Genomic DNA, 228382 nt, shown 5'->3' on the forward strand with positions numbered 1-228382 from the left:
GAGCGCGCCCAGGATCTCGCCGCCGGCCGGACCGGCGGTGGTCGCGCCGACCAGTACACCCCGGTCGGCGTCCTCGATCACCTTCACGAAGCCGCGCGCGCCGGTGATGTGTCCGCGCGAGGAGGCGGCCAGGTCCGCGTGGCCGATCCGCACGGAGAGCCCGGCGGCGCGGGCCTGACGCTCGGTCAGGCCGACCGCGCCGATCTCCGGGTCGACGAACGTCACGCGCGGCAGCGCGCTGTGGTCCGCGTCGGGCCCGGCGGCGCCCCGACCGGCCGCGTGCAGGACCGCCTTGGTCACGATGGCCGACTGGTACATCGCCACGTGGGTGAACGCGCCCTGCCCCGTCACGTCGCCGACCGCCCAGACCGCGGGCGCCGTGCCGCCGGGCTGCACCCGCAACTGCCCGTCCACCGGCAGCGCGTGCGCGTGCGGGTCGACGCCCAGCGCCTCCGCGCCGAGCGCGGGCAGGTCCACCCGGCGGCCGGTGGCCACGAGCAGCTTCTCCGCCTCGATCGAACGCCCGTCGGACAACTCGACGGTGAACGTCTTCCCGTCGTGCGCGACCCGCTCGGCCCGTACGCCCAGGTGGATCTCGACGCCGTCCTCGCCCAGAGCCCATGCGGCCAGGTCGGAGGATTCCGGCTCCTCGACGGCCAACACCCGCTCGCCGTTCTCCACGATCGTCACCCGCGTGCCGAACCGAGCGAACACCTGGGCGAGTTCGAGGCCGATCGCGCCGCCGCCGAGCACCGCGAGCGAAGCCGGCGCCTCGGTGGTCTCGATCGCCTCGCGGTTGGTCCACAGCGGAGTGCCCGCCAGGCCCTCGATCGGCGGGACGAAGGCCTTGGTGCCGGTGCCGACCACGATCGCGTGCCGGGCCCGGAAGCGCCGCGCCCCGTCGGGGCCGGTGGCCTCGACGGTGTCCACGCCGGTGATCCGGCCGGCGCCGCGCACGAAGGTCATGCCCTTGTCGACCAGCCGGTCCACGGCCGCCGTGTCGTCCCAGTCGGCGGTCAACTCGCGAAGCCGTGCGGCCAGCGGCGCCCAGTCGGGGTGCTTCTCGGTCCGGGCCCGGGCCGCCGCGTACACCATCGCCTTGGACGGGATGCAGCCCCAGTACGGACACTCGCCGCCGACGAGGCCGTCCTCGATGCCCACCACGTCCAGTCCGGCCGAGGCGAGGTTCCCGGCGACGGCCTCACCGCCGACGCCGAGGCCGAGGACGATCACGTCGACGTCGACGGTCGCGACGTCTTGGGGGTGCTGCGTGCTCACTGGTGTACCTCCGGGGGTGGCTGGGCTCCCTCGGACCGTACCCCGGGACGGGTGTCGGACTCGCGCGTCACCGGGCCTGGAAGGACTCCGTCATCTTCTTGAACCGGTCCAGCGAGACCGTGTCCCAGTTGGTCTCGTAGGACGCCACGTACAACGCGTAGTCCCTGTTGCCGTTGGTCACGATGCCCAGATTGCTCGCGTGACTGGGGATCCGTTTGGTCGTGTCCTCGCCGATCGGGTCGCCCCGCCAGGTGTACTCCCACAGTGCGGCCTTGCGCGCGCCGGCCGGAACCGGGGTGTAGTCGCGGAGTTGCAGGCGCTCGTACCCGTCCTTCTTCTCCGCGGTCGGCTCGATCCGCGTGAAGTTGCCCTTGGGGTCGTTGCCGATCTGCGTCAGGCCGATCAGGTAAACCGTCTGGCGGTCCGCCGTCAGGTACTTGATCTGGTCGCCACTCGCGCCGGAGACCGTGCGGGTCGCACCCTTGGGCAGGAACAGGGAGAACCCGGACGGGTCCTTGACCAGTTCGTAGCCGGCGGGCGGGACCGACCCGTTCGACGCGGAGGCGGACGGTGACGCGGTGGGCGGAGCGGCGCTCGCCGGCGGCTGGGTCTGCGGCTGCGTGGCCGGCCCGGAGGCGGGCGGATTCGACGTCGCCTTGTCGCCCTTGTCGTCGTCCCGGGTGACCAGGAATCCCACCGCGGCGCCGCCCGCGATCAGCGCGACCACCAGTACCACGACCGCGACGATCCGGCCGCGGCGGCGCGGCTCGGGGCTCGGCTGGTGCGGCGGCGCGGGAGTGTGCGGGATGTGCGGCGGTTGCGGGGGTACGCCGGTGCGGGTCGGCGACGCCTCGGCGGGCGAATACGCCGGTTGCGACCAGGAGTTCGGCGGCGTGTTGCCGCCCGGATGTCCGGTCGCGCCCGTGTCGTGGCTCGGCTGCGCGTGCCCGTGCGGATCGTACGGCCGAGCCGGGGTGGTCGGCCCGCCGGGGTCGGCGACCGGGGTCGGCGGCGGCGGGACCGCGCCGTACTGCCGCGACGGCGTCGAGTTCGCCACCTCGCGCAGGATCCGGGCGCCGTCCTCCACGCTCATCCGCAGGTCGACGTCCTTGACCAACCAGCCCGCGATCACCGGTTCGAGCCCGCCCGCGTGCCGGGGCGGGTCGGCCTCGTCGTTCAGGATCGCGTTCAGCGTGCTGATCATGGTGCCCCGGCGGAAGGGGTTGCGTCCCTCGACCGCCATGTACAGCACCACGGCGAGCGACCACAGGTCGGCGGCGAGCAGCGGGCGTTTGCCCTCGGCCCGCTCCGGCGACAGGAAGTCCGGCGACCCGACCAGCATGCCGGTGGTGGTGAGCGTCGCGGTACCGGTCGCGGTGGCGATCCCGAAGTCGGTCAGCACCACCCGCCCGTGCGGGGTGACCAGGATGTTCGCGGGTTTGACGTCGCGGTGCAGCACACCCTTCTGATCGGCGGCGATCAGCGCGTCGAGCACCTTCAGGCCCAGTTCGGCGGCGTCCGCCGGGGTCAGCGTGCCCTGCGTCTCCAGGATCTCGGCAAGCGACTGGGCCTCGACCAGCTCCATCACGATCCACGGGATGCCGCCGTCCTCGACGACGTCGTGGATGGTGACCACGTTCGGGTGCCCGATCCGGGCGGCCGTGCGGGCCTCGCGCATCGTGCGCTCGCGGGCGAGCTCCTTCTCCTCGTCGTCGAGGTGGTCGGGCAGCCGCAGCTCCTTGATCGCGACGTCGCGGTGCAGCATCTCGTCCACGGCACGCCATACCGTGCCCATGCCGCCTCGGCCGAGCATGGTGCCCAACCGGTAACGCCCGCCGACCACCCGACCGCGCGTGCCCCCGGTCTGTGCCACGTACCCTCCCCGCATCGGCCGGCTGTCCCGCCGGCCATCTTCGGTCTGCAACCCGCCACATTAGATGCGACGCCCCGGGGTTCGGCGAGCGGATCCGCCGACCGGACCGTTTCGGGCCCGCCTCTCGCACCGCGTCGGCGGCCCCGCAGGCAGGCCCCGTCGCGCCCGTGACATGGGGTTTTCCGGCCGCGGGCGACCCGCGGTCGATGCTCGATCGGGTGGCGGCGAATCCGATCAGGTCGGCGTGCCCGCGCGGGTGGGCGGCGGGTCGGTGACCGGCGGGCGGGTGGTCGTGGCGGTCGTCGGCGGCTTGCTCGTGGTCGGCGGCCTCGTGGTGGGCGGGCGCGTCGTGGGCGGGCGGGTGGTCAACGTCTCCGTGTTCGTCGGCCGCGAGGTGCGGGTCGACCCGGATCCCTGGCTGCCAGTGCCCGGGGTGCCGTTGTCGTTGTTCCCGGCGCCGGTCGAGGAGCCGGTGGTGTGCAGCAGGTCGTTGCGGGTCCCGCTCCCGGGCGGGTTCGCGGCGCCCGAGACGACGGGCCGGGTGTCGGCGACCTTCACGTCGCCCGAGTCGCGACCGCCGCCACCGCCACCGCCCTGCCCGCCCAGCGCGTTCGGCACGAAGATCGCCAGCGCGGCCACCGCGGCGGCGACCATGGTGCCGAAGACGACGGCCTTGCGGCGCTTCTTCTTCGTGGCGGCGTCGGCCGCGGCCGACGAGCCGCCGGAGGAGCCGCCGGCCGGGCCGATCAGCACCGGGTTGACCCGGTCGTCGGCGGTGGCCGAGCCGTGCACCGCGTCGGTGGGCGACCAGGCGTGCGCGCCGGTCGCGGGGTAACCCCCGCCGGGACCGCCCGGATCGGCGGAACTGGCCGCGCCGAACGGCGGCACGGAGGCGGCCGGCGGCTGCCGCCAGTCCGGCTCGGGCCCGGGCTGCGGCGTCGGTATCGGCGTCGACGGGGTCTGCGGGGTCGGCGGCGGGGCCGGCTGCCAGGACGAGCGGGTGGCACCGCGGACGCCGCCCGGGTCCTCGACGGTCGCGGTGCCCGGCGGGATCGGGCCGGCCGCGTTCCACGGGTCCTCGGGAAGCGGCTCGACGTCGACCAGCGCGGCGGTCAGGAGTCGTTCGGTGGTGTCCTCGTCGGCCCGTTCCAACGGGTCCTTGCGCAGCAGTGCCTCGATGGCCGGCCACAACGCGCCGGACTGCCGGGGCGGCGCGGGCTCGTCGGTGAGCACCGCGCTGAGCGTGTCCATCGCGCCCGACCGGCGAAACGGCGAGAAACCCTCCACCGCCTGGTACAGGGTCACCCCGAGCGACCACAGGTCGGAGGCCGGACCGGGCCGACGCCCGAGCACCCGCTCCGGCGCCAGGTATTCGGGCGAGCCGACCAGCATCCCGGTCGCGGTGAGGGTGACGGAGCCGGCCACGGTGGCGATGCCGAAGTCGGTCAGCACGATCCGGCCACCGGGCGCCATCAGGATGTTGCTGGGCTTCACGTCGCGGTGCAGGACGTCGGCCGCGCGGGCGGCGCGCAGCGCGGCGAGCACCGCCAGGCCGACCTCGGCCGCCTCGTGCGGGGCCATCCGGCCCTCGTCGAGCACGTCGGTGAGCGAGGGCGCGCGGACCAGTTCCATCACGATCCACGGGCGCCCGTCGTCCTCGGCGACGTCGAAGATGGTGACCACGTTCGGGTGGGTGATCCGGGCGGCCGCGCGGGCCTCGCGCAGTGCCCGCTCGCAGCGCCCCTGGGTCTCCATCTCGTCCAGGTCGTCCGGGATCCGGACCTCCTTGACCGCGACGTCGCGGCGCAGCAGCTCGTCGAAGGCGAGCCACACCGTGCCCATGCCGCCTCGACCAAGCGGTTCGCCCAGGCGATAGCGCCCGTCCACCAGGCGGCCGTGCGAGCCGCTGTCGTGTGCCACGTGGTCCTCCCCAAGACCGTGGACACCACCCGATCCGCCCCGTCGGCGCGTCTTTGGCGTCACGTGTAGGACGTCCGGCGGGTGCCGAAGGTTCCGTTCCGGGCCGGGCTCAGCCGCCCGGCGTGAAACTCTCCCGCGCCGCGTCGAACGCCGAACGCACCAGCGCCGCGCCGCCGTCGGGGCCGGAGACCCAGAAGTCCCAGGTCCGGCCGTCCTCGACGAAGCGCATGTTGATGGATCGGCGCACCGTGCCCCGGTCGTTCCAGGTGAACTCCCAGAGCCCGGCGACCTGTCCGTGCACGGTCGTGCAGAGCAGGCGGATCAGGTGGTAGTCCGTGCCGTTTCCGATGAAGCTGCCCGGTCCCAGGCCCTTGGATGCCTGTATGACCAATTCGCCGCAGGGATCACCGTGCGCGTCGGACGCGTCGGGACGCACGCCGAGGCGGTACATGTCGTCCGTCGAGCGGTAGAAGACCCGCTCACCGGCCGCGTCGCGCACGGTCCACTCGGCGGGCACGAGCACGCTGAACGCACCGCGCGCGATGACCCGCCGAAACCCGCCCGCCGGGTCGACCGGACCGGACCCGCCTGGAACGACGACGGCGCCACTCGCCTGTACGCCACCGACACCCTGCGGCCCGGAAGCGGTCGCCGAGGCCGCCCCCCGACGATCGGCCCGCTCCACCCACACCCCGACGGCCACCCCGACCACGGCAAGCAGCACCCCTACCACCACCGCACCCACCACGACGAACACCCGCCGCGACGACCGGCCGAACGCGGACCGCGCAACCGGGGCGGGCGACGCGACCGGGGCCACCGACGCGGCCGCGCCGAAGGGAAGTGCCGCCTGCGCCGACGCGGACGATCCGGGCGCCTCGGGCGACCCGGGCGGAAAGTCCGGCCCTCGCGGCGCGGGATGCGCGGGCGGGGCCGCCGACTCGGGCGGCGAGAGCGAGGCGGCCGGGACGGGCACCGCAACCGGGACCACGGACCCGGGCAACGCGGGCGGGCCGAGCACCTCGGGCAACCCGGGCGGACGGACCGACCCCGGCGGCGCGGGATGCGCGGGCGGGGCCGCCGACTCGGGCGGCGAGAGCGAGGCGGCCGGTGTCGGTGGAGTGTGCGCGCCCGGCAGGCCCGTCGGGTCCGCCGGCGGCGCCGCCTCCGCACCCGGCAGGGATGTCGCCGACAGGGCCGGGTCGGGGGCGGGGGGAGTGCGGCGCGCGCCCGTCCCGCGCCGCTCCCCCACTCCGCCCGCGCTCGCCGCCGCCAGCAACACGGCCGCGTCCGCCGCCGTCATCCGCGCGGCCGGATCCGGCGTGAGCAGCCCGAGCACCGCCTCGGCCAGCGGCCCGGCGTGGGTGGGCGGCGGGCACCTGCCCAGCGCCACCGCCTGCAACGTGGCCAGCGGATTGTCCCGGCGGAACGGCGAGAATCCCTCGACCATCTCGTACAACGTCACGCCCAGCGACCACAGGTCGGCCGGCGCCCCGGACGGCCGCCCGCTCGCCCGCTCCGGCGCCATGTACTCCGGGGTTCCCGCGGTCGCGCCGGTCTCGGTGACCGCGGGCGCGTCCGGGTGCGTCGCGATGCCGAAGTCGGTGAGCACCACGCCGTCGTCCTCGTCCACGATCACGTTGGCGGGCTTCACGTCCCGGTGCTCGATGCGGACCCGGTGCACGGCGGCCAGCCCCGCGAGCATGCGCGCGCCGATCCGCGCCACCCGCTCCGGCGCCATCGCGCCCTCGGCGATCAGCGCGGTGAGCGGCCGACCCGGCAGCAGTTGCATCACGATCCACGGCCGGCCGTCCTCGACCACGATGTCGAACACGGTGACCACGTTCGGGTGCCGGACCCGCCCGGCGGCCCGCACCTCGCGCTGCATCCGCGCCGAACGCCGGGCCACCTCCTCGGCGTCGAGCCAGTCGGGCAGCCGCAACTCCTTGATCGCCACGTCCCGCCCGATCTCCGGGTCGTGGGCCCGCCACACCACCCCCATGCCGCCGTGCCCCAGCACCTCCGTCAACCGGTACCGCCCCGCGAGTACGCGCCCACTCATCGCCGCCCCCGACCGGATCGTCTTCCGGGCCCGGTCAGCCGGCGATCGACAGGTGACGGCGGGCGTGCTCGTAATAGGCGCCGGCCGTGCCCCACAGGTCGTCGCGACCGCGCACGGTCAGCCAGTAGCGCAGGCCGGACGTGGTGCGCACGACCAGGTCCTTGCCGTGGTACGTGGTCAGGTCCTGGCCGCGCCAGACGTACTCCCACTCCGCGGCCTCGTGGCCCCGGTAGTCGATGGCCTGCAGGAGCAGCCGCTCGTAGTCCTCGCCGTCCAGCCGCTCCCGGCCGCCGACGCTGCCGTGCTCGCGGTGCGCGACCGACTCCTCGGGGGCCATCACGATGCCCCGGTCGACGGTGACGGTGACCGAGATCAGCCGGTCCGGGTCGGTCACCGTCAACCCGCTCTGGCTGTCCGTACAGGTCCAGCCCTCCGGCACGGGCAGCGCGAAGCCCAGATCGGTGCGGCGCCGCCGGCGCAGTCGCGGTATCACCTTGTTGTCCACGAGCGGACCGACCACCAGGCAGCCGCCGATCAGCGCGCCGACGACGATCGGGTTCGGATTGATCTTCGCCGCCTCCAGCGCGCCGCCGGCGATCACCCCGAGCAGCATCGCGACCGGCACCGACCGGGAGATCCGCCGGTGCGGCAACACCAGCCACACGCTCAGCGCGAGCGCGAGCAGCACGATCGTGTACATCCCGGTCCAGTTGCCGAACGCGGCCAGCCAGCGCGCGCCGGCTGCGGTGGCGATGCCGACCGAGGTCAGGATGGTCGTCCAGTGCCGGAACCACCAGCGCGGCCAGCGCCGGTAGCGGGCCCGGAACGCGCCGCCCTCGCGGGGCAGGCGCACGTTGGTGGAGGTCTCGTCCAGGCTCCCCCGGGCGCCGCCCCGGGTGCCCGTGCCCGCCCGGGCCGGCGGGCGCGGCGTGCCCGGCGCCCGCGACGTGCCGGGGCGCGGCGGGATGTGCGGATGTCCGGTCACCCGCACGCCGTGCCGCCGCACCGCGCCGGGCCGGGTCCGGTCCGGCACGAAACGCTCGGAGGTCGATCCGCCGGCCGCGGTCGGCGTCTGTTCGACGATCTCCAGGAGCAGTTCGCGCACCTGGGCCACCGAGCCGCGCCGGGCCGGGTCCTTGACCAGCAGCGCCTTCAGCACCGGGGTCAGCGGGCCGGCCAGGAAGATCTCCGGGAAGCGGCCCGCGGCCACCGCGCCGAGGGTGGCCGCGTGCGTGTTGCGGCGAAACGCCGGTCGGCCCTCGACCGCCTCGAACAGCGTCGCGCCCAGCGACCACAGGTCGGCCGGCGGCCCGGGCGGCTCGCCCGCGATCTGCTCCGGCGCCAGATATTCGGGCGAGCCGACCATCGCGCCGGCCTGGGTGAGCGTGGCGCTGTCCTCGACCGAGGCGACCCCGAAGTCGGTGAGCACCACCCGGCCGTTGCGGGCCAGGAGCACGTTGGCGGGCTTGACGTCGCGGTGCAGCACGCCGACCTCGTGCGCGGCCTCCAGCGCGGCGAGCAGGCGCAGGCCCAATTCGGCGACCTGCTCGGGCGGGATCGGCCCCTCCTTGTCCAACTCCTGGGCCAGGGAGAGCCCGCGGACCAGTTCCATCACGATCCAGGGCCGCTCGTCCTGCTCGGCGACGTCGAAGATGGTCACCACGTTCGGGTGGTCGATCCGGGCCGCCGCCCGCGCCTCGCGCATCATCCGCGCGCTCAGCGTGCCGCGCTCGTCGTCGTCCTCGTAGCGGGGCAGCCGCATCTCCTTGACCGCCACGTCGCGGTCCAACATGGTGTCCACCGCCCGCCACACGGTGCCCATCCCGCCCCGGCCCAGCTGATCACCCAGGCGGTATCGCCCCGCCAGCAGACGCTCGGGCGCTTCCGGGTCGGTCAAGTCTCTCGCTCCCATGCAGCCGCGGTCCCGCCGCGCGATCGGGTGGTTGCCTTCCCATACTCCTGTCCGGCGGCGCGCGGGGTCCACCGGTTCGCGGACGAACCTCGCCGACGACACCTGACCGGCGTATCGATGGAACGTGACAACGCCCGGGAAGGTGCCCACGACACTCCGGATCAACCGCCGGGAACGGGGCGCCGCCGCGGGCCTCAGCCGGGGACGATGTCCTCCGCCCCGAGCCGCACCGCGTCCGCCGTGTGGTCGTCCGTCTGCTCCTGCGAGGACCGCTCCGCCTCGATCCGCTTCAGGTAGTAGTCCACCTCCCGCCGCAACCGCTCCTCCTCCCACCCCAGCACCCGGGCCATCAAGGCGCCACAGGCCCGGGCCGCCCGCGCGCCCCGGTCGAACGTCTCGATCGACACCCGGGTCCGGCGGTCCAGCACGTCGCCCAGGTGCAACGCGCCCTCGTGGGTGCACGCGTACACCACCTCCGCGGCCAGATAGTCGTCCGCGCCGTCCAGCGGATACGCCAACTCCGGCTCCGCCGCGATCAGCGCCAGCGGCTCCTCGATCAGCGACCCGTACCGGTTCAACAGGTGCTCCACCCGGGCCACGTGCAGGCCGGTGCGCGCCGCCGTCGAGGCCCGCGCGTTCCACAGCGCCCGGTACCCCTCCGCACCCACCAGCGGCACCGTCGCGGTGCAACTCGGCGGCACCTTGCGGTCCAAGCCGTGCACGGCGGCGTCCACCGCGTCCGCGGCCATCACCCGATACGTCGTGTACTTGCCGCCGGCGACCACCACCAGGCCGGGCACCGGGTGCGCCACGGTGTGCTCGCGGGACAACTGCGACGTGGCGTCCGACTCGCCCGCGAGCAGCGGCCGCAGGCCCGCGTACACCCCCTCGACGTCCTCGCGGGTCAGCGGCACCGCGAGCACCTCGTTGACGTGGTCGAGCAGATACTCGATGTCCGTCCGACTCGCCGCGGGATGCACCTTGTCCAGGTCCCAGCGGGTGTCGGTGGTGCCGACGATCCAGTGCCGGCCCCACGGGATCACGAACAGCACGCTCTTCTCGGTGCGCAGGATCAGCCCCGTCGAGGAGTGGATCCGATCCCTGGGCACCACCAGGTGGATGCCCTTGGAGGCGCGCACGTGGAACTGCCCGCGCTCGCCGACCATGGCCTGCGTCTCGTCCGTCCACACCCCGGTCGCGTTGACCACCTGCCCGGCCCGGACGTCGTACGTCGCGCCGGTCTCCATGTCGCGCACGTGCACCCCGACCACGCGCTCGCCCTCGCGCAGGAAGCCGGTCACCTCCGCCCGCGAGGCCACGTGCGCGCCGTAGCCGGCGGCGGTGCGCACCAGGGTCATCGTGTACCGCGCGTCGTCCACCTGCGCGTCGTGGTACTGCACCGCGCCCACCAGCGCGTCCTTGCGCAACGCCGGGGCGAGGCGCAGCGCCTGACGCCGCGTCAGCTGTCGGTGCCGGGGCAGCCCCGGATCCCGACCGGCCGACATCGCCATCGTGTCGTAGAGCGTCACCCCGGCGGTGACGTACGGCCGTTCCCAGCCGCGATGGCGCAGCGGGTACAGGAACGGCACCGGCTTGACCAGGTGCGGCGCCAGCGTGCGCAGCAGCAGCCCGCGCTCGCGCAGCGCCTCGCGCACCAGCGCGAAGTCCAGCATCTCCAGGTAGCGCAGCCCGCCGTGGATCAGTTTGCTGGAGCGGCTGGAGGTGCCCGACGCCCAGTCGCGCGCCTCCACCAGCCCCACCGACAGGCCCCGGGTGACCGCGTCCAGGGCGGTGCCCGCGCCGACCACGCCGCCTCCCACCACGACGATGTCCAGTTCGCGCTCGGCCATCCGCCGCAGCGCCCGCGCGCGCTCCCCGGGCCCCATCGCCGTGCTCCGCATCCGCCACCTCCGAATTCGATCATCACGCAAGGGACCACACGGACGGCGACGACGCGCCCCTCCTGCGTGTACCCATTGCCCCGCCGCCCGGACCCCGCACGCGCCGCACGACCCGCGCGCACCCTGCGGGGAAGGTGCCGGTGAGCCGCCCGGAAGCCGCCCGCAAACGACGAACGGCCCCGAACACCGAGGGTGTTCGGGGCCGGACGGGAGATTCGGATCAGTGCGCGGGCGAGACCGTGACCTCGACCTGCTGGAACTTCTTCAGCTCCGAGTAGCCCGTGGTGGCCATCGCCCGGCGCAGCGCGCCGAACAGGTTCATCGAACCGTCGGACACGTGCGAGGGGCCGAGCAGGATTTCCTCCAGGGTGCCCACCGCGCCCAGGTTCATCCGCCGGCCGCGCGGCAGCTCGGGGTGGTGCGCCTCGGAACCCCAGTGGTGGCCGGCGCCGGGGGCGTCGCTCGCCCGGGCCAGCGCCGAGCCGATCATCACCGCGTCCGCGCCGCACGCCACCGCCTTGGCGATGTCGCCGCTGCGGCCCACGCTGCCGTCGGCGACCACGTGCACGTAGCGGCCGCCCGACTCGTCGAGGTAGTCCCGCCGCGCCTCGGCCACGTCGGCCACCGCCGTCGCCATCGGCACCGCGACGCCGAGCACGCCGCGGGTGGTGTGCGCCGCACCGCCGCCGAAGCCGACCAGGACGCCGGCCGCGCCGGCCCGCATCAGGTGCAGCGCGCCCTGGTAGGTCGCGCACCCGCCGACGATCACCGGCACGTCGAGGTCGTAGATGAACTGCTTGAGGTTCAGCGGTTCGGCCCGACCGGACACGTGCTCCGCCGAGACGGTGGTGCCGCGGATGACGAACACGTCGACCCCGGCGTCGATCACGGCCTTGTGGTACTGCGCGGTGCGCTGCGGCGACAGCGCCGCGGCGGTGACCACGCCCGAGTCGCGGATCTGCTTGATCCGCGCGCCGATCAGCTCCTCCTTGATCGGCTCGGCGTAGATCTCCTGCATCCGCCGGGTCGCCGCGTCCTCGTCGAGCGCGCCGATCTCCTCGATCAGCGGCGTCGGGTCCTCGTAGCGGGTCCACAACCCTTCGAGGTTGAGCACGCCGAGGCCGCCCATCCGGCCGACCTCGATCGCGGTCTGCGGCGACACGACGCTGTCCATCGGCGCGGTCAGGAACGGCAGCTCGAACCGGTACGCGTCGATCTGCCACGCGATCGAGACCTCTTCGGGGTCCCGGGTCCGCCGGCTGGGGACGATGGCGACGTCGTCGAAGTGATAGGCACGCCGGCCACGCTTGCCCCGGCCGATTTCGACCTCAGTCACGTTGCGCCTCTCCTGCTGGAATCGGTGGCTGGGAAAATCCCCGTATCCCAGGGTACGGGGCGAGTACGCAGGCGAGAGGCCCCGCCCGGCGTACGGACGGGGCCCCTCGGTGTAGTACGGATACCACGGCGCCCGCTAGCGCGAGTGGTAGTTCGGCGCTTCCTGCGTCATGTGGATGTCGTGCGGGTGCGACTCCTTGAGGCCGGCCGAGGTGATCCGCACGAAGCGGCCCTTGTCCTGGAGCTCGGCCACGGTCGCGGCGCCGGCGTAGCCCATCGAGGCGCGCAGGCCGCCGATCAGCTGGTGCGCGACGGCGGACAGCGGGCCCCGGTAGGGCACCTGGCCCTCGATGCCCTCGGGGACGAGCTTGTCCTCGGAGAGCACGTCGTCCTGGAAGTAGCGGTCCTTGGAGAAGGACTTGGCCTGGCCGCGCGACTGCATCGCGCCGAGCGAGCCCATGCCCCGGTAGGACTTGAACTGCTTGCCGTTGATGAAGATCAGGTCACCGGGGCTCTCCTCGCAACCCGCGAGCAGGCTGCCCAGCATCACCGTGTCGGCACCTGCCGCGATCGCCTTGGCGATGTCGCCGGAATACTGCAGGCCGCCGTCGCCGATCACCGGCACGCCCGCCGCCCGCGCCGCCTGCGCCGCCTCGTAGATCGCGGTGACCTGGGGCGCGCCGACGCCGGCGATCACCCGGGTGGTACAGATCGAGCCGGGACCGACGCCGACCTTGACGCCGTCCACGCCCGCGTCGATCAGCGCCTGGGCGCCGTCGCGGGTGGCCACGTTGCCGCCGATCACGTCGACCTTGGTGTTCGCCTTGACCTTGGCGATCATCTCCAGGACGTTGCGCGAGTGGCCGTGCGCGCTGTCCACCACGATGAAGTCGACGCCGGCCTCGACCAGCGCCTGGGCGCGGCGGTAGCTGTCGTCGCCGGTGCCGATCGCGGCGCCGACCACGAGCCGGCCGTCGGCGTCCTTGGTCGCGTGCGGATACTGCTCGCTCTTGACGAAGTCCTTGACCGTGATCAGGCCGTGCAGCTTGCCGGCGTCGTCGATCAGCGGCAGCTTCTCCACCTTGTGCCGGCGCAGCAGCTCCATCGCCTGATCGCCGGTGGTGCCGACCTTGCCGGTGACCAGCGGCATCGGGGTCATGATGTCGCGCACGCGGCGCGAGTGGTCGACCTCGAAGCGCAGGTCGCGGTTGGTGACGATGCCGAGCAGTCGGCCCTTGTCGTCGGTGACCGGGACGCCGCTGATCCGGAACCGCGCGCACAGCGCGTCGACTTCCTGCAGCGTGGCGTCGGCACCGATGGTGATCGGGTCGAGCACCATGCCGGCCTCGGACCGCTTGACCGTGTCCGCCTGCGCGGCCTGGTCCTCCACCGACAGGTTGCGGTGCAGCACCCCGACGCCGCCCTGACGGGCCATGGCGATCGCCATCCGCGCCTCGGTGACGGTGTCCATCGCCGACGACAGCAGCGGGATCCGGACGCGGATGTTGCGGGTGACCCGGGCGGAGGTGTCCACCTCGCTCGGCACGACGTCGGACGCGCCCGGCAGCAGCAGGACATCGTCGTACGTCAGCCCGAGCATCGCGAACTTCTCGGGTACGCCGTCGGCCGTGAGACTCATGACACCTTCCGAAGGTATTCCGATGGACCGCTCCGCCGGCCCCGCGGGGAACGGGGTCCCCGGGTAGCCGGGTAGGACGAGAACGCGCTCTCGGCAAGCGGATGGGTGGGTTGAGGGTTCATGCTACTGGCCCCGCGCGGTGCTTCGAGCCCGCTTGCCGACGGTGGGCACAACGGCACACCCGGCCCCGACCATTCCCGGCCGGCCTCAGCACCGGTCCGGCACCACCCGACGGCGGTTCGCGGCGGTGCCGTCCACCTCGGCGAGCAGCGCGTCGAACAAGCCGACGATCCGGTCCTGGACGGGGAGCGGGCGCCGCCGGCGCAACTGCTCCACGAGCTCGTCGTCCTGGCGCAGCAGACCCAGGTCGGCGGTGCCGGATCGGCCGCCGAACCGCACACCGCCGCCGCTCACGCGGTCTTCTCCTCGCCCGCCAACGCCCGCAGGCGGGTCAGCGCGCGATGCTGGGCGACCCGCACCGCACCGGGCGACATGCCCATCGCCCGCCCGGTCTCCTCGGCGGACAACCCGACCGCGACCCGCAGCACGAGCAGTTCGCGCAGGTTGTCGGGCAGTCTGCCGAGCAGGGCGCGCGCGTGCGCGGCGTCGCTGCGCCGCACCACCTGGTCCTCGGGCCCGGGGTGGTCGTCCACCGCCTCGGGCAGATCGCAGGTGGGCACCGCGCCGCGCATCGCGGCGCGCTGCACGTCGACCACCTTGTGTGCCGCGATACCGAACACGAACGCCTCGAACGGGCGCCCCTCGTCGCGATATCGCGGCAGCGCGGAGAGCACCGCCAGGCACACCTCCTGCGCGGCGTCGTCGGCCGCGTGCTCGGCGCCGGAGACCCGGCCGAGCCGGGCCCGGCAGTAGCGCAACACCAGCGGTCGGACGTAGGCGAGCAGTTCGTCGGTCGCCTGCACATCCCCCTGGACCGCGCGGACGACGACGGCACGCATGCCGTCGTCGGCGTGCGCGTGTGCTTCGTACGACTCGTCCGGCATTCGCTCGGGGGTCCCACCCATGCCATTCAGTATGCAGGGATCGGCGACCGAATTCCGGCCGTGCCGACCCGGGGGACTCATCCGGCCCCCCGGGCAACGGCATTCACCGCACGGACCCTCGCCCGTCGGGGGCCGTCGGCACCCGCCTCATCGCACAAGTCCCCACCGACCGTGCCCGCCCGGACGAACCCCCGGGCCCTCGCGCTCGGGGAGGTCCTCGCGGACGTTCGTCATCGCACGAGTCCCCACCGGAATCCCAGCGCGACCGCGTGTGCCCGGTCGGACGCGCCCAACTTCTTGAACAGGCGTCGGGCGTGGGTCTTGACCGTGTCCTCCGACAGGAACAACTCGCGCCCGATCTCGGCGTTGCTGCGCCCGTGGCTCATGCCCTCGAGCACCTGGATCTCCCGTGCCGTCAGGGTCGGCGCCACGCCCATGTCGGGCGAGCGCAACCGCCGGGGCGCCAGCCGCCACGTCGGGTCGGCGAGCGCCTGGGAGACGGTCGCGCGCAGTTCCGCGCGCGACGCGTCCTTGTGCAGATATCCCCGAGCCCCGGCGGCGACCGCGAGGGCCACCCCGTCCAGGTCCTCGGCCATCGTCAGCATGATCACCCGTGCGCCGGGGTCGCCGGCCAAAAGGCGGCGCACCGCCTCGACGCCGCCGAGCCCGGGCATCCGCACGTCCATGAGGACGAGGTCGGACCGCTCCGCGCCCCAGCGCCGCAGTACCTCCTCGCCACTCGTGGCCGTCGTCACCCTCTCGACGCCGGGGACCGTGGCCACCGCCCGCCGCAGGGTCTCCCGAACCAGCGGGGAATCGTCGCAGACCAGGACGGTCGTCATCGCCGGCCTCCGCAGTGGATCCGCGTCACGTTGAGCCTCCACGCCTGTACGTACCGTTTCCTTTGCGGCGGTCCCGAGGATCGGTGGCTCGGGATCCCGTCCCGACCGCCCTCATCGCCAACCGCTTCACCCACCCCAACGAGCATCACTCGAAAGGGTTACGGGGGGAGTTCCGCTCCGCCGCCACCACAACGAGGCGACCGTCCCGAAGGACACGCAAGGGTGAAGCCCGGCCGACCCACCCCACCCTGGAGTCGGCCCGCATCCCGGCTCCCCGCTGCCCCGAGCCCCGAATGCCCCTCCATGCCCATCATGCCCATTCGCACCACATCACCCCGATTCGCCCGATACTCCCGCCGCCGAGCCCAGCCTGGGTAATTTTTTCGAGATTCGATGCATAAGTCGGAATTAGGATTGGAACTGATCATTTCGTGACACAGTCGCACCTACTTCTGATCGCTTGATCACGACTGTTCTGCACGGTCCGCACCAGAGGTGGCATCCCTGCTCACCGATCACTCGTACGCGATAAGCAAGAGGGACGAGTCATGGCTGATTTCTCGCGACTCCCCGGCCCCAACGCCGACCTGTGGGACTGGCAGCTGTCGGCAGCCTGTCGCGGAGTCGACAGCGCACTGTTCTTCCATCCCGAAGGCGAGCGAGGCGCCGCCAGGGTCGCCCGGGAGGCTTCGGCCAAGGAAGTCTGCATGCGGTGCCCGGTCCGTCGCCAGTGCGCCACGCACGCGCTCAAGGTGCGCGAGCCGTATGGCGTATGGGGCGGGCTCACCGAGGACGAACGGGTGGAACTCGACAGCGACCGCCGGCACGGGGTCGCCGCGGAACGGGCGGCCGCGGCGAGCGGCGCGTCCGTGACGCACTGACCTTCGGGCAACGGCCCACGCGGGCACCCGCGCCTCGCCTCCCGCCCGACGGCGAAGCCCGACAACACCATCGCGAAACACGTTCGGCGGCCCGTCCCCAAGCCCGGGGGCGGGCCGCCGAACGTCGACGCGGGTCGGTCCCGCGCGTCCCGTGCCGACACGTGTCGGCACGGGACGCGCGGGAGGATTCGGCCCGTTATTGGGAGGCGGTCATGTCCATCTCCCACACCTTCGGCCAGTCCTTGCCCCGGAAGGAGGCGTCGGTGCCGCCGTCGCAGAAGACCACGGAGCCGACGAAGAAGCCCGACTCGCCGCCGAGCAGGAACGCCACCAGCGCGGCTATCTCCTCGGGTCGGCCGCCGCGACCGGCCGGGATGGTGTTCAGGAACATCTCCATGCCCTCGGCGGTCAGCGGGTCGGTGCGCCCCTCGGCCGTCATCGGGGTCTCGATCAGGCCCGGCGCGATCGCGTTGAGCCGAATACCGTCGGCGATGTACTCGGCGCACCGGGTGCGGGCGTACCAGGCGAGCGCCGCCTTGGTCGCGGGGTAGGCCTGGAGCGCCGCGAACTCGCCGAACGCCTCGGCGGCCGCGCTCGCCCCCGCCTCGTCCCCGGCCAGGCACGCGTCGGCCACCTCGACCGGCCAGTTGGGCTGCGCCGTCGTGGAGTTCGAGCTGATCAGCACGACCGAGGCACCGTCGCCCGCGGCGAGCAGCGGACGCAGCCCCTCCAGGAGCACGATCGCGCCGAAGTAGTTCACCGACACCAGCAGGGCGCCCGACCGACCGGTGGCCGCGGCCAGGCCCGCGAACGGCACGAAGCCGTCGAGCACGCCGCCGGACAGCTCGGTGACCCGCGTGATCGCCTCGGCCCGCCCCTCGGCCGTGCCCAGGTCCACGGTGACGTCGGCGTCGCGCAGGTCGACGCCGATCACCCGGTGCCCGTCCGCCTCGAGCCGGGCCTTGGTCGCGGCGCCCAGGCCGGAGGCCGCGCCGGTGATCGCGTAGGTACCCATGTGTCTCCTTCGTGCTGCTCGACGGGATCGGCCGCACCCGGCGGCTGACGGTCCGTCAGTTATCGGGCTCGGGCACTCTCGCAGATCGGGCCGGCGGCGAAAAGGCCGACGGGCCCGACCGCGGGGATGCGGTCGGGCCCGTCGGGGACGTGCGGGGTGGAACCGGTGCCCGGGAGTCCGGGCGCGCGGAACCGGTGCGCGTGGGACTAGTGCGCGTGGCCGTGGCCGCCGTGGCTGTGCCCGGCGGGCTCCTCCTCGGCCGGCTTCTCGACGACCAGGGTCTCGGTCGTGAGCAGCAGCGACGCGATGGACGCGGCGTTTTGCAGCGCGGAGCGGGTCACCTTGACCGGGTCGATGACGCCCGAGTCGACCAGGTTGCCGTACTCGCCGGTCGCGGCGTTGAAGCCGTGCCCGACACCGAGCTCCTGCACCTTGTTGACGATCACGTAGCCCTCGAGGCCCGCGTTCTCGGCGATCCAGCGCAGCGGCTCGACCACGGCGCGACGCACGACCGAGACGCCGGTCGCGATGTCGCCGGTCTGGCCCAGGTTGTCCACGAGCACCGAGGCCGCGTGCACCAGGGCGGTGCCGCCGCCGGCGACGATGCCCTCCTCGATGGCCGCGCGGGTCGCGGAGACCGCGTCCTCGAGACGGTGCTTCTTCTCCTTGAGCTCGACCTCGGTGGCCGCGCCCACGCGGATCACGCACACGCCGCCGGCCAGCTTCGCGAGCCGCTCCTGCAGCTTCTCGCGGTCCCAGTCGGAGTCCGTGGACTCGATCTCACGCTTGATCTGCTTCACCCGGTCGGCGATCGCGGCGCCGTCGCCGGCGCCGTCCACGAGGGTGGTGGCGTCCTTGGTGATGGTGATGCGACGGGCGCTGCCCAGCACCTCCAGGCCGACCTGGTCGAGCTTGAGGCCGACCTCGGGGGCGATGACCTGACCGCCGGTCAGGATCGCCATGTCCTCCAGCATCGCCTTGCGGCGGTCGCCGAAGCCCGGGGCCTTGACCGCGACCGCGTTGAAGGTGCCGCGGATCTTGTTCACGACCAGGGTGGACAGCGCCTCGCCGTCCACGTCCTCGGCCACGATCAGCAGCGGCTTCGACGCGCCGGCCTGGATGACCTTCTCCAGCAGCGGCAGCAGTTCGGCGATGGCCGAGATCTTGCCCTGGTGGATCAGGATGTACGGGTCGTCGAGGACGGCCTCCATACGCTCCTGGTCGGTGACCATGTACGGCGACAGGTAGCCCTTGTCGAACTGGAGGCCCTCGGCGAACTCCAGCTCCAGACCCATGGTCTGGGACTCCTCGACGGTGATCACACCGTCCTTGCCGACCTTGTCCATGGCCTCGGCGATCAGCTCGCCGATCTGCTTGTCCTGGGCGGACAGCGCGGCGACGGCGGCGATGTCCTCCTTGCCGTCGATGGCGCGGGCGGTGCCGAGCAGCTGCTCGGACACGGCGGCGACGGCGAGGTCGATGCCCTTCTTCAGGTCCATCGGGGCCGCGCCGGCGGCCACGTTGCGCAGACCCTCGCGCACCAGCGCCTGGGCGAGCACCGTCGCGGTGGTGGTGCCGTCACCCGCGATGTCGTTGGTCTTGGTCGCGACCTCCTTGGCGAGCTGCGCGCCAAGGTTCTCGTACGCGTCCTCGAGCTCCACCTCACGGGCGATGGTCACGCCGTCGTTGGTGATGGTCGGGGCACCGAACTTCTTGTCGATCACGACGTTGCGGCCCTTGGGGCCGAGCGTGACCTTGACGGTGTCGGCCAGCGCGTTGACGCCGCGCTCCAGCGACCGCCGGGCCTTCTCGTCGAACTGGAGGATCTTCGCCATGAGGGTCTTCGTCCTTAAAGGTTGCTTTTCGACGTCGTACAACCGACTCCGCCCCGGGTCCACCGGCCGCGAGGGCAGGGCGATCCGGGGCGGGGTCGTCGAACCGTCACCGGTTCCGGCGCGTCAGCGCGATGTCACTTCTCGATGATCGCGAGCACGTCGCGGGCCGAGAGAACGAGGTATTCCTCGCCGTTGTACTTCACCTCGGTGCCGCCGTACTTGCTGTACAGCACGGTGTCACCGACGGCGACGTCGAGCGGCAGACGCTGACCGTCCTCGAAACGACCCGGGCCCACGGCCAGGACGACGCCCTCCTGGGGCTTCTCCTTGGCGGTGTCCGGGATCACGAGACCCGACGCGGTGGTCTGCTCGGCCTCAAGCGTCTGAACCACGATGCGGTCCTCGAGCGGCTTGATGGCAACCTTGGTGTTGGCGGTCGTCACGATGCGACCTCCCCCTTCGGAGATCTCACGGAAAAATGTCTGTCGGCGAGCGGGACAGATCCGTCGTCGCGGGTGCCGGACCTGCTCGTATCGCACTGGCACACTCATGGGGAGAGTGCCAGCACAGACACTAGGTGGCGGTTAGCACTCCGTCAACCAGAGTGCCAGATTCAGCGCGTCGCGAGCGTTCTTCATACCGGTGGGCCGCGGATCGGTGGGGGTGGGGCGCTCGGCGAGAATGGCCGTGTGCACACCGACGCCATCGAAGCCCTCGCCGCGCTGCTGACCGACGAGGGCCGCTCCCTGCTCGATCTGCTGGCCGATCACGACGCCGCGCACGAGTTGTCGCTGGCCACCCGGTTGCGTCGGGAACATCCGCCGGAGTTGATCGCCGCCGCGCTCACCCAGTCCCGGTTGCGGCAGCGCGGCCGGGCCAAGTTCGGAGCGGACGCGGACCGGATGTTCTTCACGCCCAACGGCCTGGAGCAGTCCACCCGGACCTCGGTGGCCGACCACCGGGCCGCCCGGCTGGCCGCGGCCGGCGTCCGCCGGGCGATTGACCTGTGCTGCGGCATCGGCGGCGACGCCCTCGCGCTGGCCCGCGCCGGGATCGCGGTGCACGCGGTCGATCTCGATCCGCCGACCTGCGCGGTGGTCCGGGCCAACGCCGACGCGCTGGGCCTGGCCGACCTGCTCACGGTCGAGTGCGCGGACGCGACCGAGGTGAACCCGTCCGGCTACGACGCGGCGCTGATCGACCCGGCCCGGCGTACCGCCCGCGGCCGCACCTTCGACCCCGAGTCGTACGCGCCGCCCTTCTCGTTCCTGACCACCCTCGCCGCCCGTGTCCCCGCCGGCGCGGCCAAGGTGGCCCCCGGCATCCCGCACGAGATCGTGCCCGCCGGCATGGAGGCGGAGTGGGTCTCCGACCGCGGCGACGTCAAGGAGGCGGTGTTGTGGTGGGGCGGGCTCGCCCGGGCCGGCCTGCGGGCCACCCTGCTGCCCGGCGGCGCCGAACTGACCTCGGGGTCGGTCCGGCAGGCGCCGGTGGGCCCGATGCGCCGCTACCTCTACGAGCCGGACGGTGCGGTGATCCGGGCCCATCTGGTGTCCGAGGTCGCCGAGTCGGTGAACGGCAACCTGGTGGACGAGACGATCGCCTACCTGACCTCGGACCGGCTGGTGGCCACCGCGTTCGCGAGCGTGTACGAGATCACCGACGTGTTGCCGTTCAACCTCAAGCGGCTCAAGGCCCTGTTGCGCGAGCGCGGCGTCGGCACCCTGACGGTCAAGAAGCGCGGCTCGGCGGTCGAGCCGGAGGAGGTCCGCCGCCGAGTCCGCCCCACCGGCCCGAACGCGGCCACGGTGCTGCTGACCCGGGTGGCGGGCGCGCCCACGATGCTGATCGGTCGTCCGGTGTCCGGCACCGGATGACCCGGGCCCGGCCGAGGCGCTCCTCGGCTCAGCCGATGTAGTCCTCCAGGCGCGCGATCGTGAAGCCCTGGGCCTGGATCTTGCGCAGCATGTTGCCGAACATCTCGGTCATCGTGGTGCCCTTGAGCTCACTCGGGCCGCGGAAGTGGGCCAGGATGATGTCGCCCGGGTGCAGCTTCTTCTCCCCCACGTACTGCATGTCGTTGATCTGCATCGACTCCTGCCACTTGACGATCGCGCCGATCCCGCCGCAACCGCCGGCCACCGTCTGCGTGGTCGCGTTCCAGTTGCCGTAGGGCGGCCGGAACAGCGTCGGGCGTTTGCCGTACAGCTCGCCGAGCCGGTCCTGTTGGCCGCAGATCTGGTGCTTTTGCGCGTCGGCGCCCAGGGTCTTCAGATCGGGGTGGGAGAGCGTGTGGTTCTGCACGGTGGCGCCGAGGTCCTGGAGCTTGCGGAAGTATTCCGGGTCCTGGCGCACGTAGGTGTCGTTGAGGAACATCGCCACCGGGATGCGCAGGTCCCGCATCATGTCCAGGAACTTGGGGTCCTTCTCCGCGCCGTCGTCGATCGTGATGAACACGATCTTTTCCTGCGTGGGGATCTTCTCCACCATCGGCGGCTTGGGCCCGCCCCCCTTGATCGGCTTGTCCGCGGGCGGGGCGGGCGGCGCGGCGAACGGCTTCAGGTTCCACTTCGCGGCGAGGGCGGCGGGGTCGGCGCCGGGGGTGTCCGGCTTGGCCGCGGGCGCCGGTTTGGCGGCGGTGGTCGAGGTGCCGCCGGAGGGTGCCCGCGTGGCCTCGACCGACGACGTGCCGTCGGATCCGCCGCAGCCGGTCAGCGCGAGCAGCAGCACGCCGGCCAGGCCGACGCCGGCCGAGGCGAAGACGCCTCGCCGCTTTTGTACCGTTCCATGCACCACTGTCGCCGGCCCTTCCGTCGCCTGGACCGTTCGCCCGATCCACCCGCGCCCACGCTACGCGGGGCGGCGGCCTGTCACGGTCCGGACAAGCCCTGTTCAAGGGACTGTCGAAGAACTGTTGAGCGGCCGATGAGCTGGGCACACTCCCGGCAAGGCCAATGGCACGTGCGGCGGCGCGCAGCCATCAGCCAAGGCACTCGACCCGCGTCCGGCTTGCGAATGGCCTCCTCGTCGGACGCGGGTCGAGTGTTGCGCGGACGAGGCGGGACCGGGGGCGCGACCGGGGGCGGGGCCTTTCAGGGCCCGACGCTGAGCCGTTCGAAATTCCAGGTGTGCGGCGGCCGGGCGACCAGGGCGGTCGGCGGCTCGGGCAGCGCCACCGGCGGGCCGGTCCACAGCGCGATCACCACCACGCGGTCCCCGTCGGGTCCGTCCGGGGCGGCGAACACCTCGATCCGCTCCAGGCCGGGCGCGTCGACCACGGTGGGCAGCGCCGCCTCGTGCACCCACGCGGCCAGCGCCGAACCGTCGCCGGGCTCGGTCCTGGCCTCCCACATCGCCGCGATCGCCATGGTCAGGACACCGCCTGCGAGACGGTGACCGGCATCGACGAGTCGGCCGGGATGGACAGCGTGGAGGGGGCCCGGCCGCGGGCGACCATCTCGGCGCCCAGCGCGGCGACCATCGCGCCGTTGTCGGTGCACAGGCCCGGTCGCGGCACGCGCAGCACGATCCCGGCCGCGTCGCAGCGCTCCCGCGCCAGCGCCCGCAGGCGGGTGTTGGCGGACACGCCGCCGCCCATCATCAGGTGCTCGACGCCGTTCTCCTTGCAGGCCCGGATCGCCTTGCGGGTGAGCACGTCGACCACCGCCTCCTGGAAGGAGGCCGCCACGTCGGCCACCGGCACGCTCTCCCCGGCCCGCTGCCGGGCCTCGACCCAGCGCGCGACCGAGGTCTTGAGGCCGGAGAAGGAGAAGTCGAACGGCGCGTCGCGCGGACCGGTCAGCCCGCGCGGGAAGGCGATCGCGGCGCGGTCGCCTTCCCGCGCCCACCGATCGATCACCGGCCCGCCCGGGAAGCCGAGTCCGAGCACCCGCGCGACCTTGTCGAACGCCTCGCCCGCCGCGTCGTCGATGGTCGACCCCAGCGGGCGCACGTCGGAGGTGATGTCGGGCACGAGCAGCAGCGAGGAGTGCCCGCCGGAGACCAGCAGCGCCATGCACGGCTCGGGCAGTCTGCCGTGCTCCAGCTGGTCCACGCACACGTGCGAGGCCAGGTGGTTGACGCCGTACAGCGGCTTGTCGAGGGCGACCGCGTAGCCCTTGGCAGCGGCGACGCCGACCAGCAGCGCGCCCGCCAGGCCGGGTCCCGAGGTGACCGCGATCGCGTCGATGTCGCCCATCGTGACGCCCGCGTCGGCGAGCGCGCGCCGCACCGTCGGCACCATCGCCTCCAGGTGCGCGCGACTGGCGACCTCGGGCACCACACCGCCGAACCGGGCGTGTTCGTCGACGCTGGAGGCGACCGCGTCGGCGAGCAGCGTGGTGCCGCGCACGATGCCGATGCCAGTCTCGTCGCACGAGGTCTCGATGCCCAGGACGAGTGGTTCGTCAGCCACCGGTGGCCGTTCCTTCCCGACGTTCCTTCAGATCGCAGCGCATCACCAACGCGTCCACGTTGGCGGGCTGGTAGTAGCCCCGGCGCACGCCGATCCCCTTGAAGCCGAAGCGCTCGTACAGCGCCTGCGCGCGGGCGTTGTCCACCCGCACCTCGAGCAGTACGTCCCGGCAGCCGCGGGCCACGGCCAGGTCGAGCAGTTCGGTCAACAGCAGCGCGCCCAGGCCCGTGCCCCACCGATCGCGACGCACCCCGATGGTCTGCACGTCGCCCTCGTCGCCGATCACCGCGAGCCCGGCATATCCCGCCAGGCCGCCGGTCTCGTCCTCGGCGACCACGTAGTGCCGCATCTCGGGCTCCGACAACTCGGACCAGAACATGCCCGCCGACCACGCGTCCTCGGCGAACAACTCGTGTTCGAGTCGCATCACGGCCTCGATGTCCCACCATCGCATCCGCCGCAGGCGAGACCCGAATTCCATGCGGGAAGTCTAGGGCCTGCCCGGCGGATCCCGGCGGGGCTACGCCCCGGGCGGGGGCCCCGCGGGGGTGACGGCCTTGTAGCCGGCGGGGACCTGGGCGTCGGGGCGGCGCAGGTAGAGGGGCTCCGGCGGGAGCAGGGCGAGGCCGGCGGTCAGGCGTTCGACGGCGAACGCCGCGAGTGCGGCGGCGTCCGGGTGTTCGGGGCCGCGCACGTCCGCGAACGAGTCCGGGTACAGCGCGGCGCCCGCGCCGACGGCGGGCAGCGCGGTGACGGTCGCGGCCAGGTCGCCGGCGCGGTCCACCGACGGTCCCTCGACGCGCGTGTGGGCGTCGTCGTACCGCGCCCAGTAGACCTCCTTGCGGCGCGCGTCGGTCGCGGCCGTGAACGGCCCGGCGACGGTGGCGTCGCGGCCGGCGGCGTACGCGAGCGCGTCCAGGGTGCAGACGCCGTGCACGGGGATGCCGAGCGCGTCGCCCAGCGCGAGCGCGGTCACGATGCCCACCCGCAGGCCGGTGTACGGCCCGGGGCCGACGCCGACCGCGATGTCGGTGAGCTCGGCGCGGGTGCGTCCCGCCGCCCGGAGCACGTCGACGATCCCGGGCGCGAGCAACTCGCCCTGCCGGCGCGCGTCGATCCGGGTGGAACCGGCGAGCACGCGGGAATCGTCGTGGAGGGCGACCGTGACGGCCGGGGTGGCGGTGTCGAAGGCGAGCAGCAGCACGGCACCAGGCTACCGACCGCGCGGCGCGGGCCCGCCCGCCGCCGCCTCCCGGGACGCGTTCGCGAGGAAAAGCCGACCCGGCTCCGACGCGGGGACACCGGCTGCCGGCACCATGGAGGCCGACACACGGCGGAAGAGGGACCCAAGGCAATGGCGAAGCGGCTCAACCCGGGCGTGGCCGTCGCGGGCATCACCATCGCCGCGCTGGTCGGCGTCGGCTTCCTCGCGGTCCAGGCGGCGAACTCCGCACCGGAGAATCGGGGGATAGCGCGCACGAGCACCCCGACCCCCTCCGGCGCCTCCGGGGCGCCCGTGGCGCCGGTCTACGTCCCGCCCGCGGTGCCCGCCAACTCCGGCACCGGCAAGCGGGTCGTCTACTCGCTCAAGGACAGCCACGTCTGGCTGGTCGACGAGGCCGAGCGCATGTTGCGCGAGTATCCGGTGGCCGCCGCGCCGATCAAGCCGCAGCCGGGCACGTTCCAGGTGACGCTGAAGAAGGAGGAGGCGCAGACCGGCAGCGACGGCCTGCGGATCACCTACTCCGTGCGCTTCGGCGCGGTGCAGGGCGTGCCGCTCGGCTTCGCGGCCACGGACACCCCGCTGGAGCAGATCGACGGCGGCGCCAAGCCCGGCCCCTCCCCCACCGGCACCGCCCGTCCGCGCACCTCCGCACCGCCCGCCAAGCAGAGCGCGGGCATCCGCTCGAAGCCGGACGACGGCGTCGCGCTGTGGAACTTCGCCCCGGTCGGCACACCCGTCATCGTGGTGCCCTGAGCCCCGGTCGCGACGCGCCGGGCCCAGGCGGCGGTGCCCTGGGCCCCGCCGCGGTGCCCTGGGCCCCGCCGCGGTGCCCTGAACCGTTCGGGCCCGCCACGCCACGCCCACCATTGTCCGATTCGGCGGCCTTTCTTCGGCTTTGCCCACATATCATCGGGACGATGATCCCTCCGGTCACACCGGCCCCACCGGGCGCACGCGGGCGGCCGGTGGGGCCGTCAGGGCAATGGCACCGAGGAACAGGTGGGCGGCGTGGCGCACGACTCCTCCGGTCCGAGCGGTCCCGGTGACGTCCAGGGGCCGACTCCCCGGCGCAGGCTGTTCGACTATCCCCGGAGCAATCGCCGGGGTCCGCGCCGTTGGCTGCCCTCGTTCAAGCACCTGCTCACCCTGCTGCTCCTGGCGCTCTCCGGCCTGTTCGCCGCCGTGGGCCTGGTCTACGCGATCACCCCGGTTCCCGAGACGGTCAACGCGCAGGCCCGGCAGGAGAGCAACGTCTGGAACTGGAGCGACGGCACCGAGATCACCCGCACCGGCGCCACCAACCGGCAGGCGGTGCCGCTGGCCGCGATCCCGATCGACGTGCAACACGCGGTGCTCGCCGCCGAGGACCGCTCGTTCTACTCGAACTCCGGGGTCTCGATCACCGGCACCGTCCGCGCCCTGCTGAGCAATCTCGCCGGCGGCGGAGGCGGCCTCCAGGGCGGCTCGACGATCACCCAGCAGTACGTCAAGAACGTCTATCTCACCCAGGAACAGACCCTCGGCCGCAAGTTCAAGGAAGCGATCATCGCGGTCAAGCTCGACCGCACCGTGCCCAAGGACGACATCCTCACCGGCTACCTCAACAGCGTGTACTTCGGGCGCGGCGCCTACGGCGTCGAGGCCGCCGCCCAGGCGTACTACGGCGTGGACGTCGGGCAGCTCACCGTCGAACAGGGCGCCTACCTCGCGGTGTTGCTCAACGCGCCGAGCGCCAACGACGTGCGCAACGCGGGCGAGTCGGGGCGGCGGCGCATCCTCGCCCGGTGGAACTACGTGCTCGACGGCATGGTCAAGGAGAAGTGGCTGACCCCCGAGCGGCGCGCCGGCATCGTCTTCCCGGAGCCGGTCGATCCTCGCCCGGCGGCCAACCTGGCCGGGGTCAACGGCTACCTGGTCGAGATGGCCAAGCGCTACCTGCTCGACCACAAGGTGGTCGACGAGGTCCGGCTCGACGCGGGCGGCTACGCGATCACCACCACGTTCGACAGGCACAAGACCGAGACGCTGTACAAGACCGTCCAGGACCAACTCGCCCAGTCGCTCGACCCCGCCGACCGCTCCGTCGACGTCGGGGTGCGGGTGGCCGCCGCGTCCGTGGAGCCCGCCACCGGGCGCATCGTCGCGGTCTACGGCGGCCCGAACTACGTCAAACAGTTCGTCAACGACGCCACCCGCCGCGATGTACAGGTCGGCTCCACGTTCAAGCCGTTCGTGCTCGCCGCCGGACTGCGCGACGGCGCGCAGGGCCCGGACGGCAGACGGGTCCGGATCACCCCGGCCACGGTCTACAACGGCAACGACAACGTGGTGATCCGCTATCCGAACGGCAAGCCGGTGATCGAGAACGGGGTCCCGTGGCAACCCGGCAACGAGGACGGGGCGAGCTACGGGCAGATCACCCTGGCCCGGGCCATGGACCGGTCGGTGAACACCGCCTACACCCAACTCGGCATGGACGTGGGCGCCGATCGGGTGGTGCGGGCCGCGGTGGACGCGGGACTGCCCGCGACCACGCCGGGATTGCGCCCCGTACCGTCCGTCTCGCTGGGCACCTCCACACCCAGTGCCCTGGACATGGCCTCGGCCTACGCCACCTTCGCCGCCGAGGGCAAGCAGCACGACGCGTACCCGGTGGACCGGCTCAGCCGCGGCGGCGACACGATCGACCTGCCGGACCACGACGCCAAGGACGCCTACGACAGCCGGCAGGCGGACGCGGTCACCCGGGTGTTGCGCGGCGTCGTGGACGACGGCACCGGATTTCGCGCGCAGGCGCTGAACCGCCCGGCGGCGGGCAAGACCGGCACCACCGACGACAACCGTTCGGCCTGGTTCGTCGGGTACACCCCGGACCTGGCCACCTCGATGGGCATGTTCCGCGAGGACGCCGGCACGCACGCGTTCCTGTCCCTGTCCGGGGTCGCCGGGTTGGCCCGGGTGGACGGCGGCAACCTGCCGACCCGGATGTGGACGACCTACATGCGCGCCGCGCTCGCCGGCGCCGGCGTCGCCGACTTCCCGGAGGACACCGAGGGCGGCCTCGGCGGTCCCGACACCGCTCTGGTGCCGCCGAGCACCGGTACGCCGCCGCCCGGCACGGCGCCTTCGACGACGGCGCCCGCGAGCAGCGCGCCGCCGACCACCACCGCGCCGACCACCGCGGCGCCGACCGGCACCTCCTCGCCGGGTGCGACCACCGGCGGCGGAGCGACCACGCGCCCGCCGAGCCGGTCCCCGAACCCGCCCGAGACGCCCGCCTCCCAGTCCCCGGGAGCGGGCACCTGACGGGGGCCTGTCCGGCGGATCGCGCCGGCGCCGGGCGTCAGCCCGCCAACCCGTCCAGGTCGGCGCCGGCCCAGCGGGCCCCGATCCCGGTCACCCGGATCGTGCGCACCTCGTCGCCGGCGAAGTCGCCCGCGCTCGCCGCGAGCGGGTCGGCCTCGGCGTGGTCACGGTCGATGGCCACCTCCAGGCGGTCCTCGGTCAGGTCCTCGACCATGCCCTCGCCCCACTCCACGACGGTCACCGACTCGTCGAGCGAGGCGTCGAGGTCGAGGCCGTCGATCTCCGCGGTGACGTCGGCGGAGCCGCCGAGTCGATAGGCGTCGACGTGCACCAGGGCCGGGCCGCCGACCTCGGACGGATGTACGCGGGCGATCACGAACGTCGGCGAGGTCACCGCGCCGCGCACGCCCAGGCCCGTCCCGATGCCCTGGGTCAGGGTCGTCTTGCCCGCGCCCAGGCCGCCGGACAACACCAGCAGGTCGCCCGCCCGCAACACCTTCGCCAACCGGGCGCCCAGCGCGCGCGTGTCCGCGCCGCCGGCGACCGTCACGGTCACACTTCGCACCACTTCAGCACTCCCACCACGCCGGTCCGTCGGCCCGAACCGCCTCGGACCCCACCGTCGTCCCGAATCCGCCCGCGGCTCGGGACCCCTGCACGGGATCACTCTCCGTCAGGATCCCGACCCGCGTCGAATCCGACCGGTGCGGACGATTCGCCGCGCCCGCGCCCACCGGATTTCCCGACGCGCCCACCGGGCGCGCTCGTGGCACGCGCGAGCAGCCCGCGCAGCGCCGCGTTCACCACCTCCGGATGCTCCAGCGGGGTCAGGTGTCCGGAGTCCGGCACGATCAGCAACTCGGCACCGGGCAGCGCCTCCTTGATCGCCTCGCTGTGCGAGGCGGGCGCGATCAGGTCGCCCTCCCCGGCCACCACCAGCGTCTCCACCGATTCCAGCGCCGGCAGCGCGGCCAGCTTGTCGTGCGTCTCGAACGCGGGGAAGAACTCGGCGATCACGTCGATCGGCGTGCCCGAGATCATCCGGTCGGTGAACCGCACCAGGGTGGGGTCCACCTCCGAGTCGAAGGCGTATCGCTCGGTGAACAGGTACACCAGGTCGCGGGCCGCGCGCCGGCCCGCCTCCACCAGCGCGGCGCGCCGGCCGAGGGTACGCAGCAGCCCCGGCGCGATCCGGTGCACCAACCGGGCCCCGGCCGCCGGGATGCCCAGCGTCACCGTCGCCCAGCGGCCCGCCGACGTGTTCATCAGCGCGACGCCGATCACCCGCTCCCCGAACAGCTCGGGGTGCTGGTCGGCGAGCGCCATGATGGTCATCCCGCCCATCGAGTGGCCGAGCAGCACCAGGGGCCCCTCGGGCGCGAGCTCGCCGAGCACGGTGTACAGGTCGGCGCCGAGGTGGTCGATCGTCGAGGTCTCCGGCGCGCCGCGACCGGAGCGGCCGTGGCTGCGCTGGTCGTAGAACACCAGCCGGTATTCGTCGCGCAACGCGGCCCGCTGGTAGTGCCAGCAGTCCATGTCGAGGCAGTAGCCGTGGCACAACACCACCGTCACCGGGGCGTCGCGGTCGCCGTCCACCTCGGCGTACAACTCGACGCCGTCATCGGCGGTGATCAGGTGCGGCTCGCCGCGCAGCGTGCCGAACTCGGCGAGCGCGTCCAATTGGGCCTCGGTACGGCGGCGGAAGGCGCGGCCGACCGTCATGCGCTCTATCGCCACGCCCGCGGCGGCGCCCGCCGCGAGCACACCGACCGCGGCGCCGAGGATGCCGGCCCGGCGGCCGAGCGCGCGACCGGCGCCCGAGGCGGCGGGCACGGGGGTGGCGGGCAGGGGGGTGGTCACGACGCGCCCGTCCCGGTGTGGACCCTGGGCACCCGGGCGCCGATGCGGGTGACGATCTCGTAGGAGATGGTGCCGATCGCCACCGCCCAGTCCTCGGCGGTGGGCTCACCCCGGTCGCCGGGGCCGAACAGGATCGCCTCGTCGCCCGCGCTCGCCTCGTCGTCGCCGAGGTCGACCACGAACTGGTCCATCGCCACCCGGCCCGCGATCGTGCGCCGCCGCCCCGCCACCTGGACCGGGCCGACGTTGCTCGCGTGGCGGGGGATGCCGTCGGCGTAACCGGTGGGGATCAGCGCGAGGTTGGTGTCCCTCGGCGCGATCCAGGCGTGCCCGTAGGAGACGCCGTGGCCGGCCGGCACCCGCTTGACCCCGGCCAGGTTCGCCGCCAGCGTCATCGCCGGGCGCAGGCCGAAGTCGGCCGGGCCGCCGACCTCGGGCACGGGCGAGAGGCCGTAGCCGGCCAGGCCGACCCGGACCAGGTCGAAGTGCGTGTCGGGCAGGAGCAGTGTGGCCGGCGAGTTGGCCATGTGCCGCACCTCGGGGGTGACCCCGCGGCCCTCGGCGTGGGCGAGCATCGCCACGAACTCGTCCAGTTGGGCCGGCACGGACGGATGTCCGGGCTCGTCGGCGCAGGCGAAGTGCGACCACAGGCCGACCACCTCGACCGAGCCGTCGGCCTCGGCCTTGAGCGCGGCGTCGACCAGGGCCGGCCAGTCGGCGGGCGTGCAGCCGTTGCGCCCCAGGCCGGTGTCCGCCTTCAGGTGCACGCGCGCCGGTCGCTCGGCCGCCCGGGCGGCCGCCACCACCTCGCGCAGCGCCCACGCTCCGCTCACCGAGATGTCCACGTCGGCGCGCACCGCGTCCTCGAAGGCGTCCCCCGGGGCCCACAGCCAGGTGAGCACCCGGCCGGTGTCGCCCGCCGCGCGCAGCGCCAGCGCCTCCTCGACCACGGCGGTGCCCAGCCAGGTCGCGCCGCCCGCGCGGGCCGCGCGGGCGCAGGGGACCATGCCGTGTCCGTAGGCGTTCGACTTGACCACGCTCATCACCGCCGCCGACCCCACCCGGGCCCGGATGGCCGCGATGTTGTCCCGAATCGCATCCAGATCGATCCGCGCTTCGGCACGCATGGGGCAGGTGGTCCTTCCGACGACGATCATCGAACACGAGTCCGGGGCGCGGTCCCGGCCGGCCGCCGGGCCCGGAAGATCCCCGAGCTCAAGACTCCCAGTGTGGCAGGCCCGAACCCGGGCGGCGTCCTCCTCACGTGCCGGTGACGTCCGCCCACACCCCGGGCAGCGCCCGGACCAGGTCCGGCGCGGTCACCGGGCCGGGCAGCGTCCGGGCGGCCAGTCCGTGCAGCCAGGCGGCCACCGAGCCGGCGTCCAGCGCGTCCAGACCGGCCGCGAGCAGCGCGCCGGCCAGGCCGGAGAGCACGTCGCCGCTGCCCGCGGTGGCCAGGCGCGGGGTGCCGGTGGGATTGACCCGGGCCCGGCCGTCGGGCGCGGCGATCACCGTGGTGGAGCCCTTGAGCAGGACCACGCAGCGGTACAGCGCGGCGAGCCGGCGCGCGTGCTCCAACCGCGCCGCCTCGATCCGCTCGCGGGTGACCTCGACGCCCGCGGCGGCGAACAGGCGCACCGCCTCGCCCGCGTGCGGGGTCAACAGCGCCGGGGCGGGCCGGGTGCCGGGGGCGGAGCGGGCGAGCAGGGTCAGGCCGTCCGCGTCCACCAGCACGGGCACCTCCGCGCCCAGCACGCTCGCGAAGCGCGCCTCGGCGTCCGGGTCGGTGTCCAGGCCGGGACCGACCACCCACGCCTGCACCCGGCCGGCCTCCGCCGGGGGCGCCTGGGTCGCCAGCGCCTCCGGGTGGGCCGCGAGCACCGGGCCGAGCACGGCGGCCGGCCCCGTGCAGCGGACCGCGCCGACCCCGCCGCGCACCGCCGCGCCGACCACCAGGACCGCCGCGCCCGGGTAGCGGGGCGAGCCCGCGGCCACGCCGAGCACACCGCGCGAATACTTGTCGCTCTCCCCCGAGGGGGTGGGCAGCAGCCGGGCCACGTCGTCGAGTTGCAGCACGGTCGGATTCGGCTCCGGCAGGTGCGGGCCGAGGCCGATGTCGACCAGGTGCACCACCCCCGCGTGGGCCGCGCCGGGGTCGATCAGCAGGCCCGGTTTGTGGGTGCCGAAGGTGACCGTCACATCGGCCCGTACCGCCGCGCCCGCGACCTCGCCGGTGTCCGCGTCCACCCCGCTGGGCACGTCGACCGCGACCACCATCGCCCCCGACACCCGGGCGAGCAGCGCGGCGGCCGTCGGTCGCAGTGCGCCCCGGCCGCCGATCCCGACGATGCCGTCCAGGACCAGGTCGGCCCGGCCGAGCAGGCCGGCGAGGCCCGGGCGGTCCGGGTCGACCGCGTCCAGCGCCCGTACGCCGGCCGCCCGGGCCCAGGCGAGGCCGGCCGCGTGGGCCCGGTCCGGGGCGAGCAGCAGGGCGTCCACGCGCGCGCCGCGCCGGGCCAGCATGCCGCCCGCGTACAGCGCGTCGCCGCCGTTGTCGCCGCTGCCCACCAGGAGCACCACGCGGGCGCCGTAGACCCGGTCGAGCAGGCGCACGCAGGTGCCGGCCAGCCCGGCCGCGGCGCGGCGCATCAGGGTGCCCTCGGGCAGCGTCGCGAGCAGCGCGGCCTCCGCGGCGCGTACCTGCTCGACCGTGTGTGCGGCGCGCATGGGCGACCCCCTAGCCCTCGGCGATGACGACAGCGGAAGCGATGCCCGCGTCGTGGCTGAGCGACACATGCCAGTGCATCACACCCAACTCGGCGGCGCGCGCGGCTACCGTGCCGGTGACGGCCAGCAGTGGGCGGCCGGAGTCCTCGGTGGTCACCTCGGCGTCCAGCCAGTGCAGTCCGCCGGGCGCGCCGAGCGCCTTGGCCAGTGCCTCCTTGGCGGCGAAGCGCGCGGCCAGCGAGGCGACCCCGCGGGGCTGTCCGGGACGCACGTTCCGCTCCGCCTCGGTGAACAGCCGATCGGCCAGTCCGGGCGTGCGCTCCAGCGACTGCCCGAAGCGTGCGATGTCCGCCACGTCGATACCCACACCGATGATCACGGCCCGAGCCTATTGCCGGGCACGGCGCCGAAGGACACACACCGACCCGGGCTCGGCGCACCGCGCGCCGACAACGCGGCCGGGCCGCATCCCCGGCGGGGACGCGGCCCGATCGGCTCGCGAAACGGTCCTGCGCGGTGCTCGTGGCGGCGTACCCCCGCCCGCTCAGGAGGCTTCGACAACCTCCGATGTGCGAGTCCGCCCGGCGATGGTGACCGGCGCCTCGACCCGCCGCACCGCGGGGGCGCGCCGGGGGGCCCGCTGACCCAGCACCATCGCGCCCAGGGCGATCACCAGGCCGAGCACCTGGAGCGGGGTCAGCGTCTGGCCCAGCACGATCAGGCCGGCGAGCGTGGCGATCACCGGGTTGACCAGGCCGAGGAAGGAGGCCACCCCGGCGCCGAGCCGCTCGATGCCGCGGAACCACAGGACGTAGGCGAGCGCGGTGCCGATCAGCACGAGGTAGCCGAAGCCGAGCAGGTTGCGGCCGGTGGGCACCGGCGGCATGCCCTCGACGGCGAACATCAGCGGGACGATGACCATGCCGCCGACGGTGAGCTGCCAACCGGTGGTGGCCAGGAGCGAGACGCCCTCGGGACGACCCCAGCGGGCCGACATCACCACGCCGGCCGCCATCAAGGTGGTGGCGACGAGCATCAGGCCGACCCCGATCGGGTCGATCTTCGCCTGCGAGCTGAGCACCAGCAGGCCGACCCCGATCACCCCGCCGACACCGGCGAGCAGGACCCGGGGCTGCGTGCGCACCTTCAGGATCAGAAACGACAGGCCCGCGACGATCAGCGGCGACACCGCGCCGATCGTGGCGGCGACACCGCCGGGCAGGCGGTAGGCGCCGGCGAAGATCAGCGGGAAGAACAGTCCGACGTTGAGCATCCCCAGGACGAACGAGCGCCACCACCACACGCCGGTGGGCAGTCGGCGCGCCAGGGCGACCAGGATCAGCCCCGCGGGCAGCGCCCGCACGCCCGCCGCGAGCAGCGGCCGGTCCGCCGGGAGCATCTGCGTGGTCACGAGGTAGGTGGTCCCCCACGTGGCCGGGGCCACGGCCGTCGCCAGGAGCATTCCCAGGCGACCGAGTCCCTTGCTACCGCCCTGCACCGCCATGACCTTCACCTCAACGCTAGTTTTACGAGCACTGACTATCTCAACGTTGAGATAAGTAAATACCCAGGGTCTGCGAGCGTCAAGTAGATGAGCGTTGAGATAAATTGGAGCCATGACAGGACGCGACGCAATTGATGACGTATGGGACCAATGGCACCGTGAACGCCCCGAGATCGACCCCGACCTGCTGGACGTGATGGCCGCAGTCGGCCGCATGAACCGACTGCGCCGCCACATCGACCAGACGTTGCGGACCTACTTCGCCCGATACGGGCTCGACTTCTCCGAGTTCGACGTGCTGGCCACGCTGCGCCGCTCCGGCGGCGCCGAGGGGGTCAGCGCGGGCACGCTGCTGCGCTCGGCGATGGTGACGTCGGGCGCGATCACCAACCGGGTGGACAAGCTCACCGCCAAGGGCCTGGTCGAGCGCTCGGTCTGCGCGGAGGACCGCCGCTCGGTCCGGGTCAAGCTGACCCCGGAGGGCATCCGGCTCGTGGACGACATCCTGCTCGGCCACATCGAGAACGAGGCACGCTTCCTGGCCGTACTCGACGCAGACGAGCGCGACCTGCTCAACAACTTGCTACGCAAACTGCTGATCGCGCAGGGGGATACGCACTTGGGTTGATCGGCGGGAGGGGGCGGGGCGGGGGTGGGAGGGGTGGGTGGGTCGGGATCGCGGCGAGGGCGGAGGGGCGGGCCGGGGTCGCGACGGGAGCGGGAGGGTGGGCGCGGTCGCGACGGGGGCGGGTGGGTGGGCGCGGTCGCGGCGGGGGCGGGTGGGTGGGCGCGGGGGCGGAGGGGCGGGCCGGGGTCGCGGCGAGAGCGGGTGGGTGGGCGCGGTCGCGGCGAGAGCAGGAGGGTGGGCGCGGTCGCGGCGAGAGCAGGACGGCAGGCACAGTCGCGACGAGAGCGAAAGGGTGGGCGCGGTCGCGACGGGAGGGCAGGGGTGGGCCGGGGTCGTGGTGGCGGCGGCGGCTTTTTATTGGGCGCTTCGCGCCGGCTCGCGAGGCACCGCTTTTCTGCTCCCCCGCTTCGCTCCTCCGCAGAAAAGCGGCACCCCGCTCGCGGCTGTGCGCCCCTCCGCTTCGCTCCGGGTCGCCCAGCCTAAAAAAACAAGGCGGCTCCGCCGCTCTCCGCGCTTCGCGCGTCGATCACCACCTCGGCCCCACTCGTGGGCGCTGACGCGCCGACGGGGTGCACCAACGACTCGGGTCACCGGGCAAGGCCCACATCGCGGCGGTGGCCAGGCGGGGCGGGACCCGCGTCGTGTCGCGAGCCTGGCCTCCCCGCCCCTCACCCCCGTGGCGCGTCAGCGCCCACGAGAAGGGCCGCCCACGCGATCGACGCGCGCAGCGCGGAGAGCGGCGGAGCCGCCGCTTGTTTTTTTAGGCTGGGCGACCCGGAGCGAAGCGGAGGGGCGCACAGCCGCGAGCGGGGTGCCGCTTTTCTGCGGAGGAGCGAAGCGGGGGAGCAGAAAAGCGGTGCCTCGCGAGCCGGCGCGAAGCGCCCAATAAAAAGCCGCCGCCGCCACCACGACCCCGGCCCACCCTTTCACTCCCGTCGCGACTCCGGCCCGGAGCCCTACCACCGCCGCGACCCCGGCCCGGAGCCTTAACCGTCACGACTCCGGCCCGGAGCCCCCGCGCCCCCTACTCCACCGTCACCGACTTCGCCAAGTTCCGCGGCTGGTCCACCTCGTGCCCCTTGGCCGTGGCCAGTTCACACGCGAACACCTGGAGCGGCACCGTGGACACCAGCGGCTGCAGCAGTACCGGCGTGGCCGGGATGCGCACCAGGTGGTCGGCGTACGGCACGACCGCCTCGTCGCCCTCCTCGGCGATCACGATGGTGCGCGCGCCCCGGGCCCGGATCTCCTGGATGTTGGACACGATCTTGTCGTGCAGCACCGAGCGCCCGCGCGGCGACGGGACCACCACGACCACCGGCAGGCCCTCCTCGATCAGCGCGATCGGGCCGTGCTTGAGCTCGCCCGCGGCGAAGCCCTCGGCGTGCATGTACGCCAGTTCCTTGAGCTTCAGCGCGCCTTCGAGGGCCACGGGGTAACCCACGTGCCGGCCCAGGAACAACACCGAGCCCGCGTCCTTGAGCGATCGCGCCAACTCGCGCACCGGCTCCATGGTGTCCAGGACCTTGTCCACCATCTCGGGCATCGCCGCGAGCTGCTCGATCACCTCGGTGATCTCGTCGCCCCACTTGGTGCCGCGCACCTGGCCCAGGTACAGCGCGACCAGATAGCACGCGACCAGCTGGGTCAGGAACGCCTTCGTCGAGGCCACCGCGACCTCGGGGCCGGCGTGCGTGTACAGCACGGCGTCCGCCTCGCGCGGCATCGTCGAGCCGTTGGTGTTGCAGATGACCAGTACCTTGGCGCCCTGCTCGCGGGCATGCCGCTGGGCCATCAGGGTGTCCATCGTCTCGCCGGACTGCGAGATCGTCACCACCAGCGTCTGCCGGTCCAGGATCGGGTCGCGGTAGCGGAACTCGCTGGCCAGCTCGACCTCGCAGGGCACCCGGGTCCAGTGCTCGATCGCGTACTTGGCGATCAGGCCCGCGTGGAACGAGGTGCCACAGGCGATGATCACCACCTTGTCGATCTCGCGCAGCACCTCGTCGGCGATCCGCACCTCGTCGAGCACCAGGCGCCCGTCGGTGCCGATCCGGCCCAGCAGGGTGTCGCCGACCGCCTTGGGCTGCTCGGCGATCTCCTTGAGCATGAAGTAGTCGTAGCCGTCCTTCTCCGCGGCCGACACATCCCAGTCGACGTGGTACTCGCGAAAGGCCGCCGGCGCGCCGTGGAAGTCGGTCACCGTGACGCTGTCCCGGCGCAGCTCCACGACCTGGTCCTGACCCAGCTCGATCGCCTCGCGCGTGTGCTCGATGAACGCGGCCACATCCGACGCCAGGAAGTTCTCGCCGACGCCGCGACCGACCACCAGCGGGGAGTTGCGGCGCGCGCCGACCACCACGTCGGGGGCGTCGGCATGCGTCGCGACCAGGGTGAACGCGCCCTCCAGGCGGCGGCAGACCCGGCGCATCGCCTCGGCCAGGTCCTGCCCCGCGCCCGGGAACTCCTCGGCCAGCAGGTGCGCGACGACCTCGGTGTCCGTCTCGGAGGCCAGCTTGTGCCCGCGCTCGGTCAGCTCGGCCCGCAACGCCGCGAAGTTCTCGATGATCCCGTTGTGCACGACCGCGACCCGGCCCGCGTTGTCCAGGTGCGGATGCGCGTTCACGTCGTTGGGCGCGCCGTGTGTGGCCCACCGCGTATGACCGATGCCGCACGTCCCCACCGGAAGCGGCGACTGCGTCAGCGCGTCCACGAGGTTGGCCAGTTTCCCGGCCCGCTTCTCGCTCACCAGCGCCCCGTCCACGAGCACGGCCACCCCGGCCGAGTCGTAGCCGCGGTACTCCAGCCGCCTGAGCCCGCCGATGACCACATCCAGCGCCGATTGAGCGCCCACATATCCCACAATCCCGCACATGGGGGCCAGCCTACGGGGTCCGCATCCGGCCGGCGGAAAGGCGTTCGACGGCCCGGCGACGGGCGGCCCGCGCCCACTGGCGACAATGAGCGGGTGCATTCCTTCGCGGCTCAGGGGCCGGCTCGCGACCTGTCCCCCTTCGTCGAACTCGACCGCGCCGCCTGGACCCGACTTCGGGCCGGGACGCCGCTGCCGCTCACCGCGGACGAACTCGAGCGCCTGCGCGGCCTGGGCGACGTGGTGGACCTGGACGAGGTCTCCGACGTCTACCTGCCGCTGTCGCGCCTGCTCAACCTCTACGTCGGCGCCACCCGGGGTCTGGGTCGCGCGCTCACCACGTTCCTGGGCAACGGCGAGAACCCGGGGATACCGTTCGTGATCGGCGTCGCCGGCAGCGTCGCCGTCGGCAAGAGCACCACCGCGCGCATCCTGCGCGAACTGCTCGCCCGCTGGCCCGACCATCCGCACGTGGAACTGCTGACCACCGACGGCTTCCTGTACCCCAACGAGGAGTTGGAACGCCGCGGCATCATGCACCGCAAGGGTTTCCCCGAGTCCTACGACCGGCGGGCCCTGGTGCGCTTCGTGGCCGACGTCAAGGCGGGCAAGCCCGAGGTCACCGCGCCGGTCTACTCGCACCTGACCTACGACATCGTGCCGAACGAGCGGCTGACCATCCACCGGCCCGACATCCTGATCGTCGAGGGCCTCAACGTGCTGCAACCGGCGTCGCCGACCGCCGACGGGCGCCCCCGGCTCGCGCTGTCCGACTTCTTCGACTTCAGCGTGTACGTGGACGCGCGCACCCAGGACATCCGCCGCTGGTACCTGGAGCGCTTCCTCAAGCTGCGCCAGACCGCGTTCCGCGACCCGGCCTCGTACTTCCGCAAGTACGCGGTGATGACGCCCGACGACGCGCTGCGCTACGCGGAGAACACGTGGGCGACGATCAACGAGGTCAATCTCGTGCAGAACATCCGCCCCACCCGCGGGCGCGCCACGCTGGTGCTGCAAAAGGACGCGGAACACGCGGTGAGCCGACTGCGGCTGCGGAAGTTGTGAACCCGGGTACCTTCACGGGATGTTTCATCTTCGGCTGATCGTCCCCGTCGAGCGCAGCGCCGCCGTGCGCGACCTGCTGCTCACCGAGCCCGGAGCCACCCACCTGGTGATCTGGCCGGGCGCCGCGGTACAGCCCGCGGGCGACGTGATCTCCTGCGACCTCGCCCGTGAGGCCACCAGTTCGGTGATCGCCGAACTGCGCGCGCTGAACCTGCACCGGGACGGCTCGATCGCGCTCGAGGACCTGGACGTGATGTTGTCCCGCTCCGCCGACGAGGCGGAGCGGGACGCGCCGGGCGAGAGCGCCGACTCCGTGGTCTGGGAGGAGATCGAGGAGGCCACCTCCGAGGAGTCCACCCTCTCGGTGACGTTCCTGGCCTTCTTGACGGTGGCCACCATGATCGCGGCGTGCGGCGTGCTGCTCGACAACGCCATCCTGATCGTCGGCGCGATGGTGGTCGGTCCCGAGTTCGGCCCGCTGGCCGGACTGTGCGTGGCCGCGGTACAGCGCCGGCCCCGGCTCGCCGCCCGCTCCGGGCTCGCCCTGCTGATCGGCTTCCCGGTCGCGATGCTGGCCACCATGGCCTTCACCGCGCTCCTGGGCGTGCTCGGCCTGTTCGAGCGAGACATGCTGGAACGCCCGCGCCCGCTCACCGAGTTCATCTATCAACCGGACTGGCTGTCGTTCTGGGTCGCGATGTTGGCCGGTGTCGCGGGCATGCTCTCGTTGACCAGCGCCAAGTCCGGCGCGCTGATCGGTGTGCTGATCTCGGTCACCACCGTGCCCGCCGCCGCGAACGCGGCGGTGGCGATCTGGTACACCGACTACGCGCAGGCGGGCGGCTCGCTGGGCCAACTCGGCCTGAACCTGGTCGCCATCGTCATCGCCGGCACCCTGACGCTGCTCGTCCAGCGCGGCCTGTGGAACCTGCGGGCGGCACGCACCAAGCGGCGGCCCCCGGCCGTCGCGCCGGGAGCCGCCGAGTCGTCGTGAACCCGCGCGGGTTCGACCGCGCTACTCCAGCGCGAGCAACGTGCGTACCACTTCGGCCAGATGCGCGGCCTCGTCGTGCGCCTGGTCGTGGGTCTCGGCCTCGACCATCACCCGGACCAGCGGCTCGGTGCCCGACGGACGCAGCAGCACCCGGCCGGTGGCGCCCAGCCGCTCCTCCACCAGCGCGACGGCGCGGGCGAGTTCGGGGGTGGTGTGCACCCGGGTGCGGTCCACGCCGGCGACGTTGACCAGCCGCTGCGGCAGGCGGGTCATCACCGACGCCAACTCGTGCAGCGGCTTGCCGGTCTCCGCGACGCGCGCGAGCAGGCGCAGCGCGGTCAGCGTGCCGTCGCCGGTGGTCGCGTGCTCCAACAGCACCACGTGGCCCGACTGTTCGCCGCCCAGCGAGAGCCCCGAGGCCTGCATGGCCTCCAGTACGTAGCGGTCGCCGACCGCGGTCTCCACCATCTTGATGCCCGCGGCCTGCATGGCCAGCCTGAGCCCGAGGTTGGACATCACGGTGGCCACCAACGTGTTGTCCACGAGATGCCCGCCGTCGCGCATGGCCAGCGCGAGCACCGCCAGGATCGCGTCGCCGTCGACCAGCTCGCCGCGCGCGTCCACCGCCAGACACCGGTCGGCGTCGCCGTCGTGCGCGATGCCGGCGTCGGCGCCGTGCTCGACCACGGCCGCCGCGAGCGCGTCCATGTGCGTGGAGCCGCAGTTGTCGTTGATGTTCAGGCCGTCGGGCTCCGCGTGGATCGCGATCACCTCGGCCCCGGCCCGGCGCAGCGCGTCCGGCGCGACCGCCGAGGAGGCGCCGTTGGCGCAGTCCACGACCACCTTGAGCCCGTCCAGGCGGTGCGGCAGGGACGACAGCAGGTGCTCGACGTAGCGCTCGTGACCCTCGGGGTGGTCCTGTACCCGGCCGACCGCGGAGCCGGTCGGCCGCTCCCACTCGGTGCCGAGCAGCGCCTCGATCCGGTCCTCCACCTCGTCGGGCAGCTTGTGGCCGCCGCGCGCGAAGAACTTGATCCCGTTGTCCGGCATCGCGTTGTGGCTCGCCGAGAGCATCACGCCCAGGTCCGCGCCGAGCAGCCCGGTCAGGTAGGCGATCGCCGGCGTCGGCAACACGCCGGCGCGGTAGACGTCCACGCCCGCGCCCGCAAGCCCGGCGACCACGGCGGCCTCCAGGAACTCCCCGGACGCCCGCGGGTCACGACCCACCACGGCGAACGGCCTGCGGCCGTGCCCTGATTGCGGAATCCCGTCCCGGCCGCGTGATCCGAGCACCCGCGCGGCGGCGACCGCCAGATCGAGCGCCAGTTCCGCGGTCAGCCGGCCATTCGCCAGGCCACGCACGCCGTCCGTACCGAAGAGTCGTCCCACAGTTGGATCTCCCGCATACATTCCGGATGTCTCGGACACTACCTCTCGGCGTCACTCCTCCAGGAGTGCGCCGGAAAAAAGCATCAGGCCCCGGGGGCACGAACCGTGCCCCCGGGGCCTGATGACGCTGCGAACAGCCGCAGAGGGTGCTGCGGGCTGTTTAGCGCTTGCTGTACTGAGGCGCCTTGCGCGCCTTCTTCAGACCGTACTTCTTGCGCTCCGTGGCACGCGGGTCACGGGTCAGGAAGCCGGCCTTCTTGAGCGCCGGGCGGTTCGCCTCGACGTCGGCCTCGTTCAGCGAACGGGCCACACCCAGACGCAGCGCGCCGGCCTGGCCGGAGACGCCGCCACCGTGGATGCGGGCGTGCACGTCGTAGCGGTCGTCCAGCTCGAGCACCTTGAAGGGCTCGTTGACCAGCTGCTGGTGCACCTTGTTCGGGAAGTATTCCTCGAGCGAACGCCCGTTGATCTTCCACTTGCCGGTGCCGGGCACGATGCGAACGCGCGCGACGGCCTCCTTGCGGCGGCCGGTGGCCGCGCCCGCCTGCGGCTCGCTGAAGCGCGACGCGAGCGACTCGGAGGTGTAGCTCTCGAGCGGAAGACCCTCGGTCTCCTCGATCGGGGTTTCTGCAATGGTCTCGGCCACTGTTCTCCTCAAACTATTCGTTCGTCAGGCGGTGGCCGTGACTACTGCGCGACCTGGGTGATCTCGAACGGAACCGGCTGCTGCGCCGAGTGCGGGTGCTCGGAACCGCGGTACACCTTGAGCTTCGACAACATCTGCCGACCCAGGGTGTTCTTCGGGAGCATGCCCTTGATGGCCTTTTCCACGGCCTTCTCGGGGTTCTTCTCCAGCAGCTCGTCGTAGCGGACGGCGCGGAGGCCACCCGGGTAGCCGGAGTGGCGGTACGCCATCTTCTGGCTGCGCTTGTTGCCCGACAGGTGAACCTTGTCGGCGTTCACAATGATGACGAAATCGCCGGTGTCGACGTGCGGCGCGTACACCGGCTTGTGCTTACCCCGGAGCAGGGCAGCAGCCTGGGTGGACAGACGGCCGAGCACGACATCGGTCGCGTCGATGACGTGCCACTGACGCTGGACGTCGCCGGGCTTGGGGCTGTACGTGCGCACGGTCGATAGCCTTCGCTTCTTCGTGAGTGTGTGCTGACGGATGCCGACTGGCTGTCCGGGAGATGATTCCGAACCATGCGGACTCCGGTGGCCGGCGGCCCGGCGTACCGACTCCACTCAAGCAAGCCAATACGCACAACGAACCGGCACAATACCGGGTCAAGGGGGTGCCGGTCAAAACGAGCAATGGGGCGATGATTTGCTCATGCCCCTCTCCAGCGTAAGCCATCGCCGGGAGTGCTCCGACCGTGCCACGCCGACACTTCCCGCTTCGGTGACGGATACGATGCGCCGAACGGCCGGAGCGTCGGCACATGGGGAGCCGGGGCGGGTCATTTCCTTGCAGGGGGCGGATGTGTCGGGGGTCGGAACACCCGGAGACGACGGGCAACGCCCATGGAGCGTACGCCCGGGCGGGCCCGGTACGCCGGGGCAGCCGCAACACGCCTGGGACCCGTTCCCCTCGCACGCGCACGGATCCCAGGGGCAACCGCCGCCACAGCAGCCCCAACAGCCCTTCGCGCAACCCCCCTCGCAAGCCCAACAGCCCGCAGGACAACAGCAGTTCGGCGGCGCGGGCGGGTCGAGCGGCCCGGACTGGAGCCGGTTGGCGGAGGAGCGGGACTCGGCCGCCCGGCGACGCAGGCTGATGTTCGCCGTGGGCGGCACCGTGCTCGGGCTCGCCCTGGTCGGCGGCGTGGTCGCCGCCGCGATGACGCTGTCCGGCGGTGACGACGACAAGAAGGCCGGCCCCGGCACCTCCGGCGGTCCGTCCGCCGCGACGTTCGCCCCGGAGAAGCCGACGTTCCGCCCGGCGCCGACCGTGCCGGCGCCGCCGCCCGCCCGCGCGGTGCTCGCCGACCCGGCCCTGGACACCGCGCCCTTCACCGTCGAATCGTTGTTCCCCAACCAGAAGTTCACCGTCAACGGACGGCAGTACTCGGTGGCCGCGGGCAAGCTGGACAACACGTGCTCCGACGGCACCGACGCCAAGCTCGGCGCCGCGGCCCGCGACCGGCAGTGCACGCAGCTGATCCGGCTCGCGGTGATCGGCCCCAACGGGGTGGTCTCCACCGCGGGGGTCGCCTCGTTCCCGTCCGAGGACAAGGCAGCCGCGGTCAAGAACGGCAAGGACGGCGGCGAACTGCTGCCGCTGGCCGGTCCCGGGGTCAAGGTGTTGGACGCCAAGAAGCAAAAGCACGGCAAGCTGCGCAACTCGGTGGGCCGCTACGGCCTGTTCACCCTCGACTGGTACGCCGACGGCAAGGACCCGGTCGGCGACGACAAGACCATGGCGCAGGCCCAGGACGACGTGGACAAGTTCCTGTGGAACTCGTTGACCGCGCGCGGCGAGGCGATCTCCAAGCAGATCGACGACGAGAACCGGCGCAAGGCGCTGGAGCAGATCCAGGGCTGAGCGACATCGGGGCGGCGCGGGGCCGCCCCGCGCTCAGCTGCCGTCGCGGCGCCGCCGGGTGGCGCTCACCCGGTCCGCGAGCAGTTCGTCGGCCGGATACGCGACCTCCTCCAGGGTGAGCCCGTGCGCGGGCGCGACATGCACGCCCGAGTCGCGCACCGCGCGCCCCAGGACCTCCAGCGGCCAGGCCGGCGGCTTGCGCCCGGTGCCCACCGCGAACATCGCGCCGACCAGCGAGCGCACCATGTTGTGGCAGAACGCGTCGGCCCGCACGGTCGCCACGATCACCGGTCGGTACGCCGGACCCACGTCCGCCCCCGTCGGCGTCTCGCGGGCCCAGGAGAAGTCCTGGAGACAGCGCACCGTCGTGGCCCCCTCGCGCCGGCGGCAGAACGACGCGAAGTCGTGCTCGCCGATCAGCCGGCCGGCCGCCTCGTTCATCCGGTCCTCGTCCAACGGCCGGTCGTGCCACACCACGTCGCCCCGGCGCAGCGGGTCCACCCCGCCCGGCGCGTCGCACACCCGGTACGCGTAGCGCCGCCAGATCGCGCCGAACCGCGCGTCGAACCCGGCCGGCGCCACGGTGATGTCGCGCACCCGCAGATCCCGCGGCAACCGCCCGGTGACCCGACGCAGCGCCACCTCGCCCAGGTCGGCCCACACCTCGTCGGGCACGTCCAGGTGCGCCACCTGGCCCCGTGCGTGCACCCCCGCGTCGGTCCGCCCGGCCACGGTCAGCTGCGCGGGCTCCGCCAGCCGCAGCACCGTGGTCAGCGCGCTCTCCAACGTCCCCTGCACGGTGCGCAGTTCGCGCTGCCGGGCCCACCCGGCGAACTCGGTGCCGTCGTACGACAGATCGATGCGCAAGCGCACCACGTCATCCACCTCCGGACATGGCGCGAGCCCGCCCTCCGTACACAGACGGAGAACGGGCTCGCACAGGAATACGGAACGCCTGGAGCGTCCGACCCGGCTCAGGCCTTGTCGGCGTCCTTGCTCTCCTCGGCCTCGGCGGCCTCGGCGGGCGCGTCCTCGGTCTCGACGGCCTTGGCCGTCTCGACCTTGGCGGTCTCCTGCTCCTTGACCGAGCGCTTGGTGGCGGCCTCGGCCTCGCCGACCGCGGTCTGCGCCACGGTCAGCGCCTCGACCAGCTCGATGACCGCCATGGGCGCGTTGTCGCCCTTGCGGGTGCCGATCTTGGTGATGCGGGTGTAGCCGCCGGGGCGGTTCGCGTAGCGCGGACCGATCTCCTCGAACAGCGTGTGCACGACGCCCTTGTCACGAACGACGGTGAGCACCTGGCGACGGTTGTGCAGGTCGCCCTTCTTCGCCTTGGTGATCAGTCGCTCGGCGACGGGACGCAGCCGGCGCGCCTTGGCCTCGGTCGTGGTGATGCGACCGTGCTCGAACAGCGCCGTCGCGAGACCGGCCAGGATCAGCCGCTCGTGGGACGGGCCGCCGCCGAGGCGCGGACCCTTGGTGGGCCTGGGCATGTTCTCTCCTTGATATTCCTGCGCCGGCCGGATCAGGTACCGGCGTCAGTCCACCCGGGCCGGTCGACCCGGGTGGCGGCAACGCCTTGCGGCGAAGCTCAGTACTGCTCGGTCTCCGCGAAGCCGTGGTCGTCCTCGTCGCCGAAGCTGTCCGCGGCGGCGGTCGGGTCGAACCCGGGCGGGCTGTCCTTGAGGGCCAGACCCATCCCGTTGAGCTTCGCCTTGACCTCGTCGATGGACTTCGCGCCGAAGTTGCGGATGTCCAGCAGGTCGGCCTCGCTGCGCGCGACCAGCTCACCCACGGTGTGGATGCCCTCGCGCTTGAGGCAGTTGTAGGAGCGGACCGTGAGCTCGAGCTCCTCGATCGGCAGCGCCAGGTCGGCCGCGAGCGCGGCGTCGGTCGGCGACGGGCCCATGTCGATGCCCTCGGCGTCGATGTTCAGCTCGCGCGCGAGACCGAACAGCTCGACCAGGGTCTTGCCCGCGGAGGCCATGGCGTCGCGCGGACGCATGGACTGCTTGGTCTCGACGTCGACGATCAGCTTGTCGAAGTCGGTGCGCTGCTCGACACGGGTCGCCTCGACCTTGTAGGTGACCTTGAGCACCGGCGAGTAGATCGAGTCGACCGGCACGCGGCCGATCTCCTGGCCCGCCTGCTTGTTCTGCACCGCGGAGACGTAGCCGCGACCGCGCTCGACGGTCAGCTCCATCTCCAGCTTGCCCTTGGCGTTCAGCGTGGCCAGGACCAGGTCGGGGTTGTGCACCTCGACACCGGCCGGCGGCGCGATGTCGCCGGCGGTGACCACACCCGGGCCCTGCTTGCGCAGGTACATCACGACCGGCTCGTCGTGCTCCGAGGAGACGACCAGCTGCTTGATGTTCAGGATGAGGTCGGTGACGTCCTCCTTGACGCCCGGCACGGTGGTGAACTCGTGCAGGACACCGTCGATCCGGATGCTGGTGACGGCAGCGCCCGGGATCGAGGACAGGAGGGTACGACGGAGCGAGTTGCCGAGCGTGTAGCCGAAGCCGGGCTCGAGGGGCTCGATGACGAACCGCGAGCGGTATTCGTCGACGACGTCCTCGGTGAGGGTCGGCCGCTGGGCGATAAGCATGGGGTGCCTCCATGTCATTGGCGTCCGCTATATGACGCCAGTGAGAACAAGGATACGGGCGGACCGGCACACGGGGCTTGTGTGGAAACCCCGTGGCGGTCCGCCCGTTCCGTGGAGCGCTACTACTTGGAGTAGAGCTCGACGATCAACTGCTCCTGCACCTGCGTGTCGATGACCTGACGCGCCGGGAGGGAGTGCACGAGGATGCGCATCTTGCCCGGGATGACCTCGAGCCAGGCCGGGACGGTGCGCTCGCCGGCCTCGGCACGGGCGACCACGAACGGGGTCAGCTCGACCGAGTCCTTGCGGACCTCGATGATGTCGTTGTCGGAGACCCGGAACGACGGGATGTCCGTCTTGACGCCGTTGACCACGATGTGACCGTGGCGCACGAGCTGACGGGCGTGGTCACGCGACTTGGCGAAGCCCGCGCGGTAGACCACGTTGTCCAGGCGCGACTCGAGGATGCGAAGCAGGTTCTCGCCGGTCTTGCCCTGGCGACGGTTCGCTTCCTCGTAGTAGCCCTTGAACTGCTTCTCGAGAACGCCGTAGATGCGCGCGCACTTCTGCTTCTCGCGCATCTGCAGCAGGTACTCGCTGTCCTTGGTACGGCCACGACCGTGCTCGCCCGGCGGGTAGGGGCGAATCTCGATCGGGCACTTCGGGCCCTCGCACTTGCTGCCCTTGAGGAACAGCTTCATCTTCTCGCGACGGCAGCGCTTGCAGTCCGCGCCGGTGTAACGCGCCATTGTTCTTTAACTCCTAGTCAGCTGCGGGTCAGACGCGGCGGCGCTTGGGGGGCGGCAGCCGTTGTGCGGCACGGGGGTGACGTCCTGAATGGAGCCCACCTCCAGGCCGGTGGCCTGCAGCGAACGAATGGCGGTCTCCCGACCGGAGCCCGGGCCCTTGACGAAAACGTCGACCTTGCGCATGCCGTGCTCCTGCGCACGACGCGCGGCGGACTCGGCGGCCATCTGCGCGGCGAAGGGGGTCGACTTGCGCGAGCCCTTGAAGCCGACGTGGCCCGCGGAGGCCCACGAGATCACGTTGCCGCTGGGGTCCGTGATCGAAACGATGGTGTTGTTGAACGTGCTCTTGATGTGGGCGTGCCCGTGAGCGACGTTCTTCTTTTCCTTGCGGCGCACCTTCTTGGCGCCCGCGCGGCTCTTGGGAGGCATCTGCTGAAAACTCCTGAGGTCGTCGGTCCGCTACGAATTGAGGACCGCGTGATCCGTCGTACGCGGACTACTTCTTGCCCGGCTTCTTCTTGCCGGCGATCGCGCGGCGCGGGCCCTTGCGGGTACGCGCGTTGGTGTGGGTGCGCTGACCGCGGACGGGAAGACCGCGACGGTGACGCAGACCTTCGTAGCAACCGATCTCGACCTTGCGGCGGATGTCGGCGGCGACTTCGCGGCGGAGGTCACCCTCGACGCGGTAGTTGCCCTCGATCCAGTCGCGAAGCTTGATCAGGTCGTCCTCGGCGAGATCGCGGACGCGGGTGTCGGGGTTGACACCGGTGTTCTTCAGCGTGTCCAGCGCACGAGTGCGCCCGACGCCGAAGATGTAGGTCAGAGCGACCTCGACCCGCTTGTCACGGGGGAGGTCGACGCCGACGAGGCGTGCCATATGTGTGGCTCCTGGTTTCAGTCGGAGGTCTGGCCCAGCACCGGTCCGGCGCATCCACGGGGGATGTGCTCGGTCCTCGGCCTCCGGCCGAGGGTGGCGTCCCGCACGGGGCGGGGGTCGGGTGCTGCGGCTCTTACGGGGTGCGTCGCGCGTCGATCGCTCGTTGTGCGAAGGGGGGTGGTGCCGCTCAGCCCTGGCGCTGCTTGTGGCGCAGGTTCTCGCAGATCACCATGACCCGGCCGTGACGGCGGATCACCTTGCACTTGTCGCAGATCTTCTTGACGCTCGGCTTGACCTTCATGATTTCTCCGGTACGTGTGACGAAGGCGTGCGGGCACGCCGCCGTCGCCGAGTCGGTTGTCGGTTTGCTGCCAGGCCCCACACACCACGCACGGCGTGGGCGGGACCGGGGCTCGCCTACTTGTAGCGGTAGACGATCCGGCCGCGGGTCAGGTCGTAAGGGCTCAGCTCCACGACAACCCGGTCGTCCGGCAGAATGCGGATGTAGTGCATCCGCATCTTCCCACTGATGTGCGCGAGGACCTTGTGCCCGTTCTGAAGCTCCACGCGAAACATGGCGTTGGGGAGCGACTCGATGACGGTGCCCTCGATTTCGATGGCCCCTTGCTTCTTGGGCATGTCCTCCGCGCTTCGTGTCTCGGGATCAACTACCGTTACCCGGCGCACATGACGATGCTCAAATTCTTGACGCCCGACGGGCGTGCCAAACCTGGCTACATGCGAGCCGACGAGTCAGTCTAAGCCACTGGACGGGTGAAAGCGAAACCGGCCCCGGAACCGCGGATTCCGCGCCCGGACGCGACCTCGAACCACCGCGCCCGCGCGCGCCGGCGCGAGGATCAGCGCACGAAGTAGACCAGCGCCCACACCAGTACGCCGAGGCTCATCACGACCAACCAGACCTTGTTCAACATCGCGTTGGACACCCGCGACCGGTGCTCCTCGGCCGGACCGTAGGCACCGGCGCGAAACGGCGCCTCGACGGGGCGGTCGTATCCCGGCGGCGGCGTCGCGCCCGCCGCCTCGGACCGATCGTCGCGACCCGGCAGGTTCGCCGCGAGCGCGTCCAGCTCCCCCACCGTGACCGCCCGGCGCACCCCGTCCAGGCCGGCCCGGTAGTCGGACAGCGCCAGGCGACCCGACGCCAGGTGCTCACGCAGCTCGGCGGTCACACGCTCGCGGTCCGCCGGCGTCGCGGGGGCGTTCGGATTCCGGTCCATGCCCCGAGCGTAGTCCCGCTCGGCCCGCCGGCGCCCGGGTCACGGCGCGGCGCGGCCGTGTCGCCACATGATCATCTGGATCGACCCCAGCACCGCGGCCGCCGGACCGTAGACCCACACCGGCCAGAAGTACACGACGCCCGTGCCCGCGACCGCGACCAGCAGCCAGATCACCACGTTCAGCGCGGTGACCGCGTTCAACACCGTCCAGGCCGCGCGCAGGCCCCGCGCCGCGGTGGCCCAGCCGTCGCCCGGGCGCCGCACCGGGGCGGCCGACCACCGCACCTCGGCCGGCACCGGCGGCAGCGGCGGCGAAAGCGGCATCGCGGGAAGCACCGACGTCGCCGGCTCCACACCCGACGCCGACGGCCGGGCGAGCGCCGCCCGGGTGCGCGCCTCCTCGTAGGCCATCCGCGCACGGATCACCTCGACGTCCGCCTCCAGATGCTCCGGAGGCGGCAGATCGGAGATCAACCGGGCCAGATCCCCCAGGGTCACCGCCGCGATGGCCGCGCCCATGCGCTCGTTGAACTCTGCCAGCGTCAGCCGTCCGACCAGATGGTGCTCGCGAAGGAGCGTCACCGCCGCCTCACGGTCCACGTCGGATGCCCGCATCGTCGGATGCCTCACCATGCCTTCGACACTAGGCAGGCACCGCGGTCTCGTACATGGGGCCAGCCCCACCATCGGCGGGGGTCTGTCCTCAGTCAGGGCGCGGTGAGCACCACGGGCCCGTTCGCGGTGATCGCGATCGAGTGCTCCCAGTGCGCCGCGTGGCCGCCGGCGGTGGTCTTGACCGTCCACTCGTCGGGCAGCGTGTAGGTGTCCGGCTTGCCGAGGGTGACCATCGGCTCGATCGCCAGGCACACCCCGACCTCCAGGCGCGGACCGCGGCCGCCCGGGCCGTAGTTGAGCACGTGCGGGTCCTGGTGCATCTCGGTGCCGATGCCGTGGCCGCCGTAGTCCTCGACGATCCCGTACTTCGCGCCGCCCGGCAGCCGGTGCGAGCGGATCGACTTCTCCACCGCGTGGCTGATGTCGGTCAGCCGACCGCCCGCCACCGCCGCCTCGATGCCCGCCCACATCGACTGCTCGCACACCCGGCTCAGTTCCAGCACCTCGGGCACCACCGTGCCGATCGGCACCGTGATCGCCGAGTCGCCGTGCCAGCCGTCCAGGATCGCGCCGCAGTCGATCGAGATGATGTCCCCGTCCCGCAGCGGAGTCTCGTCGGGGATCCCGTGCACCACCACGTCGTTGACCGACGCGCAGATCGACGCCGGGAAGCCGTGGTAGCCCTTGAACGAGGGAATCGCCCCGGCGCCGCGGATCGACCGCTCGGCGATCGTGTCCAGATCGGCGGTGGTCACCCCGGGCACCGCCGCCTCGCGCAGCAGGGCCAGTGTGTTCGCCACCACCGCGCCGGCACGACGCATCTTCTCGATCTGCTCGGGCGTCTTGCGTTCGATCCGCATGTGCCGCTTCCTGAACACCGGCATGGCCGTCCTCACCTGTCATCCACTGAAAGCACGATGGGCGATCCGGGGTTTCCCCGGATCGCCCATGTGTGATGTCTGTCGCGGCCGGCGCCGATCAGGCGCCGAACTCCCGAAGTGCGGTCATCGCGCGCTCGGTGACCTCCTTGACCGGACCCGTGGCCTGGATCGGCAGCAGGAGGTTGCGCTCCGAGTAGTAGCCGACCAGGGGTTCGGTCTGCTCCTTGTAGACGTCCAGACGGTGCCGGACGGTCTCCTCCCGGTCGTCGTCGCGCTGGTACAGCTCGCTGCCGCACTCGTCGCAGATCCCGGCCACCTTCGGCGCGTCGGTCAGGATGTGGCAGACGTGCCCGTTGGCCCGGCACTGCCGACGGCCCGAGATGCGCTGGATGATCTCCGAGTCGTCGACCTTGAGTTCGAGCACCACGTCCAACTCGGTGTCGTTCTCGGCCAGGATCTCGTCGAGCACCTTGGCCTGCGCCGTGTTGCGCGGGAACCCGTCGAGGAGGAAACCTCCGGCCACGTCCGGCTGCGCCAGGCGCTCCCGGACCATGCCTATGGTCACTTCGTCGGGTACGAGGTTGCCCGCGTCCATGTAGGTCTTCGCCTCGCGGCCGAGCGGAGTGCCCTGGCTCACGTTGGCGCGGAAGATGTCACCTGTCGAGACTGCGGGAATCGACAGGTTGGCGGCGATGTACTGGGCCTGGGTTCCCTTACCCGCGCCGGGAGGCCCCACGAGAACGATACGCATTTAGCGGAGGAAGCCTTCGTAGTTGCGCTGCTGGAGCTGACTCTCGATCTGCTTCACGGTTTCCAGACCCACTCCCACGATGATCAGGATGCTCGTGCCGCCGAACGGGAAGTTCTGGTTGGCGTTGAAGAGCACGAGCGCGATGCTGGGTACCAGCGCGATCATGCCCAGGTACAACGATCCGGGCCACGTGATCCTGGTGAGGATGTAGTTCAGGTATTCCGCGGTCGGTCTGCCGGCGCGGATCCCCGGAATGAAGCCACCATACTTCTTCATGTTGTCGGCTACTTCTTCGGGGTTGAACGTGATGGCCACGTAGAAGAACGCGAAGAAGACGATCAGCAGGAAGTACGTGATCATGTACAGCGGGTGGTCGCCCTTGACGAAGTGTCGTTCGATCCACACCGCCCAGTCCGACTTGCCACCGCTGAACTGCGCGATCAGAGCCGGAATGTAGAGCAGCGACGAGGCGAAGATGACGGGGATGATGCCCGCCTGGTTCACCTTGAGCGGGATGTAGGTCGAGGTCCCGCCGTAGGCGCGACGCCCGATCATGCGCTTGGCGTACTGCACCGGGATCCGGCGCTGCGCCTGTTCCACGAAGACCACCAGGCCGACCATCACGAGGCCGATGGCGATGACGGTGAAGAACGGGATCCAACCGTCGCCGATGGTGCCCTGCTCCTTGATCGTCCACAGCGCGGCCGGGAAGCCGGCGGCGACCGAGACGAACATCAGGATCGACATGCCGTTGCCGATGCCGCGGTCGGTGATCAGCTCACCGAGCCACATGATCGTCGAGGTGCCGGCCGTCATCACGACGACCATCACGATCACCCGGAAGAGCGAGTCGTCCGGAACGATGCCCTGCGGATCGCAGGTGGCGCTGCGGGCGCTGGAGAACAGCGCGCCGCTGCGGGCGGTGGCGATCAGCGCGGTCGCCTGGAGCACGGACAGCGCGATGGTGAGGTAGCGGGTGTACTGCGTGATCTTCGCCGTGCCGGCCTGGCCCTCCTTCTTGAGGGCCTCCAGCCGCGGGATCACGACGGTGAGCAGCTGGAGGATGATGCTCGCCGTGATGTACGGCATGATCCCCAGCGCGAAGATCGTGAGTTGCAGCAGCGCGCCACCGCTGAACATATTCACGAGCCCGAACAGGCTGTTCTTGTTGGAGTCCTCTACGCAAGAGCGCACCATCTCGAACGAGACGCCGGGTACCGGGATGTGCGACCCGATCCGGAAGAGGACGATGATCGCCAACGTGAACAGCAGCTTCTTGCGCAGGTCGGGCGTGCGGAACGCCCTGGCGAACGCGGTGAGCACACTGCCTCCTGCGCCCCGCCCGTCTCAGGGGCGAGTCGATCGAGTCGTCGGTCCGGGAAGAGGACCACTGGTCAGGTCCCTCACAGGACCTCACGGACAATAACAGCGCCGACGGCCCGGAAGTATCGCCCGGGCCCGACGTTCCTGCGTCATGACACAACACAAGTGAAATACGGAGCAAGTCATGTGAGGGGGTGGCGCAATGAACCCACCCCCACGGCACAGCAAACCACAGGGGCGCCACCACCTTACCGGCGTGACGCCCCTGCGCTATAGCCTCCAACGACGTCAAGGCCCGTTCGGTACCGATCCGAACGGGCCATGACGGTCATTCCTTGTCCGCGAGGGGTCAGACCGACAGTTCGTCGGCCGAACCGCCCGCGGCGGCGATCTTGGTCTTGGCGGAGCCGGAGAAGGCGTGGGCCTTCACCTGGACGGCCACCGAGATCTCGCCGGTGCCCAGGACCTTGACGGGCAGGTTCTTGCGAACCGCGCCCTTCTCGATCAGACCCTCGACGGTGACCTCGCCACCGTTGGGGTACAGGGACTCGATCTTGTCCAGGTTCACGACCTGGAACTCGACCCGGAACGGGTTCTTGAAGCCCTTGAGCTTGGGCAGCCGCATGTGCAGCGGCATCTGCCCACCCTCGAAGCGGGCCGGCACCTGGTAACGAGCCTTGGTGCCCTTGGTACCACGACCGGCGGTCTTGCCCTTGGAGCCCTCACCACGACCCACGCGGGTCTTGGCGGTCTTGGCGCCCGGGGCGGGCCGCAGGTGGTGCACCTTCAGCGGGTTGTCAGCACCCATGTCAGTCGACCTCCTCGACGGTGACGAGGTGCGACACCGTCGCGATCATGCCGCGGATCTCCGGGCGGTCCTCCTTGACGACCACGTCGTGGACGCGCTTGAGACCGAGCGAACGGAGAGTGTCCCGCTGGTTCTGCCTGCCACCGATCTTGGATCGGGTCTGCGTGACCTTGAGACGTGCCATTACGCACCAACCCCCGCGCGGGCCCGCAGGAGCGCGGCCGGGGCCACGTCCTCCAGGGGCAGGCCACGACGAGCCGCGATCTCCTCGGGGCGAACGAGCCCCTGGAGCGCCGCGACGGTCGCGTGCACGATGTTGATCGGGTTCGACGAACCGAGCGACTTGCTCAGCACGTCGTGGATGCCGGCGCACTCGAGCACGGCGCGCACGGGGCCACCGGCGATGACACCGGTACCCGGCGAGGCCGGCTTCAGGAGCACGACGCCGGCAGCCTTCTCACCCTGGATCGGGTGCGGAATGGTGCCCTGGATACGGGGGACCTTGAAGAAGTGCTTCTTGGCCTCTTCAACACCCTTGGCGATCGCGGCCGGCACCTCCTTGGCCTTGCCGTAACCGACACCTACGGTGCCGTCGCCATCGCCCACCACGACCAGCGCGGTGAAGCTGAAGCGACGTCCACCCTTCACGACCTTGGCGACGCGATTGATCGCGACGACGCGCTCGACGTAAGCGGTCTTCTCGGCGGCTGCGCCACCATCACGTCGATCCCGCCGGTCCCGCCGCTCGCCGCCGCCGGCGCCGCCACCGCGGCGCTGGGGTCCAGCCATCAGAATGTCCTCATCTGTCGTTCGAAGCTTGTCCGGAGCAGCGGGCTCAGAAGGTGAGCCCGTTTCCGCGTGCGGCATCCGCGAGAGCGGCGATGCGACCGTGGTACCTGTTGCCACCGCGGTCGAACACGACGGCCTCGACACCCGCGGCCTTCGCGCGCTCGGCGACCAATTCGCCGACCTTGCGAGCCTGGGCGGTCTTGTCACCCTCGGCACCGCGGATGGACGGGTCCATCGTGGACGCCGAAGCGAGAGTGTGGCCGGCGATGTCGTCGATAACCTGCGCCACCATGTGACGGGTGGAGCGGCTCACGACGAGACGGGGCCGCAGCGGGGTGCCGGAAACCTTCTTCCGCACCCGGATGTGCCGGCGCTTGCGTGCGACAGACTTCTTCGCAACGCCCTTGCCGGTCTTCACGCCGACAGCCATGCCTACTTACCAGCCTTTCCGACCTTGCGGCGGATGACCTCGCCCGCGTACTTGACGCCCTTGGCCTTGTACGGGTCGGGCTTCCGCAGCTTGCGGATGTTCGCGGCGATTTCACCGACCTTCTGCTTGTCGATGCCCTCGACCGAAAAACGGGTGGGGGCCTCGACCGCGAAGGTGATGCCTTCCGGGGCCTCGACGACCACGGGGTGGCTGAATCCGAGCGCGAACTCCAGCGAGGAGCCCTTCTGCTGGACACGGTAGCCGACACCGCTGATCTCGAGCTTCTTGATGTATCCCTGGGTCACACCAGTGATCATGTTCGCCACCAGCGTCCGGGACAGCCCGTGCAGGGCCTTCGAGCGGCGCTCGTCGTCGGGACGGGTCACCGCGAGGGTGCCGTCGTCCGACTTGGCGATCTCGATCGGGGCGGCGATGGTGTGCGACAGGGAACCCTTGGGGCCCTTCACGACGACCTCGCGGCCATTGATGGTGACGTCCACACCGGTGGGAACCGGGATGGGGAGACGTCCGATGCGCGACATTGCTCTCCTTCCCTTCCCTTACCAGACGAAGGCGAGGACTTCCCCGCCCACGCCCTTCTTGGCCGCCTGCTTGTCGGTGAGGAGACCGGTCGACGTCGAGATGATCGCGACGCCGAGGCCACCGAGTACCTTCGGCAGGTTCGTGGACTTTGCGTACACCCGCAGACCGGGCTTCGACACGCGGCGGACGCCGGCGATCGAGCGCTCGCGGTTCGGGCCGTACTTGAGGACGACGGTGAGCTTCTTGCCCACCTCCGCGTCCTCGACGCGCCAGCCCTGGATGTAACCCTCCTGCTGGAGGATCTCCGCGATGTGCGACTTGATCTTGCTGAACGGCATCACGACATCGTCGTGGTATGCCGAGTTGGCGTTCCGCAGACGGGTCAGCATGTCTGCGATGGGGTCGGTCATGGTCATGACGGCCTCAAGGCCTTTCTCGCCGTGGTTTCCCGGCGTGCGATCCCTCGCCCGCCGCCGACCCGAGGGGCGGCGGCGGACGGCGACTGCGGTGCGGGACCTACGACGTCGTTACTGTTCTCGCTCCGCCCAGCGGGCGAGCGATGTGTTGCGGTAGCGGTAGCTCTCGGCCGCCGAGGCGGCCGCGGACTACCAGCTGCTCTTGGTGACGCCCGGCAGCTCGCCGGCGTGCGCCATGGTGCGCAGGCACACACGGCACAGACCGAACTTGCGGTACACCGAGTGAGGACGGCCACAGCGCTGGCAGCGCGTGTAGCCGCGAACCTCGAACTTCGGCTTGCGGGCGGCCTTTGCGATCAGGGCCTTCTTCGCCACGTCTCAGTCTCCTTGTTGCGTTCCTCAGCCGCCGAGGCGACTGCTCACGCTTCCTTGAACGGGAAGCCGAGGAGACGCAGCAGAGCGCGGCCCTCGTCGTCGTTCTTGGCGGTGGTCACCACAGTGATGTCCATGCCACGAACGCGGTCGATCTTGTCCTGGTCGATCTCGTGGAACATCGACTGCTCCGTGAGACCGAAGGTGTAGTTGCCGCGGCCGTCGAACTGCTTGGGCGAAAGCCCGCGGAAGTCACGGATACGCGGCAGGGCGATCGACAGCAGACGGTCCAGGAACTCCCACATGCGGTCGCCGCGCAGTGTAACGTGCGCGCCGATCGGCTGACCCTCGCGCAGCTTGAACTGCGCGATGGACTTGCGGGCCTTGGTGACCTGGGGCTTCTGGCCGGTGATGGCCATCAGGTCCTTGATCGCGCCGTCGATCAGCTTGGAGTCGCGGGCGGCGTCGCCCACACCCATGTTGACCACGATCTTGGTGACGCCGGGAACCTGCATGATGTTCTCGAACGAGAACTCCTCACGCAGCTTGCCCAGGATCTCCTCGCGGTAACGCTGCTTCAGACGCGGCAGTTCACGCGCCTCGGTGGTGACCGTCATCAGATGTCCTCACCGGTCCGCTTGGCGTACCGGATCTTGTTGCCCTCGTCGTCGAACCGGAAGCCGGTCCGGGTCGGGACCTTCTTACCGTCCTTCTCCACGACCAGCATCACGTTGCTGATGTGGACGGACGCTTCCTGGGTGATGATGCCGCCGGTCTTGGCACCCTTGGCGGACTGACCCACCTTGGTGTGCTTCTTGATCCGGTTGACACCCTCGACCAGGACGCGCTCCTGGGTCGGGTAGGCCGCGATGACCTTGCCCTGCTTGCCCTTGTCCTTGCCGGTGATGACCTGTACCAGGTCACCCTTCTTGATCTTCATCGCCTTCGCCATTGGTTAGAGCACCTCCGGCGCGAGCGAGATGATCTTCATGAACTTCTTCTCGCGAAGCTCACGGCCGACCGGGCCGAAAATACGGGTGCCACGGGGTTCGCCATCGTTCTTCAGGACGACGGCGGCGTTCTCGTCGAAGCGGATGTAGGAGCCGTCGACACGCCGGCGCTCCTTGACCGTCCGCACGACGACCGCCTTGATGACGTCGCCCTTCTTCACGTTGCCACCGGGGATCGCGTCCTTGACGGTGGCAACGATGACGTCCCCGATGCCCGCGTAGCGCCGGCCGGAGCCACCGAGCACACGGATGCAGAGAATCTCCTTCGCACCCGTGTTGTCGGCGACTCGCAGTCGCGACTCCTGCTGGATCACGTCTAACTCCTGATCGTCACGTCGCGGTCACGACCCACGGATGGTGGGGCGACCGGCGCTCGCTACTTGGCCTTTTCGAGGATCTCGACGATGCGCCAGCGCTTGCTGGCGGACAGCGGCCGAGTCTCCATGAGGACGACACGGTCACCGACGCCACAGGCGTTCTGCTCGTCGTGAGCCTTCAGCTTGTTCGTGCGGCGGATGACCTTGCCGTACATCGGGTGCTTCACGCGGTCCTCGACGGCGACGACGACGGTCTTGTCCATCTTGTCGCTGACGACGAGGCCCTCACGGGTCTTGCGGAATCCCCGGGCTGCTTCAGTCATCTCAGTCTTCTCGCTCACGCCGCGCCTCCGGTCTCCTGCACGTCGATGCCCAGCTCGCGCTCGCGCATCAGCGTGTAGATCCGGGCGATGTCCTTACGGACAGCCTTGAGCCGCCCGTGGTTTTCGAGCTGCCCGGTCGCCGCCTGGAAACGGAGGTTGAACAGCTCCTCCTTGGCTTCGCGGAGCTTGGCGACGATCTCCTCGTCACCGAGTTCGCGGAGCTCGGACGCCTTGGTAACGGCCGCCATCACGCCTCACCAGCCTCGCGCCGGACGATCCGGCACTTCATCGGCAGCTTGTGCACGGCGCGGGTGAGCGCCTCACGAGCCACCTTCTCGTTCGGGTACGACAGTTCGAACATCACCCGACCGGGCTTGACGTTCGCGACCCACCACTCGGGCGAGCCCTTACCGGAACCCATGCGGGTCTCGGCAGGCTTCTTGGTCAGCGGACGGTCGGGGTAGATGTTGATCCACACCTTGCCACCACGGCGGATGTGCCGGGTGATGGCGATACGAGCGGACTCGATCTGACGGTTGGTGACGTACGCCTGGCCGAGGGCCTGGATGCCGTACTCGCCGAACGCCAGTTCCGTACCGCCCTTGGCGCGGCCACCACGCTTGGGGTGGTGCTGCTTGCGGTGCTTGACCCTGCGGGGGATCAGCATCGGGGTCAGGCCTCCGATCCGGATTCGGGCGCCGAGTTCACAGCCTCGGCCGCCGGCGCGGAACCGGTGTCCGAGGAACCGGTGGCCTGCGCGTCGTTCTGCTGCGGACGTCCGCCGCGGCCACCACGGCCACCGCGCTCGCCACCACGACCGCCGCCGCCACCCTCGCCGCGGCGGGGACGCTCGGGAGCGCCACCACGGGCGGGACGGTTGCTGGCACGCGCCGCGGCGTTCTCGGCACGGACCTCGGCGATGTTCTTCACGTCGCCCTTGTAGATCCACACCTTCACACCGATGCGACCGAACGTCGTACGGGCCTCGAAGAAGCCGTAGTCGACGTTGGCGCGCAGCGTGTGCAGCGGCACCCGACCCTCGCGGTAGAACTCCGAACGGGACATCTCGGCCCCACCCAGACGACCACCGCACTGGATCTTGATGCCCTTGGCCCCGGCCTTCATGGAGCTCTGCATCGCCTTGCGCATCGCGCGGCGGAAGGACACGCGGCTCGAAAGCTGCTCGGCCACACCCTGCGCGACCAGCTGGGCGTCCACCTCGGGGTTCTTGACCTCGAGGATGTTCAGCTGGACCTGCTTGCCGGTGAGCTTCTCCAGCTCACCGCGGATGCGGTCGGCCTCCGCACCACGACGGCCGATGACGATGCCCGGCCGGGCGGTGTGGATGTCGACGCGGACGCGCTCACGGGTGCGCTCGATCTCGACCTTCGAGATCCCGGCGCGCTCCATGCCCTTCGTCATCATCTGACGAATCTTGACGTCCTCGCCGACGTAGTCCTTGTACAGCTTGTCGGCGTACCACCGGGACTTGAAGTCCGTGGTGATGCCGAGACGGAACCCGTGCGGGTTAACCTTCTGGCCCACTAGCGGGTCCTCTCCTTCTCGGCGACAACCACGGTGATGTGGCTGGTGCGCTTGCGGATGCGGTACGCCCGGCCCTGTGCCCGCGGACGGAAACGCTTGAGGGTCGGACCCTCGTCCACGTAGGCGGAGGACACGTACAGGTTGTTCGTGTCCAGGTTGTGGTTGTGACCGGCGTTGGCAATGGCGCTGTCCAGCACCTTGCCGACCGGCTCACTCGCGGCCTGCGGGGCGAATCGCAGGACCGCCTGGGCCTCCGCGGCGTTCATGCCACGGATGAGGTCCACCACACGGCGGGCCTTCATGGGCGTGACGCGGATGTACCGCGCCTGAGCCCTGGCTTCCATCGACGTCCCCTTGCTCATCTCGATATCCATGCGATTCGCCGCGTCAGCGACGACGCGACTTCCGGTCGTCCTTCTCGTGACCGCGGAAGGTCCGAGTCGGCGCGAACTCGCCGAGCTTGTGGCCGACCATCGACTCGGTCACGAACACCGGGACGTGCTTGCGGCCGTCGTGCACCGCGATCGTGTGGCCCAACATCGCCGGGACGATCATCGAGCGGCGGGACCAGGTCTTGATGACGTTCTTGGTTCCCTTGTCGTTCTGTACGTCCACCTTCTTGATGAGGTGGCCGTCGACGAAGGGTCCCTTCTTCAGACTGCGCGGCATCGAGACTGCTCCTAGCGCTTCTTGTTCGTCTTGCGGCGGCGGATGATGAGCTTGTCGCTGGCCTTCTTCGGCCGACGAGTACGACCCTCGGGCTTGCCCCAGGGGCTCACCGGGTGGCGACCACCGGAGGTCTTGCCCTCACCACCACCGTGCGGGTGGTCGATGGGGTTCATCGCCACACCGCGGACGGTCGGGCGCTTGCCCTTCCAGCGCATGCGACCGGCCTTGCCCCAGTTGATGTTCGACTGCTCGGCATTGCCGATCTCGCCGACCGTCGCCCGGCAGCGCACGTCCACCAGGCGAATCTCGCCCGAGGGCATGCGGAGGGTCGCGTGGGCGCCCTCCTTCGCCAGCAGCTGCACGCTGACACCCGCGGAACGGGCGATCTTCGCGCCGCCACCGGGCCGGAGCTCGATGGCGTGGATGACCGTACCGACCGGGATGTTCCGGAGCGGCATGTTGTTGCCCGGCTTGATGTCGGCGCCCGGACCGTTCTCGATCCGGTCGCCCTGCTTCAGCTTGTTCGGGCACAGGATGTAGCGCTTCTCGCCGTCCGCGTAGTGCAGGAGAGCGATGCGCGCGGTGCGGTTCGGGTCGTACTCGATGTGCGCGACCTTGGCCGGAACGCCGTCCTTGTCGTTGCGCCGGAAGTCGATCAGTCGGTACGCGCGCTTGTGTCCGCCACCCTGGTGGCGAGCGGTCACGCGGCCGTGGTTGTTACGACCACCCTTGCTGTGCAGAGGGCGGACCAGCGACTTCTCCGGCTCGGACCGCGTGATCTCGACGAAGTCGGCGACGCTGGCGCCACGACGGCCCGGCGTCGTCGGCTTGTACTTGCGGATGCCCATGGCTTCTCTTAGTCCTCGTCCGTATCAGCGGCCGTCAGCCGACGGGTCCACCGAAGATGTCGATCCGCTCGCCCTCTGCAAGGGTGACGATCGCGCGCTTCGTGTCCTTGCGCTTGCCGAAACCGGTCTTGGTGCGCTTGCGCTTGCCGACGCGGTTGATCGTGTTGACGCTTTCGACCTTGACCCCGAAGACCGCGATGACGGCCTGCTTGATCTGGGTCTTGTTGGCGTCGGGGTGCACGATGAACGTGTACTTGTTCTCGTCGATGAGCCCGTAGCTCTTCTCCGAGATCACCGGCTTCAGCAGCACGTCGCGCGGGTCGGTGTAGGTCTTGCTGGTGACCTTCGTCGTGCTCTCGACGGTGTCGGTGCTCACGCGATGCTCCCTTCGAGCTCGTCGGAGCCCGCGACCGCCGAGGCAGCCTTCGCCGGTCCGGCGATGAAGCGCTCCAGAGCGGCCTTCGTGAAGACCACGTCGTCGGAGACGAGCACGTCGTAGGTGTTCAGCTGCCCGACCTCGAGCACGTGCACCTGCGGGAGGTTGCGAGCGCTCAGCCAGGCGGCGGTGTCGGACTTCTCGACGACCAGGAGCAGGTTCTTGCGCTCGCTGATCTTGCCGAGGAGGGTCTTCGCGGCCTTGACCGAAGGCGTCTCGCCCTCGACCAGCGCGGAGACGCAGTGGATGCGCTCGTGCCGAGCCCGGTCCGAGAGGGCGCCGCGCAGGGCGGAGGCCTTCATCTTCTTCGGGGTCCGCTGCTCGTAGTCGCGCGGCACGGGACCGTGCACGACGCCACCACCGGCGAACTGCGGCGCGCGGGTCGAGCCCTGACGGGCGCGACCGGTGCCCTTCTGGCGGTACGGCTTGCGCCCACCGCCGCGGACCTCGCCACGAGTCTTGGTCTTGTGCGTGCCCTGACGGGCGGCGGCGAGCTGCGCCACGACGACCTGGTGGATCGTCGGGATGCTCACCTGGACGTCGAAGATCCCCGCGGGGAGCTCGATCGTCCCGGACTTGTCGCCGGCGGGCGAAAGAACGTCAATGCTGGTCATGAGATTCACACACCCTTCGCCGCAGTGCGCACCAGAACCAGGCCGCCGTTCGGACCGGGGACCGCACCCTTGATCAGGAGCAGGCCCTTCTCCGCGTCCACGGCGTGAACGGTCAGGTTCTGGGTGGAGACGCGCTCGTTGCCCATGCGGCCCGCCATGCGCACACCCTTGAACACACGACCCGGGGTGGCGCAGCCACCGATCGAGCCGGGCGAGCGGTGCTTGCGCTGCGTACCGTGCGAGCTGCCGAGACCCTTGAAGCCATGTCGCTTCATGACACCGGCCGTGCCCTTACCCTTCGAGGTGCCCATGACGTCGACCTTTTGGCCGGCCTCGAACACATCGGCGGTGATCTCCTGCGCCAGCGTGTACTCGCCGGCGTCGGAGGTGCGGAGCTCGACCAGGTGGCGACGCGGGGTCACACCGGCCTTGGCGAAGTGGCCGGCGAGCGGCTTGTTCACCTTGCGCGGGTCGATCGCGCCGAACGCGATCTGGACGGCGGAGTAGCCGTCGACCTCGCTGTTGCGGACCTGGGTCACGACGCACGGCCCGGCCTCGACCACAGTCACTGGAACGACGCGGTTGTTCTCGTCCCAGACCTGGGTCATGCCGAGCTTCTTGCCCAGGATGCCCTTCATCTGCTTCGTCATCGTCGGTGCGTCCTCAGAGCTTGATCTCGATGTCGACGCCGGCCGGCAGGTCGAGACGCATGAGCGAGTCGACCGTCTTCGGCGTGGGGTCGAGGATGTCGATGAGCCGCTTGTGAGTGCGCATCTCGAAGTGCTCGCGCGAGTCCTTGTACTTGTGCGGCGAGCGGATGACGCAGTACACGTTCTTCTCGGTCGGCAGCGGCACCGGTCCCGCAACCTGCGCACCAGTACGCGTCACCGTCTCGACGATCTTCTTCGCCGAGCTGTCGATGACCTCGTGGTCGTAGGCCTTGAGCCTGATGCGGATCTTCTGTCCCGCCATGGCTGCTTCGAATTCCTTCTCTCGTACCGCTGCGGATCACCCCCGCTGACACGGGGAGAAGACTTGGGCTGAAAACCCCTCGGGGTTTCCCTTCCCCGCCGACCCCCGCGGTCGGGCGTGTCGCCTTGTTGCTCACAAGCGCCCCTTGGAAACCCTTACGGGCGGCCTGGGGGCCTGGGCAACGTACGCTCGGCGTCACCTTCGCTGCGGCAAGCGAAAGGACGGCACGAGGTCACTAAGCGACGACGCCGGCTGCATGGGTGGCAGGACAGAAGTCCACCGATTGTTCGGAGCCAACGGGGGCCGCGCTACGTACCGTCTTCGCGACAGGCACGGCGCAGCCCGTTGTCCATCCGAGCAACTTGGCTAGTATGCCCCACCGATGGCGGGCTTGGCCAATCGAGCGGCTCCCCCGGGATGGAGAGAGCCCCCGAGCAATGGATATCCGGTCCCACCTAGGGGGTGGAATCGATCCGGACAAAGCCCCGCCCGCCGACCCAGGTGGACCGGCGGGCGGGATTTCATCACTTCTTGATCTTGACGACCTGGCCGGCGCCCACGGTGCGGCCACCCTCGCGGATGGCGAAACGCAGGCCCTCTTCCATGGCGATCGGCTGGATCAGCGCGACGTCCATGCCGGTGTTGTCACCCGGCATGACCATCTCGGTGCCCTCGGGGAGGGTCACCACGCCGGTCACGTCCGTCGTACGGAAGTAGAACTGCGGCCGGTAGTTGTTGAAGAAGGGGGTGTGACGGCCACCCTCGTCCTTCGACAGGATGTAGACCTGGGCCTCGAAGTCGGTGTGCGGCGTGACCGAACCCGGCTTGATGATGACCTGGCCGCGCTCGACGTCCTCGCGCTTGATGCCGCGGAGGAGCAGACCGACGTTCTCGCCCGCCTGGCCCTCGTCGAGCAGCTTGCGGAACATCTCGATGCCGGTGACCGTGGTGGTGGTCTTGGTCTCCTTGATGCCGACGATGTCGACAGTCTCGTTGACCTTGACGATGCCACGCTCGATGCGGCCGGTGACGACCGTGCCACGACCGGTGATCGTGAAGACGTCCTCGACGGGCATGAGGAACGGCTTGTCGGTGTCACGCGGCGGGGTCGGGATCGCCTCGTCGACGGCGGCCATCAGCTCGAGGAGCTTGCCACCCCACTCCTTGTCGCCCTCGAGCGCCTTGAGCGCCGAGACCCGCACGACCGGAAGGTCGTCGCCCGGGAACTCGTACTCGGAGAGGAGCTCGCGCACCTCGAGCTCGACGAGCTCCAGGATCTCCTCGTCGTCCACCATGTCGGCCTTGTTCAGCGCGACCACGATGTACGGAACGCCGACCTGGCGGGCCAGGAGCACGTGCTCCTTGGTCTGCGGCATCGGGCCGTCGGTGGCGGCGACCACGAGGATCGCGCCGTCCATCTGCGCGGCACCGGTGATCATGTTCTTGATGTAGTCGGCGTGCCCGGGGCAGTCGACGTGCGCGTAGTGACGGTTCTCCGTCTGGTACTCGACGTGCGCGATCGAGATCGTGATACCGCGCTGCCGCTCCTCCGGCGCCTTGTCGATCTGGTCGAACGGCGTGAAGGGGTTCAGGTCCGGGTACGCGTCGTGCAGCACCTTGGTAATCGCCGCGGTCAGCGTCGTCTTACCGTGGTCGATGTGACCAATGGTGCCGATGTTGACGTGCGGCTTAGTCCGCTCGAACTTAGCCTTCGCCACTGGGGTCCTCCTGTGGACTGGTTCTTTACGCCGTACGACGTCGGGTATCGGGGGTGAGCCGGGGCGGAGGCCCCGGAGTCCGTCTACGGACCCCGGGTCCCCCAGGTATCGCTGGTGCCGCGCCTGCGGGAAATTACTCGCCGCGCGACTTGGCGATGATCTCCTCGGCGACGTTCCTCGGAACCTCGGCGTAGGAGTCGAACTGCATGGAGTAGCTCGCGCGACCCGAGGTCTTGCTGCGGAGGTCGCCGACATAGCCGAACATCTCCGACAGCGGGACCAGAGCCTTGACGACACGCGCACCGAAGCGCTCGTCCATGGCCTGGATCTGGCCGCGACGCGAGTTGAGGTCGCCGATCACATCGCCCATGTAGTCCTCGGGCGTGGTGACCTCGACGGCCATCATCGGCTCGAGAAGAGCCGGCGACGCCTGCCGAGCCGCTTCCTTGAACGCCTGCGAACCGGCGATCTTGAAGGCGAGTTCGGACGAGTCGACCTCGTGGTAGCCACCGTCGATCAGCGTCAGACGCACGCCGACCATCGGGTAGCCCGCGAGCACGCCGTACTGCATGGCCTCCTGCGCGCCCGCGTCGACCGAGGGGATGTACTCCCTCGGGATGCGGCCACCGGTGACCTTGTTGACGAACTCGTACGCGTCGCCCTCGAGCGGCTCGAGCGCGATCTGCACCTTGGCGAACTGACCGGTACCACCGGTCTGCTTCTTGTGCGTGTAGTCCACGCGCTCGACGACCTTGCGGATCGTCTCGCGGTAGGCCACCTGCGGCTTGCCGACGTTGGCCTCCACGCGGAACTCGCGCTTCATCCGGTCGACGAGCACCTCGAGGTGCAGCTCGCCCATGCCACCGATGATGGTCTGGCCGGTCTCCTCCTCGGTGTGCACCTGGAAGGAGGGGTCCTCTGCGGCGAGGGACTGGATGGCGACACCCAGCTTCTCCTGGTCGCCCTTGGACTTCGGCTCGATCGCGACCTCGATGACCGGGGCCGGGAACGTCATCGACTCCAGGATCACCGCGTTCGACGGGTCGCAGAGCGTCTCGCCGGTGGTGGTGTCCTTCAGACCCATCACCGCGATGATGTCGCCCGCGCCGACCGACGGGATCTCCTCACGCTTGTTCGCGTGCATCCGGTAGATCTTGCCGATGCGCTCCTTCTTGCCCTTCACCGAGTTCAGCACGGAGCTGCCGGCTTCCAGGACACCCGAGTAGACCCGGACGAAGGTGAGCTTGCCGAGGTGCGGGTCACGCATGATCTTGAACGCGAGGCCCGCGAAGGGCTCGTCGTCGCTCGGCTGGCGAACGATGACTTCCTCTTCGTTGTTGACCGCGTGACCCTGGATGCCCTCGATGTCGAGCGGCGACGGCAGGTAGCGCACGACCGCGTCGAGCAGGGGCTGGACGCCCTTGTTCTTGAACGCGGTACCGCAGAACACGGGGGTGAACGTGGGCTTGCCCTTGTTCTCACCCTTGGTCGAGGCGATGGTCGCGCGACGGATCGCGGCGATCAGCTGCTCCGTGTCGGGCTCCTGGCCCTCCAGGTACAGCTCCATCATCTGGTCGTCGTATTCGGCGATCGTCTCGAGCAGCTTGCCGCGGTATTCGGCGGCCGCCTCGACGTGCGTGGCCGGGATGTCGACGACGTCGTACATCTCGCCCTTGGCCGCTTCGGCGGACCAGACCAGCGCCTTCATGGCGACCAGGTCGACAACGCCCTGGAAGTCCATCTCGGTGCCGATCGGCAGCTGCATGACCAGCGGAACCGCGCCCAGGCGCGCGTCGATCATGTCGACGCAGCGGTGGAACTCGGCGCCGGTGCGGTCGAGCTTGTTCACGAAGCAGATGCGCGGCACGCCGTACCGGTCGGCCTGACGCCAAACGGTCTCGGACTGCGGCTCCACGCCGGCGACACCGTCGAAGACGGTGACGGCGCCGTCGAGCACGCGCAGCGAACGCTCCACCTCGACGGTGAAGTCGACGTGGCCCGGGGTGTCGATGATGTTGATCGTGTGATCGACGTCGTCGAGCGTCCAGTGACAGGTCGTCGCGGCAGACGTGATGGTGATGCCGCGCTCCTGCTCCTGTTCCATCCAGTCCATGGTGGCAGCGCCCTCATGAACCTCACCGATCTTGTAGTTGACCCCGGTGTAGAACAGGATCCGCTCGGTGGTGGTGGTCTTGCCCGCGTCGATGTGGGCCATGATGCCGATGTTTCGGACCTTGGCCAGATCAAGAGCAGTGGTAGCCATCGTGGCTTGTCTTCTCTCGGCTTCTCGTCGTTGCGGGTGGAACTACCAGCGGTAGTGCGCGAAGGCCTTGTTGGACTCGGCCATCTTGTGGGTGTCCTCGCGGCGCTTGACCGCGGCACCCAGACCGTTGCTCGCGTCCAGCAGCTCGTTCATCAAACGCTCGGTCATCGTCTTCTCGCGACGGGCGCGGGAGTAGCCGACGAGCCAGCGGAGAGCGAGGGTCGTGGAGCGGCCCGGACGGACCTCGACCGGCACCTGGTAGGTCGCGCCACCGACACGGCGGCTGCGGACCTCGAGGGTCGGCTTCACGTTCTCGAGCGCGCGCTTGAGCGTGATGACCGGGTCGGTACCGGTCTTCTCGCGGCAGCCTTCGAGCGCGCCATAGACGATCTTCTCGGCGACGGAGCGCTTGCCGCTCATCAGGACCTTGTTCACCAGCGAGGTGACCAGCGGCGAGTTGTAAACCGGGTCGATGATGACCGGTCGCTTGGGGGCAGGGCCCTTACGCGGCATTAGCTCTTCTCCTTCTTCGCGCCGTAGCGGCTGCGCGCCTGCTTGCGGTTCTTGACACCCTGGGTGTCGAGCGAACCACGGATGATCTTGTAGCGGACACCGGGGAGGTCCTTCACACGACCACCGCGAACGAGCACGATGGAGTGCTCCTGGAGGTTGTGACCCTCGCCGGGAATGTAGGCCGTCACCTCGATGCCACTCGTGAGGCGCACACGCGCGACCTTGCGAAGCGCAGAGTTCGGCTTCTTCGGCGTCGTCGTGTAAACACGGGTGCACACGCCGCGACGCTGCGGGCTCCCCTTGAGCGCCGGAGTCTTGGCCTTGTCGACCTTGTCCTGGCGGCCCTTTCGGACCAGCTGCTGGATCGTGGGCACCGCGTCTCCGTCTTCTTCGTGCCGAGCGGTCTTTTTGAAGCGACTGCAATGTCTGAATCGGCCTGCATCCCGGTCGACGCCGGAACCACCGGCAAGCCCGACCCCCGCGGTCGGGCGTGTCGCCCGGTCTTGGGAGTGTGCTTGCTCAGGAGGCTGCGGGTCGGTCTCCCGCGCCCTCTCACGCACGCATCCCGAGAGGTTTGCGGTGAGCGCAGGCACAAGAGCCCGGGGACACCCCAGGCACAAGGAGAGAGACTACCTACCACAGCAGCAGAGGTCAAAGCGAAAAGAAAGACCCCCACCACGACACCGAATCCGACGCTCTCACGCTGGTGGAGCACCGATTCGCTCGGGCCGATATGTCACTCTCCGGGCCCCACCGTACCCGGCATCGCGGCAAGAGGCGAACGAGCGCACGGGGCCGCTCCCCCGGGCGGGCCGGGCTTCGGGTCAGCGCACGCCGCTTCCTCCGACGAGCAGGCCGAGGTAATCGGAATACCCGTGGTCGTGCCCGGAATCGACGATGAGCGCCACGATCACCACCGCGAGCACCGCCATGCCGACCCAGCCGAGCACCACGCCGGCGATCGCCATGCCGCGGCCCTCCTGGCCGGTGCGGGCGGTCTGGGCCAGGGCTATGTGCCCGAAGATCACCGCGAGCAGGCTGCCGAGCCAGTAGATCCAGACGATGCCCAGGATCATCGACGCGATGGCCAGGCCGTTGGTGCCCGGCTGGGGCAGGTGACCGCCGTAGCCGGGCTGGTAGTAGCCGTAGGCGTGGGGCGGTTGGCCGTAGGGGGCGTGCGGGTCGTAGGGCTGCCCGTACGGCGCCTGGCCGTAGCCGTACGACGCGGCAGGGTCGCCGTACGGCGCCTGCCCGCCGGGGGCGCCGTAGGGGCCCTGCGAGTCGTCGGCGGGTCGTTCGCCGAAGGAGCCGTACGGGCCGGGCCCGCCGGGGGTGCTCATGGGTCCCTCCCGGGGTACGACGGAGCGTTGAGAGCATCGTCGCACCCCCGGGACCCTCGTGGAGAGACCTTCGGGCACGCGGGCTCGGACATGCGGCAGGGCCGCCACCCCGAAGGATGGCGGCCCTGTCCGGTACCGGGGCGGATCAGCCCTGGTAGCCGCCGAAGTCGTACTCCTCCAGCGGGACGGCCTGGCCGGAGCCGGAACCGAACGCGGAGTAGTCGGCCTCGTCGTACCCGGACATCGAGTACATGGCGGCCTTGGCCTCCTCGGTCGGCTCGACCCGGATGTTGCGGTAGCGGGGCATGCCCGTACCGGCCGGGATGAGCTTGCCCAGGATCACGTTCTCCTTCAGGCCGAGCAGCGGGTCCGACTTGGCGTGGATCGCCGCGTCGGTGAGCACCCGGGTGGTCTCCTGGAAGGAGGCCGCCGACAGCCACGACTCGGTGGCCAGCGACGCCTTGGTGATGCCCATGAGCTGCGGACGGCCCGAGGCCGGGTGCCCGCTCTCCGACATGACCCGACGGTTCTCGGTCTCGAAGCGCCCGCGCTCGACCAGCTCGCCCGGAAGCAGCTCGGCGTCGCCCGACTCGATGATCGTCACGCGGCGGAGCATCTGCCGAATGATGATCTCGATGTGCTTGTCGTGGATCGACACACCCTGCGAGCGGTAGACCTGCTGGACCTCCGCCACGAGGTGGATCTGCACCGCGCGCTGACCGAGGATGCGCAGCACGTCGTGCGGATTGACCGCGCCGACGAGCATCTTCTGGCCGACGTCGACGTGGTCGCCCTCCTCGACCAGCAGGCGCGAGCGCTTGCTGACCGCGTACGCCAGTTCCTCGGAACCGTCGTCCGGCACCACGACGACCTTGCGGGTCTTCTCGGTGTCCTCGATGCGGACCCGACCGGCCGCCTCGCTGATCGGAGCGACACCCTTGGGGGTGCGCGCCTCGAAGAGCTCGACGACACGGGGCAGACCCTGGGTGATGTCGTCACCCGCCACACCACCGGTGTGGAAGGTACGCATCGTCAGCTGGGTGCCGGGCTCACCGATCGACTGGGCGGCGATGATGCCGACCGCCTCGCCGATGTCCACCAGCTTGCCGGTGGCCAGCGAACGGCCATAGCACATCGCGCAGGTGCCGACCTTGGACTCGCAGGTCAGCACCGACCGCGTCTTCACCGACTCGACGCCTTCGGCGACGAGGTGGTTGATGATCACGTCGCCGAGGTCGGCGTTGGCCGGGGCCAGCACCTTGCCGTCGACGACGACGTCCTCGGCCAGGTTGCGGGCGTAGACGCTGGTCTCGACGTCGTCGTCCTTGCGGAGCACGCCGTCGGCACCACGCGTGGCGATCGACAACACCAGACCGCGGTCGGTGCCGCAGTCCTCCTCGCGCACGATGACGTCCTGCGAGACGTCCACCAGACGACGGGTCAGGTAACCCGAGTCGGCGGTACGCAGCGCGGTGTCGGCCAGACCCTTACGGGCACCGTGCGTCGAGATGAAGTACTCGAGCACGGACAGGCCCTCGCGGAAGGACGCCTTGATGGGACGGGGAATCGTCTCGTTCTTGGCGTTCGACACCAGACCGCGCATACCCGCGATCTGCCGCATCTGCATCATGTTTCCGCGAGCACCCGAGTCGACCATCATGAAGATGGGGTTCGTCTTGGGGAAGTTCAGGTTCATCGCCTCGGCGACCTCGTTGGTCGCCTTGGTCCAGATCTGAATCTGCTCCTGCTGACGCTCGTCCTTGGTGATCAGGCCGCGCTCGTACTGCTTCTGGACCTTCTCGGCCTGGGCCTCGAAGCGCTCCAGGATCTCCTTCTTCGCCGGCGGGACGACGACGTCGGAGATCGAGACGGTGACACCGGAACGGGTGGCCCAGTGGAAGCCGGCCTCCTTCAGGTTGTCGAGCGTCGCCGCCACGACCACCTTCGGGTACCGCTCCGCCAAGTCGTTGACGATGACCGACAGCGTCTTCTTGCCGATCTCCTCGTCGACGAACGGGTAGTCCGCCGGCAGGAGCTCGTTGAACAGCGCGCGACCGAGCGAGGTGCGCACGCGCAGCGGCGAACCGGGCTCCCAGCCCTCGGGCGCGACCCAGCCGCGCGACGGGACGGTGCCCGCCGGCAGCCGCAGCTCGATCTTCGCCTGCAGGTCGAGCTCACGGGCGTCGAACGCCATGATCGCCTCGGCCGTGGACGCGAAGACGCGCCCGTCGCCCTTGGTGTTCTCCCGCTCGGAGGTCAGGAAGAACAGCCCGAGCACCATGTCCTGGGTCGGCATGGTGACGGGGCGACCGTCGGCCGGCTTCAGGATGTTGTTGCTGGACAACATCAGGATGCGGGCCTCGGCCTGCGCCTCCGCGGACAGCGGCAGGTGCACGGCCATCTGGTCACCGTCGAAGTCCGCGTTGAACGCGGTGCACACGAGCGGGTGGATCTGGATGGCCTTGCCCTCGACGAGCTGCGGCTCGAACGCCTGGATGCCCAGGCGGTGCAGCGTCGGTGCGCGGTTGAGCAGTACCGGGTGCTCGGCGATGACCTCTTCGAGCACGTCCCACACCACGGGGCGGGCACGCTCGACCATGCGCTTGGCCGACTTGATGTTCTGCGCGTGGTTGAGGTCCACCAGGCGCTTCATCACGAACGGCTTGAACAGCTCGAGCGCCATGGCCTTCGGCAGACCGCACTGGTGCAGCTTGAGCTGCGGGCCGACGACGATGACCGAACGCGCGGAGTAGTCCACGCGCTTGCCGAGCAGGTTCTGCCGGAAACGACCCTGCTTGCCCTTGAGCATGTCGGACAGCGACTTGAGCGGGCGGTTGCCCGGACCCGTCACCGGACGACCGCGGCGGCCGTTGTCGAACAGCGCGTCGACGGCCTCCTGGAGCATGCGCTTCTCGTTGTTCACGATGATCTCGGGGCACCGAGGTCGAGCAGGCGCTTCAGGCGGTTGTTGCGGTTGATCACGCGGCGGTACAGGTCGTTCAGGTCGGAGGTCGCGAAGCGGCCACCGTCCAGCTGCACCATCGGACGCAGGTCCGGCGGGATCACCGGGACGCAGTCCAGGACCATGCCGTTGGGGCTGTTCCGGGTCTGCTGGAACGCGGAGACGACCTTGAGGCGCTTGAGCGCGCGGGTCTTCTTCTGGCCCTTGCCGGTGCGGATGATCTCGCGCAGCTTCTCGGCCTCGGCGTCGAGGTCGAACGACTCCAGCCGACGCTGGAGCGCCTGCGCGCCCATGCCGCCCATGAAGTAGGTGCCGAAGCGGTCCCGCATCTCGCGGAACAGGATCTCGTCGCCTTCGAGGTCCTGGACCTTGAGGTTCTTGAACCGGGTCCACACGTCGTCGAGCCGGTCCAGCTCGCGCTGGTTGCGGTCGCGCAGCTGCTTCATCTCGCGCTCGGCGCCTTCGCGCACCTTGCGGCGCACGTCGGACTTGGCGCCCTCGGCCTCCAGCTCGGCGAGGTCGGCTTCGAGCTTCTTCTGCCGCTCCTCGACGCTGGCGTCACGGCGCTGCTCGATCTGCTGACGCTCGACCGAGATCTTGGCGTCGAGGGACGGCAGGTCGCGCTGGCGGCGCTCGTCGTCGACGTACGTGATCATGTACGCCGCGAAGTAGATGACCTTTTCCAGGTCCTTCGGGGCCAGGTCGAGCAGGTAGCCGAGGCGGCTGGGCACACCCTTGAAGTACCAGATGTGCGTGACCGGCGCGGCGAGCTCGATGTGGCCCATGCGCTCACGACGCACCTTGGCGCGAGTGACCTCGACGCCGCAGCGCTCGCAGATGATGCCCTTGAAGCGGACACGCTTGTACTTGCCGCAGTAGCACTCCCAGTCCCGGGTCGGACCGAAGATCTTCTCGCAGAAGAGCCCGTCCTTTTCCGGCTTCAGGGTGCGGTAGTTGATGGTCTCGGGCTTCTTGACCTCGCCGTGCGACCACTGGCGGATGTCGTCTGCGGTAGCGAGGCCGATACGCAGCTCGTCGAAGAAGTTGACGTCGAGCACTGTTTCGTCAATCCCTCTTTCGGGGTTTGGTCCCGGCGGTCACGGCGGGGGCTGTGCCGTGTCCACCAGTGTGTGTCTTCATCAGGACTGGGGTCGAAATCCCGGGTCCGGCCTCGCGGCCGGACCCGGGAGGGAGCCTCAGACCTCTTCGACGCTGCTCGGCTCGCGCCGCGACAGGTCGATTCCAAGCTCCTCCGCAGCGCGGAAGACGTCCTCGTCGGTGTCGCGCATCTCGATCGACATACCGTCGCTGGAGAGGACCTCCACGTTGAGGCAGAGCGACTGCATCTCCTTGATGAGCACCTTGAAGGACTCGGGGATGCCCGGCTCCGGGATGTTCTCGCCCTTGACGATCGCCTCGTACACCTTCACGCGGCCGAGGACGTCGTCGGACTTGATGGTCAGCAGTTCCTGGAGGGCGTAGGCGGCACCGTATGCCTCGAGCGCCCACACCTCCATCTCACCGAAGCGCTGGCCACCGAACTGGGCCTTACCACCCAGCGGCTGCTGGGTGATCATCGAGTAGGGACCGGTCGACCGGGCGTGCAGCTTGTCGTCGACCAGGTGGTGCAGCTTGAGGATGTACATGTAGCCGACCGAGACCGGGTGCGGGAACGGCTCGCCGGAGCGGCCGTCGTACATCTTCGCCTTGCCGGTGCCGTCGATCAGCCGGACACCGTCACGGGTCTTGTTGGTCGAGTCGAGGAGACCGGTGATCTCCTCCTCGCGCGCGCCGTCGAAGACCGGGGTGGCGACGTTGGTGCCGGGGGCACCCTGGTCGGCCGCGATCGCCCGGAGGCGACCCTTCCAGTCCTCGTCGTCGCCCTCGACGCTCCAGCCGGTCTTGGCGATCCAGCCGAGGTGCGTCTCCAGGACCTGACCCGGGTTCATCCGGGACGGGACGCCGAGCGGGTTGAGGATGATGTCGACCGGGGTGCCGTCCTCCAGGAACGGCATGTCCTCGACCGGCAGGATCTTCGAGATGACGCCCTTGTTGCCGTGCCGACCGGCGAGCTTGTCACCGTCGGTGATCTTGCGCTTCTGCGCGACGTAGACGCGGACCAGCTGGTTCACGCCCGGCGGCAGCTCGTCGCCGGCCTCGCGGTCGAACACGCGCACGCCGATGACCTTGCCGGACTCGCCGTGCGGGACCTTGAGCGAGGTGTCGCGCACCTCGCGCGCCTTCTCGCCGAAGATCGCGCGGAGCAGGCGCTCCTCCGGGGTCAGCTCGGTCTCGCCCTTGGGCGTGACCTTGCCGACCAGGATGTCGCCGGGGACGACGTCGGCGCCGATCCGGATGATGCCGCGCTCGTCCAGGTCGGCGAGGACCTCTTCGGAGACGTTCGGGATGTCCCGGGTGATCTCCTCCGGGCCGAGCTTGGTGTCACGGGCGTCGACCTCGTGCTCCTCGATGTGGATCGAGGAGAGGACGTCGTCCTGCACCAGACGCTGCGACAGGATGATCGCGTCTTCGTAGTTGTGGCCCTCCCACGGCATGAACGCCACGAGGAGGTTCTTGCCGAGGGCCATCTCGCCCTCTTCGGTGCACGGACCGTCGGCCAGCACCTGGCCGGCCTCGACCCGCGCGCCCTCGTCGACGACGACCTTCTGGTTGAAGGACGTGCCCTGGTTGGAGCGCATGAACTTCTGCACGCGGTACGTGGTGTACGTCGCGTCGTCGTTCATCACGGTGATGTAGTCGGCCGAGACGTCCTGCACCACGCCGGGCTTCTCGGCGGTGATCACGTCGGCGGCGTCGACCGCGGCTCGGTACTCCATGCCGGTGCCCACCAGCGGCGACTCCGCCTTCAGCAGCGGCACCGCCTGGCGCATCATGTTCGAGCCCATCAGCGCGCGGTTCGCGTCGTCGTGCTCGAGGAACGGGATCATCGCGGTCGCGACCGACACCATCTGGCGCGGCGAGACGTCCATGTAGTCGACTTCGTCGCCGGGGATGTAGTCGATCTCGCCGCCGCGGCGGCGCACGAGCACACGGGCCTCGGCGAACGAGTCGTCCTCGTTCAGCGGGGCGTTGGCCTGCGCGATGACGAAGCGGTCCTCTTCGTCGGCCGTCAGGTAGTCGACGCCGTCGGTGACCCGGCCCTCGACGACCTTGCGGTACGGCGTCTCGACGAAGCCGAACGCGTTGACCCGGCCGTAGGAGGCGAGCGAGCCGATCAGGCCGATGTTCGGGCCTTCGGGGGTCTCGATCGGGCACATGCGGCCGTAGTGCGACGGGTGCACGTCGCGGACCTCGAAGCCGGCCCGCTCACGCGAGAGGCCACCGGGGCCGAGCGCGGACAGACGACGCTTGTGGGTCAGGCCCGACAGCGGGTTCGTCTGGTCCATGAACTGCGACAGCTGGCTGGTGCCGAAGAACTCCTTGATGGAGGCGACGACCGGCCGGATGTTGATCAGCGTCTGCGGCGTGATCGCCTCGACGTCCTGGGTGGTCATGCGCTCGCGGACGACGCGCTCCATCCGGGCCAGGCCGGTACGGACCTGGTTTTGGATGAGCTCGCCGACGTTGCGCAGGCGGCGGTTGCCGAAGTGGTCGATGTCGTCGACCTCGACCACGATCTCCTGGCCCGACGCGCCTTCCATGGCCTCTTCGCCGGCGTGCAGCTTGACCAGGTACTTGATGGTCGCGATGACGTCTTCGACGGTCATGACGCCGGCGTCCAGCGCCTGCTCGACCCCGAGCTTCTTGTTCACCTTGTAGCGGCCGACCTTGGCGAGGTCGTAGCGCTTCGGGTTGAAGTAGAGGTTCTCGAGCAGGGTCTGCGCGGCCTCGCGGGTCGGCGGCTCCCCCGGACGCAGCTTGCGGTAGATGTCGAGCAGCGCGTCGTCCTGGCCCTGGGTGTGGTCCTTCTCCAGGGTCTGGCGCATCGACTCGTACTGGCCGAACTCCTCCAGGATCTGGGAGTCGGTCCAGCCGAGCGCCTTGAGCAGCACGGTGACGCTCTGCTTGCGCTTGCGGTCGATGCGGACACCGACGGTGTCGCGCTTGTCGATCTCCAGCTCCAGCCAGGCACCGCGCGAGGGAATCACCTTCGCGCTGAAGATGTCCTTGTCGGACGTCTTGTCGACCTGGCTGTCGAAGTAGACACCCGGCGAGCGGACCAGCTGGGACACCACGACACGCTCGGTGCCGTTGATGATGAAGGTGCCCTTGTTGGTCATGAGCGGGAAGTCGCCCATGAAGACCGTCTGGCTCTTGATCTCGCCGGTCTCGTTGTTGGTGAACTCGGCCGTGACGAACAGCGGCGCCGAGTAGGTGAAGTCGCGCTCCTTGCACTCCTCGATGGAGTTCTTCGGAGGTTCGAACCGGTGGTCCCGGAACGTCAGGGACATCGAACCGGAGAAGTCCTCGATCGGCGAGATCTCTTCGAAGATCTCTTCGAGTCCGGACTTGGTGGGCACATCCTGTCCGCCCGCGAGGGCGGCCTCGACCCGTGCCTTCCACGCACTGTTGCCGAGCAGCCAGTCGAAGCTCTCGGTCTGCAACGCGAGAAGGTTCGGAACCTCCAGGGGTTCCCTGATCTTGGCGAAGGAGATGCGGAGCGGGGCAGTGGCGGCGCCGGGGTTGGTAGCGGAGGCGGTGCGCGAGGCGGCCAAGAGGGGTCCTTCCGAGGGCTCGGACTCACTATGCGCATACTGGACGGCCCGGGTTCATACACCGGGGTAAGTCAATAGGCAGCGCAAAGGGTCAGTGTAGCCACAAGGCACACCGCTGTCCAGCCCCTATGAAGGGCCGGTCCACCACCCGGATTCGTGAACCATCCGGCAACCGTGCTTCAGGGGTGCGTCCGAAGAATTGCGCGCCCCGATCCGTTCGTCAAGGGGTTGCTTTCCCCCTGACAGCCGACGGAACCCTTCCGAGCGCCGAGAAAACCGGACCTCCGTCCCGAACTCGCGGCCTGCGGCGAGAGTCTCGTCACAGCGGCCGACCGAGTTGGCGAGAAGCCTCGGGAAGCCGCAAAAACACGGTAGACCGCCGGTCCGACAACGCCCGGACGGCGCGCTTCGAACCGGCCGCGCGCGCCCTGGCGCACGCCCTCGGCGAGGACACGACGACGCTGGTGCGCGGGGGTTCGGCGACTGCTCAGGGTGTTGGGAGTATCACCCTTTCGGGCGAGGCCGATCGGGGCGGATCGGGCGCCGCGCGACGCCTTGCGGTGACCCGTCGAAGCCGGCGGACCGGGTGCGGGCGGCCCCGGAATCGGCCCCGGAAAGCCCGAAGGCGACCGCCCTGACGGACGATCGCCTTCGGTGATGCCGCCCGCGTGGGCGGCGTCTGATTACTTGACCTCGACCGAGGCGCCGGCGCCTTCGAGGGCGGCCTTCGCCTTCTCGGCGGCCTCCTTCGAGACCTTCTCCAGGAGCGCCTTGGGGGCGGAGTCCACGAGGTCCTTGGCCTCCTTCAGGCCGAGGCTCGTGAGCGCGCGCACCTCCTTGATGACCTGGATCTTCTTGTCGCCGGCACCCGTGAGGATGACGTCGAACTCGTCCTGCTCCTCGACGGCCTCGGCAGCGGCGCCGCCGCCGGCGGGGCCGGCGATGACGGCGGCCGGGGCGGCGGCCTTGACGTCGAAGGTCTCCTCGAACAGCTTCACGAAGTCCGCGAGCTGGATGAGGGGCATGGCCTTGAACTCTTCGATGAGCTCTTCGTGGGTGAGCGCCATGGTCGGCGATCCTTCCTGATCATTCGGCTGGTGCCGGGTGGTGTGGATGGGCGGGGGCGCTGCCCCCGGCGACCGTGGGTCGCGACTGCCGAACTACTCGGCGGTCTCGGCCTCGGCGGCGGGAGCCGGCTCGCCGGCACCGCCCTGCTCGACCTTCGCCCGGAGCGCGTCCGCGGTGCGGGCGAACTGGGTGAGCGGGGCCTGGAAGGTCGCCGCGGCCTTGGCCAGGGAACCCTGCATGGCACCCGCCAGCTTGGCGAGCAGCACCTCGCGGGACTCAAGGTCCGCGAGCTTCTTGATCTCGTCGGCGCTGAGCGCCTTGCCCTCAAGGACGCCGCCCTTGATGACGAGAAGGGGGTTCGCCTTGGCGAAGTCACGCAGGCTCTTCGCGGCCTCCACGGGGTCACCCGTGACGAACGCGATCGCGGACGGGCCCTCGAGGAGCTCGTCCAGCTGATCGATGCCCGCCTCGTTGGCGGCGATCTTGGTCAGCGTGTTCTTCACCACGGCGTACTGCGCGTTCTCACCGAGCGAACGACGCAGCTCCTTGAGCTGCGCGACGGTGAGCCCGCGGTACTCGGTCAGCACTGCGGCGTTCGAGTCACGGAACTGGTCCGTGAGCTCGGCGACCGCGGCCGCCTTGTCGGGCCTCGCCATAGGGCTGGCCTCCTTCCGCGATGCGATTGCCGGTCGACCGTGGCGGTCGACCTATGCCGGATGAATTCGCCGGTCCGCGGGGCGGAAGGGGTCCATACACACGAAAAACGCCCCGGCGCAGGCGCACGGGGCGTACATCCTCGATTCACACGGCATCCGTATGTATCGGGGGTAACGTCTCACGTTCACACCTGCGCAGGCCGTCCGCGATGCGGAACCTTCGTTTGTCGACCCGCCTTGCGGCACGACGACAACGACCGACGGTCTTTGGCTTGGGGTAAAGGTACGCGACGGCACTCGTTCGGAGCAAATCGGTTCCGTCGGGCGGCCGGCGCGGGCTTCGCCGGCGCCCGGGCGTGGGCGGGGCCGGACGTGCCGAGGCCCGGCACACCGTGCGGGGTGCCGGGCCTCGTTCGCGTGCGGGGCGGATCAGACCGCCTCTTCCTCCACCAGGAGGTTGCGGGTGCGGTTGGGGTCGACCTGGATGCCGGGGCCCATCGTGGTCGAGACGCCGACCTTCTTGATGTAGCGGCCCTTGGCGGCCGACGGCTTCGCGCGGAGCACCTCTTCGAGGGCGGCGGCGTAGTTCTCGACGAGCTGGGCGTCGTCGAACGTCGTCTTGCCGATGATGAAGTGCAGGTTCGAGTGCTTGTCGACGCGGAACTCGATCTTGCCGCCCTTGATCTCGTTCACGGCCTTCGCCACGTCGGGCGTGACCGTGCCGGTCTTCGGGTTGGGCATCAGACCACGCGGGCCGAGCACGCGGCCCAGGCGGCCGACCTTGCCCATGAGGTCCGGGGTGGCGACGACGGCGTCGAAGTCGAGCCGACCCTTGGCGACCTCGTCGATGAGCTCGTCGGAGCCGACGATGTCGGCGCCGGCGGCCTTGGCAGCCTCGGCACGGTCACCGGTCGCGAAGACCAGGACCCGGGCGGTCTTGCCGGTGCCGTGCGGGAGGATGACCGTGCTGCGGACCATCTGGTCGGCCTTGCGCGGGTCGACGCCCAGGCGCATGGCCACCTCGACGGTGCCGGCGAACTTGGTGGGCGAGGTCTCCTTGGCCAGACGAACGGCCTCGAGCGGCGAGTAGAGGCGCTCGTGGTCGATCTTGGTGTCGGCCTCGCGGTAGGACTTGCTGCGCTTCACTGAAAGCTCCTGGAATTCTGAAAGGAGTTGTGGTGGGAGCGGGTCGCGCGGACCCTTCCACTCCGCGAGCCGGTGGGCGTACGCACACCTTCTCGCGCTGTTTCGGTACTGCCGGAGTGCTGCGGGGGCTGGATCAGCCCTCGACCGTGATGCCCATCGAACGCGCGGTGCCGGAGATGATCTTCTCGGCGGCGTCGAGGTCGTTGGCGTTCAGGTCGGCCATCTTGGTCTGCGCGATGCCGCGGACCTGCTCGCGAGAGATCTTCGCGACCTTGGTCTTGTGCGGCTCGCCCGAGCCCTTCTCAACACCGGCGGCCTTGAGGATCAGGCGCGCGGCCGGCGGCGTCTTCGTCACGAAGGTGAAGGAGCGGTCTTCGTAGACCGAGATCTCCACCGGGACGATGTCGCCACGCTGCGACTCGGTCGCCGCGTTGTAGGCCTTGCAGAACTCCATGATGTTGACGCCGTGCTGACCCAGCGCGGGGCCGACCGGCGGGGCCGGCGTGGCTGCGCCGGCCTTGATCTGCAGCTTGATGATCGCTGACAGCTTCTTCTTCTTGGGAGGCATTTTTCCGGGTCCTTCGACGAGATGTACGTCCCGATCACCACGCGGAGCGCGGACGTGTTCGGGCCCGCCACGCGGTGCGGCGCCCACTCAACGATAACCACCGTTGTGAGGGCGCCTTGTCCACCACCCGGATGCGGCCCCGGCGAACCGGGGCCCCACCAGGGGGAAGTATCAGTTCTTCTGGATCTGGTTGAACGAGAGCTCGACCGGCGTCTCGCGCCCGAAGATCTCCACCAGGCCCTTGACCTTCTGCGAGTCGGCGTTGATCTCGTTGATCGTCGCCTGCAGCGTCGCGAAGGGGCCGTCGATGACGGTGACCGAGTCGCCGACCTCGAAGTCGAGCACCTTGACCTCGGTGGTGCTCTTGGCGCCGCTGCCGCCGCCGGTCGCCTTCTCCTCCTCGGGGGCGAGGATCTTGACGACCTCGTCGAGGGTGAGCGGGAAGGGCTCGTGCGCGTTGCCGACGAAGCCGGTGACACCGGGGGTGTTCCGCACGGCGCCCCACGACTCGTTGGTCAGGTCCATCCGGACCAGCACGTAGCCGGGGAACTTGTTGCGCTTGACGGTCTTGCGCTGACCGTTCTTGATCTCGACGACCTCTTCCTGCGGCACCTCGACCTGGAAGATGTAGTCCTCCATGTTGAGCGAGGTGGTGCGGGACTCGAGGTTGGCCTTCACCCGGTTCTCGTAGCCGGCGTACGAGTGGATGACGTACCACTCGCCCGGGGCGCGACGGAGGACTTCCTTGAAGTCCTCGACGGGGTCGCCCTCGGGGGCGTCCTCGGCTGCCTCGGGCTCGTCGGCGAAGTCGTCGTCGTCTTCGTCGTCGGCGAACTCGGCTTCCGCGCCCTCGGCGTCGTCCTCGCCGGCCTCGGCGTCTTCCACGTCGTCATCGGTGGAGACGGCCGGGGCCTCGGCCGCGTCCTCGAGGGCGATGTCCTCGAGAGCCGCGGCCTCCGCCTGCTCCGACAGGGTCCCCGTCTCATCGGCGGAGTTGTCGGCGGACAGGTTCGGGTCAGACACGTTGGGTGCTTCTTCCTGGCTGGGGGTCGAACGGTCGTTGCAGGCGCGCTGCGAGGGAACGGGGCTCAGCCGAAGACGGCGAGCGCGGCCTTCGCGAAGGCGAGGTCGAGTCCGTAGACGATTCCGATGATCATCAGACAGAACACGATGACCACGGTGGTGTACGTGCTCAGCTCGTTGCGGGTCGGCCAGACGACCTTGCGCAGCTCGGCAATGATCTGCCGGTAGAAGAGAGCCGCCCGCGCGAACAGGTTTTTCTTCTTCTGCTCCGGCTTGCCCGAGGAGCCCTTCGGGCGATTCGCCCGGCGACCGCCGGGGGGCACGTCGTCGGAGCCGTGGCCATCAGAGCTGCTGTGCTCAGGCGTAGCCGTGGAGCCGTGGGCCTCCGTCAACTCGTCCTCACCTGATCCGGTCCGACCGTGGATCACCGACGGGGTTGTCGGCGCCGACAGTTTGCGCTGACTGCGTGCACGTCACGGTCGATCCGAGGATCGACCGCTGTCGCACATCGCAGGGCACGAGGGACTTGAACCCCCAACCCCCGGTTTTGGAGACCGGTGCTCTGCCAATTGAGCTAGTGCCCTTCGTTTGGTCATCAACCTAGCGGAGTCACCGGCCCGAGAACACAGGATTTCGGGCGCGGCAGCACACAGGTTGGGACCGCCAAGCGTCGAGTGTACGGGGTCGGGTGCGTCAGGTCGAACCCGTGCCGCGACGGTACTCGGTTCGGGTGCCCCCGCGGCGCGGAAACGGCGTGCTCTCGGTGGGGGCGGATGCGACGATGGCCGGCATGACGGCTTCCACCCCAGGCTCTTCGTCCGTGCCCGCGTCCGGGTCCGGGTCCGCCGCCGGGCGACGGGTCTCGGCCCGCGTCGGCGCCATCGCCGAGTCCGCGACGCTCGCGGTCGACGCCAAGGCGAAGGCGCTCAAGGCCGCCGGGCGTCCCGTGGTCGGCTTCGGCGCCGGCGAGCCGGACTTCCCGACGCCGGACTACATAGTGGACGCGGCGGTCGCGGCCTGCCGCGAACCACGCTTCCACCGCTACACCCCGGCCGGCGGGCTGCCGGAGTTGAAGGCGGCGATCGTGGCCAAGACGCTGCGCGACTCGGGGTTGGTCGTGGATCCGGCGCAGGTCCTGGTCACCAACGGCGGCAAGCAGGCCATCTACGAGGCCTTCGCGGCTCTGCTCGACCCGGGCGACGAGGTGTTGGTGCCGGCGCCGTACTGGACCACCTACCCCGAGTCGATCAAGCTCGCGGGCGGCGTCCCGGTGGACGTGGTCGCCGACGAGAGCACCGGCTACCTGGTGTCGGTCGAGCAGTTGGAGGCGGCCCGTACCGAGCGCACCAAGGTGCTGGTGTTCGTCTCGCCGTCGAACCCGACCGGCGCGGTGTACTCGCGGGCGCAGACCGAGGCGATCGGGCGTTGGGCGGTCGAGCACGGCTTGTGGGTGCTGACCGACGAGATCTACGAACACCTGGTCTACGACGACGCCGAGTTCGTCTCGATGCCGGTGGTGGTGCCGGAACTGGCGGACCGCTGCGTGATCGTCAACGGGGTGGCCAAGACCTACGCGATGACCGGGTGGCGGGTCGGGTGGATCATCGGCCCCCGGGACGTGGTGGCGGCCGCGGCGAACCTGCAGTCGCACGCCACCTCCAACGTCTGCAACGTCGCCCAGGCTGCCGCCCTGGCCGCGCTGAACGGCGATCTGTCGGCGGTGGACACGATGAGGGCGGCGTTCGACCGGCGCCGGCGCACCATCGTGCGGATGCTGAACGAGATCCCGGGCGTCGAGTGCCCCGAGCCCAAGGGCGCCTTCTACGCCTATCCGTCGGTGAAGGGGGTGCTCGGCCGGGAGATCCGGGGCGCGCGTCCCGCGACCTCGGCGGAGTTGGCGGGGCTGATCCTGGACGAGGTCGAGGTGGCGGTGGTGCCGGGCGAGGCCTTCGGCACTCCGGGCTACCTGCGCCTGTCGTACGCGCTCGGCGACGAGGACCTGGTCGAGGGCGTGCGCCGGATCGCGGAACTGCTGGCCGAGGCGAAGTAGCCGCCCGTCGTCGTTCAGGTCGTCGCCGTCGTTCAGGTCGTCGTTCATGTCGTCGCCGCCGAAGTTTCCGCTCTCCTTCAGGGGGATCATCGGCGGTACCCCTCACGCGTGCGGGGCCGGTGGTCCATGATCTGTGGATGGATCGTCCCGCACGCGATGTCCGCACCCTCCCGAAGGCTCATCTCCACCTGCACTTCACGGGATCCATGCGGTCGGAAACCCTGTTGGAACTGGCGGACCTGCACGGTGTGCGGCTGCCCGACTCGCTGACCTCGGGCCGGCCGCCACGATTGCGGGCCACCGACGAGCGCGGCTGGTTCCGCTTCCAGCGGCTGTACGACATCGCGCGCTCGTGTGTGCGCTCCGAGGACGACATGCATCGGCTGGTCCGCGAGGCGGCCGAGGACGATCGGGCCGAGGGGTCCGGGTGGCTGGAGATCCAGGTCGATCCGACCTCGTACGCGCCGCGGCTGGGTGGGCTGACCCCGGCGGTGGAGATCGTGCTGGACGCGGTGGAGGCGGCACGGGCGGCGACCGGGATCGGGATCGCCGTGGTGATCGCGGCGAATCGCACCAAGCACCAGTTGGAGGCGCGGACGCTCGCGCGGCTCGCGGCGCAGTACACCGATCGCGGCGTGGTCGGGTTCGGGCTGTCCAACGACGAGCGGCGCGGGCGGGCGCCGGCGTTCGAGAAGGCCTTCGAGATCGCCCGGCACGCGGGGCTGTTCGCCGATCCGCACGGTGGCGAGTTGGACGGGCCGCGCAGTATCCGGGACTGCGTGGACGTGTTGGGGGCGCGGCGGCTCGGGCACGGGATCCGGGTCGTGGAGGATCCCGAGTTGATGGCGGTGTTGGCCCGGCGGCGGATCGTGTGCGAGGTGTGTCCGGCCTCCAATGTCGCGCTCGGCGTCTACGACAAGGCGGCGGACGTACCGTTGCGGACGTTGTTCGAGGCGGGGGTGCCGATCGCGCTGGGCGCGGACGATCCGCTGCTCTTCGGGTCGCGGTTGGCCGCGCAGTATGAGCTGGCTCGGGACGAACACGATTTCACCGACGCGGAGTTGGCGGAGCTGGCGCGGCAGTCGATCCTGGGCTCGGTGGCGCCGGCGGAGGTGCAGCGGGAGTTGCTGGACGGGGTGGAGCGGTGGCTGGCGGGGGTGGGGGCGGAGTTCGTGCCCACCCGCCCACCCGTTGCGTGAGGTGAAGGGCTGCGGAATCGGGGTGCGGGTTGGGGGCCGACTGGGGCCCGGATGCAGTGGGGCCGGGCCCTGGGTCAGAGCTTGGCGTTGATGAGGACTGGTTCGTTGGTCAGGGTGATGCCGAAGGTTTCGGCTACGCCGTCGCGGACCTCTCGGGCCAGGGTGAGGAGGTCTTCCGTGGTGGCCTTGCCGCGGTTGGTCAGGGCCAGGGTGTGTTTGGTGGAGATGCGGGCTCTGCCTTCTCCGTAGCCCTTGGTGAAGCCTGCCCGTTCGATCAGCCAGGCCGCGGAGGTCTTCACGTGGTCGTCGCCGGACGGGTAGCGGGGCGGGGTGACGTCGGGGCCCAGGTGCCGGGCGACGCGCGCGGTGAGGTCGGCGAAGGCGTCGTGGGTCAGGATCGGGTTGGTGAAGAAGGAGCCCGCGCTCCAGGTGTCGTGGTCGGCCGCGTTCAGGACCATGCCCTTGCCGCGGCGCAGTTCGAGCACGGCGGCGCGGGCTGCGGCCGGTGAGACCCGCTCCCCCGGCTCGACGCCGAGCACGCGGGCCAGTTCGGCGTAGCGGACCGGGGCCGAGCGGCCGTCGTCGTCGTGCAGCCGGAAGTGCACCCGCAGCACCACGAAGCGGTCGTTGCCCTTGAACACGCTGTGCCGGTACGTGAAGCGGCAGTCGGCGGCGGTGAGCGTGCGCGGGCGGCGCTCGGTGCGGTCGTAGACCTCGACGGAGGTGATCGTCTCGGCGACCTCCTGGCCGTAGGCCCCGACGTTCTGCACCGGGGTGGCGCCCGCGCTGCCGGGGATGCCCGCGAGGCATTCGATGCCGGACAGGCCCGCGTCGACCGCGGCGGTGACCACGTCGTCCCACGGCACGCCGGCGTCCACGCTCAGCGTGGTGCCGTCGACGCGCAGGTCCGTGGTGGCGATTCGCAGCACGTCGCCGGCGAAGCCGTCGTCGCCGACGACCAGGTTGCTGCCGCCGCCGAGCACCAGCAGCGGGGTGCCCTGCTCGTCGGCGGCGCGGACGACCGCCAGGACCGCGTCCGTGGTCGTGGCCGTGTGGAGCCGACGGGCCGGGCCGCCGAGGCGGAGGGTGGTCAGGGCGGCGAGGGGCGCGTCGATTTCAGGCTGCACCGTTGGATTCTCGCATTCCCCGCCCGGCGCCGGGCTCGGGCGGCCCCGGCCCGGGGCTCAGGCCAGTTGCACCACGGCCCTGGGTACGCCCAGGACCTTGGCGCCGGCGGCGGTGACCACGAGGTCCACGCGGGCCCGGCGGTCGTCCAGCAGCACCGCGACCTTGCCGGTGACCTCGATGGTCGCGCCCTCGACGGTGTCCGGGACCACGACCGGCTTGGTGAAGCGCACGCCGAATTCGACCAGCGCGCCCGGGTCGCCGAGCCAGTCGGTGACCACGCGGGCGGCCTCGGCCATGGTGAACATCCCGTGTGCGATCACGTCGGGCAGGCCGACGTCGGTCGCGAACCTGCCGTTCCAGTGGATCGGGTTGAAGTCGCCCGACGCGCCCGCGTAGCGGACCAGGGTCTCCCGGGTGACCGGGAAGCTGCGCGTGGGCAGTTCGGTGCCGACCACGACGTCGTCGAAGGAGATCTTGGCGGTCATGGTCAGCCCTCCGATTCGTCGGCGGCGCGGGCCACCAGGCTCGACAGCGCGGTGACGACGTGCTCGCCCTCCACGGTCCTGACTTCGGCGCGGGTGGTGAGGACGTCGTTGCCCGCGAGGACCTTGATGTCGTCCACGGTGGTCACCACGGTCAGCCGGTCGCCGGCGCGGACCGGCCGGGTGTACGTGAACTTCTGGTCGCGGTGGACCACACGCGAGTAGTCCAGGCCCAATTCGGGGTCGTACACGACCTGGTCCGCGGCGCGCATCGTGACCACGATCGCGAAGGTCGGCGGCGCGATCACGTCGGGGTGACCGAGGGCCTTGGCCGCCTCGGGGTCGTTGTACGCGGGATCGGGGTCACCGATCGCGGCGGCGAACTCGCGGATCTTCTCCCGACCCACCTCGTACGGCTCGGTGGGCGGGTAGGTCCGCCCGATGAACTTCGCGTCCAGCGGCATGAAGCGGTTCTCCCTGGTGGAGGCGGCGGTGGCCGGCGAGCCGGCGGGGCAACGCTGCGGAGAATACGACAACGAGGCCACCCCCCTCGTGGGGAGTGGCCTCGTCGGTGTCGGGGTGCGAAACGCCTAGCGGGTTTCGCGGTGCGCGGTGTGCGCGTTGCAGCGGGGGCAGTGCTTCTTCATCTCAAGACGGTCCGGGTCGTTGCGCCGGTTCTTCTTGGTGATGTAGTTCCGCTCCTTGCACTCCACGCAGGCCAGCGTGATCTTCGGGCGGACGTCGGTGGCAGCCACTGGAGTGCCTTCCTTGCGGTCAGGGGTGAATACAGCAAAAGCAGCCGATACGGAGTCTCCCCCGAATCGGCTCGCTTGGTAGCGGCGACCGGACTTGAACCGGTGACACAGCGATTATGAGCCGCTTGCTCTACCGACTGAGCTACGCCGCCTCGACAAGGCCCCCGCCTGTCACCAGGCGGGGATCCCATCGTCTGAGCCCCAATACGGAATCGAACCGTAGACCTTCTCCTTACCATGGAGACGCTCTACCGACTGAGCTATTGGGGCGAGCAGGAAAACCATACACGCTGCCCGACACCGATCGGAAATCGATTGGCGCAACGCCCCCTGCCTCAGCCCTCGGTGGACCAAACAGCCCTGGTCAGGGCCCCTTCGACGGTTTGCGCGTACACGGCCGCGGCCAGCCACGCAGCGGACAAAAGGTCGTTGTCGCCCGCGCGAAGACGCCCGAAAACATCCCGTTCGCGGCCCGCCGCGACGTGCGTCAGACGCTCCACGAGCAGTGCCCCCGTGGCCAGCCCCACCCGGCGCAGTCGGGCGGTGTCGCCGGCGGTGGAGCCGGCCAAGGCCAGGACGGGACGGCCGCCGCTGATCGCGCGTTCGACGTGACGGTGCATCAGGTAGAGCGGGGCGGGCGGGGGTTCCCCGACCGCGCCGGGTACGGACGGGGTCGGGGCGGCGGCGGGCAGGTCGGCGCGGTGCAGGCGCTCCAAACCCAGGTCGATGCGGCCCAGGCGGTCCTCGGCGAGCCGCAGGGTCGGCCCCTCGCCGGGCGCGACGCCGACCGCGAGCGCCCGGATCGCCCGGTCGGCGCCGGGTTCGAGGCGGCCGACCACGCGCAGGCGCAGTCCGGGGCGGTCGGCGAGCAGGCGCAGGTTGTCCCGGTAGGCGAAAACGGGGTCGGCGTGCGCGACGAGCAGGTGTACGGACTGCCCGGCGCAGTCGGCGAGCAGTCGGTCCCGGGCGCCGGGGGTGGTGCCGAGCACGGTGACGTCGAGGAAGAGCAGGTCGGCGCCGGCGGGGCGGTCGTCGGGGGGCAGGTCGCGGTGGCCGACGATCCGGTCGATCTGGGCGGACAGCGGCGTCTCCCACAGGGCGCGCAGCGGTTCGTCGGTCCAGGCCGCGCCGCTCGCGCGCGCGGCGCGGACGGCCTGGCCGGCGCCGAGCCGACCGTTGGCGGAGACGGTGGCGCCGGAGACGACCAGGCCGGCGCGGGTGAGCGCGACGGGGTCGATCGAGGTGTCGCCGAGCCGGATCGCGCGGGTCGCGGCGCCGATCGCCCGGTCGGCGCCGCCGGGGGCGACGTCGCCGATGGTGCGCAGGGTGCCGGCGGGGTCGACCGTGGTGGTGACCGCGCCGGCGAACCCCCGGGCGGTCAGGACGGGTTCGGTGAACAGGCCGTACAGCCGCAGCGACCCGGCCGGGGCGTAGGCGCGGCGGGAGGTGCCGCGCAGGAGGTCGAGGGACTGCGGGTAGGTCGCCGCGGGGGTGCGCAACGCGTGGGCCACGTCGAGCAGTTCGCGCATGGCGGCGACGAGGTCGGCGAGCCGGTACGCGGGGTCGCGGTCGCGGGCGGCGCGCAGGCCGGTGGCCACCGTGACGGCGGCGGCCGCGGCGCGGTGCAGGCCGGCGAGGCGGGCGGTGTGCGCGGCGCGGAGCAGGCCGGCCTGGAGTACGGCGCCGGCGCCGTCGACACCGGCGTCGACGATCGCGGCGCCGGCGGTCCAGAGGGCGTCGGCGGCGGTGCGTTCGGCAGGGGTGGGCTCGGTGGGGGTGGGGGATTCGGCGGGGGCTTCCGCCGATTGCGTGGGCTCGGTGGTGGCGGGCGCGTCGGATGTGTCGGGTGTGTCGGCTTCGGCGGGGGCTTGGGGCTCGGCCACCGGGGCTGCGGCGGCGACCGCGGCGCGGTGTACGCAGGCGGGGGCCAGCAGGCAACTGCAGCGCAGGTCGGCGGTGGTGGTGACGGCCCCGGTCGGGATGTACAGGGTCAGTTCGGCGTCCTCGCCGACGGTGATCCGCACCGTGTCGCCGTCGTGTTCGATCGGGCAGGCGGTGAGTTTGCCGATCGCGGCGTCGAGGCGTTTGCGCAGGCGCGGGGTGAGCGCTTCGACGATGTCGGCGGTGACGTCGGGGGCGACCGGCGGGAGGCCCTGCGTACTCATCGGACCTTCTCTCCGACCCAGCGGGCCAGTTCGGTGGGGCTCAGCGCGGCGACCGGCATGCCGGCGGCGACCAGTCGGCCGGCGACGGCGGTCGAGTAGCGCGGTCGGCCGGCGTCGTCCAGGCTCGCGCAGCCGAGGATGTGGCAGCCCGAGGAGGCGAGCGCGCGGACCTCGGCGAGCAGGCCGCCGATCGGGTAGCCCTCCTCGAAGTCGCTGACCACGGCGACCAGGGTGCGTGAGGGCACGGTGACGAGGTCGCGGGCGGCGCGCAGGCCGGCGGCGATGTGGGTGCCGCCGCCGACCTTGACCTCCAGGAGCAGGCCGAGGGGGTCGTGGACGTGTCCGGTGAGGTCGATGACCTCGGTGGAAAAGGTCAGGAAGTGGGTGCTCAGGGACGGGACGCCGGCCATGATCGAGGCGGTGAGCGCGGACCAGATGGTCGACGCCTCCATCGAGCCGGACACGTCGACCACCAGGATCAGCCGCCAGTCGTTGCTGCGGCTCGCCCGGGTACGGAAGATCGGCTTCTCCGGCACCACGAGCACCGAGCCGTCGGCGGCGCGGCGGGCGGTGGTGAGGTTGGCCCGCAGGGTGCGCGGCAGGTCGAGCGCGCCGCCGGGGCGGCGGGTGGGCCGGGGGGTGGTGATGCCGGTGAGCGCGGGGCGCAGCCGGGTGGCGAGTTCGCGGGCGAGTTCGGCGACGATGCGGGCGATCAGCGGGCGGAGGAGGGCGAGTTTGCTCTCCGGGAGGCCGCCGGCGTGGGTCAGGACGGTTTTGAGCAGGTCGACGGAGGGGCGGGCGGCGGCGGGGTCGAGGTGGGTGAGCACATCGGTGCGGCCCGCTGACGCGGCGGCGGCCAGGACCTCCTCGCGGACGGCCGGGCCGAAGAGGGCGATCAGGTCCTCGGACCATTCGCGGACGCCGGGGTAGGGGGCTTCGCGGCCGGCGCCCGGGGCGTCGCCGAGGTCGCTGCGGGAGCCTTCGCCGTGGCCGGTGCCGTATAGCTCGTCGAGCGCGCGGGCCATGCCGGATGCCTTTGGGGGGAGGCGGTCGGATTGGCGGCCGAGGATGAGTTTCCAGCGTTGGGCGGGGGGGAGGTCGTGGGTTTGCGGGCTTCGCGCGGTTTGTGCCCACCCGCCCACCCGTTCAGTGAGACCCGCAGGCTGCGGATTTACCGCATCGGCCGGGCCGGATTGGCCTCGCGGCCATCCGTCGGGAGGGGGAAGGGCGGCGACGGGCGCGGGGTTCGTGGGCTGCGGATTCACTGCGTGGGGCGGGATGGGTTGGTCTTGCGGAGCGCCGGTGGTGGGGGCTGGGGCCGGGTTCGTGGGCTGGGGATTTTCGGGGTCGGCGAGGACCGGTTGGGCTTGCGCTCCGTTGGAAGCGGCGGAGGGGGCGTTTGTGGGCTGCGGCTTTGTCGGGGCCGGGGTGGGGTTGTGGGGCGTGGGGGGTGGGAGGAGGGCGCGTTGGGTCAGGGCCGATTTGGCGGTCAGGTCGGTGCTGGTCCATAGGGCCAGGGTGATGGGGTCCGCGTCGGTGTCCACTCGGTCGCCCAAGTGGTCGGCCAGGGTGGCGAGGACTCGGTCGCGGGCGGCGGGGGTCAGGGTGTCGAAGCCGCCTCGCAGGGCCGGGAGGCGGTCCAGGAAGGGGCGGTCGGGGAGGGTGTCGACGCGGTCCAGGAGCGGGGTGAGGATCGGGCCGCCCGCTTGGAGGAGCGGACCGGCCGCGGTGAGCAGGCCGGTGAGGCGGCGGGTCAGTTCGGCGCGGGTCGCCGGGGTGGTCGCGGTGTCGATCCAGGAGCCGATGCGGTCGCCGAGGGTGGTCGGGTCCTCGTGCCCGAGCAGGACTCGGACGGCGCCCGCGGCGGCGGACATCAGCGGCGAGCCGTCGGCGGCCAGGCGGGCCAGCCCGGCGGTCAGCCGGACTCCGCCGAATACGTCGGCGCGCCCGGCGAGGTCGGCCAACGCGCGGGCATCGGCCGGGTCGTCGGATCCGGTCAGGCCGTCGAGATGGCGGACGGCGGCGGTGAGGAGGATGCGGGTGATCTCCTCGCCCGACGCCGATCGCGATCCCGGTCCCGAGGCCGTGGGGGTCTTCGGGTCGCCGGGCACCGCGTCCTCGTCGGCCGTGCCGAAGGGCGCGGGTGTGCTCGCCTTCGCCGAGGCGGTGTCCGGGGCGGGGAGGCCGAGGTGGCCTCTGTGGATGCGGTCCGTGAGGGTCAGGGCCGCGAGGAGGTCGGGGAGGCCGGCGATCGTGGGGAGGGATTCGGCGGTTTCGGTGAGGCGGGTCTCGGTGAGGGCCGACAGGCCGCAGGCGGCGGCGCGTTCGAGGCCGGTGAGGATTTGCTCGGCGGTGGGGCCGCCTTCGGCGAGTTCCTTGTGGTGTTGGGCGCGGAGGGTGCCCTCGGCGGCCTGTTCCGGGGTGACGCCCCGGGCGCCGGCCGCGTCGAGCAGGGCCGCGACCGACGGCGTCCAGCGCACCCGCCAGCGGGTGGTGACCGCGTCCGCGCCGCCGGTGCCGACCACCGCGGTCGGCTCGGCGTAGGGGATGCGGCAGGTCGTCAGCTGTTGCAGGAGCAGTTCCCGGCGCCGGTCGCGGTCGCTGCGCAGCGGGTCCAGGCGCAGGTCGCGCTCCGCCGGGTCGGCCGGTCCGGGCAGGCCCAGTTCGGCGATCCGGCGCTCCGCCTCGGGGCCCAGGCCGCTGCGCGGCGCGGCCGGTGCCGGGCGCCCGGCCCGCGTACCGACCAGCACCCGCTCCAGGGCGCGGGCGACCGAGCGGCCCCGGCCCAGCGGCTCGCCGTGGGTGAGCACGGTCTGCGCCGCTTCGAGCAGTTCGCCGCGTCCCGCCGCCGGCAGGCCGCGCAGGTTCGCGAGGTCGCCGGCGATCCGGACGATCTCGCGCGCGTCGACCGGACCGCTGGGGTGTCCCTGTCCGCGCAGATCGGTGCAGATCCGTACCGCCGCGCCGATCAGCGCCTCGCGCAGCGCGCCGGGGTCGCCGGCCGACTCCAGGACGGACTGCTGCCACTCGGGGTCGCGGATGCCGGCGGGGTAGCCGGAACGGGCGTCCAGGAGCGGGTAGGTGTACGGGATCAACGACATCGTCACGTCGGCGATGTCGCCTGCGGGCACTTCCGCGTCGCCGTCGAGCAGGGCCGGTGCGTGGAACGCGCCGAGCACCACGGTGACCCGCGTCGCCCCGGCCTCCTCGGCGGCGCGCAGCGTGGACCGCATCCACGCCTCGCGGCGCAGGTCGACCGGGTCGACGGTGCCCGCGTCGCGGCGCAGCGCCCAGCCGACGGTCAGTGCGGCGCGGCGGATCGCCTCGGCGGACGAGCCGGGCGCGGTGGCCTCGACCAGCCGGTCCCACAGGTCGTCCCCGGCCCGGCCGGTGAGCCGGTCGCGCAGCGCCGCGTGCAGCCCGCCCGCCCCCGCGTCCGTATCCGTGTCCGTGTCCCCCGCGACCGGGCCGGCCGCCCGGTCCCACCCCGGGTGGCCCAGCGGGAGGTCGCACGGGATCGCCGGCACGCCGTTGCGCGCGGCCCAGCGCAGCGCGGCCAGTTCCGGCGAGAAGTCGGCGAAGGGGTAGAAGCCGAGCCCGTGCGGTCCGGTCCCGGCCAGCGCGATCGGCGCCCGGGTGTCCTCGTGCGCGAGCCACTCCAACCAGGGCGCGGCCTCGTGCGGCAGTTCGACGAGGAGCGCGTCGGGCCGGGCCTCGTCGAGCAGCGCGGGCACCGCGGCGGCGAGCGAGGGTGCGTGGTGGCGCACGCCGATCAGGTGCGGCCGCCGGGACGCGGCCAGGCGCGCGGCGGCCGGACGGGCCTCGTCGATGGGCCCGTCCGTACGTATGGTCGACACCTCGTCAGCCCTCCAGGACTCCGCGCAGGTCCCACAGGGTGCGCCAGGTGGCCGAGCCGTGTTCGGCCCGTCGGCGCACCGCCGCGTCCCAGTAGGAGAGCAGTCGGGCGGCGTCGGCCGGGTCGTCCTTCTTCGCGACGCCGAGCAGGTGTCCCGGCAGCAGGCTCAGCACGTCCCGGTCGCCCGGGAAGTAGGCCGCGGCCAGCGCGAGCGAGGAGGCGACCGAGACCGCCTCGGCGGTGCTCAGCACGGTGGAGGGGCGTTCGATCTCCCAGCCTTCGGCGGAGCGGCCGGTGCGCAGGTCGCGGAACGCGGTGACCAGCACCTCCAGGACCGTGTCGTCGACGGCGTACGCCGTCCCGGTCCGCTCCACCGCGGCCCTGGCCTGGCGGCGCACCAGCGCGGTCTCCGCGTCGTGGTCGCCGATCGGGCCGACCGTCTCGAAGTTGAACCGGCGCTTGAGCGCGGCGGACATCTCCGAGACGCCCCGGTCGCGCAGGTTGGCGGTGGCGATCAGGGTGAAGCCGGGCGCGGCGTGTACCTGCGCGTCGGGGCCGCCCGCGAGTTCGGGAACCGCGATCCGCCGCTCCGAGAGCAGCGACACCAGCGCGTCCTGCACCTCGGGCAGGCAGCGGGTGACCTCCTCGATCCGGGCCACCGCGCCCGTGGTCATCGCGGTGAGCACCGGCGAGGGCACCAGGGCGCCCCGGCTGGGGCCCTGGGCGAGCAGCAGCGCGTAGTTCCAGCCGTACTTGAGCTGGTCCTCGGTGGTGCCCGCGGTGCCCTGCACGGTGAGCCCGCTGGTGCCGCAGACGGCGGCGGCGAGCAGTTCGGACAACATCGACTTGGCGGTGCCGGGCTCGCCCACCAGGAGCAGGCCGCGTTCGCCGGCGAGGGTGACCACGCAGCGCTCGACGAGGGCGCGTTCGCCGACGAACTTGGCGCCGATGGTCAGGGCACGGGGCAGGCCCTCGACCGGTTCGGGCAGCTTGAGTTCGTCGCCGCTGCCCATCACGAAGGTGACCACGGCGCGCGGGGTCAGCCGCCACGCCGGCGGGCGCGGGCCCCGGTCGTAGGCGGCCAGGAACGCCAGTTCCCGGGCGTACAGATCCTCCGGCGGGTGTATCTGGCGCGCGCTGGCGGCGGGTTCGGTTGCGGTTGCCATCAGCGGCGGCCCTTCCGGGGAGTGCGGGTGACGAGTTCCTCGAAGCCTGGCGCATCGCCGTCCTGCACGCGCCGCCAGGCCCGGTGGAACAGTTCGGGCACGGGCAGGTCGGGCACGATCACACCGTGTCCGGGCTTCGGGTAGAGCCCCTCCTTCCAGACCTCCAGGGGCAGTGCGGGGCTCTTCAGCGCGTTCCAGCCGCCGGGCAGGAAGAGGGAGCGGCCGGCCCGGGCCCGCTTGGCCTCGACGACCAGGTCGGTGCCGGCGAGTTCGGTCCGGGCCTTCTTCAGCCGGGCGGGCTTCCAGCCGGTCCAGCGGGCGACCTGACGATCCGTCGGGTCCGGCAGGGCGAGCAACTGCAGGTACAGGACGGCGGCGTCCTCGCCGATGCCGTGCGTCTTGGCCACCTCGGCGACCAACTCCGGAACCGAGTGGCTCGGGTCCTGCGGGACGCCGGGCGGGCCGTCGGCGCGCAGGAGTGCCTCGAAGGCGGGGTCGAGGATGCGGCGGAAGGCGGCGAAGGCGACGGACTTCGCCTCGCCGCGCAGCGCGATCAGCCGGTCGAACCACGGGTCGTCGGCACCGGTGAAGCCGGCGGTGCGCACCAGGGTGAACTCGTTGTCGGTGTACCAGGGGCGCAGCCAGAAGCGGTCCTCGATCCGGAGCACGCCGTCGGGGTCGGTGCCGCCGGTGGCGGGCAGTCCGGCCGCCTCGCGCAACAGGGTGGAGGTGGCGCCGCGCTCGGCGTACTCGACGTCCAGGTCGGCCACCAGACCCGGGTCGGCCACCCGCTTGCGCAGCAGGTCGAGCACGCGCGGCAGGTGCGGGCGCAGCGGATCGCCGTAGGGCAGCCGGTAGGCCAGCCAGGCGAGCGCGGTGACCGCCAGAGCGAGGGTGTGGCCGGCGGGCACGGCGGCGGGGTCGGAGGCGACGAGGTGGCCGTCCTTGTCGACGCTGTGGGTGGAGGTGCCGGTGATCCACCGGTGGGATTCGGGGGTGAGGACGTACTCGAACGCGGCGGCGGGGATGCCCCGCACGTCCGCCGCGACCTCCTCGGGCAGCCGCAACACCCGGCCGAACGCGGCCTCCCAGGCGCGGCAGGCGGACGGGATGTCCCAGCCGCTCGTCCACAGGGCGGCGACGTCCTCGGGCCGCTCGGGCACCAGCGCGCCCTGGACGCCGGCGCGCGCCACGCGGTCGAGCCGGTCCAACTGCTCGCGGGCGCTGGTCGCCTCGGCCGCTCTGAGGTCGAGCACCGCCCGGCGGTCCTTGTCCATGTCGCCCGCGACCAGCCCGGCGAGCAGCACGCTCGCCTCGGCGCGGCCCAGTCCGGTGCCCTCGGTCAGGGCCGGCACCGCTTCCGGTCGCCACGGGACCGGGCCGTGGGCACGGATGCCCTCGACGACGGCGGCGACCCGCTCGGCGGACATCGGCTCGCGGTAGCGGTGTTCCTCGTGCGTGGTGAAGCCGTCGACCGCCTCGAATCGGCCCGACGGGTCGTGGTCGAGCGCGAGCCAGTGCTGCGTGTCGTTGCCGTAGGTGTACTGGCTGTCCAGGATGAACACGGTGCGGTCGGCGCGGCGCAGCACCCGCCCCTTGCGCTTGCGGTCCTTCTTCTTGCCGGTGGGCTCGCACAACACGACCCGGCGCAGTGTCCCGGCGGGGGTGCCCAGCGGGCCGGCGGCGAGCGCCTCCAGGAGCACCAGCAGCGAGGCGCGCTGCGTGTCGGAGGTGAGCGGCGACAGGGCGCGGGCGACCATCACGGCGCGGGAGTCGAGCAGGTCGTGCCAGGCGGCGATGTGGGGCTCCCGCAGCCCCTCGGGTTCGGTGGTCCACTCGGCCGGGCCGTCGGTGCGCGCGAGCATCGCGGCCACCGCGGCGATGTGTTCGAGCGTGGTCCAGGTGCCCTGGCCCTGGTTGCCGTAGTAGCGGCAGCCGACGCCCGCGATGCCGGCCACCGCCGGGCACAGTTCGTTGTCCCGGCCGTGCTCGGGGCCGGTGGGCACCGCGCGGGGCTGCTTCTCCTTGCGGTTCACCTTGCCGAAGTCGCGCAGCCGCTCGGCGAGTCGGGCGGTCTCCCCGACCAGCGAGGCGACGCCGCGGACCAGGCCGGCGTGGCTGATCGCGGGCAGCAGGCGGCGCACCGGTGCGGTCCGGATCGGGTCCGGCTTGGCGGGCTTGTTCGGCGACCCCTTGGCGGCCTCGTACTCGGCCCGGGCGCGATCGCGGTCCGCGCGCACCTCCTCGACCAGTGCGCCGGCCTGCTCGGGGGTGATCGCGCGCAGCGCCAGCGAACCGGCCTCGTCGCGCGGTCGCAGCGCGTGCCAGAACGCGGGCTGCGGTACCACCCGGGTGCCGGCGGCCAGTCCGGTGCCGGCGCCGCAGTGGCCGAGCAGCACGCCCTCGTTCCACAGCGTCACAGCCCCGTTGTGGGGGGCGACCGCCGTCGGGGCCGTGCCGCCGGGCAGGCGCAGCGCGCCGATCGGAATCTCCGTCGGCCGCTGGTCCCAGTGCCGCCGGCCGCGCACGGGCGCGGTCACGGTGCGGCCGTCGACCGAGCCGGTGGTGAGGGTGTCGCCGTCGATCCGGACCCAGCGGCCCACGAGCTTGCCGTCGGTGCCGAACGGGGTCTGCTCCAGGCCGGGCAGCAGCGGCAACAGCTCGCACCCGTCGGGCACCAGCGAGCCGCCGTCGGCGACCGCCGCGGCGAACGGGGCGGGCAGCGAGGCGCGGCCGTGGGTGCCGGTGGCCGGGTCGAACTCGGTCCACTTGCGGTCCGAGCGCTCGTAGTCGAGCGACCAATGGGTGGTGCCGTCGGTGAGCACGCCCCGGCGCGCGGGCAGCTTGGTGTCGCCGGCGTACAGCGGCCGGCCGCCGGTGGTCACCCCGCCGTCGGGCAGCGCGAGGGAGAGCATGGTGCCGTCGGAGCCGTTGTTCGGCGGTCCGCCGAGCAGGAACGTCTCGGTCGGGCGCGCGGACCAGTAGCCCTCCCATTCGTAGTCGGAGTTGTACCAGGCGACCAGGAGTTGTCCGTCGACGTAGCGGTACTGGGTGCGCTGCCAGCCGGTGCGGTCCTTGGGCACGCGCGGTTCGTGGTCGAGCAGGATGCCCTCGGGGCCGACCACGAGCGCGCGCTTGTCGGTGGAGAGCACGAGCGCGGGCCAGGACTCGTCGATCCGCACGTCGCCCTTGCGGCCGAGCAGTTCGACGGCCTCGTCGAGCGCGGGCCAGCCGAGTTCGTCGTAGACGCCGGCGCGCAGCGTGGTGGCGAGCAGCGCGATCGCGTCGAACGCGCGGACCCGGGCGACCAGGTCGGGGGTCACGTCCTCGACCACGCCGCGGAATCCGTCGAGCACCTTGAGCTCGCGCTCGGCGTCGGGCAAGCCGGCGGCCGAGGTGAGCCGTTCGCCCAGCTCGGTGAGCCGGCGGGCGAGCACGGGGCGCAGCACGGGGTGGGCGGCGGTGCCCGGCTGGTGCTTGGCGGCCAGGCCGCCGACGGCGCTCAGGAGCAGGGGCAGAAAGCGCTCGTCGGCGGCGACCGCGGTCAGCTCGCGCCGGCCCTCGGCCTCGTCGTCCCACCATTCGCCCAGGACGAAGGTGTGCTTGGGCTCCGGGTCGGTCACGGGTATGCGCTCGGTCAGGGCCAGGTCCAGCAGGTCCAGGTCGACGCCGGTGCGCCACCCGCTGCCGCCGAACAGGGTGATCGGCACCGCCTCGGCGCGCAGCCTGTCGGCCATCCGGGCGACCAGCGCGGCGGTGCGCGCGCTGCGTCCGGAGTAGCCCCAGCCGCGCTGACGGTGCGCGGCCCAGCGGGTGACCCACTGGGCCCGGGCGCCCGGTTCGAGGTCGCCGTCGACGAGCAGGTCCAGGACGCCGGCGTCGTCGAGCAGGTCGAGCCAGAAGTCGTCGACCTCGCCGTTGGACGCCGAACCGCCGGGCGTGGGCAGGATGTCGAGGAGGCGGACCCGCGACTGGGGTTCGGCGCCGGCCAGTGCCGCGATCGGGGCGCGGTTGACCTTCCAGAAGGACAGCGGCGCGCGGGCGATGGCGGGGGTGGCGAGCAGTTCGCGCAGCAGCGCGCGCTCCTCGTCGGTGTGGTCGCCGCCGGCCGCGCGGATCAGCGCGCGGGCGTCCTCGGCCAGGCCGGCGTACGGCGGCATGCCCGCGGTGCAGCGCTCGACCGCCAGTTGGCGGAACTGTACCCACGCCTCGGCGGGACCGAGGCGGGCGGCGAGCGACTTGGCGTGCTCCTTGAGCGCCTTGGCGGTCAGCGCGCCGGCGAAGGCGAACTCCAGGAAGACCGCGCGCAGCCGCTCCTCCTCGATCGCCAGGTTGTGCACCCGCTCGGCCTCGCGGGCCTTGCCGAAGAACGCGGACGCGTAGGTCTTGTTGTCGTGCTTGAGGAAGATCCGCGCGGCCTGCTCGTGGAAGGTGGGCAGGAAGTGCGGTACGGCTCGGCCGAGGCGGACCGCGAGCTGGTCGAAGCCGTCCTTGGCCGCGCCGGGCTTGGTCTTGGCCTGCCGGTCCAGGCGTTCGATGTCGCGGACCAGGGCCAGCGCGTGGTGTCCGTTCGCCGGGTCGTTGACCAGTGCCCAGGCGGGGAAGCCGAGCGCCTCGCGGCGGACCTGGCCGACCTCGGGGGCGTCCGCCTCGCGGGTCAGCCCCAAGAAGCCGAGCGCCAGGTCCTCGGCCTCGCCCAGGGTGCCCGGGACCAGCCGGACGATCGGGCGGTCGCCGAACGCGGGGTGCAGGTAGGTGCGCACGGTGAGCGTGTCGATGTCGTCGCCGGCGAGGGTGCCGACGGGCAGGACGGCGCCCGCGTCCAGCAGGACGCGCGACGGGTCGGGGGTGGTGCCCGTGCCGGTGGTGTTCATGCCGCGTCCTCCGTGGTTTCGATCGTGCGGCCCGCGTACAGCGCGGCGCCCATCCGCATGCCCTCCGACCAGGCCACCGGCGGCACCCGGTCGAGGGTCAGCGCGGTGCCGTCCTCGGTCCAGGCGACCGAGCCGGTCTCGGTCGATTCGTAGCCGTCGTAGTCGCCCAGCCACATCCGCGCCTCGATCTCGCGGCCGCCGTCGAGCACGGTGCACACGGCCTGGCCGCCGCGCACCTGGTAGCCCAGCTGGGTGGCCCGGCCGATCAGGAAGCGCAGCTGGTCGTAGCGGCCGCCGGCGAACTCCTCCACGCCGGTGCGGGCGGCGTCCACGTCGGCGGGGCGGTGCCACACCTCGCGGTAGAGCTGCTGGACGCGCTGCTCGACGCCGAGTTCGACGGCGAATTCGCGCAGGTCGTCGAGGTCGTCGAGGAGCACGGGGTGGGGGATGCGGATGGTTCGCGCGTCGAGGTGGACGGTGTCGCCGTCGGGGTCGACGATGCCGACGCCGCGCTCGGGGTCCGCGCCGCGCAGGAATCCGGCCGGCGCGCCGTCCTCACCGGTGGTGACCACCAGGTCGCGCAGCACCCGCTGCCAGGCGGGATCCGGCCACACGCGGGCCAGCACCGCGACCGGGACCGGGAGCGAGCCGATCATCCAGCGCTCCACCGCGTCCAGGCAGGCCCGATCGTGGCGTTCCAGCCACTCGACGAGCTGCCGCAGGCCCACCACGGCCGGGTCGTCGGCGAGTTTCCCGGGCACCGACTTCAGTTGCCGCCCCTTGGCGTTGCGGCACACCACCTTGCCGTCTTCCAGGGCGACCTCATAGTCGCCCGCCCGGATCCATCCCACGATCGTTCCCCTCCACGCATGTCTGCGAATGTCGGTGACAACCCGTCAACTGCCCGGCGGCACAAGGCGCTCGGCGCCCGTGATCAGGTTGGCGGGAACGTTAGCCGTCGATTCCGACAGCGCCGTCACCCGTCAGGATGAAACACCGCGCGAATCGACATTCGATGGCCGAAAAGTACGCCCCGCAGGGAAATTCGCGGGGGCGGGTCGACTAACTTGCGGGGAATGACCGTGCCCGCCGTGCCTCGTGGACTGCGCAGTTTGATTCCCGGCCCCGGCCCGGAGGCGATTGTGGACGACGCGGGGCGACCCGCGGCCGGCTCCGCCGTGGCCGCCGGACCCCCGGACGGGGCGCCGCCGATCGCGGCCAGGACCCGCTCGATGCTGGACGGGCTCGCGGCGGTGCCGGTGCCGCGCGCGGTCGCCGAGGCGTCGGCGGACGTGTTGTGCGCGCTGGCCGCGAGCGCCCCGGCGGAACTGGCACAGGTGGCCCGCGAACTGGCCGGGCGGTTGCGGGCCGCCGCTCGAACGGCCTAATCGGGCGGGCCGGCACCGCTCGTTCGGAGGTGTCGCCGTATCCCCCGGCGCGTCGGCGCGTTGATCAGGACCCACCCGCCGAGGTGGGTCCTGTACGAACCGAAAGGACCGACACAAGATGTCGCGTATCGCCAAGTCCGCCGTCCTGACCGCCGCTGTGGGCGCCGCTCTCGCGGGCGCTGCCGGCCCCGCGATGGCCACTGCCGACGCCGACGGCGCGGCGGTCGGCTCGCCCGGCGTGGTGTCCGGGAACAACATCCAGGTTCCGATCCACATCCCGGTCAACCTGTGCGGCAACACCATCAACGTCATCGCGGCGCTCAACCCGACCTGGGGCAACGTCTGCGTCAACGCCGGCTGAGCAAACGCCTGCGGCCCCGCTCGACGCGTGCTTGCACGCATCGGGCGGGGCCGTGCCGTGTGTGCCCGCGATCGGGGGACCGTGGGCCGCGACGCCCGACGAGGAACCCGGACGGCGGGTGAACTCGCGCGGGGGCGTTGTTCCGTTCGACGTGGTTCGGGAGGTAGGAATGCGCGCATGACATCCTTCGCCCTGCACCACGTACAGCTCGCGATCCCCGCCGGCAGCGAGGACGCGTGTCGTGCCTTCTATCTCGGCGTACTCGGCATGACCGAGGTGGCCAAACCGCCGGTGCCGGCGGCACGCGGCGGACTGTGGGTGCGCGCCGGCACGCTGGAGATACACCTCGGCGTCGAGGCCGACTTCCGGCCCGCGCGCAAGGCCCATCCCGGGATCCTGGTCGACGACCTGGACGACGTGATGGCCCGGCTCGCGGCGCACGGCACCGAGGTCACGCCCGACGGCGAGTTCCCCGGCCACCGCCGGTGCTACGCGCACGACGCGGTGGGCAACCGGCTCGAATTCCTCCAGCCGCTGTGACCGCCCGCGCCGCCTCGGCTCACGGGCGGCGGGCCACCACGTCGATCTCGACCAGGATGTTCATCAGGTCCGAGCCGACGGTTGTGCGCACCGGGTACGGCGCGGTGAAGTACTCGCGGTAGACCTCGTCGTAGGCGGCGAAGTCGCGCTGGAGGTGTTCCAGGTGCGTGGTCACCTTCACCACGTGGCCGAAGTCGAGCCCGGCCTCGGCGAGCACGGCTCCGAGGTTGTCGAGCACCCGGCGGGTCTGGGTCGCCACGTCGTCGCCGACGGTCGCGCCGGTGGCCGGGTCGATCGGGCCCATGCCCGCGGTGTAGACGAAGTCGCCGGTGTCGATGCCCTGCGAGTAGGTGCCGCCGGGCTTCGGCGCGGCGTCGGTGCGGATTTCCTTGTGGGCCATGGTGGTTCGCCTTCCCGATCGCGTGTGCGGATGCGGGGGAATGCTACGTGCGGCCGGAAATCAGCGGATGACCGCGTCGTCCTGGGCGAGCAGGCGCAACTCGTCCCGGCGGGGCAGGCCCTCCCAGTCGCCGGGCACGGTCACCGCGAACGCCCCGGCCGCGGCGGCGGTGGCCAGCCGGGTCGCGACCGAACCGCCCCGGACCAGTTCGGCCAGGTAACCGGCGGCGAACGCGTCGCCCGCGCCGACCGGGTCGACCGCGTGCACCCGGTGCGGCGGCACCTCGTGCGGGCGGCCGTCGACGATCGCGACCGCGCCGCGCGCGCCGCGCTTGAGCAGTACCTGGGCGGGACCGAGCGCGGCCAACTCGCGGGCCAGGTCCACGAAGGGGGTGTGGTCCGGCACCTTGAGCACCAGGCGGGCCTCGTCCTCGGTGGCGAACAGGATGTCGGCGTGGCCGGCCAGGGCGCGCAGTTCGCCGGCGGCGTCCTCGGCCGACCACAGCGCCCGCCGGTAGTTCAGGTCGAGCGAGACCGGGACGCCCGCCGCGTTCGCCTCGGCGACGGCCGCGCGCACCGCGGCGCGCGCGGTCGGGGAAAGCGCGGGGGTGATGCCGGTGATGTGCAGGATCCGGGCGGAGCGCACCAGGGCGGGGTTCACGTCGTCGGGGCACAGCCGGGAACCGGCGCTGCCCGCGCGGTAGTAGCGCACGTCGGTGGCCGCGCTGGTGCGTCGGGCCTTGACCATGAGCCCGGTGGGGGCCTCCGGGTCGACCACCGCGGCGCGCGTGTCCAGCCCCTCGCCGCCGAGCACGGTCAGCACCAGCCGGCCGAACTCGTCGTCGCCGACCCGGCCGATCCACGCGGCCCGCCCGCCGAGCCGGGTGATCCCGATCGCCAGGTTGCTCTCGGCCCCGCCGGTGGCGACGTCGAGCGTACGGGCGTGCCGCAGCGGGCCGATGTGCGGCGCGCGAAGCAGCACCATGGTCTCGCCGAGCGTGACCACGTCCGGGGTTTCCCGGGGTTCGGCGGTCATGATGTCCTCTCGCGGGGGTCGCGTCGTCGACGGCATCGGATGCGGGATCGGTTCGGGTGGGGTGTACCGGCGCTCCGGACCCGGGTCGGGGCCGGGCGCGGCTCCCCCCGGTCAGAAGTGCGTGTTCAGCACGTCCACGATGCGGTGGTCGTCGTCCACCACCGGCACCACGCGCCACTTGTCGAAGGCCGTACAGGGATGCGAGATGCCCAGGCAGACCAGCTCGCCCGGCGCCACCTCGGTGTCGCCGAGGTCGAGGTAGGCGTGCTGGTCGTCCAGCTTGGTCACCCGCGCGGCGCCCGGCTCGCGCAGCGTCCCGTCCAGCGCGCGGACGCGCAGCGGGACGGGCAGGTCCTGGTCGAAGGGCACGTCGCGGCGACCCGCGCCGAGCACGGCCAGGCCCGGCTCGGGCGCGGAGAGCACCTGCGCCCAGACCTCCAGGGCGCTCGCGAGCGAGCCCTCCTCGGGGTGCCGGGCGAACGGGGTCCGGACCGCGTAGAAGCCGTCGTCGTGCGAGACGTAGGCGCCGCTGCGCAGGATGATCGTCCGGTCCGGGAGCGGCTTGCCACCCGGTGCGAGCGTGTCCACGACCGCGTCGAACCAGGCGCTGCCGCCCGCCGAGACGATCGGCGAACCGGGCACCAGGTCGGCGATCCCGTCGGCCAGGGAGGCGAGTTCGCCCATCCACGCGGACACCGCCGCGGCGTCGGGCAGGCCGCCCTCGTAGCCCGCCACGCCGGCCACGGTCAGCCCCGGCACCGCCGCCGCGACCCGGGCCAGCTCGACCGCCTCGGCGACACCGCGACACCCGGTGCGCGCGCCGGGGCGGCCCAGTTCGACCAGCACCGACAACTTCCCCCCGGGCACCGCCGCGAGCGCCGCCGCCGCGACCTCGACGCCCGCCCGGGAGTCGACGTAGAACAGCAGGTCCGGCCGGGTGGCGGCCCAGCGCAGCACCTTCTCGTCCAGGACCTCGTTGGCGATCAGGATCCTCGGTACGCGAAACCGGTGTGCGGCCAGCGCCTGGTTCGCGGTGGCCACGCTGATCCCCCAGGCGCCCGCGCCCAGTTGCTCGGCGAACAGCTCGGGCGACATGGTGGTCTTGCCGTGCGGGGCGAACAACACGCCGTGCCGCTCGGTGTACGCGGCCATCGTGGCCACGTTCGCGAGCAGCGCCGATTTGCGCGCGACCATCACCGGCCAGGTGAACGGCCCGTCGAAGAGGCTGTGTCCGGCGGCGCCGAATTCGTCGTCGCCGAGTTCCTCGTAGGGCAGCCAGGTGCCCTTGGTGTACGAGTCGAGGGTCATCGGGTCGCTCCCAGGGTGCGCGATACACGGAGTGCCGCCGCCGCGACCGCGGGTCCCAGTTCGCGGACCCGGGCGGCGGTGACGCGCGACGTGAGACCGGAGACCGACAGGGCTCCGACCACGACGTCGTTGTGATCGAAGATAGGCGCGGCCACGCAGCGCACCTCGGGCTCGTTCTCGCGATCGTCCACCGAGTAGCCGCGGTTGCGGATCCGGGCCAGCTCGGTGCGCAGCAGTCCGGGGTCGGTCAGGGTGCGGGTGGTGACCGTGGGCAGGCCCGCGTCGACCACCTGGGCGAACACGTCCTCGGGCAGCCAGGCGAGCATGGCCTTGCCGACCGCCGTGCAGTACATCGGCGCGCGGCTGCCGATCCGCGAGGCCATCCGTACGGCGGTCTCGTTCTCGACCTTGTCGATGTAGACGATGTGCGGCGCGTCCGGGACGCACAGGTGCACGGTGCCGCCGGCCTCGCGCATGAGGCGGTGGGCCTCCTCGGCGGCGGCGGTGCGCAGGTCGATGCCGGCCAGGTACGCCTGGCCGAGGGCGAGCGCGCCGGGGCCGAGCCGGAAGTGGCCGTGCCGGCGGTCGCGGGAGAGCAGGCCGGTGTCCAGGAGCGGCTGGGCCAGGCGCAGCACGGTGCTCTTGGACAGGCCGAGCGTGTCGGCCAGCTCGGTCAGGCTCAGGCCCTCGGCGGCGGCGTGGTCGCGGACCTGTTCCAGGACGGCGAGGGCGCGGCGCAGCGACGCGGACTGGTTGCGCGGCGGGGCCGGGGGGCGGCTGGCGCGGGCGTCGTCCGGCTCGTCGGGGCGGGCCGACGAGCCCGCGTGGGCGGCTGCGGCGGCGTGGGCCGGTCCGGCGGCGTGGGCCGGTCCGACCGCGTGGGTCGATTCGACCAGGCGGATCGGCTGGTCGACGCGGGTCGACGCGCTGCCGTCGACCGGTTCGGGGCCGTGCTCGGGAGTGCTCACTCGCATGTCCTTCAGGACGGCCTGACCGGGCGCCCGGGCGGGTTGCCCGTCAGGGCTCCGAACGAGCGTACGGGGACACCGGCCACCGGCACATCGCCGACGCCGGGCACCTGTCCGCCGTGCGGCGGTACGTCGTACATGCGAGCCCTCCCTGCCCTTCCACGCGTTCCTCGCCGCGCGCCGCGCGGCCTCGCTTCCCGCGTCTTCCCGCCTCGTCCGCCCACCTGGGGTGACCCCGTGTGTCCGCGTGCCCGCGGGCCGGAACGCACGGTGTCCGGTGGATGACCGACGGGTCGACCGAGCACGGACGTTACGTGTCCGTAAGCGTCCGTTACCACTTTCGCAGCACACAGTTTTGCAGTGCACAACGTTCGGCGGGACGCCTTGTCGGAACGACGCACCGCTTTCTAACGTCCCGCTCACGCCGCACCGGATTGTTTCCCCCTTGCGGCCCCGTTCGTGTCGATTGACGCGACGTCCAGATGTACAGGCCGACCCTCGGGTCGCGGCACTCCCGCGATCGTCTCGGCCTGCCTCGCCGCAGGAGGAATTGTCGTGAAGATCCGGAGTTTGGCCGCCGTCGCAGTGGCCGGCATCGCGCTGGCGGCGTGCGCGCCGGGCACGGCGTCCAAGACGAAGTCGGCCGACGACCAGACCGGCACGCTCAAGGTGTGGCTGTACGACGAGGCCAACCGGGCGCCCAAGGAGAAGGTCGTGGGCGCGGCCGTCGCCGACTTCAAGGCGGCGCACCCCAAGGTGAACATCGAGGTGGGCTACATCCCCACCGACGCGGGCCCGCGCGCGGAGAAGATGAAGGGCGCGTTCAACGACCCGAACAGCGCGCCGGACGTGGTCGAGTTCGGCAACACCGACCTGTTCGGCTACGTCCAGGCCGGCGGCCTCGCGGACATCTCCGGCGACCTGGCCAACTGGTCGGAGGCCGGCGACCTGCCCAAGGACCTCAAGGACACCACGCTGGTCGACGGCAAGGTCTACGGCCTGCCGTGGTGGCTGGGCCTGCGCTCGCTGTACTACCGCACGGACGTGTTCACCGAGCTGGGCCTGAAGCCCCCGACCTCGTACGCCGAGCTGGTCGACGCGGCGAAGAAGGTGCGCCAGGCCAAGCCGGACATGCTCGGCATCGCGGTGGGCGGCAAGTACACCTTCGGCGGCCTGCCCTTCCTGTGGGCCAACGGCGGCGAGATCGCCACCCAGCAGGGCGGCAAGTACGCGGCCGCGATCGACTCGCCGCAGTCGCAGGCGGGCGTCAAGGCCTACACCGACCTGTTCGCCAAGGACATCTGTCCGCCCCAGCAGTGCGCCGACCTGACCGGCGGCAAGACGGTGGAGGCGTTCGCGGCCGGCACCGCCGGCATGGCGATCCTGCCCAACTCCTCGCGCAGCGCCGTGGAGGCGGGCACGGCCAAGGGCAAGTACGCGGTCGTCCCGCTGCCGGGCACCGCGCCGGGCTCGATCGCGCCGGCCTTCTCCGGCGGCAACGACCTCGGCGTGATGAAGTCCTCGCAGCACCGCTCGCTCGCGGTCGACTTCATGAAGATCCTGGGCGGCAAGAAGTACCAGCTCCAGATGTTCGACGCGATGGGCAACCTGCCCACGCTCGCCTCGGCGCGCGGCGACGTGGTGGCCAAGGACCCGTGGCTCAAGCCGTTCATCGACACCCTGAACGCGGGCACCAAGTTCGTGCCCAAGGACGCCGCGTGGGCCAAGATCGACTCGCAGTCCGTGGTGCCGACCATGTTCCAGAAGGTGATCACCGGCAAGTCGGACGTCTCGGGCGCCACCGGCGAGGCCAAGACCGTCATCGACAACGCGTTCGCCGGGAAGTAAGCCGGTGACCGCGACCACCACGCCCGCGCGGGCGGACCGGCCGGCCCCGGCCTCGGTCCGCCCGCGCGGCGGCGCGAGCAAGACGAAGACCGGACGGCGCCGCTCCTGGACGCCGTTCTGGCTGCTGCTGCCGTCGGCGGTCATCCTGATCCCGCTGTTCGGCTACCCGCTCTATCAGCTCGGCCTGCTCTCCTTCCTGAAGTTCGGTCAGCCGCAGGCGTCGGCGGGCGAGGTCGCGGAGTTCGTCGGCTTCGACAACTACTCGACCCTGCTGGGCGACGACCAGTTCTGGGACGTGCTGTTCCAGACCGTGGTGTTCGCCGCGGCGTGTGTGGTGGCGACCCTGGCGGTGGGCGCGGCGCTGGCGGTGCTGCTCACCCGGGTCGGCAAGTGGTCCCGGCTGTTGCTGCTGTTCGCCGCGCTCGGTGCCTGGGCGGCACCGGCGATGACCGGCTCGACGGTGTGGATGTTCCTGTTCGACACCAACCTGGGCCTGGTCAACGAGGTCCTGGGGATGCAGGGGCACAACTGGTTCTACGACAAGTGGTCCGCGTTCGCGCTGGTCGGCGTCGTGGTGGTGTGGCACTCGTTCCCGTTCGTGATGATCTCGCTGTACGCGGGCATCGAGTCGATCCCGGTCTCGGTGCTGGAGGCGGCCCGCCTGGACGGAGCGTCCACCTGGACCGTCTTCCGACACGTGATGCTGCCGATGTTGCGGCCGATCCTGACCATCGTGGTGATCCAGTCGATCATCTGGGACTTCAAGGTCTTCACCCAGATCTACGTGATGACCGGCGGTGGCGGCATCGCCGGCCAGAACCTGGTGCTGAACGTGTACGCGTACCAGAAGGCCTTCGCGTCCTCGGACTACAGCCTGGGCGCGGCGATCGGCGTGCTGATGACGCTGATCCTGCTCGCGGTCACCATCTTCTACATCCGCGCGCTGCGTCGCTCCGGGGAGGAGCTGTGAACCGTACCCCTGCCGCCGCCGTCCGGCCCGCCGGCCCGCGTCGCTCGAAGGGCAATCGCACGGTGTCCCGGCGGATCGCCAACACCACGGCGATCGTGATCGCGCTGCTCACCGTCTTCCCGCTGTACTGGATGGTGCTCTCCGCGTTCAAGCCGGACGGCGAGATCAACTCGGTCGACCCGCGCCCGTGGACGTGGCATCCGACGTTGTCCAACTTCCGGGACGCCTTCGGGGTCAGCGGCTTCGGCGGCTACTTCCTCAACAGCCTGATCGTGGCGACCGTGGTGGTCGTGCTGTCCGGGCTCGTGGCGTTCCTGGCGGCGGTGGCGCTGACCCGGTTCAACTTCAAGTTCCGCACCACGATCCTGGTGATGTTCCTGGTCGCCCAGATGGTGCCGGTCGAGGCGCTGACCATCCCGCTGTTCTTCCTGGTCCGCGACATCGGCTCGGTGGCGCCGCAGTTCGGGCTGAGCACGCTCGGCTCGCTGATGCTGGTGAACCTGGCCTTCTCGCTGCCGTTCGCGATCTGGATGTTGCGGGGCTTCGTCAAGGCGATCCCGGAGTCGCTGGAGGAGGCGGCGCGGATCGACGGGGCGAACCGGTTCACCATCCTGTGGCGGATCCTGTTCCCGCTGGTGGCGCCCGGGCTCGCGGCGACGTCGGTGTTCTCGTTCATCACCGCGTGGAACGACTTCGTGTTCGCGAAGACGTTCATCCTGGACACCGATCACCAGACGTTGCCGGCGGCGCTGATGGTGTTCTTCAAGCCGGACGAGAACGACTGGGGCGGGATCATGGCGGCTTCGACGCTGATGACCATTCCGGTGCTGATCTTCTTCGTGCTGGTGCAGCGGCATCTGGTGTCGGGGTTGGGCGGCGCGGTGAAGGACTGAGGGTTCGGGGTGTGCCCGCGTTCGGCTCGTCGTTGGTATCCGTGGTGACCTCCTCGTTGGTGAAGGGCTGATTCCGTGTCTTCCTCGTTCGTGGCGCCCGTGGCATCCGTACCGTCCGTCCCGTCCGTGGTTCCCCGGCCGGCGCGCATGACGCCCGGTGTGGGCGGGTTCGTACTGACGCCCGCGACCGGGCTGAATGCTCCGCCGGAACTGGCCGGTGAGGCGGCGTGGTTGCGCGGCGCGCTCGGTCCGGCGACCGGGTGCCTGCTGCCGCCGGGGCCGGGAATCGAGTTGCGGCTGGACCCGGAGGCGTTGCCGGCGGAGGGATACCGGCTGGAGGTCACCGCCGCCGGGGTGGACCTGTGCGGCGGTGCGCCGGCGGGGGTGTTCGCGGGCCTGCAGACGCTGCGGCAGTTGTTGCCGGCGGACGCTTTCCGGCGCGGACGGGTGCGGGACGGCGTGTGGTCGATGCCGGCGTGCCTGATCGAGGACGCGCCGGCGTTCGGGTGGCGCGGGGTGATGCTGGACGTGGCCCGGCACTTCGTGCCCAAGCAGGACGTGCTGCGCTTCGTCGATCTGCTGGCCGCGCATCGGCTGAACGTGCTGCACCTGCATCTGACCGACGACCAGGGCTGGCGGATCGAGGTGCCGGGGTGGCCCCGGTTGACCTCGGTGGGCGCGTGGCGTACCGCGAGCATGCGCGGGGCCCGGCAGCACGAGCGCTTCGACGAGAAGCCGCACGGCGGCTTCTACACGGGCGACGATCTGCGCGAGATCGTCGCGTACGCGGCGGATCGGCACATCACCGTGGTGCCCGAGATCGACCTGCCGGCGCATGTCCAGGCGGCGGTGGCGGCGTATCCGTCGCTGGGCGCGGTGCCGGTGGACGGGGTGCGCACCCGGTGGGGCGGGCTGTCCGACGGGGTGCTGGCGCCGACCGAGGAGGCGCTGGGCTTTTGTCGCGACGTGTTGGCCGAGGTGTGCGCGATCTTCCCCTCGCGGTACGTGTGCGTCGGCGGCGACGAGGTGCCGACTGGGCCGTGGGAGCGGATGGGGCACCCCGACCCCGGCTCGTTGGGCGGCTGGTTCGTGGCCGAGTTGGCGAAGATGTTGGCCGCGCACGGGCGGGTGGTGTTCGGCTGGGACGAGGTGCTGGCGGGCGGCGACGCGGTGCCGTCGGACGCGTTGATCGGGGGGTGGCGCGCCGAGCACGGGACGATCGTGGCGGCGCGGGCCGGGTTCGACGTGGTGGCGTGCCCCGACATGTCGGTGTACTTCGACTACCGCCAGGGCGAGGCGGCGGACGAGCCGATTCCGGTGGGGCCGTTGTTGACGTTGGCGGACGTGTACGCGTTCCGGCCGGTGCCGTCGGTGCTCACCGCCGAGGAGGGCGCGCGAATTCTGGGCGGACAGGCGCAGATCTGGACCGAGCACATGGATTCGGTGCGGCGGATCGACTACATGGCCTTCCCGAGGATGTGCGCGTTCGCCGAGGCGGTGTGGTCGGGGCCGGGCGACTTCGCGGAGTTCACCGAGCGGTTGACGTCGGCGCACCTGGCGCGGCTGGACGCGTTGGGCGTGGAGTACCGCCCGCTCGACGGGCCGCACCCGTGGCAGACCCGACCGGACGCGCCGGGGTTCCCGAAGACGCGGGCGGAGCGGGAGGCGGAGTTGCTGGAGCTGACGGAGAACATCAGGGGTGGGACGGTGGGGTGAGGGTTCGTGGTGGGCCGGGTGGGCCGGACCGGGTGAACGGGCGCTGACATCTGACGCTACGTCAGTTATGGTCGCCCGGATCGGGTCCGGGCGGCCTTCGGGCTCCTCGCCCCTTCGCCACGAGAGGTTGGTCGGTGCCGTCATGCCATCCGGATACCACACGATCCCGAACCTGATCGGGCTGTACGCCGAGCGCATCGACGCGGGCGATTTCGCGGGCGTGGGCGAGTTGTTCGCGCACGCCGTGATCACCTCCGAGGGCGGGGACCTGGAGGTGCGGGGCGCGGCCGGGGCGCGGGAGATGTACGAGGCGTGGACGCGCCGGTTTCCCGACAACGGCACACCCCACACGCGGCACGTGACCACGAACCTGGTCCTGGACGTCGACGACGACGCGGGGACGGGCACCTGCCGCAGCTACGTCACGGTGTTCCAGGCGCTGCCCGACCTCCCCCTCCAGCCCATCTTCACCGGCCGCTACCACGACACCTTCGCCCGCCTCGACGGAACGTGGCACTTCACCCGCCGCCACATGATCACGGACTACGTGGGCGACCTGAGCCGACACCTGAACCGTCCGTTGTAGACGCGTGGTCGCGACAAGCGGTGCTGCCGGACCGACCGGCGGCGTCGCGAAATGGCGTCGGCGGAGCGAAGTGGGCAGTGCCGGCGCGGGCGGGGCTTCCGCGAGCGCCGCGTCGGCGTCGTCGCGACGGTCCCGCGCGCGGTCAGGCGAAGGTGACGCCCTCCGGGGGGACGTCGACGCGGCTGTCGTCGTCCAGGATCGGGACGCCGAGGCGCTCGTGGGCGATGCGCTGGGCGGCGAGGGCCTGCGGCAGCCGGGTGTCGTAGCCGCCGCCGAGCAGGGCGGCGGCGCGGCGCGGGGTGACCAGGACCCGGCTCCACGACCAGCCGGTGGCGGGGTCGGGGGCGAGCGGGCCGAGGGCGGCGATCAGGGCGGCGCTGCGGGAGCGCACGTCGCCGCCGTCCGGGTCGGACAGGTAGCCCACGTGGGTGATCTTGCCCAGCACCGCGTTGGCCTCCTCGGCCACCTCCCGGGCCAGGGTCGCGAGCGCGTCCTCGTCCTCCGGCTCTGCGCCGCCACCGGGCAGCGCGTAGCCGCCGTCGGGGTCGCCCACCAGCAGCACCCGACCGTCCGGATCGAACAGCCACCCCGCCGCCCGGCCCACGCGCGTACCGGCCGGGATCGGCTCGTCCTCGTGCCAGACCCGCTCCTTCGGCGGCCGATACTCGCGCCCGTCGACCACGTACAGGCAGGCCCCCGACGCCTCCGCCTCCAACGCGACCGAGACCCGCCGCCGGGTGCGTCCCGGAAAACGCGGCAGCGCCTCGTCGGGCGTGAGCACGTACACCGCGTCCAACTCGGCGTCGGCCGGGGCCAGTACCGCGACCTGCTCGTCGGTGAGGGTCGGCCCGGCGAAGACGAAGTCGAGCACGACCCGCCCGAACGTCGCGGCGGACGTGGTGCACACGGCGAGCAACCGCCCGACGGCGAGGTCGAGGCCCAACTCCTCCCGCACCTCGCGCCCGGCCGTCTCGTGCGGGGACTCCCCGGCCTCGGCCATCCCGCCAGGTAGGTCCAAGCCGGGCTTGTACCCGGGGTCGACCACCACGAGCCGACCGCGCCGATCGCGCAGCACCATCGAGGCGCCCACGACCACGCCGGGCAGGCCGGCGCAGTAGTCGATCAACTCCCGGGATACCGGCTCGTCGATGCCATCCACGCTCATCCGCTCCCCCGTCACATCCGTCGTCGTCCCGGGCGCCCGGCTCGCCCCCATCCTCGCGGACACGTCGCCCACACCGCGCGGCCGGGTGCATGGCCCGCGATCCACGTCGCACCACCCGCCCCGGCCCCGGCCGGCGAACCACGACGGGACGCCGCGCAGTCGCCCGACGAGCACCCCGGCCCGGCTCCCAGTCGCCGGAAGCGCACGAACGCCCCCATCCGCACGCGACAGCGCCTCGGCGACGGTGTCCTCGCCGGAGGCGGGCGGACCGTACAAAACCACGGAGGGTGAGCCCACCACGACTCACCTCATCCGACTCGGACCCGAGCATCACGCCACACGGAACGAACGACGAAGGCCCCCGACCAGCGTTTCCGCTGTTCGGGGGCCTTCGTCGTGGTGTGGCGGGTGTTGGGTTCGAACCAACGTAGGCGTACACCGGCAGATTTACAGCGAGACCGACGAGTCGGGCCCACAAACGCTGTGGCCTGCACGCAAGAGCGTTACTTGGGAAATGAGGAGAGATCGTTCCACAAGGATTCCACGGATCGGGATCTGACGGTGTCGGCTTCACCTCGTAGCCTCTCCCCATGACGATCGGTGATGCTGCCCATGGTCCGGACCCCGAGGCGAAGTCCACCAGCAAGTCGTTCCCTTGGATCCGCGAAGAGTTGATTCTTGCCTGTGAACTGTACTTCGATCATGGGTGCAAGCGGGTCGATCACAACGACCCCGGGGTGGCGGCGCTTTCGACTCTCCTCCGGTCTGCGAACTACCACACCGTGGACCTGTCCGACCACAGCTTCCGGAGCCACTTCAGCGTGTCCCGCAAGACTTCGGACCTGCACACCGCACATCCCGACTACCCCGCCGAGAAGAAGAGAAGCAACGGGGGTGAGCCCACGGCTCGCGTCGTCCGTGAGTTTCTCGCCGACGAAGCAGGCATGCGTGCGGAGGCAAAGCGGATCCGTTCGTCGCTGACAACCACCTTGCACGCCGCTCCTCTTCCAGCCAACCGCACGCTTCTGCAGATACAGAACATGCGCGTTCACCGCGCTGCGGGCATGCCCGCGAGCCTTCACAAGCCGATCGCCCTTCTGTGGGCACTCGGCCGCCTCGCACGCGGCGAGGTCCCCCAAGTGCGGTGGAAACAGTTCCGAGACGAAGTTGGGCCCCTGCTCGAGGTGTTCGGGCACGAGAGCTCCAAAGTCACGCTGGAGAACCCGGTCTGGTACCTGCGCACCGACAAGATCTGGGAGGTCAACGGCCTCACAACTCCGGACGATCGGGCGCCCAGCGTCTCCAGGCTCGACGCTGTCAATCCGATGGTCGGATTCACGACCGAAGCCGCGGCAGACTTGAGGAGGCCCGACATCCGAGCCGCCGCGGTCGGGTATCTGCTGCGCAGGTACTTCTCCCATGCCGACCAAGACGCGCTGCTCGCGCGAACACGCATCGCCCCCGATGACGCAACGAACGTGGCAGACACCGAGGTTCGTATCCCTGGGCCCAGATCGACGGAGGGGGGCGTACCGCCCGGTCGAACAAGCTCGACGACGACCCGGTTCAAGCGCGACCCGGCATTCGTCCGCTACCTCAAGGGTCTCTACGACGACAAGTGTCAGATCTGCAACTCACCCATGCGCAGCATCAATGGCGGGAGCAGGAGCGAAGGAGCGCACGTGCGCGCTCTGAAAGAGGGGGGTCCCGACTCGATGGACAACCTCCTCGTATTGTGCGCCACCCACCACGTCGAGTTCGATGGTCTCGCCATCCACATCACTGATAGGGGTGACGTCATCACTACCGACACGGGGGAAGTCGAAGGTCACCTGACGTTCATGCCAGGTCACAGCGTGAACCTTGACCACCTTCGCTACCACCGAGCCCTCTGCGGCCGAGACGAACACCCCGATGTCCAGCGACGCCCCGGACAAGGGCAGTAGTAGCTCCGGAGCAACAGGGTCGAACCCGCGCCAGCGCGCGGGCCGGACCCATGACCAGGATCCAACGCTCTGAGGCAGAGGTCTCGAACGGCGCCAATTGCGAGAGAGGTGGATCGCTGTGTCTGTAAAGTCGTAGCGTACATCTGAGATGTACGCTACGGACTGAGCTGTAGGTCCGGGGAGCACGAAGGTACCGCCCGGATTTGAAGCCAAAGACGAGACCCCGTGTGCAGCGCGCAGGGCCCTGGCGTCGCTGAACGCCAGGGCCATTGCCGTTGTAGAGGTCCCACATCACACGTAACGACGTGTAGACGCTGGTGCCCCACTTGCGAAGCGCCGCAGCGAGTATTTGCTCGAACGATGGGAGAACAGGTGAGCGGCGCAAGTCCGCGTGGCACGTACCTCACCATCGCCGACGCGCTTCGGCGCGAGCTTGCGGCGTCCTCCACCGATGAGGTGCTGTTGTCGGAGTCCGAGATTCAGGCGCGGTTCGGTGTGGCTAGGTCCACCGTACGGCGTGCCCTCGCCGTCTTGGCGGAGGACGGGTTGATCGAGTCTCGTAAGGGCATCGGATGGCAGTCTTCGTCACCGACGTCTACCGGCTCGAAGCCGCTACACGAGCGCATCGCCGAGGACATCTACGACGCCGTTCGACGGGGAGAACTGGATATCGGAGACCCGATTCGGAGTGAGGCGGAACTCGCCGCCCGGTTCGAAGCCTCCCGCGGCAAGGTGCGCCAGGCCCTGGCCTACCTGGAGGGCGCGGGGATCGTGGTAGCAGTCCCGGGCAAAGCTCGGCAGCTTTCAGCCGTCCCCGAGGGCGTGCGCCCACCGGATAGCGGCAATGGGGCGGCTCCTCGTAGCCTCGAATCATGGAGCTGACGGACTGGGCGTACGAGCTTGCCGAGAACCTGCTCGCGGAGTCCTTGCCTCGGCGCTGGGAACACTCGAAGGGCGTCGCCGGATGCGCCAGAAATCTGGAACCCATCCTCGGTGGCGACGCCGAGGTGTTGTACGCAGCTGCGGTCCTGCATGACATCGGTTACGCCCCTGACCTAGTCGAGACAGGGTTTCACCCGCTGGACGGTGCGCGCTTCCTTCGGGATCGTGCTCACGGCGATGCTCGCGTCACCAACCTCGTTGCCCATCACTCCTGCGCTCTGTTGGAGGCGGAGGAGCGTGGTCTGCGTGCCGAGTTGGCTGGTGAGTTCCCGACCGAGCGCGACGACTTGATCGACGCCCTCATCTACTGCGACATGACCACGACTCCCGACGGCACCCCGACGGATCCTCACCAGCGAGTGGCCGAGATCGTGGGTCGATACGGGCCCGATAGCCTCATCGGTCGGTTCATTCGCCGGGCGGAGCCAGAAATCTACGCAGCCGCGGCACGAATCGATCGGCGTCTCGCGGAATACCGGTTGCCGCGCTAGCCGATGTAGGGCTTTGCGTCGCGCGCGAGCCCATGGGTGATACGAAGGCGAATCGACTTGTGAATGTCGAGTGCGTCCAGCTCTCGCGGGTCCACCCAGCGAACCTCCCTGGATTCGCTGCTCGTTCGCAGTACTCCACCGACGGGACGGGCGCGAAAGCACAGTGAGAATTGCTGTCTTACCTCGCCATCGTCGTATGCCATGACGTGCCCAGGATCCGTGTACGTCCCCACGAAGTCGGTGACTTCCACTTCGATGCCGGTTTCTTCACGGACCTCACGAATGACCGTCTCGGCAATCGACTCGCCAATGTCGTGACCGCCACCAGGGATTGCCCAAAGGTCGTTGTCAGTACGGTGGATCATCAACAGTCGCCCTCGCTCGTCCATGACGACCGCCGTTACGGACGGCACAACCGCGTTGGCCAATGGGGCATCGGGGTCGTGGAAGTAATCGATGCGGGACATCAGGCATCTCCGAGGTCGGTAGGGCTGGACAGCGGGCGCGCGTCGGACCACACCCGGTCGAAGCTTTCGACGTAAGTCGCGAACATCGTGCCTTGCGGCAACCGGCGGATGTGCAACACCGGGGCCAGATAAGCGCCGACGCCATGCACATGAGTATTGACCAGCAATTCGTCATCGGCGCGATAGATCGAGTTGTACAGAATCGTGTTGTGCACGCGGAACTCGACGCCGGGCAACCCGAACAACCTCGTGTAGTTAACGAGCGCGTTACGAATCTTGCTGGCCATAGCACCGCCAATGCCTTCGTCCGCTCCGCGCCGTGCCACCTGCTCACCATCGGGATCACCCAGCAGAAAGCGCACAACGGCACCGCTTCGCGCTTTCTCTTGCACGATGCGCAGGAACAGCGGATCTTCCGACAGCCAGAATCCGGCGTAGACCAACACATCCAGCTGCTCGGTAGCCCGTTCGTAGAGATCGGTCCAGATCCTGCCGGGGACGACGGAGCGGTGGGGGTACAAGGACACCAATTCGGCTTGGCCCACGGCTGTCGTGGCCTCGGCCCCTTGCTCATCGGTCCACAAGTAGGAGACGTCGCACCCGAGGACCGACGCCAAGGCGTACTTGTTGCGCCGGTGAGGAGCGCGTCCAGCTACCCACTTTTCGATCGTCTTCGGGTCGACTCCAACCCTCGTGGCGATCGTGGCGAGGTCAAGGTCATTGCTGAGAATCGCCGCCCGCAGGCGCTCGTTCGACACGTCCAACCCCCTTGGCGTTTCGGAACGTTGTCGACAATAGACGTAGACGTCCCGACGTGGCCATAGCACGGGGTGATCACGTCCCGGGCTCATGCGGCAACGTTGGGTCATCGGCGAAGACGTCGAAGAAACCTCCCGGACGGACTTGACGCACGCTTGCTGGCACGTCAACCTGAAGGACATGTTCTACATGTATCGCATGTCGAACTAGCTCTTCCGGGATGGCTGGGGCGCTCTCTATTGGGCTGCCTGCGGACGTCTCTTCGAGAACTCAATAGCGTGATCCACCGCAGTGAGCCGACCGTGAGTTGCCCGGTCGTGGGCGAGTGGAGACCAGTCGGTCGAGAAGGGGCGCGCGTCACAACCGGGCCCAACCCCTGCGGGGGTAACGCCGCCGACTCTAAAGAACGACGCGATCAACCTTTTTGCCGCCAGGACCTCCGGGACGGATCTCCCCGGGCGAGCGGCCTCGCGTCCATTTGAGACCTGATGAACCACCAGTGACCTCGGTCCCCGACAGCCGCGCCGGTTCGGGTGGGTGTCGGGGTCCGTGGGTGCTCGTGGCACGTCGAGTGTCCGGCCCGCCCGCCGACGGCGGGGCCTGTGTGCCGGAGCGACCACCTGTCCTTGGCCGGGTGGTGGCCGCTCCGTGGGACGCAACTCCTACTTACGAGGAGCACGACCGTGAGAACCATTGTGGACGGCCGCGTCGCGGCCACGGTTGCCGAGTTCGCGGAACTGGCGCTCGGCGTCGACTTTGCCCTGTTCGACGGGGAGCCCGGTGAGACGGCGGAGGAGGAGGCGGCGCGGCTGGACGCGGCGCGGGACATCCTCTCGGACCTGTGGGCGAGGGACCGGGAGTTGGCCCGGCACGCGGAGCGGATGTTGGCCGCGTTGCGAGTGGTGGACGCGGGGACGTGGGTGTGCGCGGAGATGCTGGCGCTCTCGTCCGCCCCGGTCGGCCCGGTGGGGCCGGTCGACGTTGAGGGGTACGAAGGGGCGTGGGCGGCGTGACGCCCCGAGAGTTGGTCGTGTGGCCGATCGCGCACATGCCGCGGTGGTCGCCGAGTGCGCACACGCTCGGTCTGGCCCGCCGGGCGCTGGCCGCGGTCGGGTTCCGCGTGTTGACGGCGGGGCCGGTCCTGATCGCGTTCGTCGGGGGCGTCGCCTCCGCGTTCGTGGCGGGCTCGCTCGTCCCCGGGTTGTGGCGGCTGCCGGTAGGGGTCGTGACCGTCGTTGCCGTCACGGCCGGCCTGGACCTGCTCCTGATCGCCTCCTGGGCAGGTCGGTGCAGTGTGCGGGATCGGTGCGTGTTGTGGGCGCACGGCGTTGACGAGTGGGCGCGGGGTGCCCGGTCCGGGCGGCCGATCGGGGAGTTCGCGACGCGGGCGGCGTTGGTGGAGGACTTCGTGGATCGTCACGGTCCTTCGGACGGGTGGCCGGCGGAGACGTGGGCGGAGTTCACGCACCGCCTGGAGCACGCGGTCTCAGCAGGTGTGCGATGACCGATGTGCGGATCGAGGCCGGGCGCCGTGTCGACGGCGGTGTGACGCACCGGGCGCACCTGTACTTCCAGGATGGGCGTTGGTGCTTGTTCGTGCCGGTGCCGGGGCCGGTGTCCGACTGGCCTCGGCACCGCTTCGCCCGAAGGTCGGCGGTGCCGCCCGCAGCGGCGCGTTCACGGGTGTTGAACGGGCTCGGGTTCGTGTTCACGGACGGCGCCGAGTGGGCCTGGATCGAGGACGCGGAGGTGCCCGGTGACGACATGTCGCCGGTGCGGCTGAGCGCGGTGGTCGTGGTCCGCCGGGCGGACGGAGGCGGGTCGTGAACGCCGCTCAACTGCGTTCGGCGGAGAAGGCGTTGAACGTGGGTTCGTGGCTGATCGTGGCCGGCGCGATGCTCTACTCGGTCCTGACCGTCACCCCGCTGGCCGCCGCGCACACTCCGGCGCGGTGGGCGTGGACGGCGCCGATCCTGCCGTTGGTGGTCGATGCCGCGGTGGTGATCGTGGTGCGCCTGGATGCCGCGCTGGCCCGCGTGGGCGGGCACGGTGGCGGGTGGCCGGTCGTGCTGCGGTGGATGACGGGCGTGATGACCCTGCTCCTGAACGTCGCCGACAGCGCGTTGCGCCGGGATCCGGTCGGGGTCGCCGTGCACGCCGTGGCCCCTTTGCTCTTGATCGTCACCGCCGAGACGGGCCTCGCGTATCGGCGGGCGATCACCGCGGCTCAGGTTGCGCTGAACGAGCGTGAACGGGCCGAGCGCGAGCGGCGCGAGACGGCCGCGGCCGAGCGCCGAGCGGCGGCCGAACGGGAACGGCGCGAGGAGCGCGAGCACCGGGCATCGGTGGCGCGTGAACAGCGTGAACACGAAGCCCGGTTGGCGCGTGAGCAGGTGGAGGCGGCCGAGCGTGCGCTCCGGGAGGAGCGCGAGGCGGAGCGGGCTCGGGAGCGGGTCGAGGCGGCCGAGCGTGAACGCCGTGAACGCGAGCGTGAACAGCGCGAACGGCAGGCCGCCGAACGTGCGGAGCGCGAGCGTGCCGAACAGGAACGGGTCGCCCGCGAGCGCGCCGAGCGTGAACGCGATGAACGCGCGGCATTGCTCGCGATCGACCCGGCCGAGGGGAAGCTCTCGGAGGAGCGGGCGCGTGCGGTGGTGCGGGCCGCGTTCGAGGAAGGCCACCCGGTGCGCGCTGCGGCCGAGTTGTGCGGTTGGTCGGTGGGGTGGGTGTCCGCCCGCTACTTGGAGTTGCGTGAGGACCGGGCCGCATGAGCCGGCCCCCGATCGTCGGTGCCGACCTGTGGTCGGCGGTGGCGACCCGCGAAGGCGGCACCTGTGGTTGCACCGGCCGGTGCGGACGGCGCCACGCCGACAGCGGCGGGCGGTGCGATCGGCACGACGGCCTGATCGTCGCCCCGCGTGACCTGTCCGTCTCGCTCGCCGTCGCGGTCGGGCTGGGCGCGGCGGACCTGACGACCTGGTGCGAACGCTGCCACCGGCCCGCCCTGTCGGCCGCGACGAAGAGCGCCGCGGCTGCGCGAGCCGAGCACATCGAGGCGGAAGCACTGTTCTGACCTGGTTTCCCTCGCACCCGGACCGCAGTTCGCGGCCGGGCGCGAGGGCGGGTCAGCCCTGCTCGAATCCATTCACACCGCATACGAGGGAGGGCCGATGGCCCAGCAGCGGCGCAGGAGTACGGCCCAGGATGTCCTGGGTGATCCGGAGTTCGTGACGAACAAGTCGATTCGCGACTACTGCAACGGCGGGCGCCTGTTCTGCCGGGACGGGTCGCTCGAACTGGCCATGGCGGCTGAGGAGTTGTACGCGGTCCTGTCGCAGATCGCGCCGGTGGATGCCCTGCTTGCCGGGCGGGCCGGGCGGAAGCGGGCGAAGGACACGTCCAAGCACCTGATCATCGCGGCCGAGGCGTTGAAGTACGCGGCCGGGTCGATGGCCAAGGCGTACGCGAGCTTCCAGAAGAACTACGCGGCCGAGTTGCAGGCCGCCGGGGTCAAGTCCAAGCCGGTCAAGCCCGCGTTCAAGTTCGAGGCGTGAGGAGACGCATCGTGGCAAGGAAATCGAGAGGTTCACGGGCGACGGCGGTGGCCACCGCCCCGCTCGATCAGGCCGCCAAGCACCTGACCAGCCGCGCGGCGCCGTTGCTGCCGCCGTGGATGGTCGCGGCGGGGCTGACGATTCCGGCGGCGCTGGCGCACGACACGATCGGCACCAACCCCGCCGCGACCGCGCTGATCGGCGCGGCCGGTGCGGGGATCACGGTCGCGGCGTGGTCGGAGGCGTCGAAGCGCTCCCCGCGACTGCGGGCGATGGCGACGGTGTCCACCGGCGCGGCCAGTGCCTACCTGACGGCCGCGACCGTGGCCGGGCCGACGTCGCCGAACGTGGCCCTGCTCCAGGCACTCGGCGGGGGCACCCTCGCGCTGTGGTGGAATCTTCGCCACGCCCTGCGCAACAGCGGCGCCGAGAGCGTGAGCGACGGCCTGTTCGAAATGGTCGGGCTCGCCCGGACGCAGGTCGTCAAGGGTGAGGTGGTCGGCGGGGAGGTCCGCGCGGACCTCCAGCTCCCTGCGGGGGAGTTGACGCCGAAGGACGTGCAGGATCGCATCCCGGTATTGGCGGGCGCGCTGCGCACGAGCCCGGCGGCGATCCGGGTCACGCCGGACCGCGACGACCACTCGAAGGTGTCGCTGTCGGTGACCCCGGTCGATCAGCTCCGCAAGGCGATCCCGTACCCGGGGCCGCAGTTGCCGGGGCAGTCGATCGCGCGGCCGATCCGGTTCGGCGTCTACCAGGACGGCCGCCCCATGCAGGTGTGGCTGCCCGGAAGCGACGACCGCGACGAACCGCGCCCGCTGTCGCACATGGCCGAGACAGGCATGACCGGCGCGGGCAAGTCCGAGTCCATGGTCATCGTGCTGACGGAGGTCATGACCCGTTCCGATGTCGTGGTGTGGGTGGGCGACCCGTCCAAGGGCCGTCAGACACTCGGCGACATCCGGCACGGCCTGGACTGGTGCGAAACCACCACGACCGGAGTCGGCGCGATGCTCGACGTGCTGGTACCCGTCGTCAAGACCCGCGCCGACCTGCTCGGCCGCCTCGGGTACAAGCAATGGGTCCCCGAGTGCTGGACCAAGCACAAGATTCCACTCCTGCTCGCGCACTTCGAAGAGTCCAGCGACTCGGCGGTCGCCGACCACCCCAACCTCGTCACGGCCGCGAAGCAGGCGCGGTCGGCGGGTGTGGTCCTGTCGGTGTCGTTGCAGCGCGCGTCGTACGCGGGCATCTCCACCGAGGTCCGCTCGCAGTTCGGTACCGCGTTCATCTTCGGTGCGAAGAACGACGAGGACGCGTCGTTCATGATGGACGACCGCGCCAAGGACGCCGGGGCCTCCCCGGAGGTGTGGGCCAACACCCAACCCGGATGCCTGTATCTCCAGGCGCCGGGCGTGCCGGTGGAGCGGTGGGCGGTGCCCGGCCGGGTCTTCCGACTGCCCGAACCGGAAGACCTGCGGCGCCTGGTGACGATGTACGCGCCGGTGCGTCCCCAGGGTGTGGACAAGGCGACGGCCGCCGTCGCCGGACCCCGCTACGCGGCCTACAAGGCATCGGCCGCCAAGCGCACGGCGGGCGAGGAGCCGCGCGAGCCGGGCCCGCTGCGGGCCGCGCTCGCCGAACAGCCGCAGGCGCAGGCGCAGGCGAACCGCCCGGAGGCAGACGACGTGGACGGCGAAGCGCACGATGCCGTCGAGGAGTTCGGCGTCCGGCCCGGGGAGGACGAGCGGCCGTACGTGGTCGATCACGAGAGCGACCTCGACGCGGCGGCAAACCCCGACGCGGAGCTTGAGGAACCCTCCCGGGTGATGCAGGTGTCCGAGCCGGAGTTCGCAAGCAGTCGCTCCACCGAGGACGCGCTCGCCGAGATGGCGACGATCCTGGACGAGTTGCGGGCACGGGGTGAGGCGGTGTGCGCGCCCAAGGACTTCCCACAGGCCCGCGTCGGACGTCACCGGAGCTGGGTCTCCCGACGCCTGGCGGAACTCGCCGACAGCGGCCGGGAGGTCGCCGAGAACCCCGGCGGACAGCTCGGGTCCTGGCTCATCATCCCCCGCGACGACGCGTTCGAGAACTACGCCGCGTAGCCGTGCGGCGGGGTGTGCGCACGCGTGCAGAGGCGTGCGCACACCTGTTGCCCTCGCGCGCACGCGCGCGCGTTGACCTGCACTCTCGCCCGTGCGCACACCCGCACGCGTGCGCACACCCACACCCACACGCCACTACACACCGTAACCAACAGAGAGGGGTTGGCCGACGTGACCGTCTACGTGGACGAGATCACCGACCACACCCGCGCGGCCAGGCTCAAGGGGCTGCGCTACACCCGCTGGTCGCATCTGACCGCCGACACGCGAGACGAGTTGCACGCGTTCGCGGCGCGGTTGGGTCTCAAGCGGAGCTGGTTCCAGAACGCGACCAATTACCGCTGGCACTACGACGTCGTGCCCTCGAAGCGGGCGCTGGCGATCCGTCTCGGCGCCGTAGAGATCGACCGCTACCGCCTCGCGGAACTCATGGCCGAGCGTCGCTTCTCCGAAGCGCTTCGCTGAATCCGCCCCAGGGCGACCGTCTTTCCGCCAAGTCCGGCGGTCGCCCCGGGCCCAACCCGAAGCCTGCAAGGACCCGGAAGGGACCACCAGCATGACAAACAATCACGGGCGGATCATCCGCATCGTGTCCTTCGGCTACGGCCACGGCCCGGCGCCCGACGCCGAGATCACGCTCGACCTGCGGCGCCGCTTCCGTAACCCGCACCACGACCCGGCGATGAAGCAGCTCACCGGCCTGGACGCCGACGTGTATGCGCACGTCCTGGCCACTCCCGGCGTGCGGGACCTTGCCGCCGCGACCGCGCTCGCCGCGCACGACCTGGCCCACGCCGTCCCGGGCCCGATCACCGTGGCGTGTGGGTGCGTGGGCGGCAGGCACCGCAGCGTCGGCATCGCCCGCCACATCGCCGCCATCCTCGCCGACGGGTGCGCGCGGATCGAGGTCGAACACCGCGACGTGCACCGGTCGGTGCTGCCCTCGACCGCCCACGCACCGACGCTCACCGGCCTTCCGCGCATCGTGGGTCCGGGACCGTTCGTCGGCTCCGACTGCATGGCCCGACGCCACTACGACGCGTGCCGCGCGGAGCGTCGGCGCGGCTGCGACTGCCCCTGCCACCACGAGGACGAGGGGGACGCGTCGTGAGCGATCTCCGCCCGCGTCTGCTGGACCTGTGCTGCGGCGCCGGTGGCGCCGCGCACGGGTACCGGCTCGCCGGATGGCACGTCACCGGCGTGGACCTGGTCGCGCAGCCGAACTACTGCGGCGACGTGTTCGTACAGGCCGACGCCCTGGAGTACCTGTCCGAGCACGGTCGTTCCTTCGACGCGATCCACGCGTCGTGGCCGTGCGAGAAGTTCGCCAACGTCACCGGCGCCACCGGCGACCGCGCCACCCACCCCGACCTGGTCACCCCCGGACGCCCCCTGCTCGTCGCGTCCGGTCGGCCGTGGGTGATCGAGAATGTCCCCGAGGCACCGATCCGGGCGCACTACCTGTTGTGCGGCTCCATGTTCGGCCTCCACGTGCGCAGGCACAGGGCGTTCGAGACCTCTTGGTCCGGAGGACCCCGGCTCACCCCGCCCTGCTGGCACCACCGCGACCTGGTCCCCTTCGACCACAGCCGCGAACGCGCATACGCCGACGCCATGGGCTGCACCTGGATGACCAACAAGGAAGCCCGCAAGGCCATCCCACCCGCCTACACCCACCACATCGGCACCGACCTCATCGACGCGCTCACCACCCGCGCCCGAGAGGAGACGGCCGCATGAACCCGTCCCTCACGTCCGACGGCGAAGACGTCAACGACGAGATCAACCGTCTGATCGCGGAAGCCCGCGAACACATGTTCACGGCTGCCGCCCTGCGGTTCGTTCGGCCCGACGACACGGACAAGGCTCTGGCCATCATCCACAGCGAGTTCGGCCCGTTCCCACCCGGCACGGCCTTGACAGAGCGGATCGAACGGGCCGCGCGCAAGTGGGGTGTCTCGTGACCGGCCACCTGCACACCGCTCTCATGCTGGCCGCCTCCGGCGTGCCGGTTCTGCCCCTGCGGGCGGGCAAGGTCCCCTTCGGGAACTGCCCCGCCTGCACGGGCGCGGCCTGCGGCGGCCGACCGAACATGAAGGCGGCCGGACCCTGCGAGTGCCCGCGCGTGTGCCACGCGTGGGCCGCAGCGACCACCGACCCGAACGTGATCGCCTCCCCGCCCTGGGTGCGGGCCTGGGCGCGGGCGGTCGCCGTCGCCTACCACCCCGGCGGCGCCGGATACACCGTGGTCGACCTGGACGACCGCGAGGCGATCGAGTGGGCCCGCGCAACCCTTCCGCCCACCCGCGTGGTGGCGACCACGCGCGGCGAGCACTGGATCTACCGGGGCGCCACCCGATCTGCGAACCACGTCCGCCCCGGCGTCGACATCAAGTCCCGCATGGCCTACGCCCGTTGGCTCGGACCCGGCACCGGGCGCACGGTTCCGCTGCCCTCGGCCGTCCACGCGCTGCTCGACCGGGAAAGACAAGAGACCACCCGCCCCGGGGGAGGGGTGGACTCTTCCTCCCGACCGCAGAACACATGGACGCGCGCGGTCGCCACCGGATGCCGCCACACCCAGGGCTACGTCCAAACCGGCATCAAACGCGGACTCGCCATCGTCCGCAGCCACACCGAGACCGGCGCCGGATCCAGCGCGTACAGCGTCGCCCGATTCCTGGCCAAGCAGCACATCGGATGCCCCGGCCCGTGCGGGCTCGACGCATTGGCCGAGGACATCATCACGGCCGCCGTCGCGGTCGGTGTGCCCGAGCCCTACGCGCGCCGCGCCGTCCGCAACGGACTGCACGCAAGCGCCTGAACCATCCCACCCGCACACCAGCCACCCGAGGAGGGCCGCTCCGCCATGGCCGAGTTCCACATCGAGTTCAAGGACGCCGCGGGCAACAAACGCGGCAGCCGGTTCTTCAGCGAACCGACCGACACCCACGCCCTGACCACCGGACGCAAGCTGCTCACGTCCGCCCACCGCAGCGACAAGCGCATCGTGCTCGGCACCGTCTCCCGCCGCGTGCTGTTCCTCAGCCGCGCCAAGGAGATCGCCGACCTGAAGGTCTGACAACGCGCCGGGGCGGCCGACGGGCCCATCGAGCCCCTCGACCGCCCCGGCCTGGAGGGAATGGCCGCAGCCCGATGAAAGGAGCCATGCGGTGAGTGAGAAGAAGGCTCAGGCCACGATCCTGTTGGAGCTGATTCGGGAGCGTTACCGCCCGCTCATGGGACAGGACGGCACGGCGTATGCGGTCCAGGTCGACGGGCCGTCCGTGGCGCTGCCGTTGACCGGTGTCGGCGGACTGCGGGTGCAGATGGCTCGGGTGTACACCGATGCCTGCGGCGGACAGGTGCCCGGGGCGGGCGCACTGTCGGATGCCATCGCCGTGTTCACGGGCGAGGCGTACGCGTGCGATCCCGAGCCCGTCAACCTGCGGGTCGCCTCGCATGGTGAGGCTGTCGTGCTCGACCTCGGCACCGCGGACGGGCGGTGTGTCGTCGCCACGGCGGACGGCTGGAGCATCGAGCAGCGCTCGCCGGTGTTGTTCCGGCGGACGAAGCTCATCGCGCCGTTGCCGACCCCGATCCCCGGGGGCACCATCGACGCATTCCGGGCGCTGTTCAACGTCGCCGACGACGACTGGCCCCTGATCGTCGGTTGGATGGTCGGCGCGCTCCTGCCCGATCTGCCGTATCCCGTTCTGGGTTTGTTCGGGCTTCGGGGGTCCGCCAAGTCGGTCGCGACGCGGATGATCGTGAACGCGATCAGCCCCTCACCGGCACCGACACGATCCACGCCACGCGACGTGAAGGCGTGGATCATCGGCGCCTATGCCGGGTGGACCAGCGGCATCGACAACGTGTCCGTCATCTCCGACGAATTTTCCGACTGGCTTTGCCGGGCCTCGACGGGCGAGGGCATGATCGACCGGGCGCTCTACACCGACAACGACGTGTCCGTGATCAGCTTCCGGCGGCCGATCATCATCAACGGGATCGAACCCGTCGGCGGTCAGGGTGACTTGGCCAACCGCCTGTTGCCGATCGACCTGTTGCCGATCACCGAGTACAAGGACGAGCGGGACGTGTGGGCCGCATATGCCGAAGCGTTGCCCGGCGCGCTCGGTGCCCTGCTCGACCTGCTGACGGCGGTGCTTGCCGGGCGGGACCACGTCACCACCGGCGGCGTCGCCCGCATGGCCGACTTCGCCCGGGTTCTGGCCGCGCTCGACCGCGCCACGGGCTGGAAGAGCCTGCCACGCTACCTCGCACTCGCCAGCGCCACCGAAGCCGAGTCGCTGTCCCAATTCGGCGAGGCACTGCGGGACTTCGCCGAGACGACGCCCGGCGGACGGTGGACGGGCACACCCACCCAACTGTGGGAGCACCTGACCCCGAAGGATGCGCACGGCGAACCCCGTCCGCCGAAGGACTGGCCGAACGTGCGACGCATGCGTGAACAGATCAAGCGCAACGTCCCGGCGCTCCGGGCCTTCGGCATCACGGTGGACCTCGACCAGCGGTCCGCCGACCGCAATCGCGAACGTCTGATCGTCCTGATCGACACCACGCGGACGACGACATCGGAAAGTCCCCGCATTTCATCGTCCGCATCGTCCGCAACGTCCGCAACCACGTCTAACCAGCGAAAACACGCGGACGATACGACAGCCCACATCGTCCGCAGGCCGTCCGCATCGTCCGCACGGGCGTGATCTGCGGACGATGCGGACGATCCCGCGGACGATACGACGCCCCGTATCGTCCGCAGGCGCACCCCCTCTGACCAGCACTTTCATGTTCGCACGGACGATGCGGACGATGCGGACGATGAAGTGCAGGCACTTTCCGAAACGCGCTTTCCCGGGACGGGGCCGCGACCCCTTCACCCGCAACGGCGCCGGGACCAAGACCCGCGCCGGAGTCACTAGCCACAGGAGTGCACCGGTGAGTCGAGCGAAGACGCTGAAGTTGCCCGATGTCCTGGATGAGTTGGACATCTCACGTGCTGCGTTCTACCGGATGCGGGCCAAGGGGCTCGCGCCGAAGTCCAAGAAGCTCCCGAACGGTCAGCTCAGGTTCCGCCGTGCGGACGTGGACGCCTGGTGGGCGTCCCTGAACGACTGACCAACCAGCCACGCCATCACTGCGGCCCGGTCCGGGTTACCGGACCGGGCCCTCCCATGAGGAAGTCAGCTTGCTCAAGCCATCCTTCAAGGTCCGCATCTGGGAACTCCGCGTCCACGAACGCGCCAAGGGGACGACGTACGAAGTCCGCTGGAAGGTCGGTGGCAATCCGTGCTCGAAGACCTTCAAGACCAAGGGGCTTGCGGACAACCGGCGTGCCGAACTCTTGAAGTTCATCCAGGACGGCACGGCCTTTGACGAGATCAGCGGGCTGCCGATGCCGGAGGCCCGCGCGCTGGACGACGTCACCTGGTACACCCACGCACGCGACTACATCGAGATGAAGTGGGACGCCTCACCGGCCAAGACGCGGACGACGTTGGCGGATGCGCTCGCGACCGCGACGCCCGTTCTGGTGGCCCACGGTCGGCGCAAGCCGACGCCGGAAGCGCTTCGGCTCGCGCTCTACGGGTGGGCGTTCAACGTCAATCGCTGGGACGAGGAGGCGCCGCCAGAGGTGGTGGAAACGCTCCGGTGGGTCAAGAAGCACGCGCTTCCGATGAGCGCACTGGATGACGCCATCGTCATGCGGAAGGTGCTGGCCGCGTTCGGGAAGCGGCTCGACGGCGACGCGGCGGCCCCTTCAACGGTGCAGCGCAAGCGGGCCATCTTCCACAACGCCCTGGGCTTCGCTGTGGAGACCCGCCGATTGACCGCCAACCCGCTCGGAACGGTCCAGTGGACTGCCCCGAAGGTCTCCGAGCAGGTAGAGCCGGAGAACGTGGTCAACCCGCGCCAAGCCGACGTGCTGCTTGATGCCGTATACGCCGAGAGTGCCCGCGGTCGGCACCTGGCCGCGTTCTTCGGCTGCATGTACCACGCCGGGATGCGTCCGGCCGAGGTCGTGTGGCTGATGCGTAAGGACTGTGTGCTGCCCAAGCGCGGGTGGGGCGTGCTGAAGCTGCGTGAGTCGCGTCCTCGGGTGGGGTCGGCCTGGACCGACGACCGGAAGTCGCACGACAAGCGCTCGCTGAAGGGGCGGGCGAGGAAGGCGACACGCCCGGTGCCGATCCCGCCGGAGTTGGTGGCGATGCTCCGGTGGCACGTGTACGTCCACGGCACGGCCCCGGACGGACGGCTGTTCCGCACCGCCCGCGGTGGCATGGTCCAGGAGAGCGGGTACGGCGAGGTCTGGCGACGTGCCCGCGTGGCCGCGCTCAGCGCCGAACAGGTGGAATCCGCCCTCGCCAAGCGGCCCTACGACCTACGGCACGCCTGCGTGTCTCTGTGGCTGAATTCCGGTGTCGACCCGACGGAGGTGGCCCGCCGTGCCGGGCACAGCGTGAACGTGTTGCTGCGCGTGTACGCCAAGTGCCTGCCGGGCGTCGCCGAGCAGGCCAACCGCAAGATCTCGGAGGCCATGAGGCAGTGGCGGGCCGACGGCTCGTGAGGCGGTCGGGGCGCCTGCGCGGGCCTGCGTCCGCCCGGCGACCGTTCCACGCATGTTCCTCACCCGCTGATCCACACCCGAGATTTGGTGGGACAAGGTGAGACAAGCCACGCTTTTCGAGCATCCGCCTGTTTTCTCGAACGAAGAAGGCCCCTGACCAGCGTTTCCGCTGGTCAGGGGCCTTCTCGGTGGTGTGGCGGGTGTTGGGTTCGAACCAACGTAGGCGTACACCGGCAGATTTACAGTCTGCTCCCTTTGGCCACTCGGGCAACCCGCCTTGTGCGTCTCTCGGCGCGACGGGACAACAATAGCGGACCACCCCGGGTGCTTCGCCACTCGGTATCGGTTCGGGTGGGGGCGGGTGCGGTCGGGGTCGGGGTTGTGGGGGACGCTCTAGGCTGGAGGGGTTGCCTTCCCTCCCTGTCAGATCCCACAGAAAGCGATTCCGAGCCTTGGCTGACTCCTCTTTCGACATCGTGTCCAAGGTCGACCGTCAGGAGGTCGACAACGCGCTGAACCAGACCTCGAAGGAGATCGCGCAGCGGTTCGACTTCAAGAACGTCGGCGCGCACATCGGCTGGACCGGCGAGCAGATCGAGATGCGCGCCAACTCCGAGGAGCGCGTGAACGCGATCCTCGACGTGTTCCAGGGCAAGCTGATCAAGCGCAGCATCTCGCTCAAGTCGCTCGACGCCGGTGAGCCGAAGGCGTCCGGCAAGGAGTACAAGATCTTCGCGTCGATCCAGGAGGGCATCTCCCAGGAGAACGCGAAGAAGGTCTCCAAGATCATCCGCGACGAGGGCCCCAAGGGCGTCAAGGCGCAGATCCAGGGCGACGAGCTGCGTGTGTCGTCGAAGAATCGGGACGACCTCCAGGAGGTCATCGCGCTGCTCAAGGGCAAGGACCTGGAGTTCGCGCTCCAGTTCGTGAACTACCGCTAGTCGCCGTCGTCGCCGCGCGGCGGCGTGGTGGTGATGTGGGCTCGGTGCTCCGGGTGGTCCGGCGTCGGTCGGGACGAGGGCACGACGAGGATCCGGGGAGGGTCGCCGACAGGTGGCCCTCCCCGGCGGTCCTCGCCGTGCCCTTCGTGCGTGTCCGGGGCAAGGGCGGGGGGCGCGGGCGCCGCTACCGAGGTGCCGCCGCGCTGGGGGCTGTCGTGGTGCGGGTGGTCAGGACCTCGGACAGGTGGATGGGGACTCGGTCTTCCTCGAGGCGGCCCGTGAAACCCGCGTGGAGGACTCTGAGGGCCTCCTCGTAGGCGAAGGGGGCCAGGTCCGCGCCCGTGGCCAGGTGTTCGTGGGCGATCGCGAACATCGTCAGCGCGTGGCGGCGGAACCTCGCGACCCGGCCCGTCGGCGGCACCGGCCAGCGGGCGATCACCGTGCGATACGTGTCCTCGTACTGGCTCAGCCACGCGACCCGCGCCGCCATGCCGCCCGCCAGGCTCGCGTCGGCCGGTTCCCGGTGGTAGACCACCCCCGGCTCGGACAACCGGGTGAACGACCACCCCCGGTCGTGCACCAGCCGCAGCCACAACGACCAGTCGACCAGGATCGGCAACTCCGGGTCGAAGCGAAACCACGACGCGGGCGCGGTGTGCGCGGGGTTGCGGGCCACCACGGCCGTGGTCGGGACGAAGTTGGCCACCGAGAGCATGTCCGGGTCGTACGGGAAGTCGTACCGGTACGGGCTGCCCGCCGGGATCTCGCCCGGCACCGCCCGCGCCCCGCTCAGCACGCAGTCCGCGTACACGGCGTCCGTCCCGGAGTGCTCCAGCGCGGCCAGGGCCCGCTCGAGGTGGCCCGGCAGGTACAGGTCGTCGTCGTCGAGGAAGGCGACGAAGCGGCCGGTGGCGATCTCCAGGCCCGCGTTGCGTGCCGCGGCCGGCCCCCGCGAGCGCGGGAACGACAGCAGCCGCACGGTCATCCCGCGCACCCCGAGCGGCAGCACCCCCGCGACGTCCGCGCCGCCGTCGTTGATCACCACGACCTCGATGCCCCGGATGCCCTGGAGGGCCACGCTGCGCAGGGCGTCGGCCAGTTGGGCCGTGCGATCCCGGGTGGGAACGATGACACTGACCGTAGCCGCCACGGCAACCTCCGCGCTTCCCGAGGTGGGATAACAGGGCTTACCGGTGGATATCGCCACACCGGTGTCCCGATCCATATCGACACACCGGATGCGCGACTACAGCAATCGGGTGCCCGTCTCCCTCGTACGAGACCTCCCGATTGGCCTGTCCGGGCTCAGACGCCGACGTGCCTCGGGTCGTCCGTCGAGACGATCTCGCGGCCCAGCGGGGTGAGCGAGACCGGGATCAGCTTGAAGTTGGCCAGACCCAGCGGGATGCCGATGATCGTGATGCACAGGAGCACGCCGGTGACCAGGTGCCCGAGCGCCAGCCACCAGCCGAACAGCACGATCCACAGGATGTTGCCGAGCAGCGACCCGGCACCGGCGTCCCGGCGCCACTCCACCCGCCGACCGAACGGCCACAACGCGTACGCCGCGATCCGCAAGGCCGCGATGCCGAGCGGGATGGTCACCACGAGGAAGAAGAGGAGGAAGCAGACGAGGCCGGCGATCGCGTAGCCGATCGCGAGCCAGAAGCCGGCAAAGACGAGCCAGATGACGTTCAGGACAGTTTTCACGGGGTTGTTTCTACCCCGGCCCCGCCCACCATGCCGTCCCCCGCAGGGCTGACGGGGAACAACGCACGCGGCCCGATCCCTCGACCCCGCCCCCTCACCGCCCCGCCATCTGCTCCAGACGCGCGATCCGGTCCGCCATCGGCGGGTGGGTCGAGAACAGCTTGCTCATCCCGCCCGCGCCCCGCCGGAACGGGTTGGCGATCATCAGCGAGCTGGTGGTCTGCAACTTCGGCTCCGGCGGCAGCGGCAGCGCCTGGGTGCCCGCGTCCAGCTTGCGCAGCGCGCTCGCCAGCGCCAGCGGGTCGCCGGTGAGCCGGGCCCCGGAGGCGTCCGCCTGGTATTCACGCGATCGACTGACGGCCAACTGGATGACACTGGCCGCCAGCGGCCCCAGGATCATGATCGCCAGCATGCCGAACAGGCCGGGACCGTCGTCGTCGTTGCTGCGGCCGAACGGGATCAGCCAGGCGAAGTTGACCAGGAACATGATCACACTGGCCAACGCGCCGGCCACGGACGAGATCAGGATGTCCCGGTTGTACACGTGCGACAGCTCGTGCCCGATCACCCCTCGCAGCTCCCGCGCGTCCAGGATGCGCAGGATGCCGGTCGTACAACACACCGCCGCGTTGCGCGGGTTGCGGCCGGTGGCGAACGCGTTCGGCGCCTCGGTGGGCGAGATGTACAGGCGCGGCATCGGCTGGCGCGCGTCGTTGGAGAGTTCGCGCACGATCCGGTACAGCTCGGGGTTCTCCGCCTCGCTGACCGGACGCGCCCGCATCGAGCGCAGCGCGATCTTGTCGCTGTTGAAGTAGGCGTAGCCGTTCGTCGCGAGCGCCACGAACAGGGCGATGATCAACCCGGTGCGGCCGAAGAAGCTGCCGACGACCAGGATGAGCGCCGACATCCCACCGAGCAGTACGGCGGTCTTCAGTCCGTTGTGCTGGCCGTGCACGGCAGAGTCCTCTCGAAGCGTCAGCGTCCAGGGGTGACAATGCGGGCCCGTGCGGGGTATCCGCCGGCTTGTCGCCCTCTGCCCGTTGTCTCTTCTTTCGCAACGGGACAACGCCACGCAGAGTTCCCTCCCGGGGCCGGCGTAACCCCCCGCCCCGGGACGGAACCGCAGGTCAGCCGAGCAACCCCGGCACCGTGAGCACATGCAGGACCAGCTGCGGCGCCACCGAGAGCAGCACCCCGAGCACCCCCGTGAGCACGAGCGCGGCGACCAGCGGAAGCGGCATCGGGGCCGTCCCGGTACGCACCCCGCCCGGCCCCTCGGAACGCGCGAGCGACGGCATCCCCGGCGCCTCGACCGCGAACAGCTGTGCCGTCCACGCCAGGTAGTAGTACAGGCCGATCACCACGTTGACCGCCATCACCACCGCCAACCACCCGGTGCCGGCCCCGATCACCGCCTGGAACACCGTCACCTTCGCGAACAGCCCGGCCAGACCCGGCGGGATACCGGCCAGGCACAGCAGGAAGAACGCCATCGCGAGCGCCGCGACCGGATGCGCGCGGAACAGGCCGCGATGGTCGGCGACCAGCCCGCCCCGCTCGCGCGCGACCAGCGTCACCACGGCGAACGCGCCCAGGTTCATCACCGCGTACACCGCCAGGTACGCCACCGCCGCGGGCAGCGTGTCGGCCAGGTCCTCGCCGTGCCCGGCGGCCGTGCCGAACGGCACCAGCACATAGCCCGACTGGGCGATCGAGGACCAGGCGAGCAGCCGTACCGCGTCGGTCTGCCGCAGCGCGGCCAGGTTGCCCGCGGTCATCGTCACCGCCGCGAGCACCGCGAGCGCGGGCCCCCACAGGTGCGCGTACGGGCGGAACGCGATGCCGGCGACCAGCAGCAACCCGGCGAAGCCCGCGGTCTTGGAGACCACCGACAGGTACGCGGCGACCGGGATCGGCGCGCCGCGATAGGTGTCCGGCGCCCAGGCGTGGAACGGCACCGCCGCGACCTTGAACGCGAACCCGATCATGGTCAGCACCGCGCCGGTCGCGGCCACGTGGGTGAGCTTCGGGTCGAGCCGGTCCAGCTCGCCCGCGATCCGGGCCAGATGCACGCTGCCGGTGCTGCCGTACACCAGGCTCACCCCGAACAGCAGCACCGCGGTGGCGCCGGCCGACAGCAGGAAGAACTTCAGCGCCGCCTCGCCGCCCCGACCGTCCCGGCGCAGCCCGACCAGCGCGAACGCCGGCAGCGACAACGTCTCCAGCGCGACCACCAGGGTGAGCAGGTCGCGGGCACCGGCCAGCGCCACCGCGCCGGTCACCGAGGACAGCAGCAGAAAGTGGTACTCACCGCCCGGCACCTCCGACGAGTCGCCCGCCCCCTCGGCGCCGCCCGCCCGCACCATCGGCATCGACAACAGCACCACCACGAACGCCGAGCCGAGCAGCACCAGCTGCACCACCAGCGTCAGATCGGTGACCACGTACGAACAGCCCGACGGCGAGCAGAACGTCCCGCGCGCGTCGTCCCCGTCCGCCCGCAGCGGCAGCAGCGGCACCAGGCCCGCGCCGAGTCCGGCCAGCGTCAGCCAGGGCAACACCGCCTTGCGCGCACCCTCCAGGAACAGGTCCGCGAGCAGCACCACGAGCGCGGCGACCGCGACCGCCAGTACCGGCGAGATCGCGAGCCAGTCGATCGACTGGACGTCGAACGGCATGTCAGCTGCCTCCCATGAGGGCGCGCACGGCCGGGTCGGTGATCGCGAGCAGGGTGGCCGGCCACAGCCCGGCGACCAGGGTCAGCGCGACGAGCGGGGTCCACACCACGAGCTCCGGACCGGTCACGTCCACCCCGGCGGCCGGTTCGCCGCCCGCCGGTCCCATGCACAGCCGGCGGACCAGGCCGAGCAGATAGGCCGCGGTCAGCACGGTGCCCAGGCCGGCGATCGCCAGGAAGGTCCGGTAGCCGCCGACGGACAACCCGGCGCCCGGCTCGTACGCGCCGTACATCGCCAACAACTCGCCCCAGAAGCCGGCCAGCCCCGGCAGCCCGAGCCCGGCCACCGCGCCGAACGCGACCAGCGCGCCCAGCCGGGGCGTACGCCCGTACATCCCGCCGCCCAGCCGGCCGAGCAGCGCCGTGCCGTGCCGGTCCTTGACCGCGCCGGCCAGGAAGAACAGCAGGCCGGTGACCAGCCCGTGACCGATGTTGACGAACAGGGCACCGTTGACGCCCTGCGGGGTGAGCGTGGCGATACCGAGCAGCGCGAAGCCCATGTGGCCCACCGACGAGTAGGCGATGACGCGCTTGAGATCCCCGTCCGGGTCGCGCAGCAGCGCCAGGCACACCAGCGACCCGTACACGATGCCGACCACGCCGAACGCGGCCAGATACGGCGCGAACGTCTCGGCGCCCTCGGGCAATACCGGCACCGCGATCCGGATCAGGCCGTATGTGCCCATCTTGAGCAGGACCCCCGCCAGCAGCACCGAGCCCGCCGTCGGCGCGGCGGTGTGCGCGTCGGGCAGCCAGGTGTGCAGCGGCCACATCGGCACCTTGACCGCCAGGCCCAGGCCGATCGCCAGGAACGCGAGCACCTGCACGCCGTGCGACATGCCCGCGCCGTGCCGGTCGGCGAGTTCGACCATGTCGAAGGTGCCGGTCTTCGCCTGGATCAGCAGGAAGCCGAGCAGCATCACGGCCGAGCCGAGCAGCGTGTACAGGATGAACTTGTACGACGCGGGGCCGCGCTCGCCCGGACTCCCCCACCGGTTGATCAGGAAGTACATCGGCACCAGCACGACCTCGAAGAAGAGGAAGAACAGGATCAGGTCGAGGGCCGCGAAGGTACCGAGCGTGCCGGTCTCCAGGAGCAGGAACAGCGCGACGAAGGCCCGCGAGGAGCCGCCCGGCGGAATGTTCCACAGGCTGTGGACGGCGACCAGCAGGGTCAGCAGCGCGGTGAGCACCAGGAGCGGCAGCGAGATGCCGTCGATGCCGAGGTGGAACCGCAACCCGAGCGAGGGCGCCCAGGACACGTCCGTCTCGAACCGCATCCCCCGCCCGCGCCGAAACGCGCAGGCCAGTACGACGGCGCCGACCAGGGCGGCGGCGGTCGCACCGACGCCGATCAGCCGGGCCGCCCGATCACCGACCCCGGGCAGCAGGAGCAGGGCGGCGCCGAGCAGCGGCGCGGCCACGACGAGGATCAGCACGACGCTCACCGCGGGGTCTCCTGGGCGTGAAGGGGCGTCGGGGGAAACGACCGGGGGCGGGTCACGAGCCCACCGCCACCGCGAGGGCGAGCACGACCACGCCGGCGAACAGGCCGGTCAGATACAGCCGGGTGTTGCCGTTCTGGCCGCGGCGGATCCCGCCGCCGAGCAGCCAGGCGCTCTGCGCCGCGCCCTTGACGTAGGTGTCGATCACGGCCCCGTCGGTGAACCGGGCCGCCCTGGCGGCCAGTCGGACCGGGGTGACCACCAGCGCCGCGTACAGCCCGTCCACATCGAACCCGCGCAGCGCCGGGCCGCGCACCGGACCGAGCACCCGGGCCGGGTCGGCGGCCGGATCGCGCCGCCACGCCGCGGCGACCGTCCCCGCGCCCAGGACCAGCGCGACCAGCGCCAACCCCGTGGTCAGCGGATGCGGCGTCAGTTCTCCGTAGCCGAGTTCGCCGCCCAACGAGGGCAGCCCGGGGAAGGCCAGGAAGCCGAACAGCACGGTGGGCACGGCGAGGACCACCAGCGGCCACACCATCGCGCCGGGTGCCTCGCCGCGGCCCCGCCCGGGTTCGCCGTAGTCCGCCGCGTCCGCGTGCGCCGGCACCTCCGCACCGGGCGCCGCCTCGCGCGTCGGCCCGAAGAACACCCGCAACCAGACCCGGGCCGCGTAGGCCGCCGTCAACGCGGCCGTCAGCAGCCCCGCCACCAGGATTAGCCAACCGGCGAAAGCGGGCACCGAGCCGTGTCCGGCGGCGGTGTGCTCGGCCGCGCCGAGCACCGCCTCCTTGCTGAAGAAGCCGGAGAACGGCGGCACCCCGGCGAGTGCCGCCAGACCCGCCGTCATGGTCCAGAACGCGATCGGCGCGCGCCGGCGCAGGCCGCCCATGCCGGCGAGCGCGCCGGTCCCGGCCACGTGGATCAGCACACCCGCGCCGAGGAAGAGCAGCGCCTTGAACGCGCCGTGCGAGAGCAGGTGGAACACCGCCGCGTCGCGCCCGCCGACCGCAAGGCCGCCGGTCATGTAGGCGAGTTGGCCGACCGTGGACCACGCGAGCACCCGCTTCAGGTCCTCCTGGGCGAGCGCGGCGAGCGCCGAGCCGATCATCGTCACCGCGGCCATGACGGCGAGCACGATCAGCGTCGGGTGCGCGGCCAGGAACGCCGGGTAGAGCCGGGCCACCAGGTAGGCGCCTGCGGCGACCATGGTGGCGGCGTGGATCAGCGCGGACACCGGGGTGGGGCCGGCCATCGCGTCGGGCAGCCAGGTCTGCAGCGGCACCTGGGCCGACTTGCCCGCGACGCCGCCCAGCAGGAGCAGGGTGCCCGCGGTGACCCAGCCGGCGCCGCCCTCGGGCACCGCCGCGAGCACGTCGCGGATCCGGAACGAGTCGGCGCCCGCGGCCAGGACCAGGATGCCGATCAGGAACGGCACATCGCCCAGCTTGGTGACCACGAAGGCCTTGATCGAGGCCGAGCGGGCCGCCTCCGTCTCCCAGTGGTGGCCGATCAGGAAGTAGGAGCAGACGCCCATCACCTCCCAGCCGACCAGCAGCACGATCAGGTCGCCGGTGTAGACCACGAGCAACATCGCCGCGGTGAACAGCGAGACCAGCGCGGCGTAGGAGGAGTAGCGCGGGTCCTCGCGCAGATAGGCCGCCGAGTAGACCTGGACGAGCAGCGCGACCACCGTGACGAGCACCGCGGACAGCGCGGCGAGGCCGTCCACGCGCAGCCCGAGGGTGATGTCGAGGGCGCCGGTGGGGGTCAGCCGCACCGCCGACTCGCGCACGTCGTCCCCGATGCCGGCGGCCGGCACGATCGTGAGCGCGGTCGCGGCCAGGGCCGCGGGTACGGCGATCAGGACCGGGCGCACCCGGCGCCCGAGCAGCAGCCCGAGCAGGGCCGCGAGCGCGGGCAGTGCGGCGGCCGTCGCGGCGGCGACCGTCATACCGATCCCTCCTTGTGCTCGGCCAGCTCGCGCAGGTCCGGGATGTCGGCGGTGGCCCGGTTGCGGAACACCATCAGCACGATCGCCAGGCCGAGGCCGATCTCGGCGGCGGCGATGGTGATCACGAACAGGGTCAGCGCCTGTCCGGCGTGCAGCGTGTCGCGCAGGTACATGTCGAACGCGACCAGGTTGACGTTGACCGCGTTGAGCATCAGCTCGATCGACATCAGCACGAGGATCGCGTTGCGGCGCGCGAGCACCCCGTACAGCCCGATGCCGAACAGCAGGACGGCGAGGACGAGCGGATAGACCAGATGCATCGGGTCAGTCCTTCCGGTCCGAGCGCGCGCGGGCCCGGGAGCGGGAGAGCACGACGGCGCCGATCAACGCGGCCAGGAGCAGCACGGACAACACCTCGAACGGCAGCACCCACACCTTGAACAGGCTCTCCCCGGTGACCTTCGTGGTGCCCACGGTGTCGTCGCCCAGGTGGAGGTAGGCGGTACGGAACGCGTCCACGATCACGGTGACCAGGGTCGCGGTGGCGCCGAGCGCGACCGCGGCGGCCGGGATTCGGGCGGTGCGGTCCGCCGGTTCCGAGTAGCCGATCGGCGCCTTGGTGAGCATCAGCCCGAACAGCAGCAGCACCACGACCGCGCCGACGTAGATCAGCACCTGGACCCAGGCAATGAACTCGGCGGTGAGCAGCAGGTACTCGGCGGCCAGACCGCCGAGGGTGACCACCAGCCACAGCGCGGCGTGCACGACCTGGCGGGTCGCCACCACGAGCAGCGCGGAGCCGAGCACCACCAGGCCGATCAGCACGAAGGCGATCTCCGCGCCGGTGGGCGAGAGGAATCCATGCTCGGTGGCGGCGAGGTTCACGGTGTCTCCTCCGCGTCCGACGCGGCGGCCCGGGCCGCCGCCGCGGCCTTCTCCGCCTTCTCCACGGCCTTGCGGGCCTGGGTCAGTTCCTTGGGCTCCTCGGCGCGCTCGTCGAGGGCCGGCGGCGGCGGGACCGTCCACATCCACTCGCGCAGCCGGTCCTTCTCGTGCGTGAGTTCGTGGATGTCGCCCGTCGCGTACTCGAACTCGGGCGACCAGAACAGCGCGTCGAACGGGCACACCTCGACGCAGATCCCGCAGTACATGCACAGCGCGAAGTCGATCGCGAAGCGGTCGAGCACGTTGCGGGTGCGGTCGCGCGCGCCGGGTTCGCGGGCGGGCACGACCTCCTTGTGCGAGTCGATGTAGATGCACCAGTCGGGGCATTCGCGCGCGCACAACATGCAGACCGTGCAGTTCTCCTCGAACAGCGCGATCACCCCGCGCGAGCGGGGCGGCAGTTCGGGGAGCACCTCCGGATAGGACTGGGTCGTGCTGCGTCGGGTGAGCGTCTTGAGGGTCACCGCGAGGCCCTTGGCCAGGCCCTTCATCAGGTCGCCACCTTTACCACGCCGGTCAGGACGAGTTGGCCGAGCGCGAGCGGGACGAGCGTCGTCCAGGCCAGCTTCTGCAGCTGGTCCTCGCGCAGTCGCGGGTAGCTGACCCGCAGCCAGATCACCACGAACGCGAGCACGCCGATCTTGAGCAGGGTCCACAACCAGCCGACCGAGTCCGACCACGGGCCGTGCCAGCCGCCGAGGAAGAGCACGGTGGTCAGCGCGCAGACGACCAGGATCCCGGCGTACTCGGAGAGCAGGAACAGCGCGAAGCGCAGGCCGGTGTACTCGGTGTAGGCGCCGAAGATGATCTCCGAGTCGGCGACCGGCATGTCGAACGGCGGGCGCTGGATCTCGGCGAGGCCGGCGGTGAAGAACACCACGCCGCCGATCGCCTGCCACGGCAGCCACCACCACTCGAAGCCCTCGACGATCCCGGGCAGCGACACGGTGCCGGCGGCCATCGCGACCGAGGCCGCGGCGAGCAGCATGGGCAGCTCGTACGCCATCAGCTGGGCCGCCGAACGGATGCCGCCGAGCAGCGAGTACTTGTTGGCCGAGGCCCAGCCGCCCATCAGCGAGCCGAGCACGCCGACGCCCATCACGGCGAGCACGAACACGATGCCGGCGTCGATGGTGCGGCCGACGAACCCGTTCGGGCCGATCGGGATGGCGATCAGCACCACGAAGTAGGGGATCAGCGCGACGGCCGGCGCGAGCTTGAAGACCCGGCGGTCGGCGCCGGCCGGGACGATGTCCTCCTTCTGGGCGAACTTGACGCCGTCGGCGACCAGTTGTGCCCAGCCGTGGAAGGCGCCGGCGTAGATCGGGCCGACCCGGGCCTGCATGTGCGCCATCACCTTGTGCTCGGTCTGACCGATCACCAGGGGCAGCACGAGAAAGGCCCCGAGCACGAGAACGAGCCGGAGGCACACATCAAGGACACTCACGGGGCGTCCCCTTCGGCAGGCTTGATCGGCTCGGCCGGCTCGGCGGGCTTGGTGGGCCCAGCGGGTCCAGCGGGCTTCGCGGGCCCGGTCTCGGTGGGCTCGGGAAGCGGAGCAGGCTTGGTGGGTTCGGCCGGCCCGGCGGGCGTCGCGGGCCCGGCCCCGGTGGGCTCGGGAGGCGGAGCGGGCTCGCCGGGTTCGGCCGGCGCGGCGGGCTTCGTGGGCCCGGGCTCGGCGGGGCCGGGAGGCGGGGCGGGTTCGGCCGGCGCGGTGGGGGCCGGCGACGACTGGCTTGTCGAGCCCTGGGACGCGCTGCGGGTGCGCCGCGCCGGGGGTGCGGCCTCCGCCGCCTGGCTCGCCGAACCGGACGAGGCGCTGCGGGTCCGACGCGGCGGCGCGGCCGCGCCCTCCGTCGTCCCCGAGCCGGCCTGGCTCGCCGATCCCGCCGCCGCGCTGCGGGCGCGACGCGGCCGCTCATCGGCGGCGGCCGCGGCCTCGGCCGCCGCCTCCTCCTTGTGCGGGCCCCACGTCGCCGGGTCCGGCACCCCCGGCGGCAGCGTGCGGCGCCGACCCGGCGAGCGGCCCGGACCGCCGCCGTGGTCGGACTCGCCCGGCTCCTTGGCCCCCGGCCAGGGCTTGGCCACCCGCGCGGCCAGGACGAATTCCTTGCGCAGCGGATGCCCCTCGAACCCGTCCGGCAACAACAGCGGATCCAGGCCCGGGTGCCCGGTGAAGTCGATCCCGAACATCTCGTGCGTCTCGCGCTCGTGCCAGCGGGCCCCCGCGTACACCCCGGTCGCGCTCGCCAGCACCGCGCCCTCGCGCGGCACCCGCGTACGCAGCAGCAGCCGGGGCCCGCGCGGGATCGCGCACACGTGGGCGACCACGCCGAACCCGTCCGCGAGTTCGTCCACCCCGGTGAGCCAGTCGAAGAACGCGCAGCCGAGCCGATCCCGCGCCGCGGTCAGCGCGTCGACCCAGTGCTCGGGCGCGACGTCGAGCGTGACGAGCCCGTAGGCGTCCGACACGGCGAGCACCAACTCCTCGCCCACCCCGGCGCGAATCTCCTCCGGGGTCACCCGGCACCTCCGGCGGGCGGCACGGGCGGCGCCGGCGGCGCGACCGGCGGCCGGCTCAGCGCGGCGGCGGGCAGCGTACGCCCGTACCGCGCGGCCGGGTTCTCCACCGCGATCCGCTCCTGAAGCTTGAGGATGCCCTGCAACAGCGCCTCCGGCCGAGGCGGGCAGCCCGGTACGTACACGTCGACCGGCACGATCTGGTCCACGCCCTTGGTAACGCAGTACGAATCCCAGTACGGCCCACCGCAGTTCGCACACGACCCGAACGAGATGACGTACTTGGGCTCGGGCATCTGCTCGTACAGCCGCTTGATCGCGGGCGCCATCTTGTCGCTGACCGTGCCCGACACGACCATCAGGTCGGCCTGGCGCGGCCCGGGCGCGAACGGGATCACGCCGAGGCGGATGAAGTCGTGCCTGGCCATCGACGACGCGATGAACTCGATCGCACAGCAGGCCAGGCCGAAGTTGAACACCCAGAGGGAGTAGCGCCGCCCCCAGTTGAGCACCAACCGCACCGGGTCGGGCGCCAGCCGGGAGAGCACCCCGAGCCGGGGTGTCGGCAGATCGACCGGCGGCCGATCCGCGGGAGCCGGTGTCACGTCCATGCGAGCACGCCCTTCCGCCACGCGTACAGCAGTCCGGTGGCCAGGAAGCCGACGAACACGAACATCTCCACCAGGGTGGTGGCGCCGAAGCCTGGCGCGTCGAAGACCGTCGCCCAGGGGAACAGGTAGATCGCGTCGACCGCGAAGATGACGTACAGATAGGCGTAGAGGTAGTAGCGGATGTGCACCTGCGCCCAGCCCACCCCCACGGGGTCGACACCGCACTCGTACGTGGTCAGCTTCTCGTGCGTGGGTACGCTCGGTCGCAGCAGTCGCCCGCCGACGAACGCCACCGCGACGAATGCGGACGCGACCAGCAGCACCAGACCCACGAGCGCGTACGTTCCGTAGTAGCCCTCCACCCGGCGCCTGCCTCCCGATCGACATTGCCTCGACGTTGCGTGGACGTTGCGTATCTTTGTGGCACGGGAGTCTAGGGGGGTTGCGCCGGACCTGTCCCCGGTGTCCGGTCCGGTCGGCCCCGCCGGACCGGTGACATCCGCCCCGGCCCCAGGTGGTAGGGACAACCCCACCCCCAAGACACCGACCCGCGCCATGGGACCCGTCCGGGCCCCCAGGCAGAGTTGACCCAACGGATCGGCTTCTCTCCCAGCGAGGCAACTCCATGTCCATGCCCTCACCCGTGACTGCCTACGACGGGTCCACAGGTGATGCCCCGGCTCGAACCCGGCCGGGCATCCTGCGCGCGCCGTTCACCGTGCGCACGTGGACCGACACCATCCACCTGGTGCTGAATCTGCCCGTCGGCATCGTCGGCTTCACCTACGCGGTGGTGTTCATCGCGCTCGGCATCGGGCTGACCCCGCTGTTCCTGCTCGGGTTGCCGCTGATCGCGCTGACCCTGCTCGGCAGTCGCGCGTTCGGGCGGATGGAGCGGGCCCGGGCGAGCGCGCTGCTCGACGAGCACGTCCGCGCACCGGCGCCCCGAGAGCACCGGCCGGGGTGGACGGGCTGGATCCGGGCGGGGCTGACCGACCGCACGGGGTGGCGGGCCAGTCTCTACCTGTTCCTGCAACTGCCCTGGGGCGTCTTCACGTTCGTGGTCACCACGGTGTTGTGGGCGACCTCGCTGAGCGCGATCACCTATCCGCTCACCCAGCCGCTGTACCGCCGGGCCGACATGCCCGGCGCGTTGCTCTCCGGCGACGGGCCGAACGAGCCGGGCGTGGACCACTACCTGGCCGGGCCGGGTCTGGTGTCGTTGACCGTGGCGGCCGGGGTGGTGCTGTTCTTCGCCACCCCGTGGCTGGTGCGCGGGATGGCCAACGTGGACCGGGTGATGGTGCGCGGACTGCTCGGCCCGGCCTTCCTGTCCGAGCAGGTGCGCGACCTGACCGTCTCGCGCGGCGCGGCGGTCGACACCGCCGCCTCGGATCTGCGGCGGATCGAGCGCGACCTGCACGACGGCGCCCAGGCGCGGCTCGTGGCGCTGGCGATGGATCTGGGCATGGCGAAGGAGAACCTGAACGCGAGCCAGGACACCGAGACCGCGCGGATGGTGTCCTCCGCGCACGACGAGGTCAAGCTCGCCCTCCAGGAACTGCGCGACCTCGCCCGGGGCATCCACCCGGCGGTGCTCACCGACCGGGGTCTGGACGCGGCGCTGTCCTCGATCGCGGCCCGCTGCACCGTCCCGGTCCGGGTCGAGGTGGATCTGCCGGAGCGCCCGCCCGCGCCGATCGAGTCGGTCGCCTACTTCTGCGCGTCGGAGTTGCTGACCAACGTCTCCAAGCACGCCCGAGCCACACACGCGTGGGTGACGGTGGGCCACGAGAACGGCCGGATGTACCTGATCGTCGCCGACGACGGCGCGGGTGGCGCCGCCACCGGCAAGGGTTCGGGCCTGGCCGGCCTCACCGAGCGGGTGCGCGGCGTGGACGGCACGCTGAGTGTGGACAGCCCCGAGGGCGGGCCGACCCGGGTCACCGTGTGGTTGCCGCTGTGAGGTTCCGTCGGGGGTGACCCCCGCCCTGCCGGCCCCCTCCGATCGAGCCGGCCGAGGTACACCGCATCCGTTCGAATCCGGAAGACTGTAGGCCGCACCCGCCGTTCGGGTGCGGCCTACCGGATTTGGGGGATGTGAACGCAGTGCGCGTCGTCATCGCTGAGGATTCCGTACTACTTCGGGATGGTTTGTCCCGATTGTTGACCGCTCGCGGCCACGAGATCGTGGGGGCGGTCGGCGACGCCGAGCAACTGGTCGCGGTCGCGACAGAACTGCGTCCCGATGTCTGCGTAGTGGATGTGCGCATGCCGCCCACGCACACCGACGAGGGCATTCGCGCGGCGGTGACGATGCGCGCGACGCTGCCCGAGGTCGGGGTGCTTGTCCTGTCACAGTACGTCGAGGAGCAGTACGCGACGGAACTGCTCGCGGGCAACACCAGCGGCGTCGGCTATCTGCTCAAGGACCGGGTCGCCGACGTCGGCGAGTTCGTCGCCGCGGTCGAGCGGGTGGCGGGCGGCGGGACCGCCCTCGACCCCGAGGTGGTCTCGCAGCTGCTCGGCCGCTCGCGCAAACGGGATGTGGTGGAAAAGCTCACACCGCGCGAGCGCGAAGTGCTCGGTCTGATGGCCGAGGGGCGCACCAACGCAGCCGTGGCGCAGGCCTTGGTGGTGTCCGACGGAGCGGTGGAGAAGCACGTCAGCAACATCTTCGGCAAGCTCGGCCTGGCGCCCAGTGACACCGATCACAGACGCGTGCTCGCGGTACTCGCCTATCTCGGATCCTGACATCGTAGGGATCGAATTACTGGACCCATGCAATCATCCGGTCGATCGGAGGCGCCGTCCCAGCCGGGGGCGGTCCTTTGTTTTGCTCGGATACCGCAGCGCCCGGCCCGGATTCGGCTGTACTTTGCTCGGGTTCGGCCGGATTTGTACCGCTTGCGGGCCATGTCCGGAGCGTGACGCCGCTCACGTCGCGCGCCGGGGCGGATCCCCGCCTGTTCCCGGGGGGCACCACGGTGTCCCTCCGTGCCGCCGTACGATGAAAACTGCGACATCCGCGCGGTGCGCGGACCAACCGCCGCAGCGCCGAGGAGGTCCTTCCCCGTGACCAAGCAGGTCAAGCAGCTCGACCGGGTCGTGATCCGGTTCGCCGGCGATTCCGGTGACGGAATGCAGCTGACGGGCGACCGTTTCACGTCCGAGACGGCGACGTTCGGAAACGATCTGTCGACCCTTCCCAACTTCCCCGCCGAGATCCGGGCGCCCGCGGGCACCCTGCCGGGCGTGTCGAGCTTCCAACTCCACTTCGCCGACCACGACATCCTGACCCCGGGCGACGCGCCGACCGTCCTGGTCGCGATGAACCCGGCCGCGCTCAAGGCCAACATCCGCGACCTGCCGCGCGGGGCCGAGATCATCGTCAACACCGACGAGTTCTCCAAGCGCGCGATGGCCAAGGTCGGCTACCCGACCAGTCCGCTGGAGGACGGCTCGCTCGACGCCTACAACGTGCACGCGATCCCGCTGACCACGCTGACGGTCGGCGCGCTGGCCGAGTTCGAGATCTCCAAGAAGGACGCCGAGCGGGCGAAGAACATGTTCGCGCTCGGGCTGCTGTCCTGGCTGTACCACCGCCCGACCGAGGCGACCGTCGACTTCCTGCGGCGCAAGTTCGCCAAGCTGCCGGTGATCGCCGAGGCGAACGTGGCGGCCTTCAAGGCGGGTTGGAACTTCGGCGAGACCACGGACGACTTCGCGGTCTCCTACGAGGTGGCACCGGCGAAGCTGCCCTCGGGCACGTACCGCAACATCACCGGCAACCTCGCGCTGTCCTACGGCCTGGTGGCCGCCGGACAGCTGGCCGAGCTGCCGGTCTACCTGGGTTCGTACCCGATCACCCCGGCCTCGGACATCCTGCACGAGCTGGCCAAGCACAAGAACTTCGGCGTGCGCACCTTCCAGGCCGAGGACGAGATCGCGGGCATCGGCGCCGCGCTCGGCGCGTCGTTCGGCGGCGCGCTCGGGGTGACCACCACCTCCGGTCCCGGTGTCGCGCTCAAGTCCGAGACGATCGGCCTCGCGGTCTCGCTGGAGCTGCCGCTGCTGATCGTCGACGTGCAGCGCGGCGGGCCCTCCACCGGGCTGCCCACCAAGACCGAGCAGTCCGACCTGCTCCAGGCCATGTTCGGCCGCAACGGCGAGGCGCCGGTGCCGATCGTGGCCCCGCAGACCCCGTCCGACTGCTTCGCCGCCGCCGTCGAGGCGGCCCGGATCGCGCTGAAGTACCGCACCCCGGTCTTCCTGCTCTCCGACGGCTACCTCGCCAACGGCTCCGAGCCGTGGCGCCTGCCCGAGACGTCCGAACTGCCGGACCTGCGGGTCGCGTTCGCCACCGAGCCGAACCAGGAGAACGCGGACGGAACCAAGGAGTTCTGGCCGTACAAGCGCGACCCCGAGACGCTGGCCCGCCCGTGGGCGGTGCCCGGCACCCCGGGTCTGGAACACCGCATCGGCGGCATCGAGAAGGCCGACGGCATCGGGTCGATCTCCTACGACCCGGCCAACCACGACCTGATGGTGCGCACCCGCCAGGCCAAGGTGGACGGCATCGCGAAGGACATCGACCCGCTGTGGGTCGACGACGCGACCGGCGACGCCAAGGTCCTGGTGATCGGCTGGGGCTCCACCTACGGCCCGATCGCCGCGGCGGTCCGCCGGGTGCGGGCCGCGGGCGGCAAGGTCGCGCAGGCCCACCTGCGCCACCTCAACCCGTTCCCGGCCAACACGGCCGAGGTGCTGCGGTCGTACGACAAGGTGATCGTCCCGGAGATGAACCTGGGTCAGCTCGCCCTGCTCCTGCGCGGCAGGTTCCTCGTGGACGCCATGTCGTACAACCAGGTGCGCGGGCTGCCGTTCAAGTCCGAGGAGCTGGCCCACGTGATCCGGGAAGTGATCGAGAGTGTCTGAGTCCGCGAACGGCGCCGGCGGTTTCCCCTCGCTGACGCTGATCCCGAAGGCCGATGCCAAGCAGTCCATGAAGGACTTCAAGTCGGACCAGGAGGTGCGCTGGTGCCCGGGCTGCGGCGACTACGCCATCCTGGCCGCCGTGCAGGGCTTCCTGCCCGAACTCGGGCTCCGCAAGGAGAACGTGGTGTGGATCTCGGGCATCGGCTGCTCCAGCCGCTTCCCGTACTACCTCAACACGTACGGCATGCACTCGATCCACGGGCGCGCGCCGGCCATCGCGACGGGCCTGGCCACCTCGCGCGAGGACCTGTCGGTGTGGGTGGTCACCGGTGACGGCGACGCGCTGTCCATCGGCGGCAACCACCTGATCCACGCGCTGCGCCGCAACGTCAACCTGAAGATCCTGCTGTTCAACAACCGGATCTACGGTCTGACCAAGGGTCAGTACTCGCCCACCTCGGAGACCGGCAAGATCACCAAGTCCACCCCGATGGGCTCGCTCGACCACCCGTTCAACCCGCTGTCGGTGGCCATCGGCGCCGAGGCGTCGTTCGTGGCCCGGTCGATCGACTCCGACCGCAAGCACCTGACCTCGGTGCTGCGCGCGGCGGCGGCCCACGAGGGCACCGCCCTCGTGGAGATCTACCAGAACTGCAACATCTTCAACGACGGCGCGTTCGAGCAGCTCAAGGACCCCGCGCAGCGCGACGACGTAACCATCCGGCTCGAACACGGGCAGCCGATCCGGTTCGGCGCGGAGGGCCAGTACGGCGTCATCCGCGGCGCGCACGGCGCGCTGGACGTGGCCGAGGTGGCCAAGGTCGGCGAGGACGCGGTGCTCGTGCACGACGCGCACGCCGACAACCCGGAGCTGGCCTTCGCGCTGACCCGGCTCGGCGATCTGACGAGCAACACGCACACCCCCATCGGGGTGTTCCGCGACATCGCGCGTCCGGTCTACGACCGGCTGATGTCGGCCCAGATGGCGGAGGCCGCGACGAAGCAGGGCCAGGGCGACCTGGCCTCGCTGATCCGCGGCAACGACACCTGGACGATCGACTAGCGAACGAGGCGACACCGAGCGGGCCCGGCACGAGCGTGCCGGGCCCGCTCGGGTTTCGGACGAGCCGCCTTTGTCCAACCCGACCGCGCTCGGCGTGCCGGCCTCGGACTGCATCTCCTCGTCCGCGTACGGCACCGAGCAGATGCTCCGCGCCCTGGTGCCCCACGTCGGCGTCGCCGCGTTCACCCTGCTGCTCCCGGTCACCTACGCCATCCTCGCGGTGCTGCTCCTGCTCACCCTGTCCTACGGGGACGTGGTGAGCCTGTACACCAAGGCCGGCGGCTCCTACATCGTGGCCCGGGACAACTTCGGGCCGCGCGTCGCGCAGGTCGCCTCGGTCGCGCTGCTGATCGACTACGTGGTCACCGTCGCGGTGCAGACCGCGGCCGGCACCGACGCGATCGTCTCGCTGCTGCACCTGATGTGGGGCGCCGACGCCAACATCAGCCGGTGGAAGCCGGAGGTGTGCGTGGCGGTGGTCGGCGTGCCGACTTCGTCGCCGAGGACGCCTTCCTGCCGAAGATGTTGCGCAAGCGCGGACACCGGCCGGCCTTCGCCAACGGCATCATCCTGCTCGCGGTGCCGGCCGTGGCCCTGCTCCTGGCGACCCGGGCGAGCGTGGACTCGCTGATCGCGCTGTACGCGATCGGCGTGTTCACCGGGTTCATGATGGCGGGCTCCGGGCCGACCAGACACCACTGGACCCAGCGCACCGGCCACTGGCGGGCGGGATGTGTGGTGAACGCGCTCGCGGCCGTGGTGTCCGGGGCGGTCGTCCTGATCTTCGCGTGGCCCGTGCGGTCGTCGAACCGGCCGCGCGTGAGGTGGCGGGCGGTGCGTCGGGAATCATGCTGCTGCTGCCCCGTCGCACGTATCCGCCGCTGATCGGTCGGCTGTTGCACGGGCGGACCACCGACTCGATCGCGTCCGCGCTGACCCGGGTGCCGCACGCGGTCGCCACCGTCGTGCCGTTCGACGTCGGCGCGGCGATGGCCCACCGGCCGGAGCCGGACCGCGAAGCGGTCGCGAAGTGTGTTCCCCGGCTGCTGCCGATCGTGGACGCGGAGCCGGAGCCGGCCGGCGGACCGGTCGCGACGGTCTCGGTGGTCGCGCTGAAGTGGCGACAACACGCGGACGTGGTCGGCCGGATCCGGGCGGTGTCGCCGTCGCCGGAGACCGCGCGACCGGCCCTGGAGGTGCAGTTGTACGACCACACGGGCGGCCTCCGGTTGCTCTTCCACGGCCGGCGCCGACTCGCGGGCGGAGGAGTAGCGGTCCCGGCCGCTTCGGGCTCTGCGGCCGGCTCAGCCGACCCGGCGCAGCAGGCCCAGCCGGCTCGCGGTGCGCACGATGTCGGTCGGCAGGTCGTCGCCGGCGAGCAGTTCCGGCAGCGGGCGATCGCTGCCCAGGAAGAGCCGGACGTCGGCGTCGCAGCACACGTCGATCAGGTTCACGAAACGTTGCCGGGCCTCGGCGCTCGCGGTCTTCAGCGGCGGCAGGTCGCGGATCACCCACGTGGGGTACGTCTCGGCCAGCACGAGGTAGTCGAGCGGCGAGGTGCGCCCCTCGCACAGCGCCTCGAACCCGGCCCACAACTCGTCCGGCCGGGCCGCCTCGACCAGCAGCGCGCGGTTGTTCACGGTCAGCGTCGCCGCCTCGGCCGGCGTGGGCGGCACCAGGCCCTGTCCGCGCAGTTGCCCGGGATCGCCCGGCCACAACACCGCGCCCCGCGCGAACGCGCCGGCGCCGGACTCGTCCCGGGGCAGTGCCCGATAGTCCTGCGGGCCGGCGACGGTGACCACGCTCATCCGGGTCTCGATCTCCCGGATCGTCGGCGCGAACAGGTGGTGGTAGAGCGGGTTGGGCAGCAGTCCGGACGGCGGGTAGTTGGAGGTGCAGACCAGGACCACCCCCCGGGTGTGCAGTTCCCGCAGCAGCCGGGTGACCAGCATCGCGTCACCCGGGTCGTGCACGTGGAACTCGTCGAAGCAGACCAGGTCGACGTCGCCCACGAGTTCGGACACCGCCGCGTCCACGGCGCTGTGCTCGTGGCCGTGGTCGTCCCGGTGCCGCCGGACCGCCTCGTGCAACTGCCGGAAGAAGGCGTGGAAGTGCACCCGGGTCCGTCGGTCGGCGGGTCCGGCGACGGCGGCGAAGAACGTGTCGAGCAGCCAGGTCTTGCCCCGGCCGACCGGCCCCCACAGGTACAGCCCCGGCGGCGTCCGGCGATGGAACAGCCCGTGCGCCCGGCCCCGGCCCAGCGCGAGGCCGAGTTCGGCCAGGCGGTCGGCGGCCTGCCGCTGGGCCGGATCGAGGATGTACCCGCGTGCCCGGGCAGCCTCGTCGAAACGGCTGCGGATCGTCTCGACCGTCGTTCGCATGATCGAGATCCTAGGGCCGGGCACCGAGCGGGATTCGCGACCCCGCTTCCATGTCGCCTCAGTCCACCGGCGAGTCGTCGGAGCGGACCGGAACGGCGTGGTACTCGACTTCGACATAGAACTGCCCGTTGGGCTTCTTCAGCCGCCGCACGGTGCGGTGTCCGGCGGCGCCCAGCTCACGCAGCGCCTTCTGCACCCGGTACGGCCCCTCGGGCATCACGTCGGCCACGTCCTTGCCGGTGAACTTGATCCCCTCCGGCACGGCCAACATGCAGGCAAGCACCCGACGGGCAAGCGGGCTGAGTTCGCTGTCGGCGTCGTCGGACACGGCATCCCACCCCCACGGCTCAGTCGACGATCGAAGCGGTGTCCAGGACGAAGCCGAAGGGATCCGGCACCGGCAGGAGTTTGCCGAAGCCGACCTCCACGCGCCCCGTGTAGTTGCCCTTCTCCGGCTCGGTGAAGAGCGTCAGCTTGGATTCGGAACGGTCGATCAGGAGATAAAGGGGGATCGCGGCTTCGGCATGGACCTGCCGCTTGGTGAACCGGTCCCGGCCGGGGACGGTGGAGGTCACCTCGACCACCAGGAGCACCCCGTCGGACGGCATCCAGGACTCCGCGCCACGCATGGCGCCGGACGCCGTCACGGTGATATCCGGAACGACACGATCCCCGGCCGGCGTCTGCACACCCTTGTTCATGGCGGCATCGAAACGATCGCCCACGTCGAAGCGCGCCAACTGCCTGGCCAGACGCCAGATGAGGGTCTCGTGATCGCCATCCGGCGGTGGTGACACCCGAGTCTCCCGGTCGATGAACTCCACGCGGTAGTCGTGCAGTCGCTCGGACAGGGCGAAGAACAACTGCAACGGATCCGGCATCGCGTCGTCGTCGGTTTCCACACCATGTGTGTGCACAGCTTCGACGGACATCACACCCGTTCCTCCTCTCCCCGAGGCAACTCCTTCAGCCTAGTTTCGGGGTCGGGTGCACAGTAGACCTTCCCGGGCCATTCACCCGTTCGGGCAGATGTGCTCTCGTCTAGGGTCGCGGTATGCGTGTACAGCTGCGTCAGATCGTCGTGGATGCCCGGGAGCCGCGGGTGTTGGTGCGGTTCTGGGCCGGGTTGCTCGGTGGGGAACCGGTCGATCGGGAGCGGGGCTGGTCGCATGTCGAGCCGCCCGGCGCGGCGCGGATGGCGTTCCAGCCGGTGCCGGAGGACAAGGCCGGGAAGAACCGGCTGCATCTGGACCTGGCCGTGGCCGACGTGGACGCGGCCGTGATGCTCGCGGTCTCGCTCGGGGCGACGCCGGTGGGCGAGACGGTCACCGACGAGCAGGGGTCGTTCCGGGTCATGCGCGATCCCGAGGGCAACGAGTTCTGCTTCGTCGACTGAGGTGGGGCCGACGTGAAAAGGCGACGGATCGGCTCGGACCGGGAGGCGGCGGGACACAGTCGCCGCTCCGGGTGAGCCGATCCGTCGCCGGTCGGGGTCGGATCCGCTCAGGCGGCGGTCACCACGGCCTCGCGGGCCAGTACCCGCTCCCGTCGGGCCGCCCCTGCGCGCGAAGATCACCAGGCGCATGAAGGCGAACCGGCCGATGCCCGCCAGACCGGAGGCGGACAGGTACACCGACTGCTCGACCAGTACGCCGGCGTGCGGCCGGATCGTGTGCAGCACCAGCATCGCGGCGGTGGTGAACAGGTAGCAGACCAGCACGGTCAGCGCCGCCTTGACGTGGTCGCTCCTTCCGGGCTTGTCCTGCCCGAAGGTGAAGCGGCTGTGCAGCTCGGTGGCGATCAGGGTGGAGCCCACGGTCACCAGCGCGTTGGCGGCGGCGAACGGCACGTGGCCGGAGAGCAGGACCAGCGTCGCGCTGCTCGCGAGGCCGACCCCGCCGCCGAAGACGACGAAGCGGACGAAGGAGGCGATCACTCCGGGGGTCCGGGTGGGGGCGGCGGTGCTGCTCGTGGTGTCCATGTCGAAGAGCATCCGGCGCATCGCCGGCAGCCCTCGCACAATCCGCTGACCGCCCCTGTCGGCGGCTGTCAGCCGGTGCCGGCGGCCGGCTTCGGGGCTCGGAGGCGGGTCTACCACGGGGGTTTTTCGGCCGGCGCCGAAGCGTGGCGCGGCTAGCGTGCCGGGTCGTGGTCGTTCGCCGGCGGGCCCGGTCCGGTTCCCGGGCCGAGGGTCGCCGGCCGCAAGCGGAGGTGGCGTGGGATGGGTGGCGGGAGTCGGGTTCACGTGGCGCCGACGGCCGCGCGGGCCGTGGCCGAGCGGTTTCGGGAGGTCAACGGTGACCATGCGATGACGCCGGCCGACGACGCGTACGTGAACCGGCAGTTCGTCGAGCTGACCGCGTTGTGCGCGGCGACCGGGCGGGATCCGGAACGGGTGCGCGCACTCGTCCTGGACCGGTGCCTGCCGCTGCCCTCCTACCTGCGCTCGGACGGGGCCGAGATGGTGCCGGCCGACCTGTTCGCGCTCGCCGACGCGGCCGGCGGCCCGGACCGGCTCCGGGCCTGGTTCGTCGGGCACTGGGCCGATCCGGTCGAGGGCGAGGAGGAGTGGGCCGGCTACCTCAGCGGGCAGTACGTCTGCCTGCGCTCCGTCTCCCCCACCACGATCCGGCGCAAGAGCGAACTGACGGCCGCGATCGACGCCGCCCTGGCCGCTCCCGCGCCGGACGATCCGGCCTGGCGTGCCGCACTCCACCGGTCGATCGACGACCTGGACGCCCTGGAGCCGGACTTCACCGCCTACGACCGCCTCCGCTTCGGCGGTCCGGTCTCCCGCGACACGTACATCACCGCACTTCGGGCCCGCCACCCGCGCATCCCCTGATCGGGGCCGCGCCGAGCCGGCCTCACGGTCCCGGCCGCACCGCCCGCAGCGCGTCGACCAGTCCGTGTCCGTGGAACGAGTCGACCTCCCCCGACGCGGTACACGACCCCGCGCACGGCAGCCGAACCGCGGTGGCGGCCAGCCGGGCCGCGATCGTGTCCGGGCCCCACTCCGGGTGCTCGGACACGACCAGCGCGGCCACCCCGCTCACCGCGGGCGCCGCCATCGAGGTGCCCTCCTTGCGGGCCCACCCGCCGTCGCGCGCTGTGGACAACACGCCCTCGCCGCCGGCCGAGCCGTTCCCGCCGGGCCCGGCCAGATCCACCACGCCCAGGCCGGTGTTCGAATAGCCGGCCCGCCGACCGTCCGCGCCGACCGCCGCGACCGTGACCACGCCCGGGAGTTCGGCGGGCGCCATCCGACACGCGTCGGTCACCGGGCGCGGCGGGACCGGCCGGCCCGCCGCGTCGTTCGGGCTGTACGGGTCCACCGTCTTGTGCGCGAGGTCGTAGCCGTCGTTGCCCGCCGCGGCGATCGACAACACGCCGCGCTCGGCCGCGTACGCCGCCGCCCGACGGATGCCCTCGTACGCCACCGCCTGGTCCTCGTCGTCCGGACACATCAGCCACCACGGGTCGTTGTAGTAGCTGTGGTTGGCGATCCGCAGCCCCCGCACGGCATGCTCGGCCAGCCACACGAACCCGCATACGCTCGCCTCGGCGTGGAACATCGTGTCCGCGTCGCCGACCCGCACCGCCGCGATCCGCACCCTCGGCGCCACCCCGACCACACCGGTGCCGTTGCGCGCCGCCGCGATCGTGCCCGCCACATGCGTCCCGTGGTCCGAGCGCGGCGCCCGCCACGCCGCGCCCTCGCGGATCGGCCGACCCGTCGAACAGTCCACCGACAACTCCGGATCGAAGTTCGGGGCCAGGTCGGGATGCCGGTCGTCCACCCCGGAGTCGACCACCGCGACCGCCACATCGGGGCTGCCCTCGGTGATCGCCTGCGCCTCGTACGCGTGCACCATGGCCAGGTTCCACTGCGCGGCCTCCGCCGGATCCTCCGTCGCGCCGCCGGCGCGTGCGGCCGGGCCGCCGTGCTCCGCGATCGGCACCGTCCGGGTGGCCCCCACCCGCGCCACGCCCGGCCGCCCCCGCACCGCCGCCGCGAAACCCGGCCCGCCGTGGGCCACGACCACCCCGATCCGCCCGTACGCCCCGACCACCGTGCCGCCCGCCCGCCGCACCGCCGACTCCACGAGCACCGTCCCGGCCGGCCCCGGCTCGCGGGTCAGCACCAGGAAGGAGTAGGTCGCCGCGGGCGCCTCGACCGACCTCCTCGGCGCCGCCGACACCACCCGCGTGGGCACCGTCCCGAGCAACACGACGCCGGCCGCCGACACCATCGCGATCGCCACACGCATCCTCATATCGGCCCACATGCACATGTACCACCCGAACCAACCCGGCATTCACCCGGACGAGTTGCCCACCCACCGGCATCGAACCGGCGCAGAACAGTCGGCATCGAGCCACCGGCACCGAACGCCGAAAGGCGCCGGGCGAGCCGGTCCCCCGGCCCACCCGGCGCCCGCCGGCGCGGCGCCCCGTCTCACGTGGTGATGTCGCGCTCGTTCAATCGGGCCCACGCCGCCGCGCCGAAGACCGCCGCGTACGCCGCCTGCATCCCGAGGTTGCGCAGGATTTCACCGGTCGGGATCGGAGTGCGCAGCAGATCCCCGAAGCTCATCCACGCGTCGGTGAACAACCACGGGTGCAGACCCGACAACTGCGGGATCCCGGTCAGGATCGCGGTCACGATCACCACGCCGACCGTGGTCGCCATCGCCGCCACCGGCACCGTGGTCAGCGTGGACACGAACAGCCCGATCGCGGCCAGGCCGACCAGCGAGGCGGCCACGCACAGCGCGATCAACACCGCTCGCCACGACGCCTCGACCATCGAGATCGAATCCCCGGTCAGCAGCGGCACGTCGCCCATCGGGAACAACGCGGCACCGACCGCCAGCGCGGACAGCGCGATGGTGAGCGTCGCGGCCAGACAGAACGTCAGCACGCCGGCGAACTTCACCAGCAGCAGCCGGGTCCGCCCGGCCGGCGCGACCAGCAGGTAGCGCAGCGTCCCGCCGTGCGCCTCCCCCGCGATCGAGTCGCCCGCGACCACGCCGACGGTCATCGGCAGGAAGAACGGCAACGCGGCGGCCAGCGACGCGAAAACCAGGAACAGCCCGTTGCCGGTGACCTGGTTCACGAAGTCCATCGTCCCGCCGTCGCCGCCGCCGCGCGAGGAATCCCCGTCGTGGAAGTAGCGCAGCGCGACCCCGAGCAGCACCGGCACCAGGGCCAAAAAGCCCAGCATCGCGGCCGTCCGCGGCCGCAGGAACACCAACCGCAGTTCGCTGCGCATCAGTCCGCGCAGGCGCGGCAGCCGTTCGGCGCCGAACGACTCGCTGTTCGCCGTCGAGTGCCCGAACGCGGGCGACAGAACACCCGTCTTGGGCAGTGCGTCAGTCGGTGACATCGAAGCCTTCCCCGGTCAGGGCGACGAACGCGTCCTCCAGGGACGGCCGCGCGAGGGTGAACGAGCGGACCCGGATGTCGGCGCGCACCAGTGCCGCGCAGACCTCGTCCGGCTCCAGCGGGGGCGGATCGGCCTCCACTCCGTCGTCGGTGGTGACCACGTCGGTCGCGCCGAGCCGCCGCAACACCACGACCGCCGCCTCCGCGTCGGGAGTCGTGACGAGCAGCCGGGCCCGGGTGCCGGCGCGCAACGATTCGACGGTGCCCTGGGTGATCAGCCGCCCGTGGCTCATCACCGCGACGTCCGTGCACACCTGCTCGATCTCGTCCAGCAGGTGCGAGGACAGGAACACCGTGGTGCCGTCCGCGGCCAACCCGCGGATAAGTGTGCGGATCTCGCGCATCCCCTGCGGGTCCAGGCCGTTGGTCGGCTCGTCCAGGACCAGCAGGTCGCGCGGGCGCAACAGCGCGGAGGCGATGCCGAGCCGCTGCTTCATGCCGAGCGAGTACGCCCGCGCCTTGCGGCCGGCCACCGCGGTCAGGCCGACCTTCGCCAACGCCGCGTCCACCCGGGCGCCGCGGGTCCGGGGGTCGGACGTGGGGTCGGCGGCGTCCAGCCGCTCCAGGTTCTGCCGACCGGTCAGGAAGCCGTAGTGGGCCGGGCCCTCGATCAGCGCGCCGACCCGGGGCAGGACCTGCCCGACGGCCCCCGGCATGGGGCCGTCGAGCAGGGTGACCGTGCCGCCGGTGGGCCGGATCAGCCCGAGCAGCATCCGGATGGTGGTGGTCTTGCCGGATCCGTTGGGCCCGAGGAACCCGAAGACGGAGCCGGCGGGGACGGTCAGGTCGAGGCCGTCCACGGCGAGCCGGTCCCGGCCGTAGCGCTTGGACAGCCCCTCGGTACGGATCGCCGCGGTCCCGACCGCCGTGGACGCGGTCATCGCTGCGCCGCGATCCGCTGGAGCGTGTCCGCGTCGACCGCGCCGGCGAAGACCCGGCCCGAGTCGGTGGTCAACACGTTCAGCAGCCGGGTGTTGATCAGCGTCCCCCCCGGCACCGGCTTCCCCAGCTTGCCGAGCAGCCCGGTGACGTCCTTGCCGGCCTTGCCGGCCTTGCCCTCGGCTCCGGCGGGCAGTTCGACCACGGTGGTCCAGCCCTCGCCGAACAGACCCGGGGCGGGCCGCTCACCGTTCGGCGTCACCGGTGCGGTGGGCTTCCCGGGCGCCGCCTCGTGCGCCGGAGCCTCGGTGACCCGGGCGCCGGCCGGCGGCTTGAAGTCGAACGTGCCGGCGGCCGGCTTGTCGTAGGAGACCTCCTCGAAACCGATGTCGACGGCCGGCTTGCCGCCCTTGACGGTGTCCACGGTGACCCGCAGCGGCACCCCGGTCTTCGCGTCCACGAACACCGTCGCGGCGGCGATCAGGCTGCCCTGGGCCCTGGGCGCGAAGCGCAGCTTGTACACGTCGTGCCCGGCGACCCGGGCGGTGCCGTCGACCCGGACGTCGGTGCTCGGGCCGACCAGGTCGAGCAGTTGGCGGGCCGCGTCCTGCGGGGTGGTCGGCACCAGCGACGCCACGTCGGGGCGCGTCGCGTCGACCGTGGCGTGCGTCACGGCGTGCGCGCGGCTGTCGTAGGTCCACACGTCGCGGCCGTTGTGCACGACGTTGTACTCGGACAGATCGGCCATGATGCCGATCCGCTGCCGGTCCGGGCCGTCCAGGGCCACCTGGAGCCTGTTGGTCCCCGAGAGCAGCGCCTGCGGGCCGCCGCCGCCCTTGCCCGGGACGGTCGGCAGGCCCAGGTCGGTGTCGATGCGGACGGTGCCGGTCAGCGCGTCGGCCCGAGCCGCGGCGACCTTGGCGACGAGTTGTTCGGCGGTGACGTCGGGCAGTGACGGTCGCCCGTCGTCGGCGAACGCGGCCGGTCCGATGGTGACCGCGCCGACGGTGGCGGCCGCGATCGCGGCCGGCACGGCGAAGCGCCACGGCACGGATCGGCGGGTGGTGCTGGTCATGACAGGTGCCCCCTGATGCGAGTGTCCAGTGCGACACATCAAGAGGACCATCGGAGTCACCCGCCCGGCGTCGCCCGTACGTCACCGGAAAACGTCACCCTCGGGGCGCCCCGCGCCCGAAAGCCTGGGACTTCAAGCTGACCCACAACACCTCGCACTACTCCCGGGGGAGCAGTCGGGGTGTAATCCGCAGCCGTACACCAAAACGCAACGGGTGGGCGGGCGGGCAAACCGAACAACCGATACGCACCCGCGGCACGCCCCTAAGCGCTGCGCTCCACCACGAGTTCGCACAAAGAAGACAAAGCCCGCTTGGCGCTGCAATCCGGCAGGGGAGCCAAAACCTCCCGAGCCTCCTCGGCATAACGCCGGGTATCCTCACGGGCCTTGGCAAGCGCCGGATGCCCGCGCAGAAGCGACAGCGCCTCCGCGTGCTCGTCGTCGTCCGTGATCGGCCCGTCGAGCAGTTCGAGCAGGTGCCGATCCGCCGCCGGGGACGCGCCCGCCACCCCCGCACGCAGGTGCAACACCGGCAGCGTCGGCACCCCTTCGCGCAGGTCGGTGCCCGGGGTCTTGCCCGACTCGGTCGCCTCGCTGGCGATGTCGAGTACGTCGTCGGCCAGTTGGAAGGCCACGCCGAACCGCTCGCCGTAGCGGGTCAGGATGTCCACCACGTGCTCGTCGGCGCCCGCGAACATCGCGCCGAACTGCCCCGAGGCGGCGATCAGCGAGCCGGTCTTGTCCGCCATCACCGACAGGTAGTGCTCGACCGGGTCGTCGCCCATCGCCGGGCCGACCGTCTCGCGGATCTGGCCGGTCACCAGTCGGGCGAACGCGCGGGCCTGGATCCGCACCGCCTCGTTGCCCAGGTCGGCGACGATCTCCGAGGCCCGGGCGAACAGGAAGTCGCCGGTCAGGATCGCCACCGAGTTGTCCCACCGGGAGTTCGCGCTGGGCGCCCCGCGCCGCAGCGGCGCCTCGTCCATCACGTCGTCGTGGTACAGCGTGGCCAGGTGCGTCAGTTCGCACACCACCGCCGCCGGCACCACGCCCGGGGCCTGCCAGTCGCCGAATTGGGCGGCGAGCAGCACCAGCAGGGGCCGGAACCGCTTGCCGCCCGCCTCGACGAGGTGTCGCGAGGTCTGCGTCAGGTAGGGGAACTCGCTCTTGGTGGCCGCCAGGAGCTCCTGCTCCACGGCGGCCATCCCCGCCCTGATGTCGGCGTCGAGAGTTTCGTCCGTGACGCTCAGCCCGAAGGGCCCCACGATCGCCATGACGGTTCTCTCCTGTCGATCACGCAGAGTCTCTGCGTCGTGCTCAATGGACGAACAAGGCTGCCTTGTCCGCGAGGTCCAGTACCGGCTGCGGGAGGATGCCAAGGACCACGGTAACGGCTACCCCGAGCGCGATGGCAGCGGTGGTCATCACGCTCGGTACGACGACCGTCGGACCGTCGGCCTTGGGCTCCGAGAAGAACATCAGCACGATGACCCGCACGTAGAAGAACGCGGCGATCGCGCTGCACAGCACACCGACCACCACGAGGCTGCCCGCACCGCCGCGCGCCGCCGCCTGGAAGACCGCGAACTTTCCGGCGAAACCGCTGGTCAGCGGGATGCCGGCAAAGGCGAGCAGGAACAGTGCGAACACTCCTGCGACCAGCGGGGAACGCCTGCCCAGGCCCGCCCAGTGGGACAGGTGCGTCGCCTCGCCGCGCGCGTCCCGTACCAGGGTGACCACCGCGAACGCACCCAGAGTGACGAATCCGTAGGCCACAAGGTAGAACATCGTGGACGACACGCCCGCGTCGTTCATCGCGATCATTCCGGTCAGGATGAAACCCGCGTGGGCGATCGACGAGTAGGCCAGCAGTCGCTTCACGTCGGTCTGGGTGATCGCGATGACCGCGCCCGCGACCATGGTCGCGATCGCGACGCCGATCATCACCGGCCGCCAGTCCCAGCGCATGCCGGGCAGCGCGACGTAGAAGAAGCGCATCATCGCGCCGAACGCCGCCACCTTGGTGGCCGCCGCCATGAACCCGGTGATCGGGGTCGGCGCGCCCTGGTACACATCCGGCGTCCAGGAGTGGAACGGCACCGCGCCGACCTTGAACAGCAGGCCGACCGCCACCATCGCGAGCCCGATCAGCAACAGCGCGTCGTTGTCCATCGCGCCGGCCGAGGCCACCCCGATCTTGTCCAGCGAGACGCTGCCCGAGTAGCCGTAGAGCATGGCCACGCCGAACAGGAAGAACGCCGAGGAGAACGCGCCGAGCAGGAAGTACTTGAGCGCGGCCTCCTGGGAGAGCAGCCGGTTGCGCCGGGCCAGCCCGCACAGCAGGTAGAGCGGCAGGGACAGGATCTCCAGCGCGACGAACATCATCAGCAGGTCGTTCGCCGCCGGAAAGAGCAGCATGCCCACCAGCGAGAACATGGCCAGCGGGTAGACCTCGGTCTGCGTCCACCCGGCCGCCGCGGCGTCCTTCTCCTGCTGCGAGCCGGGCGCGGCCGCGGCCTGCGGGGCGAACGCGTCGCCGCCGGCCGGTTCCAGCTTGCGCTCGCCGATCAGCAGCACCGAGGCGATGCCGATCAGCAGCAGCGTGCCCTGGAGGAACAGCGAGGGGCCGTCGACGGCGATCGCGCCCATCGCGGTGATGCTGCCCCGGTGGTCGTCCGGCAGGTCCCGGGCCAGCCACACGATCGCGCCGAACGCGGCGATCATGCCGACCAGGGCCACGGTGAGCTGGGCGCGGTAGCGGGCCGGTCGGGGCAGGAACGCCTCGATCAGCACGCCGACCACGGCCACGCCCGCGATGATCAGGACCGGCGAGAGCTTGCCGTACTCGATGGTGGGCGCGTCCACCTTCGTCACGGCGAGCGTTGCCGTTGCGGCGGTGCTCATGCTCACTTGGAGCCTCCAGTGGTGTGCGCCTCGGTGCCCGCGGCCTGTTCGATGGGCTTGGTGGGCGCCGGGTCCTTCTGCTCCACCCGGCTGAGCGTGTGGTCCACGGCCGGATTCACCGCGTCGAGCACCGGCTTCGGGTAGACGCCGAGCACGAGCAGGAACGCGATCAGCGGTACCACGACCGCCAGTTCGCGCGGCACCAGGTCGCGAAGCTTCTCGTTCCCGGGCCGGATCGGACCGGTCATCGTGCGTTGGTACAGGACGAGCACGTACAGGGCGGCGAGCACGATGCCCGTGGTGGCGAAGATCGCGGCCACCTTGTACTTCGTGAACGCGCCCACCAGCACCAGGAACTCGCTGACGAACGGGGCGAGTCCCGGCATCGACAGGGTCGCGAGTCCGGCCACCAGGAACGTGCCCGCGAGGATGGGGGCGACCTTTTGCACGCCGCCGAAGTCGGCGATCGTCTTGCTGCCGCGGCGCGAGATCAGGAAGCCCGCGATCAGCAGCAGGGCCGCGGTGGAGAAGCCGTGGTTGACCATGTACAGCGTCGCGCCCGACTGACCCTGACTGGTCATCACGAAGATGCCCAGGATGATGAAGCCGAAGTGCGAGATGGACGTGTACGCGATCAGTCGCTTGATGTCGGTCTGGCCGACCGCGAGCAGCGCGCCGTAGATGATCCCGATCACCGCGAGGGTGATCACCGCCGGGGCGAAGTACTTCGACGCGTCCGGGAAGATCTCCAGGCAGAACCGGAGCATCGCGAACGTGCCGACCTTGTCCACCATCGCGGTCACCAGGACCGCGACACCGGGGGTGGCCTCGGTCATGGTGTCCGGCAGCCAGGTGTGGAACGGCCACAGCGGGGCCTTGATCGCGAACGCGAACATGAAGCCCAGGAACAGCGCCTTCTCCGCGGTCGGGTCGATGTCGAGCTGACCGGTGGCGACCGCCTGCGAGATCTTCACGAAGTCGAAGGTGCCGTGCCCGTCGACGCCGATGCCCTGGTTGGCGGTGGCCACGTACAGGCCCACCACCGCGGCCAGCATGACCAGGCCGCCGAGCAGGTTGTACAGCAGGAACTTGACCGCCGCGTAGGAGCGTTGCGCGCCGCCGAAGCCGCCGATCAGGAAGTACATCGGGATCAGCATGGCTTCGAAGAAGACGTAGAACATGAACACGTCGGTGGCCGCGAAGGACACCACGACCATCGCCTCGACCAGCAGCATCAGCGCGAAGAACGCGTGCGTGCCGCGCGGCGCGGGCCGGCCCGTGCCCGCCGTGCCGTCGGCGCCCACCGGCGCCTCGTCCGCGTCGTGCCACGAGGCCAGGATCAGCAGCGGCATCAGCACCGCGGTGAGCAGGATCAGCACCAGGCCGATCCCGTCCACGCCCAGCGACCAGCGCACCCCGAACGAGGAGATCCAGCTGTAGCTCTCGGTGATCTGGAAACGTCCGCCGTCGTTGTCGAACCTGGTCGCCACCACCACGGCGACGGCCAGCGTGAGCAGGCTGAACAGCAGCGCCACGTTCTTGGCGAGCCTGCGTTTGCCGGCCGGTACGGCGGCGACGCACAGGCCGCCGACGAACGGCAGCGCCGCGAGCGTCGTCAGCCAGGGAAAGTGGCCGTTCATCGAAGTCCCTCCGCCTGGACGCCTACCGTGTGGGCGATCCGAATTCGGGTCGGCATCGTCGTCATCACGCCATCCGAGCCATCAGCGTGCAGGCCACGACCAGCAGCGTGCCGCCGAACATGGACAGCGCGTACGTGCGGACGAATCCGGTCTGTACCCGGCGCACCCGCGCCGAGGTGCCGCCGACGAAGGCCGCGAGGCCGCCGACGAATCCGTCCACGCCCTTGTTGTCGAACCACACGAGCAGGCGGGTCAGATACTGCCCGGGCCGCATGACCAGGCCCTCGTTGATCGCGTCCTGGTACAGGTCGCGGCGGGCCGCCGCGGTGACCGGGCTCGCCGCCGGCGCCACCGAGGGCACCTCGCGGCGGGCGTACTGGAGGTAGGCGACCGCCGTGCCCAGCGCGACCATCGCGATCGCCATGCCGGTCACCGCCCACTCGCTCATCGGCAGGTCGCCGTGCGAGAAGCCGGTGACGGGGGTCAGCCACTTCACGAACGAGTCGTTCAGCGCGAACAGGCCGCCGGCGAACACCGATCCGAAGGCGAGCAGGATCATCGGACCGGTCATCGAGACCGGCGACTCGTGCGGGTGCGGCTCGTGCCAGTCGGCCGGGGCGCCCGCGGGCGCCTCCTTCCAGCGTTCCTTGCCGAAGAACGTCATCAGCATCACGCGCGTCATGTAGTACGCGGTGAGTCCGGCCGCCAGCAGGGTGACCGCGCCCAGGATCCAGCCGGAGGTGCCGCCCTTGGCGAACGCCGCCTCGATGATCTTGTCCTTGGAGAAGAACCCGGACAGCAGCGGGAATCCGATGATCGCCAGATAGCCGAGGCCGAAGGTGACGAAGGTGATCGGCATGTACTTGCGCAGGCCGCCGTAGCGGCGCATGTCCACCTCGTCGTTCATGCCGTGCATGACCGAGCCCGCGCCGAGGAACAGCCCGGCCTTGAAGAAGCCGTGCGTGACCAGGTGCATGATCGCGAACGCGTAGCCGATCGGACCCAGGCCGGCGGCCAGGATCATGTAGCCGATCTGGCTCATCGTGGAGGCGGCCAGCGCCTTCTTGATGTCGTCCTTCGCGCAACCCACGATCGCCCCGAACAGCACGGTGATCGCGCCCACGATGGTGACCGCGAGTTGGGCGTCGGGCGAGGCGTTGAAGATCTCCGCCGAGCGGGTGATCAGGTACACGCCGGCGGTGACCATGGTCGCCGCGTGGATCAGCGCGGAGACCGGGGTCGGACCCTCCATCGCGTCGCCGAGCCAGGCCTGGAGCGGGAATTGCGCCGACTTGCCGCAGGCGGCAAGGAGCAGCATCAGGCCGATCGCGGTCATCGTGCCGTCGCTCGCACTCGCGCTGCCGCCGAGCACGTCCGCGAAGGAGAAGGTGCCGAACGTGGTGAACATCAGGAAGATCGCCACGGCCAGACCGAAGTCGCCGACGCGGTTCATGATGAACGCCTTCTTGGCGGCGGTCGCGGCGCTCGGCTTGTGCTGCCAGAACCCGATCAGCAGGTAGGAGGCGAGCCCGACGCCCTCCCAACCGACGTACAGCAGGAGGTAGTTGTTCGCCAGCACCAGCAGCAGCATCGCCGCGACGAACAGGTTCAGGTAGGCGAAGAAGCGCCGACGGTTCTCGTCGTGCGCCATGTAGCCGATCGAGTAGATGTGGATCAGCGAGCCCACACCGGTGATCAGCAGCACGAACACCATGGACAACTGGTCCAGGTGCAGGCCGATGTCGGCCTGGAACTCGTTGACCGGCGCCCAGGTCCACAGGTGCTGGTCCACCGAGCGACCGGTGCCGGACTTGTCGAGCATGGTCACGAACATCAGCACACCGACCACGAACGACCCGAGGGCGAGCGCGGTGGCGAGGATGTGTCCGAAGGGGTTGGTCCGCTTGCCGCCGACCAGCAGCAACACCGCGCCGAGCAACGGCAGTCCGACGACCAGCCACAGCGCCGAGAAGGCACCGGAGGCGGCCGTGGAGTGCAGCCCGCCGCCGCCCTCGTTGGCGAGCAGGGCGCCGGAGGCCAGGGAGGAGGTTTCGATCACCGGTTCCGACCTACCACTTCATGAGGCTGGCGTCGTCGACCGAGGCCGAACGGCGGCTGCGGAAGATGGCGATGATGATGGACAGTCCGACCACGACCTCGCACGCGGCGACGACCATCGTGAAGAACGCGATGATCTGGCCGTCGAGGTTGTCGTGCATGCGGCCGAACGTCACGAACGCGAGATTGCAGGCGTTCAGCATCAGTTCGACGCACATGAACACGACGATCGCGTTGCGCCGGAGCAGCACCCCGGCCGCGCCGATGGTGAACAACAGCGCGGACAGGTACAGGTAGTTCACCGGGTTCACGAGCGCCCCTCCTTCGAACCGGCGCCGGCGCCGACCTCGTCGCCCGAGCCCGGGTCGGGGTCCTCGTGCTCGTGGCGGGCGGTGGGCACCGGCGCGGACGCGGGCGCGTCCGACTCGTCCGGCCACGCCTCGTCGTCATCGTCGGCACCCGCGCTCTCCAACGCGGCCACGCTGTGCACGGCCTCGGCGCTGACGTCGCGGATCTGACCGCGCGCCCGCAGCGTGCCGTTGACCGACAACTCCGAGATGCTGCCGTCGGGGAGCAGCGCGGGTACGTCCACCGCGTTGTGCCGGGCGTACACCCCGGGCGTGGGCAGCGGGGCGACCTGCTTGTTGTCCCGCACCCGCTCCTCGGACAACTCGCGCTGGGTCTTGCGCGGCACCAGGCGCTCGCGGTGCGCGAGCACCATCGCGCCGACCGCCGCGGTGATCAGCAGCGCGCTGGTCATCTCGAAGGCCCAGATGTACTTGGTGAAGATCTGGTGCGCCAGGCCCTGCACGTTGCCCTGGGAGACCGCGCGCAGCGCCTCCTCGTCGGTCTCCGCCGGATACACCGGGCGGCTGCCGGCCGACTTGGTCGCCAGCGCGGTGAAGTGGGTGATCGAGGCGTTGGCGATGGCCGACGTAAGCAGGATGCCGAAGCCCAGGCCGAGCCCGGCGGCGGCGATCCGCTGACCCTTGAGGGTCTCCTTGAGCGAGTCCACCGAGGAGACGCCGACCAGCATCAGCACGAACAGGAACAACATCATGATCGCGCCGGTGTACACCACGATCTGCACGATGCCCAGGAACACCGCGCCCTGGGCCAGGTAGAAGATCGCCAGGCACATCATCGTGGTGACCAGCGCGAGCGCGCTGTGCACCGCCTTCTTCATGAAGACGGTCGCCAGGGCGCCGATCAGCGCGACGGCCGCGAGCACCCAGAACTGCAGCGCCTCGCCGGTGGAGGTCTTGGTGACCTCGGCCGCGAAGTCCATTCCGGGGCTCATCGGCCCGCCTCCGTCCCCTGCGCGCCCGCCTCGGCCGGCTCACCGGACCGTCCCTGGGTCACCGTGCCGGGTGCGGCGCCGGTGACCTTGCCCAGGTAGTAGTCGGTGTCGGTGGTGCCCGGGTACATCTCGTGCGGCGCGGGAACCATGCCCTCGTACAGCGGCGCGAGCAGCTGTTCCTTGGTGAAGATCAGGCTCGCCCGGCTGGTGTCGGCGAGCTCGAACTCGTTGGTCATGGTGAGCGCCCGGGTCGGGCACGCCTCGATGCACAGACCGCAGAAGATGCAGCGCAGGTAGTTGATCTGGTAGTTGCGGCCGTACCGCTCACCGGGCGAGAAACGTTCCTCGTCGGTGTTGTCGGCACCCTCCACGAAGATCGCGTCGGCGGGACACGCCCACGCGCACAGTTCGCAGCCGATGCACTTCTCCAGGCCGTCGGCGTACCGGTTGAGCTGGTGCCGGCCGTGGAATCGCGGTGCGGTGACCTTCTTCTCGTACGGGTAGTACTCGGTGTTCGCCTTCTTGAACATCGTCGCGAAGGTGACACCGAACCCCGCGACCGGTCCGAGGAACTTGGGCACGGGTCTATGCCTCTCCTTCAGTGCGGTCGGCCGGGAGCTCCGCCGCCGGCGCGCCGACCGGCTCCGGTCTGCGCACGTTGCGGCGCGGCACCGGCGGGAGTTGCTGGCCCGGCATGGGCGGTACGGGGAACCCGCCCGCCATCGGGTCGAACGTTTCGGGACCGGCCGCCTTGGCGGCGGCCTCCTCGTCCGCGTCCTTGTTCGGGGTGACCGCGTCCCACAGGATCGACAGCAGGAGCAGGGCGACCACGCCGCCCGCCACCCACAACACGATCCGGGACTGCTCGTAGCCCTCGTTCTTGAGCGCGCGCACGGTGGCGACCAGCATCAGCCACACCAGCGAGAGCGGGATCAGCACCTTCCAGCCGATCTTCATGAACTGGTCGTAGCGGAACCGGGGAAGCGTGCCGCGCAGCCAGATGAAGACGAAGATGAACGCCTGGACCTTGAGGAAGTACCACAGGAACGGCCACCAGCCGGAGTTGGCGCCGTCCCACACCGCGGTGATCGGCCAGGGGGCCAGGTAGCCGCCGAGGAACAGGGTGGTCGCCAGCGAGCTGACCACGACCATGTTCACGTACTCGGCGAGGAAGAACAGCGCGAACTTCAGCGACGAGTATTCGGTGTGGAAGCCGCCGACCAACTCGCCCTCGGCCTCGGGCAGGTCGAACGGCGCCCGGTTGGTCTCGCCGATCATCGCGACCACGTAGATGATGAACGAGACCGGCAGCAGGACCGCGTACCAGGTGTCCTGCTGCGCGGCGACGATCTCCGAGGTGGACATCGAGCCGGAGTAGAGGAACACCGCCGCGAAGGACAGTCCCATCGCGATCTCGTACGAGATCATCTGGGCCGAGCTGCGCAGCCCGCCGAGCAGCGGGTAGGTCGAGCCGGAGGACCAGCCCGCGAGCACGATGCCGTAGATGCCCACGGACGCGACCGCGAGGATGTAGAGGACCGCGACCGGCAGGTCGGTCAGCTGCAGGTGCGTGCGGTGCCCGAAGATGGAGACCTCGGGGCCGAAGGGGATCACCGCGAACGCCATGAACGCCGGGACCATCGCCACGATCGGCGCGATGATGTAGACGGCCTTGTCGGCGCCCTTGACGGTGATGTCCTCCTTGAGCGCGAGCTTCACGCCGTCCGCGAGGGACTGGAGCAGGCCCTGCGGGCCGGTGTACTTGGGCCCGATGCGCATCTGCATCCAGGCCACGACCTTGCGTTCCCACCAGATCGCGAACAGCGTCATGACGACGCAGAACGCGAAGATGAGCACCGCCTTGAGCAGGATCAGCCACCAGACGTCGGTACCGAACCCGACCGCGGCGAGCTGCATGCCGCTGTCCGTCACCGCTCCTCCTCATGAACGTGTGCGGTCCGACCGTTGAGGCCGGTGTTGTCGGGCGGGCCCTCCGCGTGCGCGAAGTCGAGCACCGCCGGGCGGATGCGGACCACCTCGCCGGGGGCGACCCGCAGTGCGCGACGCACCGGCGAGCCGGGCGAGTTCGCGGGCAGGAACACCACGCGCTCGGTCATGTCGGTGATGCGCAGCGGCAACGTGACCTCCCCGTGCAACGAGGTCACGGTGACGCCGCCGCCGTCCTCGGCGCCGATCTCGGCGGCCGTGGACGCGCAGAGCCGGACCACCGGCGCACGCCGGGTGCCCGCCAGATGGGGTTCGCCGTCCTGGCCGCGCCCCTCGTCCAGGAGCAGGCGCCAGGAGGCGAGTACGGCCTCGCCCGCGCCGGGGCGCGGGAGTTCGCGGGCGCGGCCCTCGGGGGCCGGTCCGCGGTCGCCGGTCCACCGGCCGAGTCGGCGCAGCTCGCGCCGGGCGGCGGTGAGCGAGGGCAGCTCGATCGGGGTGCCCTCGCGCTGTTCGGCCATCGCCTCGGCGATCGCGTCCAGCACCCGCAGGTCGGACATGACCGCGGCCAGGTCGCCGGTGAGCTGGTCCTTCTTCAACACCGTGGCGAACGGGCGCTCCCGGCCCTCCCAGTCGACGAAGGTGCCGGGCTTCTCGGCGGCGGCGGCGACGGGGAAGACCACGTCGGCGCGTTCGGTGACCGCGCTGTGCCGCAGTTCGAGGCTGACCACGAAGCGGGCCGCGTCCAGGGCGACCAGCGCGGCGGCCGGGTCGGGCAGGTCGTCCACCTCGACGCCGCCGACCACGAGCGCGGCCAGGCGCTGTTCGCGGACGGCGGTCAGGATCGCGGTGGTGTCCAGGCCGTAGCCGGCGGGCAGCGCGGCGACCCCCCAGGCGGCGGCCACCTCGGCGCGGGCCTCGGGGTGGTCGACCGGCCGGCCGCCCGGCAGCAGGTTGTACAGCGCGCCCGCGTCCGCCGCGCCGCGCTCGCCCGCGCGCCGGGGCACCCAGGCGAGTCGGGCGCCGGTGCGTGCGGCCAGCGCGCTCGCCGCGGCGAGGGCGCCCGGCACGCCGGCGAGGCGTTCGCCGAGCAGCACCACCGCGCCCGGCTTGCGCAACACCTCGGCCGCGCCGCGAGCGAGTTCGCCGGTGACCTCCGGGTCGGCGAGGGCGGAGAGCCATTCGGTCTCGGTGCCGGGTGCGGCCCGCAGCAGGGTGCCGCCCATCCGGGTCAGCCCGGAGGAGGCGAACGGCGCGACGCCGTACACCTTCAGGCCCTTGCGGGAGGCCTTGCGCAGCCGCAGGAAGACGATCGGCGACTCGTCCTCGGGCTCGAAGCCGACCAGGAGCACGCCGGGGGCCTTCTCCAGGTCGGCGTAGGTGACCCCGAGCCCGGTGCCGGCCACCCGCTGGGCCAGGAACTCGGCCTCCTCCGCGGAGTGTTCGCGGGCACGGAAGTCGATGTCGTTGCTGTCCAGCGCGACCCGGGCGAACTTGCCGTAGGCGTACGCGTCTTCGAGCGTGGCCCGGCCGCCGACCAGGACCCCGGCGCTGCCGCGTGCGGCGGCGAGCCCGCGCGCGGCCACGCCCAGTGCCTCGGACCAGGACGCGGGAACCAGTTCGCCGCTCTCCTCGTCTCGGATCAGTGGGGAGGTGAGCCGGTCCTGACGGGTGGCGTAGCGGAACGCGAAGCGGCCCTTGTCGCAGTTCCATTCCTCGTTGACCTCGGGCTCGTCGCCCGCGAGCCGGCGCAGCACCTTGCCCCGGCGGTGGTCGGCGCGCAGCGAGCACCCGGACGCGCAGTGCTCGCACGTGGTCGGGGAGGACACCAGGTCGAACGGCCGGGCGCGGAAGCGGTACGCGGCCGAGGTGAGGGCGCCGACCGGGCAGATCTGGATGGTGTTGCCGGAGAAGTAGGACTCGAAGGGCTGCTTCTCGTAGATGCCGACCTGCTGGAGCGCGCCGCGTTCGATCAGCGCGATGAACGGGTCGCCCGCGACCTGCTCGGAGAAGCGGGTGCAGCGGGCACAGAGCACGCAGCGCTCGCGGTCGAGCAGTACCTCGGAGGAGATCCGCAGCGGCTTGGGGAAGGTGCGCTTGACCTCGGTGAAGCGGGAGGTCGCCCGGCCGGCGCCCATCGCCTGGTTCTGGAGCGGGCATTCGCCGCCCTTGTCGCAGACGGGGCAGTCCAGGGGGTGGTTGATCAGCAGCAGCTCCATCACCCCGTCCTGCGACTTCTTCGCGACCGGTGAGGTGAGCTGGGTGCGCACGACCATGCCGTCGGTGACGGTGGTGGTGCAGGAGGCGAGCGGTTTGCGCTGTCCCTCGACGTCGACCAGGCACTGCCGGCAGGCGCCGACCGGGTCGAGCAGCGGGTGGTCGCAGAACCTGGGGATCTGGATGCCGATCAGCTCGGCGGCCCGGATCACCAGGGTGCCCTTGGGCACCGAGACGTCGATCCCGTCCACCGAGATGGTGACGAGGTCCTCCGGCTTGGGGGCCGGCGGACCACCCGCGGGGGTGTTGGTCGTGACTGTCATGTCAGCTGTGCGCTCCTGCCCCGGTGGAAGCGGGGGCCGTCGTCGCCCACGCGGTGGATGCCGCGGTGTCGAACGGACAGCCGCCGTGCTCGAAGTGCGCCAGGTATTCGTCGCGGAAGTACTTGAGCGAGGACTGGATCGGGCTCGCCGCGCCGTCGCCGAGGGCGCAGAAGGACTTGCCGAGGATGTTGTCGGCGACGTCGAGCAACGTCTCCAGGTCCTCCTCGGTGCCCTCGCCGTGCTCCAGGCGGGTGAGCAACTGGGTGAGCCAGTAGGTGCCTTCGCGGCACGGGGTGCACTTGCCGCAGGACTCGTGCTCGTAGAACTCGGTCCAGCGCAGCACCGCGCGCACCACGCACACGGTCTCGTCGAAGATCTGCAGCGCCTTGGTGCCGAGCATGGATCCGGCCGCGCCGACGCCCTCGTAGTCGAGCGGCACGTCCAGGTGCTCGTCGGTGAACATCGGCGTGGAGGAGCCGCCGGGCGTCCAGAACTTGATCCGGTGCCCGGCGCGCACCCCGCCCGCCAGGTCGAGGAGTTGGCGCAGCGTCACGCCGAGCGGGGCCTCGTACTGGCCGGGCCGGGTGACGTGTCCGGACAGCGAGTACAGGGTGAACCCGGGCGACTTCTCCGAGCCCATCGAGCGGAACCACTCGACGCCCTTGTTCAGGATCGGCGGCACCGAGGCGATCGACTCGACGTTGTTCACGCAGGTGGGCGACGCGTACAGACCGGCCACGGCGGGGAACGGCGGGCGCAGTCGGGGTTGGCCCCGGCGGCCCTCCAGGGAGTCGAGCAGCGCGGTCTCCTCGCCGCAGATGTACGCGCCGGCGCCCGCGTGCACGGTGAGTTCGAGGTCGAAGCCCGAGCCGAGCACGTTCTTGCCGAGGTAGCCGGCCGCGTACGCCTCGCGGACCGCGTTGTGCAGTCGGCGGAGCACCGGGACGACCTCGCCGCGGACGTAGATGAAGGCGTGCCCCGAGCGGATCGCGTAGGACGCGATGATCACGCCCTCGATCAGCACGTGCGGGTTGGCGTACATGAGCGGGATGTCCTTGCAGGTTCCCGGCTCGGATTCGTCCGCGTTGACCACGAGGTAGTGCGGCTTGCCGTCGTTTTGCGGGATGAAGCCCCACTTCATGCCGGTGGGGAAGCCCGCGCCGCCGCGACCGCGCAGACCGGAGTCCTTGACGGTCTGGATCACCTCGTCGGGGTGCATGGCCAGCGCCTTGCGCAGGCCGTCGTAGCCGCCGCCGCGGCGGTAGGTGTCCAGCGTCCACGGCTGGTGCTCGTCCCAGTTGGCGGAGAGCACGGGGGTGAGGAGGGAGGGCTCGGTCACGGCGCCTGGTCCCCGTCCTGGTCGGGCGCGTTCCCGGCGGGAGGCGCGGGGTGGGCCGGGTCGGACTCGGCGGTGCGCGCCGGCGCGTCGTGCGAACTCGGGGCGGGTGGTGTCTCGTTCGCGCCGCCCGGGGTCGCGCTTCGGGAACCGGGCACGGTCGCGGTCGTGGACCGGGGGGCGTCGTCGGTGTGCGTGCCGTTGGCGATCCGCAGGCCGACCAGGCTGGCCGCGCCGCCGGCGCCGCCCTCGTCCACCGCGCCGGGGCGCTCGTCGGGGAAGCCGGCCAGGATGCGCGAGGTGTCGCGGAAGGTGCACAGGCGGGCGCCGCGGGTGGGTACCGCGTCCTTGCCGGCGCGCAGGTCGTCGACGAGTTCCCTGGCCGACTGCGGGGTCGCGTCGTCGAAGAACTCCCAGTTGACCATCACCACGGGCGCGTAGTCGCAGGCCGCGTTGCACTCGATGTGCTCCAGGGTGACCACGCCGTCGGCGGTGGTCTCCTTGTTGCCGATCCCGAGGTGGTCCTTCAGGCTCGCGAAGATCTCGTCGCCGCCCATCACCGCGCACAGCGTGTTGGTACACACGCCGACGTGGAAGTCGCCGCCCTGGCGCCGCCGGTACATCGTGTAGAAGGTGGCGACGGCGGAGACCTCGGCGGTGGTCAGGCCGAGGATGTCGGCGCAGAACTCGATGCCGGTGCCGGTGACGTAGCCCTCTTCGGCCTGCACCAGGTGCAGCAGCGGCAACAGCGCCGAACGGGACTGCGGGTAGCGGCCGATCACCTCCTTCGCGTCCACCTCCAGGCGCGCGCGCACCTCGGGCGGGTACGGCGGAGCCGGCTTCGCCGGGGGCATCGGCATGCCCAGGTCCGTACTCATCGGTCGACACCTCCCATGACGGGGTCGATCCCCGCCACTGCCACGATCACGTCCGCCACCTGGCCGCCCTCGCACATCGCGGCCATGGCCTGCAGGTTGTTGAAGGAGGGGTCGCGGAAGTGCACGCGGTAGGGGCGGGTGCCGCCGTCGCTGACCGCGTGGACGCCCAGTTCGCCCCGGGGTGATTCGATCGCGCTGTAGACCTGTCCCGGCGGCACCCGGAAGCCCTCGGTCACCAGCTTGAAGTGGTGGATGAGGGATTCCATCGAGGTGCCCATGATGTTCTTGATGTGCGCCGGCGAGTTGCCCAACCCGTCGGTGCCCAGAGCCAGTTGCGCGGGCCAGGCGATCTTCTTGTCGGTCACCATGACCGGTCCGGGGGCCAGCCGGTCCAGGCACTGCTCGACGATCCGCAACGACTGCTTCATCTCCTCGATGCGGATCAGGTACCGCCCCCAGGAGTCGCAGGTGTCGGCGGTGGCCACGTCGAACTCGTAGGTCTCGTAGCCGCAGTACGGCTGCGTCTTGCGCAGGTCGTGCGGCAGGCCGGTGGAGCGCAGCACCGGGCCGGTCAGCCCGAGGGCCATGCAGCCGGCGAGGTCGAGGTAGCCGATGCCCTGGGTGCGGCCCTTGAAGATGGCGTTGTCGTTGAGCAGCAGTTCGTACTCGTGGATCCGGCCGGGGAGGATGTCGACCAGCTCGCGGATCTTGTCCACGGCGCCGGGCGGCAGGTCCTGGGCCAGGCCGCCGGGGCGGATGTAGGCGTGGTTCATCCGGAGCCCGGTGATCATCTCGAAGACGTCGAGGATCAGTTCGCGGTCGCGGAACCCGAAGGTCATCACGGTGAGCGCGCCGATCTCCATGCCGCCGGTGGCCAGGCAGACCATGTGCGAGGAGATCCGGTTGAGTTCCATCAGCAGGACCCGGATCACCTGCGCGCGCTCGGGCACCTGGTCGGTGATGCCGAGCAGCTTCTCCACCGCGAGGCAGTAGGCCGTCTCGTTGTGCAGCGGCATCAGGTAGTCCATGCGCGTCACGAAGGTGACGCCCTGGGTCCAGGTGCGGAACTCCAGGTTCTTCTCGATCCCGGTGTGCAGGTAGCCGATCCCGCAGCGGGCCTCGGTGACGCTTTCCCCGTCGATCTCCAGGATCAGCCGCAACACGCCGTGTGTGGACGGGTGTTGCGGGCCCATGTTGACGACGATGCGCTCTTCGGCGTCCGCCGCGGCCTGGACCACTTCGTCCCAGTCGGAGCCGGTGACCGTGTAGACCCGGCCCTCGGTGGTCTCCCGCGCGTGCGCGGCGGATGGGGGTGTCGTTGTCTGATCGGACATCAGTTGTACGACCTCCGCTGGTCGGGCGGCGGGATCTGGGCGCCCTTGTACTCGACGGGCACGCCGCCGAGCGGGTAGTCCTTCCGCTGCGGGTGGCCGGGCCAGTCGTCCGGCATGAGGATGCGCGTGAGCGCGGGGTGGCCGTCGAAGATCAGGCCGAAGAAGTCGTAGGTCTCGCGCTCGTGCCAGTCGAGCGCGGGATACACGCTCACCAGGGACGGGACGTGCGGGTCCGCGTCGGGGGCGGTGACCTCCAGCCGCAGTGCCCGATTGTGGGTGATCGAGCGCAGGTGGTAGACCGCGTGCAGCTCGCGGCCGGCCTCCTGGGGGTAGTGGGTGCCGGACACGCCGGTACACAGCTCGAAGCGCAGCGCCGGGTCGTTGCGCAGGATCAGCGCGACCCGGGGCAGCGACTCGCGGCGCACGTGGAAGGTGATCTCGCCGCGGTCGACCACGACCTTCTCGATCGCCTGGTCGAACTCGATGCCGGCCTCCGCGAGGGCGCCGGAGAGTTCGTCGGCGACGAGGTCGAACTCGCCCTCGCCGTCCGCGGTTCCGCGCGGGCCGCCGTAGGGGCGGGCGGCGGCGCCGGGGAAGGCGACGGTACGGACGAGCTTGCCGTAGCCGGAGGTGTCGCCGGAGTCGCGCGCGCCGAACATGCCGCGACGCACGGCGATGGGCTCGGCGTCGGCGTCGGCCGGGACGGGGAGCTGGGCCTTCTCCTCGGGGGTGCTGCCGGGGACGGTCATCGGGCGCCCCCGTCGGTGGTGTGGCCGGTGTGCGCGTGGCCGGTGTGCGCGTGGTGCGCGGGCGCGTGGCCGACCGGGATGCCGGGATCGAGTTCGTGGGCGCCGCGTCGGGCGCTCGCGGGAAGCATCTCGATGGTGGGCAGCGCCTTCATGGCGGCCTGTTCGGCGGCGCGGGCGGCCTTCTCGCGGTTGACGCCCAGCGGCATCGCCTGGATCTCCTCGCGGAGCTTGATGATCGCGTCCATCAGCATCTCGGGCCGGGGCGGACAGCCGGGGAGGTAGATGTCCACCGGCACCACGTGGTCGACGCCCTGGACGATCGCGTAGTTGTTGAACATGCCGCCCGACGAGGCGCAAACGCCCATCGACAACACCCACTTGGGGTTGGGCATCTGGTCGTAGATCTGCCGCAGGACCGGCGCCATCTTCTGGCTGACCCGACCGGCGACGATCATCAGGTCGGCCTGGCGCGGCGAGGCCCGGAAGACCTCCATGCCGAAGCGGGCCAGGTCGTAGCGGCCGGCGCCGGTCGCCATCATCTCGATCGCGCAGCACGCGAGTCCGAACGTGGCCGGCCAGAACGATCCTTTGCGGAAGTAGCCGGCCAGCCCTTCCACGGTGCTCAACAGGAAGCCGCTGGGCAGCTTCTCCTCGATACCCACGCGGATGCCCTCTCTCCGTCAGTCGTTGGGGGAAGCCTGGGCTTGGCTGATCGGGCCCTCGGTGTGTGTCCGTGCCATGTCGTCGGTCAGTCCCACTCCAGGCCGCCGCGCCGCCAGAGGTAGGCGTAGGCGACGAAGACCGCGGCCACGAACATGACCATTTCGACGAGACCGAACATCCCGAGGGAGTCGAAGTAGACGGCCCACGGGTAGAGGAAGACGATCTCGATGTCGAAGACGATGAAGAGCATCGCCGTCAGGTAGTACTTGACCGGGAATCGCCCGCCGCCGACCGGCTGCGGGGTCGGCTCGATGCCACATTCGTAGGCCTCGAGCTTGGCCCGGTTGTAGCGCTTGGGCCCGGTGAGCGCCCCCATCACGAGGGAGACCACTCCGAAGGCCAGGGCAATGCCCCCGAGCACGAGGATCGGCGCGTACAGGTTCACCGCGCTCCCATCTCCCTTCTCAGTCCCCCGAAGCCACGCATGTGACCGGGTTCACAAGCTGCCGGAACGGCGCCCATCCTAGGCCCCTTCCGATGTGATCTGCGACACGGGTAGAGAATGATCATGGTGTGATCTTCACCACCTGATGATCGATCAGAAACGGTTGCGTGCAGCCAAAAATCACACAGGGTGAGAAATAGGGGAGCCTAAACGGTTCGCCACTCACGGACGATGTTGATCATGGGAATCGCCTATACCACCCGTTCACAAGCTCATCAAATTTGGCCGATGATGATCGGTTGTGATAGCCGATCCGTCCGGTTGGCCGCCCGTGGTCACCGAGTGCAACCACGAAAGGGGCCCGGGAGACGACTCCGGACGGCCTCGTGACGGCCTCGTGAACCGACGGACACAGTCCCGCTGCGGTCGGGACGGGGGTCTTGACGGGGGCGAGCGGCGGGGGTCCGGGTGGGTGGGGACGGGTTGGGTGGATTGGGTCAGGTCGGGAGGGATTCGTCGGGGAACTTCCCGAGTGGGCCGGGATGATTCCGGCCGGCGCTGCGCTTCGGTCGCGTGGGTGGTGCGGGGTTGGTCCGGCTCGAAGGGGTGGCCGCTGGCGGCGCTCGGGGCTCCGAGACGTGGGGGCCCGACGAGACGGGTGCTTTGGTCGGCGAAAACCGGCTGGCAACGGGGGCAGGGAGGGCAGTCGGGTCGGGTCCTTCGGGGAGCCTTCCCGAGTGGGCCGGGCGCTTTCGGCGCGCGTCGCGCTTGTGGTTGCGGGTGGGTGGTGCGGGGTTGGTCCGGCGCCAGAGGTCGGCCGCCGCCAGCGCTCGGGGCTCCGAGGCGTGGGGGTCTCGACGAGACGGGTGCCTTGGTCGGCGAAAACCGGCTGGCAACGGGGGCAGGGAGGGCAGTCGGGTCGGGTCCTCCGGGGAACCTTCCCGGTTGGGGTGGCTGGTTCACGGCACACGTCGCGCTTGTGGTTGCGGGTAACAAGTGCGGGGTTGGTCCGGCTCGAAGGGGTGGCCGCCGCCAGCGTTCGGGGCTCCGAGACTCGGGGCTCGCGACGAGACGGGCGTCTTGCTCACTGAAAACCGGCTGGCAGCGGGGGCAGGGAGGGCAGTCGGGTCGGGTCCTTCGGGGAGCCTTCCCGAGTGGGCCGGGCGCTTTCGGCGGGCGTGGCGCTTGTGGTTGCGGGTGGGTGGTGCGGGGTTGGTCCGGCTCGAAGGGGTGGCCGCCGCCAGCGTTCGGGGCTCCGAGACGTGGGTCTCGACGAGACGGGCATCTTGCTCACCGAAAACCGGCTGGCAGCGGGGGCAGGGAGGGCAGTCGGGTCGGGTCCTCCGGGGAGCCTTCCCGAGTGGGCCGGGCGCTTTCGGCGGGCGTGGCGCTTGTGGTTGCGGATGGCCGGTGCGGGGTTGGTCCGGCTCGAAGGGGTGGCCGCCGCCAGCGTTCGGGGCTCCGAGACGGGGGGTCTCGACGAGACGGGTGCCTTGGTCGGCGAAAACCGGCTGGCAACGGGGGCAGGGAGGCGGCCCGGTCGAGTTCTCCGGAGAGCCTTCCCGGGTGGGCCGGGGCGGTTCGGGGGCGTTGGGAGGGGAGTTGAGGTTCGAAACCGGATCGCGATGGGTGGTTGTGCGCTTCGAGCTTCGTTGACCTGCGGCTCTGTAACGTCGAGGTGGAAAGTCGGGCGTCGAGTGCCGGTTTCATGTGCTCGGGCTCCCTCAGCGCCGGAGGGGAGACCGGAATTGCCCGATCGGCGTCGGCTTGGAGCGCTGCGACCCCACGGGGGCCGCCAAGGAGACCAAAAGTGCCCAATAGGCGCCTAAACCGGATCCCGAGGAACCCGAATCAGCCGCCGCTCGCTCTGACCTGCGGTTTCTCCCACGCGAAGGCTCCGGCACCCCACGGGATCCGGGTTCGTGAACCTTCGTCACCCACATGCCAACGCCCGCCGGGAACGCCCGACCCACCCGGGAACGCTCCCCGGAGGACCCGACCCGGCCGCCCTCCCTGCCCCCCGCTGCCAGCCGGTTTTCGGTGAGCAAGACGCCCGTCTCGTCGCGAGCCCCGAGTCTCGGAGCCCCGAGCGCTGGCGGCGGCCGACCTCTGGCGCCGGACCAACCCCGCACTTGTTACCCGCAACCACAAGCGCGACGTGTGCCGTGCACCAGCCACCCCAACCGGGAAGGCTCCCCGGAGAACCCGACCCGGCCGCCCTCCCTGCCCCCCGCTGCCAGCCGGTTTTCGGTGAGCAAGACGCCCGTCTCGTCGCGAGCCCCAAGTCTCGGAGCCCCGAGCGCCGGCGGCGGCCGACCTCTGGCGCCGGACCAACCCCGCACCAGCCACCCGCAACCACACGCGCCACGCCCGCCGAAAGCGCCCGGCCCACTCGGGAAGGCTCCCCGGAGAGCTCGACCCGGCCGCCCTCCCTGCCCCCCGCTGCCAGCCGGTTTTCAGTGAGCAAGACGCCCGTCTCGTCGCGAGCCCCAAGTCTCGGAGCCCCGAGCGCCGGCGGCGGCCGGCCCCTGTCACCGGACCAACCCCGCACCACCCACCCGCAACCACAAGCGCCACGCCCGCCGAAGACACCCGACCCACCCGGGAAGCAACGCCGGCGAGCCCGGCCTCGACCCCGACCGGGTCGTCCCCCGATTCCGTCGTTGACGTGCCTGGCGGAGGGGCAACTGCCGTGTCGGCCAGCGAAGGTGGAGCTCATCCATTTCGGCCGGGCCGGTCCCGCCCTCAGCCCCTCGGGGCCCACAGGCCGCCTGCTTTGCCTTGTGCCAGGTGGTCGGCGTAGAGGTCGACCTTCCAGGTGATGACGGAGCGGCATTCCTCCAGTGCGCGGATCTGGGCGTCCACGCGTCGGCGGTGGGTGTCGAGCAGGGCCAGGCGTTCCGCTTCGTTGCCCGGCCCCTGGCGGACCAGTTCGGCGAAGCGTTCCAGCTCGGCGAGTGGCATGCCGGATTCGCGGAGTTTGACGCAGATCAGGAGCCAGTCGACGTCGAAGGAGGTGTAGCGCCGCCTGCCACCCGGCGTGCGCAGGACGGGGCCGACCATCAGGCCCTCGCGTTCGTAGAAGCGCAGGGCATGCACGCTCAGGCCGGTGCGTTCGGCCACCTCGCCGATGCCGAACGACTGCGTGGCCGGTTGGGTGCTCGGCCGCGTGGTCGGCTCTGTGGTCATGCCCCGGCTCGCTCTCCAACTTGATCTAGACCTCGCTCTAGATCGTAGCGTCGGCGACATGACGATCACCGCTCAGCAACCCCTCGGCTCACCCTTCTCCGCCGCCACCCGCGCCTCGGACATCGTGGCCGACCGCGACCTGTCCGGCAGAACCGCCGTGGTGACCGGGGGCTACTCCGGCCTCGGCCTGGAGACCGCCCGGACGCTGGCGGCGGCACGGGCCAGGGTCATCGTTCCGGCCCGTCGTCCCGATGTGGCCCGGGCCGCGCTCCAGGGGGTACCTGGCTGCGAAGTCGTCGCCATGGACCTGACCGACCTGGGCAGTGTGCGGTCGACTGCCGCGCACATCCGCGAATCCGTCGACCGGCTCGACCTGCTGATGGCCACCGCCGGGGTCATGGCCATCCCGGAGCGACGCGTCGGGCCCGGCTGGGAAGGCCAGTTCGCGGCCAACCACCTCGGGCACTTCGCCCTCGCGTGCGAGTTGTATCCGCTCCTAGTCGCCGCCGGCGGCGCTCGTGTCGTCGTCAACAGCTCTGCCGGACACACCCTGACCGGCATCCGTCGGCACGACCCGCACTTCCGGACCGGCTACGACAAGTGGTTGGCCTACGGTCAGTCCAAGACCGCCAACGCCCTCTTCGCCGTGCACCTCGACGTGCTCGGACGCGACGACGGCGTCCGCGCGTTCGCGCTGCATCCGGGCAAGATCATCACCGGTCTGCAGCGCGAGATGGCGCTACAGGAGCAGATCGATCGCGGCTGGGTGGACGAGCACGGCAATGTGATCGGGGCCGGCTTCAAGACCGCTTCCCAGGGCGCCGCCACCGGGGTGTGGGCCGCGACGTCCCCGCTCCTCGACGGACGGGGCGGGCTCTACCTCGAAAACTGCGACATCGCCCGCGTCTCCACACCCGACGAGCCCATGGACGACGGCGGCGTGCGCGCGTACGCCATCGACCCCGACGAGGCCGCGCGTCTCTGGGACCTCTCCGTCGCCGCGACCGGAGCCCCGCCCATCACCCGATGACATCGCCCACGCCGCCGCCGAGCGAGGGCCGCCCGGGTGGCGGGCGGTGCTCGCTCGACGGCGCCGCCCGGGGTCAGCGGGCGATCGGGGCGTCCACCAGGTCGGTCCACCACAGGACTCGGCCCCCGTGGTGGCCGATCATCGCCTCGGCGAGGGTGCGGCGGGCGGTGTGTGGGGTGCGGCGCCATTCCGGGAAGCGCCACATCCAGCGGCGGACCTCGTCGAGATCGTGGTTCGCGCGCAAGAGGTTGGCGCCGACGAAGGCGATCTCCGCCCACCGGGGGCCGAGCGCCACCCGGCCCCAGTCGACGACGGAAAGCCTGCCGTCCGGGCGGATGAGCATGTGGCCCGAGATCAGGTCGGTGTGCAGCAGGCGGTTCCCGCACAGCGCACTCGCCCGGCCGGGAGGCAGGTGTTCACGCAGGCGGCCGACGAGGGTGGGCAATCCGGCGCTGCGTCCCGGCTGGATGCGGCCGATGCGGTCGATGGCGCCGACCACTTGGACGAAGTCGGCCGAGCCGAGCCGGAACCGGAGCGGCCGGCCCTCGATGTGCTCGAACACGAGTACGCGCCACCCGTCGACGGTGCCGTGTCGAAGCAGCCGCGGCGAAAGCACCCCGGTGACGGCGCTCGCCGCGATCTCGCTGGTCTGGGCGCGGGCGGCAATCGGCGCACCGGCTTCCTCGGCGACCTTCACGAACACCCGACCGGTGGGCGTGGTGACGGTCGCGACGAACGAACTCCCGTGCGGCCCGGCACTCCGCACCACCGACCGCACGGGCCCGGCGAGCGATTCGACGAACACCCCCACACGCGGAGGCAGTTGCGCCCAGCGATAAACCCCGCTCATCCCACCTCCCGCACGAATCCGCACCCCGACACGATCCGCGGCCCGGACTCCCGCACCGCCGGCCCGGACAACGGCACCGCCTCCACCACCCGCCCGGCCCGATCGATGCGCCACAACCCCCGCACCACGCCCGCCAGTTGCTTATCAAGGTCCAAGGGCACCAAGTGCCCAGTCGGACACAGATACGGCGACCGCCCAACCTCGATCGGCTGCACCACCGCAACCCGCTCCGACGCAACCGGAAGCGCCACGACAGTGCCCTCCGGCAACTCCGCATGCCCATCCACATGCCGAACGCGCGATCCGACCCGAAGCGCCAACCGCCCCGCGCCTTCCGGATATTCTTGAATCTCCATCACTGCCTCACAGTGGATCGATGGAGACAGCGGCCCGGGTACTTGCCTGGAATCGAGCCACCGGGCCGCTGTCGCTGGAAGGCAGGTGGGCGGGCGCTGCTTCGAATCGGTCACCCGCCCACCTGCGGTCATTCGATGCGTTCGGGAACCCACGGCGGCGAGTCGGGAGTGTGCCGAACCTCGTAGCGATCAACGGTCCATTTCGGCGTCCCGTCGGCCGGTTGCACGGTGACGAGACCGGACCCGACATTGATCACCGTGCCGGTCGGACACACCCGCCGCTCACTCTCCCGCACGTGCTCCATGACGTCCCCGACACACACCGTCGGCAGATGACTCATTCCAACTCCTCTACGGAAAACGGAAGTTGACGTAACAGGCGAGATGTAAACCGCCTCGGCAGCCGCATCGGGCGAGAGCACACACACATCCCCGGCCCTGGCTGCGAATGGCGTGCCCGCGAGCGTGCGAGCGAACACAGTTTGCGGATTGGCCGACTCACAGATCCCACACAGCCCGCTGAGGCCGTCCCGAATTCATGCCCCTGCCGGGGGAGTTGAAGGTGTCGTATGGACGGGGTCCGACCGGATCCGATGCATGGCGATACCTCTTGCCTGCGGGTGGCGGTGCGCACGGATTCCGGGTGCGACTGGTGAAGGTCACGCAGAGGTGAGCACCTGTGACAGCATCCACACTGACAGGATCACAAAGCTGCATGCAAGTCTCATCGCAAATTTGCACTCAAAGGACGTTCCTTCGGTCGGCGACCGCCGGAACGGCCGGCACTATGTACGACGACTGGGAGGGAGGAGCATGGCCACGATTCCGGGCTATGCCGGCCGACGGCTGGGCGCCGCGCTCAAGGCGATGCGCAAACAGAATGACTTGACGCTTGGTCAAGTTGCCACCCAACTCGGATGGGATGGCAGTAAGGTCAGCCGGATCGAAAACGCCAAATCGGGCCTGCGTCGCCTTGATCTCCTCAAGTTGGGTGCGCTGTATGGCATCCCGAGCAGCGATCTCGAAGCCATGGAGGCATGGCTCGAAGATTCAACGGGTGTGCAATGGTGGGCCTGCTACAAGGACATCCTGACGACGGTCTACGAAGAACGCATTTCACTGGAAAGCCAGTCGACGCGCATTGTCACCGCTGCGAGTAGTGCCATCCCTGGGCTGCTTCAGGCACCTGGCTACGCACGGGCAACGTTCGAAATCAGCCCGTTCGTGACAGACCCCGATGACGCGTCCGCGCTCGTAGAGATCCGGTCACGCAGGCAACGCATTTTCACCGATGAGGCCCCGGTCACCTACACCGCGCTTCTGGCCGAAGCGCTTCTACATGCGCAGATTGCCTCTTTGGATGTCCACCGCGAACAGTTGGCCCACCTGCTGGAGCTGAGTAGCCTGAGGTCCGTAGAGGTTCGGATTGCCCCGTTCGCGTCCCCGTTCCTGGTGGTTGGAGAGGTTTCGATCCTGGAGTTCAACGGGCCCCAAGATCCGAGTGTGGTGTTCGTCGAATATCAAGGCGGAGCCCTCTTCAAGGAGACACCAAGGGACGTGCTCCGTTTCCGGCGCCTGCTGGACCGCACAACAGACGCATGCCTGTCGGGCTCCGCAAGTCGTGACCTGATCAAAGCCAGATTGGAAGAGCTGAAGTGACCGAGATAAACCGGGCCCCTTGGCGGACTGCAAGCTACAGCGTGGACAACAACAACTGCGTGGAAGTGGCTCCCCTGCCCTCGTCCACCGGCATACGCGACACCAAGGACCGAGGTCGAGGCCACCTGGAGATCAGTGCCGCCTCGTGGGGCGAACTGCTGAAGGAGATCAAGGGCTGACGGCGTCGTTTGGTGGGGCCCTGGGCCGGCCGAGTTGAGGTGTCGGCTGCGCCAAGTGTGAGTTGCGGGTTGTGCCGCGCGTGTGAGTGCGGCGTCGGGTGGGGCTACTTACGCCGCGGCTGAGTACCTGCGCTCATGCCCGTGCGCAGTGTCCCTCCCTAGCGTCGATCCCATGCACGAAACGACGTCAGACGCGAACACCCCCCGCAAGCACGGCCGCAGCCCCGTCACCCTCTACGTGATCGCGGTCGTCTGCCTGATGCTCGTCATGGCCCTGGTCGACGTCGCCGCGCTCCTGACCAATGCCGTCGCCGGCGAGAACTGCGCCCAGTCCTGCCCCGCCGACCCGACCGCGCGCGACGACCACCTCGTCCTGTGGGCCAAGCTCAGCGGTGTCGCGGCGCTGGTCAGCATGTTCCTGACCGCGAGCCTGCCCTCCCGCTTCCGGTGGCCCGTCGGCCTCCTCTTCCTCGGCGGTGCCTTCGTACTCCAGGCCGTCGCGCTCACGTCCTGACGACAGCGCCGCCCGCCGCCCGGGGCTCACGCGCACAACCGGGCCAACGCCGCCCTGCTCTCGTCGTCCGCCGCCCGAAAGACCAGCAGCCGCTGACTCGGGTCCTGCAACGGCACCAGCACCTCGAAGTGCATCGCGAGCATGCCGGCCTCCGGGTGGCGCAGTACCTTGTGGCCGCGGCCGTTGATCGCGATGTCCCGCTCGGCCCACAAGCGCGCGAACTCCGCCTCCCCCGCGTGCAATTCCGCGATGAGGTCGGTCAACGCGCGGTCCTCCGGATGCGCGGCCCATGCCGCGCGCAGGTGGGCCACCCCCTCGCGCACCACCCGGTCCCGATCGACGTACAGCTCCCGGATCACCGGATGCATCAGGCACAACCACATCGCGTTGCGCCGCGCAGGCGGAAGGGCGTCGAAATCGATCAGCAGCCTGGTCGACTCCCGATTCCAGGCCAGGACGTCGTAGCGGTGGTTCATCAGCATGGCCGGCAGCGGCGACAGATCGGCAACCAGCCCGGCCAGCAACGGCGCAGCCCCCGTCGCGGGCTCGTCGGCGGTGTGGGGGCGCCGGCCGGCCAGGTCGAAGAGGTAGGCCCGTTCGGCCGGGGCCAGCCGCAGTGCCCCGGCCAGTGCCTCCACCACGTCGGCCGAGGGCCGCATCCCGCGACCCTGTTCCAGCCGTACGACGTAGTCCACGCTGACCCCGGCCAGTTCGGCGACCTCCTCGCGGCGCAGCCCCGGGGTCCGCCGGGGCTGCCGGCGTGGCGGCAGGCCGAGGTCGTGCGGGTCCAGCCGTTCCCGCCTGGCGCGCAGGAACGCGGCCAACTCATGTGTCGTGTCCACGGTGTGGGTGGTGGTCGTCATGTCCGTGCCAACAGTCGGGGTGGGATCGGCGTTCCCAGGATGTTCCCTCCCTTACCCCCTGTTCGCGGCGGTCACAGGCTGGTACCCGGCAACGGATCACGCGCAAAGGACAGGGAGTACACGATGGCACTCACCCTCGACACCTACCGGCTGATGGGCCGCTCCGGGCTGCGGGTCTCACCCCTGGCGCTGGGCGCGGCGACCTTCGGTACCGAGTGGGGCTGGGGAGCCGAGCGGGACGAGGCGCGCCGGCTGTTCGACACCTATGTCGAGCGCGGCGGCAACTTCATCGACACCGCCGACACCTACACCGACGGCAGTTCCCACCGCCTGCTGGGCGAGTTCATGCGCGACAGGCGGGAGAGCCTGGTTCTGGCGACGAAGTACTCGACGCTGCGCCGCCCCGGCGACCCGAATGCCGGCGGCGCACACCGGAAGAACCTGTTCGCGTCGGTGGAAACGAGTCTGCGACAGCTGAACACCGACTACATCGATCTGCTCTACCTGCACGTGTGGGATGTCCGTACACCGGTCGACGAGATCCTGCGCGGTCTGGACGATCTGGTCCGGCAGGGCAAGGTCCTCTACGTGGGCATCTCCAGCGCCCCGGCCTGGCAGGTGTCGCGCATGCAGGCGATCGCCGACCTGCGCGGCTGGTCGCCGCTGGTGGCGCTGCAGATCGAATTCAACCTGATCGAGCGCACGGGCGAACGTGACCTGATCCCCATGGCACGCGAGATGGGGCTGGGGGTGGTCCCGTTTTCGCCGCTGGCCGGCGGCGTGCTCTCCGGCAAGTACAGCCGCGACGACCTGACCGCGGCGCAGGCCGCGACGCAGGCCGCGCCCGGCGACGGCACCCGACGGAGCCTCGCCCTGGGCACGCTCACCGAACGCGGCCTCGCCATCGCCGACGTCGTGAAGGAGGTCGCCGAGGAGCTGGACCGCGCACCCGTCCAGGTCGCCCTGGCCTGGGCCCTGCACCACCCGCACGTGACCGCCCCGATCATCGGCGCCCGTACGGCCGCCCAACTGGAGAACAACCTGGGCGCCCTGGAGGTCGACCTCACCGCCGCCCACCTGGCCCGCCTCGACGAGGTGAGCACGATCGCACTCGGCTACCCGCACGACCTGCTCGCCGGCGCTCACATCCGCACCGTGACCACCGGCGACGTGCGGATCGAAGCCCGCCGCTGACACCCGGCGACCCCGAGGGCGGCACCGGCCCGGACGCCGTCCTCGGGGTGCGCCTGGCCGGCGACCCCCCGTCACCCCATCGCCAACGCGAACCACACCCGCTTGCCGTCGGGAAGCGGCGTCACACCGCACTCGTTGGCCAGGCTCGTCATCAACGGGATGCCCCGCCCCGACTCCGCGTCCCAGGACGGGCGGCGTCGGCGCGGGGCCGCCGGGATGGCCGCCCCGCCGTCCTCGACGCCGACCACCAACTGCCCGCAGGGCACGTCGTGCAGCAGTTCGACCCGGACCACGGTGCCATCCGGCGTGTGTCGGACCGCGTTGGACACCAGCTCGCTCGCCAGCAGCTTCGTGGTCTGCGCCGTGTCGGCGGAGGCGCCCGCCCCGATCGCGCACTCGTGGACGAAGTTGCGCACGTGTCGCACCACTTCGGCCGTACCGACGCAGCGGAGTTCGGCGACGGGGGCCAACATGTGGTGTCCGGCCCGATCGGCCGGCGCGTGAATCCGGGTGGCTGGCATGTCTTCTCCCCAATTCGATGTGGGTCGCCGCTGGGACACCCCGTACTCACCGGGAAGAAAGAAGAAGCGGCCCACATCGAGCATCACCGTGTCGCATAAATGCAACCAAGTACTTCGGCATAAATAACTCTTTCGGGTGACGCCGACCAAACCCGGTCGCGATCCATTCAGACCCGGAGCACAATCCCGGACGAAGCCACCCCGGGAGGACCCAGATGCGCAGCCACGCAAGACGCCGATTGGGTACGGAACTTCGGCTGCTCCGCACGGCGTCGGGTCTGTCCGGCGAGGAGGTGGCCGATTCCTGCGGCTGGGACCAATCCAAGATCAGCCGCATCGAGACCGCGAAGGTCGCGGTGTCGCGACACGATCTGCATCGCCTCTGCGGCATATACGGGGTCTGCGCGGCCGACGTCGAACGCCTCGAAGCGCTCCTGATCGAGACGCGCGGGCCGCGCTGGTGGGTCGCCTACTCGGACGTACTCGACGCCGCCTATCAGGAACTGATCGCGCTGGAGTCGCAGGCCACGGAGATCCGCGCCGCCAACGCCGGGATGATCCTCGGCCTGCTCCAGACCCGCGACTACGCGGCGGCCGTGATCGGCTCGGGGCCGATGATCCCCGACCCCGAACGCGCCGACGCGCTCGTGGAGATCCGGATGCGGCGACAGCGCGTGCTCACCGGGCCGAACCCGGCCAGGTTCCGCTCCGTCCTCGCCGACGGCGCCCTGCAATGCGAGATCGGCGGTCGCGGCGTGCTCACCCGCCAACTCGCCCATCTCCTCGAACTCGGTGAATTGCCCAACATCGACATCCACGTGATACCGACGAGTTCCACCGCGAACGCCTACAACGGCGGCCTGACCATGTTCGATTTCTCCGGCCCGCACGCGCCCAGCGTGCTGTTCGTCGAATACCACGGCGGCATGCTGGTCAAGGAGGACGATCGCGACCTGCGCCGCTATCGCCGCCACCTCGACTACCTGTTCGCCAACGCCCTCTCCACCGACGACTCCAGAACCCTCATCTCGGCAAGGATGCGATCCCTGTGAACAACTTCCCGAACGCCTGGCGCAAGTCCACCCACTCGGGACACCAGGGCGACTGCGTGGAAGTGGCCCCGCGCATCGCCCATCTAGCGATCCGGGACAGCAAGCGCCCGGCGCAGGCCCAGTTGCGGCTGCCCCACCACGCCTGGCCCGACTTCCTGGCCTCGCTGCGACACGGGTGATCCACCCCGCCGCCGACCGCGACGATCGGCCGCGCCGTCTCGCGCCGAAAATCGGGATGAGCCGGCCGACCGGGCCCGGCTAGGGTGGTGGCATGTCCGCCGCCGCATTCACGAGGACTCGCCGCCACTAGCGGCGGGCCGAGGCTTCCTCTCTTCCGGTTCCGCCGCACTTCGGGTCCCTGCCGGTGTGGCCGTTTCGGGCTGCCCGGCTCCGAACTGCCTTGCGGAGCCTTCTCGTGCCCTACCCCACTCATGGCGGACGCCATGAGCTCGGTCAGAACTTCCTCGTCGATCCCGCGGTGATCGACCTCTTCACGGACCTGGTCGGGCGTACGTCCGGGCCGGTCGTGGAGATCGGGCCCGGTGACGGTGCCCTCACCCTGCCGCTGAGCCGCACCGGTCGGCCGCTCACCGCGGTCGAGCTCGATCCCCGACACGCTCGGCGGCTGGCCCGTCGGGTGCCCGGGCACGTCCGGGTCGTGGCGGCCGATGTGATGCGGTTCCGGTTCCCCGATCGGCCCTTCACCGTGGTGGGCAACCTGCCCTTCCATCTGACGACTTCGGTGTTGCGGCGGCTGCTGGACACCGGACACTGGCAATCCGCGGTGCTGCTGGTGCAGTGGGAGGTGGCCCGGCGCCGGGCGGGTGTGGGTGGGGCCTCGATGCTGACGGCGGCCTGGTGGCCGTGGTTCGACTTCGAGGTGCACGCGCGCGTCCCGGCTCGGGCGTTTCGGCCGATGCCGTCGGTGGACGGCGGGTTGTTGTCCATGACGCGCCGGAGCACGCCGCTGGTCGTCGGGGCGCGGGAGCCGTACCAGGAGTTCGTCCGCCACGTGTTCACCGGGCCGGGACGCGGGCTGCGCGAAATCCTGGAGCGCACCGGCCGGTTGCCCGGAGCCTCGGTGCGCGACTGGCTCGTCGCCGGCCGGATCTCCCCCCTCGCGCTGCCCAAGGATGTGACGGCGGGTCAGTGGGCCTCGCTGTGGCGTGCGGTCGAGGGAGGAGGACGCGCGGACGGCGGCGAGGCGCGCGCCGGCCGACCGGGGGCCGGGCGGTGGCGGTCCCGGCGGTGACGTGGGCGGCGGCCCGTGCTCAGGCCCGCGCGATCGGCTCCTGGAGTTCGGTCACCCACTGCTTCGGGTCCGGTGGGCACTCCAGGTTGACCTCGCGCGGGTAGCCGAGGGAGCGGTAGCCGTTGGCGTCGATCCAGTGGGCCAGGGCCTGCACGCCGCTCATCACGTCGTCCATCGAGCCCCGATGCACGAAGGTGGCGGCGTGCTCGATCGGCGGCAGGTCCACGATCGCGAAGTCGTGTTCCGGGCGCGGGTCGGCCGCGGCCGGAATGCCGGCGTTGATGACGATCGTGTCGTCGCGGTCGGGCGAGACCTCGTAGGAGGCGATGCCCGGCCCGGTCGGCGCCACCCCGGCGGCGGCCATCCGGCGGCACAGTTCGTCGTACAGCGGCCCGATGATCGGCCCGATGTCGCGCGGCCCGTCGGCGTCGACCGTGGTGGTCGCGGTCAGGACGGCCACCCGGACCCCGGGGACGCGCTTGAGCACGATGTCGTCGTCGGCCATCCGGCCCTCCGCCTCGATGGTGCGCAGCCTCGCCTCGACCTGGGCCAACCGCCGGCCGTCCGCCGCCACCGCCGCGGCGAGCTCGGCCCGGCGCAGCCGCAACATGCCGCGCAACTCGCCGGCGCTCACCTGCTCGTCCAGGATGCTCCGGACCTGCTGGAGGGTGAAGCCGAGGTCCTTCAGCGCGATCACCCGGTTGAGCCGGGCGAGTTGCTCGGCTCGATAGAAGCGGTAGCCGCTGACCGGGTCGACCCGGTCGGGGCGCAGCAGGCCGATGGCGTCGTAGTGCCGCAACATGCGGATGGACACGTTGCCGTGCCGGGCGAAGTCTCCGATGGTGAACATGACGCCTCCCAGTGCACGGCCTCACACGGTGTCAGGGTCAAGCCGCCGGGCCCGCGCCCTCACTCCACCGGCCCCGCCAGATCCCACCCCGGCGCCCGGACGTGGACGTGCACGCTGCCCGGCGCCACCTCCTCGCCGCAGCCGCGGCACATCAGGGCGGGGTCGAACGGGTGGTCCCCGTGTCGGAAGTCCACCGGCGGCTCGTCGGTCAGCCACCGGTCGCCCCAGGCCGCGAGGGTCTGCAGCACCGGCGCCAGGTCGCGGCCCCGGGCGGTCAGGTGGTACTCGAAGCGCGGCGGTCGTTCCTGGTAGCGCCGCCGCTCCAGGACCCCGGCCGCCTCCAGGGCGCGCAGCCGGGTGGTCAGGATGTCCCGGGGTGCGCCCGTGTTGCGCGCGATCACGTCGAAGCGGTGGTTGCCGAAGCCCATTTCGCGAATGGCCGGCAGCGCCCACTTCTCGCCGACCACACCCAGCGCCGACGCGACCGAGCAGGGCCGACCGACCGGCGCCCGGGCGGCGCGAGACCGTGCGGGAGCACCTGCCGCCGCCCTATCGGGCGCCCGACCGGAGTCGGCACCGGAGCCGATGGACAGGGCGTCCGAGGAATCGGAGGAGCCGGAAGACCTTGAGGAGCCGGAAGACCCGGAGGAGCCGGAAGAATCAGCGTTGACGACCACGCCCACAAGGTTGCCATCCCCAACTCACCCGCGCTACGTTGACCGACGAAGTGAGTTGGATTTTCCAATCCACTAGATCGGAAGGCGGCCGCCGTGAACAACGAGGCGTTACCCGCCGACGACGGAGTCGGCCCGCGTCGGTGATCACCGGCGGCGCCGGCCCGGCCGTCGCCCCCGCCGGGCGGTCCCTTTCCCCTTCCCGACGCTCCTCCCGAAAGCAGCCGTTCATGCAGATCCCCGGCTCCGTAGCCCTCGTCACCGGCGCCAATCGTGGCCTCGGTCGCGCCTTCGCGCGTGCCCTGGTCGCCCGCGGCGCACGCACCGTGTACGCCGGCGCCCGCGACCCGGGCACCGTCACCGATCCCGGGGTCGTCCCGATCGAACTCGACATCACCGACCCCGAGCAGGTCGCCGCCGTCGCCCGCCGGCTCGACGACGTCACCCTGCTGGTCAACAACGCGGGCGTGTCCGGCTCGGCGTCGTTCCTGGGTGCCGGGACATCGGACCCGGCCCGCGCCGAGATGGAGACCAACTACTTCGGCACGTTGTCCATGAGCCGCGCCTTCGCCCCCGTGTTGGCCCGCAACGGCGGCGGCGCACTGGTGAACGTGCTCTCCGTGCTGTCCTTCATGACCCTGCCGCAGGTCGGCTCGTACAGTGCCTCCAAGGCCGCCGCCTGGTCGCTCACCAACGCGCTCCGCCTGGACCTCGCGGCCCAGGGCACCCTCGTGGTCGGGGTGCACGCGGGCTTCATCGACACCGAGATGGCCGCCGCCGTCCCGCTGCCCAAGATCGCCCCGGAGGACGTGGCCGGGCAGACCCTGGACGCGGTCGAGGCCGGCGCGTACGAGGTCCTGGTGGACCACTACAGCCGCGACGCCAAGGCCGCCCTGTCCGCTGCCCCGGAGGTCCTGTACCCGGCCCTGCGCGCCTGACCGAGGCCCCTCCCGCACCGGGGCCTCCCGCCGGTCAGTCGTGGCCGTGGTCGCCGGACTGGGCGAGGGAGCGGGTCACGCCGGCCTGCAACTCGGCACGGGCGGCCTCGTCGGTCGCGCCCGACCGGTCGAAGGCCGCCAACGCGCCGCGCCACAGCTCGGCGGCCTCCCGGTAGGCGAAGTGGATCTCCGCGTCCGAGGCGGCGAGGCGGGCGTAGTGGGCGGCCTTCGCCGCCGTCGCGCGCGAGGCCGAGGCCAGGTAGTGGTGCGCCAGCGCGGAGACGTCCCGGGGCCGCACCGCCTCGATCGCCTCGGCCGTGCGCGCGTGCATCCGGGCCCGGCGCAGTTGGGACAGGTCCTCGTACAGGGTGTCCCGCACCAGCGCGTGGGTGAACCGCAGTTGGCCCGCGTCGGGCTCCACGAGCAGACCGGTCAGCAGCGCCGACTCGACCGCGTCGAGCACCGTGTCCTCGTCCGTGCCGCTCTGCGCGAGCAGGACGTCGACGTCGATGTCCCGGCCGAGCACACACGCCTGCTTGAGCACCTCCTGCGCGGCCTTGGGCAACCCGGCGACATGGCGGCGGATCACGTCGCGCACCCCGACCGGCACCTCGGACACCGCCGCGTGCGCGCCCTCGGCGGCCAGCACCCGGGCCGTCTCCAGGACGTAGAACGGGTTGCCCGCGGTGCGGTCCACGATCGCCCGTACGGTGTCCTCGTCGATCGCCGCCGAGACCGCGCCGCGGACCAGGTCGCCCACCGCCTCCGGGGCCAGGCCGGTGAGTTCGACCCGTTCCGGACCGCACCGCGCCAGCCGGGCCAGCGCGTCGGCGAGCAGGTCGCCCACCTCGTTGTGCCGATAGGTGACCACGAGCAGCACCCGACCGGTCGCGTCCCGGTCGGTGGCCAGATGGCACAGCAGCGCCAGCGTCTCCTCGTCGGCGCGGTGCACGTCGTCCAGGACCAGCAACCACGGCGTCTCGGCGGTGGCCCGGGCAAGGTAGCCCACCACCGCCTGATGCAACATCAGCTTGGCGGCGGCCTGATCGCCCACCGGGCTGTACGAGTCGGCGAGCAACGGCGCCAACACGCGCGCGGTGTCCTCGTCCGGCGGGCTCACCGCGGCCAGCGTGCGCAACATCTGGGTCCACGGCCACCCGGCGGGCGCACCGCCCGATTCGGGGCAGCGCCCCCAGGCCGCCCGCCAGCCCTCGGCGGCCAGCAACTCCCGTACATGCTCGGTCAACGCGGTCTTGCCCTCGCCCGGATCACCGCTGACCAGCGCCACCGCGAGCCGCCCGTCGGCCCGCTTCGCCGCGTTCAGCAGGTCGGCCGTCTCGACGGCCCTACCGATCAACGTGCTCGTGCGCGCCACCGGCACGTCCTCCTCCAGCTCGTCGGAAACCCGTACCGGCTCCGCGACTTCCCGACGCGCGGCGGGCGCCCCGGGCGCGGCGGCCGGCGTCGGCACCGCCTCCGGCGCGTCCAACTCGGCGGAGTGGGCCAGGATGTCGGCCTCCAGGCGCTGCAACCGCGACCCGGGCTCGACCCCCAACTCCTCGCGCAGCGCCGCCCGTACGCGGCGCAACACCGCGAGCGCGTCGCCCTGGCGGGCACACCGGTACAGCGCCAGCGCCAACAACCGCCAACTCTCCTCCCGCAGCGGGTGCGCCGCCGCGTGTGCCTCCAGGCCGGGCACGATGCCGGACGCCTGCCCGATGGCGAGACCGGCCTCGGCCCGACGCTCCACCGCGACCAGGCGCAACTCCTCCAGCCGGGCCGCCTCGGGCCGGGCCCACGGCTCGTCGGCGAACTGCGCGTACGCGGGCCCGCGCCACAGGTCGAGCGCCGCGGTCAACTCGCGTAGCGCGTCCTGCGCCGCCCCCGCCGCGAGGAGACCCCCGGCCCGGTGCACCAGGGCCTCGAAGCGCCACGCGTCGACCTCGTCCGTACCCACCCGGAACGCGTACCCCGGCGGCGCGGTGACCAGCACCGTCGAGGGGGTGCGCGGCGCGCGGTCGGGTTCGAGCGCGCGGCGCAGGTGCGATACGAAGGTCTGCACGGACCCGAGCGCGCGGTGCGGCGACTCGCCGTGCCACAGGTCCTCGATCAGCCGGTCGACCGGTACGACGTGCCCGCGCGCCAGGACGAGCCGAGCGAGAACGGCCCGATGACGTGGGCCGCGCAGGTCGGCCCGCCGGTCACCGTCCCACGCTTCGAGCGCTCCCAGAACACGAAACGTCAGCATGGATAAGAGACCTTACTGATGCGTCACGAGCGGCCGAGCGGCGGCCGGGGCCGAAGTCGTCCGGCTGTTGTCCCATGCCCGGATCAACACCGACTCGACGCCCGGTGAACACGCTTGCCGGGTTCATGTCGGCGGCATGCCGGGCACATGTCGCGCCGGTGCCGACGCCCCTTCGCCCGCTCGCCGTTCGTCGGACACCGGGCGATCCCGGCGTCCGACGAACGCGCTTGGGCCCGACCGCCTCGGCGCCTCAACTCCCGGCCGCGCCGGGCGGGTTGCCCGGGGACTGCGGCTCGCCGTCGGGGCGCGTGGAGGGTGCGCCCGGGGACGCGGCCGGGGGTTGCTGCTGCTGCGTGGTGCCGGGAGCCGCACCCGGCGCGGTGCCCGGTGGTGTACTCGGCACCGCGGCGGGCGGGTTGCCCGGCACCCCCGCCGACGGCGGGGTACTCGCCGGCGGCGCCTGTCCCGGCCGGACCGGAATCGCGATCGTGAACGGGGCCGTGCCCTCCACGATCCGGCACCCCGGCGCGCCCCGGTTCGGCTCGACCCGGGGCTGTGGGAAGGGCAGACTCTCCCGATTCGGCACCGCCGGCCGGCCGTCGGGCGTGCATCCGTAGTTCGAGGACCCACTGTACAAACCGAGTTGCCTGCCGTTCTGATCGAACAACAGAACGTCCTTGAGCGGCCGTCCCTGCGCGTCGAACGGGTAGATGTTCTGCAGCGGGTTGCCGTCCAGCGTGCCCATCAGCCTGCTGCTGTCCAGCGGGTGCCCGTCCGAACTGCTGTAGTACGAGGGGTAGTGCGTCCCCATGGGCTCCATCCGTACGGTCTCGCCCGGCTCGAACTGTCCCCCGCTCACCATGCCGATCCCGAGCCCGACCACCATCGCGTTGAGCGGCACCGCCAGCCAGACCAGTCGACGGTCGTGTCCCGAGCGCGAGCCCAGCCACAACGAACCGGCCAGGGCCAGGATGCCGATCGCCACCGGCCACCACACCCCGCCCGTGATCACCCAGGTGAGCAGGGAGACGACCAATGCTCGTGCCACCCACCAGGCGGACTGCAGACCGGTCAGGAACCGCACCGACTCGGCGAAGCGCCCGACGCGCAAGGACTCCCCGAGGGCCCTCGCACGGCGGGTGACCGACAGTGCGGCGACCTCCGGCAGGCCGCGCTCGCGCCCGCGCAGCCACAGCGCGTTCACCGCCTCCACAGCCAGTGCGAGCACGCACGGAAAGATCCACCAGCGCTCCTGCGTGTCCTGCTGCGAGCCCAGCGCCACGCCGGTCACGAACGCCGCGCCCAGCGCCAACAGCAGCCCCAGCATCAGGAGTTCGGCCCGGCCGACGCGGCGCAGCCGACCGCTGCCGCCGGTCGGCGTCAGCGGCGGATAGCCGGCCGCCGCGCGCAGTTCGGCGGCGTACTCGTGCGGGGTGCCGAGCCGGGCCCGGAGCGCGTCGGAGGTCACCGCGCCGTCGAGTTCGGCGACCACCTCGCTCAGATTGACCTCGACGTCGTCCAGGATCTCCTCCGCCTCGACGGCGGGCAGATCGGCCAGAACGCGGGCCACCTCGACGCGGTAGTCAGCGGCGACGGGGTGCAGTGCGGTGTCCTTCATCGGGTCTCCCCCACCAGTTCCGACATCGTCCGGGCGAACGAGTTCCACGTGTCGGTGGACTCCCGGAACCGCTGCCGGCCGGGCTCGTTCAGGGCGTAGTACTTGCGGTTCGGGCCTTCGTCGCTCGCCACCACGTAGGACGTGAGGAGTCCGGCGTTGTACAGCCGCCGCAACGTGCCGTAGACCGACGCGTCGCCGACGTCGTCGAGGCCGGCCTTGCGCAGTCGGCGCAGCACGTCGTAGCCGTAGCCGTCCTCCTCACGCAGCACGGCGAGCACCGCGAGGTCCAGCACTCCCTTGAGCAACTGACTCGGATCCATGACGCCTCCAGCTCTTGTGCGTTGCACGGTACCACGCAATGCACAGTAGTGGCCGGGATCGATCGCGCCCGCCGCACAGCAGATCGGCCCGACTTCGCGTTTGTAGGGACAGAGGCTTCCGAGCGGGATCCGATCGAGGAGACGTGCACGATGCGGTTCGAGGAGTTCGCGGCGGCGCGGCTGCCGGCCCTGCTGCGCTATGCCGCGTTGTTGTGCGGGGACCGGGAGTTGGCCCGGGACCTCGTGCAAGAGGCGCTGACCAAGGCATTCGTGCGGTGGAAACGCATCGGCGGCCTGGATCGGCCCGACGCCTACGTCCGCACCATCGTCACCAACGAGTTCCTGTCCCTGCGCCGACGACGTGCGGTGCGCACGGTGGCGCTGACCCAGGACGCGCTCGACCACTTCGAGGCGGGTGGCGTGCCCGACCACGCCGGCGACGTGGACGCCGGCGAGGACCTGTGGCGCCGGCTGGGCCGACTGCCCCGTCGGCAGCGCGCCGTCCTGGTCCTGCGCTACTACGAGGGCCTCACCGACGACGAGATCGCCGAGACCCTGGACTGCCGGGCCGGCACCGTCCGGGGCTACGCGTCCCGAGCCCTGGCCACGCTGCGCGTGGAGATGGCCGTCTCAACGACCCGCATCCCGTCGATTCCGCAGGGAGAACCGGCATGACCGACATCCGAGACCTCAAGGCGGCGCTGGCCCGGCACGAACACCTGGCCCCACCGCCCGACGGCCTGATCGAGGGGGCGTACCTCGGCGCCCGACGCGTGCGTCGACGACGGCTGGCCGCGAGCGGACTGGCCGTGGTCACGGTGATCGCGCTCGGCGCGGTCGGCCCCGGGGTCCTCGACCGCCTCGACGACGACGGGCCGGGCCGGGTGGCCGGACCCGCGGCGACCAAGCCGCCGGCCGCCCCCGTGGCCAAGCCGCCGGCCGTGACCATCGACGTCGACCGGACCGACGGCTTCTTCCCCCTGGAGCAGGGCTTCTCCGGAACCACCGCGCTGGCCACCATCCGCACGAAAAACGTCACCCGCACCGGTGGTGGCGGCGACGTCGGCGTCTACGCACCGGCGGACGTCGACACGGCGGCGATCGAGGCGGGCGAGGCGGTCACCGTGCAGGGGCACCCGGCCCGCTATGTCGAGAACTACCTGATCGATCCGGCCGCCTACCATCAGGGCCCGGAGAACTTCACCGCCCCCAAACCGACCGGCCCCGACGAGAGCGGAAAGATCGGGCTCCTCCCACCGACGGACACGCGTGCGCCGGTGGTCGCGTGGCGCGATGCCTCCGGATCCTGGGTGATCGTCTCCGGCACGAGGAAACGCACCGAGCTGATGCGGCTGGCCGACGCGGTCCGACTCCGGCCCACCGGCGTCACCACTCCCTACCGCCTCAACTACGTGCCGGACACGCTCCGGCTCGACTACGGCGGCTCCTCGACCTACACGCCGAGCGAGTCCAACTCGGTGCTCGTCTTCGGCGCCGCCGCGAATCCCGTGTTGAAGCGGAGCGACCTGCTGGGCCTGACCGAGGTGGGCGCGCTGCGCGTCCAACTCATGGCATCGGACAGCGGCCGGCTGGACATCGTCTCCGAGACCGGCCCGCCGACGGTGCTCGCGGGATACGACACCTGGTACTTCACCAAGCCGGACGCGGGCCTGAGTCCGCCGAAGGGAGGCGCGATCCTCGTCGCCAAGGTGAACGAATGCGAGACGCTGATCACCGTCCAGGACAACAACCTCGTGCCCTATCCGGTATTGCGGAGGATGTTCGAGACGGCGAGCTTCACCACCTGCGCCGCGCCGGACACGTGGGTCGCCCCGCTGCCCTGACCACACACCCCGCAGGTACACCGAACTCCCGTACCCGTCACGGGAGTTCGGCCCATTTCCGGACTCAGCCCGCCGCCGCCACCCACGCGTCCACTTCGGCGATGTACGCGTCCTTGACGTCCTCCGGCAACCACGCGATGGCGAACGCGTTGTATTCGAACCGGGCCACCTCCGCCTCGGTCAGGCCGAGGTCCGCCTGGGTGCGCTCCAGGTTCTCCTGTACGTACGCGTCCATGTAGGCCGGGTCGTCGGAGTTGATCGTGACCAGGATGCCCTCGTCCAGCATCCGCCGGATCTCCGCGCCCTTGATCCCGTCCACCACGAAGGAGTTCGACACCGGGCACACCGTCAGTCCGAGGCCGCGCTCCTTGATCGCGGCGACCAGCTTCGGGTCCTCCAGCGCGTTCGACCCGTGATCGATGCGGTCCACGCCGATGTCCTCGATGGCCTGCCGGATGTGCTCGACGCTGTTCTCCTGGTCGACGTCGCAGTGCATGGTCAATCGGTAGCCCTCGGCCCTCGCCCGCGCGTAGACGGCGGCGAACTTGGCCGGCGGGTTGCCCCGCTCGTCCGAATCCAGCCCGATCCCCACGATCCACTCGCGGTACGCCAGCGACTGCACGAGCGTGGCCATCGCGTACTCGGCCTGGAAGTCGCGCAGGAAGCACATGATCAACTGGGCCCGAATGCCCAGTTCGCGCCGCGCGTCGCCGATCGCCCGGGTGAGCCCGCGCACCACCACGTCGAACGGCACACCCCGGCCGGTGTGCGCCTGGGGGTCGAAGAACATCTCCACGTAACGCACGTTCTGCGAGGCGGCCTTGCGCAGGTAGGCCATCGCCAGGTCGTAGAAGTCCGGCTCGTGCAGCAGGACCCGCATGCCGTCGTAGTAGACGGTCAGGAAGGAGGCGAGGCTGTCGAACCGGTACGTCGCGCGCATCTCCTCGACCGAGGCGTAGGGCAGCTCGATCCCGTTGCGCTCGGCGAGCGCGAACTTCAGCTCGGGCTCCAACGTCCCCTCGATGTGCAGGTGCAACTCGCACTTCGGCAGCCCGCCGATGAAGTCCCGCATGTCCCGCATGAACCGACCCTCCGACTCGAACACCCACTCGCCCGACAACGCCAACCGTATGCCCCCGGCCGCGCCGGACCCCGCACCCGGCCGACCGCGTCGCCGGAACCCGACCGCCGGGGTCAGCGGCGGTAGCAGCCGTAGACGCGTGGGGCTCGGGCGCCGGGAGGGATCGGGAACGGGGCGGATTTGGCGGGTGGTGCTCCGTCGGTCGGGTACCAGACGGCGTCGTCCGGCTCCACGGCGGCGATGTCGGCGGTCCACGCGGGACGGGCCGGGTCGAAGGGCTGGACGCGCGCCCGGGCGGTGGTCGCGTCGATGTGCTCGATCACGCCGGGAGGGTGGGTGGGTCGCAGACGGGCGTCCCGGTGCTTGACCTTTTGGCCGATCTCGGCGGGTTCGGGCATGGCGGGTGTGCCTTTCCTGGGCGGGGTGGATGGGTGTCGCTTCGTGGCCGACCGGCACGGGGAGTGGTCCGTGCCGGTCGGCTTCGCCCCGTCACCTCGGGAGGCGGCGGGACGGCGGGGCCGCACCGCCGGCCAGGCCAGTGGGGGCGGTGCGGCCGATCAGGGGGTGGGCGGGCGCACGTCGTCGGGCGGCATGTGCCACGTGATCGGCCCGTCGCGGAACAGGTGTTGCGGCCTGGTCCGGCGAGGCTCGTCCACGAGGGGTTGGGCCGCCACGATCCGGCCGGGCCGAGCCACCTCCGGCTTCGCCGGTTCGGGCGCGGTGGGCATGGGCGAGCCGGCCTCGTCGTCCACCACTTCGAGGTGCGCGAGCGGGATGGTGTAGGTCGCCTGGGAGTTGGCGGTGAGCGCCACGACGTAGCCCCCGGCCACGCGGTAAAGCGTCCCCACATACCGACTCCGGGCATCCCGCACCCGCACCTCACCACCCGCCAAGCGCAGCCGCAACTCGGCTTCCGTAAGCGGTTGTTGTCTCGTCCGGGAGTTGGGCATGCCTCTCGCCTCTCGTTGCCGTGGGTGCAGATTCGGCCACTGACTGACAGCATTGGCCGGCGAGGCTAGGCTCCGAAGCAAAGAAGCGTGTCTGGTTGTTGGCAATGGCAGATGTCACCTGGCGGGCAACATGAGCACAGCAGTCGATCTTGATCCCACCGACTCGGTACTGAAGTTCTTCGCGGCCGAATTGCGACGGCTTCGAGGCGCGATGAAACAAGCGGACCTGGCACGGAAAACGCATGTTGCCCGATCGACGCTCAACAAGTACGAAGCCGCAACGAGGGTGCCGAGCATGGATTTCGCTCACGCGGCCGACGAGGTGTTGCAAACCGGCGGCGCACTGACCCGCTTGTGGCCGCTCGTGATCAAGTACGCATACCCGGCTTGGTTCCGGCCGTTCGTTGAACTGGAGGCCGCAGCGCGGATCATCCGCTCATACGAAAACCAAGTCATCCCTGGGTTGCTTCAGACGGAGCCTTACGCTCGTGCACTGTTGGCAGGGGGACGGCACGACAATCTGGATGATCTCGTAACGCTGCGGCTCGAACGGCAACGGCTTCTCGAACGTGAGGATCGTCCCCGGCTCACCGCGCTCGTCGACGAACAGGCCCTGCGGAAGAACATCGGCGGGGGCAAGGTCATGCGCGCGCAACTCGAACACCTAGTCAAGTCCGCCGCCGCGACGCGAACGATTGTTTTGATCGTGCCGAGCAGCGTCTCGAACCGCCCGCCCTACCAACCGTTCACCCGCCTTGCGTTCGAACCAGGGACGCAGGATGTTTTGTATGTCGACGGGTTTCATCAGGGGCAACTACTCGCCGACGCGGCTGCCCTTGAGGCTGCTGAATCGGCTTATGATCTGCTGATGGCCGCCGCCCTGTCGCCCGATGCGTCACGGGATCTGATCGCGTCTGTTTCGAAGGAACTCATCCAATGACTTCTGCCTCCCTGGCCGCCGCGATATGGCGCAAGAGCACCTACAGCTCCGAGAACGGCGGGAACTGTGTCGAAGTGGTGGACGGCTTCCCGGGCGTCGTCCCCGTCCGCGACTCCAAGGACCCCGGCGTCGGTCACCTGATCATCGGCGCGGCCTCGTGGACCGCGCTCACCGCCTCGTTGCGCGCCTGAGTGCAACGGTGAGCCCCGCCGGCCCGATCTCGGGCCGGCGGGGCCTCGCGCGGTTACGCCGCCGGGGCGATCCTGGCCATGCCGTTGATGATGCGGTCCATCGCGTCGCCGCCCCTGGGGTCGGTCAGGTTGGCCAGCATCTTCAGGACGAACTTCATCAGCATCGGGTGCGGCAAACCGTGCTTGGTGGCGAAGTTCATCACCCTCGGGTCGCCGATCAGCTTCACGAAGACCCGGCCGAGCGTGTAGTAGCCGCCGTACGTCTGCTTGAGGATGCGCGGGTAGTCGTGCAGCGCGCGCTCGCGGCCCTCCGGGGTGAGGCGGGCCACCGCCTGGGTGATCACCTGGGCCGCGATCTCGCCGGACTCCATCGCGTACGCGATGCCCTCGCCGTTGAACGGGTTGACCATCCCGCCCGCGTCGCCGACCAGCAACAGGCCCTTGGTGTAGTGCGGTTGGCGGTTGAAGCCCATCGGCAGCGCCGCGCCGCGGATCGGGCCCTGCTGGTTCTCGTCGGTGTAGCCCCAGTCCTCGGGCATGCCGGAGACCCAGCCCTTGAGCAGGTCGCGGTAGTCGATGTCCTTGAACGCCGCCGAGGTGTTGAGCAGGCCCAGGCCCACGTTCGAGGTGCCGTCGCCCATGCCGAACACCCAGCCGTAGCCGGGCAGCAGCTTCTCCTGGCCGTCGCGGCGGTCCCACAGCTCCAGCCACGACTCGAGGTAGTCGTCGTCGCTGCGCGGGGAGGTGAAGTAGGTGCGGACCGCGACGCCCATCGGGCGGTCCTCGCGGCGGTGCAGGCCCATCGCGAGGGAGAGACGGGTCGAGTTGCCGTCGGCGGCGACCACGATCGGCGCGCGGAAGGCGGTCTCCTCCTTCGAGCCGTTCATCCGCGCGTTGACGCCGACGATGCGGCCGGTGCGCTCGTCCAGGATCGGGCCGGTGACGTTGGCGCGCTCGTACAGCTTCGCGCCCGCGGCCGCCGCCTGGCGGGCCAGGATCTCGTCGAAGTCGGCCCGCTTGCGGACCAGTCCGTGTGCCGGGAAGCTGGCCAGGTCCGGCCAGTCCAGTTCGAGCCGCATGCCGCCGCCGAGGATGCGCAGCCCCTTGTTGGGCAGCCACCCGGCCTCGACCGAGGTGTCCACGCCCATCGCGATCAACTGCTTGACCGCGCGCGGGGTGAGCCCGTCGCCGCAGACCTTCTCCCGCGGAAACGCGGTCTTCTCCAGCAGGATCACGCTCACGCCGGACTTGGCCAGGTGATACGCCGTGGTCGATCCGGCCGGACCGGCCCCGACCACGATGACGTCGGCCTCATGCGTCGAGTCGGCGCGCTTGGTGGTTGTGACGGGCGCTGCGTCGGTCACGGACGACTCCCCTGGAAGTCTCTGCGGCAGTGCCGAAACCGGGACGGTTCCGGCCGGACAAGTCTATGAGCAGCGGGCGCAAGGCGAACCGTGGCCACTCCCCGGGCACCGGACCGGCCCGTGGTCATCCGGTGGTCGGACGAAAGCCCCGGTGCAGCGCGACCACGCCGCCGGTGAGGTTGCGCCAGGCCGCCCGCTCCCAGCCGGCGCGGCGTACGATCGCGGCCAGTCCGGCCTGGTCGGGCCAGGCGCGGATCGACTCGGCCAGGTAGACGTACGCGTCCGGGTTGCTGCTCACGGCGGTGGCCACCGACGGCAGCGCGCGCATCAGGTACTCCACGTAGACCGTCTCGAACGGAGCCCACGTGGGCCGGCTGAACTCGCAGACCACCAGGCGCCCACCCGGCCGGGTCACCCGCAACATCTCGCGCAGCGCGCCCTCGGTGTCGTTGACGTTGCGCAGCCCGAAGGAGATGGTCACCGCGTCGAACGTGGCGTCCCGGAACGGAAGCCGCGTCGCGTCGCCCGCGGTGAACGGCAATTCGGGGTGTCGGCGCTTGCCCTCGCGCAGCATGCCCACGGAGAAGTCGCACGGAACCACGTCCGCGCCCGCGTCCCGGAAGGGCAGCGAGGAGGTGCCGGTGCCGGCCGCCAGGTCGAGTACGCGCTCACCCGGGCGCGCGTCCACGGCCCGCGCGACGGCTTTGCGCCAGGACCGGTCCTGGCCCATCGACAGCACGGTGTTGGTCAGGTCGTAGCGCGCCGCGACCGCGTCGAACATCGACGCGACTTCACGCGGTTGTTTGTCCAGGGAGGCTCGGGTCACCCGGCCATCATCTCGCGGCCGGGACCGTGCCCGGGTCCTGGGGGCGGGCAACGCACCGGGCGGGTCGCGTGGAGCGTGCGACCCGCCCGGTGGCCTCGTTTCGGCGGCCGGTGCTCAACGGCGCCCGGCGCGGCCGCCGGCCCGGCGCCTGCCGACCTTGACCCCGCCGCCGAGCCGGCCGATGCGTACGCCGACACCGACGCCGCCGCCGCGCCCGCGACCGGTGCGGCGGCGCCTGCGATTCGGGGTCACGGCATGGACGATGGATCGGATCCGAGTACCAACGGACATGGTGTGCCTCCTCGTTCCGCACGGGCGGCGCCCGCGTCGGAAGTGGTCGGGAAACCCTGTCTTGTCGACCGGGCGCCTGCCCCCGGTTCGGCCGGCCATGCCTGTTCGGACCCCGTACGATCCCGCGCCACCGCCCTCGGGCCGCCGTCAGCGGCGGTGCACGAGCCGGCCGCCGAGCACGGTGGCCACGCACGAGCCGGCGCCGTGGGCGAGCAGGGCCGCGTACGGGTCGCCTTCGGTCGGCACGTCGAACACCGCGAGGTCGGCGAGGCCGCCCGGGCGCAGCGTGCCCGTCCCGTCCAGGCCGCCCATCGCCGCCGCGCCGCCGACCGTGACCGCCTCGACCAGGCGCCGGTCCAGGTCGTCGGCGCGGTATCCCTGCCGCCATGCGACCTCGCGGGCCGCCGCCGCCTCCTCCCACATGTCCAGGGACGGCGAGGAGGCCAGCGAGTCGGTACCCAGGGCCAGCGGCGAGCCCTCGGTCAGGTAGTCCGCCACCGGCGCCTCGCCCGCCGCCAGGATCGCGTTGGAGCGCACGCACAGGGCGACGGCCGTACCGTGCCCGCGCAGCAGCGCCCGGTCCTGCGCGTCCAGGTGCACGCCGTGCGCGACGTGCACGTCCGGGCCGAGCCCGGCGAAGCCGTCCAGGTAGGTCGCGGGGCTGCCGCCGCTGCCGCCGTCGAGCAGTTCCAGGGCCAGCCCCGTCGCGCGGCTCGCCTCGGCGAACCGGCCGGTGCCGTTCCGGACGAACTCCACCTCGTGCGCGGTCTCCGCCAGGTGCGGGTGCAGCCGCAGTCCGCGCTCGCGGGCGATCTTCACACACTCGGCGAACACGGCCGTCCCGACCGTGAAGGGGGTGTGCGGCGACACGCCCAACGCGCGCCCGCCGCTCGCCCCGCGCAGCGTGTCCACAAACGCCTCGCGGCGCCCGCCCGCCCACAACGCGTCGTCCGCGATCACCTCGACGTAGCTGATCCCGCGCAGCCCCGACCGGCCCACGGGCACCAACACACAGGGATCGGTGACCACGTCGGCCGCCGCCGTCGTCCCCGAACGCAACATGTGGTGCACCCCGCGGCGGGCACTCTCCTGCCACATCACCTCGGAGAAGTCGGCCCGCCGCTCGATCAGCACCCGGATCCACTCGGGGAACGCCAGCCCGGACAACGCGAGATCGCCGAAGTCGGTGTATTGGAGATGCGCGTGCGCGTTCACCAGACCCGGCGTGAGCACCCCGCGCCAGACCCGCTCCCGCGCCCCCTCCGCGACCAACTCGGCCCGCGGCCCCACCGCGACGACGCGCTCGTCCTCCACGAGCACGGCACCGTCACGAATGGGCTCCGCGTCGACCATCGACAAGACAACGGGCGCAACATGCAACGTCAACGACATGCGCCCATCCTGCCAAGCCGGGTTCAGCGCGCGTCGACGACCTTGAGTTCGGGGTGGGCGGTGCCGCCGGTCAGGGCCGTGGAGGACAGGTGGGAGACGACCTTGTCGTCGACCGGGTCGTTCGCCGGGTCGTCGTGCACGATCAGGTGGTTGTACGTGGTGTCGCGCTGCGCGGGGATGCGGCCGGCGGCGCGGATCAGGTGCAGCAGTTCCATCCGGTTCGAGCGGTGCTTGGCGCCGGCGGAGGAGACCACGTTCTCCTCCAGCATGACCGAGCCCAGGTCGTCCGCGCCGTAGTGCAGGGTCAGCTGGCCGGCCTCCTTGCCCGTGGTCAGCCACGAGCCCTGGATGTGCGCGACGTTGTGCAGGAACAGCCGGGCGACCGCGATCAGGCGCAGGTATTCGAGCAGGGTGGCCTGGGTGCGCCCCTTCAGGTGGTTGTTCTCCGGCTGGTAGGTGTACGGGATGAAGGCCCGGAAGCCGCCGGTGCGGTCCTGCACGTCGCGGATCATCCGCAGGTGCTCGATCCGCTCGGCGTTGGTCTCGCCGGTGCCCATCAGCATCGTCGAGGTGGACTCGACGCCCAGGCCGTGCGCGGTCTCCATGATCTCCAGCCAGCGCTCGCCCGACTCCTTGAGCGGGGCGATGGCGGTGCGCGGACGCTCCGGGAGCAGTTCGGCGCCGGCGCCCGCGAACGAGTCCAGCCCCGCCGCGTGGATCCGCGAGATGGCCTCCTCGATGCCCACCCCGGACACCTTGGCCATGTGCGCGACCTCGGACGCGCCGAGCGAGTGGATCACCAGCTGCGGGAACGCGGCCTTGATCGCGGCGAACGAGCGCTCGTAGTACTCGACGCCGAAGTCGGGGTGGTGCCCGCCCTGGAACATGATCTGGGTGCCGCCGAGTTCGACCGTCTCCGCGCACCGGCGCAGGATGTCGTCGATCTCCCGGACCCAGCCCTTCTCGCTCTTGGGCGGGGCGTAGAAGGCGCAGAACTTGCACGCGGTGACGCACACGTTCGTGTAGTTGATGTTGCGCTCGATGATGTACGTCGCGATGTCGACGGTGTCCGCGTAGCGCTTGCGGCGGGCCGCGTCGGCGGCGCGACCCAGCGCGTGCAGCGGCGCGTGGACGTACAGCGCGAGTGCCTCTTCGGGCGTGATCCGCCCACCGTCGGCGGCCCGGTCCAGGACCGGCTGGAGATCGCTGATCACGGGGAAGCCTCCGCATGGAACGAATACGAGTGGAACGACTGCGACTCGCGAACGAGCCTATCCGGCGCGCTCACGAAGCCTGCGGGGCGTCGAGCAGCCGCACCCGGACGTCGGCCGGATACCCGGTGTCGTGCGAGGTACGGCGGGCGAACTCGGCGATCCCGGCCAGGTGGCGCGCGCCCAGCGAGTAGTCGAGCGCCTCGGTGTAGTAGCGCTCCAGCGTGGCCGCGTCGAACGCCTCCCACCGGGCCACGTGCTCGCAGACCTTGTCCACCTCGCGCATGCACAGGTCGCGCGACTCCAGGAAGGCCCGGTGCACCTCGCGCACCTCGGCGGGATGCGCGGCCAGGAAGTCGCGGCGCGCGGCCCACACCGCGAAGACGAACGGCAGCCCGGTCCACTGCTTCCACTCCTCGGCCAGGTCGTAGACCTTCAGGCCCAGGCGCGGCGCGTCGTAGAGCGTCGCCCGCAACGCGACGTCGCCGATCACCACGGCGGCGTCCGCCTCCTGCATCATCAGGCCCAGGTCGGGCGCCGAGGTGAAGAACTTCGGCCGTACGCCGTACCTCTCCTCCAGCAGCAGCCGGGCCAGCCGGACCCCCGTGCGGCTCTGCGAGCCGAGGGCGACCCGGGAGCCGTCCAATTCCTCGATCGGCACCTGGCTGATCAGCATGACCGACATCACGGGCCCGTCGGCGGCCACCGCGATGTCCGGCAGCACCACGAGGTCCTCCGCGTGCCGCAGGAATTCGACGACGCTGATCGGCGCGATGTCGAGGTCGCCGCGCACCAGGGCGTCGTTGAGGTTGTCCGGAGTGTCCTTGGTGAGCTCCAGATCCACCAGCGTGCCCGTGCGTGCCAGGCCCCAGTAGATGGGCAGGCAGTTGAGGTACTGGATATGGCCCACCCGGGGTCGCCGGCGGCCGGCTTGCGGTGCGTTGTCCACACTGTCCATCCCCGCAGGCTATGCCCGGCTCCGCGGATCCCCGGTATCGACCCGGCCGGCATCCGCGGTGTCACCGAACAGGCACAAGACCGGATATGCGGCAGTGGCAGCGGGAAGTGGGTGAGACCCTTCCGGGACCGGGCCGAACCGCACGGCGGTCCGCCGACTACGACGGAGGAAGCGCGATGCACTCGTCCCCGGGCTCGTATCCGGGCCAGGGTGGCGGCTACCCGCCCCCGCCCCCGCCCTACGCGGCCACACCCGCCCCGCCGCCGTACGACCCGGGTGGCGGGTACCGTCCCGGCGGCCCGGGCGCGCCCGGCGGCGGGCACGGCGCGCCGCCGCGACCGCAGCCCGCCCGACCCGCGTTCGGCGCGCTGCGCGGCACCGTCGCCGGGATCAGCCTGGTGCTGGCCGTGCTGTTGTCGATCCCGGCCCTGTCGGCGCTGTGGTTGCGCTGGGAGGTGGTCTCCGACCAGGGGTTCACGGACAACGCGGTCGAGCTGATCGACGAGTCGGCGATCCGCAGCGAGGTCGCGCGGCTGATGACCGACGAGGTGATCCGGCAACTGCCGCCCGGAGTCCGGAACCAGGTGCCGCGCCAGGTGGTGCAGACGGCGGTGACCGAGGAGATCGCCAAGCCGACGTTCAAGGCGATCTGGAAGGACGGCGTGGCCACGGCGCACGACGTGGTGTTGTCCTCGCTCCTGGGCCGGGACAGCAAGAACGTGCAGACCAACGGCGACGAGGTCGTGGTCAACCTGAAGAGCCCGGTCGACGCGATCGTGGGCCAGTTGAACAAGGCCGGAATCCCGGTCTCCAAGGCGGGCCTGCCGACCAGCATCCCGATCGACCTCGCGCAACTGCCGCACGCCTCCGACGCGAAGCAGGGTCGGGACGCGCTCCAGGCGGTGGACGACGCGGGCCGGTGGTTGCCGATCTTGGCCCTGGTACTCCTGGTGCTCGGCCTGGCGGTCGCGGTCAACCGGTTCCGCGCGCTGGTGATGACCGGCGTCGGGCTGTTCCTCACCAGCGGCCTGCTGTTGATCCTGGTCAACGCCGCGAGCGGTCCGGTCGCCGACGAGCTGGCCGCCCGCAACACGCTGAACCGGGACGGCATCGAGGCCGTCTACGGGGTGTTCACCGACTCGCTGGACACGATGTCCTGGTCGGTGTTGGCGGCCTCGCTCGTGATGATCGTGGTGGGCGCCGTCGGGCTGGGCATGCGCGGTCGGCGGCGCTGACCGGTCCGCGCGGGTCCGCCGACCGATCCGCGTCGACGAGCGAGGGCGGGACCGGGGCGATCCCCGGTCCCGCCCTCGCGGCGTTCCCGGCTCAGGCCAGGTTGCGCGTGGAGCCCTCGTCCTCGTCCTGTTCGATGTGGATGTCGTCCACGGAGATGTCCACCTCGACCACCTCCAGGCCGGTCATCCGCTCGATCGACTCGATCACGTGGTCGCGCACAGCCGCGGCGACCTCGGCGATCGGCGCGCCGTATTCGACGACCAGGCTCAGGTCGACCGCGCACTGCTTCTCGCCGACCTCGACGCTGACTCCGCGCGCGACGTCGGGACGACCGCCCGGGACCGCCTTGCGCATCGCGGCGAACGCCCGGGAGACCCCGCTGCCCAGCGCGTACACCCCCGGGATCTCGCGCGCCGCGAGGCCGGCGACCTTGGCCACCACGCCGTCCGCGATCGAGGTGCGGCCGCGGTCGGTGGCCAGCGCGGTCACCTCCGTCATGTGCGAGGCGCTGGACCCTCCGGTCGACGAGCGCTCGACGCGCTCCGGGCTCGTGCCGCTCCTGGTCGCCGGGCGGGTGGGTACGTCGTCTGCCATGACTGGACCTCGTCTTTCGCCGCGTTCGTGAAGGTGGGGCTCCCCTCACACAGGTGTGACCCCTTCCCGGTCGGTTCCTCACGCAATCCGGGCGAATTAATCCGATCGGCCCCGACCGGGCGGCACGCGGGCCCGGATCGGCCACCCGGCGGGCGGTCCCGCCATGGTCCGGCCGCGCTCCGGCGGCCGCCTATCGGCGGCCCGTCGTTCCTGTCGAGCGACAGGAACATGTTTCATTTCACTCCCGGCCAACCGTTCAGGAGGCTTGCTCCCGCATGGGGAACCGCCTGTGATGGGACCCCTGCACCCCGGCCAAGGAGGAAACACTGTGGAGCGGTTCCAGGATCGGCGCATCATCGTCACCGGTGGCGGCTCGGGCATCGGCCAGGCCACGGTGCTGCGACTGCTGAGCGAGGCGGGTTCCGTACACGCGGTCGACGTCAACGCCGACGGGCTGGACAAGACCCGCGCGATGGCGGCGGAGAAGGGCCTCGACGCCCGGCTGACCACCGGCGTGCTGGACGTGTCGGACGAGGCCGCGGTCGGCACCGGCGTGGCCGAGACCGTCGAGCGGTTCGGCGGCCTGGACGTGCTCGTCAACGCCGCGGGCATCCTGCGGGCGGGGCACACCCACACCTTCCCGCTGGACAAGTGGAACCAGATCATCACGATCAACCTGACCGGCACGTTCCTGATGACCCGCGCCGCACTGCCCGCGCTGCTCGAAACCGGCAACGGTGTGGTGATCAACTTCAGCTCGACCTCGGCGAGCTTCGCGCATCCCTACATGGCGGCCTACGCGGCCAGCAAGGGCGCGATCGACGCGTTCACCCACGCGATCGCCCTGGAGTACAGCCGCCAGGGGCTGCGCGCGGTCAACGTCGCGCCCGGCAGCATCTCCAGCGGCATCGTCGACGACACCCCGAACCAGGTTCCGGAGGACGCCGACTGGGAGCTGTTCGGCAAGCTGATGCCGATCATCGGCGACGGCATGGCCCACCCGGACGTGATCGCCGGCATGATCGCCGCGCTCGCCTCCGACGACGGCAAGTTCGTCACCGGCACGTCGCTGCGCATCGACGGCGGCACACACGCCTGAGCGGGATCCCGGTCCCGGATGCCGGGCGGGTCGACCGCGACCCGCCCGGCATCCGGAAGCGGCCCGGAAACGCCAGAGGGCGCCGTCCCGGGACCGGTTGCCCCGTACAGCGCCCACCGCGATGGTGCGAAACGTCAGCCGGCGTTGACGCAGACGTTGCCGAACGCCGGGTTCACCAGGCCGACGACGTTGATGCTGTTGCCGCACAGGTTGACCGGGACGTGCACCGGAACCTGGATGTTGTTGCCCGAGACGACACCCGGGGAGTTGACGGCGGCACCGTCCGCGTCCGAGCTGGCGCTGGCGCCACCGATGCCCGCGGCGAGGATGCCACCGGCGGCGACGGTGATGAAGGCCGCCTTCTTGACCGTGTTCATTCTTCCTCCATGTCACAGTGCCGCACGAACGGATGCGGCACGTGGGACAACGAAGCCCACGCCGATGGGCAACGCCCGGCCGGCCGGTTCGCCGCCGATTCACCCCTACGTGGAGGCCCGCTTGGGCCGTACGCCGGTGCCGGGCGCCGGCGCACCACCCGCCCGACGGGGCGCGCGCGATCGAGCGGCAACGAACCGCGCCCCGCGAAGCCGGGGCTTTGCGGGGCGCGGGGGACGGACGGACTCGGTGCGCGGGTCGGGGTGCGCGGGTCGGGGTGCGTGGGAGTCGGAGGCCGGGCCGAGGCAGCCGGGACGGAACGGGTGGGTCCCGGGGCGCGTCAGGCGTCCTCGTCGTCCTCGTCGTCGTCCTCGGGCAGGTATTCGGCGCCCTCGGACTGCCAGCCGGCCTCGCTCAGTTCGGTACCGGCGATCTCCTCGACCAGGCTGAACGGGTCGATCAGGTACGAGACGGACTCGGCCAGGTCGCTCTCGATCGCGGCCATGGCGTCGGCCCGGTCGCCGGACGACAGTTCTTCGTCGGCCTTGACGCTGTCCAACGCGGCGGCGCGCAGCGCGTCCGCGTCGGTGACCTCGAGCACGATTTCGAGGTTCAGCCGGATGTAGCGGGTCGTGGACTCGGAGGAAGTCGGGTTTTCCATGGGCGCGAGCCTACGGGCCCGCGGCCGACCCCCGGCGTGCTGACGCGCCGCGCACTCCCGCGCCGCCACGTCGCCCGCGCGCTCAGCGGTGGCCGTACGTCACGGCGGTGAACATCAGCGCCCCGAAGACCACGGAGAATCCGAGGATGTAGATCGCGATCCGGATCCACATCCCGGTCGCCCGGCTCTTCTCGCTCTCCATCACGGCGAACTCCTCATATGTGGGCGGGAAGGCACGGCGAGAACGCGACCAGCGCGGGCGCCGCGTGGACCATCAGGAACTCGACGGGCAGGTACGCGTCGGCCGATTCCATGCGGTGCGCGAGGCCCGAGTCGAAGTGCGCCACGTCGCCGGGCGCGAGCAGGTGGGTCGCCCCGTCCAGGGTCAGCCGGAGCTGCCCGCTCAGGACGTACAGCCACTCCTCGCCCGGATGCACCCGGCCGGGCCCGTCAGCCCGCCCCGCCGGCACCCGTACCCGCAGCGCCTGCATGCCGCGTCGCGGACTGCCCACGCGCCAGTAGGTCCAGCCGTGCGCCTCGACCGGCTCGGCCGATCGGGCGCGGACCACGGGCTCGCTCGCCGCGGCGTCCTCGCCGAGGAGTTCGGAGACGGTGGTGTTGTACACCCGGGCCAGGGTGAGCAGCGCGGGCAACGACGGTTGCCGGCGCTCGTGTTCGAGCCGGGAGAGGTAGGCGACGGAGAGCCTGGTCAGCCGGGCGGCCTCGTCGAGCTTGAAGCCGTTCGCCAGCCGGGCCGCGCGCAGTCGATCACCGAGCCCGGTCGGCACCGCCTCGGCCTCGGCGGATTCCGGGCCGGCGGGTTCCGGGTCGGGATCACCAGTGTCGTAACTTGGAGGAGCGACCATGCTTCGAGACTAGGCAGGCGTGGACCGGAGAGGCAATTAACTTGCCTCAGAGGCAAACGGGCAGGTCCGCGACCACTCTTCGTGCCGCCCCTCGTGCCGCCTCTCGGGCGTCATCCCCCCGGAACGCCACCCCGACTGCGTATGCCAGCCCGCCTACGCGCACCGTCCCGTCGAGAGCGCCCCCGCCGGCAGCTCCGCCTCCACCAGCACCACGCCGTCCTCGTAGCCGCACCGGCCGACCAGCCCGGCCCGCTCGAACAACGCGAGCATCCGCCGGTTCCACGGCAGTACGTGCGCCCGCACCCCCATCGCCCCACGCGCCGCCGCGTGCTCCGCCAGCGAGCGCAGCAGCGTCGTACCGAGACCGTGCCGCTGCCACCCGTCCTCGACCAGGAGCGCCACCTCCCCCATCCGCTCCCCCTCGGGGTGGAACAGCGTGGCCAGCGCGCCGATCGCCCCGTCGGGGCCGACCGCCACCAGGCTCAGCCCGTCGGCCGGCACGAGCAGCCGACCCAGGGCACTCTCCGGCAATCGCGGCGTCGAGGTGAAGTAGCGCAATCGCCGGGTCTCCGGCGAGCACCGCTCGTGCATCGCGCGGACCTCGGCGGCGTCCTCGATCCGGGCCGTGCGCACCCGTACCCGCGCGGGCCACTCGCCCACGCCGGCCCCGCCCACCATGGTGAGCCTGGCCCGACCCCGCACCGCCGCAGTCGTCGTCTCCATCACCGCACCGCCTTTCGCCACCGGAGCGGTCCTCGCGATCCGTCCCCGTCGAACCCCCACGGTGTCGAGACGGTGTTACGCGTCGACTACGTGAACGTGTCCTCGGTGAACCGATCCGATGACGTCGTGCCCCGGTGGCGAAACGCGGGCGACTCAGCCCGCCAGGTGGCCGAGCAGGTCCTGCCGGGTGACCACGCCCTGCGGCTTGCCGTGCACGAGCACCAGCGCCGCGTCGGCCTGCTCCAGCACCCGCGCCAGCCGTGCGATCGGCTCGCCGGAGCCGATCACCGGCATCGGCGGCGACATGAACTTCTCCAGCGGGTCGCCCGCCGACGCCCGGCCGGCCACCAGCGCGTCCAGCAGGTCGCGCTCGGCGATCGAGCCGACCACCTCGGCGGCCATCACGTCGGGGTGCCCGGCTCCGGGCTTGACCACCGGCATCTGGCTGACCCCGAACTCGCGCAGGATCGCGATGGAGTCGCCGACCGTTTCCTCCGGGTGCACGTGCACCAGCGCCGGCAGGTCGGCCTGCTTGCGGGCGAGGATGTCGGCCACGGTGGCCTCGCCCTGGTCCGCGTCCAGGAAGCCGTAGTCGGCCATCCACTCGTCGTTGAAGATCTTGCTCAGGTAGCCGCGCCCGGAGTCCGGCAGCAGCACCACGACCACGTCGTCGGGACCCAGCCGCTCGGCCGCGCGCAGCGCCGCGACCACGGCCATCCCGCACGAGCCGCCGACGAGCAGGCCCTCCTCGCGGGCGAGCCGACGGGTCATCAGGAACGAGTCCCGGTCGGACACCGCGATGATCTCGTCCGGCACCGCGTTGTCGTACGCGGTCGGCCAGAAGTCCTCCCCCACACCCTCGACCAGGTACGGCCGGCCGCTGCCGCCGGAGTACACCGAGCCCTCGGGGTCGGCGCCGACCACCCGCACGCCGCCGTTGGAGACCTCCTTGAGGAACCGTCCCGTCCCGGAGATGGTGCCGCCGGTGCCGACGCCCGCCACGAAGCAGGTGATTCGGCCGTCGGTCTGCTCCCACAACTCGGGGCCGGTGGAGAGGTAGTGCGACTGCGGGTTCTCCGGGTTGGAGTACTGGTCCGGCTTCCACGCGCCGGGCGTCTCGCGCACCAGCCGGTCCGAGACGTTGTAGTACGAGTCGGGGTGCTCGGGGTCGACGGCGGTCGGGCAGACCACCACCTCGGCCCCGTACGCCCGCATCACGTTGATCTTGTCCATGCTGACCTTGTCCGGGCAGACGAACACACACTTGTATCCGCGCCGCTGCGCGACCATGGCGAGCCCGACGCCGGTGTTGCCGGAGGTGGGCTCGACGATCACGCCGCCGGGACGCAGCGCGCCCGACTGCTCGGCCGCGTCGATCATCCGCACGGCGATGCGGTCCTTCACCGAACCGCCGGGGTTGAAGTATTCGACCTTCGCCAGCACCGTCGCCGACAACCCCGCGGTGACGGAGTTGAGCTTGACGAGGGGGGTGTCCCCGATCAGGTCGAGCATGGATTCGTGGTACCGCACGGAACCTCCGCCATGAGTGCGCATCAGCCGGGGCCGGATGGCCCGAAATCCTCACATTGCGCGAACTTCTCCCAGCCTAGTGGCCCCTTTCCGGCTCCAGGGCGGATGGCGGCGTCGACCCTCGCGCGCTCCGCGGCGGGCAGCCGCACGGGCACCCGTGCCGTTCGGCGTCGGGCGTCCGCGCGGACCCGATCCAACGCGCCCGCGCCGGCGCGCCGTCCGGTACCCGCCGACGAACCTGACGGTCGGTTAGGGTCGGCGTGGAGTCCGTGACGGGGAGGAGACCGAGGCCTTGGACACGACGGCAGGCCGCGGAGCACGGCGATGATGCGTACCCGGATGGCCCGCCGGGTCGCCGCCGCCGCGGCGTTCGGCGGCGGCGGTGTGGGCGTGCTGACCGGGGCGATGTTCGCGGTGTTGTACACGGAGGCCAAGATGGCCCGCCGCACGGTGGGCGAGCCCGACGGCGAACCGCCGACCGCGGACGGTGTGTACGGCGAGTACGGGGACCAGTCCGACGAGCCGATCGTCTTCGCCGTGATCGGCGACTCCACCGCCGCCGGCCTCGGCGTCGAGGACCCGATGCAGACTCCCGGCGCGCTGCTCGCCTCCGGCCTGGCCGCGGTCGCCGAACAGCCGGTGCGGCTGGTCAACGTCGCACTGTCCGGCGCCCAGTCCTCGGACCTGGAGCGCCAGGTCACGCTCGCCCTGCGGCACGAACTCGACGTGGCGATGATCATGATCGGCGCCAACGACGTCACCCACCGGATGCGCCCCGCCGAGTCGGTGCGCCACCTCGAACAGGCCACCCGTCGACTGATCGCCTCCGGGGTCGAGGTGGTCGTGGCCACCTGCCCCGACCTGGGCACGATCGAGCCCATCGCGCAGCCGCTGCGCTACCTGGCCCGGCAGTGGAGCCGCAATCTGGCCGCCGCGCAGACCATCGCGGTGGTCGAGGCGGGCGGGCGTACCGTCTCGCTCGGCGCGCTGCTCGGGCCGGAGTTCCTGGCCCGCCCCAAGGCGATGTTCGGCCCGGACCGCTTCCACCCCTCGATCGAGGGCTACGCCACCGCCGCGATGGCCTCGCTGCCGTCGTTGTGCGCCGCGCTCGACCTGTGGCCGCTGGACGAGGTGCGCCCGGACAGCTTCCGCGGCGAGGGTGTGCTGCCCATCGCGCAGGCCGCGATCGAGGCCGCGGCCGAGGGCGGCACCGAGGTGGCCGGCACCGACGTGGGCGGTCGCGAACGCGGCCCGCGCGGGCGCTGGGCGCTGCTTCGCCACCGTCGGCGGCAGCAGATCCCGACCCCCGCCACGATGGACCCGGAGGGCCCTTCCGAGGCCGCCGAGGGGCCCGGGACGGACGGCGGGAAGCCCGGGGCGGACGGCGGTTCGGGTCTGTCGGGCCCATTCGAGGACGTCCGGGGTAATGTGGCGGAAGAAATCTGACTGGCCGTCAGTTCGGGCGTGGGACAGGTCGCACGATCCGCCCCTCCCGTTTTCGGCTACCAGGCAGTAACTTCAAGCGTCAGTTGCGCATCCGTACCGACGAGAGTCCTCGCGGGGTCCTCGTACCGACGGCCGCGAAGACCACATAGGAGTCCCGATGCCCGAAGCAGTCATCGTCGCCACCGCCCGTTCCCCGATCGGCCGCGCCTTCAAGGGTTCGCTGAAGGACCTGCGGGCGGACGACCTGACCGCCCTGATGGTCCGCGCCGCCCTGGACAAGGTCCCGGCGCTGGACCCGAAGGACATCGACGACCTGATGCTGGGCTGCGGCCTGCCGGGCGGCGAGCAGGGCTTCAACATGGGCCGCAACGTCGCGGTCCTGCTCGGCTACGACCACCTGCCCGGGACCACGATCACCCGCTACTGCTCCTCCTCGCTGCAGACCACCCGGATGGCGATGCACGCGATCCGGGCGGGCGAGGGCGACGCGTACATCTCCGCCGGCGTCGAGATGGTCACCAGCACCCGGGGCAAGGGCAGCAGCGACTCGATCCCGGACACCAAGAACCCGCTGTTCGCCGACGCCGCGGCCCGCACCGCCGCCGCGGTCGAAGAGGGCTCGACCTGGTCCGACCCGCGCGAGGCCGGCCTGCTCCCCGACGTCTACATCGGGATGGGCTTCACCGCGGAGAACCTGGCCCAGCACAAGGGCGTCTCGCGCGCGGAGCAGGACGAGTTCGCGGTGCGCTCGCAGAACCGCACCGAGAAGGCGATCGCCGACGGCTTCTGGGCCGAGGACATCACCCCGGTCACCCTGGCCGACGGCACCGTGGTGAGCAAGGACGACGGCCCGCGCGCGGGCACCACGCTCGAAGGCGTCTCCGGCCTCAAGCCGGTCTTCCGCCCCGACGGCACGATCACCGCCGGCAACGCGTGCCCGCTCAACGACGGCGCCGCCGCCGTGATCGTGATGTCGGACACCAAGGCCCGCGAACTGGGCCTGACCCCGCTCGCCCGGATCGTCTCCACCGCCGTGTCCGGCCTGTCGCCCGAGATCATGGGCTACGGCCCGGTCGAGGCCTCGCGGATCGCGATGGCCCGCGCCGGCCTGACCACGGCCGACATCGACCTGGTCGAGATCAACGAGGCGTTCGCCGCGCAGGTCATCCCGTCCTACCGGGACCTCGGCTTCGACCTGGACAAGGTGAACGTCAACGGCGGCGCGATCGCGATCGGCCACCCGTTCGGCATGACCGGCGCGCGGATCACCAGCACGCTGATCAACTCGCTGCGGTGGCACGACAAGCAGTGGGGCCTGGAGACCATGTGCGTCGGCGGCGGCATGGGTATGGCCATGGTGCTGGAGCGCATGAGCTGACCCGCACGAACCGCGTCGGTCGAGCCGACGAGCCGCGCGGCCGGTCCGGGACACCCGGGCCGGCCGCGCGGGGGCGACGCGCCCGCCGAGCCGGCCCCGCCGCGTGGGTCCGAGCTCCCGTCCCGCCGGGACGTCGCGCCCTGGCGGCAAGGCGTCGGCGGCGCGACCCTGGAAGGGAAGGGTTCTCCGGGTCGGCCGAGGGTTGCGGATCATGCCGAACGTCTACATCGTCCCCGTCCTGCTCACCGCGGCATGCGCCGTCGCGGTGACCACCGTCGTGCGACGGTTGGCCCGACGCCGCCGAGCCCGGGCCGGCGCCGACGTCCGGGACCGGGCGTTCGTCGACCACCTCTTCCGCAGCCGCGAGCCGGAGCGGCCGGCGCTGACCGTGCCGGGGCACGCGCGCGACGACCGCCCGGACGACCGCCCCGAGCCGGACGAGGACGGCGCCCGCCGCCCGCACCCCTCGGAGAACCTGACCCCGCTGCTGCCCACCCACCTGACCGCCGGCTACCTCACCGGCCTGGTCGCCGGCGGCACCCCGGTCACACACGTGCGCACCGGATCGCCCACCGGCGCCGGCGGCCTGGACGTGCTCGACTTCGCCGACGGCAGCTCGCTGGTGGTGATGCCCGGCGACCCGGAGGCCACCACGCTGATCGAGATCGCGCTGTCCCTGGGCCGCCCGGTCCGGCTGCTCGGCACCTCGCAGATCGGCGGCGGCTGGACGCTGACCTTCGGCGTGGACGAGGACACCACCTACGCCCTCGCCGACCGCCTGTACGTCCGCCCTCCCGCGTAGCCGGCGCCGCGGCCGGGCGCGTCAGATCGCCGCGGCCAACTCCCGCACCATCTCCCGGGCGCGGCGCACCACATCGCCCGCCGTCGCCGGCTCGCCGTCGTCCAGGCCCAGCGGGTGCTCCTCGGCCAACGGCTCCAGCGCCGCGGCCAGATCACCCGACGTCACCGCGATCTGGTCGCCGACCACGAACACCCCCAGATCCGGCACCTCGCGCCGGGGTTCGCCCTCCACCGCGGCGGCCAGATCGGCCAGGCACTGGGCCAGCGCGAGCGCCGCGCCCGCCCGGCTCGGCGCGCCCTCCTGACGGGCGGTCAGCGGGGCCTTGAGCCGGGCCTCGGACAGGTGGCGGAGCCGGTCGGCGACCGCGCCGGACTCCTTGACGAACGGGGCCAGGTCGACCATGAGGGAAACGGACGGTTTCCCGACCGGCGGGATGGGGATGCGGGACGACATAACCGGAGCGTACCCAGCGCGCGCACCGCGTGTGGGCCGGCTTCGACCGCTTGCCAACCGTTCGCCCGTCATGCACGCTCGGGTAACGGAACGCTCACCGGAGGCGCTTATGTCCTTGCACTTCTCCGAAGAGACCCACCGCAACCTCGTGGCCCGGGTGCCCGCCTGCACCGGCCGCGAACTCCCCGAATGGTTCCGGGAGATCGAGGCCGGTCCGGCCTTCTCCCGGTTCGAGGACCGGGTCTCCTGGCTCCAGGGCGAGCACAACCTCGGACACGGCCACGCCCTCGCCATCGTCCGCGAGCACGAGCGCCGCCGGCACGCGCCGGGCGGAGTCAGCTGATCCGCCGACCCTCGGCCGATCCGCTGCCGGCCCCCCGTCGAAGACCGCCATCACGCTGATCGCACACACACGACGCCCCCGCACCCCTCCGCCGATCCCGCGAACGCGAAAGCGGCGGTGCCCCCGAGTGGGGGCACCGCCGCTTCGGCGTTGTCGGGCACGGGGCCCGCCACCCGCGTCAGTCCCGAAGGATCGACAGCAGGCGCAGGACCTCCAGGTAGATCCACACGAGGGTCACGGTCAGGCCGAACGCCGACCGCCACGCCTCCTTCTCCGGAACGCCCTGGGCGGCCAGTTGCTCGATCTCGTTGAAGTCGAGGGACAGGAAGAACGCGCCGATGAGGATGCCGAGGATGCCCATCACGATGCCCAGCGGACCGCTGCGCAGGCCGAGGCCGTCGCCGCCGGCGATCAGCATCGCCAGTCCGTTGACGAGCATGAGCGTGACGAAGCCGATCGCGATCGCGAGACCGATGCGCGCGTAGCGGCTGGTCACCTTGATCCAGCCGGACTTGTACGCGACCAGCATGCCGACGAACACGGCGGCCGTGCCGAGGACGGCCTGAACCACGATGCCGCTGTACCGCTGCTCGAACGCGTGGCTGATCGCGCCCAGGAACACACCTTCGAGCGCGGCGTAGGTCAGCACCAGGGCCGGGCTGATCTCCCGCTTGAAGGTCAGGACCATCGCGACGACGAACGCCGCGAGCGCGGCGCCGACCGCCCAGCCGAAGTTCTCGAACGGCAGGAAGGCCCACGACAGCGCACCGGTGACGACGACCGTCAACAACGTCATCGCGGTACGCGCGACCACGTCGTCGATCGTCATCCGGCCGGTCTGGAGCGGACCGGCGGACTGCGCCCGGTACATCTCCTGAAGCTGCTCGGGGGTCATCGGTTGCATCGGCGGCTGCTGCGGCCCGCCGAACGGGGCGCCCTGCGGCCCGGGCTGCGGCGCTCCGTAGCCGGCCTGCTGCTGCCGGCCGGTCTCGAACGCCCCCCGCCGCGTGAGCACCGGGTTGCTGCTCCTCATGTCATCTCCTCCATGCCCCCGGGTGGGGGTCGTGGCTTAAGAGAGTAATCCCCGAGTAAAGCTCTCGGGGGCTCCATCCTTCCCCTTCAACGTCCCCGGACACGCGATTTGTGCCCGTGGTCACTGTCCGGTCATAAAAAGTCGGATGGAATCCATCGCGAAGCCGATCGCTGTGAACGCGGGAGCACCCGGCGCTGTTCGCGAGTCGAGGTGGCCCGCGGGCCCGGGAAATCATCCGGTTGGTGGTCCAGACCACCGGGGCCCGCCGTCGCGAGTTCGCAACGATACGGCGTTCTTGCAGCTCAGAGCCATGATCATCTGGTCCCCGGAGCGGGACTCGAACCCGCACGACCTTGCGGTCAAGGAGGTTTAAGCTCCTCGTGTCTGCGTTCCACCATCCGGGGGCGATGCTGAGCGTAGCGGCCCCGGCGCACCGGGTTGACCCCCTGAATTTCGTGACGCCGCAAACGACTCTCGGCGACCCGTTCGATAGCGGAGAGCGACGAAGGGCAACCCGTCCCGATGCCGCACGGATGATGCCGAATGGGTGCTTTGAGGCGCCTGAGCAGGGGATATACCGCATTCGGCCGCGCTTGCGCGGCGCCCCGGTCGAGTCGGGAGTCCCACTTCGGGACGGCCGACTGGCGGCCGACGACCGGTCGCCGGAGGGGCGCGAGTCCGCCGCCGGCACCGCTTGGCGCGATCGATTTGGACCATGCGTGAGCGAAACCGGCGAAGCGTGAGTAAGTGTGATCAGGCGTCCCGGATCATGCGCAATCTTGGGGAAGCGTGGGTAGGCAGCACGAATCGGAACCATTCCGTCGCCCTGCGCAGCCCCGAGGAAAGAGGTCTCCTGTGACCGCCACCGAACCCATCGCGGGAGTCGGGACGCACGGCGCGCTCGCCGCCGTCGCCACCGACCTGACCAAGGTCTACGGCGAGGGCGAGACGCGGGTGATCGCGCTCGACGGCGTCTCGGTCGGCTTCCGGCGCGCGGAGTACACCGCGATCATGGGGCCCTCCGGGTCGGGCAAGTCCACGCTGATGCACTGCATGGCGGGGCTCGACTCGATCACGTTCGGCTCGGTGCGACTCGGCGACGCGGAGTTGTCCACGTTGAACGACAAACAGCTCACCCTGCTCCGCCGGGAGAAGGTCGGTTTCGTCTTCCAGTCGTTCAACCTGCTGCCCACGCTCACCGCGCTGGAGAACGTCACGCTCCCGATGGACATCGCGGGGGTCAAGCCCGACAAGGCCTGGCTCGACCATGTGATCGAGACCGTCGGGCTGCGCGACCGGCTCAGGCACCGGCCGAGCGAGTTGTCCGGCGGCCAGCAGCAGCGCGTCGCGTGCGCCCGCGCGCTGGCGAGCAAACCGGAGATCATCTTCGCCGACGAACCGACCGGCAACCTCGACTCGCGCTCCGGCGCCGAGGTCCTGGGCTTCCTCCGCAGCAGCGTCTACGACCTGGGCCAGACCATCGTGATGGTCACCCACGACCCGAACGCGGCCTCCTACGCGGACCGCGTGGTGTTCCTGGCCGACGGCCGGATCGTCGACGAGATGGCCGCGCCGACCTCCGACCTGGTCCTGGAACGCATGAAGCGCTTCGAGGCCCAGCGCACGAGCTGAGCGAACGCGACGGAGCCCGGTACGCACAGGGCGTACCGGGCTCCGTGTCGCGAACGACCTACGACTTGGCCACGGGCTCCGCGGCCGGCCGGGGCGCGGGCAGCGCCGCCTCGGCGAACTCGTCGCGCGGGTGTTCCATCGCGCCGAGCGAGACGATCTCGCGCCGGAAGAACGCCGACAGCGTCCAGTCGGCGAAGACCCGGAACTTGCGGTTGAACGTCGGCACCATCGCACCGTGGTAGGTGCGGTGGAACAGCCAGGCCGGCAGGCCCTTGAGCTTGAACCGGCCGAACATCACCGCGACGCCCTTGTGCAGACCGAGGCCGGCCACCGCGCCGAGGTTCTTGTGCTTGTACTCCTGCGGCGGGAAGCCGCGCATGACCGAGACGACGTTGTCGCCCAGGACCCGGGCCTGCCGCAGCGCGTGCTGCGCGTTCGGCGGGCACCAGGCGCCCTCGCCCACGGCCAGGTCCGGCACCTGGGCGTTGTCGCCGGCGGCGAACACGTTGTCCATGCCGACCACCTGGAGGGTGGTGCGGGTGTCGACGTGACCGCGCGGGCCGAGCGGCAGACCGTACTCCGACAGCACCGGGTTGGGCTTGACGCCCGCGGTCCACAGGATCGTCGAGGCGTCGAACTCGACGTCGTTCGAGAGCACGCAGTGCTTGTCGACGCACGACTTGAGCGAGGTCTCCAGGTGGAACTCGATGTCGCGGCTCTTCAGCCGCTCCAGCGTCCACGCGCCGAGCTCGGGACCGACCTCGGGGAGGATGCGGTTGGCCGCCTCCACCATCACGAAGCGCATGTCCTCGCGCTTGAGGTTCTTGTAGTAGCGCACCGCGTCGCGGGCCATGTCCTCGACCTCGGCCAGCGCCTCGATACCGGCGAAGCCGCCGCCGACGAAGCAGAACGTCAGCGCCTTGCGGCGGATGTCCTCGTCGGTGGTGGAGTCGGCCAGGTCGAGCTGCCCGAGCACGTGGTTGCGCAGTGCGATGGCTTCTTCGATGGTCTTGAGACCGATGCCGTTCTCGGCGAGGCCGGGAATGGGGAAGGTCCGCGATATGGAGCCGAGCGCGATGACGATGTAGTCGAAGCCGAGTTCGTAGGACTCGCCGGCCAGCGGCTCGACGAGCGCCACCTTGCGGTCGTGGTCGACGGAGGTGACCCGGCCGTTGACGATCTCGGCGTTGGGCAGGACACGGCGCAGCGGCACCACGACGTGGCGCGGTGAGATGCTGCCGGCGGCCGCTTCCGGGAGGAAGGGCTGGTAGGTCATGTACGACCGCGGGTCGACGACCGTGACGGTCGCTTCGCCGAAGCGCATCTTCTTGAGGATGCGCTGCGCGGCGTACAGACCAACGTAGCCGCCGCCGACGATGAGGATGCGAGGGCGATCCGTGTTGCTCATGTTTGGAAGTATCCACCGATCGAAGACGCCGGTGCTTCGAGGCCGCGCGCAGTACCGAAGGGGCCGTCTGGTACCCTTCGTCCTTTTGCTTGTGCATTTGTGCACGGTGGGCGGTCGGGGCGGATCCATCCGACCCCGACACCCGGCGACTCGGTCCCGGTGACCTGCGTCGATCCTGCCCGAGGGGGGCGGGGACGGCGCAATGTGATCTCCACCTCGGCTCGTCGGCGACCGGAGTTTTCGAAGGCGGGGGCGTCTCGAACCGGGCCGACCAGAGGAAAACGGCCCCACATGGCCAACTTTTGCCCCGTCGACCATGTGAAGGGATTCACAAACTTTCGTCCGTGTCCGAACGTTGGACAGGGGTCGTTGGTTCCCCGACGGCGCTTGTTCGGTCGCTGTTCCTCGCTGTTCCTCGCTGTCCGGTTGGCTGTTCGGTTTGCTGCCGGCTCGTTGTCGACGCAGGGGCCAACTCGCGGGCGCGCCACGGGGGTCGGGGGGCGCGCCCGCGAGCGTGGGGGCGGAAGCGGGGCGGGGGCTACTCGCCGGCCGGGGCCTCCGCCTCGGACCAGGCGATGCCGTCCAGGATGTCGTGTTCGCTGACCACGACCTCGGTCAGGCCGGTGCGTTCCATGATCGTGCGCAGGACCAGGGCGCCGGCGGCGATGACGTCGACGCGGCCCGGGTGCAGGACGGGGATGGTCGCGCGTTCGGCGTGGGTGCTCGCCAGGAGGCGGGCGGTGACGGTGCGGACCTGGTCCAGGGTCGGCCGGGCGTGGTGGATCGCGGTCGAGTCGTATTCGGGCAGGTCGAGCGCGATGCCCGCGACCGTGGTCACCGAGCCGGCCAGGCCGACCAGGGTGCGGGCGCGCGCCAGGGGGACCACGGCCGCGACCTGGTCCAGGGCGGCCTCGATGTCGGTGATCGCGGCGGCGATCTGGGCCGGCGTCGGCGGGTCGTCGCGCAGGTGGCGCTCGGTCATCCGGACACAGCCGATGTCCACCGACCGGGCCGCCTCGGGCCGGTCGGTGCCGAGGACGAATTCGGTGGAGCCGCCGCCGAGGTCGACCACGAGGTAGGGCGTCTCGACGGCGCCGGTCCCGGCCAGTTCGCGGGTCGCCCCCACGAAGGACAGCGCGGCCTCCTCGTCGCCCGAGATCACCTCCGGCTCGACGCCCAGGATCTTGCGGACGCCGTCGCGGAACTCGTCCCGGTTCTCCGCGTCCCGGCTGGCGCTGGTGGCCACGAAACGCACCCGCTCGGCGCCCAGTTCGCGGATCACCTCGGCGTAGTCGACGCACGCCGCGAAGGTGCGCTCCAGGGCCTCCGGGGCCAGCCGGCCGGTCCGGTCCACGCCCTGGCCGAGTCGGACGATCCGCATTCGGCGGTCCAGGTCGACCAGGGTGCCGGCGGCCGGGTCCAGGTCGGCGACGAGCAGGCGGATGGAGTTGGTGCCGCAGTCGATCGCGGCCACGCGTCGGGTCATCGGGTCTCGTCCTCCGGGGCGGCGACGTCGGCGGGCGGAGCGGCGGCGGGAGGGGTTGCGTCGGCGGGGGCGTCGGCGGGGGCGTCCACGCACACGCACGGGCCCTTGGCCCACCAGTCGGGCAGCGCGTCCAGCGCCTCGTCGCCGAGCGGGTTGACGCCGCGTCCGGCGGCGAGCGCGTGGCCGACCAGGACGTGCAGGCATTTGACCCGGTCCGGCATGCCGCCCGCCGACGGGAAGCCCTCCAGCACCTCGATCGTGTCCCGGCGCGCGATGTAGTCCTCGTGCGCGGCGGCGTACCGGGCGGCCAGGTCCTCGTCCTCCGCCAGGCGCGCGTTCATCTCGCGCATGACGTTGTTCGCCTCCAGCGTCCCGATCGCGGACGCCGCCCGAGGGCAGGTCAGGTAGTACAGCGTCGGGAACGGCGAGCCGTCCTCCAGGCGCGGGGCGGTCTCCACGACGTCCGGCAGCCCACACGGGCACCGGTGGGCGACGCCGCGCAGACCACGCGGGGTACGGCCGAGCTGCGCCTTGACGGCGTCGATGTCCTGCTGATCCATGGAGGGAGTATGTCCTGTTTCGCTGAATGGTTCGGACCGACGTTCGACCGGGGTGCCGCCCCGGAGCCGCGCGCGGCGGCCGGTCGCGGTCGCACGGCGCGCGACCCGGGGGTCGCCGAGACCCGGACCGGCCTAGCCGATCGACGTGGCGGGTGTCCTCGTGGGCGTCGGGGGCGTGCTCGGGGTCGGGGTACCGGCCTTGTCCGCGTCGCGGGTGGAGTCCCACAGGTTGCGGTACCACGGCGGCGAGCTGGCCTGGGCCGGGGTGGGCGGCGCCGGGTCGCCCGTAATGCCGCCCGGCGGCACCACCAGGTAGGCGGTGTCGCCCGGGTAGACGAAGTGCAGGCGCTCGCGCGCCTGTTGCCGGACGTACGCCGGGTCGTTCCAGCGCTCCAGATCGGACCGCATGCGCTCGGTCTCGGACTGCTGCTTGCGGGTGCTCTCGCGCAGGTCGGCCACGTCGGAGCGCTGCGCCAGGTATTGCCGCAGCGGATAGACGAGGGCGATCGCCAGGCTCAGCACCACCAGGGTCAGCACGATCCACTTGCCGCCGCCGCGCCGGCGCAGCCGACCCAGGCTCGCCGCCGCGGCCGAGTCCTTGAAGGACCCGGCCGCGGTCTTCGGCTTGGCGGGCTTCGGCCCGGCCGACCTCGACGGGGCCGATGCCGGGCGCGTACCGCGGGCCTGACGCGGCGGTGCGACGGCTCGGGACGCGCGGGCGGCCCGAGTCGGCCCGGCCGTCCTGCGACCGCCCTCGCCCTGCTCGCTCACGCGTCCTCCCGCCGTTGTGTCGATCCGGCGCCGGCGGTCCCCCGCCCGACCGGGTGTCAGCCCTGGAAGCGCGGGAACGCGGCGCGGCCGGCGTACTCCGCCGCGTCGTCGAGGATCTCCTCGATGCGCAGCAGCTGGTTGTACTTGGCGACCCGGTCGGAGCGCGCCGGGGCGCCCGTCTTGATCTGGCCGCAGTCCGTGGCCACGGCGAGGTCCGCGATCGTGGTGTCCTCGGTCTCGCCGGACCGGTGACTCATCATGCACCGGTAGCCGTTGCGGTGGGCGAGCGACACGGCGTCGAAGGCCTCGGTGAGCGTGCCGATCTGGTTGACCTTCACCAGGAGGGCGTTGCCCGCCTTCTCGGCGATGCCGCGCGCCAGGCGCTCCGGGTTGGTGACGAACAGGTCGTCGCCGACGAGCTGGACCTTGTCGCCGACCTGCGCGGTGAGCGCGACCCAGCCGTCCCAGTCGCTCTCGTCCAGCGGGTCCTCGATCGAGACCAGCGGGTACGCGTCGACCAGCTCGGCGTAGTAGGCCGACATCTCGGCGGAGGTCTTCTTGGCGCCCTCGAAGACGTACGCGCCGTCGGTGTAGAACTCGCTGGCCGCCGCGTCCATGGCGAGCGCGATGTCGGTGCCCGGGGTGTAGCCGGCCTTCTCGATCGCCTCGACGATCAGGTCCAGCGCGGCGCGGTTGTTCTCCAGGTTCGGCGCGAAGCCGCCCTCGTCGCCGATGCTGGTGGCCAGGCCGCGCGCCTTCAGCACGGACTTGAGGCAGTGGTACACCTCCGCGCCCCAGCGCACCGCCTCGGCGAAGGTCTCCGCGCCGATCGGCGCGATCATGAACTCCTGGATGTCGACGTTGGTGTCCGCGTGCGCACCACCGTTGAGGATGTTCATCATCGGCACGGGAAGCACGTGCGCGTTCGGGCCGCCGAGGTAGCGGAACAGCGGCAGGTTCACCGATTCGGCGGCGGCGTGCGCCACGGCGAGCGAGACGCCGAGGATGGCGTTGGCGCCCAGTTCGCCCTTGTTCTCGGTGCCGTCCAGGTCGATCATCGCCTGGTCGATCAGCCGCTGGTCGTCGGCCTCGGTGCCGACGATCTCGTCGTAGATGCGGTCGTTGACCGCGTCGACGGCCTTTTGTACACCCTTGCCGCCGTAGCGGGACTCGTCGCCGTCCCGCAGCTCGACGGCCTCGAAGGCACCGGTGGAAGCGCCGGACGGCACGGCGGCACGGCCCGAGCTGCCGTCGTCGAGGACGACCTCGACCTCCACCGTGGGGTTCCCTCGGGAGTCCAGGATCTCCCGGGCGTGGATGACGTCGATGGACGGCACGAGTTTCTCCTTGATCAAGGGGCACGCTGGTCTGCTCGGCCAGCCTAGTAGCAGCCCGGGTCGCGCTTTGCTCGGGAACGGGTAGCTGTGGGCGACTATTCGGTGACACGAACGCGAACGGATTGGCTAGGGTGACGCTCGGTCGAGGGACGGGGCGTACACATGACCGAACCGGATCCGGGGGACATATCGCCGCTCGTGCGGGAGATCGGCCGGCTGCTCGCGGGCGAGGGCGACCCGCCGGCGCTGCTGAGCGCGCTGCTCGCGGCCCGGCTGTACTGCGAACGACCCGAGCGGGTCGGCTTCGCGGCGATCGGCCCGCCGGGTGGCGGGGTGGTCCCGGTGTTCACGTCGGAGGAGCAGTTGGCGCTGTTCGTCCGGGGCGGGTGCGACTGGTTCGCCACCGAAGGCGCCGACCTGCTGCGGCTGTTGCCGCCCGGCTACGACATCGCCGTCGACCTGGCCGGCCCGCGACCGGTGCGGCTGCGGGCGAGTCTGTGGAACGCGGAGGCGGCGGATGGGTGACGACGGGTTCAGGGTCGACAGCGCCTTCGTGCGCGGGGCCGGTACGGAGCTGATCGAAGCGCTGACGGTGGCGCGGGAAATCGCCCAGAAGCAACAGCCGTTGCAGAAGCAGCTGGAAGCGCTGCAGAAGTACTACTCGTCACCGCTCCAGGCCGGCGAGATCGTGCTCGAAGCCGGCAAGGCGATGGCCGCGCTGGTCAACCTCGGCGAGAACATCGCGATCGCGCTGGAGATGGCCGCGCAGCAGTACGAAGCGGCCGAACGCGACGCCAGGGCCCGGTTCTTCACGCCCGGCGGTGCGGCCTCGATCCACGCGGGCGACGACATGGGCACCACGAACTGACGGAGGCCGCCCGGTGTTGACATCCGGCGAACCACTCACCCCCGACTCGCAGCCTCGCGGCCTGATACCGGGCGACTGGGAGGTGTTGCAGGCGGTCGCCGACATGCTGACCCGGTTCTCGGTGCAGGCGTTGGAGGCCAAGGGACGGCTCGGCAAGATCGAGGGCAAGGACCTCTGGCAGGGCGACGCGGCGGAGGGTTTTCGCAAGGACCTCGGGATCGTCACCGAGATCCTGGGCCTGCACGGCAAGGAATACCCGAGCGTCGCCGCGAAGTTGCGCGAGTTCGCCGAGGTGTTGCGGTTCGCCCAGGGCGAGTGCGCGAACGAGATCATCCCGAAGGCGAAGCAGGCGTTCTGGCTGATCGAGGCGCAGGCGCGCGAGCAGGAGTCGTACGACCTGGCCAAGCGCGATCAGGATGTGCAGAAGGCCAACGGCGTCGGCAAGGAGTGCCTGCCCTCGTTGCCGCACAAGCCCGAGGGCCACCCGGGCGCGGACATGTTGCGCGAGGCGCAGGAGCAGTTGAAGCGGGTGCGCGAGCGGGTGGAAAGGGCCGACGCGCACGCGCTGTTGGAACTGCGCAAGTCCCGTGGCGTTCTCGACCTCGACCCGGACATATGGAAGACGCTCCGCCAGGCCGGGATCGATTTCGCCAAGGGCGCCGGCAGTGGAGTCTTCGAGCTCGCGAGCTTCGCGTGGACGATCGACCCGGCTCGGACCTTCGTCGACCCGATCGCGTACGCCACCGATCTCAAGGGCATCGCGGGCGGCATGCTCGGCATCGCCCGGGACCCGGTGGGGTTCGCCCAGGACACGGTCGTCTCCTCGTGGGAGGACTTCAAGAAGAACCCGGCCCGCTGGCTCGGCCACGTGGCGCCCGACCTGGCCCTGACGCTGGCGACGCGCGGCGGCAACAAGGCGCTGACGCCCGCCGAGCAGGTCGAGAAGAACATCGCCAAGCGGGACAACCCGCGCTGCCGGGCCGCGGAGGCGTGCACACGCGAGGGCGAGCCGATCGACGTGGTCACCGGCGAGATGGTGCTGCCGCAGACCGACGTGACGCTGCCGGGCGCGCTGCCGTTGGTGCTGGAGCGGCACCACCGGACGGCGTTCGGCGGGGGCCGGTTCTTCGGCGAGCGGTGGGCGTCGACGTTCGACCAGTGCCTGCGTCTGGGCGCGGACCGGGTCACGTTCACGGCCGCCGACGGGATGACGCTGCGCTACCCGGTGCCGAGGCCGGGCGAGCCGGTGCTGCCGATGGGCGGATATCGGTGGCCCCTGGCGTGGGACGGCGCCGGGAGCTTCACGGTCACCGACCCGCGGCGGGGGTGGACGTGGTCCTTCGCGGCCCTGCCGGGTGCGGCCTCGCGGCGAATACCGGTGCGAGCGCTGACGGATCGCAACGCCAACCGCGTCGAGTACGCCTACGACGCGGAGGGCGTGCCGCGCGAGGTCACCCACTCGGGCGGCTACCGGGTGGCGGTCGACTCGGCGGCGAGCCTGGTCACGGGCCTGCGCCTCCTCGACACGGACCCCGTCACCCACGCGAGCACGTACGACCCGGCGGCCTCCGTCGACCTCGTCACCTTCACCCACGACGACGCCGGCAACCTCACCGAAGTCGTCAACTCCTCCGGCCGCCCCCTGCGCTTCACCTACGACACCGACCACCGCATGACGTCCTGGACCGACCGCAACGGCACCTGGTACCAGTACGAGTACGACGAGGCGGGCCGCTGCGTACGCGGCTCCGGCATCGACGGCATCCTGGACAACACCTTCGCCTACGACGAGGCATCCCGGACCACCAGGATGACCGACGCGTTGGGCGCCGTCCGAACCTACGAATACAACGACTGGTCCCAGGTCATCCGCGAAACCGACCCGGCAGGCGGCACCCGCCACACCGAATGGGACTCCTACAACCGCCGAGTCGCAATCACCGACGAACTCGGCCACACCACGAGGTACACCTACGACGCGGCCGGCAACACCACCGGCGTAATCCTCCCCAACGGCACCTTCACAGTCGCCGACCACGACCCCACCCTGTGCCGCCCGACCAGAATCACCGGCTTGGACGGCGGAGTCCGCAGCCACACCTACGACACCCGCGCCAACCTCCTCACCACCACCGACGAACTCGGCGCCATCACATCCCACACCTACAACGAGGCCGGCC

Annotated in this window: 229 protein-coding genes, 5 tRNA genes and 2 pseudogenes (2 of these 236 running past the window's edge); 68 read left to right on the forward strand and 168 right to left on the reverse strand. The window is 71.0% G+C overall.

The window, feature by feature from the left end; all coding sequences use genetic code 11:
- From B4N89_RS10910 to B4N89_RS10960, 11 genes are all read right to left on the reverse strand, one after another.
- Positions 1-1278 carry the 5' portion of a dihydrolipoyl dehydrogenase family protein gene (locus B4N89_RS10910; RefSeq protein WP_078975683.1) on the reverse strand. It extends 114 nt beyond the left edge of the window, so only the first 1278 of its 1392 coding nucleotides appear in the window; it begins with the start codon at positions 1276-1278; its stop codon lies off the left edge, out of view.
- Positions 1279-1345: 67 nt separating this feature from the next.
- Positions 1346-3151, reverse strand: a complete 1806-nt coding sequence (locus B4N89_RS10915) for a protein kinase domain-containing protein (protein ID WP_161500691.1) — start codon at positions 3149-3151, stop codon at positions 1346-1348.
- A 234-nt stretch (positions 3152-3385) separates the two neighbouring features.
- Positions 3386-5071 carry a serine/threonine-protein kinase gene (locus B4N89_RS51300; protein ID WP_078975685.1) on the reverse strand — a complete coding sequence of 562 codons (1686 nt, stop codon included), beginning with the start codon at positions 5069-5071 and terminating at the stop codon, positions 3386-3388.
- A 109-nt stretch (positions 5072-5180) separates the two neighbouring features.
- Positions 5181-7133 carry a serine/threonine-protein kinase gene (locus B4N89_RS10925; RefSeq protein WP_078975686.1) on the reverse strand — a complete coding sequence of 651 codons (1953 nt, stop codon included), beginning with the start codon at positions 7131-7133 and terminating at the stop codon, positions 5181-5183.
- A gap of 34 nt (positions 7134-7167) precedes the next feature.
- A complete protein-coding gene (locus B4N89_RS47645; RefSeq protein ID WP_235618565.1) occupies positions 7168-9030 on the reverse strand; it encodes a serine/threonine-protein kinase in 1863 nt (620 codons plus the stop codon).
- A gap of 209 nt (positions 9031-9239) precedes the next feature.
- Positions 9240-10946, reverse strand: a complete 1707-nt coding sequence (locus B4N89_RS10935) for a glycerol-3-phosphate dehydrogenase/oxidase (RefSeq protein WP_078975687.1) — start codon at positions 10944-10946, stop codon at positions 9240-9242.
- Positions 10947-11166: 220 nt separating this feature from the next.
- Positions 11167-12282, reverse strand: a complete 1116-nt coding sequence (locus B4N89_RS10940; RefSeq protein WP_078975688.1) for a GuaB3 family IMP dehydrogenase-related protein — start codon at positions 12280-12282, stop codon at positions 11167-11169.
- A gap of 135 nt (positions 12283-12417) precedes the next feature.
- The gene (gene guaB, locus B4N89_RS10945; RefSeq protein ID WP_078975689.1) at positions 12418-13920 is read right to left on the reverse strand and encodes an IMP dehydrogenase; all 1503 of its coding nucleotides are present in this window, start codon (positions 13918-13920) and stop codon (positions 12418-12420) included.
- 207 nt (positions 13921-14127) lie between these two features.
- Entirely contained in the window at positions 14128-14334 is a 207-nt protein-coding gene (locus tag B4N89_RS10950) for a hypothetical protein (protein WP_078975690.1), read from the reverse strand.
- The gene (shbA, locus tag B4N89_RS10955) at positions 14331-14924 is read right to left on the reverse strand and encodes an RNA polymerase sigma factor ShbA (RefSeq protein WP_078979276.1); all 594 of its coding nucleotides are present in this window, start codon (positions 14922-14924) and stop codon (positions 14331-14333) included. The genes B4N89_RS10950 and shbA overlap by 4 nt, the downstream gene beginning before the upstream one ends.
- 230 nt (positions 14925-15154) lie before the next feature.
- Complete coding sequence (locus B4N89_RS10960) at positions 15155-15766, reverse strand: response regulator transcription factor (protein WP_020549179.1); 612 nt, start codon at positions 15764-15766, stop codon at positions 15155-15157.
- Between the two features lie 548 nt (positions 15767-16314).
- On the opposite strand from B4N89_RS10960, the gene B4N89_RS10965 reads away from it, so the two are divergent.
- Positions 16315-16647 (forward strand): WhiB family transcriptional regulator, encoded by a 333-nt coding sequence (locus B4N89_RS10965; protein WP_078975691.1) that lies wholly within the window; start codon positions 16315-16317, stop codon positions 16645-16647.
- A 196-nt stretch (positions 16648-16843) separates the two neighbouring features.
- On the opposite strand, the gene B4N89_RS10970 is transcribed toward B4N89_RS10965, so the two are convergent.
- From B4N89_RS10970 to groES, 3 genes are all read right to left on the reverse strand, one after another.
- The gene (locus B4N89_RS10970; RefSeq protein ID WP_078975692.1) at positions 16844-17662 is read right to left on the reverse strand and encodes an SDR family oxidoreductase; all 819 of its coding nucleotides are present in this window, start codon (positions 17660-17662) and stop codon (positions 16844-16846) included.
- Between the two features lie 206 nt (positions 17663-17868).
- On the reverse strand, positions 17869-19497 hold the full coding sequence (gene groL / locus B4N89_RS10975; RefSeq protein ID WP_078975693.1) for a chaperonin GroEL: 1629 nt from the start codon (positions 19495-19497) through the stop codon (positions 17869-17871).
- A gap of 134 nt (positions 19498-19631) precedes the next feature.
- Positions 19632-19940: a co-chaperone GroES gene (gene groES / locus B4N89_RS10980; RefSeq protein ID WP_078975694.1), complete on the reverse strand. Its 309-nt coding sequence runs from the start codon at positions 19938-19940 to the stop codon at positions 19632-19634.
- Between the two features lie 246 nt (positions 19941-20186).
- Here groES and B4N89_RS10985 point away from each other — a divergent pair, with 246 nt between their 5' ends.
- A complete protein-coding gene (locus tag B4N89_RS10985) occupies positions 20187-21374 on the forward strand; it encodes a class I SAM-dependent methyltransferase (RefSeq protein WP_078975695.1) in 1188 nt (395 codons plus the stop codon).
- 28 nt (positions 21375-21402) lie between these two features.
- Here B4N89_RS10985 and B4N89_RS10990 read toward each other — a convergent pair whose 3' ends face one another.
- The 5 genes from B4N89_RS10990 to tsaB form a co-directional block, all read right to left on the reverse strand.
- A complete protein-coding gene (locus B4N89_RS10990; protein WP_078975696.1) occupies positions 21403-22293 on the reverse strand; it encodes a polysaccharide deacetylase family protein in 891 nt (296 codons plus the stop codon).
- A 296-nt stretch (positions 22294-22589) separates the two neighbouring features.
- Entirely contained in the window at positions 22590-22865 is a 276-nt protein-coding gene (locus B4N89_RS10995; protein ID WP_078975697.1) for a hypothetical protein, read from the reverse strand.
- A gap of 2 nt (positions 22866-22867) precedes the next feature.
- Complete coding sequence (gene tsaD, locus B4N89_RS11000; RefSeq protein WP_078975698.1) at positions 22868-23911, reverse strand: tRNA (adenosine(37)-N6)-threonylcarbamoyltransferase complex transferase subunit TsaD; 1044 nt, start codon at positions 23909-23911, stop codon at positions 22868-22870.
- Positions 23904-24392, reverse strand: a complete 489-nt coding sequence (rimI, locus tag B4N89_RS11005; RefSeq protein WP_101897056.1) for a ribosomal protein S18-alanine N-acetyltransferase — start codon at positions 24390-24392, stop codon at positions 23904-23906. Before rimI ends, tsaD begins: the two co-directional genes overlap by 8 nt.
- 39 nt (positions 24393-24431) lie before the next feature.
- The gene (gene tsaB / locus B4N89_RS11010; protein WP_078975700.1) at positions 24432-25115 is read right to left on the reverse strand and encodes a tRNA (adenosine(37)-N6)-threonylcarbamoyltransferase complex dimerization subunit type 1 TsaB; all 684 of its coding nucleotides are present in this window, start codon (positions 25113-25115) and stop codon (positions 24432-24434) included.
- Between the two features lie 150 nt (positions 25116-25265).
- On the opposite strand from tsaB, the gene B4N89_RS11015 reads away from it, so the two are divergent.
- A complete protein-coding gene (locus B4N89_RS11015) occupies positions 25266-25889 on the forward strand; it encodes a L,D-transpeptidase family protein (protein WP_078975701.1) in 624 nt (207 codons plus the stop codon).
- A gap of 255 nt (positions 25890-26144) precedes the next feature.
- Positions 26145-28442, forward strand: coding sequence for a transglycosylase domain-containing protein (locus B4N89_RS11020; RefSeq protein ID WP_161500692.1), 2298 nt, complete (start codon positions 26145-26147; stop codon positions 28440-28442).
- Between the two features lie 37 nt (positions 28443-28479).
- Here the strand turns inward: B4N89_RS11020 and tsaE are convergent, their stop codons facing one another.
- From tsaE to B4N89_RS11050, 6 genes are all read right to left on the reverse strand, one after another.
- Entirely contained in the window at positions 28480-28998 is a 519-nt protein-coding gene (tsaE, locus tag B4N89_RS11025) for a tRNA (adenosine(37)-N6)-threonylcarbamoyltransferase complex ATPase subunit type 1 TsaE (protein WP_078975703.1), read from the reverse strand.
- A gap of 107 nt (positions 28999-29105) precedes the next feature.
- Complete coding sequence (locus tag B4N89_RS11030; RefSeq protein WP_235618566.1) at positions 29106-30302, reverse strand: alpha/beta fold hydrolase; 1197 nt, start codon at positions 30300-30302, stop codon at positions 29106-29108.
- Positions 30299-31429 (reverse strand): alanine racemase, encoded by a 1131-nt coding sequence (gene alr, locus B4N89_RS11035; RefSeq protein ID WP_078975705.1) that lies wholly within the window; start codon positions 31427-31429, stop codon positions 30299-30301. Before alr ends, B4N89_RS11030 begins: the two co-directional genes overlap by 4 nt.
- Before the next feature lie 133 nt (positions 31430-31562).
- Positions 31563-33029 carry an NAD(P)H-hydrate dehydratase gene (locus B4N89_RS11040; protein WP_078975706.1) on the reverse strand — a complete coding sequence of 489 codons (1467 nt, stop codon included), beginning with the start codon at positions 33027-33029 and terminating at the stop codon, positions 31563-31565.
- Between the two features lie 10 nt (positions 33030-33039).
- The gene (locus B4N89_RS11045) at positions 33040-33408 is read right to left on the reverse strand and encodes a holo-ACP synthase (RefSeq protein WP_078975707.1); all 369 of its coding nucleotides are present in this window, start codon (positions 33406-33408) and stop codon (positions 33040-33042) included.
- Between the two features lie 165 nt (positions 33409-33573).
- Complete coding sequence (locus tag B4N89_RS11050; protein ID WP_235618567.1) at positions 33574-34533, reverse strand: EamA family transporter; 960 nt, start codon at positions 34531-34533, stop codon at positions 33574-33576.
- Between the two features lie 112 nt (positions 34534-34645).
- Between B4N89_RS11050 and B4N89_RS11055 the strand changes: the two genes are divergently transcribed.
- On the forward strand, positions 34646-35161 hold the full coding sequence (locus B4N89_RS11055; protein WP_078975708.1) for a MarR family winged helix-turn-helix transcriptional regulator: 516 nt from the start codon (positions 34646-34648) through the stop codon (positions 35159-35161).
- Positions 35162-36185: 1024 nt separating this feature from the next.
- Here the strand turns inward: B4N89_RS11055 and glmS are convergent.
- Positions 36186-38036, reverse strand: coding sequence for a glutamine--fructose-6-phosphate transaminase (isomerizing) (gene glmS, locus B4N89_RS11060; RefSeq protein ID WP_078975709.1), 1851 nt, complete (start codon positions 38034-38036; stop codon positions 36186-36188).
- A gap of 93 nt (positions 38037-38129) precedes the next feature.
- Here glmS and coaA point away from each other — a divergent pair, with 93 nt between their 5' ends.
- Together coaA and B4N89_RS11070 are read left to right on the forward strand one after the other, a co-directional pair.
- The gene (gene coaA / locus B4N89_RS11065; RefSeq protein ID WP_078975710.1) at positions 38130-39098 is read left to right on the forward strand and encodes a type I pantothenate kinase; all 969 of its coding nucleotides are present in this window, start codon (positions 38130-38132) and stop codon (positions 39096-39098) included.
- A gap of 19 nt (positions 39099-39117) precedes the next feature.
- Entirely contained in the window at positions 39118-40092 is a 975-nt protein-coding gene (locus B4N89_RS11070; RefSeq protein WP_078975711.1) for a DUF389 domain-containing protein, read from the forward strand.
- A gap of 21 nt (positions 40093-40113) precedes the next feature.
- Here B4N89_RS11070 and glmM read toward each other — a convergent pair whose 3' ends face one another.
- The 3 genes from glmM to rplM all read right to left on the reverse strand — a co-directional run bounded on the left by glmM (position 40114) and on the right by rplM (position 42612).
- Entirely contained in the window at positions 40114-41481 is a 1368-nt protein-coding gene (glmM, locus tag B4N89_RS11075) for a phosphoglucosamine mutase (protein ID WP_078975712.1), read from the reverse strand.
- A 160-nt stretch (positions 41482-41641) separates the two neighbouring features.
- Positions 41642-42127: a 30S ribosomal protein S9 gene (rpsI, locus tag B4N89_RS11080; RefSeq protein WP_078975713.1), complete on the reverse strand. Its 486-nt coding sequence runs from the start codon at positions 42125-42127 to the stop codon at positions 41642-41644.
- Positions 42128-42168: 41 nt separating this feature from the next.
- Entirely contained in the window at positions 42169-42612 is a 444-nt protein-coding gene (rplM, locus tag B4N89_RS11085; protein ID WP_020549205.1) for a 50S ribosomal protein L13, read from the reverse strand.
- Between the two features lie 607 nt (positions 42613-43219).
- Here rplM and B4N89_RS11090 point away from each other — a divergent pair.
- Positions 43220-44029: a hypothetical protein gene (locus B4N89_RS11090; RefSeq protein ID WP_078975714.1), complete on the forward strand. Its 810-nt coding sequence runs from the start codon at positions 43220-43222 to the stop codon at positions 44027-44029.
- Between the two features lie 33 nt (positions 44030-44062).
- Here B4N89_RS11090 and truA read toward each other — a convergent pair whose 3' ends face one another.
- The 48 genes and pseudogenes from truA to B4N89_RS11330 form a co-directional block, all read right to left on the reverse strand.
- On the reverse strand, positions 44063-44905 hold the full coding sequence (gene truA, locus B4N89_RS11095) for a tRNA pseudouridine(38-40) synthase TruA (RefSeq protein ID WP_101897288.1): 843 nt from the start codon (positions 44903-44905) through the stop codon (positions 44063-44065).
- A gap of 98 nt (positions 44906-45003) precedes the next feature.
- Positions 45004-45522, reverse strand: a complete 519-nt coding sequence (gene rplQ / locus B4N89_RS11100) for a 50S ribosomal protein L17 (RefSeq protein ID WP_078975716.1) — start codon at positions 45520-45522, stop codon at positions 45004-45006.
- A gap of 98 nt (positions 45523-45620) precedes the next feature.
- The gene (locus B4N89_RS11105) at positions 45621-46637 is read right to left on the reverse strand and encodes a DNA-directed RNA polymerase subunit alpha (RefSeq protein ID WP_020549209.1); all 1017 of its coding nucleotides are present in this window, start codon (positions 46635-46637) and stop codon (positions 45621-45623) included.
- A 122-nt stretch (positions 46638-46759) separates the two neighbouring features.
- Positions 46760-47386 (reverse strand): 30S ribosomal protein S4, encoded by a 627-nt coding sequence (rpsD, locus tag B4N89_RS11110; RefSeq protein ID WP_020549210.1) that lies wholly within the window; start codon positions 47384-47386, stop codon positions 46760-46762.
- Positions 47387-47414: 28 nt separating this feature from the next.
- A pseudogene (rpsK, locus tag B4N89_RS11115) lies at positions 47415-47815 on the reverse strand (30S ribosomal protein S11).
- Between the two features lie 67 nt (positions 47816-47882).
- Positions 47883-48263 (reverse strand): 30S ribosomal protein S13, encoded by a 381-nt coding sequence (gene rpsM / locus B4N89_RS11120; protein ID WP_078975718.1) that lies wholly within the window; start codon positions 48261-48263, stop codon positions 47883-47885.
- A gap of 187 nt (positions 48264-48450) precedes the next feature.
- Positions 48451-48564 carry a 50S ribosomal protein L36 gene (gene rpmJ / locus B4N89_RS11125; RefSeq protein ID WP_009740505.1) on the reverse strand — a complete coding sequence of 38 codons (114 nt, stop codon included), beginning with the start codon at positions 48562-48564 and terminating at the stop codon, positions 48451-48453.
- Positions 48565-48680: 116 nt separating this feature from the next.
- Positions 48681-48902 carry a translation initiation factor IF-1 gene (infA, locus tag B4N89_RS11130; RefSeq protein ID WP_018382544.1) on the reverse strand — a complete coding sequence of 74 codons (222 nt, stop codon included), beginning with the start codon at positions 48900-48902 and terminating at the stop codon, positions 48681-48683.
- Between the two features lie 221 nt (positions 48903-49123).
- Positions 49124-49504: a DUF1707 SHOCT-like domain-containing protein gene (locus B4N89_RS11135; protein ID WP_078975719.1), complete on the reverse strand. Its 381-nt coding sequence runs from the start codon at positions 49502-49504 to the stop codon at positions 49124-49126.
- 39 nt (positions 49505-49543) lie between these two features.
- On the reverse strand, positions 49544-50137 hold the full coding sequence (locus tag B4N89_RS48945) for a DUF1707 SHOCT-like domain-containing protein (RefSeq protein WP_201260826.1): 594 nt from the start codon (positions 50135-50137) through the stop codon (positions 49544-49546).
- A gap of 74 nt (positions 50138-50211) precedes the next feature.
- The gene (gene map / locus B4N89_RS11145) at positions 50212-51003 is read right to left on the reverse strand and encodes a type I methionyl aminopeptidase (RefSeq protein ID WP_078975721.1); all 792 of its coding nucleotides are present in this window, start codon (positions 51001-51003) and stop codon (positions 50212-50214) included.
- Between the two features lie 94 nt (positions 51004-51097).
- A complete protein-coding gene (locus tag B4N89_RS11150) occupies positions 51098-51751 on the reverse strand; it encodes an adenylate kinase (protein ID WP_078975722.1) in 654 nt (217 codons plus the stop codon).
- A complete protein-coding gene (gene secY, locus B4N89_RS11155; protein WP_078975723.1) occupies positions 51752-53074 on the reverse strand; it encodes a preprotein translocase subunit SecY in 1323 nt (440 codons plus the stop codon).
- Positions 53075-53423: 349 nt separating this feature from the next.
- Positions 53424-53882, reverse strand: coding sequence for a 50S ribosomal protein L15 (rplO, locus tag B4N89_RS11160; RefSeq protein WP_078975724.1), 459 nt, complete (start codon positions 53880-53882; stop codon positions 53424-53426).
- A 1-nt stretch (position 53883) separates the two neighbouring features.
- Complete coding sequence (gene rpmD, locus B4N89_RS11165; RefSeq protein ID WP_020549219.1) at positions 53884-54066, reverse strand: 50S ribosomal protein L30; 183 nt, start codon at positions 54064-54066, stop codon at positions 53884-53886.
- Positions 54066-54671, reverse strand: a complete 606-nt coding sequence (rpsE, locus tag B4N89_RS11170; protein WP_020549220.1) for a 30S ribosomal protein S5 — start codon at positions 54669-54671, stop codon at positions 54066-54068. Before rpsE ends, rpmD begins: the two co-directional genes overlap by 1 nt.
- 46 nt (positions 54672-54717) lie before the next feature.
- Positions 54718-55101: a 50S ribosomal protein L18 gene (gene rplR / locus B4N89_RS11175; protein ID WP_078975725.1), complete on the reverse strand. Its 384-nt coding sequence runs from the start codon at positions 55099-55101 to the stop codon at positions 54718-54720.
- Between the two features lie 2 nt (positions 55102-55103).
- On the reverse strand, positions 55104-55643 hold the full coding sequence (gene rplF, locus B4N89_RS11180; RefSeq protein ID WP_078975726.1) for a 50S ribosomal protein L6: 540 nt from the start codon (positions 55641-55643) through the stop codon (positions 55104-55106).
- Between the two features lie 18 nt (positions 55644-55661).
- On the reverse strand, positions 55662-56060 hold the full coding sequence (gene rpsH, locus B4N89_RS11185; RefSeq protein WP_020549223.1) for a 30S ribosomal protein S8: 399 nt from the start codon (positions 56058-56060) through the stop codon (positions 55662-55664).
- 189 nt (positions 56061-56249) lie between these two features.
- On the reverse strand, positions 56250-56435 hold the full coding sequence (locus B4N89_RS11190) for a type Z 30S ribosomal protein S14 (RefSeq protein WP_020549224.1): 186 nt from the start codon (positions 56433-56435) through the stop codon (positions 56250-56252).
- A gap of 44 nt (positions 56436-56479) precedes the next feature.
- Entirely contained in the window at positions 56480-57049 is a 570-nt protein-coding gene (gene rplE / locus B4N89_RS11195) for a 50S ribosomal protein L5 (RefSeq protein WP_078975727.1), read from the reverse strand.
- Complete coding sequence (gene rplX / locus B4N89_RS11200; protein ID WP_078979278.1) at positions 57049-57372, reverse strand: 50S ribosomal protein L24; 324 nt, start codon at positions 57370-57372, stop codon at positions 57049-57051. Before rplX ends, rplE begins: the two co-directional genes overlap by 1 nt.
- 15 nt (positions 57373-57387) lie before the next feature.
- The gene (gene rplN / locus B4N89_RS11205) at positions 57388-57756 is read right to left on the reverse strand and encodes a 50S ribosomal protein L14 (protein ID WP_078975728.1); all 369 of its coding nucleotides are present in this window, start codon (positions 57754-57756) and stop codon (positions 57388-57390) included.
- Between the two features lie 62 nt (positions 57757-57818).
- Positions 57819-58100, reverse strand: coding sequence for a 30S ribosomal protein S17 (rpsQ, locus tag B4N89_RS11210; RefSeq protein WP_020549228.1), 282 nt, complete (start codon positions 58098-58100; stop codon positions 57819-57821).
- Positions 58097-58330, reverse strand: coding sequence for a 50S ribosomal protein L29 (rpmC, locus tag B4N89_RS11215; RefSeq protein ID WP_020549229.1), 234 nt, complete (start codon positions 58328-58330; stop codon positions 58097-58099). The genes rpsQ and rpmC overlap by 4 nt, the downstream gene beginning before the upstream one ends.
- Positions 58330-58749, reverse strand: coding sequence for a 50S ribosomal protein L16 (gene rplP / locus B4N89_RS11220; protein WP_020549230.1), 420 nt, complete (start codon positions 58747-58749; stop codon positions 58330-58332). Before rplP ends, rpmC begins: the two co-directional genes overlap by 1 nt.
- A gap of 5 nt (positions 58750-58754) precedes the next feature.
- Entirely contained in the window at positions 58755-59627 is an 873-nt protein-coding gene (rpsC, locus tag B4N89_RS11225) for a 30S ribosomal protein S3 (protein ID WP_078975729.1), read from the reverse strand.
- Positions 59627-59971 (reverse strand): 50S ribosomal protein L22, encoded by a 345-nt coding sequence (gene rplV / locus B4N89_RS11230; protein ID WP_078979279.1) that lies wholly within the window; start codon positions 59969-59971, stop codon positions 59627-59629. Before rplV ends, rpsC begins: the two co-directional genes overlap by 1 nt.
- Positions 59972-60014: 43 nt before the next feature.
- The gene (rpsS, locus tag B4N89_RS11235) at positions 60015-60296 is read right to left on the reverse strand and encodes a 30S ribosomal protein S19 (RefSeq protein WP_020549233.1); all 282 of its coding nucleotides are present in this window, start codon (positions 60294-60296) and stop codon (positions 60015-60017) included.
- 11 nt (positions 60297-60307) lie between these two features.
- The gene (rplB, locus tag B4N89_RS11240) at positions 60308-61144 is read right to left on the reverse strand and encodes a 50S ribosomal protein L2 (RefSeq protein WP_020549234.1); all 837 of its coding nucleotides are present in this window, start codon (positions 61142-61144) and stop codon (positions 60308-60310) included.
- A gap of 34 nt (positions 61145-61178) precedes the next feature.
- Complete coding sequence (gene rplW / locus B4N89_RS11245) at positions 61179-61520, reverse strand: 50S ribosomal protein L23 (RefSeq protein WP_020549235.1); 342 nt, start codon at positions 61518-61520, stop codon at positions 61179-61181.
- Complete coding sequence (gene rplD, locus B4N89_RS11250; RefSeq protein WP_078975730.1) at positions 61517-62194, reverse strand: 50S ribosomal protein L4; 678 nt, start codon at positions 62192-62194, stop codon at positions 61517-61519. The genes rplW and rplD overlap by 4 nt, the downstream gene beginning before the upstream one ends.
- Positions 62195-62199: 5 nt before the next feature.
- Positions 62200-62844, reverse strand: a complete 645-nt coding sequence (rplC, locus tag B4N89_RS11255; RefSeq protein ID WP_078975731.1) for a 50S ribosomal protein L3 — start codon at positions 62842-62844, stop codon at positions 62200-62202.
- Between the two features lie 13 nt (positions 62845-62857).
- Positions 62858-63166, reverse strand: a complete 309-nt coding sequence (rpsJ, locus tag B4N89_RS11260; protein ID WP_020549238.1) for a 30S ribosomal protein S10 — start codon at positions 63164-63166, stop codon at positions 62858-62860.
- Positions 63167-63690: 524 nt separating this feature from the next.
- A complete protein-coding gene (tuf, locus tag B4N89_RS11265; protein ID WP_078975732.1) occupies positions 63691-64884 on the reverse strand; it encodes an elongation factor Tu in 1194 nt (397 codons plus the stop codon).
- Positions 64885-65017: 133 nt separating this feature from the next.
- Complete coding sequence (gene fusA / locus B4N89_RS11270) at positions 65018-67147, reverse strand: elongation factor G (RefSeq protein ID WP_078975733.1); 2130 nt, start codon at positions 67145-67147, stop codon at positions 65018-65020.
- 42 nt (positions 67148-67189) lie between these two features.
- A complete protein-coding gene (gene rpsG / locus B4N89_RS11275) occupies positions 67190-67660 on the reverse strand; it encodes a 30S ribosomal protein S7 (RefSeq protein WP_020549241.1) in 471 nt (156 codons plus the stop codon).
- The gene (rpsL, locus tag B4N89_RS11280) at positions 67660-68034 is read right to left on the reverse strand and encodes a 30S ribosomal protein S12 (RefSeq protein WP_020549242.1); all 375 of its coding nucleotides are present in this window, start codon (positions 68032-68034) and stop codon (positions 67660-67662) included. Before rpsL ends, rpsG begins: the two co-directional genes overlap by 1 nt.
- Before the next feature lie 450 nt (positions 68035-68484).
- A complete protein-coding gene (locus B4N89_RS50690; protein ID WP_078975734.1) occupies positions 68485-69000 on the reverse strand; it encodes a DUF4190 domain-containing protein in 516 nt (171 codons plus the stop codon).
- 145 nt (positions 69001-69145) lie between these two features.
- A pseudogene (locus tag B4N89_RS11290) lies at positions 69146-73020 on the reverse strand (DNA-directed RNA polymerase subunit beta').
- Positions 73021-73158: 138 nt separating this feature from the next.
- On the reverse strand, positions 73159-76638 hold the full coding sequence (rpoB, locus tag B4N89_RS11295) for a DNA-directed RNA polymerase subunit beta (RefSeq protein ID WP_078975735.1): 3480 nt from the start codon (positions 76636-76638) through the stop codon (positions 73159-73161).
- Positions 76639-77321: 683 nt separating this feature from the next.
- Positions 77322-77705, reverse strand: coding sequence for a 50S ribosomal protein L7/L12 (gene rplL / locus B4N89_RS11300; protein WP_078975736.1), 384 nt, complete (start codon positions 77703-77705; stop codon positions 77322-77324).
- A 93-nt stretch (positions 77706-77798) separates the two neighbouring features.
- Positions 77799-78362 carry a 50S ribosomal protein L10 gene (gene rplJ / locus B4N89_RS11305; RefSeq protein WP_078975737.1) on the reverse strand — a complete coding sequence of 188 codons (564 nt, stop codon included), beginning with the start codon at positions 78360-78362 and terminating at the stop codon, positions 77799-77801.
- Positions 78363-78791: 429 nt separating this feature from the next.
- Positions 78792-79508, reverse strand: a complete 717-nt coding sequence (gene rplA / locus B4N89_RS11310; protein WP_078975738.1) for a 50S ribosomal protein L1 — start codon at positions 79506-79508, stop codon at positions 78792-78794.
- A 133-nt stretch (positions 79509-79641) separates the two neighbouring features.
- The gene (gene rplK, locus B4N89_RS11315) at positions 79642-80076 is read right to left on the reverse strand and encodes a 50S ribosomal protein L11 (RefSeq protein WP_078975739.1); all 435 of its coding nucleotides are present in this window, start codon (positions 80074-80076) and stop codon (positions 79642-79644) included.
- A gap of 171 nt (positions 80077-80247) precedes the next feature.
- Positions 80248-81099, reverse strand: coding sequence for a transcription termination/antitermination protein NusG (nusG, locus tag B4N89_RS11320; protein WP_078975740.1), 852 nt, complete (start codon positions 81097-81099; stop codon positions 80248-80250).
- Positions 81100-81164: 65 nt separating this feature from the next.
- Entirely contained in the window at positions 81165-81491 is a 327-nt protein-coding gene (gene secE, locus B4N89_RS11325; RefSeq protein ID WP_078979280.1) for a preprotein translocase subunit SecE, read from the reverse strand.
- A 119-nt stretch (positions 81492-81610) separates the two neighbouring features.
- A tRNA-Trp gene (locus tag B4N89_RS11330) sits at positions 81611-81683 on the reverse strand.
- Between the two features lie 206 nt (positions 81684-81889).
- Here B4N89_RS11330 and B4N89_RS11335 point away from each other — a divergent pair.
- A complete protein-coding gene (locus B4N89_RS11335) occupies positions 81890-83149 on the forward strand; it encodes a pyridoxal phosphate-dependent aminotransferase (RefSeq protein ID WP_078979281.1) in 1260 nt (419 codons plus the stop codon).
- Positions 83150-83286: 137 nt separating this feature from the next.
- The gene (locus tag B4N89_RS11340) at positions 83287-84348 is read left to right on the forward strand and encodes an adenosine deaminase (protein WP_078979282.1); all 1062 of its coding nucleotides are present in this window, start codon (positions 83287-83289) and stop codon (positions 84346-84348) included.
- Between the two features lie 74 nt (positions 84349-84422).
- Here the strand turns inward: B4N89_RS11340 and B4N89_RS11345 are convergent, their stop codons facing one another.
- The 11 genes from B4N89_RS11345 to B4N89_RS11395 form a co-directional block, all read right to left on the reverse strand.
- On the reverse strand, positions 84423-85475 hold the full coding sequence (locus B4N89_RS11345; protein ID WP_078975741.1) for a UDP-N-acetylmuramate dehydrogenase: 1053 nt from the start codon (positions 85473-85475) through the stop codon (positions 84423-84425).
- A 57-nt stretch (positions 85476-85532) separates the two neighbouring features.
- Entirely contained in the window at positions 85533-85961 is a 429-nt protein-coding gene (locus B4N89_RS11350; RefSeq protein ID WP_078975742.1) for a MaoC family dehydratase, read from the reverse strand.
- 2 nt (positions 85962-85963) lie between these two features.
- Entirely contained in the window at positions 85964-86422 is a 459-nt protein-coding gene (locus B4N89_RS11355; protein ID WP_078975743.1) for a MaoC family dehydratase N-terminal domain-containing protein, read from the reverse strand.
- Between the two features lie 126 nt (positions 86423-86548).
- Positions 86549-86713, reverse strand: coding sequence for a 50S ribosomal protein L33 (gene rpmG, locus B4N89_RS11360; protein ID WP_004571794.1), 165 nt, complete (start codon positions 86711-86713; stop codon positions 86549-86551).
- A 76-nt stretch (positions 86714-86789) separates the two neighbouring features.
- Positions 86790-86865, reverse strand: a tRNA-Met gene (locus B4N89_RS11365).
- Positions 86866-86910: 45 nt separating this feature from the next.
- Positions 86911-86983, reverse strand: a tRNA-Thr gene (locus B4N89_RS11370).
- A 65-nt stretch (positions 86984-87048) separates the two neighbouring features.
- Complete coding sequence (locus tag B4N89_RS11375) at positions 87049-88878, reverse strand: hypothetical protein (RefSeq protein WP_078975744.1); 1830 nt, start codon at positions 88876-88878, stop codon at positions 87049-87051.
- Positions 88875-92735 carry a vWA domain-containing protein gene (locus B4N89_RS11380; RefSeq protein ID WP_078975745.1) on the reverse strand — a complete coding sequence of 1287 codons (3861 nt, stop codon included), beginning with the start codon at positions 92733-92735 and terminating at the stop codon, positions 88875-88877. Before B4N89_RS11380 ends, B4N89_RS11375 begins: the two co-directional genes overlap by 4 nt.
- 4 nt (positions 92736-92739) lie before the next feature.
- Positions 92740-93900: an ATP-binding protein gene (locus B4N89_RS11385; protein ID WP_078979283.1), complete on the reverse strand. Its 1161-nt coding sequence runs from the start codon at positions 93898-93900 to the stop codon at positions 92740-92742.
- Entirely contained in the window at positions 93900-98774 is a 4875-nt protein-coding gene (locus tag B4N89_RS11390) for a hypothetical protein (protein WP_078975746.1), read from the reverse strand. Before B4N89_RS11390 ends, B4N89_RS11385 begins: the two co-directional genes overlap by 1 nt.
- The gene (locus B4N89_RS11395; RefSeq protein ID WP_078975747.1) at positions 98771-99625 is read right to left on the reverse strand and encodes a DUF4132 domain-containing protein; all 855 of its coding nucleotides are present in this window, start codon (positions 99623-99625) and stop codon (positions 98771-98773) included. Before B4N89_RS11395 ends, B4N89_RS11390 begins: the two co-directional genes overlap by 4 nt.
- A 225-nt stretch (positions 99626-99850) precedes the next feature.
- Between B4N89_RS11395 and B4N89_RS11400 the strand changes: the two genes are divergently transcribed.
- The 3 genes from B4N89_RS11400 (at position 99851) to B4N89_RS11410 (ending at position 101063) form a co-directional block, all read left to right on the forward strand.
- Positions 99851-100162: a hypothetical protein gene (locus B4N89_RS11400; RefSeq protein WP_078975748.1), complete on the forward strand. Its 312-nt coding sequence runs from the start codon at positions 99851-99853 to the stop codon at positions 100160-100162.
- A gap of 118 nt (positions 100163-100280) precedes the next feature.
- Positions 100281-100523 carry a chaplin gene (locus B4N89_RS11405; RefSeq protein ID WP_078975749.1) on the forward strand — a complete coding sequence of 81 codons (243 nt, stop codon included), beginning with the start codon at positions 100281-100283 and terminating at the stop codon, positions 100521-100523.
- A 177-nt stretch (positions 100524-100700) separates the two neighbouring features.
- Entirely contained in the window at positions 100701-101063 is a 363-nt protein-coding gene (locus B4N89_RS11410; protein WP_078975750.1) for a VOC family protein, read from the forward strand.
- A 19-nt stretch (positions 101064-101082) separates the two neighbouring features.
- Here B4N89_RS11410 and B4N89_RS11415 read toward each other — a convergent pair whose 3' ends face one another.
- The 5 genes from B4N89_RS11415 to B4N89_RS52565 all read right to left on the reverse strand — a co-directional run bounded on the left by B4N89_RS11415 (position 101083) and on the right by B4N89_RS52565 (position 104914).
- Positions 101083-101463, reverse strand: a complete 381-nt coding sequence (locus tag B4N89_RS11415) for a RidA family protein (protein ID WP_078975751.1) — start codon at positions 101461-101463, stop codon at positions 101083-101085.
- Between the two features lie 60 nt (positions 101464-101523).
- Entirely contained in the window at positions 101524-102498 is a 975-nt protein-coding gene (locus tag B4N89_RS11420) for a sugar kinase (protein ID WP_235618568.1), read from the reverse strand.
- Between the two features lie 111 nt (positions 102499-102609).
- The gene (locus B4N89_RS11425) at positions 102610-103806 is read right to left on the reverse strand and encodes an alanine racemase (RefSeq protein ID WP_078975753.1); all 1197 of its coding nucleotides are present in this window, start codon (positions 103804-103806) and stop codon (positions 102610-102612) included.
- Positions 103803-104774, reverse strand: coding sequence for an IclR family transcriptional regulator (locus B4N89_RS11430; RefSeq protein WP_235618569.1), 972 nt, complete (start codon positions 104772-104774; stop codon positions 103803-103805). The genes B4N89_RS11425 and B4N89_RS11430 overlap by 4 nt, the downstream gene beginning before the upstream one ends.
- A gap of 11 nt (positions 104775-104785) precedes the next feature.
- Positions 104786-104914: a hypothetical protein gene (locus tag B4N89_RS52565; RefSeq protein ID WP_268812488.1), complete on the reverse strand. Its 129-nt coding sequence runs from the start codon at positions 104912-104914 to the stop codon at positions 104786-104788.
- Between the two features lie 415 nt (positions 104915-105329).
- Here B4N89_RS52565 and B4N89_RS11435 point away from each other — a divergent pair, with 415 nt between their 5' ends.
- The 5 genes from B4N89_RS11435 (at position 105330) to B4N89_RS11455 (ending at position 110787) form a co-directional block, all read left to right on the forward strand.
- Complete coding sequence (locus B4N89_RS11435) at positions 105330-106622, forward strand: extracellular solute-binding protein (RefSeq protein ID WP_078975754.1); 1293 nt, start codon at positions 105330-105332, stop codon at positions 106620-106622.
- Between the two features lie 4 nt (positions 106623-106626).
- On the forward strand, positions 106627-107592 hold the full coding sequence (locus B4N89_RS11440; protein ID WP_078975755.1) for a carbohydrate ABC transporter permease: 966 nt from the start codon (positions 106627-106629) through the stop codon (positions 107590-107592).
- Between the two features lie 62 nt (positions 107593-107654).
- On the forward strand, positions 107655-108485 hold the full coding sequence (locus tag B4N89_RS11445; RefSeq protein ID WP_101897290.1) for a carbohydrate ABC transporter permease: 831 nt from the start codon (positions 107655-107657) through the stop codon (positions 108483-108485).
- Positions 108486-108611: 126 nt separating this feature from the next.
- Positions 108612-110201, forward strand: a complete 1590-nt coding sequence (locus B4N89_RS11450) for a beta-N-acetylhexosaminidase (RefSeq protein ID WP_268812539.1) — start codon at positions 108612-108614, stop codon at positions 110199-110201.
- Between the two features lie 142 nt (positions 110202-110343).
- Positions 110344-110787 carry a nuclear transport factor 2 family protein gene (locus B4N89_RS11455; RefSeq protein WP_078975758.1) on the forward strand — a complete coding sequence of 148 codons (444 nt, stop codon included), beginning with the start codon at positions 110344-110346 and terminating at the stop codon, positions 110785-110787.
- Between the two features lie 142 nt (positions 110788-110929).
- Here B4N89_RS11455 and B4N89_RS11460 read toward each other — a convergent pair whose 3' ends face one another.
- Entirely contained in the window at positions 110930-111952 is a 1023-nt protein-coding gene (locus tag B4N89_RS11460; protein ID WP_161500693.1) for an NUDIX hydrolase, read from the reverse strand.
- 590 nt (positions 111953-112542) lie between these two features.
- Between B4N89_RS11460 and B4N89_RS11465 the strand changes: the two genes are divergently transcribed.
- From B4N89_RS11465 to B4N89_RS11475, 3 genes are all read left to right on the forward strand, one after another.
- The gene (locus tag B4N89_RS11465; RefSeq protein ID WP_078975760.1) at positions 112543-113898 is read left to right on the forward strand and encodes an HNH endonuclease; all 1356 of its coding nucleotides are present in this window, start codon (positions 112543-112545) and stop codon (positions 113896-113898) included.
- A 360-nt stretch (positions 113899-114258) separates the two neighbouring features.
- The gene (locus tag B4N89_RS11470) at positions 114259-114780 is read left to right on the forward strand and encodes a GntR family transcriptional regulator (protein ID WP_235618570.1); all 522 of its coding nucleotides are present in this window, start codon (positions 114259-114261) and stop codon (positions 114778-114780) included.
- The gene (locus B4N89_RS11475) at positions 114771-115331 is read left to right on the forward strand and encodes an HD domain-containing protein (protein WP_078975762.1); all 561 of its coding nucleotides are present in this window, start codon (positions 114771-114773) and stop codon (positions 115329-115331) included. Before B4N89_RS11470 ends, B4N89_RS11475 begins: the two co-directional genes overlap by 10 nt.
- Here the strand turns inward: B4N89_RS11475 and B4N89_RS11480 are convergent.
- A complete protein-coding gene (locus B4N89_RS11480; protein WP_078975763.1) occupies positions 115328-115798 on the reverse strand; it encodes an NUDIX hydrolase in 471 nt (156 codons plus the stop codon). The two genes, B4N89_RS11475 and B4N89_RS11480, sit on opposite strands and share 4 nt — an antisense overlap.
- Positions 115798-116556 carry a helix-turn-helix domain-containing protein gene (locus B4N89_RS11485; protein WP_078975764.1) on the reverse strand — a complete coding sequence of 253 codons (759 nt, stop codon included), beginning with the start codon at positions 116554-116556 and terminating at the stop codon, positions 115798-115800. Before B4N89_RS11485 ends, B4N89_RS11480 begins: the two co-directional genes overlap by 1 nt.
- Before the next feature lie 684 nt (positions 116557-117240).
- Here B4N89_RS11485 and B4N89_RS11490 point away from each other — a divergent pair.
- The 16 genes from B4N89_RS11490 (at position 117241) to B4N89_RS11565 (ending at position 128811) form a co-directional block, all read left to right on the forward strand.
- Positions 117241-117570, forward strand: coding sequence for a hypothetical protein (locus B4N89_RS11490; protein ID WP_143657925.1), 330 nt, complete (start codon positions 117241-117243; stop codon positions 117568-117570).
- Entirely contained in the window at positions 117567-118061 is a 495-nt protein-coding gene (locus B4N89_RS11495) for a hypothetical protein (RefSeq protein WP_143657926.1), read from the forward strand. Before B4N89_RS11490 ends, B4N89_RS11495 begins: the two co-directional genes overlap by 4 nt.
- On the forward strand, positions 118058-118384 hold the full coding sequence (locus B4N89_RS11500) for a DUF6303 family protein (RefSeq protein WP_078975767.1): 327 nt from the start codon (positions 118058-118060) through the stop codon (positions 118382-118384). Before B4N89_RS11495 ends, B4N89_RS11500 begins: the two co-directional genes overlap by 4 nt.
- A complete protein-coding gene (locus tag B4N89_RS11505) occupies positions 118381-119328 on the forward strand; it encodes a DUF2637 domain-containing protein (protein WP_078975768.1) in 948 nt (315 codons plus the stop codon). Before B4N89_RS11500 ends, B4N89_RS11505 begins: the two co-directional genes overlap by 4 nt.
- Positions 119325-119630, forward strand: a complete 306-nt coding sequence (locus B4N89_RS11510) for a hypothetical protein (protein WP_078975769.1) — start codon at positions 119325-119327, stop codon at positions 119628-119630. Before B4N89_RS11505 ends, B4N89_RS11510 begins: the two co-directional genes overlap by 4 nt.
- A gap of 97 nt (positions 119631-119727) precedes the next feature.
- Complete coding sequence (gene traA / locus B4N89_RS11515) at positions 119728-120111, forward strand: plasmid transfer protein TraA (RefSeq protein WP_078975770.1); 384 nt, start codon at positions 119728-119730, stop codon at positions 120109-120111.
- Between the two features lie 11 nt (positions 120112-120122).
- Positions 120123-122219 (forward strand): hypothetical protein, encoded by a 2097-nt coding sequence (locus B4N89_RS11520; protein WP_143657927.1) that lies wholly within the window; start codon positions 120123-120125, stop codon positions 122217-122219.
- A gap of 171 nt (positions 122220-122390) precedes the next feature.
- Positions 122391-122684, forward strand: coding sequence for a DUF4031 domain-containing protein (locus tag B4N89_RS11525; protein ID WP_078979285.1), 294 nt, complete (start codon positions 122391-122393; stop codon positions 122682-122684).
- Positions 122685-122775: 91 nt separating this feature from the next.
- Positions 122776-123330 carry a RapZ C-terminal domain-containing protein gene (locus B4N89_RS11530; protein WP_235618571.1) on the forward strand — a complete coding sequence of 185 codons (555 nt, stop codon included), beginning with the start codon at positions 122776-122778 and terminating at the stop codon, positions 123328-123330.
- Entirely contained in the window at positions 123327-123959 is a 633-nt protein-coding gene (locus B4N89_RS11535; protein ID WP_101897060.1) for a class I SAM-dependent methyltransferase, read from the forward strand. The genes B4N89_RS11530 and B4N89_RS11535 overlap by 4 nt, the downstream gene beginning before the upstream one ends.
- Positions 123956-124183 carry a hypothetical protein gene (locus B4N89_RS11540; protein WP_078975772.1) on the forward strand — a complete coding sequence of 76 codons (228 nt, stop codon included), beginning with the start codon at positions 123956-123958 and terminating at the stop codon, positions 124181-124183. Before B4N89_RS11535 ends, B4N89_RS11540 begins: the two co-directional genes overlap by 4 nt.
- 23 nt (positions 124184-124206) lie before the next feature.
- The gene (locus B4N89_RS11545) at positions 124207-125043 is read left to right on the forward strand and encodes a DNA primase (protein ID WP_078979288.1); all 837 of its coding nucleotides are present in this window, start codon (positions 124207-124209) and stop codon (positions 125041-125043) included.
- Between the two features lie 45 nt (positions 125044-125088).
- Positions 125089-125301 carry a hypothetical protein gene (locus B4N89_RS11550; RefSeq protein WP_078975773.1) on the forward strand — a complete coding sequence of 71 codons (213 nt, stop codon included), beginning with the start codon at positions 125089-125091 and terminating at the stop codon, positions 125299-125301.
- Between the two features lie 91 nt (positions 125302-125392).
- Positions 125393-126949 carry a hypothetical protein gene (locus B4N89_RS11555; RefSeq protein WP_078975774.1) on the forward strand — a complete coding sequence of 519 codons (1557 nt, stop codon included), beginning with the start codon at positions 125393-125395 and terminating at the stop codon, positions 126947-126949.
- A gap of 232 nt (positions 126950-127181) precedes the next feature.
- Positions 127182-127361, forward strand: coding sequence for a helix-turn-helix transcriptional regulator (locus tag B4N89_RS11560; RefSeq protein ID WP_078979289.1), 180 nt, complete (start codon positions 127182-127184; stop codon positions 127359-127361).
- A 70-nt stretch (positions 127362-127431) separates the two neighbouring features.
- Entirely contained in the window at positions 127432-128811 is a 1380-nt protein-coding gene (locus tag B4N89_RS11565) for a tyrosine-type recombinase/integrase (RefSeq protein WP_078975775.1), read from the forward strand.
- Between the two features lie 194 nt (positions 128812-129005).
- On the opposite strand, the gene B4N89_RS11570 is transcribed toward B4N89_RS11565, so the two are convergent.
- Positions 129006-129088, reverse strand: a tRNA-Tyr gene (locus B4N89_RS11570).
- A gap of 175 nt (positions 129089-129263) precedes the next feature.
- Between B4N89_RS11570 and B4N89_RS11575 the strand changes: the two genes are divergently transcribed.
- Positions 129264-129752 carry a YajQ family cyclic di-GMP-binding protein gene (locus tag B4N89_RS11575; protein WP_078975776.1) on the forward strand — a complete coding sequence of 163 codons (489 nt, stop codon included), beginning with the start codon at positions 129264-129266 and terminating at the stop codon, positions 129750-129752.
- 184 nt (positions 129753-129936) lie between these two features.
- On the opposite strand, the gene B4N89_RS11580 is transcribed toward B4N89_RS11575, so the two are convergent.
- From B4N89_RS11580 to B4N89_RS11640, 13 genes are all read right to left on the reverse strand, one after another.
- Positions 129937-130902: a glycosyltransferase family 2 protein gene (locus B4N89_RS11580; RefSeq protein WP_201260828.1), complete on the reverse strand. Its 966-nt coding sequence runs from the start codon at positions 130900-130902 to the stop codon at positions 129937-129939.
- 155 nt (positions 130903-131057) lie between these two features.
- Positions 131058-131462 carry a YccF domain-containing protein gene (locus B4N89_RS11585; RefSeq protein ID WP_078975778.1) on the reverse strand — a complete coding sequence of 135 codons (405 nt, stop codon included), beginning with the start codon at positions 131460-131462 and terminating at the stop codon, positions 131058-131060.
- 94 nt (positions 131463-131556) lie between these two features.
- Positions 131557-132417 (reverse strand): zinc metalloprotease HtpX, encoded by an 861-nt coding sequence (gene htpX / locus B4N89_RS11590; RefSeq protein ID WP_078975779.1) that lies wholly within the window; start codon positions 132415-132417, stop codon positions 131557-131559.
- Between the two features lie 172 nt (positions 132418-132589).
- Positions 132590-134140 carry an NADH-quinone oxidoreductase subunit N gene (locus tag B4N89_RS11595; protein ID WP_078975780.1) on the reverse strand — a complete coding sequence of 517 codons (1551 nt, stop codon included), beginning with the start codon at positions 134138-134140 and terminating at the stop codon, positions 132590-132592.
- Position 134141: 1 nt separating this feature from the next.
- Positions 134142-135647 (reverse strand): complex I subunit 4 family protein, encoded by a 1506-nt coding sequence (locus B4N89_RS11600; RefSeq protein ID WP_078975781.1) that lies wholly within the window; start codon positions 135645-135647, stop codon positions 134142-134144.
- Positions 135648-135699: 52 nt separating this feature from the next.
- On the reverse strand, positions 135700-137601 hold the full coding sequence (locus B4N89_RS11605) for an NADH-quinone oxidoreductase subunit L (protein ID WP_414646414.1): 1902 nt from the start codon (positions 137599-137601) through the stop codon (positions 135700-135702).
- On the reverse strand, positions 137592-137915 hold the full coding sequence (gene nuoK / locus B4N89_RS11610; RefSeq protein WP_078975783.1) for an NADH-quinone oxidoreductase subunit NuoK: 324 nt from the start codon (positions 137913-137915) through the stop codon (positions 137592-137594). Before nuoK (B4N89_RS11610) ends, B4N89_RS11605 begins: the two co-directional genes overlap by 10 nt.
- A 4-nt stretch (positions 137916-137919) precedes the next feature.
- Positions 137920-138480: an NADH-quinone oxidoreductase subunit J gene (locus B4N89_RS11615; RefSeq protein ID WP_078975784.1), complete on the reverse strand. Its 561-nt coding sequence runs from the start codon at positions 138478-138480 to the stop codon at positions 137920-137922.
- Positions 138477-139031: a NuoI/complex I 23 kDa subunit family protein gene (locus B4N89_RS11620; RefSeq protein ID WP_078975785.1), complete on the reverse strand. Its 555-nt coding sequence runs from the start codon at positions 139029-139031 to the stop codon at positions 138477-138479. The genes B4N89_RS11615 and B4N89_RS11620 overlap by 4 nt, the downstream gene beginning before the upstream one ends.
- Positions 139031-139987 carry a complex I subunit 1/NuoH family protein gene (locus B4N89_RS11625; RefSeq protein WP_078975786.1) on the reverse strand — a complete coding sequence of 319 codons (957 nt, stop codon included), beginning with the start codon at positions 139985-139987 and terminating at the stop codon, positions 139031-139033. The genes B4N89_RS11620 and B4N89_RS11625 overlap by 1 nt, the downstream gene beginning before the upstream one ends.
- Positions 139984-141063: an NADH-quinone oxidoreductase subunit C gene (locus tag B4N89_RS52570; RefSeq protein WP_078975787.1), complete on the reverse strand. Its 1080-nt coding sequence runs from the start codon at positions 141061-141063 to the stop codon at positions 139984-139986. Before B4N89_RS52570 ends, B4N89_RS11625 begins: the two co-directional genes overlap by 4 nt.
- Complete coding sequence (locus tag B4N89_RS11635; RefSeq protein WP_078975788.1) at positions 141060-141671, reverse strand: NADH-quinone oxidoreductase subunit B; 612 nt, start codon at positions 141669-141671, stop codon at positions 141060-141062. The genes B4N89_RS52570 and B4N89_RS11635 overlap by 4 nt, the downstream gene beginning before the upstream one ends.
- Positions 141662-142033 carry an NADH-quinone oxidoreductase subunit A gene (locus B4N89_RS11640; protein ID WP_078975789.1) on the reverse strand — a complete coding sequence of 124 codons (372 nt, stop codon included), beginning with the start codon at positions 142031-142033 and terminating at the stop codon, positions 141662-141664. The genes B4N89_RS11635 and B4N89_RS11640 overlap by 10 nt, the downstream gene beginning before the upstream one ends.
- 269 nt (positions 142034-142302) lie before the next feature.
- On the opposite strand from B4N89_RS11640, the gene B4N89_RS11645 reads away from it, so the two are divergent.
- From B4N89_RS11645 to B4N89_RS51320, 6 genes are all read left to right on the forward strand, one after another.
- On the forward strand, positions 142303-143637 hold the full coding sequence (locus B4N89_RS11645) for a sensor histidine kinase (protein ID WP_078975790.1): 1335 nt from the start codon (positions 142303-142305) through the stop codon (positions 143635-143637).
- A 143-nt stretch (positions 143638-143780) separates the two neighbouring features.
- Positions 143781-144425 carry a response regulator transcription factor gene (locus tag B4N89_RS11650; RefSeq protein WP_078975791.1) on the forward strand — a complete coding sequence of 215 codons (645 nt, stop codon included), beginning with the start codon at positions 143781-143783 and terminating at the stop codon, positions 144423-144425.
- Between the two features lie 321 nt (positions 144426-144746).
- On the forward strand, positions 144747-146609 hold the full coding sequence (locus B4N89_RS11655; protein WP_101897061.1) for a 2-oxoacid:acceptor oxidoreductase subunit alpha: 1863 nt from the start codon (positions 144747-144749) through the stop codon (positions 146607-146609).
- A gap of 67 nt (positions 146610-146676) precedes the next feature.
- On the forward strand, positions 146677-147672 hold the full coding sequence (locus B4N89_RS11660; protein WP_235618913.1) for a 2-oxoacid:ferredoxin oxidoreductase subunit beta: 996 nt from the start codon (positions 146677-146679) through the stop codon (positions 147670-147672).
- A 70-nt stretch (positions 147673-147742) separates the two neighbouring features.
- A complete protein-coding gene (locus B4N89_RS51315) occupies positions 147743-148303 on the forward strand; it encodes a hypothetical protein (RefSeq protein WP_235618573.1) in 561 nt (186 codons plus the stop codon).
- On the forward strand, positions 148195-148557 hold the full coding sequence (locus B4N89_RS51320; RefSeq protein ID WP_235618574.1) for a hypothetical protein: 363 nt from the start codon (positions 148195-148197) through the stop codon (positions 148555-148557). Before B4N89_RS51315 ends, B4N89_RS51320 begins: the two co-directional genes overlap by 109 nt.
- A 419-nt stretch (positions 148558-148976) precedes the next feature.
- Here the strand turns inward: B4N89_RS51320 and zapE are convergent, their stop codons facing one another.
- Genes zapE through B4N89_RS53730 form a run of 4 tightly spaced genes read right to left on the reverse strand, consistent with a single transcriptional unit; the run spans position 148977 to position 152034 of the window.
- The gene (gene zapE / locus B4N89_RS11670; protein WP_078975793.1) at positions 148977-150053 is read right to left on the reverse strand and encodes a cell division protein ZapE; all 1077 of its coding nucleotides are present in this window, start codon (positions 150051-150053) and stop codon (positions 148977-148979) included.
- A 58-nt stretch (positions 150054-150111) separates the two neighbouring features.
- A complete protein-coding gene (locus tag B4N89_RS11675) occupies positions 150112-150381 on the reverse strand; it encodes a hypothetical protein (protein ID WP_078975794.1) in 270 nt (89 codons plus the stop codon).
- Positions 150382-150400: 19 nt separating this feature from the next.
- Complete coding sequence (locus tag B4N89_RS11680; RefSeq protein ID WP_161500694.1) at positions 150401-150955, reverse strand: Uma2 family endonuclease; 555 nt, start codon at positions 150953-150955, stop codon at positions 150401-150403.
- Between the two features lie 29 nt (positions 150956-150984).
- Positions 150985-152034 (reverse strand): GtrA family protein, encoded by a 1050-nt coding sequence (locus tag B4N89_RS53730; protein WP_422652260.1) that lies wholly within the window; start codon positions 152032-152034, stop codon positions 150985-150987.
- Between the two features lie 264 nt (positions 152035-152298).
- Here B4N89_RS53730 and B4N89_RS11695 point away from each other — a divergent pair, with 264 nt between their 5' ends.
- Positions 152299-152898 carry a DUF6058 family natural product biosynthesis protein gene (locus tag B4N89_RS11695; RefSeq protein ID WP_235618575.1) on the forward strand — a complete coding sequence of 200 codons (600 nt, stop codon included), beginning with the start codon at positions 152299-152301 and terminating at the stop codon, positions 152896-152898.
- A gap of 22 nt (positions 152899-152920) precedes the next feature.
- On the opposite strand, the gene B4N89_RS11700 is transcribed toward B4N89_RS11695, so the two are convergent.
- From B4N89_RS11700 to B4N89_RS11800, 20 genes are all read right to left on the reverse strand, one after another.
- Entirely contained in the window at positions 152921-154324 is a 1404-nt protein-coding gene (locus B4N89_RS11700; protein WP_161500695.1) for a S8 family peptidase, read from the reverse strand.
- Between the two features lie 188 nt (positions 154325-154512).
- Positions 154513-155442 carry an ABC transporter permease gene (locus B4N89_RS11705; RefSeq protein ID WP_078975798.1) on the reverse strand — a complete coding sequence of 310 codons (930 nt, stop codon included), beginning with the start codon at positions 155440-155442 and terminating at the stop codon, positions 154513-154515.
- On the reverse strand, positions 155429-156382 hold the full coding sequence (locus B4N89_RS11710; RefSeq protein WP_078975799.1) for an ABC transporter ATP-binding protein: 954 nt from the start codon (positions 156380-156382) through the stop codon (positions 155429-155431). The genes B4N89_RS11705 and B4N89_RS11710 overlap by 14 nt, the downstream gene beginning before the upstream one ends.
- Positions 156379-157455 carry a LolA family protein gene (locus B4N89_RS11715; RefSeq protein WP_235618576.1) on the reverse strand — a complete coding sequence of 359 codons (1077 nt, stop codon included), beginning with the start codon at positions 157453-157455 and terminating at the stop codon, positions 156379-156381. Before B4N89_RS11715 ends, B4N89_RS11710 begins: the two co-directional genes overlap by 4 nt.
- A gap of 263 nt (positions 157456-157718) precedes the next feature.
- A complete protein-coding gene (locus B4N89_RS11720; RefSeq protein WP_078975800.1) occupies positions 157719-158729 on the reverse strand; it encodes a polyprenyl synthetase family protein in 1011 nt (336 codons plus the stop codon).
- A gap of 43 nt (positions 158730-158772) precedes the next feature.
- Positions 158773-160359: an NADH-quinone oxidoreductase subunit NuoN gene (gene nuoN, locus B4N89_RS11725; protein WP_078975801.1), complete on the reverse strand. Its 1587-nt coding sequence runs from the start codon at positions 160357-160359 to the stop codon at positions 158773-158775.
- A gap of 2 nt (positions 160360-160361) precedes the next feature.
- Positions 160362-161999: an NADH-quinone oxidoreductase subunit M gene (locus tag B4N89_RS11730; protein ID WP_078975802.1), complete on the reverse strand. Its 1638-nt coding sequence runs from the start codon at positions 161997-161999 to the stop codon at positions 160362-160364.
- Positions 162000-162063: 64 nt separating this feature from the next.
- On the reverse strand, positions 162064-163962 hold the full coding sequence (gene nuoL, locus B4N89_RS11735) for an NADH-quinone oxidoreductase subunit L (RefSeq protein ID WP_414646415.1): 1899 nt from the start codon (positions 163960-163962) through the stop codon (positions 162064-162066).
- Between the two features lie 106 nt (positions 163963-164068).
- Positions 164069-164368, reverse strand: coding sequence for an NADH-quinone oxidoreductase subunit NuoK (gene nuoK / locus B4N89_RS11740; protein ID WP_020549317.1), 300 nt, complete (start codon positions 164366-164368; stop codon positions 164069-164071).
- Positions 164365-165345, reverse strand: coding sequence for an NADH-quinone oxidoreductase subunit J (locus tag B4N89_RS11745; protein WP_414646416.1), 981 nt, complete (start codon positions 165343-165345; stop codon positions 164365-164367). The genes nuoK (B4N89_RS11740) and B4N89_RS11745 overlap by 4 nt, the downstream gene beginning before the upstream one ends.
- An 8-nt stretch (positions 165346-165353) precedes the next feature.
- Positions 165354-165938: an NADH-quinone oxidoreductase subunit NuoI gene (nuoI, locus tag B4N89_RS11750; RefSeq protein ID WP_101897063.1), complete on the reverse strand. Its 585-nt coding sequence runs from the start codon at positions 165936-165938 to the stop codon at positions 165354-165356.
- A gap of 4 nt (positions 165939-165942) precedes the next feature.
- Positions 165943-167274, reverse strand: a complete 1332-nt coding sequence (gene nuoH / locus B4N89_RS11755) for an NADH-quinone oxidoreductase subunit NuoH (RefSeq protein ID WP_078979294.1) — start codon at positions 167272-167274, stop codon at positions 165943-165945.
- A gap of 11 nt (positions 167275-167285) precedes the next feature.
- Positions 167286-169841, reverse strand: a complete 2556-nt coding sequence (locus B4N89_RS11760; protein WP_078975805.1) for an NADH-quinone oxidoreductase subunit G — start codon at positions 169839-169841, stop codon at positions 167286-167288.
- A 1-nt stretch (position 169842) separates the two neighbouring features.
- Complete coding sequence (gene nuoF / locus B4N89_RS11765; protein ID WP_078975806.1) at positions 169843-171180, reverse strand: NADH-quinone oxidoreductase subunit NuoF; 1338 nt, start codon at positions 171178-171180, stop codon at positions 169843-169845.
- Positions 171177-172055, reverse strand: a complete 879-nt coding sequence (gene nuoE / locus B4N89_RS11770) for an NADH-quinone oxidoreductase subunit NuoE (RefSeq protein ID WP_078975807.1) — start codon at positions 172053-172055, stop codon at positions 171177-171179. The genes nuoF and nuoE overlap by 4 nt, the downstream gene beginning before the upstream one ends.
- The gene (locus B4N89_RS11775; protein ID WP_078975808.1) at positions 172052-173389 is read right to left on the reverse strand and encodes an NADH-quinone oxidoreductase subunit D; all 1338 of its coding nucleotides are present in this window, start codon (positions 173387-173389) and stop codon (positions 172052-172054) included. Before B4N89_RS11775 ends, nuoE begins: the two co-directional genes overlap by 4 nt.
- On the reverse strand, positions 173389-174138 hold the full coding sequence (locus B4N89_RS11780) for an NADH-quinone oxidoreductase subunit C (RefSeq protein ID WP_078975809.1): 750 nt from the start codon (positions 174136-174138) through the stop codon (positions 173389-173391). The genes B4N89_RS11775 and B4N89_RS11780 overlap by 1 nt, the downstream gene beginning before the upstream one ends.
- Positions 174135-174800: a NuoB/complex I 20 kDa subunit family protein gene (locus tag B4N89_RS11785; protein ID WP_235618577.1), complete on the reverse strand. Its 666-nt coding sequence runs from the start codon at positions 174798-174800 to the stop codon at positions 174135-174137. The genes B4N89_RS11780 and B4N89_RS11785 overlap by 4 nt, the downstream gene beginning before the upstream one ends.
- A gap of 86 nt (positions 174801-174886) precedes the next feature.
- Positions 174887-175246 (reverse strand): NADH-quinone oxidoreductase subunit A, encoded by a 360-nt coding sequence (locus B4N89_RS11790; protein WP_078975810.1) that lies wholly within the window; start codon positions 175244-175246, stop codon positions 174887-174889.
- A 2745-nt stretch (positions 175247-177991) separates the two neighbouring features.
- On the reverse strand, positions 177992-178435 hold the full coding sequence (locus tag B4N89_RS11800; RefSeq protein ID WP_078975812.1) for a MerR family transcriptional regulator: 444 nt from the start codon (positions 178433-178435) through the stop codon (positions 177992-177994).
- 58 nt (positions 178436-178493) lie between these two features.
- Between B4N89_RS11800 and B4N89_RS11805 the strand changes: the two genes are divergently transcribed.
- On the forward strand, positions 178494-179465 hold the full coding sequence (locus B4N89_RS11805) for an SDR family NAD(P)-dependent oxidoreductase (protein WP_078975813.1): 972 nt from the start codon (positions 178494-178496) through the stop codon (positions 179463-179465).
- Positions 179466-179538: 73 nt separating this feature from the next.
- On the opposite strand, the gene B4N89_RS11810 is transcribed toward B4N89_RS11805, so the two are convergent.
- The 3 genes from B4N89_RS11810 to B4N89_RS11820 all read right to left on the reverse strand — a co-directional run bounded on the left by B4N89_RS11810 (position 179539) and on the right by B4N89_RS11820 (position 181012).
- On the reverse strand, positions 179539-180315 hold the full coding sequence (locus tag B4N89_RS11810) for a phosphotransferase (RefSeq protein WP_078975814.1): 777 nt from the start codon (positions 180313-180315) through the stop codon (positions 179539-179541).
- The gene (locus B4N89_RS49740) at positions 180312-180470 is read right to left on the reverse strand and encodes a hypothetical protein (protein WP_161500696.1); all 159 of its coding nucleotides are present in this window, start codon (positions 180468-180470) and stop codon (positions 180312-180314) included. Before B4N89_RS49740 ends, B4N89_RS11810 begins: the two co-directional genes overlap by 4 nt.
- A 329-nt stretch (positions 180471-180799) precedes the next feature.
- Positions 180800-181012, reverse strand: a complete 213-nt coding sequence (locus B4N89_RS11820; protein ID WP_078975816.1) for a hypothetical protein — start codon at positions 181010-181012, stop codon at positions 180800-180802.
- 472 nt (positions 181013-181484) lie between these two features.
- Between B4N89_RS11820 and B4N89_RS11825 the strand changes: the two genes are divergently transcribed.
- From B4N89_RS11825 to B4N89_RS11835, 3 genes are all read left to right on the forward strand, one after another.
- Positions 181485-182330 carry a helix-turn-helix domain-containing protein gene (locus B4N89_RS11825; RefSeq protein ID WP_161500697.1) on the forward strand — a complete coding sequence of 282 codons (846 nt, stop codon included), beginning with the start codon at positions 181485-181487 and terminating at the stop codon, positions 182328-182330.
- A complete protein-coding gene (locus tag B4N89_RS11830; protein WP_235618578.1) occupies positions 182327-182509 on the forward strand; it encodes a DUF397 domain-containing protein in 183 nt (60 codons plus the stop codon). Before B4N89_RS11825 ends, B4N89_RS11830 begins: the two co-directional genes overlap by 4 nt.
- Before the next feature lie 172 nt (positions 182510-182681).
- Positions 182682-183023: a hypothetical protein gene (locus tag B4N89_RS11835; RefSeq protein WP_078975819.1), complete on the forward strand. Its 342-nt coding sequence runs from the start codon at positions 182682-182684 to the stop codon at positions 183021-183023.
- Positions 183024-183049: 26 nt separating this feature from the next.
- Here B4N89_RS11835 and B4N89_RS11840 read toward each other — a convergent pair whose 3' ends face one another.
- Entirely contained in the window at positions 183050-183886 is an 837-nt protein-coding gene (locus B4N89_RS11840; protein ID WP_078975820.1) for a helix-turn-helix transcriptional regulator, read from the reverse strand.
- A 123-nt stretch (positions 183887-184009) separates the two neighbouring features.
- Between B4N89_RS11840 and B4N89_RS11845 the strand changes: the two genes are divergently transcribed.
- Positions 184010-185080, forward strand: coding sequence for an aldo/keto reductase (locus B4N89_RS11845; protein ID WP_078975821.1), 1071 nt, complete (start codon positions 184010-184012; stop codon positions 185078-185080).
- Positions 185081-185151: 71 nt separating this feature from the next.
- Here B4N89_RS11845 and B4N89_RS11850 read toward each other — a convergent pair whose 3' ends face one another.
- Positions 185152-185601 (reverse strand): ATP-binding protein, encoded by a 450-nt coding sequence (locus B4N89_RS11850; RefSeq protein ID WP_161500698.1) that lies wholly within the window; start codon positions 185599-185601, stop codon positions 185152-185154.
- Positions 185602-185816: 215 nt separating this feature from the next.
- Between B4N89_RS11850 and B4N89_RS11855 the strand changes: the two genes are divergently transcribed.
- The 3 genes from B4N89_RS11855 to erm all read left to right on the forward strand — a co-directional run bounded on the left by B4N89_RS11855 (position 185817) and on the right by erm (position 187905).
- Entirely contained in the window at positions 185817-186653 is an 837-nt protein-coding gene (locus tag B4N89_RS11855) for a helix-turn-helix domain-containing protein (protein ID WP_078975823.1), read from the forward strand.
- Positions 186650-186832, forward strand: a complete 183-nt coding sequence (locus B4N89_RS11860) for a DUF397 domain-containing protein (protein WP_235618579.1) — start codon at positions 186650-186652, stop codon at positions 186830-186832. Before B4N89_RS11855 ends, B4N89_RS11860 begins: the two co-directional genes overlap by 4 nt.
- Before the next feature lie 236 nt (positions 186833-187068).
- The gene (gene erm, locus B4N89_RS11865) at positions 187069-187905 is read left to right on the forward strand and encodes a 23S ribosomal RNA methyltransferase Erm (protein ID WP_078975825.1); all 837 of its coding nucleotides are present in this window, start codon (positions 187069-187071) and stop codon (positions 187903-187905) included.
- A 19-nt stretch (positions 187906-187924) separates the two neighbouring features.
- Here the strand turns inward: erm and B4N89_RS11870 are convergent, their stop codons facing one another.
- Positions 187925-188755 (reverse strand): MerR family transcriptional regulator, encoded by an 831-nt coding sequence (locus tag B4N89_RS11870; RefSeq protein WP_078975826.1) that lies wholly within the window; start codon positions 188753-188755, stop codon positions 187925-187927.
- 59 nt (positions 188756-188814) lie between these two features.
- On the reverse strand, positions 188815-189222 hold the full coding sequence (locus tag B4N89_RS11875; protein WP_235618580.1) for a winged helix-turn-helix transcriptional regulator: 408 nt from the start codon (positions 189220-189222) through the stop codon (positions 188815-188817).
- 437 nt (positions 189223-189659) lie between these two features.
- Between B4N89_RS11875 and B4N89_RS11880 the strand changes: the two genes are divergently transcribed.
- Positions 189660-190367, forward strand: a complete 708-nt coding sequence (locus B4N89_RS11880) for an SDR family oxidoreductase (RefSeq protein ID WP_078975827.1) — start codon at positions 189660-189662, stop codon at positions 190365-190367.
- A 34-nt stretch (positions 190368-190401) separates the two neighbouring features.
- Here the strand turns inward: B4N89_RS11880 and B4N89_RS11885 are convergent, their stop codons facing one another.
- From B4N89_RS11885 to B4N89_RS11895, 3 genes are all read right to left on the reverse strand, one after another.
- On the reverse strand, positions 190402-192615 hold the full coding sequence (locus tag B4N89_RS11885; RefSeq protein ID WP_078975828.1) for an AfsR/SARP family transcriptional regulator: 2214 nt from the start codon (positions 192613-192615) through the stop codon (positions 190402-190404).
- A 250-nt stretch (positions 192616-192865) separates the two neighbouring features.
- Entirely contained in the window at positions 192866-194233 is a 1368-nt protein-coding gene (locus tag B4N89_RS11890; protein ID WP_078975829.1) for an HAAS signaling domain-containing protein, read from the reverse strand.
- On the reverse strand, positions 194230-194553 hold the full coding sequence (locus B4N89_RS11895) for a PadR family transcriptional regulator (RefSeq protein WP_078975830.1): 324 nt from the start codon (positions 194551-194553) through the stop codon (positions 194230-194232). Before B4N89_RS11895 ends, B4N89_RS11890 begins: the two co-directional genes overlap by 4 nt.
- Before the next feature lie 150 nt (positions 194554-194703).
- Between B4N89_RS11895 and B4N89_RS11900 the strand changes: the two genes are divergently transcribed.
- Entirely contained in the window at positions 194704-195228 is a 525-nt protein-coding gene (locus B4N89_RS11900; RefSeq protein ID WP_078975831.1) for a SigE family RNA polymerase sigma factor, read from the forward strand.
- Positions 195225-196397, forward strand: coding sequence for a hypothetical protein (locus B4N89_RS11905; protein WP_078975832.1), 1173 nt, complete (start codon positions 195225-195227; stop codon positions 196395-196397). Before B4N89_RS11900 ends, B4N89_RS11905 begins: the two co-directional genes overlap by 4 nt.
- Positions 196398-196461: 64 nt before the next feature.
- Here B4N89_RS11905 and add read toward each other — a convergent pair whose 3' ends face one another.
- The 3 genes from add to B4N89_RS11920 all read right to left on the reverse strand — a co-directional run bounded on the left by add (position 196462) and on the right by B4N89_RS11920 (position 198428).
- Positions 196462-197478 (reverse strand): adenosine deaminase, encoded by a 1017-nt coding sequence (add, locus tag B4N89_RS11910; RefSeq protein ID WP_201260830.1) that lies wholly within the window; start codon positions 197476-197478, stop codon positions 196462-196464.
- A 113-nt stretch (positions 197479-197591) separates the two neighbouring features.
- Positions 197592-197876 carry a hypothetical protein gene (locus B4N89_RS11915; RefSeq protein WP_078975833.1) on the reverse strand — a complete coding sequence of 95 codons (285 nt, stop codon included), beginning with the start codon at positions 197874-197876 and terminating at the stop codon, positions 197592-197594.
- A 159-nt stretch (positions 197877-198035) separates the two neighbouring features.
- Complete coding sequence (locus tag B4N89_RS11920; protein WP_143657928.1) at positions 198036-198428, reverse strand: hypothetical protein; 393 nt, start codon at positions 198426-198428, stop codon at positions 198036-198038.
- Positions 198429-198558: 130 nt separating this feature from the next.
- Here B4N89_RS11920 and B4N89_RS11925 point away from each other — a divergent pair, with 130 nt between their 5' ends.
- Together B4N89_RS11925 and B4N89_RS11930 are read left to right on the forward strand one after the other, a co-directional pair.
- Entirely contained in the window at positions 198559-199368 is an 810-nt protein-coding gene (locus tag B4N89_RS11925) for a helix-turn-helix domain-containing protein (protein WP_078975835.1), read from the forward strand.
- Positions 199365-199559 carry a DUF397 domain-containing protein gene (locus tag B4N89_RS11930; RefSeq protein WP_078975836.1) on the forward strand — a complete coding sequence of 65 codons (195 nt, stop codon included), beginning with the start codon at positions 199365-199367 and terminating at the stop codon, positions 199557-199559. The genes B4N89_RS11925 and B4N89_RS11930 overlap by 4 nt, the downstream gene beginning before the upstream one ends.
- Before the next feature lie 53 nt (positions 199560-199612).
- Here the strand turns inward: B4N89_RS11930 and B4N89_RS11935 are convergent, their stop codons facing one another.
- From B4N89_RS11935 to B4N89_RS11955, 6 genes are all read right to left on the reverse strand, one after another.
- Entirely contained in the window at positions 199613-200923 is a 1311-nt protein-coding gene (locus B4N89_RS11935; RefSeq protein WP_078975837.1) for a geranylgeranyl reductase family protein, read from the reverse strand.
- A 124-nt stretch (positions 200924-201047) separates the two neighbouring features.
- On the reverse strand, positions 201048-201749 hold the full coding sequence (locus tag B4N89_RS11940) for a demethylmenaquinone methyltransferase (protein WP_078975838.1): 702 nt from the start codon (positions 201747-201749) through the stop codon (positions 201048-201050).
- Between the two features lie 114 nt (positions 201750-201863).
- On the reverse strand, positions 201864-202040 hold the full coding sequence (locus B4N89_RS49745) for a hypothetical protein (RefSeq protein WP_161500699.1): 177 nt from the start codon (positions 202038-202040) through the stop codon (positions 201864-201866).
- A 147-nt stretch (positions 202041-202187) separates the two neighbouring features.
- Positions 202188-203432 carry an amidohydrolase family protein gene (locus B4N89_RS11945; RefSeq protein WP_078975839.1) on the reverse strand — a complete coding sequence of 415 codons (1245 nt, stop codon included), beginning with the start codon at positions 203430-203432 and terminating at the stop codon, positions 202188-202190.
- A gap of 23 nt (positions 203433-203455) precedes the next feature.
- Positions 203456-204646, reverse strand: coding sequence for a cyclic dehypoxanthinyl futalosine synthase (gene mqnC, locus B4N89_RS11950; protein ID WP_078975840.1), 1191 nt, complete (start codon positions 204644-204646; stop codon positions 203456-203458).
- A 70-nt stretch (positions 204647-204716) separates the two neighbouring features.
- On the reverse strand, positions 204717-205601 hold the full coding sequence (locus B4N89_RS11955) for a menaquinone biosynthetic enzyme MqnA/MqnD family protein (RefSeq protein WP_078975841.1): 885 nt from the start codon (positions 205599-205601) through the stop codon (positions 204717-204719).
- Between the two features lie 176 nt (positions 205602-205777).
- On the opposite strand from B4N89_RS11955, the gene B4N89_RS11960 reads away from it, so the two are divergent.
- Positions 205778-206836 (forward strand): hypothetical protein, encoded by a 1059-nt coding sequence (locus tag B4N89_RS11960; protein ID WP_078975842.1) that lies wholly within the window; start codon positions 205778-205780, stop codon positions 206834-206836.
- 91 nt (positions 206837-206927) lie between these two features.
- Here the strand turns inward: B4N89_RS11960 and B4N89_RS11965 are convergent, their stop codons facing one another.
- Complete coding sequence (locus B4N89_RS11965) at positions 206928-207431, reverse strand: Asp23/Gls24 family envelope stress response protein (RefSeq protein WP_078975843.1); 504 nt, start codon at positions 207429-207431, stop codon at positions 206928-206930.
- A gap of 328 nt (positions 207432-207759) precedes the next feature.
- Between B4N89_RS11965 and B4N89_RS11970 the strand changes: the two genes are divergently transcribed.
- Positions 207760-208530 carry an SDR family NAD(P)-dependent oxidoreductase gene (locus B4N89_RS11970; protein ID WP_078975844.1) on the forward strand — a complete coding sequence of 257 codons (771 nt, stop codon included), beginning with the start codon at positions 207760-207762 and terminating at the stop codon, positions 208528-208530.
- Positions 208531-208664: 134 nt separating this feature from the next.
- Here B4N89_RS11970 and B4N89_RS11975 read toward each other — a convergent pair whose 3' ends face one another.
- The 6 genes from B4N89_RS11975 to B4N89_RS11995 form a co-directional block, all read right to left on the reverse strand.
- Complete coding sequence (locus B4N89_RS11975; RefSeq protein WP_078975845.1) at positions 208665-208907, reverse strand: chaplin; 243 nt, start codon at positions 208905-208907, stop codon at positions 208665-208667.
- A 338-nt stretch (positions 208908-209245) separates the two neighbouring features.
- Positions 209246-209566 (reverse strand): hypothetical protein, encoded by a 321-nt coding sequence (locus tag B4N89_RS11980; protein ID WP_078975846.1) that lies wholly within the window; start codon positions 209564-209566, stop codon positions 209246-209248.
- An 82-nt stretch (positions 209567-209648) separates the two neighbouring features.
- Positions 209649-209771: a hypothetical protein gene (locus B4N89_RS52575; RefSeq protein ID WP_268812492.1), complete on the reverse strand. Its 123-nt coding sequence runs from the start codon at positions 209769-209771 to the stop codon at positions 209649-209651.
- Positions 209772-209781: 10 nt separating this feature from the next.
- The gene (locus B4N89_RS11985; RefSeq protein ID WP_078975847.1) at positions 209782-210432 is read right to left on the reverse strand and encodes a helix-turn-helix domain-containing protein; all 651 of its coding nucleotides are present in this window, start codon (positions 210430-210432) and stop codon (positions 209782-209784) included.
- 153 nt (positions 210433-210585) lie between these two features.
- A complete protein-coding gene (locus B4N89_RS52580) occupies positions 210586-211155 on the reverse strand; it encodes a GNAT family N-acetyltransferase (protein ID WP_143657929.1) in 570 nt (189 codons plus the stop codon).
- A 153-nt stretch (positions 211156-211308) separates the two neighbouring features.
- Entirely contained in the window at positions 211309-212685 is a 1377-nt protein-coding gene (locus tag B4N89_RS11995; protein WP_078975849.1) for a cystathionine beta-synthase, read from the reverse strand.
- 324 nt (positions 212686-213009) lie between these two features.
- Between B4N89_RS11995 and B4N89_RS12000 the strand changes: the two genes are divergently transcribed.
- The 3 genes from B4N89_RS12000 to B4N89_RS12010 all read left to right on the forward strand — a co-directional run bounded on the left by B4N89_RS12000 (position 213010) and on the right by B4N89_RS12010 (position 216311).
- Positions 213010-214131, forward strand: a complete 1122-nt coding sequence (locus tag B4N89_RS12000; RefSeq protein WP_078975850.1) for an SGNH/GDSL hydrolase family protein — start codon at positions 213010-213012, stop codon at positions 214129-214131.
- A gap of 157 nt (positions 214132-214288) precedes the next feature.
- On the forward strand, positions 214289-215509 hold the full coding sequence (locus B4N89_RS12005; RefSeq protein WP_078975851.1) for an acetyl-CoA C-acetyltransferase: 1221 nt from the start codon (positions 214289-214291) through the stop codon (positions 215507-215509).
- A gap of 211 nt (positions 215510-215720) precedes the next feature.
- A complete protein-coding gene (locus B4N89_RS12010) occupies positions 215721-216311 on the forward strand; it encodes a hypothetical protein (protein WP_143657930.1) in 591 nt (196 codons plus the stop codon).
- Positions 216312-216332: 21 nt separating this feature from the next.
- Here the strand turns inward: B4N89_RS12010 and B4N89_RS12015 are convergent, their stop codons facing one another.
- Positions 216333-216764: a hypothetical protein gene (locus B4N89_RS12015; RefSeq protein WP_143657931.1), complete on the reverse strand. Its 432-nt coding sequence runs from the start codon at positions 216762-216764 to the stop codon at positions 216333-216335.
- Between the two features lie 109 nt (positions 216765-216873).
- Between B4N89_RS12015 and B4N89_RS12020 the strand changes: the two genes are divergently transcribed.
- On the forward strand, positions 216874-217107 hold the full coding sequence (locus B4N89_RS12020) for a DUF4287 domain-containing protein (RefSeq protein ID WP_078975854.1): 234 nt from the start codon (positions 216874-216876) through the stop codon (positions 217105-217107).
- A gap of 178 nt (positions 217108-217285) precedes the next feature.
- On the opposite strand, the gene B4N89_RS12025 is transcribed toward B4N89_RS12020, so the two are convergent.
- Entirely contained in the window at positions 217286-218140 is an 855-nt protein-coding gene (locus B4N89_RS12025; protein WP_078975855.1) for a Bax inhibitor-1/YccA family protein, read from the reverse strand.
- A 319-nt stretch (positions 218141-218459) separates the two neighbouring features.
- Positions 218460-218544 (reverse strand) — tRNA-Leu (locus B4N89_RS12030).
- Between the two features lie 451 nt (positions 218545-218995).
- On the opposite strand from B4N89_RS12030, the gene B4N89_RS12035 reads away from it, so the two are divergent.
- Positions 218996-219772 carry an ABC transporter ATP-binding protein gene (locus tag B4N89_RS12035; protein WP_078975856.1) on the forward strand — a complete coding sequence of 259 codons (777 nt, stop codon included), beginning with the start codon at positions 218996-218998 and terminating at the stop codon, positions 219770-219772.
- 58 nt (positions 219773-219830) lie between these two features.
- On the opposite strand, the gene B4N89_RS12040 is transcribed toward B4N89_RS12035, so the two are convergent.
- The 5 genes from B4N89_RS12040 to eno form a co-directional block, all read right to left on the reverse strand.
- Positions 219831-221180: an NAD(P)/FAD-dependent oxidoreductase gene (locus B4N89_RS12040; RefSeq protein WP_078975857.1), complete on the reverse strand. Its 1350-nt coding sequence runs from the start codon at positions 221178-221180 to the stop codon at positions 219831-219833.
- Between the two features lie 538 nt (positions 221181-221718).
- Positions 221719-222666, reverse strand: a complete 948-nt coding sequence (locus B4N89_RS12045) for a Ppx/GppA phosphatase family protein (RefSeq protein WP_078975858.1) — start codon at positions 222664-222666, stop codon at positions 221719-221721.
- Positions 222663-223226 carry a DUF501 domain-containing protein gene (locus B4N89_RS12050; protein WP_078975859.1) on the reverse strand — a complete coding sequence of 188 codons (564 nt, stop codon included), beginning with the start codon at positions 223224-223226 and terminating at the stop codon, positions 222663-222665. The genes B4N89_RS12045 and B4N89_RS12050 overlap by 4 nt, the downstream gene beginning before the upstream one ends.
- Positions 223227-223358: 132 nt before the next feature.
- Complete coding sequence (locus tag B4N89_RS47665) at positions 223359-223997, reverse strand: FtsB family cell division protein (RefSeq protein WP_161500700.1); 639 nt, start codon at positions 223995-223997, stop codon at positions 223359-223361.
- A gap of 56 nt (positions 223998-224053) precedes the next feature.
- A complete protein-coding gene (eno, locus tag B4N89_RS12060) occupies positions 224054-225334 on the reverse strand; it encodes a phosphopyruvate hydratase (RefSeq protein WP_078979298.1) in 1281 nt (426 codons plus the stop codon).
- A gap of 162 nt (positions 225335-225496) precedes the next feature.
- Between eno and B4N89_RS12065 the strand changes: the two genes are divergently transcribed.
- The 3 genes in view from B4N89_RS12065 to B4N89_RS12075 are tightly spaced (at most 13 nt apart) and all read left to right on the forward strand, a layout consistent with a single transcriptional unit that may run on beyond the window.
- Positions 225497-225859, forward strand: coding sequence for an SseB family protein (locus B4N89_RS12065; RefSeq protein WP_107504164.1), 363 nt, complete (start codon positions 225497-225499; stop codon positions 225857-225859).
- Positions 225852-226202, forward strand: coding sequence for a hypothetical protein (locus B4N89_RS12070; protein WP_078975860.1), 351 nt, complete (start codon positions 225852-225854; stop codon positions 226200-226202). Before B4N89_RS12065 ends, B4N89_RS12070 begins: the two co-directional genes overlap by 8 nt.
- 13 nt (positions 226203-226215) lie before the next feature.
- Positions 226216-228382, forward strand: the start of a protein-coding gene (locus B4N89_RS12075; RefSeq protein ID WP_078975861.1) for a DUF6531 domain-containing protein. 2267 nt of this gene lie beyond the right edge of the window; the window shows 2167 of its 4434 coding nt (coding positions 1-2167); it begins with the start codon at positions 226216-226218; the stop codon falls past the right edge of the window.

It is taken from the genome of Embleya scabrispora (assembly GCF_002024165.1).
In the GTDB taxonomy this organism is placed as follows: Bacteria; Actinomycetota; Actinomycetes; order Streptomycetales; family Streptomycetaceae; genus Embleya; species Embleya scabrispora_A.

Coding starts and splice junctions, on each gene's coding strand:
- B4N89_RS11135 (WP_078975719.1), bottom strand. CDS start 49,504: ATGGACCGGAATCCGAACGCCCCCGCGACGCCGGCGGACCGCGAGCGT.
- rpsS (WP_020549233.1), bottom strand. CDS start 60,296: ATGCCGCGCAGTCTGAAGAAGGGACCCTTCGTCGACGGCCACCTCATC.
- rplX (WP_078979278.1), bottom strand. CDS start 57,372: ATGAAGATCAAGAAGGGTGACCTGGTACAGGTCATCACCGGCAAGGAC.
- B4N89_RS11855 (WP_078975823.1), top strand. CDS start 185,817: ATGCGCAGCCACGCAAGACGCCGATTGGGTACGGAACTTCGGCTGCTC.
- B4N89_RS11105 (WP_020549209.1), bottom strand. CDS start 46,637: ATGCTTATCGCCCAGCGGCCGACCCTCACCGAGGACGTCGTCGACGAA.
- B4N89_RS11885 (WP_078975828.1), bottom strand. CDS start 192,615: ATGCTGACGTTTCGTGTTCTGGGAGCGCTCGAAGCGTGGGACGGTGAC.
- rplB (WP_020549234.1), bottom strand. CDS start 61,144: ATGGGCATCCGCAAGTACAAGCCGACGACGCCGGGCCGTCGTGGCGCC.
- B4N89_RS11425 (WP_078975753.1), bottom strand. CDS start 103,806: ATGACCCTCGACTCGTACACCAAGGGCACCTGGCTGCCCTACGAGGAA.
- B4N89_RS12010 (WP_143657930.1), top strand. CDS start 215,721: ATGCCGAACGTCTACATCGTCCCCGTCCTGCTCACCGCGGCATGCGCC.
- B4N89_RS11925 (WP_078975835.1), top strand. CDS start 198,559: ATGAGCACAGCAGTCGATCTTGATCCCACCGACTCGGTACTGAAGTTC.
- B4N89_RS11480 (WP_078975763.1), bottom strand. CDS start 115,798: ATGTCCCGCATCGATTACTTCCACGACCCCGATGCCCCATTGGCCAAC.
- B4N89_RS11905 (WP_078975832.1), top strand. CDS start 195,225: ATGACCGACATCCGAGACCTCAAGGCGGCGCTGGCCCGGCACGAACAC.
- B4N89_RS11455 (WP_078975758.1), top strand. CDS start 110,344: ATGCCATCCGGATACCACACGATCCCGAACCTGATCGGGCTGTACGCC.
- zapE (WP_078975793.1), bottom strand. CDS start 150,053: ATGCGAACGACGGTCGAGACGATCCGCAGCCGTTTCGACGAGGCTGCC.
- B4N89_RS11070 (WP_078975711.1), top strand. CDS start 39,118: ATGTTTCATCTTCGGCTGATCGTCCCCGTCGAGCGCAGCGCCGCCGTG.
- B4N89_RS11465 (WP_078975760.1), top strand. CDS start 112,543: ATGACGATCGGTGATGCTGCCCATGGTCCGGACCCCGAGGCGAAGTCC.
- B4N89_RS11645 (WP_078975790.1), top strand. CDS start 142,303: ATGCCCTCACCCGTGACTGCCTACGACGGGTCCACAGGTGATGCCCCG.
- B4N89_RS11700 (WP_161500695.1), bottom strand. CDS start 154,324: ATGCGTGTGGCGATCGCGATGGTGTCGGCGGCCGGCGTCGTGTTGCTC.
- B4N89_RS11540 (WP_078975772.1), top strand. CDS start 123,956: ATGAACCCGTCCCTCACGTCCGACGGCGAAGACGTCAACGACGAGATC.
- B4N89_RS11375 (WP_078975744.1), bottom strand. CDS start 88,878: ATGAGTACGCAGGGCCTCCCGCCGGTCGCCCCCGACGTCACCGCCGAC.
- B4N89_RS11055 (WP_078975708.1), top strand. CDS start 34,646: ATGACAGGACGCGACGCAATTGATGACGTATGGGACCAATGGCACCGT.
- B4N89_RS11800 (WP_078975812.1), bottom strand. CDS start 178,435: ATGACCACAGAGCCGACCACGCGGCCGAGCACCCAACCGGCCACGCAG.
- fusA (WP_078975733.1), bottom strand. CDS start 67,147: ATGGCTACCACTGCTCTTGATCTGGCCAAGGTCCGAAACATCGGCATC.
- B4N89_RS12040 (WP_078975857.1), bottom strand. CDS start 221,180: ATGAGCAACACGGATCGCCCTCGCATCCTCATCGTCGGCGGCGGCTAC.
- B4N89_RS11965 (WP_078975843.1), bottom strand. CDS start 207,431: ATGGCAGACGACGTACCCACCCGCCCGGCGACCAGGAGCGGCACGAGC.
- B4N89_RS11920 (WP_143657928.1), bottom strand. CDS start 198,428: ATGCCCAACTCCCGGACGAGACAACAACCGCTTACGGAAGCCGAGTTG.
- rpsM (WP_078975718.1), bottom strand. CDS start 48,263: ATGGCACGCCTCGTCGGCGTCGACCTCCCCCGTGACAAGCGGGTCGAG.
- B4N89_RS10960 (WP_020549179.1), bottom strand. CDS start 15,766: ATGACGACCGTCCTGGTCTGCGACGATTCCCCGCTGGTTCGGGAGACC.
- B4N89_RS11810 (WP_078975814.1), bottom strand. CDS start 180,315: ATGAGCGGGGTTTATCGCTGGGCGCAACTGCCTCCGCGTGTGGGGGTG.
- rimI (WP_101897056.1), bottom strand. CDS start 24,392: ATGGAATTCGGGTCTCGCCTGCGGCGGATGCGATGGTGGGACATCGAG.
- nuoK (WP_078975783.1), bottom strand. CDS start 137,915: ATGCATCTGGTCTATCCGCTCGTCCTCGCCGTCCTGCTGTTCGGCATC.
- B4N89_RS11660 (WP_235618913.1), top strand. CDS start 146,677: ATGAAGGACTTCAAGTCGGACCAGGAGGTGCGCTGGTGCCCGGGCTGC.
- infA (WP_018382544.1), bottom strand. CDS start 48,902: ATGCCCAAGAAGCAAGGGGCCATCGAAATCGAGGGCACCGTCATCGAG.
- shbA (WP_078979276.1), bottom strand. CDS start 14,924: ATGCCGGACGAGTCGTACGAAGCACACGCGCACGCCGACGACGGCATG.
- B4N89_RS11985 (WP_078975847.1), bottom strand. CDS start 210,432: ATGGTCGCTCCTCCAAGTTACGACACTGGTGATCCCGACCCGGAACCC.
- rpsJ (WP_020549238.1), bottom strand. CDS start 63,166: ATGGCGGGACAGAAGATCCGCATCAGGCTCAAGGCCTACGACCACGAG.
- B4N89_RS12045 (WP_078975858.1), bottom strand. CDS start 222,666: ATGACCCGACGCGTGGCCGCGATCGACTGCGGCACCAACTCCATCCGC.
- B4N89_RS11710 (WP_078975799.1), bottom strand. CDS start 156,382: ATGACCGCGTCCACGGCGGTCGGGACCGCGGCGATCCGTACCGAGGGG.
- rpsH (WP_020549223.1), bottom strand. CDS start 56,060: ATGACCATGACCGACCCCATCGCAGACATGCTGACCCGTCTGCGGAAC.
- B4N89_RS11705 (WP_078975798.1), bottom strand. CDS start 155,442: ATGTCACCGACTGACGCACTGCCCAAGACGGGTGTTCTGTCGCCCGCG.
- rplK (WP_078975739.1), bottom strand. CDS start 80,076: ATGCCTCCCAAGAAGAAGAAGCTGTCAGCGATCATCAAGCTGCAGATC.
- B4N89_RS10995 (WP_078975697.1), bottom strand. CDS start 22,865: ATGGCGATCGCGGCGATGTGGGAGGCCAGGACCGAGCCCGGCGACGGT.
- B4N89_RS12025 (WP_078975855.1), bottom strand. CDS start 218,140: ATGAGGAGCAGCAACCCGGTGCTCACGCGGCGGGGGGCGTTCGAGACC.
- B4N89_RS11475 (WP_078975762.1), top strand. CDS start 114,771: ATGGAGCTGACGGACTGGGCGTACGAGCTTGCCGAGAACCTGCTCGCG.
- B4N89_RS11015 (WP_078975701.1), top strand. CDS start 25,266: ATGGCGAAGCGGCTCAACCCGGGCGTGGCCGTCGCGGGCATCACCATC.
- nuoH (WP_078979294.1), bottom strand. CDS start 167,274: ATGCAGCTCGCCGCGGTCGGGTTCGGTACCGACGTCTGGTGGCTGATC.
- rplE (WP_078975727.1), bottom strand. CDS start 57,049: ATGACGGTCACCACCGAGGCGCGTGAACTGCCGCGTCTGAAGCAGCGT.
- traA (WP_078975770.1), top strand. CDS start 119,728: ATGGCCCAGCAGCGGCGCAGGAGTACGGCCCAGGATGTCCTGGGTGAT.
- B4N89_RS11775 (WP_078975808.1), bottom strand. CDS start 173,389: ATGTCCGATCAGACAACGACACCCCCATCCGCCGCGCACGCGCGGGAG.
- rpmD (WP_020549219.1), bottom strand. CDS start 54,066: ATGGCACGTCTCAAGGTCACGCAGACCCGATCCAAGATCGGTGGCAGG.
- rplQ (WP_078975716.1), bottom strand. CDS start 45,522: ATGCCCAGGCCCACCAAGGGTCCGCGCCTCGGCGGCGGCCCGTCCCAC.
- B4N89_RS10970 (WP_078975692.1), bottom strand. CDS start 17,662: ATGGGTACCTACGCGATCACCGGCGCGGCCTCCGGCCTGGGCGCCGCG.
- B4N89_RS12020 (WP_078975854.1), top strand. CDS start 216,874: ATGTCCTTGCACTTCTCCGAAGAGACCCACCGCAACCTCGTGGCCCGG.
- rpsE (WP_020549220.1), bottom strand. CDS start 54,671: ATGGCTGGACCCCAGCGCCGCGGTGGCGGCGCCGGCGGCGGCGAGCGG.
- B4N89_RS12005 (WP_078975851.1), top strand. CDS start 214,289: ATGCCCGAAGCAGTCATCGTCGCCACCGCCCGTTCCCCGATCGGCCGC.
- B4N89_RS11720 (WP_078975800.1), bottom strand. CDS start 158,729: ATGGCGATCGTGGGGCCCTTCGGGCTGAGCGTCACGGACGAAACTCTC.
- B4N89_RS11400 (WP_078975748.1), top strand. CDS start 99,851: ATGACCGTGCCCGCCGTGCCTCGTGGACTGCGCAGTTTGATTCCCGGC.
- B4N89_RS11595 (WP_078975780.1), bottom strand. CDS start 134,140: ATGCCGTTCGACGTCCAGTCGATCGACTGGCTCGCGATCTCGCCGGTA.
- B4N89_RS11745 (WP_414646416.1), bottom strand. CDS start 165,345: ATGGACTTCGCGGCCGAGGTCACCAAGACCTCCACCGGCGAGGCGCTG.
- B4N89_RS11355 (WP_078975743.1), bottom strand. CDS start 86,422: ATGCCGCTGGACGCGAAGTTCATCGGGCGGACCTACCCGCCCACCGAG.
- B4N89_RS49745 (WP_161500699.1), bottom strand. CDS start 202,040: ATGTCCGTTGGTACTCGGATCCGATCCATCGTCCATGCCGTGACCCCG.
- B4N89_RS11880 (WP_078975827.1), top strand. CDS start 189,660: ATGCAGATCCCCGGCTCCGTAGCCCTCGTCACCGGCGCCAATCGTGGC.
- B4N89_RS11850 (WP_161500698.1), bottom strand. CDS start 185,601: ATGCCAGCCACCCGGATTCACGCGCCGGCCGATCGGGCCGGACACCAC.
- B4N89_RS10965 (WP_078975691.1), top strand. CDS start 16,315: ATGGCTGATTTCTCGCGACTCCCCGGCCCCAACGCCGACCTGTGGGAC.
- rplL (WP_078975736.1), bottom strand. CDS start 77,705: ATGGCGCTCACCCACGAAGAGCTCATCGAAGAGTTCAAGGCCATGCCC.
- B4N89_RS11825 (WP_161500697.1), top strand. CDS start 181,485: ATGGCCACGATTCCGGGCTATGCCGGCCGACGGCTGGGCGCCGCGCTC.
- B4N89_RS11385 (WP_078979283.1), bottom strand. CDS start 93,900: ATGGCAACCGCAACCGAACCCGCCGCCAGCGCGCGCCAGATACACCCG.
- B4N89_RS50690 (WP_078975734.1), bottom strand. CDS start 69,000: ATGAGCACCCCCGGCGGGCCCGGCCCGTACGGCTCCTTCGGCGAACGA.
- rplD (WP_078975730.1), bottom strand. CDS start 62,194: ATGACCAGCATTGACGTTCTTTCGCCCGCCGGCGACAAGTCCGGGACG.
- B4N89_RS11620 (WP_078975785.1), bottom strand. CDS start 139,031: ATGAAGGGCCTGGCCAAGGGCCTCGCGGTGACCCTCAAGACGCTCACC.
- glmS (WP_078975709.1), bottom strand. CDS start 38,036: ATGTGCGGGATTGTGGGATATGTGGGCGCTCAATCGGCGCTGGATGTG.
- B4N89_RS11350 (WP_078975742.1), bottom strand. CDS start 85,961: ATGACCGCCAAGATCTCCTTCGACGACGTCGTGGTCGGCACCGAACTG.
- B4N89_RS11530 (WP_235618571.1), top strand. CDS start 122,776: ATGACAAACAATCACGGGCGGATCATCCGCATCGTGTCCTTCGGCTAC.
- B4N89_RS11930 (WP_078975836.1), top strand. CDS start 199,365: ATGACTTCTGCCTCCCTGGCCGCCGCGATATGGCGCAAGAGCACCTAC.
- B4N89_RS11405 (WP_078975749.1), top strand. CDS start 100,281: ATGTCGCGTATCGCCAAGTCCGCCGTCCTGACCGCCGCTGTGGGCGCC.
- rplF (WP_078975726.1), bottom strand. CDS start 55,643: ATGTCGCGCATCGGACGTCTCCCCATCCCGGTTCCCACCGGTGTGGAC.
- rpsG (WP_020549241.1), bottom strand. CDS start 67,660: ATGCCGCGTAAGGGCCCTGCCCCCAAGCGACCGGTCATCATCGACCCG.
- B4N89_RS11040 (WP_078975706.1), bottom strand. CDS start 33,029: ATGCGCGCCGCACACACGGTCGAGCAGGTACGCGCCGCGGAGGCCGCG.
- B4N89_RS11415 (WP_078975751.1), bottom strand. CDS start 101,463: ATGGCCCACAAGGAAATCCGCACCGACGCCGCGCCGAAGCCCGGCGGC.
- B4N89_RS11780 (WP_078975809.1), bottom strand. CDS start 174,138: ATGACCGTCCCCGGCAGCACCCCCGAGGAGAAGGCCCAGCTCCCCGTC.
- rplJ (WP_078975737.1), bottom strand. CDS start 78,362: ATGGCGAGGCCCGACAAGGCGGCCGCGGTCGCCGAGCTCACGGACCAG.
- B4N89_RS11840 (WP_078975820.1), bottom strand. CDS start 183,886: ATGACGACCACCACCCACACCGTGGACACGACACATGAGTTGGCCGCG.
- B4N89_RS11150 (WP_078975722.1), bottom strand. CDS start 51,751: ATGCGTATCGTTCTCGTGGGGCCTCCCGGCGCGGGTAAGGGAACCCAG.
- B4N89_RS48945 (WP_201260826.1), bottom strand. CDS start 50,137: ATGGTGAGGCATCCGACGATGCGGGCATCCGACGTGGACCGTGAGGCG.
- B4N89_RS12015 (WP_143657931.1), bottom strand. CDS start 216,764: ATGTCGTCCCGCATCCCCATCCCGCCGGTCGGGAAACCGTCCGTTTCC.
- B4N89_RS52565 (WP_268812488.1), bottom strand. CDS start 104,914: ATGTACGACGTACCGCCGCACGGCGGACAGGTGCCCGGCGTCGGCGAT.
- rplV (WP_078979279.1), bottom strand. CDS start 59,971: ATGGAAGCCAGGGCTCAGGCGCGGTACATCCGCGTCACGCCCATGAAG.
- B4N89_RS11460 (WP_161500693.1), bottom strand. CDS start 111,952: ATGAGCGTGGATGGCATCGACGAGCCGGTATCCCGGGAGTTGATCGAC.
- B4N89_RS52580 (WP_143657929.1), bottom strand. CDS start 211,155: ATGGAGACGACGACTGCGGCGGTGCGGGGTCGGGCCAGGCTCACCATG.
- B4N89_RS11420 (WP_235618568.1), bottom strand. CDS start 102,498: ATGACCGCCGAACCCCGGGAAACCCCGGACGTGGTCACGCTCGGCGAG.
- B4N89_RS11980 (WP_078975846.1), bottom strand. CDS start 209,566: ATGGAAAACCCGACTTCCTCCGAGTCCACGACCCGCTACATCCGGCTG.
- B4N89_RS12065 (WP_107504164.1), top strand. CDS start 225,497: ATGACCGAACCGGATCCGGGGGACATATCGCCGCTCGTGCGGGAGATC.
- add (WP_201260830.1), bottom strand. CDS start 197,478: ATGCGGGACATGCGGGACTTCATCGGCGGGCTGCCGAAGTGCGAGTTG.
- B4N89_RS11975 (WP_078975845.1), bottom strand. CDS start 208,907: ATGAACACGGTCAAGAAGGCGGCCTTCATCACCGTCGCCGCCGGTGGC.
- B4N89_RS11805 (WP_078975813.1), top strand. CDS start 178,494: ATGACGATCACCGCTCAGCAACCCCTCGGCTCACCCTTCTCCGCCGCC.
- B4N89_RS11550 (WP_078975773.1), top strand. CDS start 125,089: ATGGCCGAGTTCCACATCGAGTTCAAGGACGCCGCGGGCAACAAACGC.
- B4N89_RS51320 (WP_235618574.1), top strand. CDS start 148,195: ATGTTGCGCAAGCGCGGACACCGGCCGGCCTTCGCCAACGGCATCATC.
- B4N89_RS11945 (WP_078975839.1), bottom strand. CDS start 203,432: ATGTCGTTGACGTTGCATGTTGCGCCCGTTGTCTTGTCGATGGTCGAC.
- B4N89_RS11510 (WP_078975769.1), top strand. CDS start 119,325: ATGAGCCGGCCCCCGATCGTCGGTGCCGACCTGTGGTCGGCGGTGGCG.
- map (WP_078975721.1), bottom strand. CDS start 51,003: ATGCCGGTGTTCAGGAAGCGGCACATGCGGATCGAACGCAAGACGCCC.
- B4N89_RS11820 (WP_078975816.1), bottom strand. CDS start 181,012: ATGAGTCATCTGCCGACGGTGTGTGTCGGGGACGTCATGGAGCACGTG.
- B4N89_RS12070 (WP_078975860.1), top strand. CDS start 225,852: ATGGGTGACGACGGGTTCAGGGTCGACAGCGCCTTCGTGCGCGGGGCC.
- B4N89_RS11955 (WP_078975841.1), bottom strand. CDS start 205,601: ATGGACAGTGTGGACAACGCACCGCAAGCCGGCCGCCGGCGACCCCGG.
- B4N89_RS10925 (WP_078975686.1), bottom strand. CDS start 7,133: ATGAGTGGGCGCGTACTCGCGGGGCGGTACCGGTTGACGGAGGTGCTG.
- rplP (WP_020549230.1), bottom strand. CDS start 58,749: ATGCTGATCCCCCGCAGGGTCAAGCACCGCAAGCAGCACCACCCCAAG.
- B4N89_RS11410 (WP_078975750.1), top strand. CDS start 100,701: ATGACATCCTTCGCCCTGCACCACGTACAGCTCGCGATCCCCGCCGGC.
- B4N89_RS11715 (WP_235618576.1), bottom strand. CDS start 157,455: ATGACCAGCACCACCCGCCGATCCGTGCCGTGGCGCTTCGCCGTGCCG.
- B4N89_RS11890 (WP_078975829.1), bottom strand. CDS start 194,233: ATGAAGGACACCGCACTGCACCCCGTCGCCGCTGACTACCGCGTCGAG.
- B4N89_RS11960 (WP_078975842.1), top strand. CDS start 205,778: ATGCACTCGTCCCCGGGCTCGTATCCGGGCCAGGGTGGCGGCTACCCG.
- rplC (WP_078975731.1), bottom strand. CDS start 62,844: ATGACGAAGCAGATGAAGGGCATCCTGGGCAAGAAGCTCGGCATGACC.
- B4N89_RS11050 (WP_235618567.1), bottom strand. CDS start 34,533: ATGGCGGTGCAGGGCGGTAGCAAGGGACTCGGTCGCCTGGGAATGCTC.
- B4N89_RS11635 (WP_078975788.1), bottom strand. CDS start 141,671: ATGGACGTGACACCGGCTCCCGCGGATCGGCCGCCGGTCGATCTGCCG.
- B4N89_RS11470 (WP_235618570.1), top strand. CDS start 114,259: ATGGGAGAACAGGTGAGCGGCGCAAGTCCGCGTGGCACGTACCTCACC.
- B4N89_RS11870 (WP_078975826.1), bottom strand. CDS start 188,755: ATGTTCACCATCGGAGACTTCGCCCGGCACGGCAACGTGTCCATCCGC.
- rpsD (WP_020549210.1), bottom strand. CDS start 47,386: ATGGCGCGTTACACCGGCGCGGACTGCAAGCGCTGCCGTCGCGAGAAG.
- B4N89_RS12050 (WP_078975859.1), bottom strand. CDS start 223,226: ATGGATCAGCAGGACATCGACGCCGTCAAGGCGCAGCTCGGCCGTACC.
- B4N89_RS11835 (WP_078975819.1), top strand. CDS start 182,682: ATGCACGAAACGACGTCAGACGCGAACACCCCCCGCAAGCACGGCCGC.
- rplO (WP_078975724.1), bottom strand. CDS start 53,882: ATGGGTGCTGACAACCCGCTGAAGGTGCACCACCTGCGGCCCGCCCCG.
- B4N89_RS11730 (WP_078975802.1), bottom strand. CDS start 161,999: ATGAACGGCCACTTTCCCTGGCTGACGACGCTCGCGGCGCTGCCGTTC.
- groL (WP_078975693.1), bottom strand. CDS start 19,497: ATGGCGAAGATCCTCCAGTTCGACGAGAAGGCCCGGCGGTCGCTGGAG.
- B4N89_RS11760 (WP_078975805.1), bottom strand. CDS start 169,841: ATGACAGTCACGACCAACACCCCCGCGGGTGGTCCGCCGGCCCCCAAG.
- B4N89_RS11845 (WP_078975821.1), top strand. CDS start 184,010: ATGGCACTCACCCTCGACACCTACCGGCTGATGGGCCGCTCCGGGCTG.
- B4N89_RS11335 (WP_078979281.1), top strand. CDS start 81,890: ATGACGGCTTCCACCCCAGGCTCTTCGTCCGTGCCCGCGTCCGGGTCC.
- B4N89_RS11340 (WP_078979282.1), top strand. CDS start 83,287: ATGGATCGTCCCGCACGCGATGTCCGCACCCTCCCGAAGGCTCATCTC.
- guaB (WP_078975689.1), bottom strand. CDS start 13,920: ATGAGTCTCACGGCCGACGGCGTACCCGAGAAGTTCGCGATGCTCGGG.
- B4N89_RS11895 (WP_078975830.1), bottom strand. CDS start 194,553: ATGGATCCGAGTCAGTTGCTCAAGGGAGTGCTGGACCTCGCGGTGCTC.
- B4N89_RS11915 (WP_078975833.1), bottom strand. CDS start 197,876: ATGCCCGAACCCGCCGAGATCGGCCAAAAGGTCAAGCACCGGGACGCC.
- nuoE (WP_078975807.1), bottom strand. CDS start 172,055: ATGAGTACGGACCTGGGCATGCCGATGCCCCCGGCGAAGCCGGCTCCG.
- B4N89_RS11545 (WP_078979288.1), top strand. CDS start 124,207: ATGCTGGCCGCCTCCGGCGTGCCGGTTCTGCCCCTGCGGGCGGGCAAG.
- B4N89_RS11900 (WP_078975831.1), top strand. CDS start 194,704: ATGCGGTTCGAGGAGTTCGCGGCGGCGCGGCTGCCGGCCCTGCTGCGC.
- B4N89_RS53730 (WP_422652260.1), bottom strand. CDS start 152,034: ATGGACACCACGAGCAGCACCGCCGCCCCCACCCGGACCCCCGGAGTG.
- B4N89_RS11500 (WP_078975767.1), top strand. CDS start 118,058: ATGACCGATGTGCGGATCGAGGCCGGGCGCCGTGTCGACGGCGGTGTG.
- B4N89_RS11390 (WP_078975746.1), bottom strand. CDS start 98,774: ATGAACACCACCGGCACGGGCACCACCCCCGACCCGTCGCGCGTCCTG.
- B4N89_RS10935 (WP_078975687.1), bottom strand. CDS start 10,946: ATGCGGAGCACGGCGATGGGGCCCGGGGAGCGCGCGCGGGCGCTGCGG.
- B4N89_RS12000 (WP_078975850.1), top strand. CDS start 213,010: ATGATGCGTACCCGGATGGCCCGCCGGGTCGCCGCCGCCGCGGCGTTC.
- alr (WP_078975705.1), bottom strand. CDS start 31,429: ATGCGTGCCGAAGCGCGGATCGATCTGGATGCGATTCGGGACAACATC.
- rplR (WP_078975725.1), bottom strand. CDS start 55,101: ATGGCTGTCGGCGTGAAGACCGGCAAGGGCGTTGCGAAGAAGTCTGTC.
- rpmJ (WP_009740505.1), bottom strand. CDS start 48,564: ATGAAGGTCAAGCCGAGCGTCAAGAAGATCTGCGACAAGTGCAAGGTG.
- nuoN (WP_078975801.1), bottom strand. CDS start 160,359: ATGAGCACCGCCGCAACGGCAACGCTCGCCGTGACGAAGGTGGACGCG.
- rpmC (WP_020549229.1), bottom strand. CDS start 58,330: ATGGCGGCCGTTACCAAGGCGTCCGAGCTCCGCGAACTCGGTGACGAG.